Origin of the sequence: Methylomarinum vadi (assembly GCF_000733935.1) — a bacterium.
Lineage (GTDB): Bacteria > Pseudomonadota > Gammaproteobacteria > Methylococcales > Methylomonadaceae > Methylomarinum > Methylomarinum vadi.
The window spans coordinates 3287844-3518529 of sequence record NZ_JPON01000001.1 but is presented as its reverse complement, the minus strand read 5'-3'; the positions used below and the strand labels follow the sequence as shown (position 1 = coordinate 3518529).

General features: G+C 51.7%; 201 protein-coding genes, 4 tRNA genes, 4 pseudogenes and 1 riboswitch (2 of these 210 only partly in view). Of the genes and pseudogenes, 93 read left to right on the top strand and 116 right to left on the bottom strand.

All coding sequences use genetic code 11. The features are described from left to right. A protein-coding gene (locus tag EP25_RS0117525) for an IS91 family transposase (protein ID WP_036300033.1) crosses the window boundary here: on the top strand, positions 1–492 show its 3' end. It extends 606 nt beyond the left edge of the window; 492 of the gene's 1098 nt are visible here — the last part of the coding sequence; its start codon lies off the left edge, out of view; the stop codon is at positions 490–492. A gap of 309 nt (positions 493–801) precedes the next feature. Here EP25_RS0117525 and EP25_RS0117515 read toward each other — a convergent pair whose 3' ends face one another. The 3 genes from EP25_RS0117515 to EP25_RS0117505 form a co-directional block, all read right to left on the bottom strand. Then, entirely contained in the window at positions 802–1452 is a 651-nt protein-coding gene (locus EP25_RS0117515; protein ID WP_031435091.1) for a hypothetical protein, read from the bottom strand. 87 nt (positions 1453–1539) lie between these two features. After that, positions 1540–2301 carry a DUF6946 family protein gene (locus tag EP25_RS0117510; protein WP_051906818.1) on the bottom strand — a complete coding sequence of 254 codons (762 nt, stop codon included), beginning with the start codon at positions 2299–2301 and terminating at the stop codon, positions 1540–1542. Positions 2302–2480: 179 nt separating this feature from the next. Next, entirely contained in the window at positions 2481–3026 is a 546-nt protein-coding gene (locus EP25_RS0117505; RefSeq protein WP_031435089.1) for a gamma carbonic anhydrase family protein, read from the bottom strand. A 374-nt stretch (positions 3027–3400) separates the two neighbouring features. On the opposite strand from EP25_RS0117505, the gene EP25_RS0117500 reads away from it, so the two are divergent. Both EP25_RS0117500 and EP25_RS0117495 read left to right on the top strand, forming a co-directional pair. Next, a complete protein-coding gene (locus tag EP25_RS0117500) occupies positions 3401–4414 on the top strand; it encodes an SPFH domain-containing protein (protein ID WP_031435088.1) in 1014 nt (337 codons plus the stop codon). Positions 4415–4416: 2 nt separating this feature from the next. Beyond that, positions 4417–5076 carry a TFIIB-type zinc ribbon-containing protein gene (locus EP25_RS0117495; protein ID WP_031435087.1) on the top strand — a complete coding sequence of 220 codons (660 nt, stop codon included), beginning with the start codon at positions 4417–4419 and terminating at the stop codon, positions 5074–5076. 32 nt (positions 5077–5108) lie between these two features. Here EP25_RS0117495 and EP25_RS22600 read toward each other — a convergent pair whose 3' ends face one another. Both EP25_RS22600 and EP25_RS0117485 read right to left on the bottom strand, forming a co-directional pair. After that, on the bottom strand, positions 5109–5696 hold the full coding sequence (locus EP25_RS22600) for a DUF523 domain-containing protein (RefSeq protein WP_031435086.1): 588 nt from the start codon (positions 5694–5696) through the stop codon (positions 5109–5111). Between the two features lie 41 nt (positions 5697–5737). Beyond that, a complete protein-coding gene (locus EP25_RS0117485; protein ID WP_031435085.1) occupies positions 5738–6127 on the bottom strand; it encodes a bacteriohemerythrin in 390 nt (129 codons plus the stop codon). Between the two features lie 245 nt (positions 6128–6372). On the opposite strand from EP25_RS0117485, the gene trkA reads away from it, so the two are divergent. The 3 genes from trkA to EP25_RS0117470 are packed head-to-tail and all read left to right on the top strand — an operon-like array spanning position 6373 to position 9546. Further along, complete coding sequence (gene trkA, locus EP25_RS0117480) at positions 6373–7734, top strand: Trk system potassium transporter TrkA (RefSeq protein ID WP_031435084.1); 1362 nt, start codon at positions 6373–6375, stop codon at positions 7732–7734. 17 nt (positions 7735–7751) lie between these two features. Beyond that, positions 7752–9206: a TrkH family potassium uptake protein gene (locus EP25_RS0117475; protein WP_031435083.1), complete on the top strand. Its 1455-nt coding sequence runs from the start codon at positions 7752–7754 to the stop codon at positions 9204–9206. Between the two features lie 25 nt (positions 9207–9231). Next, positions 9232–9546 (top strand): hypothetical protein, encoded by a 315-nt coding sequence (locus tag EP25_RS0117470; protein ID WP_031435082.1) that lies wholly within the window; start codon positions 9232–9234, stop codon positions 9544–9546. A 27-nt stretch (positions 9547–9573) separates the two neighbouring features. Here EP25_RS0117470 and EP25_RS0117465 read toward each other — a convergent pair whose 3' ends face one another. Further along, positions 9574–10479 carry a hydrogen peroxide-inducible genes activator gene (locus EP25_RS0117465; RefSeq protein WP_031435081.1) on the bottom strand — a complete coding sequence of 302 codons (906 nt, stop codon included), beginning with the start codon at positions 10477–10479 and terminating at the stop codon, positions 9574–9576. Positions 10480–10607: 128 nt separating this feature from the next. On the opposite strand from EP25_RS0117465, the gene EP25_RS0117460 reads away from it, so the two are divergent. The 3 genes from EP25_RS0117460 to EP25_RS0117450 all read left to right on the top strand — a co-directional run bounded on the left by EP25_RS0117460 (position 10608) and on the right by EP25_RS0117450 (position 13494). Further along, complete coding sequence (locus EP25_RS0117460) at positions 10608–11855, top strand: cytochrome-c peroxidase (protein WP_235185940.1); 1248 nt, start codon at positions 10608–10610, stop codon at positions 11853–11855. Positions 11856–11869: 14 nt separating this feature from the next. Further along, complete coding sequence (locus EP25_RS0117455) at positions 11870–12946, top strand: metallophosphoesterase (protein WP_031435079.1); 1077 nt, start codon at positions 11870–11872, stop codon at positions 12944–12946. Between the two features lie 158 nt (positions 12947–13104). Further along, the gene (locus EP25_RS0117450; RefSeq protein WP_031435078.1) at positions 13105–13494 is read left to right on the top strand and encodes a cytochrome c; all 390 of its coding nucleotides are present in this window, start codon (positions 13105–13107) and stop codon (positions 13492–13494) included. Positions 13495–13588: 94 nt separating this feature from the next. Here the strand turns inward: EP25_RS0117450 and EP25_RS0117445 are convergent, their stop codons facing one another. Then, the gene (locus EP25_RS0117445; protein ID WP_031435077.1) at positions 13589–13795 is read right to left on the bottom strand and encodes a hypothetical protein; all 207 of its coding nucleotides are present in this window, start codon (positions 13793–13795) and stop codon (positions 13589–13591) included. A 246-nt stretch (positions 13796–14041) separates the two neighbouring features. Between EP25_RS0117445 and pqqA the strand changes: the two genes are divergently transcribed. The 6 genes from pqqA (at position 14042) to EP25_RS0117415 (ending at position 18714) form a co-directional block, all read left to right on the top strand. After that, entirely contained in the window at positions 14042–14116 is a 75-nt protein-coding gene (gene pqqA, locus EP25_RS23040; RefSeq protein WP_080524503.1) for a pyrroloquinoline quinone precursor peptide PqqA, read from the top strand. Positions 14117–14227: 111 nt separating this feature from the next. Then, positions 14228–15139, top strand: coding sequence for a pyrroloquinoline quinone biosynthesis protein PqqB (gene pqqB / locus EP25_RS0117440; RefSeq protein WP_031435076.1), 912 nt, complete (start codon positions 14228–14230; stop codon positions 15137–15139). Positions 15140–15148: 9 nt separating this feature from the next. Further along, entirely contained in the window at positions 15149–15880 is a 732-nt protein-coding gene (gene pqqC, locus EP25_RS0117435) for a pyrroloquinoline-quinone synthase PqqC (RefSeq protein ID WP_031435075.1), read from the top strand. 241 nt (positions 15881–16121) lie between these two features. Then, the gene (gene pqqD, locus EP25_RS0117430; RefSeq protein ID WP_031435074.1) at positions 16122–16394 is read left to right on the top strand and encodes a pyrroloquinoline quinone biosynthesis peptide chaperone PqqD; all 273 of its coding nucleotides are present in this window, start codon (positions 16122–16124) and stop codon (positions 16392–16394) included. Next, positions 16372–17496 (top strand): pyrroloquinoline quinone biosynthesis protein PqqE, encoded by a 1125-nt coding sequence (pqqE, locus tag EP25_RS0117425; RefSeq protein WP_031435073.1) that lies wholly within the window; start codon positions 16372–16374, stop codon positions 17494–17496. Before pqqD ends, pqqE begins: the two co-directional genes overlap by 23 nt. Before the next feature lie 174 nt (positions 17497–17670). Further along, complete coding sequence (locus tag EP25_RS0117415; RefSeq protein ID WP_031435072.1) at positions 17671–18714, top strand: GGDEF domain-containing protein; 1044 nt, start codon at positions 17671–17673, stop codon at positions 18712–18714. 308 nt (positions 18715–19022) lie between these two features. Here the strand turns inward: EP25_RS0117415 and EP25_RS0117410 are convergent, their stop codons facing one another. Further along, complete coding sequence (locus EP25_RS0117410; protein ID WP_031435071.1) at positions 19023–20459, bottom strand: SLC13 family permease; 1437 nt, start codon at positions 20457–20459, stop codon at positions 19023–19025. Positions 20460–20951: 492 nt separating this feature from the next. Here EP25_RS0117410 and EP25_RS0117400 point away from each other — a divergent pair, with 492 nt between their 5' ends. The 7 genes from EP25_RS0117400 (at position 20952) to EP25_RS0117365 (ending at position 27053) form a co-directional block, all read left to right on the top strand. Further along, a complete protein-coding gene (locus tag EP25_RS0117400; protein ID WP_235185939.1) occupies positions 20952–21473 on the top strand; it encodes a DUF1993 domain-containing protein in 522 nt (173 codons plus the stop codon). A gap of 196 nt (positions 21474–21669) precedes the next feature. Next, positions 21670–22110 carry a dirigent protein gene (locus EP25_RS0117395; RefSeq protein WP_031435068.1) on the top strand — a complete coding sequence of 147 codons (441 nt, stop codon included), beginning with the start codon at positions 21670–21672 and terminating at the stop codon, positions 22108–22110. A 615-nt stretch (positions 22111–22725) separates the two neighbouring features. Next, entirely contained in the window at positions 22726–23004 is a 279-nt protein-coding gene (locus tag EP25_RS0117385) for a type II toxin-antitoxin system TacA family antitoxin (RefSeq protein ID WP_031435067.1), read from the top strand. After that, positions 23004–23516: a GNAT family N-acetyltransferase gene (locus tag EP25_RS0117380; protein ID WP_031435066.1), complete on the top strand. Its 513-nt coding sequence runs from the start codon at positions 23004–23006 to the stop codon at positions 23514–23516. Before EP25_RS0117385 ends, EP25_RS0117380 begins: the two co-directional genes overlap by 1 nt. A 584-nt stretch (positions 23517–24100) precedes the next feature. Next, on the top strand, positions 24101–24337 hold the full coding sequence (locus tag EP25_RS0117375; RefSeq protein WP_031435065.1) for a FitA-like ribbon-helix-helix domain-containing protein: 237 nt from the start codon (positions 24101–24103) through the stop codon (positions 24335–24337). After that, a complete protein-coding gene (locus EP25_RS0117370) occupies positions 24324–24743 on the top strand; it encodes a type II toxin-antitoxin system VapC family toxin (RefSeq protein WP_031435064.1) in 420 nt (139 codons plus the stop codon). The genes EP25_RS0117375 and EP25_RS0117370 overlap by 14 nt, the downstream gene beginning before the upstream one ends. 84 nt (positions 24744–24827) lie before the next feature. Then, a complete protein-coding gene (locus tag EP25_RS0117365; RefSeq protein ID WP_235185938.1) occupies positions 24828–27053 on the top strand; it encodes a TOTE conflict system archaeo-eukaryotic primase domain-containing protein in 2226 nt (741 codons plus the stop codon). 1 nt (position 27054) lies between these two features. On the opposite strand, the gene EP25_RS0117360 is transcribed toward EP25_RS0117365, so the two are convergent. From EP25_RS0117360 to EP25_RS0117315, 6 genes and pseudogenes are all read right to left on the bottom strand, one after another. Next, on the bottom strand, positions 27055–28692 hold the full coding sequence (locus EP25_RS0117360; RefSeq protein WP_051906340.1) for an IS1182 family transposase: 1638 nt from the start codon (positions 28690–28692) through the stop codon (positions 27055–27057). Positions 28693–29061: 369 nt separating this feature from the next. Then, the gene (locus tag EP25_RS0117350) at positions 29062–29871 is read right to left on the bottom strand and encodes a DUF3037 domain-containing protein (RefSeq protein ID WP_031435061.1); all 810 of its coding nucleotides are present in this window, start codon (positions 29869–29871) and stop codon (positions 29062–29064) included. Beyond that, positions 29868–30591, bottom strand: a pseudogene (locus EP25_RS24190) (HipA family kinase). The gene EP25_RS0117350 and the pseudogene EP25_RS24190 overlap by 4 nt, the downstream one beginning before the upstream one ends. A gap of 173 nt (positions 30592–30764) precedes the next feature. Next, complete coding sequence (gene mcrC / locus EP25_RS0117330) at positions 30765–31874, bottom strand: 5-methylcytosine-specific restriction endonuclease system specificity protein McrC (RefSeq protein WP_051907031.1); 1110 nt, start codon at positions 31872–31874, stop codon at positions 30765–30767. A gap of 11 nt (positions 31875–31885) precedes the next feature. Beyond that, a complete protein-coding gene (locus EP25_RS22095; protein WP_051906807.1) occupies positions 31886–34093 on the bottom strand; it encodes an AAA family ATPase in 2208 nt (735 codons plus the stop codon). A gap of 342 nt (positions 34094–34435) precedes the next feature. Further along, positions 34436–35200, bottom strand: coding sequence for a hypothetical protein (locus EP25_RS0117315; RefSeq protein ID WP_031435057.1), 765 nt, complete (start codon positions 35198–35200; stop codon positions 34436–34438). Positions 35201–35216: 16 nt separating this feature from the next. Here EP25_RS0117315 and EP25_RS24085 point away from each other — a divergent pair, with 16 nt between their 5' ends. Next, entirely contained in the window at positions 35217–35351 is a 135-nt protein-coding gene (locus tag EP25_RS24085; protein WP_268745422.1) for a hypothetical protein, read from the top strand. A 38-nt stretch (positions 35352–35389) separates the two neighbouring features. Here EP25_RS24085 and EP25_RS0117305 read toward each other — a convergent pair whose 3' ends face one another. The 25 genes from EP25_RS0117305 to serA all read right to left on the bottom strand — a co-directional run bounded on the left by EP25_RS0117305 (position 35390) and on the right by serA (position 57328). Continuing rightward, positions 35390–37090, bottom strand: coding sequence for a restriction endonuclease subunit S (locus tag EP25_RS0117305; protein ID WP_031435056.1), 1701 nt, complete (start codon positions 37088–37090; stop codon positions 35390–35392). A 266-nt stretch (positions 37091–37356) separates the two neighbouring features. Then, entirely contained in the window at positions 37357–37647 is a 291-nt protein-coding gene (locus EP25_RS0117295) for a GIY-YIG nuclease family protein (protein WP_031435055.1), read from the bottom strand. Between the two features lie 376 nt (positions 37648–38023). Next, a complete protein-coding gene (locus EP25_RS0117285; protein ID WP_031435054.1) occupies positions 38024–39505 on the bottom strand; it encodes a type I restriction-modification system subunit M in 1482 nt (493 codons plus the stop codon). Further along, complete coding sequence (gene hsdR, locus EP25_RS0117280) at positions 39502–41850, bottom strand: EcoAI/FtnUII family type I restriction enzme subunit R (protein ID WP_031435053.1); 2349 nt, start codon at positions 41848–41850, stop codon at positions 39502–39504. The genes EP25_RS0117285 and hsdR overlap by 4 nt, the downstream gene beginning before the upstream one ends. Positions 41851–42051: 201 nt before the next feature. After that, complete coding sequence (locus EP25_RS0117275) at positions 42052–42234, bottom strand: hypothetical protein (protein ID WP_031435052.1); 183 nt, start codon at positions 42232–42234, stop codon at positions 42052–42054. Then, positions 42231–42338: a hypothetical protein gene (locus tag EP25_RS0117270; RefSeq protein ID WP_031435051.1), complete on the bottom strand. Its 108-nt coding sequence runs from the start codon at positions 42336–42338 to the stop codon at positions 42231–42233. Before EP25_RS0117270 ends, EP25_RS0117275 begins: the two co-directional genes overlap by 4 nt. 124 nt (positions 42339–42462) lie before the next feature. Beyond that, positions 42463–42786: a zeta toxin family protein gene (locus EP25_RS0117265; protein ID WP_200875050.1), complete on the bottom strand. Its 324-nt coding sequence runs from the start codon at positions 42784–42786 to the stop codon at positions 42463–42465. A gap of 552 nt (positions 42787–43338) precedes the next feature. Further along, positions 43339–43414, bottom strand: a tRNA-Lys gene (locus EP25_RS0117260). Positions 43415–43486: 72 nt separating this feature from the next. Continuing rightward, the gene (locus EP25_RS0117255; RefSeq protein ID WP_031435049.1) at positions 43487–44215 is read right to left on the bottom strand and encodes an oxygen-binding di-iron domain-containing protein; all 729 of its coding nucleotides are present in this window, start codon (positions 44213–44215) and stop codon (positions 43487–43489) included. Positions 44216–44255: 40 nt separating this feature from the next. Then, positions 44256–44873: a hypothetical protein gene (locus tag EP25_RS0117250; RefSeq protein WP_031435048.1), complete on the bottom strand. Its 618-nt coding sequence runs from the start codon at positions 44871–44873 to the stop codon at positions 44256–44258. A 243-nt stretch (positions 44874–45116) separates the two neighbouring features. Further along, positions 45117–45806 (bottom strand): 7-cyano-7-deazaguanine synthase QueC, encoded by a 690-nt coding sequence (gene queC / locus EP25_RS0117245; RefSeq protein ID WP_031435047.1) that lies wholly within the window; start codon positions 45804–45806, stop codon positions 45117–45119. A gap of 3 nt (positions 45807–45809) precedes the next feature. After that, a complete protein-coding gene (gene queE / locus EP25_RS0117240) occupies positions 45810–46454 on the bottom strand; it encodes a 7-carboxy-7-deazaguanine synthase QueE (protein ID WP_031435046.1) in 645 nt (214 codons plus the stop codon). 5 nt (positions 46455–46459) lie between these two features. Beyond that, positions 46460–47239 (bottom strand): tol-pal system protein YbgF, encoded by a 780-nt coding sequence (gene ybgF / locus EP25_RS0117235; RefSeq protein ID WP_031435045.1) that lies wholly within the window; start codon positions 47237–47239, stop codon positions 46460–46462. After that, the gene (gene pal / locus EP25_RS0117230) at positions 47240–47809 is read right to left on the bottom strand and encodes a peptidoglycan-associated lipoprotein Pal (protein WP_031435044.1); all 570 of its coding nucleotides are present in this window, start codon (positions 47807–47809) and stop codon (positions 47240–47242) included. A gap of 117 nt (positions 47810–47926) precedes the next feature. Beyond that, positions 47927–49213: a Tol-Pal system beta propeller repeat protein TolB gene (tolB, locus tag EP25_RS0117225; RefSeq protein ID WP_031435043.1), complete on the bottom strand. Its 1287-nt coding sequence runs from the start codon at positions 49211–49213 to the stop codon at positions 47927–47929. Between the two features lie 45 nt (positions 49214–49258). Further along, complete coding sequence (gene tolA / locus EP25_RS22090; protein ID WP_235185937.1) at positions 49259–50179, bottom strand: cell envelope integrity protein TolA; 921 nt, start codon at positions 50177–50179, stop codon at positions 49259–49261. Between the two features lie 2 nt (positions 50180–50181). Further along, positions 50182–50580 (bottom strand): protein TolR, encoded by a 399-nt coding sequence (gene tolR, locus EP25_RS0117215; RefSeq protein ID WP_235185936.1) that lies wholly within the window; start codon positions 50578–50580, stop codon positions 50182–50184. Between the two features lie 26 nt (positions 50581–50606). After that, complete coding sequence (gene tolQ, locus EP25_RS0117210) at positions 50607–51284, bottom strand: protein TolQ (RefSeq protein WP_031435040.1); 678 nt, start codon at positions 51282–51284, stop codon at positions 50607–50609. Next, entirely contained in the window at positions 51281–51676 is a 396-nt protein-coding gene (gene ybgC / locus EP25_RS0117205) for a tol-pal system-associated acyl-CoA thioesterase (RefSeq protein WP_031435039.1), read from the bottom strand. The genes tolQ and ybgC overlap by 4 nt, the downstream gene beginning before the upstream one ends. Before the next feature lie 75 nt (positions 51677–51751). Next, positions 51752–52786: a Holliday junction branch migration DNA helicase RuvB gene (ruvB, locus tag EP25_RS0117200; protein ID WP_200875099.1), complete on the bottom strand. Its 1035-nt coding sequence runs from the start codon at positions 52784–52786 to the stop codon at positions 51752–51754. Then, the gene (gene ruvA, locus EP25_RS0117195) at positions 52786–53394 is read right to left on the bottom strand and encodes a Holliday junction branch migration protein RuvA (RefSeq protein ID WP_031435037.1); all 609 of its coding nucleotides are present in this window, start codon (positions 53392–53394) and stop codon (positions 52786–52788) included. The genes ruvB and ruvA overlap by 1 nt, the downstream gene beginning before the upstream one ends. Continuing rightward, positions 53391–53888, bottom strand: coding sequence for a crossover junction endodeoxyribonuclease RuvC (gene ruvC, locus EP25_RS0117190; RefSeq protein ID WP_031435036.1), 498 nt, complete (start codon positions 53886–53888; stop codon positions 53391–53393). Before ruvC ends, ruvA begins: the two co-directional genes overlap by 4 nt. A 162-nt stretch (positions 53889–54050) precedes the next feature. Beyond that, positions 54051–54800: a YebC/PmpR family DNA-binding transcriptional regulator gene (locus EP25_RS0117185; protein ID WP_031435035.1), complete on the bottom strand. Its 750-nt coding sequence runs from the start codon at positions 54798–54800 to the stop codon at positions 54051–54053. Positions 54801–55106: 306 nt separating this feature from the next. Then, positions 55107–55748 (bottom strand): HAD-IB family phosphatase, encoded by a 642-nt coding sequence (locus tag EP25_RS0117180; protein WP_031435034.1) that lies wholly within the window; start codon positions 55746–55748, stop codon positions 55107–55109. Next, entirely contained in the window at positions 55745–57328 is a 1584-nt protein-coding gene (gene serA / locus EP25_RS0117175; RefSeq protein WP_031435033.1) for a phosphoglycerate dehydrogenase, read from the bottom strand. Before serA ends, EP25_RS0117180 begins: the two co-directional genes overlap by 4 nt. An 84-nt stretch (positions 57329–57412) precedes the next feature. Here serA and EP25_RS0117170 point away from each other — a divergent pair, with 84 nt between their 5' ends. Further along, entirely contained in the window at positions 57413–58708 is a 1296-nt protein-coding gene (locus EP25_RS0117170) for a chloride channel protein (protein ID WP_031435032.1), read from the top strand. Further along, a complete protein-coding gene (locus tag EP25_RS0117165) occupies positions 58698–59216 on the top strand; it encodes a TlpA disulfide reductase family protein (protein WP_031435031.1) in 519 nt (172 codons plus the stop codon). Before EP25_RS0117170 ends, EP25_RS0117165 begins: the two co-directional genes overlap by 11 nt. A 75-nt stretch (positions 59217–59291) precedes the next feature. Here EP25_RS0117165 and EP25_RS0117160 read toward each other — a convergent pair whose 3' ends face one another. Next, positions 59292–59531 carry a hypothetical protein gene (locus EP25_RS0117160; protein WP_031435030.1) on the bottom strand — a complete coding sequence of 80 codons (240 nt, stop codon included), beginning with the start codon at positions 59529–59531 and terminating at the stop codon, positions 59292–59294. A 193-nt stretch (positions 59532–59724) separates the two neighbouring features. Further along, positions 59725–61593 (bottom strand): phosphomethylpyrimidine synthase ThiC, encoded by a 1869-nt coding sequence (thiC, locus tag EP25_RS0117155; protein ID WP_031435029.1) that lies wholly within the window; start codon positions 61591–61593, stop codon positions 59725–59727. A gap of 31 nt (positions 61594–61624) precedes the next feature. Continuing rightward, positions 61625–61731: riboswitch (TPP riboswitch) on the bottom strand. A 227-nt stretch (positions 61732–61958) separates the two neighbouring features. On the opposite strand from thiC, the gene EP25_RS0117150 reads away from it, so the two are divergent. Continuing rightward, positions 61959–62837 (top strand): inorganic phosphate transporter, encoded by an 879-nt coding sequence (locus EP25_RS0117150; RefSeq protein WP_084191080.1) that lies wholly within the window; start codon positions 61959–61961, stop codon positions 62835–62837. A 10-nt stretch (positions 62838–62847) separates the two neighbouring features. Here EP25_RS0117150 and tnpA read toward each other — a convergent pair. After that, a pseudogene (gene tnpA, locus EP25_RS22085) lies at positions 62848–63279 on the bottom strand (IS200/IS605 family transposase). 72 nt (positions 63280–63351) lie between these two features. Between tnpA and EP25_RS0117135 the strand changes: the two are divergent. From EP25_RS0117135 to ybaK, 8 genes are all read left to right on the top strand, one after another. Then, positions 63352–64110 carry an inorganic phosphate transporter gene (locus tag EP25_RS0117135; RefSeq protein WP_084191079.1) on the top strand — a complete coding sequence of 253 codons (759 nt, stop codon included), beginning with the start codon at positions 63352–63354 and terminating at the stop codon, positions 64108–64110. Between the two features lie 322 nt (positions 64111–64432). Beyond that, positions 64433–65308, top strand: coding sequence for an ABC transporter substrate-binding protein (locus EP25_RS22595; RefSeq protein ID WP_051906801.1), 876 nt, complete (start codon positions 64433–64435; stop codon positions 65306–65308). Positions 65309–65367: 59 nt separating this feature from the next. Further along, positions 65368–66114 (top strand): septum site-determining protein MinC, encoded by a 747-nt coding sequence (gene minC / locus EP25_RS0117125; RefSeq protein ID WP_031435025.1) that lies wholly within the window; start codon positions 65368–65370, stop codon positions 66112–66114. A 23-nt stretch (positions 66115–66137) separates the two neighbouring features. Continuing rightward, on the top strand, positions 66138–66950 hold the full coding sequence (gene minD, locus EP25_RS0117120) for a septum site-determining protein MinD (RefSeq protein ID WP_031435024.1): 813 nt from the start codon (positions 66138–66140) through the stop codon (positions 66948–66950). Next, a complete protein-coding gene (minE, locus tag EP25_RS0117115) occupies positions 66950–67210 on the top strand; it encodes a cell division topological specificity factor MinE (protein ID WP_031435023.1) in 261 nt (86 codons plus the stop codon). Before minD ends, minE begins: the two co-directional genes overlap by 1 nt. A 41-nt stretch (positions 67211–67251) precedes the next feature. Then, positions 67252–67452, top strand: coding sequence for a winged helix-turn-helix domain-containing protein (locus tag EP25_RS0117110; protein ID WP_031435022.1), 201 nt, complete (start codon positions 67252–67254; stop codon positions 67450–67452). A 277-nt stretch (positions 67453–67729) separates the two neighbouring features. Next, complete coding sequence (locus tag EP25_RS0117100) at positions 67730–68122, top strand: hypothetical protein (protein WP_036300717.1); 393 nt, start codon at positions 67730–67732, stop codon at positions 68120–68122. 66 nt (positions 68123–68188) lie between these two features. Continuing rightward, the gene (gene ybaK / locus EP25_RS0117095) at positions 68189–68656 is read left to right on the top strand and encodes a Cys-tRNA(Pro) deacylase (RefSeq protein ID WP_031435020.1); all 468 of its coding nucleotides are present in this window, start codon (positions 68189–68191) and stop codon (positions 68654–68656) included. Between the two features lie 15 nt (positions 68657–68671). Here ybaK and EP25_RS0117090 read toward each other — a convergent pair whose 3' ends face one another. The 3 genes from EP25_RS0117090 to lnt are packed head-to-tail and all read right to left on the bottom strand — an operon-like array spanning position 68672 to position 71742. Beyond that, a complete protein-coding gene (locus EP25_RS0117090) occupies positions 68672–68926 on the bottom strand; it encodes a DUF504 domain-containing protein (RefSeq protein ID WP_031435019.1) in 255 nt (84 codons plus the stop codon). 57 nt (positions 68927–68983) lie between these two features. After that, entirely contained in the window at positions 68984–70255 is a 1272-nt protein-coding gene (locus tag EP25_RS0117085; RefSeq protein ID WP_084191077.1) for an HD-GYP domain-containing protein, read from the bottom strand. Continuing rightward, positions 70252–71742, bottom strand: a complete 1491-nt coding sequence (gene lnt, locus EP25_RS0117080; RefSeq protein WP_031435017.1) for an apolipoprotein N-acyltransferase — start codon at positions 71740–71742, stop codon at positions 70252–70254. Before lnt ends, EP25_RS0117085 begins: the two co-directional genes overlap by 4 nt. 298 nt (positions 71743–72040) lie before the next feature. Here lnt and EP25_RS0117075 point away from each other — a divergent pair, with 298 nt between their 5' ends. The 11 genes from EP25_RS0117075 to EP25_RS0117010 all read left to right on the top strand — a co-directional run bounded on the left by EP25_RS0117075 (position 72041) and on the right by EP25_RS0117010 (position 88901). Further along, a complete protein-coding gene (locus EP25_RS0117075; protein WP_031435016.1) occupies positions 72041–72853 on the top strand; it encodes an NAD(+)--dinitrogen-reductase ADP-D-ribosyltransferase in 813 nt (270 codons plus the stop codon). 176 nt (positions 72854–73029) lie between these two features. Continuing rightward, complete coding sequence (gene rlmKL / locus EP25_RS0117065; RefSeq protein WP_031435015.1) at positions 73030–75213, top strand: bifunctional 23S rRNA (guanine(2069)-N(7))-methyltransferase RlmK/23S rRNA (guanine(2445)-N(2))-methyltransferase RlmL; 2184 nt, start codon at positions 73030–73032, stop codon at positions 75211–75213. After that, entirely contained in the window at positions 75210–75482 is a 273-nt protein-coding gene (gene yccX / locus EP25_RS0117060; protein ID WP_031435014.1) for an acylphosphatase, read from the top strand. Before rlmKL ends, yccX begins: the two co-directional genes overlap by 4 nt. Positions 75483–76097: 615 nt before the next feature. After that, complete coding sequence (locus tag EP25_RS0117050; RefSeq protein WP_051906796.1) at positions 76098–79976, top strand: PAS domain S-box protein; 3879 nt, start codon at positions 76098–76100, stop codon at positions 79974–79976. Beyond that, on the top strand, positions 79976–80797 hold the full coding sequence (locus EP25_RS0117045; protein ID WP_031435011.1) for a hypothetical protein: 822 nt from the start codon (positions 79976–79978) through the stop codon (positions 80795–80797). Before EP25_RS0117050 ends, EP25_RS0117045 begins: the two co-directional genes overlap by 1 nt. 3 nt (positions 80798–80800) lie before the next feature. Beyond that, positions 80801–83824 carry a PAS domain-containing hybrid sensor histidine kinase/response regulator gene (locus tag EP25_RS22590; protein WP_268745443.1) on the top strand — a complete coding sequence of 1008 codons (3024 nt, stop codon included), beginning with the start codon at positions 80801–80803 and terminating at the stop codon, positions 83822–83824. Beyond that, positions 83806–84864: an HD-GYP domain-containing protein gene (locus EP25_RS0117035; RefSeq protein ID WP_031435009.1), complete on the top strand. Its 1059-nt coding sequence runs from the start codon at positions 83806–83808 to the stop codon at positions 84862–84864. The genes EP25_RS22590 and EP25_RS0117035 overlap by 19 nt, the downstream gene beginning before the upstream one ends. A 173-nt stretch (positions 84865–85037) precedes the next feature. Beyond that, positions 85038–85655 carry a phosphoribosyltransferase gene (locus tag EP25_RS0117030; protein WP_031435008.1) on the top strand — a complete coding sequence of 206 codons (618 nt, stop codon included), beginning with the start codon at positions 85038–85040 and terminating at the stop codon, positions 85653–85655. Positions 85656–85805: 150 nt separating this feature from the next. Then, positions 85806–87092: a hypothetical protein gene (locus tag EP25_RS0117025; RefSeq protein WP_235185934.1), complete on the top strand. Its 1287-nt coding sequence runs from the start codon at positions 85806–85808 to the stop codon at positions 87090–87092. Between the two features lie 312 nt (positions 87093–87404). Further along, positions 87405–87620, top strand: a complete 216-nt coding sequence (locus EP25_RS0117020; protein ID WP_031435006.1) for a DUF2934 domain-containing protein — start codon at positions 87405–87407, stop codon at positions 87618–87620. Positions 87621–87782: 162 nt separating this feature from the next. Then, positions 87783–88901, top strand: a complete 1119-nt coding sequence (locus tag EP25_RS0117010; RefSeq protein ID WP_235185933.1) for a dihydrodipicolinate synthase family protein — start codon at positions 87783–87785, stop codon at positions 88899–88901. A 41-nt stretch (positions 88902–88942) separates the two neighbouring features. On the opposite strand, the gene EP25_RS0117005 is transcribed toward EP25_RS0117010, so the two are convergent. Then, the gene (locus EP25_RS0117005) at positions 88943–90715 is read right to left on the bottom strand and encodes a hypothetical protein (RefSeq protein WP_235185932.1); all 1773 of its coding nucleotides are present in this window, start codon (positions 90713–90715) and stop codon (positions 88943–88945) included. 74 nt (positions 90716–90789) lie between these two features. Here EP25_RS0117005 and EP25_RS0117000 point away from each other — a divergent pair, with 74 nt between their 5' ends. Beyond that, positions 90790–92103 (top strand): IS1380 family transposase, encoded by a 1314-nt coding sequence (locus EP25_RS0117000; RefSeq protein WP_031432503.1) that lies wholly within the window; start codon positions 90790–90792, stop codon positions 92101–92103. Positions 92104–92229: 126 nt separating this feature from the next. On the opposite strand, the gene EP25_RS0116995 is transcribed toward EP25_RS0117000, so the two are convergent. The 3 genes from EP25_RS0116995 to EP25_RS23955 all read right to left on the bottom strand — a co-directional run bounded on the left by EP25_RS0116995 (position 92230) and on the right by EP25_RS23955 (position 93238). After that, positions 92230–92466, bottom strand: coding sequence for a hypothetical protein (locus tag EP25_RS0116995; protein ID WP_031435003.1), 237 nt, complete (start codon positions 92464–92466; stop codon positions 92230–92232). Positions 92467–92757: 291 nt separating this feature from the next. After that, positions 92758–93084, bottom strand: coding sequence for a methyltransferase (locus EP25_RS0116985; protein WP_235185931.1), 327 nt, complete (start codon positions 93082–93084; stop codon positions 92758–92760). Next, on the bottom strand, positions 93062–93238 hold the full coding sequence (locus EP25_RS23955) for a hypothetical protein (RefSeq protein WP_235185930.1): 177 nt from the start codon (positions 93236–93238) through the stop codon (positions 93062–93064). Before EP25_RS23955 ends, EP25_RS0116985 begins: the two co-directional genes overlap by 23 nt. Positions 93239–93414: 176 nt before the next feature. On the opposite strand from EP25_RS23955, the gene EP25_RS0116980 reads away from it, so the two are divergent. From EP25_RS0116980 to EP25_RS0116970, 3 genes are all read left to right on the top strand, one after another. Next, positions 93415–94548 (top strand): XdhC family protein, encoded by a 1134-nt coding sequence (locus EP25_RS0116980; protein WP_031435001.1) that lies wholly within the window; start codon positions 93415–93417, stop codon positions 94546–94548. Next, entirely contained in the window at positions 94529–95143 is a 615-nt protein-coding gene (locus EP25_RS0116975; RefSeq protein WP_031435000.1) for a nucleotidyltransferase family protein, read from the top strand. Before EP25_RS0116980 ends, EP25_RS0116975 begins: the two co-directional genes overlap by 20 nt. A 623-nt stretch (positions 95144–95766) precedes the next feature. Then, the gene (locus tag EP25_RS0116970) at positions 95767–97317 is read left to right on the top strand and encodes a hypothetical protein (protein ID WP_031434999.1); all 1551 of its coding nucleotides are present in this window, start codon (positions 95767–95769) and stop codon (positions 97315–97317) included. A 94-nt stretch (positions 97318–97411) separates the two neighbouring features. Here the strand turns inward: EP25_RS0116970 and EP25_RS0116965 are convergent, their stop codons facing one another. From EP25_RS0116965 to EP25_RS22585, 3 genes are all read right to left on the bottom strand, one after another. Further along, positions 97412–97840, bottom strand: a complete 429-nt coding sequence (locus tag EP25_RS0116965; protein ID WP_031434998.1) for a nuclear transport factor 2 family protein — start codon at positions 97838–97840, stop codon at positions 97412–97414. A 108-nt stretch (positions 97841–97948) separates the two neighbouring features. Beyond that, positions 97949–98752: a dienelactone hydrolase family protein gene (locus EP25_RS0116960; RefSeq protein WP_031434997.1), complete on the bottom strand. Its 804-nt coding sequence runs from the start codon at positions 98750–98752 to the stop codon at positions 97949–97951. 218 nt (positions 98753–98970) lie between these two features. Further along, positions 98971–103479, bottom strand: coding sequence for a YCF48-related protein (locus tag EP25_RS22585; protein WP_051906788.1), 4509 nt, complete (start codon positions 103477–103479; stop codon positions 98971–98973). A 145-nt stretch (positions 103480–103624) separates the two neighbouring features. On the opposite strand from EP25_RS22585, the gene EP25_RS24080 reads away from it, so the two are divergent. The 5 genes from EP25_RS24080 to EP25_RS0116930 all read left to right on the top strand — a co-directional run bounded on the left by EP25_RS24080 (position 103625) and on the right by EP25_RS0116930 (position 108088). Beyond that, positions 103625–103753 (top strand): hypothetical protein, encoded by a 129-nt coding sequence (locus tag EP25_RS24080; protein ID WP_268745421.1) that lies wholly within the window; start codon positions 103625–103627, stop codon positions 103751–103753. Between the two features lie 317 nt (positions 103754–104070). After that, complete coding sequence (locus EP25_RS0116945) at positions 104071–105384, top strand: IS1380 family transposase (RefSeq protein ID WP_031432630.1); 1314 nt, start codon at positions 104071–104073, stop codon at positions 105382–105384. A 230-nt stretch (positions 105385–105614) separates the two neighbouring features. Continuing rightward, on the top strand, positions 105615–106748 hold the full coding sequence (locus tag EP25_RS0116940) for an aminotransferase class V-fold PLP-dependent enzyme (RefSeq protein ID WP_031434994.1): 1134 nt from the start codon (positions 105615–105617) through the stop codon (positions 106746–106748). A gap of 138 nt (positions 106749–106886) precedes the next feature. After that, positions 106887–107903, top strand: a complete 1017-nt coding sequence (locus EP25_RS0116935; RefSeq protein ID WP_031434993.1) for a Gfo/Idh/MocA family protein — start codon at positions 106887–106889, stop codon at positions 107901–107903. Positions 107904–107917: 14 nt separating this feature from the next. After that, entirely contained in the window at positions 107918–108088 is a 171-nt protein-coding gene (locus EP25_RS0116930; protein ID WP_031434992.1) for a rubredoxin, read from the top strand. 51 nt (positions 108089–108139) lie between these two features. Here EP25_RS0116930 and EP25_RS0116925 read toward each other — a convergent pair whose 3' ends face one another. From EP25_RS0116925 to EP25_RS0116915, 3 genes are all read right to left on the bottom strand, one after another. Beyond that, a complete protein-coding gene (locus EP25_RS0116925; protein WP_031434991.1) occupies positions 108140–108619 on the bottom strand; it encodes a peroxiredoxin in 480 nt (159 codons plus the stop codon). A gap of 77 nt (positions 108620–108696) precedes the next feature. Then, on the bottom strand, positions 108697–109386 hold the full coding sequence (locus EP25_RS0116920) for an O-methyltransferase (protein ID WP_031434990.1): 690 nt from the start codon (positions 109384–109386) through the stop codon (positions 108697–108699). Positions 109387–109720: 334 nt separating this feature from the next. Then, positions 109721–110218 (bottom strand): hypothetical protein, encoded by a 498-nt coding sequence (locus EP25_RS0116915; RefSeq protein WP_031434989.1) that lies wholly within the window; start codon positions 110216–110218, stop codon positions 109721–109723. Between the two features lie 189 nt (positions 110219–110407). On the opposite strand from EP25_RS0116915, the gene EP25_RS0116910 reads away from it, so the two are divergent. Further along, positions 110408–112834 (top strand): EAL domain-containing response regulator, encoded by a 2427-nt coding sequence (locus tag EP25_RS0116910; RefSeq protein WP_051906786.1) that lies wholly within the window; start codon positions 110408–110410, stop codon positions 112832–112834. 49 nt (positions 112835–112883) lie between these two features. Here EP25_RS0116910 and EP25_RS0116905 read toward each other — a convergent pair whose 3' ends face one another. Both EP25_RS0116905 and EP25_RS23515 read right to left on the bottom strand, forming a co-directional pair. Further along, positions 112884–116267, bottom strand: a complete 3384-nt coding sequence (locus tag EP25_RS0116905; RefSeq protein WP_031434987.1) for a mechanosensitive ion channel domain-containing protein — start codon at positions 116265–116267, stop codon at positions 112884–112886. Positions 116268–116324: 57 nt separating this feature from the next. Then, positions 116325–116471 (bottom strand): hypothetical protein, encoded by a 147-nt coding sequence (locus tag EP25_RS23515; protein WP_160172747.1) that lies wholly within the window; start codon positions 116469–116471, stop codon positions 116325–116327. 114 nt (positions 116472–116585) lie between these two features. On the opposite strand from EP25_RS23515, the gene EP25_RS0116895 reads away from it, so the two are divergent. Next, the gene (locus EP25_RS0116895) at positions 116586–117005 is read left to right on the top strand and encodes an FKBP-type peptidyl-prolyl cis-trans isomerase (RefSeq protein ID WP_051906784.1); all 420 of its coding nucleotides are present in this window, start codon (positions 116586–116588) and stop codon (positions 117003–117005) included. Positions 117006–117086: 81 nt separating this feature from the next. Here the strand turns inward: EP25_RS0116895 and EP25_RS0116890 are convergent, their stop codons facing one another. The 3 genes from EP25_RS0116890 to EP25_RS0116880 all read right to left on the bottom strand — a co-directional run bounded on the left by EP25_RS0116890 (position 117087) and on the right by EP25_RS0116880 (position 121219). After that, complete coding sequence (locus tag EP25_RS0116890) at positions 117087–118418, bottom strand: flavohemoglobin expression-modulating QEGLA motif protein (RefSeq protein WP_031434985.1); 1332 nt, start codon at positions 118416–118418, stop codon at positions 117087–117089. A 42-nt stretch (positions 118419–118460) separates the two neighbouring features. After that, on the bottom strand, positions 118461–119027 hold the full coding sequence (locus EP25_RS0116885) for a YceI family protein (protein ID WP_031434984.1): 567 nt from the start codon (positions 119025–119027) through the stop codon (positions 118461–118463). Between the two features lie 548 nt (positions 119028–119575). Further along, complete coding sequence (locus EP25_RS0116880; protein ID WP_031434983.1) at positions 119576–121219, bottom strand: SulP family inorganic anion transporter; 1644 nt, start codon at positions 121217–121219, stop codon at positions 119576–119578. A gap of 467 nt (positions 121220–121686) precedes the next feature. Here EP25_RS0116880 and EP25_RS0116875 point away from each other — a divergent pair, with 467 nt between their 5' ends. Genes EP25_RS0116875 through EP25_RS0116865 form a run of 3 tightly spaced genes read left to right on the top strand, consistent with a single transcriptional unit; the run spans position 121687 to position 126978 of the window. Beyond that, positions 121687–124296 carry a YbcC family protein gene (locus EP25_RS0116875; RefSeq protein WP_084191073.1) on the top strand — a complete coding sequence of 870 codons (2610 nt, stop codon included), beginning with the start codon at positions 121687–121689 and terminating at the stop codon, positions 124294–124296. Beyond that, positions 124293–126224, top strand: a complete 1932-nt coding sequence (locus EP25_RS0116870) for a proton-conducting transporter transmembrane domain-containing protein (protein ID WP_084191072.1) — start codon at positions 124293–124295, stop codon at positions 126222–126224. Before EP25_RS0116875 ends, EP25_RS0116870 begins: the two co-directional genes overlap by 4 nt. Positions 126225–126264: 40 nt before the next feature. After that, complete coding sequence (locus tag EP25_RS0116865; RefSeq protein ID WP_084191071.1) at positions 126265–126978, top strand: DUF2490 domain-containing protein; 714 nt, start codon at positions 126265–126267, stop codon at positions 126976–126978. Between the two features lie 218 nt (positions 126979–127196). Here the strand turns inward: EP25_RS0116865 and EP25_RS0116860 are convergent, their stop codons facing one another. The 16 genes from EP25_RS0116860 to EP25_RS0116780 form a co-directional block, all read right to left on the bottom strand. Beyond that, positions 127197–129005: an asparagine synthetase B family protein gene (locus EP25_RS0116860; RefSeq protein ID WP_031434979.1), complete on the bottom strand. Its 1809-nt coding sequence runs from the start codon at positions 129003–129005 to the stop codon at positions 127197–127199. 128 nt (positions 129006–129133) lie between these two features. Then, a complete protein-coding gene (locus EP25_RS0116855; RefSeq protein ID WP_031434978.1) occupies positions 129134–130333 on the bottom strand; it encodes a glycosyltransferase in 1200 nt (399 codons plus the stop codon). A 9-nt stretch (positions 130334–130342) separates the two neighbouring features. After that, positions 130343–131671 carry a UDP-glucose dehydrogenase family protein gene (locus EP25_RS0116850; RefSeq protein ID WP_031434977.1) on the bottom strand — a complete coding sequence of 443 codons (1329 nt, stop codon included), beginning with the start codon at positions 131669–131671 and terminating at the stop codon, positions 130343–130345. 144 nt (positions 131672–131815) lie between these two features. Next, positions 131816–133030, bottom strand: coding sequence for a TIGR04063 family PEP-CTERM/XrtA system glycosyltransferase (locus EP25_RS0116845; protein WP_031434976.1), 1215 nt, complete (start codon positions 133028–133030; stop codon positions 131816–131818). Further along, positions 133027–134121, bottom strand: a complete 1095-nt coding sequence (locus tag EP25_RS0116840; RefSeq protein WP_031434975.1) for a nucleotidyltransferase domain-containing protein — start codon at positions 134119–134121, stop codon at positions 133027–133029. Before EP25_RS0116840 ends, EP25_RS0116845 begins: the two co-directional genes overlap by 4 nt. Before the next feature lie 70 nt (positions 134122–134191). Then, complete coding sequence (locus EP25_RS0116835) at positions 134192–135034, bottom strand: HprK-related kinase A (protein WP_235185929.1); 843 nt, start codon at positions 135032–135034, stop codon at positions 134192–134194. Between the two features lie 354 nt (positions 135035–135388). Then, positions 135389–136135 carry a hypothetical protein gene (locus tag EP25_RS0116830; protein ID WP_031434973.1) on the bottom strand — a complete coding sequence of 249 codons (747 nt, stop codon included), beginning with the start codon at positions 136133–136135 and terminating at the stop codon, positions 135389–135391. Between the two features lie 69 nt (positions 136136–136204). Beyond that, complete coding sequence (locus EP25_RS0116825) at positions 136205–138103, bottom strand: XrtA/PEP-CTERM system amidotransferase (RefSeq protein ID WP_031434972.1); 1899 nt, start codon at positions 138101–138103, stop codon at positions 136205–136207. 35 nt (positions 138104–138138) lie between these two features. After that, positions 138139–139299, bottom strand: coding sequence for a TIGR03088 family PEP-CTERM/XrtA system glycosyltransferase (locus EP25_RS0116820; protein ID WP_031434971.1), 1161 nt, complete (start codon positions 139297–139299; stop codon positions 138139–138141). A gap of 80 nt (positions 139300–139379) precedes the next feature. After that, the gene (locus EP25_RS0116815; protein ID WP_031434970.1) at positions 139380–140159 is read right to left on the bottom strand and encodes an outer membrane lipoprotein-sorting protein; all 780 of its coding nucleotides are present in this window, start codon (positions 140157–140159) and stop codon (positions 139380–139382) included. A gap of 58 nt (positions 140160–140217) precedes the next feature. Then, positions 140218–142509 (bottom strand): efflux RND transporter permease subunit, encoded by a 2292-nt coding sequence (locus tag EP25_RS0116810; protein WP_031434969.1) that lies wholly within the window; start codon positions 142507–142509, stop codon positions 140218–140220. Positions 142510–142748: 239 nt separating this feature from the next. Next, on the bottom strand, positions 142749–144707 hold the full coding sequence (locus EP25_RS0116805; RefSeq protein ID WP_031434968.1) for an alpha-amylase family glycosyl hydrolase: 1959 nt from the start codon (positions 144705–144707) through the stop codon (positions 142749–142751). A 125-nt stretch (positions 144708–144832) separates the two neighbouring features. After that, positions 144833–145711 (bottom strand): carbohydrate kinase family protein, encoded by an 879-nt coding sequence (locus tag EP25_RS0116800; RefSeq protein WP_031434967.1) that lies wholly within the window; start codon positions 145709–145711, stop codon positions 144833–144835. Then, positions 145711–146565: an HAD-IIB family hydrolase gene (locus EP25_RS0116795; RefSeq protein ID WP_031434966.1), complete on the bottom strand. Its 855-nt coding sequence runs from the start codon at positions 146563–146565 to the stop codon at positions 145711–145713. The genes EP25_RS0116800 and EP25_RS0116795 overlap by 1 nt, the downstream gene beginning before the upstream one ends. Continuing rightward, positions 146558–148723 carry an HAD family hydrolase gene (locus EP25_RS0116790; protein WP_031434965.1) on the bottom strand — a complete coding sequence of 722 codons (2166 nt, stop codon included), beginning with the start codon at positions 148721–148723 and terminating at the stop codon, positions 146558–146560. Before EP25_RS0116790 ends, EP25_RS0116795 begins: the two co-directional genes overlap by 8 nt. 670 nt (positions 148724–149393) lie before the next feature. Further along, positions 149394–151067, bottom strand: coding sequence for a tetratricopeptide repeat protein (locus tag EP25_RS0116780; protein WP_235185928.1), 1674 nt, complete (start codon positions 151065–151067; stop codon positions 149394–149396). Positions 151068–151238: 171 nt separating this feature from the next. Here EP25_RS0116780 and EP25_RS0116775 point away from each other — a divergent pair, with 171 nt between their 5' ends. The 4 genes from EP25_RS0116775 (at position 151239) to EP25_RS0116760 (ending at position 155309) form a co-directional block, all read left to right on the top strand. Beyond that, positions 151239–151676, top strand: a complete 438-nt coding sequence (locus EP25_RS0116775; RefSeq protein ID WP_031434963.1) for a MarR family winged helix-turn-helix transcriptional regulator — start codon at positions 151239–151241, stop codon at positions 151674–151676. An 87-nt stretch (positions 151677–151763) separates the two neighbouring features. Further along, entirely contained in the window at positions 151764–153257 is a 1494-nt protein-coding gene (locus EP25_RS0116770; RefSeq protein WP_031434962.1) for a SulP family inorganic anion transporter, read from the top strand. After that, entirely contained in the window at positions 153257–154126 is an 870-nt protein-coding gene (locus EP25_RS0116765; RefSeq protein WP_031434961.1) for a universal stress protein, read from the top strand. Before EP25_RS0116770 ends, EP25_RS0116765 begins: the two co-directional genes overlap by 1 nt. Before the next feature lie 190 nt (positions 154127–154316). Beyond that, the gene (locus EP25_RS0116760; protein WP_031434960.1) at positions 154317–155309 is read left to right on the top strand and encodes a ribonuclease T2 family protein; all 993 of its coding nucleotides are present in this window, start codon (positions 154317–154319) and stop codon (positions 155307–155309) included. Between the two features lie 407 nt (positions 155310–155716). Here the strand turns inward: EP25_RS0116760 and nadA are convergent, their stop codons facing one another. From nadA to EP25_RS0116745, 3 genes are all read right to left on the bottom strand, one after another. Beyond that, positions 155717–156814: a quinolinate synthase NadA gene (gene nadA / locus EP25_RS0116755; RefSeq protein ID WP_031434959.1), complete on the bottom strand. Its 1098-nt coding sequence runs from the start codon at positions 156812–156814 to the stop codon at positions 155717–155719. 144 nt (positions 156815–156958) lie between these two features. Continuing rightward, positions 156959–158752, bottom strand: a complete 1794-nt coding sequence (gene aspS / locus EP25_RS0116750) for an aspartate--tRNA ligase (RefSeq protein ID WP_031434958.1) — start codon at positions 158750–158752, stop codon at positions 156959–156961. Between the two features lie 66 nt (positions 158753–158818). After that, positions 158819–159088: an FmdB family zinc ribbon protein gene (locus EP25_RS0116745; protein WP_031434957.1), complete on the bottom strand. Its 270-nt coding sequence runs from the start codon at positions 159086–159088 to the stop codon at positions 158819–158821. Between the two features lie 106 nt (positions 159089–159194). Here EP25_RS0116745 and pyrC point away from each other — a divergent pair, with 106 nt between their 5' ends. After that, a complete protein-coding gene (gene pyrC, locus EP25_RS0116740) occupies positions 159195–160229 on the top strand; it encodes a dihydroorotase (RefSeq protein ID WP_031434956.1) in 1035 nt (344 codons plus the stop codon). Between the two features lie 228 nt (positions 160230–160457). Here the strand turns inward: pyrC and EP25_RS0116735 are convergent, their stop codons facing one another. From EP25_RS0116735 to EP25_RS0116725, 3 genes are all read right to left on the bottom strand, one after another. Beyond that, entirely contained in the window at positions 160458–161045 is a 588-nt protein-coding gene (locus tag EP25_RS0116735) for a UbiX family flavin prenyltransferase (protein ID WP_268745420.1), read from the bottom strand. Beyond that, positions 161038–162006, bottom strand: a complete 969-nt coding sequence (gene pip, locus EP25_RS0116730) for a prolyl aminopeptidase (protein ID WP_031434954.1) — start codon at positions 162004–162006, stop codon at positions 161038–161040. The genes EP25_RS0116735 and pip overlap by 8 nt, the downstream gene beginning before the upstream one ends. Before the next feature lie 122 nt (positions 162007–162128). Further along, on the bottom strand, positions 162129–163040 hold the full coding sequence (locus tag EP25_RS0116725; RefSeq protein ID WP_031434953.1) for a porin family protein: 912 nt from the start codon (positions 163038–163040) through the stop codon (positions 162129–162131). Between the two features lie 502 nt (positions 163041–163542). On the opposite strand from EP25_RS0116725, the gene thiO reads away from it, so the two are divergent. Together thiO and EP25_RS0116710 are read left to right on the top strand one after the other, a co-directional pair. Then, positions 163543–164634 carry a glycine oxidase ThiO gene (gene thiO, locus EP25_RS0116715; RefSeq protein WP_031434951.1) on the top strand — a complete coding sequence of 364 codons (1092 nt, stop codon included), beginning with the start codon at positions 163543–163545 and terminating at the stop codon, positions 164632–164634. Positions 164635–164643: 9 nt separating this feature from the next. Beyond that, a complete protein-coding gene (locus EP25_RS0116710) occupies positions 164644–165657 on the top strand; it encodes a quinone-dependent dihydroorotate dehydrogenase (RefSeq protein WP_031434950.1) in 1014 nt (337 codons plus the stop codon). A 310-nt stretch (positions 165658–165967) separates the two neighbouring features. Here the strand turns inward: EP25_RS0116710 and EP25_RS0116705 are convergent. The 4 genes from EP25_RS0116705 to EP25_RS23510 all read right to left on the bottom strand — a co-directional run bounded on the left by EP25_RS0116705 (position 165968) and on the right by EP25_RS23510 (position 166484). Further along, a tRNA-His gene (locus EP25_RS0116705) sits at positions 165968–166043 on the bottom strand. Between the two features lie 20 nt (positions 166044–166063). Next, a tRNA-Arg gene (locus tag EP25_RS0116700) sits at positions 166064–166140 on the bottom strand. A gap of 6 nt (positions 166141–166146) precedes the next feature. Continuing rightward, positions 166147–166223: transfer RNA gene (locus tag EP25_RS0116695), tRNA-Pro, on the bottom strand. 84 nt (positions 166224–166307) lie between these two features. Continuing rightward, complete coding sequence (locus EP25_RS23510) at positions 166308–166484, bottom strand: hypothetical protein (RefSeq protein ID WP_160172746.1); 177 nt, start codon at positions 166482–166484, stop codon at positions 166308–166310. Positions 166485–166616: 132 nt separating this feature from the next. Here EP25_RS23510 and EP25_RS0116685 point away from each other — a divergent pair, with 132 nt between their 5' ends. Next, positions 166617–167405 (top strand): RMD1 family protein, encoded by a 789-nt coding sequence (locus tag EP25_RS0116685; protein ID WP_031434949.1) that lies wholly within the window; start codon positions 166617–166619, stop codon positions 167403–167405. 181 nt (positions 167406–167586) lie between these two features. Here EP25_RS0116685 and sucD read toward each other — a convergent pair whose 3' ends face one another. The 3 genes from sucD to EP25_RS0116670 all read right to left on the bottom strand — a co-directional run bounded on the left by sucD (position 167587) and on the right by EP25_RS0116670 (position 170763). Then, positions 167587–168474: a succinate--CoA ligase subunit alpha gene (sucD, locus tag EP25_RS0116680; RefSeq protein ID WP_031434948.1), complete on the bottom strand. Its 888-nt coding sequence runs from the start codon at positions 168472–168474 to the stop codon at positions 167587–167589. A 13-nt stretch (positions 168475–168487) separates the two neighbouring features. Continuing rightward, positions 168488–169669, bottom strand: a complete 1182-nt coding sequence (locus EP25_RS0116675) for a malate--CoA ligase subunit beta (RefSeq protein WP_031434947.1) — start codon at positions 169667–169669, stop codon at positions 168488–168490. A gap of 140 nt (positions 169670–169809) precedes the next feature. Next, positions 169810–170763 carry an HpcH/HpaI aldolase/citrate lyase family protein gene (locus tag EP25_RS0116670; RefSeq protein ID WP_031434946.1) on the bottom strand — a complete coding sequence of 318 codons (954 nt, stop codon included), beginning with the start codon at positions 170761–170763 and terminating at the stop codon, positions 169810–169812. Positions 170764–171090: 327 nt separating this feature from the next. Here EP25_RS0116670 and EP25_RS0116665 point away from each other — a divergent pair, with 327 nt between their 5' ends. After that, positions 171091–172257 carry an aminotransferase class V-fold PLP-dependent enzyme gene (locus EP25_RS0116665; protein WP_031434945.1) on the top strand — a complete coding sequence of 389 codons (1167 nt, stop codon included), beginning with the start codon at positions 171091–171093 and terminating at the stop codon, positions 172255–172257. A 127-nt stretch (positions 172258–172384) separates the two neighbouring features. On the opposite strand, the gene EP25_RS0116660 is transcribed toward EP25_RS0116665, so the two are convergent. The 3 genes from EP25_RS0116660 to EP25_RS0116650 form a co-directional block, all read right to left on the bottom strand. Further along, positions 172385–172624 carry a hypothetical protein gene (locus EP25_RS0116660; protein WP_031434944.1) on the bottom strand — a complete coding sequence of 80 codons (240 nt, stop codon included), beginning with the start codon at positions 172622–172624 and terminating at the stop codon, positions 172385–172387. 99 nt (positions 172625–172723) lie between these two features. Next, a complete protein-coding gene (locus EP25_RS0116655) occupies positions 172724–176146 on the bottom strand; it encodes a thrombospondin type 3 repeat-containing protein (protein ID WP_152555672.1) in 3423 nt (1140 codons plus the stop codon). Positions 176147–176235: 89 nt separating this feature from the next. Further along, positions 176236–176814, bottom strand: coding sequence for a PEP-CTERM sorting domain-containing protein (locus EP25_RS0116650; protein WP_031434942.1), 579 nt, complete (start codon positions 176812–176814; stop codon positions 176236–176238). Between the two features lie 464 nt (positions 176815–177278). Between EP25_RS0116650 and EP25_RS0116645 the strand changes: the two genes are divergently transcribed. Further along, on the top strand, positions 177279–178016 hold the full coding sequence (locus tag EP25_RS0116645; RefSeq protein ID WP_160172745.1) for a DsbA family protein: 738 nt from the start codon (positions 177279–177281) through the stop codon (positions 178014–178016). Positions 178017–178126: 110 nt separating this feature from the next. After that, positions 178127–179098, top strand: coding sequence for a 2-hydroxyacid dehydrogenase (locus tag EP25_RS0116640; protein ID WP_031434940.1), 972 nt, complete (start codon positions 178127–178129; stop codon positions 179096–179098). A gap of 91 nt (positions 179099–179189) precedes the next feature. Here EP25_RS0116640 and EP25_RS22080 read toward each other — a convergent pair. Continuing rightward, positions 179190–180166: pseudogene (locus EP25_RS22080) on the bottom strand (malate dehydrogenase). A 259-nt stretch (positions 180167–180425) separates the two neighbouring features. Here EP25_RS22080 and EP25_RS0116630 point away from each other — a divergent pair. The 7 genes and pseudogenes from EP25_RS0116630 (at position 180426) to EP25_RS0116590 (ending at position 188739) form a co-directional block, all read left to right on the top strand. Next, on the top strand, positions 180426–181283 hold the full coding sequence (locus EP25_RS0116630) for an NADP-dependent methylenetetrahydromethanopterin/methylenetetrahydrofolate dehydrogenase (RefSeq protein ID WP_031434939.1): 858 nt from the start codon (positions 180426–180428) through the stop codon (positions 181281–181283). A 15-nt stretch (positions 181284–181298) separates the two neighbouring features. Continuing rightward, positions 181299–182660, top strand: a complete 1362-nt coding sequence (locus EP25_RS0116625) for a glycerate kinase type-2 family protein (RefSeq protein ID WP_031434938.1) — start codon at positions 181299–181301, stop codon at positions 182658–182660. Positions 182661–182683: 23 nt separating this feature from the next. Then, positions 182684–183943, top strand: a complete 1260-nt coding sequence (glyA, locus tag EP25_RS0116620) for a serine hydroxymethyltransferase (protein WP_031434937.1) — start codon at positions 182684–182686, stop codon at positions 183941–183943. Positions 183944–184038: 95 nt separating this feature from the next. Continuing rightward, complete coding sequence (locus tag EP25_RS0116615) at positions 184039–185712, top strand: formate--tetrahydrofolate ligase (RefSeq protein ID WP_031434936.1); 1674 nt, start codon at positions 184039–184041, stop codon at positions 185710–185712. 131 nt (positions 185713–185843) lie between these two features. Beyond that, complete coding sequence (locus EP25_RS0116610) at positions 185844–186434, top strand: hypothetical protein (RefSeq protein ID WP_031434935.1); 591 nt, start codon at positions 185844–185846, stop codon at positions 186432–186434. A gap of 303 nt (positions 186435–186737) precedes the next feature. Continuing rightward, a pseudogene (locus EP25_RS0116600) lies at positions 186738–187645 on the top strand (tyrosine-type recombinase/integrase). Then, positions 187642–188739, top strand: a complete 1098-nt coding sequence (locus EP25_RS0116590) for an IS91 family transposase (RefSeq protein WP_036300033.1) — start codon at positions 187642–187644, stop codon at positions 188737–188739. Before EP25_RS0116600 ends, EP25_RS0116590 begins: the two are co-directional and overlap by 4 nt. A gap of 309 nt (positions 188740–189048) precedes the next feature. Here the strand turns inward: EP25_RS0116590 and EP25_RS0116580 are convergent, their stop codons facing one another. The 5 genes from EP25_RS0116580 to EP25_RS0116560 all read right to left on the bottom strand — a co-directional run bounded on the left by EP25_RS0116580 (position 189049) and on the right by EP25_RS0116560 (position 195206). Next, the gene (locus tag EP25_RS0116580; protein WP_152555671.1) at positions 189049–189498 is read right to left on the bottom strand and encodes a hypothetical protein; all 450 of its coding nucleotides are present in this window, start codon (positions 189496–189498) and stop codon (positions 189049–189051) included. 375 nt (positions 189499–189873) lie between these two features. Continuing rightward, complete coding sequence (locus EP25_RS0116575) at positions 189874–191658, bottom strand: SLC13 family permease (protein WP_031434933.1); 1785 nt, start codon at positions 191656–191658, stop codon at positions 189874–189876. A gap of 137 nt (positions 191659–191795) precedes the next feature. Continuing rightward, positions 191796–192923 carry a sodium ion-translocating decarboxylase subunit beta gene (locus EP25_RS0116570; protein WP_031434932.1) on the bottom strand — a complete coding sequence of 376 codons (1128 nt, stop codon included), beginning with the start codon at positions 192921–192923 and terminating at the stop codon, positions 191796–191798. A 119-nt stretch (positions 192924–193042) separates the two neighbouring features. Beyond that, positions 193043–194824, bottom strand: coding sequence for a sodium-extruding oxaloacetate decarboxylase subunit alpha (oadA, locus tag EP25_RS0116565; protein ID WP_031434931.1), 1782 nt, complete (start codon positions 194822–194824; stop codon positions 193043–193045). 145 nt (positions 194825–194969) lie between these two features. Then, positions 194970–195206, bottom strand: coding sequence for an OadG family protein (locus EP25_RS0116560; protein WP_031434930.1), 237 nt, complete (start codon positions 195204–195206; stop codon positions 194970–194972). Positions 195207–195445: 239 nt separating this feature from the next. On the opposite strand from EP25_RS0116560, the gene EP25_RS0116555 reads away from it, so the two are divergent. From EP25_RS0116555 to EP25_RS0116520, 8 genes are all read left to right on the top strand, one after another. Beyond that, the gene (locus EP25_RS0116555) at positions 195446–196330 is read left to right on the top strand and encodes an RnfABCDGE type electron transport complex subunit B (RefSeq protein WP_031434929.1); all 885 of its coding nucleotides are present in this window, start codon (positions 195446–195448) and stop codon (positions 196328–196330) included. Between the two features lie 118 nt (positions 196331–196448). Continuing rightward, the gene (locus EP25_RS0116550; RefSeq protein ID WP_200875048.1) at positions 196449–201440 is read left to right on the top strand and encodes a 2-oxoacid:acceptor oxidoreductase family protein; all 4992 of its coding nucleotides are present in this window, start codon (positions 196449–196451) and stop codon (positions 201438–201440) included. A gap of 188 nt (positions 201441–201628) precedes the next feature. Next, on the top strand, positions 201629–202975 hold the full coding sequence (rsxC, locus tag EP25_RS0116545; protein WP_031434927.1) for an electron transport complex subunit RsxC: 1347 nt from the start codon (positions 201629–201631) through the stop codon (positions 202973–202975). Next, entirely contained in the window at positions 202968–204023 is a 1056-nt protein-coding gene (locus tag EP25_RS0116540) for an RnfABCDGE type electron transport complex subunit D (RefSeq protein ID WP_031434926.1), read from the top strand. The genes rsxC and EP25_RS0116540 overlap by 8 nt, the downstream gene beginning before the upstream one ends. Further along, positions 204020–204712 (top strand): FMN-binding protein, encoded by a 693-nt coding sequence (locus EP25_RS0116535; protein WP_031434925.1) that lies wholly within the window; start codon positions 204020–204022, stop codon positions 204710–204712. Before EP25_RS0116540 ends, EP25_RS0116535 begins: the two co-directional genes overlap by 4 nt. 8 nt (positions 204713–204720) lie before the next feature. Next, positions 204721–205395, top strand: coding sequence for an electron transport complex subunit RsxE (rsxE, locus tag EP25_RS0116530; RefSeq protein ID WP_031434924.1), 675 nt, complete (start codon positions 204721–204723; stop codon positions 205393–205395). A gap of 37 nt (positions 205396–205432) precedes the next feature. Next, positions 205433–206023 carry an electron transport complex protein RnfA gene (locus EP25_RS0116525; protein ID WP_031434923.1) on the top strand — a complete coding sequence of 197 codons (591 nt, stop codon included), beginning with the start codon at positions 205433–205435 and terminating at the stop codon, positions 206021–206023. Positions 206024–206110: 87 nt separating this feature from the next. Continuing rightward, positions 206111–206293 (top strand): hypothetical protein, encoded by a 183-nt coding sequence (locus EP25_RS0116520; RefSeq protein ID WP_031434922.1) that lies wholly within the window; start codon positions 206111–206113, stop codon positions 206291–206293. A 4-nt stretch (positions 206294–206297) separates the two neighbouring features. Here the strand turns inward: EP25_RS0116520 and EP25_RS0116515 are convergent, their stop codons facing one another. Both EP25_RS0116515 and EP25_RS22580 read right to left on the bottom strand, forming a co-directional pair. Further along, complete coding sequence (locus EP25_RS0116515; protein WP_152555670.1) at positions 206298–207470, bottom strand: DUF5610 domain-containing protein; 1173 nt, start codon at positions 207468–207470, stop codon at positions 206298–206300. Between the two features lie 16 nt (positions 207471–207486). Beyond that, positions 207487–208002, bottom strand: coding sequence for an NUDIX hydrolase (locus EP25_RS22580; protein WP_152555669.1), 516 nt, complete (start codon positions 208000–208002; stop codon positions 207487–207489). Positions 208003–208075: 73 nt separating this feature from the next. On the opposite strand from EP25_RS22580, the gene EP25_RS0116505 reads away from it, so the two are divergent. The 4 genes from EP25_RS0116505 (at position 208076) to lpxD (ending at position 212693) form a co-directional block, all read left to right on the top strand. After that, on the top strand, positions 208076–208648 hold the full coding sequence (locus EP25_RS0116505; protein WP_051906782.1) for a c-type cytochrome: 573 nt from the start codon (positions 208076–208078) through the stop codon (positions 208646–208648). Positions 208649–208777: 129 nt separating this feature from the next. After that, complete coding sequence (locus tag EP25_RS0116500; protein WP_152555668.1) at positions 208778–209272, top strand: hypothetical protein; 495 nt, start codon at positions 208778–208780, stop codon at positions 209270–209272. A 150-nt stretch (positions 209273–209422) separates the two neighbouring features. Further along, positions 209423–211657 carry a spermidine synthase gene (locus EP25_RS0116495; protein WP_031434917.1) on the top strand — a complete coding sequence of 745 codons (2235 nt, stop codon included), beginning with the start codon at positions 209423–209425 and terminating at the stop codon, positions 211655–211657. A 1-nt stretch (position 211658) separates the two neighbouring features. Continuing rightward, entirely contained in the window at positions 211659–212693 is a 1035-nt protein-coding gene (lpxD, locus tag EP25_RS0116490) for a UDP-3-O-(3-hydroxymyristoyl)glucosamine N-acyltransferase (protein WP_031434916.1), read from the top strand. Positions 212694–212745: 52 nt separating this feature from the next. On the opposite strand, the gene EP25_RS0116485 is transcribed toward lpxD, so the two are convergent. The 16 genes from EP25_RS0116485 to def all read right to left on the bottom strand — a co-directional run bounded on the left by EP25_RS0116485 (position 212746) and on the right by def (position 227367). Continuing rightward, complete coding sequence (locus EP25_RS0116485) at positions 212746–213126, bottom strand: glycine zipper 2TM domain-containing protein (RefSeq protein WP_031434915.1); 381 nt, start codon at positions 213124–213126, stop codon at positions 212746–212748. Between the two features lie 220 nt (positions 213127–213346). After that, positions 213347–214183 carry an EcsC family protein gene (locus EP25_RS0116480; RefSeq protein ID WP_084191070.1) on the bottom strand — a complete coding sequence of 279 codons (837 nt, stop codon included), beginning with the start codon at positions 214181–214183 and terminating at the stop codon, positions 213347–213349. Then, on the bottom strand, positions 214183–215013 hold the full coding sequence (locus EP25_RS0116475; protein WP_031434913.1) for a sulfite exporter TauE/SafE family protein: 831 nt from the start codon (positions 215011–215013) through the stop codon (positions 214183–214185). The genes EP25_RS0116480 and EP25_RS0116475 overlap by 1 nt, the downstream gene beginning before the upstream one ends. An 8-nt stretch (positions 215014–215021) precedes the next feature. After that, positions 215022–217472, bottom strand: a complete 2451-nt coding sequence (locus tag EP25_RS0116470; RefSeq protein WP_031434912.1) for a heavy metal translocating P-type ATPase — start codon at positions 217470–217472, stop codon at positions 215022–215024. Positions 217473–217537: 65 nt separating this feature from the next. Next, a complete protein-coding gene (locus tag EP25_RS0116465) occupies positions 217538–218155 on the bottom strand; it encodes a hypothetical protein (RefSeq protein WP_031434911.1) in 618 nt (205 codons plus the stop codon). A gap of 119 nt (positions 218156–218274) precedes the next feature. Next, positions 218275–218616, bottom strand: coding sequence for a hypothetical protein (locus EP25_RS0116460; RefSeq protein ID WP_235185927.1), 342 nt, complete (start codon positions 218614–218616; stop codon positions 218275–218277). Between the two features lie 122 nt (positions 218617–218738). Beyond that, complete coding sequence (locus tag EP25_RS0116455; RefSeq protein WP_031434909.1) at positions 218739–218918, bottom strand: heavy metal translocating P-type ATPase metal-binding domain-containing protein; 180 nt, start codon at positions 218916–218918, stop codon at positions 218739–218741. Positions 218919–218994: 76 nt separating this feature from the next. Beyond that, a complete protein-coding gene (locus EP25_RS23030; protein ID WP_084191069.1) occupies positions 218995–219240 on the bottom strand; it encodes a hypothetical protein in 246 nt (81 codons plus the stop codon). 442 nt (positions 219241–219682) lie between these two features. Then, positions 219683–220075 carry a 30S ribosomal protein S9 gene (gene rpsI / locus EP25_RS0116450; RefSeq protein ID WP_200875096.1) on the bottom strand — a complete coding sequence of 131 codons (393 nt, stop codon included), beginning with the start codon at positions 220073–220075 and terminating at the stop codon, positions 219683–219685. A 9-nt stretch (positions 220076–220084) separates the two neighbouring features. Then, the gene (gene rplM / locus EP25_RS0116445; protein ID WP_031434907.1) at positions 220085–220513 is read right to left on the bottom strand and encodes a 50S ribosomal protein L13; all 429 of its coding nucleotides are present in this window, start codon (positions 220511–220513) and stop codon (positions 220085–220087) included. Between the two features lie 76 nt (positions 220514–220589). Beyond that, positions 220590–221954 carry a sigma-54-dependent transcriptional regulator gene (locus EP25_RS0116440; RefSeq protein WP_031434906.1) on the bottom strand — a complete coding sequence of 455 codons (1365 nt, stop codon included), beginning with the start codon at positions 221952–221954 and terminating at the stop codon, positions 220590–220592. A gap of 18 nt (positions 221955–221972) precedes the next feature. Continuing rightward, on the bottom strand, positions 221973–224114 hold the full coding sequence (locus EP25_RS0116435; RefSeq protein WP_031434905.1) for a sensor histidine kinase: 2142 nt from the start codon (positions 224112–224114) through the stop codon (positions 221973–221975). Then, positions 224096–224656 carry a DUF4390 domain-containing protein gene (locus EP25_RS0116430; protein WP_031434904.1) on the bottom strand — a complete coding sequence of 187 codons (561 nt, stop codon included), beginning with the start codon at positions 224654–224656 and terminating at the stop codon, positions 224096–224098. Before EP25_RS0116430 ends, EP25_RS0116435 begins: the two co-directional genes overlap by 19 nt. Beyond that, entirely contained in the window at positions 224631–225926 is a 1296-nt protein-coding gene (gene rsmB / locus EP25_RS0116425; protein ID WP_031434903.1) for a 16S rRNA (cytosine(967)-C(5))-methyltransferase RsmB, read from the bottom strand. The genes EP25_RS0116430 and rsmB overlap by 26 nt, the downstream gene beginning before the upstream one ends. Beyond that, positions 225926–226849, bottom strand: coding sequence for a methionyl-tRNA formyltransferase (fmt, locus tag EP25_RS0116420; protein WP_031434902.1), 924 nt, complete (start codon positions 226847–226849; stop codon positions 225926–225928). Before fmt ends, rsmB begins: the two co-directional genes overlap by 1 nt. 11 nt (positions 226850–226860) lie before the next feature. After that, positions 226861–227367: a peptide deformylase gene (gene def, locus EP25_RS0116415; RefSeq protein ID WP_031434901.1), complete on the bottom strand. Its 507-nt coding sequence runs from the start codon at positions 227365–227367 to the stop codon at positions 226861–226863. Between the two features lie 570 nt (positions 227368–227937). Between def and EP25_RS0116405 the strand changes: the two genes are divergently transcribed. The 4 genes from EP25_RS0116405 to topA form a co-directional block, all read left to right on the top strand. Further along, positions 227938–228963, top strand: coding sequence for a LysM peptidoglycan-binding domain-containing protein (locus tag EP25_RS0116405; protein ID WP_031434899.1), 1026 nt, complete (start codon positions 227938–227940; stop codon positions 228961–228963). Positions 228964–229074: 111 nt separating this feature from the next. Further along, positions 229075–230127: a DNA-processing protein DprA gene (gene dprA / locus EP25_RS0116400; RefSeq protein WP_031434898.1), complete on the top strand. Its 1053-nt coding sequence runs from the start codon at positions 229075–229077 to the stop codon at positions 230125–230127. Between the two features lie 9 nt (positions 230128–230136). Then, positions 230137–230604: a DUF494 family protein gene (locus EP25_RS0116395; RefSeq protein WP_031434897.1), complete on the top strand. Its 468-nt coding sequence runs from the start codon at positions 230137–230139 to the stop codon at positions 230602–230604. 21 nt (positions 230605–230625) lie between these two features. Further along, on the top strand, positions 230626–230686 hold the 5' portion of the coding sequence (gene topA / locus EP25_RS0116390; protein WP_031434896.1) for a type I DNA topoisomerase. 2264 nt of this gene lie beyond the right edge of the window; the window shows 61 of its 2325 coding nt (coding positions 1–61); the start codon lies at positions 230626–230628; its stop codon lies off the right edge, out of view.

Genomic DNA, 230686 nt, shown 5'->3' with positions numbered 1-230686 from the left:
GAAGCGATCTCGCAGGCCGGTTTGACATTGCCTGACTACTATCCGCAACAATGGGTCGTTGACGTCAAGTCGGTCGGACGCGGCGATAAAGCCTTGGTTTATCTGGGACGTTATCTCTATAAGGGCGTTATCCAGGAAAAGGACATTATTGCCTGCCGAGATGGCCAAGTAACCTTCCGTTACCAGGACAGCAAAACCAAAAAGTGGCAGACTCGAACACTACCCGGCGTGAAGTTTCTGTGGCTGATGCTCCGCCATGTTCTGCCCAAAGGCTTTAGGCGGACTCGCAACTTCGGCTTTTTGCACCCCAACAGCAAACGGCTGATTCGTCTGCTGCAAGTCTTGCTCGGCGTCAATCCCAATCGTGCTATCGCTTGGCTCAGGCCCCGCCCGAAACTCCAATGCCCATGTTGTGGTGGAACCCTGCAGATTATCAAAACGCGCATTCTCGGTTCTTCGGCTGTCATGGCATTGAATTCGACCAAAGCGTAGAGGCAAAACCGGTTATGTAAGCGGCATTTCTCACTGACCCAAACCGATCATCGGGCATTTTAGCACCGAGGCTTTCGTTCGGTCTGAATTCAGGGCAAAATGCCGCTAAAATCCGAAATTCCGGGTGTGATGATCAGCATCACGCCCATTTCAGCCCGTTTATCGACGTCAACGCTTGAAATGGGCCAACACATCCCCCAATCCTTCGAAAAGCTATTTTCTTATATAACGCTCCCTCCGAATACCGGGCTTGTCCAACAAACGGTTCAGATTGTGGCTCGCTCCGCGATTACAATCTAACCTTATTCGTTATGTGCATGTTTCTGGCATACCAATGATTTCACCAAACTGCCTTAGTGTGCCCTTATATACCGCGCGCAGATGAGATACGTAGCATTGATTTCTATTCTTGCTCTCAAGAAAAAGTAGAATTTTCCACATCGTCTGAAGGACCAACTTAACGTCTGAAGCCCCTACCTTAATTGGGTTCACGTTCAGGCCTAGAGTTTTTGTTACGTGATTTTCCGTATCTACACGTTGCCGATATTTTTTATCACCAGAACTTCTTTTTTCTACCTCACTAATTTCCATTTCATCATCTTCGTTAAATGAATATGATATTTCCCATAGGTGATTGTGGGCCAGGAGGTCTCTCAATATATGTAATTCCAGTAATTCGTTTTCAAACGGAAAATCTGGATATAGTGACTTTAAGTAACTAACAACAGGCGTTCTATCAATATGATCTTGGTTGGCAGAATTAATATACCTAACTCTCATTACGTATGACTCCAGGCAGACCACACTCAGAATACAGATCGATGCAGCAAACCCTTTTTCGTAATAGCCAGATTGAACTTGGTTAGAGATATTGCTCTCGTGTTTCTCCAGCTTTTCAAGCAATGCACTAATTGGTTCAAAATACGAACTTCCCAATATTGTCACAAGACTATCGTTCATCTCGTACCCTCATGCACATAACGCCGCAATCACCGGGGCCAAAACCAGAGCGAAGCGGCGGTTTTGGCATCCGTGTGAATTGCCTTGTTAGAGCCCACTTGGTAACTCCATCGCCAAATATGCAGGATTTCCTTTACACCAACCCAGCAAAAGCCTTCCGTCTTTGATGTTTGGCACTTCCCAAACATCATTCGATAAAGATGTACATTTTAATTCGGAGCAAAACGCTTCAAACTCATTGCGCCATTTTGAAGATTGGCTAAACGAATGAACTAGCATGACAGCAATTGAAGAGTGGAACGATTTGGCAGTTAACAATGCTGACACCGAGCGGTGCAAGAGTTGATACCGAATATGACTGGGAAATGGAGTTGTACGGCCAAGCATATCTTCAAGGTAGCTGATTCGACTTAATTGACCCTCCGATGCACCATTTTTCTTTTCTTCAAGAGTTGGTCCAAAAGGTTCTTCAACTTTTGCCTCTACAGCTAAAATTACTAAGTCATTTTCATTTCGGGTAATTGCTAGAATATCGGTTTGTGATGGTCTATCACCGCCTGGTAGATCAACTTCCCATTCAGGAATGGCAGCCAATAACTCTAAGCTTTTTAAGCTTAGCTCATCAGTTGAATGGAGAGTCTCAACTATTTCAGATGGCAAATTTGGGTGATTATCTTCCCAGCATGCCGCAGCAGACATTGCGGAATATCCCTTTTTCCAGTGAAGCTTTGGCTTCCCTAAAAGGCGCTGCCAGTCGGAACCTGAAATTGTTGGTACGAATATTCGCTTCATTTTTCTCTTAATTGGCTCTAACAAGTTATTATCCCGACCCAGCGATCTTAACTTCATTCAACCTCAGTTGACAACCTTTACCCCCCAACGTCAGTTTCTCTAAACGGGATAACATGCAAAACTCGATGCTATCCCGTTTCCAGCTAACTACAGACCAAGGCGAAACCACACGAGACAGAAAATCTCGTATCTTATTCAGCCCACTCGGCAATAAGCGTCCAGGCTTGCCCGAGCCCTTAACCTTTATCTCCTAACTCTTCCCTATGTTCGTCTTTCAATTGAGCGTAATGGCGCGCCGAATATTCCAAAAAGCCTTTTTCTTCCTCCGATAACGGACGGGCTTGTTTGGCCGGGACGCCGACGTAGAGATAACCGCTTTCCAGTTTCTTGCCAGGGGGAACCAGGGCTCCGGCGCCCAGCATGATGTAATCTTCCAGCACCGCGCCGTCCATGATGATCGCGCCGATGCCGACCAGGCAGTAATCGCCAACGGTACAGGCATGCACCACGGCTTTGTGGCCGATGGTGACGCCCTTGCCTATTTTCAACGGATAGCCTTGCGGGGAATAGTCGCCGGCGTGCGAAACATGCAACACCGAGCCGTCCTGCACATTGGTTTGGTCGCCGATGCTGATGCTTTCGACATCGCCCCTTACCACGGCCATCGGCCAGATCGAAACATCGTCGCCCAGCGTGACGTCGCCGATCACGACGGCGCTGTCGTCGATGTAAACATTGTTGCCCAATAAGGGATATCTGCCTTTGAATTTTCTGATCGCCACAATCTCTCCGAATTTTCACTATACTTGGTTAAATTAAAGGATTTAGCAACGCAGTGTTACTGCCGTTTTCGGCGTGTTTTCATAACTGTGACCGTAATCCATAAATAGCCCGGTCACTTTGCAACATAATAGCGCAGTGGATTCGCCCGACTGAACCGGTTTCTCGTTGCAAGCTTAAATGAAACGGCATTCTGATAAAAACGGAAACACGGCGTTGCCTAGGTTGTAAATTTTACATTAAACCGGCAAAAGCGCTTCGCAATCCTTAAGCGTTACATGTCTTTTCGTGGCAAAGACGTAGTTCCGCTGACAGCCTGCGAAAAAAGTCCGAGGGAATCGACGTAAATTTTTCCCAGTACGTAACCGAGGTTAACATGGCTATAATCGACGGCATCAAACGACAACTCCGCTCGGTCATCGAGTGGAAAAACCCGCAACCCGATGCACTGCTGGTGCAATGGACGGAAAACGGCGACGAAATCAAGAACGCTTCCAAGCTGATCGTCGGCCCCGGCCAAGGCTGCATTTTCGTCTATGAAGGACAGGTTAAATCGGTCATCGAAGAGGAATGCTTGATCGACCTGAAAACCGCCAACATTCCGTTCTGGACCACGATCAAGAAATTCATGCAGTTTTTCGAGAGCGAGCACAAGGTCGGAATTTATTTTTACCGCAAAAGCAAAATTCTCGACCAGAAATGGGGAACCACCTCGCCGATCAAATACGACGACCCCAAATACAAATTTCCGGTCGGCCTGAAAGCCTACGGCAATTATAGCTACCGCATCGAAGACCCAAAGGCATTCTTCGTCCATGTCGTCGGCAGCCATAACGCGTTTTACGCCGACGATTTCCGCAGGGTGATGTCGGCGCGTATCATCGACCCGATTTCGGATTACCTGGCCGAAAGCAAATACAGTTACGCGGAAATCGACGCCAATCGCGAAGAAATCGGCCGCGGCATTTCCATCAAACTGTCGATCGCCTTCCGCAAGCTAGGCTTCGATATCACCGATTTCCGCATCGAGGGCACCGACTTCGATGAAGACACGATCAAGCGCATCAACCGCATCGCCGATCTGACTGCGGAAGCGCAGGCCGCCCAAGCCGTAGGCCTGGATTACGCCAAGGTCCAGCATTTGGAGGCGATGCGGGAAGCGGCCCGCAACGAAAGCGGCGGCGCCGGCGTAGGCATGGGCCTGGGGGCCGGCATCGGCTTGGGCCAGAGCATGGCGCACTCGATGGCGGAAAACGCGACCAGCGCGCAGCCGGCTGGCAACGATGACCCGATGGCGAAACTGGCGCAATTGAAAAAAATGTTCGAGGCGGAACTGATTTCGGAATCGGAATACGCCGCGAAAAAACAGGACATACTGGAACGTTTTTAATCATGGCCCGTTGTAAAAGCTGTTCGGCGCCGTTACTGGCCAACACCAACCTGTGCCGCTATTGCGGCGTGCGCAACGATGTCGATTTGCACGGCAAGCACCAATTCAGCATCCATAGCCAGCAATCGGACCGCATGTGCCCGGAATGCCATGAACCCTTGCAAACCATAGACTTGAATCTGAACGGGCCGTTTCTGATCGAGCGCTGCGAGCAATGCTTCGGCCTGTTCTTCGATCCCGGCGAAATCGAAATGCTGTTGGAGAGTTCGGTTTCCAATGTCTTCGCGATCAATCAACAATTGCTGCGCAATATCAACAAAGACCGTTACCAACGCAAACAGATCAAATATATCAAATGCCCGGTTTGCGGCGTGTTGATGAACCGGGTCAATTTCGGCCACCGCAGCGGCGTCGTGATCGACCAGTGCAAAAAGCACGGCGTCTGGCTGGAAAGCGGCGAAATCACCCATTTAATGGAATGGAAAAAGGCCGGCGGGCAAATTTTACACAGCCGCAATAGCGAGAAAAAGGCGCAAGTACGCCGGAAAGCGGTAGATACAGGCCGGGAGCGCGACCCCGTGCATGTTTTAAACAGCAGCGTTGAATCCGAGCCCGATTTGATCCAGGCGGTCTCCGACTTGGTGTTCAAGCTATTCAAGTAATAAGGCCTGGCCCCCGGGGGTTTGCTGCGCAATCAACCTGCCTTTCTCAATAACGCTTCCAGCCAGGCCAGGTCCTCCGCCAACCAAGCCGGATCGGCATCGCGCATTCCCCTGAAAGAAACGACTATGCCCTTATTGTGTAATTCGCTGAATAACTCCTGCATCATCACCCCCGATTGCTCCGTTAAGCCGTTCTCCTTAATATGAACGGCGCAGCCCGGACTTTCCGGGTTGCCTCCCAGCACCGCGACGATGTCATATCCCTGGCGCCGGTAATCCTGCAGTCGTTCGGCGATTTCCCGGCCGATTTGGCGGCAGCATGCCCGGCCCGGCTCGGTATCCAGAGCTTGCCTGATGGAAACGCCCGGCGGACGGGAACGCTCAAAGCCAAGGGCCCGCATTTCGGGACAGGGAATTTGCACGATGCCCGCCGCATAGCGTCGACACAGTTCAAGCACTGCCTCGGTCATGGCCGGCGAGACCGCGGCGCCATCGTCGCGCGCATTCTGATTGAGCAAACATTCGATCATCACGACGATACGTCTACTGCGGCAATCCTTCGCTACCAGTCCCAGGCGCTGCGCGTAGCGCTTTAACCGTTGCGCTAATTTGCTTGTCACCCTTACCCTTACTTGCCCCGTTGCCGACAATGACCTCGTATCTAACTGTTAGCCTTGATATGCAAGGCCAGCACCCTATCCATCGTTGCCGCATGCAATTCGAACCATTGCGGCAAGCTTTCCTCGACGAAGGCCCGGCCAAAAGCGACCAAACCTTTCTCGACGCGTTGACTGAATTGTTTTATTTCATTCAACACCCTGGCATGCTCGGCTCGATGTTCGGCGATTGCCGGAAAGGCAAATTGCTCCATTAACTGATTTTCCCGTTCGAAATGCGCCTCGACATGCTGCTGTAACTGTCGAAACAAGTCGGGAAAAGCGTCATCGTCGGCGCTGGCCAACAGGCTTAGCAATTGGATAAATTCCTCGTGATCCGTATCGATCGGTTCATATCCGGTCTTTACTGCCTGGTTGTTTTCTAATATCGCCATGGTTGAATTTCCTTTATTTGCTACAAATGTTTCACTGACCGAGCATTCAACGGACAGTCTGACAGGAATCTATAATCCGGCAACATGCAATCCTTGCGCCCCTATTCCGACAAACCGACTATAACAAGCATAGTGGAAAACCGAGCCAGTTCTCGTAGCCGCGATTAAAATTCTATAAAATAACGATAAGTCTCGTTGCTTCCACGGCCGTTAATAGAAAATTTTTTCCACTACATTCATTCGCAATGAAAATACTCATTCTCGGCGCGGGAGTTACCGGCTCATCGGTTGCCTCCGCCCTAGCGAGCGAAGAAAACGATATCGTTGTAATCGATATCAAAGCCCATTTACTGGCCGCGCTAAAGGAACGCCTGGACATCGGCACGGTTGTGGGTAATGCCGCTCATCCTAACATCCTGGAACAAGCCGGCATAGAAAACACCGATATTGTCATTGCCGCGACGGATCGCGATAGCACCAATATGCTGGCTTGCCATATCATCAAGACGCTGTATAAAAAGCCTAAAACCATCGCCAGAATCCGAGCGATGGATTATCTGACCCATCCGCAATTGTTTCAGCCCAACGGCATTGCCATCGACATCGTGATCAGTCCGGAACAGATCGTGATGGAAGGCATCCGCAATCTGATCAAATACCCTGGCGTATTGCATATTTCTTCATTCGCGGATGACCTGGTGCGTTTGTTCTCGGTCAAAGCCGCGGCCAAGGGATTTTTGACCGGAAGAAAAATAAAAACCCTAAAGCAACACCTGTTGAGCGAGAAAACCCGAGTGGTCGCTATTTTCAGAAAAGGCCATGCGGTTGCGGTCAATGGCGAAGCGATCATCAAAGAAGGGGACGAAGTGTTTTTCGTCTCCCCCAGAGACAAAATTCGCAAGATATTGACCGAACTTTGCATTCTGGAGGCGCCGATCAAGCGCGTCATGATCGCCGGGGGCGGCCATGTCGGCAAGCGATTGGCCATGGCGCTGGAAAATACCCACCATATCAAGATCATCGAGAAAAATATCGAACGGGTCAGAAAAATCGCCAATGAACTGGAAAAAACCGTGGTCCTGCACGGAGATTGTACCGACGAGTCGCTATTGATCGACGAAGTCATCGACAAGACCGACTTTTTTTGCGCGATCACCGATAACGACAGCGCCAATATCATCGCCGCGGCGCTGGCCAAACAACTGGGCGCCAAAAAATCGATTTGCCTGCTCAACAACAGTACCTATATTAAGCTGTTGAAACAAACCGATATCGATTTGGTCGTGCTGCCCAACCAGGATACCCTGGGCAGTATTCTCAAACACGTCAGAAAAGGCGACGTGGCCAGGGTCAGCTCGTTATGCGGCGGCAGCGCGGAAGCCATCGAAGCGGTCGCCCATAAGGACGAACAATCCTTGTCGGTGGTCGGGCTTAGGGTCGACCAAATCGAATTGCCCGAGGGAGTGGTGTTGGGCGCTCTGATCCGCAACCGCGAAATCATGCCCATTCATCACCATACTATTTTCGAGGAAGACGATCATATCGTCATGTTCGCTCTCGATAAGAAATATATCAAAAATATCGAAAGCTACTTTCAACGCATTTAACGGATTACTCGACCACCATGCAAACCAAAGTAGTCCTCAGAAGTATCGGCCTGTTAACGATGCTATTCAGCATGACGATGTTCCTACCGCTGCTGGTTTCCTTTATCTACCAGGACGGTAACGACCATCTGTTTTGGCAAAGCTTCCTAATCATTCAGATGCTTGGCTTCCTGTTATGGTTTCCGTTACGCGGCGAAAAACGTCCATTGTGCCATCGAGACGGTTTCTTGATCGTCGCCTTCTTCTGGATGATTTTGGGCACTATCGGCGCGGTTCCTTTTCTGTTGGCCGACAACCCGGCCATGTCGTTTACCGATGCCGTGTTCGAATCGGTCTCCGGCTTCACGACCACCGGGGCGACGGTTTTACAGGGGCTCGACCGCCTGCCCCCGTCGATCCTGTTTTACCGGCAACAATTGCAATGGCTGGGCGGCATGGGTATCGTCGTCCTGGCCTTGGCGGTACTCCCTATCCTCGGTATCGGCGGCATGCAGCTGTTCCGCGCCGAAGTGCCGGGGCCTGTGAAAGACAGCAAACTGACCCCGCGCATCGCCGAGACGGCGAAAGCGCTGTGGATCATTTACTTGGGAATCACCCTGATCTGCGCTCTCTGTTATCGGCTGGCCGGCATGAGCTGGTTCGACGCCATCGGCCACTCGTTCTCGACCGTCGCCAACGGCGGCTATTCGACCCATGACGCCAGTTTCAGCTACTTCAACAACCCCCGAATCGAAATGGTGGCGATTTTTTTCATGGCGGTGTCGGGGCTGAATTTCGCCCTTCATTTTGCCGCCTTGCAAAAAAATTCCATCAAGACTTACTTCATCGACAGCGAGGCGCGTTGTTATATGCTAGTCATGCTGACCTGCGGCCTGTTGGTCGGCTCGCACCTGTTTTATAAGGGCACGTCGGGCTACACGCTGCTGGACGCGATGCGCCACGGCATGTTTCAAACCGTTTCCTTCATGTCGACCTCGGGCTTCGTCACCACCGATTTTTTCCTGTGGCCCGGCGTGGTACCGATATTGTTGGTTTTCGCCGGGTTCATCGGCGGTTGCGCCGGTTCGACGGCGGGAGGGCTGAAAGTCATCAGGGTCATGTTGCTGTATAAACAGGGGGAACGCGAAATACAACGCCTGATCCACCCCAACGCCAGCATTCCGGTCAAGGTCGGCAAGATCGTCCAGCCGGAAAACATCCTCGATGCCGTTTGGGGGTTTTTCGCGCTGTATGTCGTGGCCTTCATTCTCATCATGCTATTGATGATGGAAGCCGGTCTCGATTATATGTCCGCCTTTTCGGCGGTCGCCGCCTGCATCAATAATGTCGGCCCGGGGCTGGGCGAAGTGGCTTCGAGCTTCAGAACGGTCGATGATTCGGTCAAATGGCTCGGGTGTTTCGCGATGCTGCTGGGACGCCTGGAAATTTTCACGATTCTGGTGCTATTGTCGCCCAGTTACTGGCGTTATTAACACATTAACCGAAAAGGGAAACCGTATGTATGAGAACGACACCTATTCCAGCTTGAACGAAGAATATCAAGCCAACTGTCGACGGCTGGAACAATTGGCAAGCACCGTTTCGCACGACAATAGCAGCGCCCTGGCGGTCTTCGAACAATGCCAAGTCTCATTGCGGGAGAGTAAAGACAGCGTCTCGCATTATCTGCATGAATTAAAACAGGCCGAGCATGAGGAAAAAGCCTACTATTTGCGTTCCGCCCGTCAAGCCCTTCAACATTTCAAGGAATTGCTAGAAGACGCCGAGATTAAGCTTCATGATGTCCGGCCGGTTCCTCCCTTCATGTATTGAACCGAATGCGGTAACTCGAACCTTTTTTTATTGAGGCGCGTTGGCGGCGCAGCTTGCGATGTATTCGCCCAACAAACGAAACTCGGCGTCGTGGCTGCTGTTCTTACGCCAAACCAGGCCGATTTCCCGGTAACTGTCTTCATCCATAGCTTGCAGTTCAACTTCGGCATTCAGCAACGCCAGCGAACGTCGCGCCATTTCCGGGATGAAGGTGACGCCCAGATCATTGCCGACCATCTGCAATAAGGTATGAATGCTGGTGCCGGAAAAGCGATTGATTTTGTCGGTGTGGAGCAAATGACAGGCCGACAAGGCATGATCGCGCAGGCAATGCCCATCTTCCAACAGCAAAACGCTGTCCTCCCGTAACTGGTCGAGCAACTCGTTGCCTTTCTTTAGCCAACGCGTCTGTTTATGGTGCGCCAGAAAAAAACGGTCTTTGAACAAGGGCATGATTTCGACATGCTTGAATTCGTAAGGCAATGCCACCAGCATCAGATCGACTTGTCCGGCCAGCAATTCATCATAAAGCAACGGCGTGATCTTTTCTTTCAAAAACAACTTCAGTTCGGGGAATTTCTCTCGCAACCCTTGCAACATCAGAGGTAATAGATAAGGCGCGACGGTGGGAATCACTCCCAAGGTAAATTTGCCGGCCAAAGGGGTCTGACCATCAACCTGAATCTCAACCAGATTTTCCAGTTCCAGCAAGCATACTCTGGCCTTGGCGACCACCTGCTTGCCCAAAGCTGTAATGGTCACCGATTTATTGGTGCGATCGACCAAGCGGATTCCTAACAAAGCCTCCAGATCCTTGATGGCGATACTGAAACCCGACTGGGAAATATGACAGGCCCTGGCCGCTTTACCGAAATGCCGATGTTCGTCCAATGCGATCAGGTAGCGCAACTGCTTGACGGTAGGTAATTTCATCGTTAGACATCCATTTAAAATAGTTGTGATACGGGTTCGACAAAAAAATCAATCGAATCAATTGATTCAATCAATTTTACTTATAGCCGAAGCACCGCTATAGTCTCAAACAAGCAAAAGGAACTACATTGCAACGACTCCAACTTATTCTCGGCAAGAAACCGAAGGAGGTTTCCATGCGCTTTATCTTGACCTTGATGCTGAGCGTCGGCCTGCTGGCCTGCAATCAGCAGCCCGAATCGACAGCCCCGGCGGAATCGAAGACGACCAGTCCTGCGCCGACCGCCACGGCGACGGCCATCGAACCGAGCGACACCCCTTTGCTTGGCCTGCCTCCGCTACCGGTACCGACCGACAACCCGCAAACAGCGGCCAAAATCGCCCTGGGCGACAGACTTTATCACGACAGCCGCTTTTCCATCGACGGCAAAGTGAGTTGCGCCACTTGCCATAACGAACAAAAGGCCTTCACCGACCATCTGGCCGTGTCCGTCGGCAATAACGGCTTGACCGGCACCCGTAATGCCCCCACCGTACTGAACGCCGCTTTTTACACGTCTCAGTTCTGGGACGGCCGGGAACCCGAACTGGAAGGACAATCCAAACAACCGTTCATCAATCCGGTCGAGGGCGGTCTGCCCAATCACGAGCCGATTCTCGAAATCGTTCGTAGCGATCCCGACTATCGAGCGGCTTTCACCGATGTCTTCGGCGTCTCGGCCGAGCAATTGACGATGGACCATGTCGCCAAGGCCATCGCCAGTTTCGAGCGCACGCTAATCTCGGGCGATTCGCCGTTCGACCGATATTATTTCAACCACGACACCAGCGCGCTAACCGAAGCGCAAGTGCGCGGTTTCAAGCTATTTCTGGGCCAAGGGCGTTGTATCTCCTGCCATACGATCGAACAAGATCACGCCCTGTTCACCGATAACCGTTTCCACAATATCGGTATCGGCATCAATGCCATACAAGAGGATGTGCCGCAGCTGGCGACAGCCTTTCTGCAAGCCAAGAATCAGGGCGGCGAAGTCGACACCCTGGTCTTGACCGACAAAAAATCCTCCGAACTGGGACGCTTCGCCGTCACCGACAATATTACCGAAATCGGCGCCTTCAAGACGCCGACACTGCGCAATATCGCGTTGACCGCTCCTTACATGCACGACGGCAGTCTAAAGACGCTGAGAGATGTCATTATTCATTATAACAACGGCGGCGTGACGCCGGCCTCGGCTAAGGTAAACGATTTTCTCAGCGGCGGCATTCGCCCCTTGAACCTGACCGAGGCGCAAATCGACGATTTGGTCTCGTTTCTTGAGGCATTGACCAGTCCCCAGATCGCTCAACAAACAGCCGCCACGCCATCCAACTAACGGAGACCGGACTCATGAAGACATTCAACAAAAGCCGACGCAATTTCTTGAAAAACAGCGGCGCCCTGGCCGTGGCCGGTACCCTGCCGATCAGCCTAGTGGAACTGGCTTTCGCCGATGACGGGCAGAACTTCACCTTCGCTTATATTTCCGACGCGCATATCCAGCAGATCAAGGGCAGCCGCTTCGTCAGAAACTGGGACCGCGGCCTGATTCGCGCCGTGGCCGAAACCAACCTGCTGGCGCCGAAACCGGATTTCGTCATGTTCGGCGGCGATCTGGCGCAACTGGGCAAGCCGGCCGAACTCGATCATGGCGCCGAGATAATGTCGGCCCTGAAACACGACGTCAAATATGTCATGGGCGAGCACGATTATTATCTGGATCTGGGGGCGTATTGGGAAAAACTGTTCGGCCCGCAGTATTACAGTTTCGACCATAAGGGGGTGCATTTCATCGTCCTCAACAGCATCCGTACCTACGACGACTGGACCTTTAACCGCTGGCCCAGCGACGAACAACGCATGATGGAGATGGCCGGGCTCGACAACCCGAACGGTTCGCCGTTCATGGTCGGCGACGAACAACGAAAATGGTTGCAACAGGATCTTGCCAAAGTCGCCAAAACCACCCCGATCGTGGTTTTCTCCCATTCACCGCTGCAGAAAATCTACAAGGGCTGGAATTTCTGGACCGAGGATGCCGAACAAATCCAGGCCTTGCTGCAACCGTTCGCCAAGGTGTCGGTAATCTACGGCCATGTCCACCAAATTCAATACAACCAAATCGGCAACATCAGCTTCCATTCGGTCATGGCGACTGCCTGGCCGTGGCCTTATCCGCAGGCCTACGCTCAGGCCGAACAATATCTGCCCAAGCTAACCGTGCCGATGAACCGCGCCGACCCCTTCTTCGAGCGGGACGCCACCGGCTGGCAGTTCATTAACATGGACAACGGCCATGTCGACTTGAACTTTACCCTCTATAGCAACAAAGACCGCAGCGTCCACTTCAACCCTGACGAGAAAAAACCGCTTGATACCCAGTATCAGGAAGAAGACGCGCGCATTCCGCCGCAACACCATTATTAATCATAGCGAGGAACTTTGACATGGCAATTTCTAATCCTAAAGCTCATGAAAGCCTGGTAATAAACGATCGAAATGAAACGGATAGGGAAGGCGGGGCGTTGATAAACGATGCGCTTCGTGCCTCAGCGCGTCCTACAATAGGCTCATCTGGCAAAAAAATGTTGCTTATACTGGGTGTTTTCGCCCTGCTTTCGTCTTCCTTGGCGCAGGCCGACGAATTTACCGAAGCCGACCTGGAACGCTGGCAGCAGCAGTTCATGGACACGGTCAAACAAGGCCGTGAGCTATGGACCAGCGGCGACTTGGGCAGCAACGGCGTCGCCTGCGCCCAATGCCATCCGAACGCCGCCAATACCCATCCGGAAACCTATCCCAAGTTCCAAAAACAAATCGGCAAGGTCGTACCATTGTGGGAGATGGTCAATTGGTGCTTGAAAAATCCGCTGGAAGGACAACCCTTGGCGGCCGACGACCCCAAAATGATCGCGTTACAGGCCTATATCACTCATGAGCGGCGTGGCGTCAAACTGGAACCGGGCAAACATTGACCCAACGATGATAACTTAATTTCGTCGTAACACCGTTTTATCGCACATAAAAAAGCCGGATCAACTCCGGCTTTGCTGGTGATGCAATGATTAGTTATTTTTTGACGGCGGCACCTTTCACCGAATTGATGACTTTAGCCACCATATTCAGTAAGGGCGATTCGCTATCGCCGTGCGGCTCGATATCGCCGAACGGCTCGCCGTTTCTCATGGTATACATATAAATAAAGTATCCCAACGGCGCGAATGCGATAAAGCCAATCAGCAGCATAAAGAATACAATCTCGACGACACTCCCCATATTTCCCTCCAAGTAATTATTTTAGTTATAAAAATCGCTTATCAGCTAGCGACCGGTAAAAATGGTGTGCCCGTTAAATATAACCCTGTATTCGGTAAGGGACAAGTATAAAATGAACCTTTTTTCCGCCTATGGCGTTTATAAACTTCGCTCGATGTTGCCAAACAAAAAACTTCATCGTATACTCTGAGTCAGCTTACTTGATCAAGCTAGCATACAACTAAAAAACTTCTGGAGGTATTTACAATGAAATGGGAAACACCAGCTTACACTGACCTGCGTTTCGGTTTTGAAGTCACTATGTACATCTACAACCGTTAATTTAAACGGTTGAAAGGAAAAAAGGGGCCGGATAGGCCCCTTTTTTTTGCCTGTCGCTTTTGATTCCCGTATCATTCTGCCCTTGTTTACAATCAAAGCAACACATCCATCATGAAGATAAGAGTTCTCGGTTCTGGTGCGGGGGGCGGATTTCCCCAGTGGAACTGCAATTGCCATAATTGTCATCGTTTGCGCCATAACGAAATGAACGGCAAGGCGCGTACCCAATCCTCGATCGCGGTCAGCACGGACAACAGAAATTGGCTGCTGTTCAATACCTCGCCCGATATCCGCGCGCAACTGGAAGCGTTTCCCGCCATCCAGCCGCAGGAAGGCGTGCGCGATACCTGCATCAAGGCCATTATGTTGATCGACAGCCAAATCGACCATACTACCGGCATGTTGATGTTGCGCGAAGGCAAACCGTTGGATGTTTATTGCACCGAGATGGTCAAACAAGACCTGACGACCGGCTTTCCGCTATTCACGATGCTAAAGGACTATTGCACCGTCAACCATCACCCGATTCCCTGCGACGGCAGCAGTTTCACGATCCCCGCCATCGACGACCTGCGTTTCTATACTCATGCGCTGAAAAGCAAGGCGCCGCCCTACTCGCCGCATCGCCACGACCCGCACGAAGGCGACAATGTCGGCGTCATCATCGAGCAAATATCCACCGGCAAGAAACTGTATTATTCTCCGGGCCTGGGCGAGATCGAACCGCATGTCATGGCGGCGATGCAGGAAGTGGACTGCCTAATGGTCGACGGCACCTTCTGGACCGACGACGAAATGGTCACCCAACACATCAGTCATAAACGAGCGCGCGAAATCGGCCATCTGCCGCAATCAGGCCCGGGCGGTATGATCGAAGTGCTGAACCAGGTTGAAAATACCCGAAAAATATTGATTCATATCAATAACACCAACCCGATTCTGGACGAAGATTCGGCGGAGCGTAAAATACTCGACGCCGCCGGCATCGAAGTGTCTTACGATGGTTTAGAAATCGATTTATAAGGGAGTCACATGAGCTGTTGCGATAACAAACCCTGGAGCCGCGAGGAATTCGAAGCCAAGCTGCGCGGCATGGAAAAGTATTATCACATTCATCACCCGATGCATACGCTGATGAATGAAGGCAAACTGAACAAAGCCCAGCTGCAAGGCTGGGTCGCCAACCGTTTTTATTACCAGATCATGATCCCGATCAAGGACGCCAACATCATGGCCAACTGTCCCGACCGGGAAACCCGTGCGATCTGGGTGCAACGCATTTTGGACCACGACGGCCACCCCGGCGATCCCGGCGGCATCGAGGCCTGGATACAACTGGGCATGGCGGTCGGCATGACCCGCGAGGAAATCACCTCGCTGAAACATGTGTTGCCGGGCGTGCGCTTCGCCGTCGACGCTTATGTCAATTTCGCCCGCCGCTCCGAATGGCACGAAGCGGCCAGCTCTTCGCTGACCGAACTGTTCGCGCCGAAAATCCACCAACAACGCCTGGACAACTGGCCGGAAATGTACCCGTGGGTGGAGCAGGAAGGCTATATCTATTTCCGCAAGCGCTTGTCGGAAGCGCGCCGCGATGTCGAACACGGCCTGCAACTGACGCTGGACTGGTACAAGACCCGCGAGCAGCAGGAACGCATGCTGGACATCCTGAAGTTCAAGCTGGACGTGCTATGGACCATGGCCGATGCCATGTACCTGGCCTATGTCAACGGCATGCCGCCGTATTTTAATATCGAGAATTAACATTAAGCATTTGGCAGGTTGGGTCCAGCGATAGCGCAGCCCATTAGTTCCTGAACACCTAACTCGTTGGACTTCATCTCATGAAGCCCAACATACATCGTTCTGACAGTTTTTCGGTCGTACTAAGCACTAACATGTACGACAGGATTTTGTTCCGTTGGGCACGGCTTCGCCTTTGCCCAACCTACTAGTGCGATGAAATTTAACGGCTAACGCGCCTTTGCCCGAGGCAAATTGAAAAATGAGCATCGATCCGAACCAAACCATCAGCTTCTCCCCCCTGCACCGCCTGCAATGGGAGGAAGCGCAGCAAAAAGACGTCATCCTCTATCCGGAAGGCATGGTGGAACTGAATCAAAGCTCCGCCGAAATCCTCAAGCTGTGCGACGGCACCCGTAAACTAGACGAAATCGTGACCGAACTGGAACAAAAATTTTCCACCAGCGGTCTGACCAACGATATCAGTAACTTTCTTAACGTCGCTATAAAAAATGGCTGGATCCAACAACCCTAATATCACGCCGCCGCGCTGGCTGCTGGCGGAGCTAAGCTATAAATGCCCGCTGCAATGCCCTTATTGCTCCAATCCGCTGGACTATGCCAACTATCCGGATGAACTAAGCACCGACGATTGGAAACGGGTGCTGACGCAGGCGCGCAAAATGGGCGCGGTGCAATTGGGATTTTCCGGCGGCGAACCGTTAACGCGCCGGGATCTGCCCGAATTGGTCAAGCATGCCCGCGAACTCGGCTATTATTCCAACCTGATCACTTCGGGTTACGGCCTGAACGAAGACAAGATCATCGAGTTGAAACAAGCGGGACTGGATCATATCCAGGTCAGCATCCAAGCCAGCACCCAGGAACTGAACGATCATATCGCCGGCACCGAATCCTACCAGCATAAACAGGAAGTCGCCCGCCTGGTCAAGAAACACGGCTACCCGATGGTGCTATGCGTCGTGATCCACCGCGAAAACATCCATCAAATGCCGCAGATTCTGGAAATGGCCGAAAACCTGGGCGCCGATTATCTGGAATTGGCCAATACCCAGTATTACGGCTGGGCCCACGCCAACCGCGATCTGCTGCTGCCCACCAAGGAACAGTTCGAGGAGGCGGAACGGATCGCCCAGGCATACAAGGAAAAAGTCGCCGGCAAGATGAAAATCTATTACGTCATCCCGGACTATTACGAAGACCGGCCGAAAGCCTGCATGAACGGCTGGGGCACGACATTTTTGACCATTGCCCCAGACGGCGTCGCCCTGCCCTGCCACTCGGCGCGCGAACTGCCGGGACTGGACTGCCCCAACGTCAAAGACTACAGCATCGAGGAAATCTGGAACGACTCGAAGGCGTTCAATTTCTTCCGTGGCTATGACTGGATGAAAGAACCTTGCCGCAGTTGCGACGAGAAGGAAAAAGATTTCGGCGGTTGCCGCTGCCAAGCTTACCTGATGACCGGCGATATGTACGCGACCGACCCCGTCTGCAGCAAATCGCCGCAGCACCATGTGATTCAGGAGGCGATCGATTCGGCCAGAGCGACGGCCTTGTCAAGCGATGAAAAACCATTGATATTTCGTAACAGCAGAAATTCAAAAAATTATTAGCCATGGTCCCCATCGCCTTGCCGATGTGGGCGCCATCAAGCGCCTTGATCAAATAGAAAGAGAAACACTTCAAAATTCGCAAACTAAGCGGTTGCATAATTTTTTTCATCAAAGATTGCAAATTACCTTCGTCGGTCTATTCTTACATTCGGACTTATTTTTTAACTGACAAAGATGACCGAAATCACTACCTTTCTGCCCAGTTACGATCCCTGTCCCGAATATAACGCACAATTGCTCAGGCAAAGCGTGCCGTTAATGATGAAACACAGGGTTTCCGCCCATCCCATTAATTATGCGATCTGGTATGAATATGTAGCCGGAAATAATAGGAAACTGAATGCGGCCATCGACGACCTGATAAACCAACATATTCCTTTAGACGACAAAATCAGTCTGAATCTTTATAAAACCTATATTTGCAACGCATCGGTAGAGTCATTCGAAAAAATCAATTTCGATTTACAAGCGCTGATCGACAAAACTACATCAACCGTCCAGAATTCCGGCAACCAAGTTGCTAGTTTTAGCGAAAATGTCCAAGTCGACTCCTTGAAATTAGAGGAAATAGACGATCTCTCCCAAGTTAAAACAGTACTTTCCGGCATCGTCGCCGAAACACAACAGTTACTCGAAATTAGTAATACCTTGAAATCAAGACTCTACGAAGCCAACCAGGAACTGGCTTCGTTACGTGACGAGCTGACCAAGGTCCGGGAAATGGCAACGACAGATGCCTTGACCGGCCTAATAAATCGGCGAGCTTTCGATAACGTTTTGCATGAACTGGTGGCCAACTCGATTGATTCGGCCCATTGTTTATTGATCCTCGACCTGGACCACTTCAAAAAAGTCAACGACACTTTCGGCCACTTGATTGGCGACAAAGTATTACGCTTTACCGCGGGCCTGATAAAAAACCATGTCGCCGAACATCATTTAGCCGCCCGTTACGGCGGCGAAGAAATGGCCGTCGTCATGCCTAACACGCACCTTGAAGAGGCATTGGCAATAGCGGAACAAATCAGAATAGCCTTGGCCAGCAACCAACTTAAGCAAAAGGACAATGGCCGTTCCATCGGTAAAGTTACCGTATCGATAGGCGCGACATCGTTGAAAATCGACGATAGCCCGGAAAGCTTTATCGCCCGGGCCGACAATGCCCTGTATACCGCCAAAAAGTCGGGGCGGAATAAAGTGGTCTATAAAGACAATTAACGCATCTGTTACCGCCTGCATCTGCGCTCTATCAGATGCAGGCTTGCTCTGCAAAGCTTCGGAACTGGCATTTTCGCACGACAACACGTTAATATTCGCGTCGCCTCATGGAGCTCTGCCTTGAGGATGAACCTTATCTAGCCGAAGCCTTAGCTGTTAAATTATTCAACAGGCCTCGAGACCGCTAAAAAAGGAAATACCCGAAACCGTTAAAACAAAAGTCGATGCGAAAAACTCTATAATTGCCTCCAATTCTTTCCGGCTTCTCACATCTTGCTAATACCCGGCATTAAACATAATTCGGCATGTTATTCAATCATCGCTTTCAACAATGCGAATCCCAGCGTCATGGTGATAGCTAAGGCAATCAGGTTCAGCAACATTCCCGCTTTCAACATTTGCTTGACAGTAATGGTTTGAGTCCCAAATACGATCGCATTGGGGGGCGTCGAAATCGGCATGCTAAAGGCAAAACTGGCGCAAAGCGCCGCCGGTAGCGCTACGAGGACGGGATCGAGGCCTTGCGCCTCTCCCAGCTTCATAATCATTGGCAACGCCACCACGCATAGAGCGACATTGCTCATGACTTCGGTAAGAAACAAGGAAATAGCCGCCAGCGTCACGATTAACCAGTAAGGACTAGCAAAATCGATCGAGGCGAAATACTCCGTGGTCAGCTGAATAAGACCGACTTCTTTTAAAGAACCCGCCAAAGCCATTCCTCCCCCGAAAAGCAACACGATATCCCACGGCAAATGGGCGATATCCTTACGGTCTAAAACCGGGGCCATTTCCTCAAAATTAGTCGGCACTAAAAACAATAAGATGCCGGCAAAGATGGCTATCGAGGTATCATTGAGGAATTCGAAGCCTAGCAAATAATGGATCATGCCCTTCGCTATCCATAAAAAGGCTGCCAATATAAAAACGCCGATCGTGACTTTTTGTGGATTATCGATACGTCCAAGCGCCGCGATTCTTTCCAGTATAAAGTCTTTAAACCCCGGAGGAATCGGCACGGCAAAACGATACATGCGTTTTAACGTATAAAGCATAATAACCAATAACCCGATAGCCACCGGCGTTGTAACGACGAACCATTGCCAAAAATCAACTTTGCGTGCGTAAAGCTCATCCAAATACCCCATGAACACGACATTCGGCGGCGTCCCGATAGGCGTCATGATGCCGCCGATATTGGCGGAGTAGGCAATCGACAAAAACAACACGACCGTCATCGATTGCAGGGTTCGACGGGAATTTTCAGGCAAATTCTGCTTTAAAAACTGGACCACCGACAGGGCAATCGGCACCATCATGACGGTCGTCGCCGTGTTGCTGATCCACATGCTTAAAAAAGCCGTCGCGATAATAAACCCGGTGATGATGCCCACATCCGATCGCCCTGTAACCAGTAAGATCTTCAAGGCAATACGCTCGTCGAGTTTCGTTTTCTCCAACGCGCGCGCAATCATAAAACCACCCAAAAACAAATAAATGACAGGATTCGCGTAAAAAGGACTGACCTGTTTGATGGGCATGACCTGCAATAATGGCAAAAAACAAAGCGGAATCAGGGCCGTAATGCCAAGCGGTAACACTTCGAAGACCCACCACACAACCATCCAGCCCATTAGCAACAAACAAAGATAGGCATTGCGATCACCTTGGGGCATTCCGATAACGGCTGTCATTAACAACAAAACTATAGGCAGGAAGAAAACGATGGTTTTTTTAAGATTCATAAGTGATATTAATGTCGAAGCTGTCATTCATACCATTTTATGATATAGAATTCTTATCCGGCCGATAAGAACTACCGACTGCGTTGTGTTTGTGCCGATATCGGTATGGCTTAACGGTCTCCCAAAAACGATAACGCTGCCTTACGTCCGAAGTCCAACCGCCTCGAAGCTTATCTCAGCTACCGGGCCCAAGGACATGCCGGTCCTGGGCAATCTGGTGCAGATTGATCTGCATAAACTGCTTGGGATACGAAAAGACTGGGCCGGCGACGATGGTCCTCGAGGCTTTTCTTTTTCGATGAGGCCGAATGAATGTCGACTAAAAATTCGACCGGACATGAGTTCATGGCTAATCAAAACAATCGCAGGATTTGCTGTTCGAACAGCCTCAAAATCGAAGTTTGTCTATAGCGACTTTCGGCTTTATTTAGTCGAGCCGAAATCCTTCAAATGGACGTTCAATCCATATTGTCGCTACAACGCTAACCGTTAATGGTCGAACGAACTATGTCTATTTCCATGTACCAAGCCTCTATTCCCCATTTTATTCGTATGCTTGGTAATTTATCGTCGATCATCGACAAGGCCAGATCTTATGCCGAAGCCGAAGGTATCGATGAATCCGTTCTTCTCGACGCCCGTTTGGCGCCGGATATGTATCCGCTCAGCCAACAAATTCAAATCGCCGCCGACATGGCGAAAACGTGCGCTGCGCGCTTGGCTGGGATTAACTCACCCCAATACGAATTCGATGAAATCACATTCGACGCCTTCAAGAAGAAAATACGCAAGACCACTGATTTTTTGCGAGGAATCGATAGCGAATTGATCGACCATAGCCATGATCGACTGATTACATTCAAGTTAGCGGACAAAGAAGTCGTTTATACGGGGCGAGATTATTTGTTGGCTAACATCATTCCCCATTTCTATTTTCATGTCACGACGGCCTACGCCATACTCCGCCATCAAGGAGTCGAACTCGGTAAAAAAGATTACCTCGACAATGAGTAAGCCATGCCCCTTACTCGACTGGGGGCCGTAAAACTAGCCCTATCGCTGTTCGCCGACGACGATGTCGAAAAGTTTGCCTTTGTCTAAGTTGAATCGAACTGGCGCACTGATTACGATGAATCTTATTTCCAACTATGAATATATATGCCGGCAAAAACAATGCGCCGCTTTAAAAACCGTTAATGAGGTTAATTGAATGTGTAACCGATTATACCGCTTGTTCTGCGCAAGCCTCCTGGGGCTGACTTCCTGCATACAACCTACCTTTCAAACACTCGAAACCGTTGCCGACGCCAGAAATCACCCGGCGACCGTAACGGATCTCGGTGAACCCGGCGACTCGCTGGGCGACGTCCTGACGTTCGATCAGCCGTTGCTCGATCAGCAACGTCGACCTATCGGCAATAACAGCGGTATCTGCATACGTACCAGGGTGAACCACAGCTTTCAATGCCAATGGACTTTAACCCTGAAGAGCGGCACTATACAGGTCAGTGGGCGGGAATTTGACCAAGGAAGATCGGAACTGACGATTGTCGGAGGTACGGGCCGCTACATCGGCATCACCGGCCATATGGAATCGAGCAACAATGGCGACGGTACATTTACCCAGACTTTGCACTACCGAAAGAAATGACCCACATGAATCATTATTGGCTGGATAACTGGCTTTTTCAGTATTCATGGTGGGTCGGGAATGATTCTAACAACCACCTAATACATTGTAAGCCCGAACTAATAATGCGCCATAAGACTACATACTACTTATAGCTCTCTATCATCAAAAGGATATGTAGTTTTAAAAATGTGTAAAGTCGTTAAAAGCAGTATGAAACTGAATAAACTACTGTAGTTTTTGAACGGTGATAAACTCCGAACTTACTCTCTCAGCTTAAAAAATTGGCCTTCTTGAATTTCACAATGACGATCTCAGTTCGGCCAATTTCAAAGCGAAAGTTACCAAGATAAATCGGCATGAAGCTAATTTTAGATGTTAGTGCGCGGTACATCATTTTCAGGTAGGTGACAAACGATAATGACAAGGCTTTTTTGTGATCTCACCCCTCGAGTACATCAATTTCAAGAGTATTGGTTTGAAATTTGATGCCGGTGTTCCTGGTGGGTGGTATGTGGATATGCAACAGGCCGCCTGATTAGATTTAAGACGTTACCGTATGATCTACATATTGACTGTGTTGTATTTTCATTGTTATATTGTATAGCATATATCTATACATATTGAGGTATAACAATGCAACATAGTCATTCCAATGAAGCTGTCTCGATCAATATCCGGGCTAAAGCTAAACAACGCGACTTGATTGATCAAGCCGCCAGCCGTTTAGGCCGTAGTCGCTCAGAATTCATGCTTGAAGCCGCGTGCCGAGAAGCTGAAGATGTTTTGCTCGACCAAGCTTTTTTTGCTGTCGATGCGGGCACGTTCGCGCAATTTCAAGCATTGTTGGATAAACCACTGCCGCCCACGGATAAATTACGTCGTTTACTGAAGAAAAAAGCACCTTGGGATTGATGGCAGATCTCCTTCTTTCCGCACCAGCGCCTATCACCGAAGATCATGACATAACGGATTTTGATAGCGGTGAGATATCGTTAAACAACTGGCTGCAAAAACGCGCGTTGAAAAACCAAGCGGCAGGCGCTTCTCGCTGTTTTGTCGTTTGCAATGACAACAAGGTGATCGGTTATTATTGTCTGTCGGCAGGCGCAATCAGTCACGAAGCATCACCCAAGTCGATGCGGCGAAATATGCCTGACCCGCTACCCGTTATCTTGTTGGGCAGACTTGCTGTCGATCAACGCTATCACAATCAAGGCATCGGCCAGGAACTGCTGCGTGATGCCCTGCTGCGTGCTGTAAACGTCTCGAAAGATACTGGGGTGTTTGCGATTTTAGTTCACGCGCTTTCAGAACCCGCCAAACAATTTTATCTCTCGCGCGGGTTTGTCGAATCTACGATCCAGCCGATGACGCTGATGATGACTCTCGAAACCATTCGGTCGATTTTAGCTGAACCGGATTAGCCGTTGAACTTATCCGCACTTTTCGCTAGCAACGTGTTGAATAAAGGCGGATTCCAATTTTTCGCCAGTGGTGAATTTCGGATATTCACGCCTAATTTATGTTAATGCAAATTCACGCAAGCAACAGCGTCGGAGTTAGATCCAGAATATCTGAAATACGCATGCGATGAATTGAGACATAAAGAATTACAACATGCTCCATCTAGAGCTTCCTTTGCTATGATGACTTATAATTTCCACAAGCAATTATCGAAACGGACTTACATTTATTGAACACGGGTGCCCTGCATTTCACTCGAATTCACGGATGTTCTTTAATATTCTTAATTCATTGATTTTAAAAAATATACTATAAATTTTTTATACCTCTGCTATCCTTGAAGTTCCTTCAAAATTGCTACTTTTCTTTGCACAATTACACAAAAATTACACACGCCAGATTCGAGTTAAGCACTTGAATTACATGAAATCAGCATATGAATAGCTCAGCAATATCTTATTCTTTGGACTATCTCATTCGACCGAGTTTGAATACACATAAAAAAATGATAGCATTGATAGCAATCAAGTTCTAGGAGCCCGTCATGCCAAGCCTAGTTGTTAGAAACCTGGATGAATCGATCGTTACTGCGCTAAAGGAACGAGCCGTTAAACACCACCGCTCGACCGAAGCCGAACACCGAGCCATTTTGGCTGAAGTTCTGATGAAACCGCAACGTAAAAGCTTTGCTGAAGCGTTAGCCAGCATTCCTGCCGTTGGCATGGATACGGATTTTCAGCGTGTCGATGACGACACCAGCGAATCCAATGTATTTGATTGACACCAACATCATCAGCGAACTTAGGAAAGGTGATAAAGCCGATTCCGGTGTGCGAGAATTTTTCGATCAAGTCATTCAGGAGAATATACCTGTTTATATCTCGTCCATTACGATAGGGGAATTGCGCAGAGGCGTCGATCTGATTTTCCACCGTGGCGACATAGCTCAAGGTAAACGGTTGGAAAACTGGCTCAATACTATTCTCGATCAATATCAAGACAACATCCTGTCCATTGATAGCGAAATTGCTTTACTTTGGGGAAAATTACGCGTCCCTAACCACGAGCACTCTTTAGATAAATTGATTGCTGCTACCGGGATAATCTATGATTTAACCGTTGTTACGCGAAATACCAAAGACTTTGAAAATACCGGAGTACAATTGATAAACCCGCTTTCAGAATGAATGCAATCAATTTTGTTCACAGCTCATTGGATAGATTAGCCGTAATCCGACCTGGTAGGTTATTGTCGAATAATATTCTTTCGGATGAAAGAAAGTATGAATAATGACCTTAACCAAAAAATTGCCGCTTTAGAAAAAGAGATTCATGCTTTAGATACCAAAAGAGCATCGTTACAGCGACAACTCAACGATCTCAAATCATTAAAATCACCTACTTCTTCAGCCCCAGTCACCCAATTATCTTCTAACGCCGAGAAAATTCGTTTATTTCGCGAGCTGTTTAAAGGCCGGGAAGATGTCTATCCACGACGCTGGGAAAACAGCAAAACCGGAAAGTCAGGTTATTCGCCTGTTTGTGGTAATGAATGGAAAAAAGGCATCTGTGACAAACCCAGAGTCAAATGCAGCGCGTGTCAACACAAGGCATTTCTGCCGGTAACGGACCTGGTCATTCAGAGCCATCTTTCAGGAACTGACTATCACTCAAATACTGATTTTGTGATGGGAGTATATCCCATGTTGCCGGATGAGCGTTGTTGGTTTGTCGCGGTGGATTTTGACAAAGCACAATGGCAATCCGATGTTCAGGCCTTCTCACGCATCTGCCAACAAAAACAAGTTCCGCATGCCATTGAAATTTCCCGCTCCGGACAGGGCGCACATATTTGGGTGTTTTTTACCCAAGCGATTTTTGCGGTTGAAGCTCGGAAATTAGCCGCGTTGTTATTAACACAAGCGATGGCGGAATACCCGGAAATCGGGTTCGATTCGTATGATCGCTTTTTTCCAAATCAGGATACTCTGCCAAAAGGAGGGTTTGGGAACCTGATTGCTTTGCCATTACAGAAAAAAGCGCGTGATCAAAAGAATAGCGTATTTGTCGATGAACATTTCAAGCCTTATGAAGATCAATGGGCGTTTTTATCCACACTGAAACGTTTATCTCCCATTGAGACGAGACAACTGATTGAACAAGCGGAGAGCAATGGTGACTTGCTTGGCGTTCGTATGCCGGTTGCAGAAGATGATGGCGAACCTTGGACGTTACCCCCTTCACGTAAAACCCAGATTACAATTCAGTCAGATAAGTTACCGGCATCATTGCATGTCACTCAGGCTAGCCAATTATTCATCGAAAAACAAAACTTACCGCCAAGCCTGCAAAATAAAATTATTCGTTTGGCGGCATTTCAGAACCCGGAGTTTTATAAAGCCCAGGCGATGAGATTGCCGACGTTTGATAAACCCAGAATCATTGCCTGTGCAGAAAACTATTCGCAGCATATTGCCATACCAAGAGGTTGCCTTGAAGAGCTGCTGTCGTTATGTAAGGAATTGAACGTGCAGGTGGATCTACAGGATGAACGTTTTGCCGGTAACAAAATCGAAGATCTACATTTTCAGGGAGAGTTGTTGCCTGAACAACAAACCGTAGTGGATTGTTTATTGCAGCACGATACCGGTACATTATCGGCAACAACGGCGTTCGGCAAAACGGTCATCGCTTTATATCTTTTAGCACGAAGACAGGTGAATACCTTAATCATTGTTCACCGGCGACAATTACTTGATCAATGGCTTGAACGAATTGCACAGTTTTTAACGATAGACCAAAAAAAGGTAGGACGGATTGGCGGGGGCAAGCGCAAACCGACGGGTATTATCGATGTAGCGGTTATGCAAAGCTTGTTCCGGCAACAACAAATCGATGACGTCGTCGCAAATTATGGTCAGGTCATTTTTGATGAGTGTCATCATTTGTCCGCAGTGAATTTTGAAAATGTAGCTAAAGCCTGTAAAGCGAAATACGTTCTCGGCTTGTCGGCAACATTGGTTCGTAAAGATGGGCATCATCCGATCGTTACCATGCAATGCGGCCCAGTACGCTATAAAGTCGATGCGAAAAAACAAGCGATAGCCAGGCCATTTGAGCACAGGTTGGTATTCAGGGATACCGAGTTTATATTACCTTCAACAGAAGATGTTGATTCACATTTAGCGATTCATCAAATATACCAAGCGTTGATCCAGGATGAAAAACGCAATCAGCTGATCATTGATGATGTAGAAAAATTGTTGCAGGAAGGACGATCACCGCTAGTACTGACCGAGCGTAAACAGCATGTTTCTGTATTGGCCGAAAGAATCCGAACATTTGTCAAACATGTTGTCGTGCTGCAAGGTGGCGAAACAACCAAACAACGAAAAAGCATCCAGTCAACACTCGATAATATCCCCGAACAAGAAGAACGGGTTTTAATTGCAACCGGTCGCTACTTGGAGGGCGTCGTAAAACCCCAATTTCTTTGATTTACCACTGGAAACCGGCCGTATTTTCCACGGTCGGCGAAGTTGGCAAGTCAGTAGTGTAACTCAGCCAAATGTCGACCATTCGGTCAAACGAGCTCATAAACCGGCTAAGCCAATGATATAAAGCACGAAAAAGAGCTGCCACTAAGGCGCGGCTCAGATTGTAAGCCATGGCGTGCAAGGCGAACTCTACTTTGACACCCGCCAAACCTTTACGGCGAAAGCGATTCAAACCTTGGCGACCGCGTAGCTGACTGAAGACGGGCTCCACCATGGCCTGCCGCTGTCGATAGCGTTGCCGAGGTTCGGGCTGGTCCATTTTCAGGCGCAGGGCTTCTTTTTGTGTATCGCTGTCATAGCGTTTGAGGGTGCGACCACTCTCGCTACGCGTGCATTGGGATTTCAGCGGGCAGTCTGAACAGGCATCGCAGGCGTAGACGGTATAAGCGCGGCCACTTTTACCGCCTTTGCAGGTGTGACGGCGAGTCAAGCGTTGTTGCCCCGGACAGCGATAGGTGTCGTCGTCGGCCTGATAAATAAAGCGGCTTTTGGGGATTTGTTTGTTGGATTGTTTGTTCCAATCGTCTCCTTCACTTTGGCCTTCCGGACAAAGCAATTCGATGTTGTGTTGCTCAGCAGTATCCAAGACGCCATTGCTGAAATAGCCAGCATCGAACAGAGCTGTTTCGACGCCTCCCATGGCTTGGGCGCGATCCAGTAAGCCCGGCACCACCTCGGTTTCGCTGGAAGGATGAACGTCGCAAGCCACGATCACTCGATTGTCGTTCGCCAATACCGACGGTTTATAACTGCCGCGAAAGTCTTTGGAGTTCTTTTGCGGCTGTAATACCGCCTCCGGCTCGTTGCTTTGTACTTGGGTCTTGGCCGGATCTTTGCCTTTGGCGGCTTGTTTTTGCTGGCGAGACTTTAGCTCGGCTTGGGCTTGTTCCAATAGGTTCAACCGCTTGCTTGCCGCTGCATCGTCGGGTTTGGCTTGCGCGGCTTCCTGCGCTTGCGCCAAGGCTTGCTTGAGCGCTTCTTCCTTCATCAATTGAAACCGGGAGGACATGGCTTCGATCACGGTACCGTCGCCCGCCAACGTCGTCGTGCCTGAGCCTGTGACTTTCAAAGTACGACGCGCCAGTTGATCGAAAAATTCGGTCGTCAATGATTCGGCATGCTGATGGACGAAACGGCCAATGACTGAGTGATCCGGCATGATACCGCCACTTAGCCACCAACACCCCACATCGGCTCGAGCTAAACGCTCCAAGTCGCGCAGGCTGCTGATGCCTTGTAACAGGCCGTAGAGAATAATCCCCACCATCGCACGTGGCGCATACGGCGGACGCCCGCCGGGCCGATAACGGGCTTCGAACTCGGCGAAGGATAGCGATTGCAGGAAGGGGCGCAATTTCAACGGGATGGTTAAGCCGGCGTGCTCCAGATGTTCGCCGAGCGGTTTACCGTTGATCGATAAGCCGCGCGGGTCGGGCGCTTCAAAATGGGCCATCGGTTCGCTCGAGATCGATTGAGCGATCAACTCAGGTAACGGTTCAACCTCGCATTCATCGAATAGCGAATATTGCTTGGCGCTATACAATGTCCTGACGGGTCTAATGTTTACTTCGGCTGCCATTGATCTATTTCTAATAGGTTTGGATAGGGTTATTTTACCGTATGTAGCTGGTTGGGGGGCTTTTACGACAGCCTCACTTGGGCGAAGGATTTGATGACGCTCGCCTGGATACTTTGTTATTAGTCTTACCGGTATCCTGGAAAGGCACATTAGCCCAGTACGTCGGAAGGCTACACCGGCTACATCATGCCAAAACCGAAGTCCTCATTTATGACTATGCGGATGATGTGCCCATGCTAAACCGGATGAGAGACAAACGCCTGACTGGTTATAAGGGACTGGGCTACGCACTTGCTGATAACTAATGGATCGATCAAATATCGTAAAACACAAAGCGAGTTGACCGGGAGCTATGATCATTTCTACAGCTTATCTGGCAAAACTTATAATCTCATTTTGACTGTCCATATCGGCCATGGTTATGCCTTCACGCTCGATTTGCTCTTTGATTTCATAAAAAGCATCACTCAAATTGCCCTCACTTTTTTCTGGCCCATCATAAGCAAATAAAATTTCGTCCGGCCTGACAAAACGAAGCCTTTCAAGCTGCTGAACTTTTGCAAGCCAGGTAAGACCATGATCAATTAACTGGCTGGGTTTGTCATGTGTGAAATGAATAGGTTTAATGATCTTTAACTTTTTATTTTGACGGACAAAAGGAAATCGAACTTCATATTTATCACGTTCTCCGACAGCGCCTTCTTTGTATTTAGCTCCCAAATCATATCGATCAAGCAAATCGCGCATCTGTTTTTTCATTTTTTCCTCATAACTGGGTTCATGAAGAAAGCTACGATGCACGTAATGCTCAAATAATTCATCAACAGTTTTTACCGGGTCACTGCAGAATAAAACTCGGTTATCGCTAAAACGAATAATATCTTCACGACAACGAACTAACTCGGCATACAAATCAATATCTTCGCCTGTTGCGTTGTCCATAAATTTTTTAATCCGCTCAATTTCACAACGTATGACTTTATTAGTTTGGACAAAAACATCTTTACACAAAGGATCGAAAAAATGCGTAATCCTTGCGTGTTGCTTGCTATCCAGCAGTCTAAATTCAAGACGCTTAGAAGCCGTGGCATACAGCACGATGCCAATATTGGCGAACTCTTCTGTTTCAGCATAAGGCTGAAAGCGAATAATGCTGTACTTACACACTTGTTTTTTCATGGCAGCTTTAACCAAATATCTCCGTGAGCTTCATTTTTTAGACGTTGCAGGTGAAAATCAGGATCGAACGCTTGCAAATCGTCATTGAGTTCGACCCATTCTTCGGGCATTTTATCCCACGCTGCTCGCCAACAGGCAAGTGCTTTTTTCATCCGATTTTCAAATGCCAATTTTTCTACAATATCGTCTTGTTGCTCGAAAGCATGAAGAAAAACATGCGTGTCCCAAAAATTGGATTGATTGAAATGACTGTCAAAAATCAAATTATGATCGATAACGTACAACTCCGATGTGTCGCTTTTCCATAGCAAATTCGGATTTCCACCTTTTTCGGAAAGCGTCCGGTCTTCATTTTCCGTCCATAGATCGAACAACAACACATCTTTTTCAAATCATCAGAAAGCATTTTAATGGTTTCGAATTTCAGCTCGGTGACCGAAGCGACCTTCTTTGAGGCAAAAACATAGCCCCCTTTGAGCTCAGTGATCGCCTTTCCCCCAAAAGCGTTGACCAAACTGTGATCAAGATAAGCTATTTGAAAACCAGGCACCGGCAAACCAACCCCTGTGCCAAATGCGCTCCCATCCATTCCTTAATCAACCCGGAAACCGCCGCAGCATAGCCTTTAACGAAGTAAAGTTGATCATCTGAAGCCTTACATAAAAAAGGAGTTGTTCGTCCTTGATCGGCTGGTTTTATGATTTCAACTATTTCCAACATGACTTCAAACCGTGAAAAAAGACAACTGATCGATCAATCAAATTTCCTTTTATTCCTTGCGATGAAATCAGCTAACGCTCCGGTACTTTGTTCGATTTTCAGTCGCTCTTTTGGCTGGTGCTTATGCGCATCTTCAGTAACCTTAAATGCCATCTAATTTCCTCGAAATGGATTCATTTACTATCGATAATTTGTAACAAACGCTCCCGAATCTCGTGAGTCGACTGACTTAAATCAACCGTCGCGAAACGGATCTTATGCCCTTGAATGACGACTGATTCATCAGCCATTTTATCAATTGCAGGGTGTAACAAAATTCCTGATGCATTTAATGACATTGGATCGCAGCTCCGCTCTTGGGATCTCAGATAGGTATAGACCTGGTAAAGATAGCCGCTACGCAATATTTCCGCCCTGTACCAACCGGAAGTAACTATCGCATTGAACTTGGTATCGATAACAATCCGTTGAGACGTGCCTTTGTGTTCAAGCTGGATATCGGTCACCATCGACGGCAAGATTCGGTCTATGCCGTCGGTCTTTGCCTCGATCTGCCAGTTGATCTTCTTACCCGCATCCACTCGCCAGCCTGCTTCGGATAACACCACGTCATAAAACCCGGCGACAGCCTTTTCAAACAAACGCCTTACCCAAGCAATTTCTTTATCGGGTAACGTCAAATGGCTTGTTCCACTCTGTTCAGTCGGCAAAGCCAATTCAAACGCCAAATGAGCCGCAGCGACCATTTGCTGGTCATCGCTGTCATGCCGTCCAAATCGATCGGTGGAAACCTGCACACGACTCGGCTTCTCACCAGTTACGCCCATCTGGAATAAATTGCCTGCTAAAGCCCTACACTTATGCGCAAGAACTTGACGCGTCACCAACCCCGACAGAACGTTTAATGCAGCACGGACATATCGGTTTCGTGGGGTATTAACGGTTAACTCTTCAAATTGACAGGCCACCCTTCCCCGTAAAAGCAACTGTTGCCGTTCTGTCCTGAAATGGTCAATACGCCCCCTTACTCGACTTAGATCTTCTTGCCTATTTCGATAGCCAAAGCTCAAGTTGCGCATCAATCGTCTTTCAACGATCCGAATCAATAACTCCGCGACTAAATCAGGAATATCATCGGGCGCATCCTTCAACTCAATTTTTCCGGCGCCTTGATGCTTAAACAAGTCAGAGGCATAAAACATCAGCAACCACAGATTTCTGACCGGAATTCTTCCGATATAGCCGCCAGAATATTCATCACCCTGAATAGCTTGTGAAGGCACGGCAACCACTGCTAAAAACCGTCCAACAAACGCTGCTTGGCGTTATCCGCCTTATCGTTCGCATCGAACCAATATTCCTCCAGTAAAGGTCCGATTTCAGTCTGTACAATCTGTTTAAACCATTCCCGCGCATCATTGATTCTCGCCCCGGTTGGCGGCGTTACATAACTGTGCCCCACTTGAAATTGCTTACCCAAACTGGCATCGCTGGCGATGTCTTCGTTCAAAGCCGCCATACGGCTTTCAATTTCGTCCAAGACTTCAAGGGCTATCGCAAATTTCTGATGCACCCATTCGCGCCAAGGCTGACCGAGGGTTGGCTGCAAATCCACGAATGCAAAACGTCGTCTTAACGCTAAATCGACCAAGGCAAGCGAGCGGTCGGCAATATTCATCGTGCCGATAACATATAAATTATCGGGTACAAAAACGCGCTCATCATCCTCCCTGCGATAGCACAATTCCAGGCCTTCGGTTGGTGTACGTTTATCCGCTTCCAACAAAGTAAGCATCTCACCGAATATTTGCGCAGGATTGCCGCGGTTGATTTCCTCGATCACGATAACGTGTTTAACTTTGGGGGCTTTTGCTGCAGCTTGAACCATTTCCATAAACGGTCCGTCGATCAAAGACAAACGACCTTCGCCCGAGGGGCGCCAACCCCGAACAAAATCCTCATAGCATAAATTGGGATGAAACTGCACGACACGAAGTCTGTTTCCAACATTTTTCTGAGTCATCAAAGCATAGGCCAAGCGCTTTGCCAGCCAGGTTTTCCCGGTACCAGGCGGTCCTTGGAGAACCAAGTTCTTTTTCGTTCTTAACCGCTCCAGAATTGTTTCAAGTTGTAACCTTTCAAGGAAACAACCATCGGATAAAATGTCATCAATACCGTAAGGCTCAACGACAACGGGAACAGGCTCATAATCGGCTATATTGTCAGACTCATTGATTTGATCCGGGAGATCCTCCTGCTTTTCATCGAGTTTTTCAGCGTCCTGATATGACCAAGCAGCCAAAGACAATTCAGGGAACGAATGGACGGGATAAGTGGGCTCTTGAAAATGGACTTCCAATTTATTTAATAACGATAAATAGTCCAAGGCATTACAATTTCCCTTTGGTCCATTCAAATCGATTTTTATGCCCAGGTTTTTTTCAATATAGTTTTTTGAGCGACTATCGAGGGTTGGGAAGCTCCATGGCCGAATCCAATAAAGCCCCATGGTAATATTTGAGCCAATGCCATATCTATCAGTCACATTATCGTAAGCGTCGATAAATGCTGACCCATCACCGCTGTGTTCTGAATCGCTAAACCTTAAAGCCTCTGCAAAAATTCTCCATAGCGAATCAATGTCATCCGGCTCCCGGTTCTTTTCAAAACCAAAGAACCAGGATTTCAGATTATTGAGGACAGGAATACCTTCAAAACTCTCTGGCACAGGCTCTTCCACTTTTAGAAATTTCGCCAACTCGCTGGCAATGACCTTACGGTTGGCTTCGGTGATCCCTCTATTGAAAATCCCCATCGTAGTGAATGGACAAATATCTTGTAAAGAAGCGACATTTCCATTTTTATAACGATCATGCAAATTTGTTAATCCTTCTACCCGCCCGGCAATTTTCCTTAACGCCGCTACCAATTCTGATCTTCGGTCACGATAATCCAATAACTTATCGGCCACTTCCATATAAAACTTGGTCCACAGAAAGCGCTTTTTCTCATCAGGCGCATCGCCAAAGCGCTCGTACCAATACGGATCATTCCTAAACCGGTCGATATCTTGCGGCTGCCCATCAAAGGTAAAGCTGATCAAACCAGCGGCGCACCAATCATCAGGCAATACTCGCCAAACCGTGCTTCTATAGGTATAAAAATACCATTCCCGTGGTTCCTCGAATTTTGTCCAGTCAACCTCAACAACTCTGCCATCACCATGATTCTTGGTGACAATACCTATCGCCTTAATGGCCATCACAGACGCCACATGGCCACGGTTATCAAACGGCAAATTATGCTTACGGGTATAAGTTGACTTTATAGCGATTCGTTCACCCGGCTTGATGCTTTGCACCAGATCGAGGTACTTGTTGCCATAACCATTTTCCCAAACACCCTTATCAACAAAGCGATCGGTTTGATCTTTAGTACCGCCATAACTGGCGCCAACGAACCAACAGACTTTTGAGCCAGTTCCTTCTGTTAAAGCATTCATATATATCCTCGTGAAATTTTCATAAATATAAAATGTTCTTGCGTTAATCCCATTATTTGTACTTTAGTAGTCATTGCCTAAAGTCGTCATAAGCATTTTTACGATAGTGACAACCGGTTTCCAGGAAGCCTTTGTCGAAATAGTGCAACCATCTTTGCAGTGCGCATTTTTTGCCCCAGTCGCCTTCATCGACGCCATCCAGGTAGGCTTCGGGACACTGCCATTAAGTTAAGCCGTCATATCGGCAGGGATTGCCGATATCCAGGATACAGGGACGTGATTCGGCTTGCCATCCTTGGCAACTGGATTCCGGCATTCCCTGCCGGAATGACAAACTTTTCGTTAACTTAATGGCAGTGAGGCTTCGGGATCATAGATCCAGTGCTCCGGATGCCAGCCGGCTTTGGCATAGCGTTTACGCAGTAACCAGTCCCGCCGGCAGGCATAGGGCAAAGAATAAAGATCGCTGATAAAGCCCTTGCCTTCGCAAAAGGTGTTAATCGGGCCTTGTTTCCAGGTACTTCGAATACCACCCTGTTGATTTAAGGTCATAGCAATGCAAGCGGCGAGGTCTGCACGGCATTTATAGTATTTATGCGACCAACCACTGCAGAGGTAATAGCGAACGATGGTCTCATCACCCAGGTTAGCGATTTCTTCCTCGATCACTAACAGCGCATTTTCATCACGATAACCGTAATCGGTTAATACCAGCTTGATCATTAGCCGGTGATCGCCCTTGGATTTCAATTCTTTTAAGAACTCGCCATAACCTTCAGGATACTTGTAAAAATTTTGCGTGTCATAAAGCTGATCGTCGGCCCCTTCCAACCATTCCAGGCGAATGGCGAATAGTTCCGCCGCCGCGTGCAAAATTTCAGGGCTTAATTGCGCGATTAGTTTTTCATTGCTGGAAACGGAATCCAGGGTCAAGCCGTGACCGAAAAAGCGCGGAATCTGGTTGCGGTGGATGTCGTGTTTTTCAAACAGACGGACAAAGCGGCTGGCGACCGTGTCTGAAGCCTGTATCGCTTGATCATCAGCCGTCCCTTTTTTGATTCGATCCCAAATGGATAAGACAGCATTTATGTCAGATAAACCGAACATATCATTATTCTATTCTATGAAAAAAACCGTCCACACTAACCTGACCGTCATTCCGGCATGGATTGCCGGAATCCAGAAACCAGGGATGGCTGGCACTGAATACATCCTTGTAGTCTGGATGTCGGCAATCCCTGCCGACATGACGACTTAACTTAATGGCAGTGATGCGAGTATGACGTATGAAACCAACTAGGCTATCGCTTGTTCGACAATGGCGTCGGCCAAATGGATTTGAGTGGTTTGACCTTTGTTGATTTGGGTTTGTAACTGATCGCACAGCGCCATCAGTTCATCGACTTTGGCGACGATGCGGTGTTGTTCGTCAAGTGGAGGAATTGGAATAGGTAATGCAAGAAGCTCTTCAGTCAATAACTTACATGTGCCATGTGTTGAACGCTGTACAAGTCGAAGAATCTCTGATTTCATTCCTTTTGTTAACAGCAGTAACATATTGATCAAATCCGACCGAAATGGCGTAACAGCTTTCATGTCTTGATTAATAGCTAGAGGAACGCTACTGATCGCTGTCGGAAATGAATGAGCGAGGATCATTCCACGCACCACTATCAGAAGTGAGCTGATGGGGATAAGTCGAGTAGCAGAGTTTTCGATTGCTACTTCCGAGATATGGTCCTGAGCGTCCTCAATTACATCAACTTTCATATCTTTAGGACTAACCCAAGGAATTTGCCCATTCCAAAACTCGGGATTTGTTTTACGAGGAGTTCCGCCTCCTTGTACCTTACCAATCATTCCAAAAGAAGACCAAGCCCAACCTACTGGTAAATTCCATGGCACCGAATCCGGAAAGATTTGATGATCCCCAAGTAATACTGCAGCCGATTCTTCGCTAGGGATTTGGGGGACGAGTTTGCCCATGACGGCGAGTTGCTGGATGGTTTGTTTGAGTTGGGCTATGCTGTGATCGGTGGTGAACAGGGTGTCGAAGTGCTCGGACAGGATGGCCCAGTTTTGCGCCAGTTGTTCGGCATTTTCGCTGTCGGTCAGCGTTTTCAGCAGGGTTTCGACCAGCGTTTGATGCGCGGCGATGCTGTCGGTTTGCTGCTGTTCCAGTTGGTCGCAGAGCGCCATTAGCTCGTCGACTTTGGCGACTATGCGGTGTTGTTCTAAAGGTGGCGGTAAAGGAACTAAGAATTTACCTAAATCAGTTGCAGATAAATTTGGTTGTGCAGTCCCGTTATCATAGAGTTTTATCATCCTATATGAAAACGGACTGTCAAAATAATTGTGTAAGTAAAGTCTATCTAGCCCATCAAATAATCTAATAATTACAAGTGATGAGGCGATCGCCCCCTTGTCAAATCCTTCAATTATTGCTGATTTTCCTAATGACCCTCTCAAGCAAAATAAAATATCACCATCAGAGAACTTACCTGACTTTAATAAGTTATACCTGGCCTCTGTAATGAAAGTCATATCATCCCTATTGATTCGTCCATTTTGCAAATGCCCTGCATTAACAAATGGAATACCTGATTCAACCAACAGAGATTTATTTGGATAGTTTTTACTCCGATCTCCATTTTCTAAAACACAAACATCACCAACCCTGACCCATTCCCATCCATCAGGCAATTCAAAAGGTTTTTCGTCCTCATCAATTTCCGTCAAAGCCTTTGGTTTCTTAATCTTCCCTTCCTTAACTAACCGTGTTTTTTCCTCGGCAATCTTCTCCAATAACACGCTTGCTGGTTCGTCATTCGGATCTTGCGGCACCAACTTGCCGCGCACCGCCAGTTCCAAAATCAGCTCGCGCAGTTTTTTGATGCCGTAAGCCGTTTGTTTGTTGTTCGTTCCTCTGCCGGTGGCAGATTTGTTTTCCAGCGCAGCAGTCCAGACATCTATATGGTTAGTAATCAAGTTATGCATTATTTAAGTTTTATTTTTTATCATCACCCATGGTCTCTGGATGCAAATATTCTGAATTCGTTGATACATTCTACCCTTACCTTCCCTGGCTCCTGGATTCCGGCAATCCCTGCCGGAATGACGTCTGAGGTTAATTCGTCATACCCGCCGGGAAGCGGGTATCCAGCGCCATGGAAGGCAAACTTAAGATATTTCATGGAACCATATTATTACCATCCCTGGTTTCTGGATTCCGGCAATCCATGCCGGAATGACGGCGTTGGTGGTTACGTTAAATCTTGCCATAAATCCTGCCATTCGGGATTCTGCTGTTCTATCAAGCGAATTTTTGCTGTTCTTGCCCATTTTTTGAGTTGTTTCTCCCTTTGAATTGCACTTTCCATCATTTCGTGGCTTTCATACCAGACCAAGTTATGAACCCCGTAACGCTTGGTAAAGCCTTCTATCATGCCGGTTCGATGTTGATATACCCGCTGGATTAAATTCGAAGTCACGCCGATATACAGTGTTCCGTTTCGTTTGCTTGCCAAAATGTAAACGCAGGGTTGTTTGTTCATTAACCTTCTTTACGTTTCTTCCCTGTAAACTGGATTCCGGTAATACCATTAGGCCAAGCCGTCATGTCGGCAGGGATTGCCGACATCCAGTCTACAGGGAAGTATTCTATACCTGCCATCCCTGGCTCCTAGATTCCGGCAATCCCTGCCGGAATGACGACTAAGGTTAATACGTCATGCCCGCCGGGATGCGGGTATCCAATGCCAGGGATGGCAAACTCAAAATATTTCATGAAATCTTAGAATAACGTCCCTGGCTTCTGGATTCCGGCACAAATCCGTCGGGAACGGATTTGCATTGACCCGAAGGGCATTGGGCAGGATAGCCCAATGTGAATCCCTGCCGGAATGACGTTGTTAAATTCTCTCATGCTATTTAACTAGGCTCACCCGGATTCAACGCCTTTTGCAGAATGTCTTTGATTTGCGCGCGGATATCGGCCATGGCCTGTTGCTGCAGGGCGTATTGTTGCAGCAATTCCTGCGGGTCGTGGCTGACTTGTTCTCCGATGTGCGGGTTCTTGATGTCCAGGTTGTAGTTGCGTTGCTTGATTTCATCGATAGAAACGCGCCAGGCCTGTTCGGTCTGCTCACGGCCAGCGAAACCGTCGGCTTCGTCGCCCCACCAGTCGATTTCCGCTTGGAACTCTTCGAAGCGCATCGGCTTGGTCTTGTTGTAGTTCTTGACGCCTTCGGGGTAGGGATGTTCGTAGTACCAGACGTGTTCGGTCGGCTGGCCTTTAGTAAAGAACAACAGATTGGTCTTGATACCGGTGTAGGGGTTGAATACGCCGTTGGGCAGGCGCACCAGGGTGTGCAGATCACATTCTTCCAGCAATTGCTGTTTCAAGCGGGTTTTCATGCCTTCACCGAACAAGAAGCCGTCCGGCAACACCACGGCGGCGCGGCCCTGGTCTTTCAACAGTTTGATAATCAAGGCCATGAACAAGTCTGCGGTTTCGCGGGTGCGCAGGTTGGCCGGAAAGTTGTTTTCGATGCCGTCCTCTTCCATGCCGCCGAATGGCGGGTTGGTGACGATGACGTTGACTCGGTCTTTGTTGCCGTAATCCTTATAAGGCCGGCTCAGGGTGTTGTCGTGGCTGATCGATGTCGGCGTGTCGATGCCGTGCAGGATCATGTTGGTGACGCAGAGCATGTGCGGCATAGTCTTTTTCTCGACACCACGAATCGAGGCTTGCAGGATTTCTTCGTCGGCCGGCGAGTTCACGTACTGGCTGCGTTTATGTTCGATCGTGCAACTGAGAAAACCGCCGGTGCCGCAAGCCGGGTCTAACACGGTTTCTTCCAGCTTGGGATCGACACGATTGACGATGAAACGGGTCACGGCGCGCGGCGTGTAGAACTCGCCCGCATTGCCGGCGCTTTGCAGGTCCTTGAGGATTTGTTCGTAGATGCTGCCGAAAGTGTGTTTATCCTCCGTGTTATTGAAGTCGATTTCGCAGATTTTGTTGATCACCTGGCGCAACAACGTGCCGGATTTCATGTAATTGTAGGCATCTTCGAACACGTCATGCACGACCTGGGCGCGCTTGGCGGTTTCGCCCTGCATCGGCAATTTGTCTTTCAGGGTCGGAAACAGTGTCAGGTTGACGAAGTCGGACAGCTCATCGCCGGTTATGCCTTCCGGATCTTGCGCCCAGGCGCGCCAGCGGACATGCTCCGGTAATGGCGATTGATAATCGTCTTCCAGCAGTTCCAGTTCGGCTTCGCGGTCGTCGAAGATTTTCAGAAAAAACAGCCAGACCAATTGGCTGATACGTTGCGCATCACCATCGACGCCGACATCCTTACGCATGATGTCTTGAATGGATTTGATGATGCCGGAAACATTACTCATGCACTTTCTTCCTGTTTAAAGAGTTCCTGTTCGAGTTCTTGAATGGCGGACTGGTATTGACTTTTGCCGCCGAAAAACTGATTAATGATTTCGACCGGCGTGCCCAGGTCGCTGAAGGGTTTAAGCTTTAATATCTTGCTGTTTTCCAGGCTGCCGATGTCTTCGTCGGCATAAGTGTCCAGCAAGGCGTCGAGCACCGCTCTGGCCTGATCGCCGTATCGAGCGAAGTAATTGCGTTTTTTGACGTTCAGCGCCCGTTCCTTACGGGTCAAAGGGGGCTGATCATAGGCAATATGGCAAATCAGGTCAAATATGCCGTAATCCTTGCCGACTTCGTCGGCCAGGTTGTCGAACAGGATGCCGTGCTCTTCCAATAGGTCGACGATGACTTGCTTTTTGTTGCTGTCGTTCCAACGTTTTAGGAATTCGTCCAGCGAGGCGAATTCGGTTTGGATTTGCTTGCGGGTGAAGTCCTTGTAGGATTCGGTGATCAGCGTGCCGTCCGGGCCCAGGTATTCGATACGCTCGGCGACGATTTTGGCCGGCACGCCGCTGACGGTTACTTTGTAAACACCCTGCTTTTCTTCAATATCATCATCGCCTGGATCATCCTGCCCATCCGGGTCGGGCGGCACCGGGTCGTCGCCATCGCCGGGTTCGTAAATCACCACTGGTTCGCCGTCGAAGTCCGGGTCTTTGAACAGCTCGGTGGCTTTTTTGAAGTCCATGATGGTGAAGAAGTATTTGTTGTACTCTTCTTCGATGCGGGTGCCGCGACCGATGATTTGCTTGAAGGTGGTCATCGAGCTGATGGTTTTATCCAACACGATCAGCTTGCAGGTTTTGGCGTCGACGCCGGTGGTCAGTAATTCCGACGTGGTGGCGATGACCGGAAAGACTTTTTCGGAATCGATGAAGTTGTCAAGTTCCGCTTTGCCTTCCACGCTGTCGCCGGTAATGCGCATGACATATTTGGGATTGTCCTTGGCCAGTTTGCCGGCCGCATTGACGATGGCTTTACGCATGCGTTCGGCATGATCGATGTCTTCACAAAAGATAATGGTCTTCGCGAACGGGTCTGTGGCGTTAAGATATTTCATGACCCGCTCGGCGACCAGTTTGGTGCGCTGATTCAGAATCAGGATGCGGTCCATGTCGATTTGGTTGTAAGTGCGCTGATCGATGTCGTTGCCTAAATCGTCCTTCATGCCTGGCGGTGGCGTCCAGCCATATAAGTCTTTGTCAATGTCGATACGAACGACTTTATAAGGCGCGAGAAAACCGTCCTCTATGCCCTGTTTCAGGCTGTAGGTGTAAACCGGCTCGCCGAAATAGCTGATGCTGGATACGTATTTGGTTTCTTTCGGCGTGGCGGTCAAACCCAGTTGAATGGCGTTGGAAAAGTATTCCAGAATTTCCCGCCAAGCCGAATCGTCCGCAGCACTACCGCGATGACATTCGTCGATAACGATCAGGTCAAAAAAATCCGGCGATACTTTTTTGAATATCTTGTCGGCTTCGTCAGTGCCGGTAATGGCTTGATAAAGTCCCAGGTGAATTTCATAAGAGGGATCGATCTTGCGATTTTTGATTTTCGCCATCACCGAGCCGAAGGGCTTGAAGTCGTTGACTAGGGTTTGGTCGGCAAGGATATTGCGATCGACCAGAAACAGCACCCGCTTGACCGCCTTGGCTTTCCACAAGCGCCAGATGATTTGGAAGGTAGTGTAGGTTTTACCGGTGCCCGTCGCCATCACCAATAGAATACGCTTATGGCCTTTGGCAACCGCTTCGATGGTGTGGTTGATCGCTTCAATTTGGTAATAACGCGGTTCCTTGCCGGATGTATCGTTGTAATACGGCTGGACGATTAAATCCTGGCTTTCGTCGGCGATGCCGCGATAGGTTTTGTAGCGTTGCCAGAGCGCATTGGGTTCTGGAAATTGTTCTAAGGCGACTTCGCTTTCGATATCTTCGCAATCGCCGGCCGTCTTGTTGTGCATGGCGAAAGCGTCGCCATTGGAGCTGAAGGCATTGGGTAAATCAAGAATTTCGGCATAGCCTAAGGCCTGCTGCATGCCATGGCTGATCGTATGATTGTTGTCCTTGGCTTCGACGATCGCTACTGGAATACCTGGCTCCCAGGACAACACGTAATCGGCGAATTTTTTCTTTTTCTTGTTACGGGAAGAAATATTGCCCCTAACGACAATAGGCCCGGGTGTCAAAGTGACCTCGCGCCGAATCTGCCGATTTTGATCCCAGCCTGCATTTTTGATCGCGGGGGTGATGAATAAATCGCAGATGTCCGTTTCGCTGAGTTGTTTTTTCTCTTTGCTGTCCATTTGGCTGAGGTCCCTTCGATTAAGTCGAGAAGATGTTATTCGTTAAGCGGATTATGATTAACTTTACATCATTTTTCAGCATATTGGCGAAAACCCTGCCTCCATCATTCGTCGCCCTTTTAATCAGAAAAAAGTACTGGAAGAAATTACCACATTCCGAATATCTGAATGTGTCGATACCAATCCTAGTGAGATATCAGACTATTTCTGTTGTCGCTCCATTTTCGGCGCATCCTCGCCTTTGTAGACCAACTCTCCATTCTCCCAAACGACAGCGTATTGGCCTAGCCGACGCTTTTTATCCAACGCCTTGCCGACTGCTTCCTTTAGTGAAGCGAGAATAATTCTGCTTTGTTCAGAGGGTTGTTTTCTGACGGTATTCATAACTCGACCTGATCTATAAAAAGCTGATAATACATATCGTGGATGATATTGCGTTGTTCACCTTGCTGTTCAAACACCAGCACCGGTTCATCTCCAATATTCATAAAGCATAAACAACTGTTTAAGTGATTGGTAACAAGTTCAGTTGTATAAGTCATCATCCATGATAACTAGATTCCGGCAATCCATGCCGGAATGACGAAGCGCCTAAGACAATCGGATTTATTTCTAGCCCCTTACCGTATGACTGAACTCAGTAAGTAAATTATTCAAACTGCGCGCAAACCGACGTTCAATGTCTTTTAACGGAATATTATGCCCGCCATGCCTAACGCGTTCCGCCACACGCGCTTTCGACATTTCAACGGAAGGCAGGGCCAGATAAATCAATTCCACCTGCCAACCTGCATCGAGCAGACATTTAATCAATTTTAAAACTGTTCGCCCCGATAAAGTCGTTTCAAAGGCAAAATCTTGGCTCTTTTTGATGCACGTTTCAATCTCATGCAAAAAAATACGACTAGCTGCTATCAATTCACGCTCAGGCGCCAATGGCGATAACCCTGCCGCAATTAAATCGGCATTAATATAAGTGATTGGTAATAAGTATAGTTGTATAAATCATCATCCATGATAACTGGATTCCGGCAATCCATGCCGGAATGACGAAGCACCTAAGACCGTCTGACTTTTTTCTAGGCACTTAATGAGAGCAATTTGCAACTTTCGGCAAATATTCCAGCGCGAACGTTGTTTTAAGTGCTTGGCAATAAGTCCTTTTGCATAAATGCTCATCCATGAGCACTAGATTCCGGCAGTCCATGCCGGAATGACTGTGGTTATTTACCGTCGAATTATTTGCCCGACACTTACCCGCACCATTAGGACCGGCAATAATCCAGCATCTAGGCATGATTACACTGTTCTTGTTTCTTAGCTAAGTAATTGCGGCATCAATTTAATCTAAGTGATTTGATAAATCGCGATTAGATTTTAGACTTATAAATTTAGCCTAAAACATTTCCTTGGAGATAGATAATACTTGGAAACAAAAACGACGGGCATAAAAAAACCAGCTAAGCAGCTGGTTTTCTTGTTAATTCGTGGTGGGTCGTGAGCGATTCGAACGCTCGACCATCGCATTAAAAGTGCGGTGCTCTACCGGCTGAGCTAACGACCCGAGAAAGATTTACTATTATAAAGATTTTTTATAGCTTGGCAACTTTTTTTTCATATTTTTGTAAAAAAGTTGCTAAACCGCGATTCCTACTTGCAATGCCTCGAACCAATCCAGGAAACGTTTGACATCGTCGCCCTTGAAGATTCTGCCATGCTGCGGAGCCAGGATGTCGATATCAAGGTCTCGCACCCGATCGATCCAAACCCGCTTCGCCTGGTTTGAAGGCATCCAGCGCTGATGGAAATAGCGCATTTTCTCCACATGCGCATCGAAATCATCAACGAACATCGGCGCTCCGGGAGCCTCCAATGCCGCGCCTATGTCTCCAGACATCAAAATTTTCGCTTCGGGATCATACACATTAAAATTCGCCGAAGAATGCATATAGTGTGCCGGAATGAGGCGCAATTCTACTGCATCCAGCTGGATAATGCCACCGTTATCGGGAATGGGGACATATTCGATCGTTTCGCAACCGAAATGCCTGAGAAACCCTTCCCACAGAGCGGGGGCATGCAGCTTGGCATGGGGCAAGGCCTGGTCCCATAAACCCAGCGAGGAAATAATGTCGGGGTCTTGGTGCGAAGCGAATAAATCGGTGATTTCTTCGACCGGGGCGTGATGGAGCACGGCCGCCAGCATTGGCGCGAACAACTCGACGCCGCCAGGATCGAGCAACAGACAGCGCTTGGCGGTTCTGACGACATACTGATTGGTGTCGATGATTTTCTCGGGCTTGTTGGGATCGCGCCCGAACATGATCCATTGATACGCTCCCTCGTATATTTTGCTCATTTTCATGGTGTGAATACCTCGTTTGTCGAAATGATTGCCCGTTTTGTTATTGATCGGCCAAGTCGATGACGCTCAGCGCACTCCTGCACTTTTGCACCTTGTCGTGGATGGTCTGAGCGGCATGATCGACGCTTTCGGCCACGGCTTGGAGACTCTGCAGGTATTCGCCGGCCTGTGACGCTTCTATTCTCGAGTTGGCAGCAATGACCCTGGCGGCCCTGGCGGGATGCATCACCTCGGCGAGTTGATCGAGTAATTGCCCGACATGGATATTGAAGTTCTTGCGGCATTCGGCCATTTTTTGCCGAGCGTTGTTTAATGGCTGCTCCATCGACCGGCCATAGGGCGCATCGGCGCTCATTTGATAAACCTGTTCGAATTTATTGCACGCCTCGGTCATGCGATATTCGTTCACAGTCAGTTGGTACAAATGCAGAGCATGGGTGTTGATATCGTTGACCAGCTGAATGGTTTCCTTGGCCAATTCGTTGATGAAATCGGTGATGGGCTGGAAGCCCTTGGCCTTTTCTCCGGCGCGAAAGGCGATGGCCTTGGCGTTGGCCGCAGCCAGCGATATTTCCTTGGCCACATCCATGACTGCGCTTAGCTCGGCGGCAATCGAGGCTACGGCAACGAACTGTGATTTTGTCTGACTCACACTCATGCTTTTATTACGCTTATAGGGCGATATACAGTTTGAATACAGTCAGCTTAGATCAGATCGCTAAATTATCCTAGCCGACAGAACAGGTTTCGGCCGTCTCTTGGCTTTCTCTAATAAGCGGATTGGCATGGCGGCTCACTGAGAAGCGAATGAACGAGAACGAACAAGGGAAAGCACCCCATACCGCCCGATTGGTCATACGCGCGAAAGAAGTGCATGGCACGTCATCTTTACGAACACTACTTAGGCATCGCCCGCCTGTGTTTGATAGCGGGTGGGATCGGCGACGCCAAGACTAGCGAAACCAGCAGCCCGTAACCGGCAGGCATCGCAGTTACCACAGGCGCGCCCTTCCTTGTCCGCGGAATAACAAGACACCGTCTGGCGATAATCGACGCCCAGCTCCAGGCCTTTCTTGATAATTTCCGCCTTGCTCAGATCGATCAACGGCGTATGGATGATGGTTTTTTGTCCTTCGACGCCGGCCTTGGTGGCCAAATTCGCCAGCTTCTGAAAGGCTTCGATAAATTCCGGACGACAATCGGGATAACCGGAATAATCGACGGCGTTGACGCCGATGAAGATGTCGCGGGCCTCCAAGACCTCGGCCCAGCCCAGCGCGAAGGACAGGAAAATCGTGTTGCGCGCCGGCACATAGGTCACCGGAATCCCCTCCTGGGGTTCATGCGGCACGGCGATATGCTCATCGGTCAGCGCCGAACCGCCGATGGCGCCCAAGCCCAAATTGATGACTTTATGCTCGACCACTTGGTAGTGTTGCGCGATGTTTTTGGCGGCATTCAGTTCGGCATTATGGCGCTGGCCGTAATCGAAGCTCAACGCGTAACAGGCATAACCCTGCTGCTTGGCGTAGGCCAGCACGGTAATCGAATCGAGACCGCCCGACAGTAAGATGATGGCTTTTTTCGACATGATTTATTTTCCCTGGGCGTCTTGCCACAGGTATTTATGCAGTTGGATTTGAAAGCGAACCGGCAATTGATCGGCCAGGATTTTATCGGCCAAACGCTCGGGGGGCATCTGTCCCATCACGGGCGAAAACAGGATCTGGCACCTGTCCGCCAGCCGGTGTTGTTCCATCGTATCCTTGGACCATTGATAGTCGGTCTCGTCGGCGATGACGAATTTGACCTGATCCCCTGGGTTCAGATACTCGATGTTGTCATAGCAGTTCCGCTCCAGTTCGCCGGATGCCGGCGTTTTCAGATCAAGCACCTTGACGACCCGCGAATCGACCGCCGAAACATCCAGTGCCCCGCTGGTTTCCAGCGACACTTGGTAGCCTTCCTCGACCAGCAAGCGCAACAAATCGATGCAGGCCGGCTGGGCCAAGGGCTCGCCACCGGTGACGGTGATATAGCGTGTTTTATATTGTTTGACCTGATCCAGAATTTCCGCGATGGTCTTTTTTTCGCCGCCGTTGAAGGCATAGGCAGTGTCGCAATAGACACAGCGCAGCGGACACCCGGTCAAGCGGACAAACACGGTCGGCAATCCGACCGTGTTGGCCTCGCCCTGCAGCGAATAAAAAATCTCGGTAATGCGTAACGTTTTTTCCATGCGTATTAAGGCTGGTCCATCTGCATCAATTTTTTAGCCGCCAAATGGGCCGCCGTCGTTCCGGGGTAGTTAACCGTCACGCGGGACAGGTAGTCACGCGCCTTGGCCAGGTTTTTCTGTTCGAACTCGATATAACCGAGCTTCAGCAGCGCATCGGGCACTTTCGGGCTGTTCGGATACAGCTCGACCACCTTGGTGAAAGCCACGCGGGCCGAGTCGATATCTTGGTTGACCTTGTAGGCTTCGCCCAACCAGTACTGGGCATTATCGGCATACTCGCCGGCAGGAAACTGGCTGAGCAAGGCTTGGAACGCCGCGATCGCCTGCGTGTTATGGCCGTTTCTCAACGTTTCATAGGCTTCCTGATACAACTGTTTTTCATTGACCGTCGGAGCGACGCTCTGCGGCGCCGACGACTCACTTGGCGACGGCATCTGCGCGCTTGACGGCGGCGACGCCGTCACCGGCGCATCGCTGGGCTGAACACCCCCGCTCAAGGCCTGCAAGCGCTGATCCAGATCCGAATAAATATTGCTCTGCCGGCTTTTCAGTTCTTCGATAACTTGCGCCTGCTCTTCGACCACGCCACGCAATTGCTGCACTTCCAATTGCAACTGCTCCAGTCTGCCGAGGACTTCGTACAAAGCATTATTGGAAGGCGTGCCGCCGCCGGCATAGGCCGCCCCGCCCGGATAGGTGGAATTGTCGATCACCGGAGGCAGCGGCTTGGGTTGCGCCGCCAGGCTCGCACAAAACGGCAATAATAACAAATATTTGACCTTCATTTAACGACCTTGATAAATCAGTTCGACGCGGCGGTTTAGTTGCCAGGAAGCTTCGTCATGCCCTTCCGCGGCGGGTTTTTCCTCGCCATAGCTGACCACCTCCAACTGCCCTTCAGCGACGCCTTGCACCTTCATCATCCTGGCGACCGATTTGGCCCGTTGTTCGCCCAAGGCAATATTGTATTCGCGGGAGCCGCGCTCATCGGCATGGCCTTGCAGCACCAGGCGTTGCGCCGGATGAGCCAACAAATATTGGGCGTGGGCGGCAATCACCGGGATGAAATCCTGCTGTACCTGGCTGCTGTCATACATGAAATAGATAGTGTGTTTGGACAGAGGGTTCATCGGATCGGTAAATTCCGCGCCCATTTCCTCGGGACTCAGTTCGCTAGCCATCATCTCGCTGCCGCTGATCCCCGTCCCTTCGCTATAACCTGAGGTCGCAGCTCCTTCGACCGCGGCGGCGCTCTGACCGCCTTCCAATAAGTCCGCCTTCTCCTCCGTCGAACTACAGCCACTCAACAATGCAGCGGCCATGGCGACGGCCAAATAAGTTTTGTTCAGTCTCATCGTTTTTCCCCGAATAATAGTCTTTAGTTAAAGCTGTTAAAATTGCCTTCCATCACCGCTCGGCAAAGCCTAAGGCCGCGCGTGCCGAAACAATGCGTTCAATACAATTTGCCGTGCTCAAGGCGCCCAGGCGGGTTCGCGCACATCGCCGCTTTCAAAGGCCAGTTTCTGCTGCATACTGCCGTCGACGGAGACCGCCGACAACACCGAATGCCCTCCCTTCTTCGCGGCATACAACACCATCGTGCCGTTTGGAGCAAAGCTCGGCGATTCGTCCAGCCGCCCCGCTGTCAAGACGTTGACGGTGCGCGTGGCCATATCCATCACCGCGATCCGATAATCACCCCGGTTGGCATGCACCATGACGATGCTCTTGCCGTCATGAGAAAAACGGCCTCGGGCGTTGTAATCGCCGCTGAATGTCAACCTGCTGGCCCGCCCGCCGGTGCTGGGCATCATGTACAACTGCGGCTTGCCGCCACGGTCCGAGGTAAAGACGATATAACGCCCATCCGGCGACCAGGTCGGCTCGGTATCGATCGCATAACTTTTGGTCAGTTTATACAGCGAATGATCCAGCAAATTCAAAATATAGATATCCGGGCTACCGTCCTTGGACAAGGTCAACGCTAGCCGGTTTCCGTCCGGCGAAAAGGCCGGCGCGCCATTGATGCCTTTGAAGGCCGCCACCCGTTGACGCTGTCCCGTCGCCAATGTTTGCACATAAACGGCCGAACGCTTACGTTCGAACGACACATAGGCGATTTTTTTACCGTCCGGCGACCACGCCGGCGACATCAACGGCTCCGAGGAGGCGGCGATGGTCTTGGGAGCATAGCCGTCGGCATCGGCCACCTGCAGTTTATATTGCTTCTTGCCGTTGGCTAGGCTGTTGCTGGTCACATAAGCGATACGGGTATCGAATACTCCGGCCTTGCCGGTCAGTTTTTCAAACACCAAATCGCTGATATGGTGTGCGGTGCGGCGCAGGTCATAGGGCGAAACGGTCAAGCGATACCCCATGATCTGTTCGCCCTTGTAGACGTCGAACAATTGGAATTGCACATGGTAACGAGTTCCGCTTTGCCCGACCTGACCAATCAATAAATAATCCTGTCCCAACGCCTGCCAATTGCGGAAACGAACGCTGGCCGCGTCGCGCGGTTTACTCAACATATCGCGTTCCGGCAGAGTCTTAAAATAACCGCTGCGGCTTAAATCCGCCTGAATCACCGCCGCGAGGTCAACCGGCAAACGCCCCGGCGTTTGCTCGGCAAACGGCACGACCGCAATCGGCACCGCCGTTTCCACCCCCTTGGTGATTTCTATCGTCAATGCCGCCTGGGCCGCATTGATCGATAACGCGACTAACAGAGCTAATATCAATTTTCTCAACAAAACCATTTTTCCTATCCCGCCTGATTGCATTTATCGGACTCTATACGGCCGTTATTCGGGTTTAAATATAAAGGTAAAGGTTCTAAAGTGGCTGGCGAATAAAGACGGATCCTTAGGCACCGGCAGCGGCGAAGCCTTGCGCACCGCATTTTCGGCGGAGCGGTCGAACACCGCGTCGCCGCTGCTTTTGACGACATGCGCGTCCATCACGTCGCCGCTGGCCAACAATTTCACCCGAATCGTACAGCTCAAGCCCTTGTTCGAAGTCATCGGCCGTATCCAGCTGCTATTGACCTTCTGCTGAATCGCCGCCGTCGCCGTGATCGTCGCCTGACGATCCTGTTCCGCCTTGGCCTTGGCCGCCGCCGCTTGCTGCCGGGCCAATTCCTCGCGGCGCGCCTGCTCCGCCTTCTCTCTGGCCAGTTGCTCCTGTTTCCTCTTCTCGGCCGCCAACCGCTCCTGTTCGCGTTTTCTGGCCTCCGCCTCCTTCTGCTCTTTGATCCGTTTTTGCTCGGCCTCGCGCTGTTGTTGCAGGCGTTTTTCCTCGGCCGCCTGCCGCTCCTTTATCTTAGCCAATCTGGCGGCTTCTTCAACCAGCTGTTTTTTCAACTCGGCCTGCCGTTTTTGCTCCTCGATCTTGGCTTGCTTTCTTTGTTCGGCCAGTTCGCGCGCCTTCTTTTCTTCGCGCAAGCGTTGTTCTTGCGCTTGCTGCAAGCGGCGTTCCTCGACCTTTCGTTGCTCGGCCAACTGCTGTTGACGCTCCTTCTTGGTGATCTCGACCTGTTTCAGGCGTTCGGCTTCCTGTATCACTTGTTCGTCATCCAATACCGAGGCTTGAATGATTTCCGGCAACGGCTTTTGCGTCTTGACTTCGGGCTCGCTGTCGTAACTAAAGCCGAACAGTAATAGCAAGCAAATATGCATACCCAGGGCCATGGCAAAGGACAGACCGAATTTTTGCATGCTATTCATGTTCATTGTTCCAGCGGTGAAGTCATCAAGCCGACGCTGGGCACGCCGGCGTTTTTCAACGCCGCCATCACCGTCACGACCTTGCCGTAATCGACCCGATGGTCGCCGCGGATATAGACCTGAGTCTGCGGCTTGTTGCGCAACACCGCCGCCACCCGCACCAGCAATTCCTTAGGCTGTACCGGCTCGTCTTCCTGCTGCTCGCCGATATCGATGTAATAACGGCCTTGCCGGTCGATCGAGACGATCACCGGCGGCTCGTTCTTCTGCTCCACCGGCGCTGTCGCCGCTTGCGGCAAATCGACATCGACCCCGGTTTGCACCAGCGGCGCGGTGATCATGAAGATGATAAGCAACACGAAGGTGACATCAATGTAGGGCACCACATTGATCTCGGCCATCGGCTTTCTTTTGCGAGGACGCCGGCTCATTTGTGCAAGGCCTGCCTGTGCAGCAAGCTGGCGAATTCGTCGATAAACAGCTCGTAACGGCCCGACAGTCTTTCCAAACGCGTGGCGAAACGGTTATAGGCGATCACCGCCGGAATCGCCGCGAACAAACCGATCGCAGTTGCGATCAGCGCCTCGGAAATGCCGGGCGCGACATTCGCCAGCGTCGCATGTTTGATTTCGCCCAGGGCGCGGAATGAATTCATGATGCCCCAGACTGTACCGAACAACCCCACATAGGGGCTGGTCGAGCCGACCGTCGCCAGGAACGGCAAGGTCTCGTCGAGCCGGTCGAGCTCGCGCGACAATTCGATGCGCATCGCCCGTTGCGCGCTTTCGACCTTGATTTCCGCACTGAGATCGCTCTTCTGATGCATCCGGGAGAATTCCTTGTAGCCGGCCATGAAAATTTTTTCGATGCCTTCCGGCTCGATTTGATGGCTGGCCAGTTTGCGGTACAACTCGGCCAATTCGCCGCCGGACCAGAATTCCTCTTCGAAATCATCGGTGATTTCCACCGCCCTTAACAGTTCCTTACGCTTAGTAAAAATAAAGGTCCAGGACAAGACCGAGGCGGCCAGCAGGATCAGCATGACGAACTGGACGACGAAACTGGCTTCCAGAACCAGCTCAATAAAGGAGAAATTACCGCTCATATTAGATGTTCCAAGATTTCGGCCGGAACGGCCTTGGGTCGCATAGTTTCTGCATCGAGACAGGCGATGCGCACTTCGCCCTTGCATAGCAAATCGTCGTCGCGACAAATTTCCTGGGCGAACAGAAAATTGGTTTTTTTCGCTTGGGTGACTTCCGCGCTGACCTGAATTTGCTCGTTGAAACGCGCCGGTTTCAGATAGTCGACTTGCACCGAACGCACGACGAAAATAATGCCTTGTTCCTCGATCAATCGATCTTGTTCGAATCCCAAAGAACGCAACATTTCGGTTCGTGCTCGTTCGAAAAATTTCAGATAATTGGCGTAAAACACCACGCCGCCGGCGTCGGTGTCCTCGTAATAGACCCTGACGGGCCAGTTAAATTTTCCCATGACTCAATCAAGTCTGTTGTTACTGCTTGCGTTAGGTTTCATGATTCTCGACCCAAGCTACCTTGGCGAAGCTCTTCAACTATCGAAGATATCGCCGCTGACCGGTTCCGTTTCCGGCGCGCGCAGGCCAAAATGCAGATAGGCCTTGCGGGTCACGATGCGCCCTCTGGGCGTGCGCATGATAAAGCCTTGCTGCAACAAATACGGCTCCAGCACGTCCTCGATCGTGCCGCGTTCCTCGCTTATCGCGGCGGCCAATGTATCCAATCCGACCGGCCCGCCTTCGAAATGTTCGATCATCGACAACAATAATTTTCGATCCAACGCATCGAAACCGTTATCGTCGATCTTCAACATTTTCAAGGCCTGACCGGCGATCTCGCGATCGACCATGCCATCGCCCTTGACCTCGGCGAAATCGCGCACCCGTCGTAATAACCGGTTGGCGATGCGCGGCGTACCCCGGGAACGTCGCGCGACTTCATCGGCGCCGCCGCTATCCATGCCGATACCCAACAGGCCAGCGGAACGCACCACGATGCGTGCCAACTCGTCGACAGCGTAAAATTCCAGGCGTTGCACGATGCCGAAGCGGTCGCGCAACGGCGACGTCAATAATCCGGCCCGGGTGGTCGCGCCGATCAGCGTAAACGGCGGCAAATCCAGTTTGATCGAACGCGCCGCCGGCCCCTCGCCGATCATGATGTCGATCTGGTAATCTTCCATGGCCGGATACAGGACCTCCTCGACCGCCGGACTGAGGCGGTGGATCTCGTCGATGAACAAAACATCGTGCGCTTCCAGGTTGGTCAGCAGGGCCGCCAGATCGCCGGCCTTATCTAGCACTGGCCCGGAAGTCTGGCGAATATTGACGCCCATTTCGGTGGCGATGATGTTGGCCAACGTAGTCTTACCCAAGCCCGGCGGGCCGAAGATCAAGACATGATCGAGCGCCTCGTTGCGACCGACCGCCGCCTTGATGAAGATCTCCATCTGCTGGCGCAATTCCTGTTGTCCGACGTAATCGGCCAGGCGCTTGGGACGAACTGCCCGATCCTGACGTTCTTCATCCAGCGAAGCTTGCGCACTGATCAAGCGATCGCTTTCGATCATCGTACCGCTCCTTGCAGGGCTAGACGAATAATGTCTTCACAGCGCTTATCCTCGCTGGCCACGGCACGCACCATCTTGGCCGCATCCTGGGGTTTGTAGCCCAGTGCGCACAGCGCCGAGATTGCCTCCTGGCTCGGATTGGCGGCGGCAAAGCTTTCCGGGTCGGCGCTTACTTTAACGTCCGTAGCTGAGGACTCGCTTAAATCGGGCAATCGATCGCGCATCTCGATGATCAAACGTTCGGCGGTTTTTTTGCCGACACCTGGCAGACGGACCAGCGCATGGCTGTCATGTTCCTGGATGCAACGGTGAAATTCCTCGGCGCTGAGGCCGGAAAGAATCGTCAGCGCCATTTTCGGGCCCACGCCATTGACCTTGATCAACGTCCTAAACATCATGCGCTCCTGTTCGGTGGAAAAAGCGAACAAGATATGCGCGTCCTCGCGCACCACCAGATGGGTAAATAGCCTGATATCCTCTCCCAGCGCGGGCAAATCGTAAAAGGTGGTCATCGGCGCCTCGACCTCATAGCCGACGCCTTGCACATCGATCAGCAATTGCGGCGGCGCCTTGGCAACCAGTTTGCCACGCAAAAAACCAATCACAACCGCACCTGCCGCAAACGTTTTTCGGTTTCCCGATGATGGCTATGGCACAGGCAAATACCCAATGCATCGCCGGCATCGACCTGCATCTCGCCTTGAATATTGAGCAAAATTTTTACCATGTGCTGCACCTGTTCCTTTTCGGCATTACCCTTGCCGACCAAGGCCTGTTTGACCTGACGGGCGGCATATTCGTAAACCGGCAAATCGTTGTTCAACGTCGCGCAAATCGCCGCGCCCCTGGCCTGGCCCAGTTTCAACGCGGAGTCCGCATTCTTGTGCATGAACACTTGCTCGATCGCCATTTGCTGCGGACGGTAAAGCGCAATCACCTCCGTCACGCCGTCAAAAATCTGCTTCAAGCGTTGCGGAAAGGATTCTGCATTAATACGGATACTGCCGCTGGCAATATAGCGATTACCCTGCGGCGATGATTCGATGATGCCGTAGCCGGTAATGCGCGAACCGGGGTCTATTCCAAGAATTCTGGTCAATTGTTATGTGCTCTCAAAACCACACGAGTTGCGAATGGATAAATGACTTCAATGCCGGATGGTCTTAATAATAGGCCGTTTACTGCCGGGACAGCAAACGGCCATTATTCCATCACTGTTGCTCGGGACAATAAAACAGTCATTCTCCCTGTTTGCATTCGCTCAATCTTCGCCCAGACTCTCCAGGATTTCATCGCTGATGTCGGCATTGGAATATACATCCTGGACATCGTCCAGGTCCTCCAGGCGTTCGATCAGGCGCATCATTTTAGCGGCCGCGTCGGCATCCAAGTCGGTCTTATTGTCCGCCTGCATAGTTACCTCGGCATTGGCCGGCTTGAAACCGGCCGCGATCATCGCTTCCTTGACCGACAGATAGTCTTCCGGCGTGGTCATCACATCCATGGAACCATCGTCGTTGGTAATAATATCTTCGGCGCCGGCTTCCATAGCCGCCTCCATCAAGCTGTCTTCATCCACCGAATCATCGTAACTGATGATGCCGACTTTATTGAACATATAAGCCACGGAGCCGTCGGTACCCAAATTGCCCCCCGCCTTGGAGAAGGCGTGGCGTACTTCGGCGACGGTCCGGTTGCGGTTGTCGGTCAAGCAATCCACCATGACCGCCGTGCCGCCTGGGCCGTAGCCTTCGTAACGAACTTCCTCGTAATTAACACCATCCAGCGCCCCGGTCGCTTTTTTGATGGTATTCTCGATCGTATCCTTTTTCATATTGGCGCCTAACGCCTTGTCGATCGCCGAACGAAGTGCCGGATTGTTGGTCGGGTCCGCGCCAGCCTTGGCCGCAACGGTAATTTCCCGAATCATTTTGGTAAAAATTTTGCCTCGTTTCGCATCCTGGGCGCCTTTACGGTGTTTAATGTTCGCCCACTTACTATGTCCTGCCATGTTTTCTCTCTTTCGTTCTTAACTAATTCTTCTATCCTGTGATTGCTCAGTAATGAAGCTGTTCTAAAATCGAAGTTGGGTTCGTTTCATTCAACCCAACCGATGGAGCGCCATATTTTCTCGCTAAGGGCGACAAAGACCTATTGCAGGAAAATCATGCAACTCAACCGTTTATAGTGTCAGGTTACGCGCCAGTCCAAACCCTATAGACGGAAGAAAATCGAAGTTTGCAGCCGGCTTTACCCATCGACAATTACTGGATCAATCGATAATTCTATCATTCAGCCCAAGGCATATCGAACTCGTTTATGTCAGATAACTCAATAGCGCCGAAAGATTCGGCTCGACCACGAAATAATCGGCCTGCTCTCTGACCGCCTCCCTGGCCACGATGCCGCCGAAACCGATCACCGTCGCTCCGGCCTGTTTGGCTTCGAGATCGGTCTTGCCGTCTCCGACCATCGCGACGGAACCGTTGCCGGCGATGATCCGCCGACAAATCTCGGCTTTGCCGCCGCTATAGGCCAACGGCGAAGTCTTGTCGAAGCCTCGGTATTCGCCTTGTTCGCTAAACTCGATATCCACGGCATGCACCTGTTGCGGCGGCACGCCAAGAAATTCGGCCAAGGGCAATATCGCCTGGCGCAGACCGCCGCTGATGATATGGACCTGTTTATGCTGTTGCTGCAATTGGACGATCGTTTCACGAGCGCCGGCGACAACCTCGTCGATGTAAAGCTGTGCCAGCCAATCGATCGCGGCCTTGTCTGGCTTGATCAACGACAACCGGTTTTCGTACACCTCTTCCAGCGCCAGCTCGCCATTCATCGCCGCATTGGTCAGCTGCGCGACCTGCTCGAACCTGCCGCTGCGGCGCGCCAGCTCGTCTATCCCTTCGACCCGGCTCAAGGTGCTGTCGCAGTCGAAGCAAATGGTTTCGTAGCTCATAGATGTATCTGTTTGACCGTATGTACCGCCGGAATATCGCAAACCGCCTGCACCAGTTTCTCGTCCAACGGATCGGAGACACTGATCACCGCCATCGCCTGTTGCTGGGAATCGGCCATGCCCACCTGCATCCTGGAAATATTGATATTCGACTCGCCCAATACCGAACTGATCGCCGAGATGACTCCTGGCTTGTCGTCGTGGCGGGTAATCAACAAGGTGCCTTCCGGCACTACCTCGATTTCGAATTGATCGATACTGACCAGGCGCGGATGACAATCCCCCAACAAGGTCCCCTCCAACGATACGGTGCGTCCTTGGCAATGGCCGGTTACCTTGATCAAAAACAGATACCCCTGCGATTCCTCGGTCTTGGTCTCGATCAGCGAAATTCCCTGACGCTTGGCGATGCTTTCGACGTTGACGCTATTGACCGGCGTATCGAATTGATCGGCCAGCATCCCCACCAGCGCCTCGACCGAAATGGGACGGATTTCGACCTCGGCAGCCTTGCCATAGGTGCCGACCTCCAGTTTTTTGATCGGCGTATCGACCAAATTGACCAGCATCTTGCCCAATATCTTCGCCAACATCATGAACTGGCGCGATTTTTTCAGCTCTTCCGCCGACAGACGCGGCAAGTTCAACGCATTGACGGCCTCGCCCGTGTTCAGATAGGTCACGACCTGCCTGGCAATCTCGACGCTGACCGCCACCTGCGCTTCGCGGGTGGATGCGCCGAGGTGCGGCGTAAAAACGATGTTATCGAGTTTCAGCAAGGGGGAATCCTTGGGCGGTTCGTGTTCGTACACGTCCAGGGCCGCGCCCGCGATGTCGCCATTCTCCAATGTCTTATAAAGCGCCTCCTCATCTACCAGGCCGCCGCGGGCGCAGTTGATCAAAATGGCCGATTTCTTCATCATCGCCAGCTGTTCGGCACCGATGATACCGCGGGTCTTTTCCGTCATCGGGCAATGTAACGTCAGGTAATCGGCCTGCTTAATCAACTCTTCCAACGTGACCGGTTCGGCACCATATTCGGCGAACACCTCCGGCGTGACAAAGGGGTCGTAGGCGATGACCCGCATTTTCAAGCCGTTACCCCGTTGCGCGACGATACGGCCGATCGTACCGAAACCCAGAATCGCCAAGGTCTTGTGGCTGACTTCGGCCCCCATCAGTTTGCTGCGTTCCCATTTCCCTTCCCTGACCGAAAGATTGGCTTGCGGCAGATTACGACTCAACGAGAAAATATGGCCGATGGCCAATTCCGCGGTCGTCGTGGCATTCGCGTCCGGCGTGTTCATGACGATCACGCCCAGTTCGGTGGCCGCCTTGACATCGACATTGTCCACCCCGATACCGGCGCGGCCGACCACCTTCAGGTTCTTGCCCGCTTTCAGCACTTTTTCGGTAACCTTGGAGCCGCTACGTATCAGTAACGCATCGAATTCCGGAATCAATGCGCACAGCTCGTCTTCAGACACGCCGGTTTGAATGTGGACTTGAATGCCTTGCTGCTGATTCAAAAAATTAATGCCGTCGTCAGCCAATTTGTCCGAGATCAATATCTTCTTCATTTACCTATCATCCAGGGTTTCGGGGTCGCCCATTATTTTAACAGCTTTGATATAATTGCAATAATTCACCCAACAGAATTCTTCATGACGGAACAATCCGCTTCTTTGCTCTCGGTCTCGGCTTGGAAACAGCGCCTGGTGTTCTGGTGCGGCGCCATCATGGTCGGCCTATTAATTGTCGCCATGACGATGCTCAGCGAGTGGGCGGCCGAAACCTATCGGCAATTATCCTTGCGCTACTTCTGGTTCAATTTCCTGATCGCGCCGCTGGGATTAAGTATGATCGCCTGGTTGACCTTTCGCCTGTTCCCCGGTTCCGAACGCAGCGGCATCCCGCAAGTCAAGGTGGCCCTGGAAATCAGCGACAACCTCAGTCAACGCGAAAAGCTATTGTCGTTGCGTATCGTCGTCGGTAAGATGCTGCTGCCCATCATGGGGCTGTTGTCAGGCGCCTCGGTCGGCTTCGGCGGTCCCGCCACCCATGTCGGCGCATCGTTTATGTCCTCGCTGGGCAAAGCGGTCAGATTTCCCACCCATTACATGGAGAAAGGCTTGATTTTGGCCGGCAGCGCCGCCGGTTTTGCCGCCATGTTCAGCGCTCCCCTGGCCGGCATCATCTTCGCGATCGAGGAAATGGGGCGCGCCTTGGAAGAAAAAGTTAGCAGCATGGTGCTGACCGCGATCGTATTCTCCGGCGTCACCGCCTACGCGATCCTGAACAGCTACATCTTTTTCTCGGACAATTACTTCGTCTTGCCGTGGGACCAAAGCTGGCTGGCCGTCCCGCTCTGCGGCATCGCCGGGGGCTTGATGGGCGGGCTGTTCAGTAAAATCATTCTCAGCGGCAGCCGACTGCTGAATCGCACCGGTTTATCCATCGTAACGATCGCCTTCGTTTGCGGCGGCATCATCGCCATACTGGGGCATTATTCCGGTGGTACAACCTCCGGCACCGGCTATCAGCAAGCCAAGGCGATTTTACAGGGTACAGGCGAGATGGACCCGCTTTACCCCATATTCAAGATGCTGGCGACCTGCGCCACTTATTTCAGCGGCATACCCAGCGGTATCTTCGTGCCCTCGATCGCCACCGGCGCCGGCATAGGCGTCAATCTGGCCCACTGGTTCCCTATCGCCCCGGCATCGGTGATGATTTTGCTCAGCATCACGGCTTATTTTTCCGGCATGCTGCAATCGCCATTGACATCCTTCGTACTGGTGATGGAAATGACAAACAGCAACGAAATCCTGATTCCGCTAATGGCCGCAACATTTTTCGCCACCGCCACGTCAAAATTGTTCAACCCGGTCCCGTTGTACCGTGCCCTGTGCGATAGCTATAAACAAACGAGCGAAGACCAGACAAAAGATGAAACATAAATTGATCTTGGTTGCCGGTTTATTGACCGTTTTGTCCTTGGTTGGTTGGCTTCTAACCGACCCCACCCCCCATCCCGCCCCGAACGTTAGTTTCAAGACCATTTCCAATAAAGACATCAGCCTGCGGAACCTGCGAGGTCGCCCCGTCATCATCACGTTCTGGGCCACCGACTGCCCGGCCTGTATCGAGGAAATCCCCCATCTGCTTGAGTTATACCGCCTGTTTCATCCGCATGGCCTGGAAATGATCGCTGTGGCCATGTATTACGACCTACCCAGCCACGTTGTCGAAATGAGTAAAATCAAACAGCTGCCCTACGACATTGCTCTGGATTTGAGAGCCGAGCTCAGCAAGGCATTCGGCGGGGTCATGCTGACGCCGACAACCTTCCTGATATCGCCAGGGGGGGATATCGTTTTGAAAAAATTGGGGGGGTTCGAACTTAACGCGATGAAACACAACATCGAGGCGATGTTATCGCGGAGCAAAAACGCTCAATCAATGTAATACGAAACAACCTTAAAACGCATAAAAAAAGGCAACTCATTCGGTTGCCTTTTTCATTACCCGGCTTGCGTCCGGTTACGGATAAATGACTTTGGGCTCGAAATAAGCAGCCGGGTATTTCGGATCGAACATTGCTTTTCTTTTCTTGGCCTTGGCCGCCTTTCCGCTTTCTTTGACCGCATCTTTATCGATGTAAACCACTTTCGGCTGAAAATACGCCGCAGGGTATTCGCTGTCGTCACTTTTAGCCGATGCATTTAAGGAAATTAATGACAGTCCGGCAACTGTCAATCCTAAAACAAGCATTTTTTTCATAAACCTAGAAACCTCCAAATAGTTATAAAGCAAACCGCATGTAAGAACCTATTATTTTAATTACCATGGCGACTATGCGGCAATGATTATATTAGTTGTTTTAAATATCCTTCCCTAGGAAAAGCCTATCCGATCTTCACGCTTTAATCTTGGTACAAAAAAGGGCGCATTACCGCGCCCTTCGTTGATCCCATTAAATTTTATGATAGATATCGGCCCCTTCCTCCAGGAATTGATGCGATTTCTCATCCATTCCCTGTTTCAATGCTTCGTTCTCGTCTATACCTTTTTCGGCGGCATAATCACGCACGTCCTGACTGATTTTCATCGAACAAAAATGCGGACCGCACATGGAGCAGAAATGAGCGATTTTGGCCGATTCCTTAGGCAGTGTTTCATCATGGAAAGAACGCGCTTTCTCCGGATCCAGTGAAATATTGAATTGATCTTCCCAACGGAATTCGAAACGGGCTTTGGACATCGCATTGTCGCGTGCTTGCGCGGCCGGATGGCCTTTTGCCAGATCGGCGGCATGGGCGGCGATTTTATAGGTGACGATGCCTTCGCGCACGTCTTCCTTGTTCGGCAAACCCAAATGCTCTTTTTGCGTCACGTAACACAGCATCGCGCAACCGTACCAACCGATATTGGCCGCACCGATCGCCGAGGTGATGTGGTCGTAGCCGGGCGCGATATCGGTGGTCAAAGGCCCCAAGGTGTAGAACGGCGCTTCATGGCAATCTTCCAATTGTTTGTCCATGTTGATCTTGACCATGTGCAATGGCACATGGCCCGGTCCTTCGATCATCGTTTGCACGTCATGTTTCCAGGCGATCTTGGTCAATTCGCCCAGCGTTTCCAATTCTCCGAATTGCGCCTCGTCGTTGGCATCGTAAATCGACCCCGGACGCAAACCGTCGCCCAACGAGAACGACACATCATAGGCTTTCATGATTTCGCAAATTTCCTCGAAATGGGTATAGAGGAAGCTTTCGGTATGGTGCGCCAGACACCATTTCGCCATGATCGAGCCGCCGCGCGAAACAATGCCCGTCAAACGCTTGGCAGTCAACGGCACATGGTGCAACCGCACGCCGGCATGAATCGTGAAGTAATCGACCCCTTGTTCGGCCTGTTCGATCAAGGTATCGCGGAAGATTTCCCAGGTCAGCTCTTCGGCCTTACCATCGACTTTTTCCAGCGCCTGGTAAATCGGCACGGTTCCGATTGGCACCGGCGAATTACGCAGAATCCATTCGCGGGTTTCATGGATGTTCTTGCCGGTCGACAAGTCCATGATCGTATCGGCGCCCCAGCGGATACCCCACAACATTTTTTCGACTTCCTCTTCAATGGAGGATGTGATCGCCGAGTTGCCCAGATTTCCGTTGATCTTGACCAGGAAATTGCGGCCGATGATCATCGGTTCCGATTCCGGATGGTTGATGTTGGCAGGGATGATGGCGCGGCCTCTGGCCACTTCGTCTCGCACGAATTCCGGCGTGATGACGGCCGGAATCGATGCGCCGAATGCCTCGCCGGGATGCCGGCCTTTCAGATATTCACGCATCTCCTCCATGTTTTGGTTTTCGCGGATGGCGATGTACTCCATTTCCGGCGTGATAATGCCTTGCCGGGCGTAATGCATTTGCGTCACATTCATCCCGGACTTAGCTCGGCGCGGTTTGCGGATATGCTCGAATCGCAGGTGTGCGGTGACAGGATCGTGCAGCCGCTCGCTTCCATAAGCTGAAGTCGGACCTTCCAACAATTCGGTATCGTTACGCTCTTCGATCCATTTGCCACGAATGGAACCCAAGCCTTTTTGCAGATCAACCTCAACACTAGGATCCGTATAGACCCCGGAAGTGTCATAAACATAAAGGGGCGGATTTTTTTCCGCGCCAAAATGGGCCGGCGTATCGGACAAGGTGATTTTGCGCATCGGTACACGGATATCGGGACGACTGCCTTCGACATAAATTTTTTCGGATGCGGGATAGGAATCGATTTTTACGCTACTGGCACTACCAGCGGCAATCTCTTTGCGGACAGCGCTCATGCTTATCTCCAAAATTCAATAAATCTCAAGCGCAGGGAAGTGATGGCTTTCCTACGCCGGTGTTAGCCGGATCAGGTTCAAAGGGTTTATCTCAGCCCGTTGCCAAACTCACAGCAACAAGCACCCCTAGCCTTGCGGATAGGCGTCTACGTTAAAGGATTATGCCGTCAAATGCAAGCACACTCGTCTTTCACGCATGAACTATTTTCTTATAAAACAAGAGGTTTTATTAGCAATAAACTTTTAGTCAGCTTTTCTTTCGCGAATGACGCCTTTATTCAAAAGCACAACAAGGCTGTCATATTTTTGTAACATTGTTCATAATGAGCGGTTAACTTCACAACATAACTAAAACTGGATTTTCCATGAATTTAGAACACGTTGCCCATAACCCCAATCGCCATCCCTTCGCCCGAGACCTTTTTAAGGCCGGCACGGCCTTTCTGTTCATCCTAGCCGTCGGTTATTACGTCACAGGCTATGTAATACCAAGCAACGGCAATCAAATATTGATCACGGCAGCTGTCATCGGCGCCTATATGGCACTGAACATAGGGGCCAACGATGTCGCCAACAATGTCGGTCCGGCGGTCGGCTCCAAGGCCGTTTCGCTCTTCGGTGCCATCATCATCGCCGCAATTTTCGAGGCATCCGGCGCCATAATTGCCGGTGGCGATGTGGTCGGGACGATAAAAAAAGGCATTATCGATCCCGCCATGATTCGCGATGCCAACACCTTTATCTGGTTGATGATGGCGGCGCTATTGGCGGCGGCCATTTGGCTGAATATCGCAACGGCTCTGAATGCGCCGGTTTCCACCACCCATTCGATCGTCGGCGGCGTGTTGGGCGCTGGCATCGCGGCCGGCGGCTTGGGGATCGCCAATTGGCCCGAATTCGGCAAAATCGCCGCCAGTTGGGTTATTTCCCCCGTTCTTGGTGGTGTCATCGCGGCTTCGTTTTTATACCTGATCAAGCGCACTATTACTTATCAACAGGATATGGTCGGTTCGGCGCAAAGAATCGTGCCAATCCTGATTGCGCTGATGACATGGGCATTTACCACCTACATTCTCTTAAAAGGGATTAAACATATCTTCAAAGTCGATTTCCTAACCGCAGCGAGCATCGGTTTGGCTATCGCCATTGCTACCTTTTTTTTGCTCACGCCAATACTAAACAACCACCCGCTCAAGCGGGTGGGTTCCAATAACGGACTGAAAGTCCGGATACGCGTCGACTAAACGACGCGTCTTAGTCGGGCTCCATCTTGAAATTATCGTTTGGATTAGGTTCAAAGTGATGCTCCAAATATTGCTTTATCATCTCATCAGTCATTTGCCCCACTGTGGCGCAAAAATAACCGCGGGCTCAAAAATGTCGACCCCAATATCGCTTTTTCAAGTGCGGGAACTCTTCGAACAGATAGCTCGAAGTTCGTCCCTTGATTCGCCTCATGATTTCGCTTGGGGCCATAGTCGGCGGCGCACTCACCAAAATGTGCACATGATCTTTGCTCACGACACCTTTGATAATCCGTATCTCAAAGGCTTCGCATGTCTGCCGCACCAAGTCTCTCACTCGTTCGGCTATTTCATCCTTCAGCACTTTATAACGATACTTCGTAACCCAAACAAAATGATACTCAATTTGGTAAACCGTATGGCTGCCGTATCTATAGTCCATCGCCACCTCCTTGGGCAAATTATCGCAGCTAAAGCTGACCGGCTAAAGCCGGTGGTTTAAACCTTATGATGGATAATTAAAAAGGCGTCAATAAAACTGGAAAACAACAAGGAAAGCGTCAACACCCTGTTCGCGATTCCGTTGATATGTTCCGCGGCCCTATTGAGCTTTGCTCATGGCGCCAACGACGTGGCCAATGCGGTCGGGCCGTTAGCGGCCATTAATGATGCAATCTTCAGCGGCGGCATCGCCAAAAAAGCGGCCATTCCTTTATGGATCATGCTAGTGGGCGCCTTTGGTATCGCTATCGGATTGGCTTTGTACGGCCCAAAACTGATTCGCACCGTAGGTAGCGAAATCACCGATCTGGATAAGACGCGTGCATTCTGTGTCGCCATGGCCGCGGCCATCACCGTGATTTTGGCCAGCCAACTGGGACTGCCGGTCAGCTCGACCCATACCGCGGTCGGCGCGATCTTCGGCGTTGGTTTTTTACGGGAATACCTGAAACATAGCAACGCCAAAAGAATCGCCGAGATTAGGGAACATCATCAGCACGTCGACCCGGAAAAAGTCGAAGCCATATTGCAGGAATTCGAAGCGGCGACGATCGAAAAAAAGGCCGAAATCCTCAAAGAACTCAAGGCAAAAAAAGAGGCCAGCCAATTAAGTCGCAAGGAGCGTAAAAGCCTGAAAAAAGCCTATCGCCAACAACTGGTTAAGCGCTCGCATTTATACAAAATCGCTGCCGCCTGGGTCATTACCGTGCCTTTATCGGGACTGCTGTCCGCCTTTATTTATTTTGCGATTCGCGGCTTTATGCTACCTTGAGATTAGCATGTTTTGCCTTCTCTCCTGGTCGGTTTTGGCGATAATTTGCCTCACCGGCCGGGCAACACCCCCACTAAGATTAGGTGTTATCGTCGTTTCACGTTAAACTTAACGCACAGAACAATTAACTAGAACACTCAACCTCAATCTGCTTCAACAAGCATATTAACACTCAATAGCCAGCCAACTTCACCGAGACCGACAATCCCACATGAGTTTTTTAGCGTTCTGCCCCCACAGAACCTTAACTAAAGTAATGCATTTTGCCCATAGGTTAGCGGGTTGCGTTACGGGCATTGTTGCGTCCCTTGTTTTTTCCTCGATGGCTTTATCGGCCAACCAATCGATCCTGATCGTTGCCGACGCCAGTTCCAGAATCCATGACCAAGTGGTTAAGGAATTACGGAACCACAAATTCCGCCCGGAAGTCAGCGTCGATTATTCCTATAGCGATGAAATAATCGTTAACACTCTTAACCAAAAAGCTTATTCTTTGGCCATCACACTGGGGTTCGAGGCCGCTTTGCTTATCAATCAATCCAATGTGACGACATTAAATACCTTGTTGTCGAGGTTCAGCATCGCGGACCGGCGTTTATGTTTTTCCAGCGAATGCCCAAATTCAACACAGCATTACAGTATTGTCCTCGACCAACCGATTGCCAGGCAACTCAATTTATTAACTACGATATTACCCAGTATAGAGAAAGTAGGCGTTTTAACGGCTAACTTTTCCGCTAACAAGACGACCAAGTTACAACAAGAAACAGTAAAAAGACACTTGCAACTCATCACCCGCCGCATCAATTCCCCCAACGAACTCAATCATCAATTCGACGAACTCTGCAAACAATCCGACGTAATTTTAGCTTTACCGGACCCTATGATTCATAACCGCGAAACCGTTCCCTATCTGTTGTTGACCAGCTATCGCTATAACATCCCCTTCATCGGTTTTTCCAAGGCCTATGTCAACGCCGGCGCCATCTCCGCGGTATTTTCTTCCCCCAAGCAAATCGCCCGCCATATACGGGAATTAGCAGAACAAATATTGACGAGCGGCAGCACGCTAAAACAAAAACTGTATCCCCCTAAATATTTCTCGGTCAGCACGAATAAAAATGTGGCGCAAAGCCTGGAAATCCGCTTGCCCCAAGAAGAACAGATAAAAACAAAATTATTGCAAATGGAAAAATGATTTTTCCATTTAAAGATGTTAACATTCAGTGCATTAGATAATTTATTTACATACCCCCGATGTCGACCGACACAACCGCCCCGCACAAAGCTGCTTTAGAGTTCAAAAGCACTTCTTTGAATGTGCCTGCATTGATCCTAATCAATAATGACCTTGTGCAAATTGAACAGCAATTACAGGAAAAAATTGCGCAAGCGCCGGAGTTTTTCAAACATTCTCCAGTATTACTCGACCTGCGGGAATTAAACAAACACGAATTGCCTCTGGACATAGATGCCATCGTCAACATCCTGAGAGCGAATAATTTTCTCCCCATCGGCATCCGCGGTGGAACGGAAGAGCAAAACCGTTCCGCCATCGGCTTGAACTTACCGGTTCATTCCGTCCACACGGCCCAACCAGCTGCCCCGAATCGCCAACAACCGGCGACCACGATCAATCCCAAGGTGGTCGAAGCCACAACTCAAGCTGAATCCCCCAGCCTGGAAAATAAATTGATCACCCATCCGGTTCGTTCGGGTCAGCGGGTTTATGCCAAGGGAGATTTAATCGTTACCGCGACAGTGAGCGCGGGCGCCGAAATCATGGCCGAGGGCAATATCCATGTCTACGGCCCGCTCCGGGGAAGGGCACTGGCCGGCGTTCAGGGGAACCCCGATAGCCGGATTTTCTGTTTCGATCTGCAGGCCGAACTGATCTCGATCGCAGGTAACTATAAAATCAGTGACGAATTGGACGAAACGGTTCGCCACAAACCCGTGCAGATCCGCCTGCAGGACCAAGCTTTGATCATTACACCTATTTAACCCTTTTGTTGGAGGAACATACTTTGGCCAGAATTATTGTCGTAACATCAGGTAAAGGCGGCGTTGGCAAAACGACGACTAGTGCCGCGATTGCCATGGGACTGGCAAAGAAAGGTCATAAAACAGCCGTTATCGACTTCGATGTGGGTTTACGCAACCTCGATTTAGTCATGGGTTGCGAACGCCGCGTGGTTTACGATTTTATCAATGTCATTAATGGCGAGGCCTCCTTGAACCAGGCCTTGATTAAGGATAAACGCTGCGACAAGCTTTTTATTTTGCCCGCATCGCAAACTCGCGACAAGGAAGCTTTGACCAAAGAAGGTGTCGACAAAGTCCTGAATGATCTTTCCAAGGATTTCGAATATATCGTCTGCGACTCTCCGGCAGGAATCGAGCGAGGCGCAACGCTGGCCATGTATTTTGCCGACGATGCCTTTGTTGTGACTAATCCGGAGGTTTCCTCGGTCCGGGACTCAGATAGAATGTTGGGCATTTTATCCAGCAAATCGCGTCGGGCCGAAAATGGCGAAGAACCGATCAAGGAATATTTGTTATTGTCGCGTTATTCTCCCGACCGGGTTAAACTGGGGGAAATGCTGAGCGTTGACGATGTCCAGGATATTTTGTCATTGCATTTATTAGGCGTCATTCCGGAATCTAAATCGGTATTAAACGCCTCGAACTCTGGCGTCCCGGTAATTTTGGACAAACAAAGCGACGCCGGCCAAGCTTATGCCGACATCGTGGCCCGCTACCTGGGCGAAGAATTGCCTCATCGCTTTATTAATGAAGAGAAGAAAGGGCTATTCGGTAAGTTGTTCGGGAGTAAGTAATGAGTCTTTTAGATTATTTCAGATCCACGAAACCCAGATCAGCTTCTGTCGCTAAGGAGCGTTTGCAGATTTTGGTGGCCCATGAACGGGCCGCCCGTAACCGCCCCTCCTATTTGCCAAAATTGCAACAGGAAATACTGGCCGTCGTACAGAAATATGTTAGCGTCGACGAGGATGCGATTTCGGTAAACTTCGAACAGGATGAAGATCAAGAGACTCTAGAACTGAATATTGTCCTGCCCGACGAGCAAAACAAATAAAATTGATTTTTTTACTAAACCTTCACAGAAGAGGAAATACTATGTCTAATGAAGTCATTGGTGATGCTGCCGGCAAGATCTGGAATTACCTGAATGAAAACGGTGATGCCAGCGTTTCCAAGGTAGCCAAGGAAACCGGTCTGAACAAAACCGATGTCCAGCGAGCCATCGGCTGGCTGGCTAAAGAGGGGAAATTAGGTTTCGAAGTGAGCGGCAGAACCGAAACCTTGTCATTAAAATAATATTCCGGCATTCAAAGTTCCTACATCTATCCGGCTAATGGATTATTTCCATAATTAAGTCAGGATACTTCCGTCCGGTAATCAAACCAGATGGTTACAGCGTGACTTCATCTATCCGCAATAAATCCGCTTATAGCTTCTGGTTAGGTGAAATCGCGCTGCTTATTTTCCTTTTATCGTTTCTTCACTTCTTATCGGCTGGCCAAACTTCGGCAGAAAGTTGAAAGATTGGCTATGCTTCCCCCTGCTATCATTAACTTTCATCAGAATTTTCCTCATGAAAAAACCAATACTCTTTTTATTCCTTGCACCCATGACCGTCGCCGCGCAAATGCCGCCAAATATGGATCAAGCGGCAATGCAGCAAATGATGCAACAAATGCAAGGCATGCGAAACTGTCTGCAAAACATCGATCAAAACGAATTGCAGGCTTTGCAGCAACGCGGTCGGGCCATGCAGGCCGACGTCAAACATCTCTGTTCACAAGGAATGCGCGACCAGGCCCAAGCCACCGCAATGAAATATGCGTTGGAAATGGCCAATGACCCTGCCGTGCAAGCCATGAAAAAATGCGGCGAGCAAATGAAGCAATTCCTTCCCAATATGCCGCAAGATACTTTCCCTACGAGCGAGGAGCTGCATAACAGGCATATTTGTGACCAAATGTAACAAGAAGAACTATCACGCCATAATACGGAGCTGGAACGTTAGCCTCAGTCAATACAGATTTACGAAATGACACCCGCCATCATTGCTGCCAAAAAAGCCAAGATCGATCACAAAATTCACGAATATGCCCACGATACTTCGGCATCCTCCTATGGTGCCGAAGCCGCCGACAAACTAGGCGTACCCGAAACAAGGATCTTCAAAACCTTGATCATCAACCTGGGAAACAAGGACCTGGCGGTCGGCGTCGTGCCGGTATCCGCTCTGTTGAATCTGAAACAGATGGCGAAAGCCTGCGGCGCCAAAAAAGCGGAAATGGCGGATAGCGCCGTTGCAGAGCGGTCCACCGGTTATGTCTTGGGCGGCATCAGCCCTTTGGGCCAGAAGAAACGACTCAAAACGATCATCGATGCTTCCGCGCAAGATTTCGCTACCATTTATATCAGCGCCGGTCGCAGAGGATTGGACCTGGAATTGAGTCCGCAAAACCTGCAGCAACTGACCAACGCGAGCTTTGCCAACATCAGTCAATAAGGACATAAAGCGGCATCAATGCTCCCGATGCCAAATCAAACGGTCGTTTCGATAAATCGACTTGACCCGATGGTAAGGCACCGAATGCACCCCCCCTTCCCGGTCGAGCACCTCGAAGGCGAAATGATCGCCTTTAGGGAATATGATTTCCTTGAAAGCGACGACGATCAAATGCTTTTCCACGCGGTCGTAATACCCAATTTTGAATTCATCCCCGCCCCAAGATTCATCCCAACGAATTCGATTTAAAATTTCCTGTATCGGCTGCATCTTTGTTAACTTTGATGAAATAGAATGGTCCGGCGCCGTCGGTTCTTTGCCTGCCTATTAAGCGGCAAGCAAGCCCCTGCGCAAACCTCCGCCGCCGTAAAACTTTTCGATATCGAAATCAAATTCGCTTGCCCTGGCAATTCTCCTGATCGTATAAGGCTGCCCTGAGGCATCCAAATCCAACCGGGACAGATCGACTAGGCGTTCGGGTTGCGGTTTTTTGTCTTCGTCCAATAACAGAATGATCTTGGGTTTGATTTTAGCCTTGGGATTGACTTCGACGACGATCGCGACTTCGCCGTTGCCCATTTCCACGATGCTGCCCGGCGGATAAATTCCCAGACATTCAATGAATTTAATGGTCAGCCCCGAATCCAAATGACTGTCGCCCTGCTTGGTCATGATGCTGATCGCATCCAGGTGCGTCCGTCCATTCTGACAAACCCGGTCGCTGGTAATGGCGTCGTACATGTCGGCGATCGCGACCATTCGCGCATACGGAGAGATTTGTTCGGCACTCAATCCTCGCGGATACCCGCTGCCGTCCAGTTTTTCATGATGGGTATAGGCGACATCGATCGCGCCGCCATACATGCCGCTGCTACTCATCAGCAGCTTCCAGCCCAGCGTGGTATGGCTTTGCATGACTTTCAACTCCTCCGCCGTCAACCTATCCGGCTTGTTCAAGATAGCCAGTGGCACCCGCATCTTGCCCATGTCATGCATCATGCCGCACAGCCCGATATTGTGCAACTCGTTGACCGGCAGATTAATTTGCCGGCCCAGGGCGATGGCATAAATACAAACGTTCATACTGTGCTGGGCGGTATATTTGTCCCGGCTTTTCAACTGCGTCATCCACATCAAGGCATCCGGATGATTCAGGATGCTGGTGACGCAATCGGCCACCGCCTTTTTGGCCAGTTCGACATTGATCGCCCGCCCCAACTGCACGTCTTCCATGAACCCCCTGACGACCGACGATGTTTGCTGGTAAACGTGACCGGCGTTGTCAATTTCCTGTTCAAAGCTTTTTCTGTTTTGCGGTGGAACGCGATTCGCCAGCCAACCTTTGGAATAAGGCGTATCGCGCGCGGTTCCGACCTTGGCTTTATTTTTCCGGGCGGAATCGATATAGACAAATTCGCATTGCTCCTGCACCGCCTTGATATCCTCGGCGGTTTTCAATTCGAACCCCTGAAACAGAAAATTGGTTTCCAACCAGGGGCGATCCAGCTTTGAGACATACATCCCGATCTGTAAGTCTTTGACGCCGACTTTAGTCAGCTGGATTGAAGTCCCGGGGGAGTCCAAATTATCGTTGATCATTTCGTTTTACCGACTAGTAAGGACGTAACGGACAAGACTAAAAATATAAATATAATAGCTTTATCGCCAATCCTAGCATAGGGCGTCATTCCCGACATCGGCACAATATTGTCGGTCAAGGTCGCTTGCTCGAATTGAGGTGCTTGTTTAATGATTTTACCCTTGTCGTCGACAAACGCCGTGATGCCGGTATTGGTCGCGCGCAACAGGTAACGCCCCGTCTCCAAGGCGCGCATTCTGGCAATCTGCATATGTTGATGGGGCTCTAGCGAATCGCCGAACCAAGCGTCGTTGGTGACATTGATTAGGTATGCCGCTTCCGGCAAGGCGGGCAAGAATACCGACGAAAAGGCGTCTTCGTAACAGATGGAAGTCGCGAACGGATAGCCGCCGGCAACCATCAAAGGCTGATCGTTGCCGCCGGGCACGAAATTCCCCAGATTGACCCCCAGCAGTTCCAAAACAAAACCCGACAGCGGCTGCAGCGGCAGATACTCGCCGAAAGGCAGTAAATGGTTCTTCTTGTACTCGCCTCGTTGCTTACCTAGGGTCAAAACCATATTGTAATTTTCCTTGGCGCTTTTGCCCTTGGCCGGCAAACTGACGATCAAGTCGGTGTCGTGTCGCCTGGCTTTTGCCTCCAAAGGTTCGATATAAAAATCCTCAACCTGATGCAGAAAAGCCGGAATCGCGGTTTCCGGCCAAATCACGACATCGGAATCCCAATGCGCCTCGGTCAAGCGTTGATAACTAATCAAGGTTTTGATGCGGAATTCGGGCAACCACTTTTTATCCTGGGCGACATTGCCTTGAATCAGCGTGACTTTGATGGCCTTGCCCCTCGACTCGGTCCAATCGATCAAACTCAGAGCGAACCCGCCGCTCCACAGCAAGAGCAATATAAGCGACGCGCGGAGCCACAATGCCCGTTGCCGGATAGTTTCGGCAAGCAATATTGCCGAAAGCAATAAAATAAAACCGGTACCGTAACTGCCGAGCAAAGGAATATAGCCGGCTAACGGCGTATCCAACTGCGTATAGGCGACCTGTAGCCAGGGGAAACCATTCAATAACAAATAACCACGCACATAATCGATCAATATCCAAATGGCCGGCAGCAGGACAACTTTGCCCCAAACGCCTTGCCGATTTTCCAATTTGGCCGTTAAATAAGCCGTCAGCGCGGGAAATATCGTCCAGAACAGACAAAAGAAGGCGGTCAACAAGCCGGCGCCGATATAATGCGCCCCACCGTAATCGTGAATACTGACATAGACCCAATGGACCCCGCTGCCATACAAGCCGACGCCGTACAGGAATCCGCGCCACAACGCCCGTCCGGGCGAAACGCCTTGCCAACTGTAAAAGGCAAAAACTAACGAAAACAGGCTTAACAACCAAACATTGAAAGGAGCGAAGGACAACGTCATCAATCCGCCGGCAAGCGGCGAGAGTAATTCCCATTTCCAATTGAAGATGAATTTCATGTATTCCGTCCGGTAGAAAAAGCCGGGACAGACTAACAAACTTACCAAACGGGGTAAAATTTCTCTAACAAGACCCATTCAACGAAAGTTCATAAACAATGATAGGCCGATAATTTCATCACTTAAAATATGGAAATATTCCCTTTTTTTGCTATCATCACTCCCAGGCCAATTTTCATACCTGAATAAACCGTTATTCCGCTTCCTTTCATTTCCAGCGTCACTGTCAATGCCCGCTCTGCATAGTCTGGATGAATCCGAAAACCGTCCACCCCTCGCTGCGCGAGAGGACCCACATTTGTCAGCGGATTTTCCGGTACATTGGCACAGCACCAACCTCATCGGCTTATCCAGCGCCTATGTCGCCAGCCAGGCATTCAATGACCGACCTTGCCCAGTACATATCGCCGGAACCCGCGAAAGCGCGCCGGGCTTGTTCGAGCTCTTGGCTGGACAACACAGCCGCGAACAATGCGGCCGGACTTTTCAGGACTATATGGCGGTCGTTTTCGGTTATGAGAGCGAGCAACGACTGCGCGAAGATAGACACGGCCGACGCCGTTACCGTAACAGTTATTTGCGACTGATTCAGGATTGGGGAATGGATTCGAACAATGCCCAGGGCGCCGTTTTAAAGGGTTGGGTGGAAAGCCGCTTCGGCCTTTTTCCGACCTATCATAAGCAAAAAATTGGCAGTTTCATGGACAAATCGTGGCTTGTCTATATCGAGGAAAAAATGAACAGCCGCTACCACAACAACTGCATTTACATGCAGTTGGACTTGCTCTATGAGTTTTGCCAATGGGTGATAGAGCGCTTCCACTTCCCTGCCGCCACACACAAAATCCTGTACCGGGGCGTCAATTCCCTGGACGACGACGGTATCGATGTAAACAACGATAAACAGCATAAAATAGTCCGTTTCAACAGCCTGGTTTCTTTTACCGATCGCCCCAGTATTGCCAGTGAATTCGGCGCCTATATCCTGGAAGTCGAGATTCCGGTAGTCAAGCTTTTGTTTTACAACGAACTACTTCCTCACCATGCCTTACGCGGCGAAGCCGAATATCTGGTCATTGGCGGCGATTACCGGGTCAAGATACTGCGCTAAAAGATCGAACAACTAACATCGGCATTGTTCGATTTGAACCTTAACCCAATGTAATGGTGACGACCGGCCCGAACAGTCATTTCGTATCCCCTTTCGTCTCCCTGACTTTATCCCACGCGAATGAGGCGTTAAGGTAAAATACTTGTCCTTTTATCTTTTTTTTCATTTTGCCCTTAATGACAGAATATTCGCTTTTCGCCACCACCCCCAAAGCCATGGAAGGGCTGTTGGCCGACGAAATCCGCAGCCTCGGCGGCAACAACATCCGGCAATCCTTAGCCGGTGTATCATTTGAGGGCGACCTCGAGACCGCCTACCGCTGTTGCCTGTGGTCGCGAACCGCCAACCGCATTCTGTTGCAGCTCGACCACTTCGAAGTCGACTCGCAAGAGGATTTGTACGACGGCGTCAAGAAGACCAACTGGTTCGAACATTTGCAACCGGAAGGCAGTTTCGCGGTCACCTTCAGCGCTAAAAACAACAAAGCGATCAACAACACCCATTTCGGCGCGCTGAAGGTGAAGGACGCGATCGTCGATCAAATGCGCAGTAAATTTCACAAGCGCCCGCGTATCGACACCCGACAACCCGATATCCATATTAACGTCTATTTGCAGGGCAAGACTGCGCAATTGAGCCTGGACCTGTCCGGCGAGAGCCTGCACAAGCGCGGTTACCGCGACACCAGCATCGCCGCGCCGATCAAGGAAAACCTGGCGGCTGCCATGCTGCTGCGCAGCGGCTGGCCCGAAATTGCCAAGGCCGGGGGGTCTTTGCTGGACCCAATGTGCGGTTCCGGTACGCTGTTGCTCGAAGGCGCGCTGATCGCGGCCGATTTCGCCCCCGGATTGCTGCGGGAGTATTTCGGCTTTCTCGGCTGGAAAAAACACGCTGCCGAGATTTGGCAACGGCTGCGCGCAGAAGCCGAACAACGCCGAACGGACGGTATCGCCAACTTGCCGGTCATAGTCGGCTTCGACCAAAGTCGCCGCACCGTGGCCACCGCGCTGAAACACATCGAAAATGCCGGCTTGCTGCATAAGATTCACGTCGAAAAACGCGACATCACTCTGGCGGAACCGGCGGAAAGTTGGCCCACGGGTTTAGTGATCTGCAATCCGCCTTACGGCGAACGACTGGGCGACGAAGAACAAACCGCCGAACTGTATCGTCAATTCGGCGAAATCATGAAACAACGTTTCGTCGGCTGGCAAGCGGCGATAATTATCAGCAATCCGGAATTAGGTTTTCGCCTGGGCATTCGTTCCCGGAAACCGATCACGCTCTACAACGGCGCACTGGAATGCAAGCTGTTGCGTTTTGCGATCGAACCCGAGGCGTTCTTCGTCCCCAAAAGCAAGACCGCGCAAGACCGGATTGAACTTATTCTGCACAACAGCCGCGACAGTCAGGCGGAGATGTTCGCCAACCGGCTGAAAAAGAACCTGAAGAAATGGCGCAAATGGGCCAAACAGAACGATATCCGCTGCTATCGGCTGTACGACGCCGACCTACCGGAATACGCGGTCGCTATCGATGTGTATCAGGGAGAGAAAACCTGGGTCAATGTCCAGGAATACGAGGCGCCCAAGTCGATCGACGAAGACAAGGCCAACGACCGCCTCGCCGGCGTGATGGCGGAAATTCCCAGAATACTGGAGATTCCCTCGAACCAGGTTTTCCTGAAAATACGTCGCAAGCAAAAAAGCAGCGAGCAATACGAAAAACAAGGCGATCAAGGCCATTTCCATGTGGTCGAGGAAGGCGGCTGCCGATTGTTGGTGAATTTCGAGGACTACCTCGACACCGGGCTGTTCCTCGACCACCGCCCCATCCGCCTGCGCATCCAGCAACAAGCCCAAGGCAAGCGCTTTTTAAACCTGTTCGCCTACACCGCTTCGGCCACGGTGCATGCCGCCAAAGGCGGCGCCGTGTCGTCGACCACGGTGGACATGTCCAACAGCTATCTACAATGGGCCAAAAACAATTTCGCCTTGAACGGAATCGGGAACGAACACAAGCTGGTGCGGGCCAATTGCATGGCCTGGCTGGAAAGCCAGGCGCAGGCGAAAATCAAACCGCAATTCGATTTGATTTTCCTGGACCCGCCGACTTTTTCCAACTCCAAAAAAATGGACGAAGCCTTCGATATCCAGAACGATCACATCACCCTGATCAGTAATGCCGCGAGTTTATTGGCGCCGAACGGTATCTTGTATTTTTCCACCAACTTCCGCCGTTTTAAAATGGATAGCCAAAAACTGGCGCATCTGACTATCGAAGACATCAGCGCCGAAACCATACCGGAAGATTTCGCCAGAAATCCGAAAATCCATTACTGCTGGAGCATCCGTAAATGATCGAAGCCATCCACATCACCGTTAGCGGCCGGGTACAAGGCGTCTATTTCCGCGCCTTCACCCAAAAACAGGCTAACAAGTTGAACCTGACCGGTTACGCCAAGAACCTGAGTAACGGCGAAGTCGAAATCATCGCCTGCGGTAACAAAAGCCAGCTGGAAAAATTAATCGCCTGGTGCCATAAAGGACCGATCATGGCCAAAGTCAGCTCGGTCCAGACCAAGCCATTGCCGGAGGTACCGCAATATCACGGCTTCGATATCCGATAGTCTTATTGGTTAAATTCCGAGCCGATAATATGGATAAATCATTAGCGAAGCTTGAAGAGCAAAGACACATACTCATAGAAAAAATGGATACGTACATACTCAGCGAAAAACCGTCAACGGAAAAAGATTACGAGGCTATCCTAACCCGAATATTTCATGATAGAGGCGGGCTAAATCCATGCGGCCACTTGATGCTATCCAAAATCAAAATGGTTTTTTTTAGGTCTCGACCAGGCGGCCCGATTACATCAATAAACGTTTAGAGAAATTGGTTCTAGTCACCAACAGCCCCCAATAAGAAAGAAAAATGTTAACAGTCAACAACTACGACTTTTATGCATTTAACGCAATCCATTTTCTGAGCGCCCGATCTGGAAAATGCACTTTCCCCTGCTCAACATAACGTATCGCCTTGCCCTGTGGTACCTAATCATCACAAACTCCCACCACCCTGTTTGAAATGGGTTTTCGACAATATCAACTTGTTAGCTTCAGGAGCACCAGACTCGTTGCCGACTGACACCGATAAAATTGACAGATCCGAGAAATTTCATTGAAAATGGAATAATTTTTGTTAAAAACTAAAGCGTTGAATCACGACGACCTTTTTTCCAGATGTCCCGCCACATTACCGAAACTTTGCGCGACCTGCGCGAACAATTCAACGCCGAGCTCCCTCAGCGAATACAAGCGATTCGCGACCAATATCGACTGTGCGCCCCCCCAAAATGGCGAGCTAACGAAACCCGGCAGTTACGTCGGCTGCTCCATAGCCTAATAGGCGCCGCCGAAACGTTCGGTATGTCCTCTCTGTCCGGTATTGCGTACAATTTAGAAGACCGGCTGACGACGTGGCTGCAAAGCAACGAGGTACCCGACGGCGAAACCTGGCAATCCATCGGTTCATTCATCGATTGCATGCAGCAAATAGCACGCGAGCAAACTAGCGATGCTACTTTGCCACCCACCTTATCGATTTCAGTCGCCTGCCGTAACGATTCCCCACTGATCCATTTAATCACCGGCGATAGTGAATTTAAATATACATTGATAAACGACATCGAGGCGACCGGTTTTCGGCCCCACCCCTTTGCCGAACCGGGCCAATTCAGGCTTTCCCTGGCTCATTCCAGCTCCGAACTGCCGGCCGTTGTCATCCTCGATAGCCGAGAGTGCAATGACCAAAACGAATTAGCATTGGCTATCGTCAAATTGGGACTCGACCAGAATGCGAACATTCCACTGATCGTCATTGGCCGGCACGATGACCTGTCCCATCGATTGCAAGCAATGCGCGCCGGAGCCAGCCATTACCTGGCCAGGCCACAAGTCGAGGATCGTTTGCCCGGGATCCTCGAAACGCTCACCGCGCGCAAACCGCAAGTCCCTTATCGCGTCCTTTTGTTACACCACGACCCTGTCTTGCTCGCCGTCCATGCCACGACTCTTCGTGCGGCCGGCATGCAGGTCCGCACGTCAAACGCCCCCCTGGAAATCCTGACACTTATCGACCAGATTTCACCCGAAGTGCTCATCCTGGATGTTTTCATGCCGAATGCCGACGGCCAGGAGTTAACCGCTCTATTACGTGAACACGAAAATGCTCCCTATCTTCCGGTGTTGTTTCTAACCGCCGATACGGAGATGACTCGACGAGTATTGGCCAGCAATCCCGGCCACGACGCATTCCTGGCCGAACCGGTTCAAGCCGATAGCTTGATCCGGGAAGCGACCCGCTGGGCACGCTGGAAACGGCAAAAAAACACTTTACGCCGCGAACTGGCCAGCTCGCGCTATGAACTCGAGCGTGAACATACCGCGATCAATGAACACGCCATCGTTAGTGTAACCGACCGGGCCGGCCACATCACTTACGCCAACGACAAATTTTGTCACATCAGCGGCTATGTCCGAGAAGAACTGTTAGGCCGCACTCATCGCATTGTCAAATCGGACGAACATCCACCGGAGTTCTTCAAAAAATTATGGCAAGTCATCATCAGCGGCCAGATTTGGCAGGGAGAGATCTGCAATCGACGTAAGGACGGCCGTCTTTATTGGGTTAAAACGACCATTACTCCCTTTTTCGACGATCGCGGCAAACCCTATCAATTTGTCTCGATCCGCACCGACATCACCGAAGTCAAAGAAGCCGAGCAACGTTTGCGTCTGTTACAGCGCGCGGTCGCGGCGAGCAATAACGGCATCACCATCGCCGATGTACAGCAGAAAGATATGCCGCTGATCTACGTCAACCCTTCCTTCGAACGCATTACCGGTTTCAGTCGCGAGGAAGCGGTAGGTCGAAATTGCCGTTTTCTGCAAGGCGGCGACCGCGACCAGCCCGGTCTGACCGAACTTCGCGCCGCCATCGCGGCAGGAAAGGGAACCCGGGCGCTACTGCGGAACTATCGCAAGAACGGCGAGTTGTTCTGGAATCAGCTGCATATCGCGCCGGTGCATGACGAACGCGGACAGGTGACTCATTTTATCGGCATCACCGAAGACGTCAGCGAACGCCTGCGGGCCCTCAATGCCCTGCAGGCAAGCGAGGATCGTTTACGCCGCGGACAACTCTACGCCAATATCGGAACCTGGGAATGGAATGTCAAAACCGGCGAACTGTATTGGTCGGAAAGCATCGGGCCATTATTCGGCTATCCCGAAGGCGAGCTGAAAACGTCTTACGCCAACTTTCTCAGGGCGATTCACCCCCACGACCGTCCGGCCGTGATCGCCGCCATCGACCGTAGCCTGAATAACGACGAGCCCTACGATGTCGAGCATCGCGTCGTCTGGCCCGACGGCACGGTACGCTGGCTATCGGAACGCGGTAACGTGAAACGCGACGCCAACGGCAATTCGCTGCAGATGCTCGGCGTGGTGCAGGATATAGACGATCGCAAGCGGACCGAATTGACGCTGGCGGCGCGGGAAAAAAACTTGCAGATTTTCAAACATATCATCGCCTCGGTGGTCGACGGCGTCGTCACGATCGACAAACAGGGCGTGATCCGCTCGTTCAACCCGGCAGCGAGCGCCATGTTCCGATATCTGGAAGCGGAAGTGGTCGGCCGCAAGGTCAATATCCTGATGCCGGAACCCTATCGATCCGAACACGACGGTTATCTCCAAGATTATCTGAACGAAGGCGAAGGCAAGATCATCGCCAGACAACTGGAACTGACCGGTCTGCGTTCGGACGGTTCGGTGTTTCCGCTGGAAATCGCCGTCAGCGAAATCCATTTGCAGGACGACTTGCTGTTTGTCGGCGTCATGCGCGACATTTCCGCCCGCAAACAGGCCGAACAGGCCTTGATAGATGCCCGCGATGCCGCCAACCGCGCCAACGAGGCCAAATCCGATTTTCTTTCCAGCATGAGTCACGAACTGCGCACGCCGCTGAACGCGATCATCGGTTTCGGACAATTACTGGAGATAGACGACCGTCTGGACGACGATCATAAGGAAGACGTGCAGGAAATCTTGAAGGCCGGCCATCATCTCCTCGAACTGATCAACGAAATCCTGGATCTGGCCAAACTGGAATCCGGGCGACTATCGCTCTCATCGGAACCGGTTGAGCTCGGCCCCGTTATCGAAGAATGTATCGGTCTGACGCGAACGCTCGCCGACAAACGCCTGATTCGGCTGCGCCACAAGAAGCTGGCGGGAAGTATGGTGCGGGCCGATCGCACCCGACTGAAACAGGCGCTGCTCAATCTGATCTCGAACGCCATCAAGTACAACCGGGAAGGCGGCGATGTGACCATTACGGAACGGCAAGTGGCCGACAGTATTCTCGGTATTGATGTCGACGATACCGGACACGGCATCCCTCCCGAACGCCTGCCTGAATTATTCAAGCCCTTCCACCGGCTCGAAGCGGAAAACAGCGCCATCGAAGGCACCGGTATCGGATTGACCATCACCCGCCGGATCGTCGAAATGATGGAAGGCGACGTCAAAGTAGAAAGCGAGGTTGGTGTCGGCAGTCGCTTCAGCATCGAATTGCCCGCTGTCTCCCAGACGGAATCCCACCGGCTTTTCGAACGGCCGTCCGTCCGGGCGATAACGGCACAAAACGACGCCGGGGCCGAGGCCAAGCACAACCTGCTGCTTTACATCGAAGACAATCCATCCAATTTGCGCCTGGTTTCCCAGATCATCGAGCGGCGTCCGCATATACACCTGCTTACAGCCCACACCGCCGAACTTGGGATAGAGTTGGCCCGTAGCCGCGATCCCCAGCTGATCCTGCTCGACATCAACATGCCGGTCATGGACGGTTATCAAGTGCTACGGGTGTTAAAAAACGCCCCCGATACGCGACACATTCCGGTCATAGCCATCACCGCCAACGCGATGCCGCGCGACATCGCCCGGGGCAAGGAGGCCGGCTTCGCCGATTACCTGACCAAACCGCTGGATATCAGACACTTTAACGCTGTTATCGATCATTTCCTGAAACGCGCCGCCGCCGAGAAAGAATAATGACGACTTGGAGCGACAACGTCCTGGGCTTAATCTTTCAGTTCTACGGCCTTGCCTTTTTCAGCCTCTGTGCGGTCACGTTCGCATTACCAAAATTCTATACGGTTCTCAAATTCGCCCGTCATTTGAACTGGTTGGCCGGGTTCGGTTTACTCCATGGCTTTTTCGAGTTTCTGTGCCTGCAGCGTTTGCCGGAATCCACGTCCTGGCTCGATATATCGAGTATTGGACTGTTGATAGCCTCCTTCATCATGTTGCTCGAATTCGGCCGGCGCAACTGGAACACGCTAACTGCTTCAGTCAGATTGGGCGCGGCGCCGCTCTATTCATTGCTCACTGTCGCCCTCATCCTCTTCGTTTATCCTGCGGATGAACCGTTGCCCAAGATTGAGTTGGGCGTCCATTACCTGCTCGGTGCCCCGGCGGCATGGCTTACGGCCTATGTGCTGCTAGCGAATGATTCCGGCGGCCCAACCATCCCCTCTGCCGTTTCGCATCCTGCTTGTCCCTGCCTGAAAGCCGCGGCGGCAGGATTCGCCGTTTACGGCCTATTGACCCTGGTTCCTTCGCTGGACCATCCGTTCTCAACCTCTGGATTGCCCGGCGCGGGGGATTTTTACTGGCTAACGGGGTTACCGGTGCAAATACCCAAGGCGCTAAGCATCATTGTCATCGCGCTGTCGTTCGTCGCCCTGAACCGTCAGGCCGGCATCCTGAATCAATCGAATCTCTTTCGCGTGCTCAATACATTGAACGGTTTCGTCTATCGCTGCCGCCACGACCGCCAGTGGAGCATGGTCTTCATCACCGAAGGCGTCTAAGCCATCACCGGCTATCCGGCACAGGCCTTTTTCTCGGGCACCGAGGTCAATTTGGGCGAACTGATGCACCCGGACGACGCCGAACGGGTCTGGAACAGCGTTGAGGAGGCATTGGCCGACGATCGCGAATTTGAAATAGGCTACCGTATTCGCACCCGAAGCGGCGAGGAGCGCTGGGTCTACGATTGCGGCCGCGGCGTCCGAGACCGGAACGGTCGGCTGCAATACATCGAAGGCCAAATCTGCGACGATACGGCGCGGCGGCAGGCCGAAATCGGCCTGCATATGAAAAATGCGGCCATCGAAGCCTCGATCAATGCGATCGCGATGGCCAGCCTGGACGCCAGCATTTTTTATGTCAACCAGGCCTTCGCCGACCTGTGGCGCCTGCCCGACACCTCGCACGCCTTGGGGCGTTCGCTCCACGAGTTTTGGGCCTATCCCGAACAAGCGAAAAAAATCATGGACATCCTCCTCAGCCGGGGACGGTGGCAGGGAGACTTACGGGCCAAACGGCATGACGGCACGACAGTCGAAGTGCAATTAGTGTGTTATCTGGCCGACGACACCAACGGCGATCCACTCTGCATGATCGGCATTTTCAACGACATCAGCGAACGCCTCGAGGCACAACGCGAGCTGCAACGGGAACGCGACTTTGCCACCGGTTTGATCACTACCGCCCCGGTCATCGTTTTATTGCTCGATCCAGAAGGCCTTATTCGCTATGTCAATCCCTATTTCGAACGATTGACCGGTTTCGGTCTGAACGAAATCGAGAACCGGGACTGGTTCGAGACTTTTCTGCCCGAGGATAACCGGGAGAGCGTCCGCCATGTCTTCAAACAGGTCATTAGAGACGGTTCGTTACATGGCAAGGTCAATTCCATCCAGATCCGAAGCGGAGAACAACGGCAAATCGAATGGCACAGTCAAACGATGTTCGACGAGCCCGGCCGCATGACCGGCGTGCTCGTGATCGGATTGGACATTACCGACCAGCTCCGAACCAATCAAGACCTGATCCAGCGCGAAGCGGAACTGGAACAATTCAAGGCGACTCTGGATCAGACTCTCGACAGCGTGTTTATGTTCGACGCCGACACGTTACGATTCACTTACTGTAATCAAGGCGCCGTCAATCATTTGGGCTACAGCAGGGAGGAACTGCTCGGGTTCCACCCCTACGACCTGAAACCCGAATTCTCCGAACGCCAATTTCGCGCCTTCATCGCCCCATTGCTTTCGGGAGAGCTCGACCGTTTAACCTTCGAATCGATCCATCGACACCGGAACGGCCGGGAAATGCCGGTGGATATTCTGTTGCAATATGTCGAACCGTCCGATCAAGCACCGCGTTTCATTTCCGTCGTCCGCGACATCAGCAAACGAAAACACGCCGAACAGGCATTGCACAACCTGAACCGGGAGCTGGAACTGCGTGTCCTCGAACGTACCGCGGAACTGGAGCGACTAAGTCGCCGTAATGCCTATATCGTCGATGCCGCGATGGACGGCTTTTTTTCCGCCGACCAACAGGGCCGGGTCATCGATTGCAACGACGCCTATTGCCAGATGCTCGGATACCGGCGCGAAGAACTGCTGACGCTGACGATTCCCGACATCGAGGCGATCGAAACTCCGGAAGAAATACAAACCCATATCGATACACTCATCGCCGCGGGACAGGACCGTTTCGACACGCGTCACCGCCGGAAAGACGGCGTCCTTATCGATGTCGAAGTCAATGTAATGCTGAAACATATAGACGATCAGCCGCAATTGTTCGCCTTCGTCAGCGACATTTCCGAACGCAAGCGGACCGAGGCATTGCTGATCAATGCCCGCAAAGATGCCGAGCGGGCCAATCAGGCCAAATCGAAGTTCCTCTCGAGGATGAGCCACGAACTGCGCACGCCGTTGAATGCCATACTGGGCTTCGGCCAGCTACTCGAGTCCGACCCCGATCGGCCCTTAAGCCAAATGCAGGCCGACAATGTGCAGGAAATTTTACGGGCCGGCGAGCATCTGCTTGCGTTGGTCAACGAAATCCTCGATCTCAGCCGCATCGAAAGCGGACATATCAATATCACCCTGGAACCCCTGCCTATCGCCGATATCATCCAATCCTGTATCAAACAAATCTCCGTGTTGGCTGAACGACGCGACATTCAAATCCGCTGCAAGCTGCCGCACGATAGCGTCGTGCTGGCCGACCCGATCCGGCTCAAGGAAGTATTGCTGAACCTGTTGTCCAATGCCGTCAAATATAACCGCAAGGGCGGCCGCGTCGAAATCACCTGCAGGCGTATCGATGACGCATCGATCGAGGTCGCGATAACGGACACCGGCCTCGGCATTCCCGCCGAATTTATGCCCCGTCTGTTCCGCCCATTCGAACGGCTGGAATCTGCCTACCAGGGCGTTGAAGGCACCGGCATCGGCCTGGCGCTGGCCAAGAGACTGGTCGAAGCGATGCACGGGGAAATCGGTGTCGCCAGCAGACCTAACGAAGGTAGCCGGTTCTGGTTTACCCTACCGGGCGTCGACCTACCCGCCCGAGCCATACCCGATCCCCCCGCCGCCAGCCCTGTGCCTCAGCCGCCGGCAGATAGCGGTCATTCGCACATAATACTGTATGTGGAAGATAATCCTTCCAATTTGAAATTGCTGCAAAAAATGCTGGCCAACCGCTCGGACCTCGAACTGCTGACCGCAATAAATGGAACACTGGGTCTGCAAGTCGCCAGTCAACAACAACCCGAATTGATTCTCCTCGACCTCAACCTTCCGGACATGGATGGATTCGAGATATTACGGCGCTTGCGCAACGACGCCGTTACCCGTCATATTCCGGTCGTCGCGGTAACCGCCAACGCCCTGCCTGGCGATATCGAGCGCGGTATCAAGGCGGGCTTCGCCGATTACCTGACAAAACCCATTGAAATGATATGTTTTTTGACTACAATCGACCGCATAGTTAGACAAAGCAATTCCATTGATTTGACATGTGTCCAGAAGTACTAAAAAACGAACGTATTCTTATCGTCGACGACGAACCGGTCAACCTGAAGCTGTTAGACAGAATCCTCAGGTTGCAGAGGTATCAGAATTTGGCCCTGGAGCAAGACTCGCGCGAAGCCGTCGGGCGTTATCTCGAAGAACGCACCGACCTGATTTTGCTCGACATCAATATGCCCCATCTGGACGGTTACCAAGTGATCGAACAACTCAAGGCATTGCAGGATCCCCTGTTGCCGCCGATCGTCATCCTCACCGCCCAGCACAGCAAGGATTTTCTGTTGCGGGCCCTGACCGCCGGCGCCCGCGATTACATCACTAAGCCCTTCGATCGCAATGAACTGGTCATGCGCGTGCATAACTTGTTGGAAGCACAGCTGGCGCATCGTCTGCTGCACGACCAAAAAGAAGTACTAGAAAAAATGGTGCGCAAACGCACCGAACAGATTCATCGGACCCGTCTCCAAGTCGTCCAACGCCTGGGCATGGCCTCGGAATATCGCGACGAGGAAACCGGCAACCACATCTTGCGTATGAGCCATATTTGTGTGCTATTGGCCAAAGCGATAGGCTGGGACGAAGATCGTTGCGATCTGATCCTCAACGCCAGCCCGATGCACGATATCGGCAAAATCGGTATTCCCGATGCGATCTTATTGAAACCCGGGAAATTCGACGCGGATGAATGGGAGATCATGAAGAGCCATGCCTTGATCGGCGCCAAACTGCTGGACGGCGACGACTCCGATCTGCTCCGCATGGCGCGTGATATCGCCCTGACCCATCATGAAAAATGGGACGGCAGCGGCTACCCCAATGGCTTGGCCGGCGAGGAGATACCACAGGCCGGACGCATCGCCGCTTTGGCCGACGTGTTTGACGCCCTGACTTCGGTCCGACCCTATAAGCGCGCTTGGTCGGTGGAAGCGGCACTGGCCTTCATCAAGGAAAACAGGGGAAGCCATTTCGACCCGCAACTGACCGATGTCTTCGAGCACAATCTCCCGGCTATCGTCGAAATCAAACAACGATTCGCCGAGCCATGAGGTAAATGCCGAAGCATTACTGTCGTCCAACCTTTTCCCGCCGGTTAAATACCAGGGTCGTCTGTCACGGAATATTGACGGCGCGACTTAGTCTGCCATATCGATTTAAGGCTATACCATGCATGACAACGGCTAATAATTGTTTTTTGAATAATCCATTCAAAACCTAAGCGATGCCAGAATTATTACCCTGCACCTTGATAACCTGGGATGAAATGTACGGCTTATGCCGACAATTGGCCTGGCAATTGCGCGCTGCGGACTTTCGTATCGACACCCTCATTGCGATTGGACGGGGCGGCTATGTGCCGGGGCGAATTTTGTCGGACATGCTTGGCATTCATGACCTAACCAGTTTTAAAATTGAACATTACCGCAGTACCCGCAAGGTGTCCGAAGCTTTTGTCAAATACCCGTTAAGCGCCGACCTACAAGGAAAAAACATCTTGCTGTTGGATGATGTTTGCGACAGTGGCGACACCTTTGCCGTGGGCGGCGACCATGTTCGAAACCGCGGCCCGGTAGAAAATCTGCGCACGGCGGTTTTGCACTATAAAACGGTGTCCGCGTACAAGCCAGATTTTTTTGTCGAAACGGTCAGCGATTGGCGCTGGATCATTTATCCGTGGGCCGTGAATGAAGATTTGTCGAGCCTTCTGCGAGAAATGCCGTTTAAAAACGTCGATCTCGGCCAATTGCGGCGTCTTTTCAAGGAACGGCATGACCTTGACGTCACCGACTCTCAGTTGCAAGATGCGGTGTCACTGCTGCAGGACAAAAAGCACACCTAACATCCGCCGGTCAGTTCCATCGACCGCATCAGGCGCAGGCATTTCCACACGATAGCGTTTTGTTACGAAATTGGATTTACGGATGACTGAAACGTCCTGCTGTATCCAGTGGTCAATTGTCGCTACAATCTGTCGCCAAGAGTAAAGAAATTGTTTGAAAGAATCGCCGCTGCGCCTATTTCCTGCCTGATCATTATAACCCTGTCTCTCGAGACGGCGGGAGCTAAAACCAATGAGGAGGTCTTATCCATGCCGGATTCCCGCACCCAAGAAGCGATCGCGTTGATGAACGACTTTGCCGAACGCACCGGCCTGAGTTCCGACCGCCCCCCGCAACGTTATCTGTGGACCGATGCCTTTGCGGTTTGCAATTACATCGGCCTGTCGCGACTGACCGGAAAAAAGCGCTACCAGGAGCTGGCTTTAGAGCTGGTCGATCGTGTTCATCGCACCCTGGGGCAGTATCGCGGCGATGATTCCCGTACTGGCTGGATCGGCGGGTTGGCCGGGCAGGAAGGCGAGGAACATCCCACCCGTGGCGGGCTTCGAATAGGCAAACCGCTACCCGAGCGCACTCCCGATCAAGCTTTCGACGAGCGATTGGAATGGGAACGGGATGGCCAATACTTTCATTATCTGAGCAAATGGATGCACGCGCTTGATCAAGTATCGCGTTCTACCGGTCACCCTCGGTTTAACCTCTGGGCTCGGGAACTTGCCGAGACCGCGCACCATGCCTTCACCTACCTTCCCTCCGCACACGGTCCGCGAAGAATGTATTGGAAGATGAGTATTGACTTGAAGCGTCCACTCGTCTCGTCGATGGGCCAGCATGATCCAGTTGACGGATTCATTACCTTCGCTCAACTCAGCTCCACTGCCGCAAAGCTGCCAACGGCAAATCCCGAACCCAATCTCGAACAAGAAACCCGCCAGCTTAAGGCCATGATCGTAGCGAAGAATATGGCGACCGCCGACCCGCTTGGGCTGGGCGGTCTGCTTATCGATGCCTATCGCCTGCAGCAATTACTGCAACAAGCAGGACCGGCAGACTCAAGCCTACTGGAATCCTTGCTTACGGCGGCACTCGTAGGCCTGCAATATTATGTGATGAGCGGCGACCTGGATATGCCCGCGAAACACCGTCTTGCCTTTCGCGAACTCGGTCTGGCTATCGGACTGCATGCGATCAAACTCATGCAAGAAACATCCAAGAAAAATTCAACGCAATCCTCCCTGCCCGATGGCGTGCGAATAAGGCTACGTGAACTGATGCAATACGTCTCCGTCGGCGAAAAAATCGAGTCATTCTGGCGCAACCCGGAACATAGAAACTCCTCAATCTGGTCCGAGCATCGCAACATCAACGAAGTCATGTTGGCCACCACCCTGGTACCCGAAGGTTTGCTCGTGCTACCGCTGCCCCCATTGAAATAATAGGGTTATTTAGTACCCGCATACTGAACGTGTGAATCTATTGGCTTACCCTCTATAGCTGAGCATTTTTACTATCCTGAAACGGATAACAAATGCTAGAATCCAAGGCGTTTGATCTACTGTTACAGCGGCATCAACCGACTGCGGCTAACAGACTGATCCAACAAGATTTTTTAGCTTAACAATGATCGGCGCGGACTCTGGTAAAAGGGCAAGCGTCCCATCTGCCGGTCTAGCGCGTTTTCTCCATCCCTTTAAAAACTTTTTGTAATTTATAGGGTCTTATTTATTTTTTCGGGCAAAGAGGTTTTTATGAACGATTCTCACCACTTAATAAATATATTCCCGGACAACCTCGACGAAGAAATTCTCCGCTCGTATATTGCGGAAGCCGCATATTATAAAGCCGAAAAACGGGGGTTCGAGCCAGGTCATGAATTACAAGATTGGCTTGAAGCGGAAAAAGAGATTAAAGAGTGTTTAAGCGAATATTTTGATCCTTCCTATTTCCAAGAAGTCACACATTGATCCCATTCTCGAATTTTGTGCAGCCCAGTCTCATGATCCATGCATGATACGCAAATGCCGTGAAAACTAGGATATTGAGCGCCAAGGAAGGCAAACTGAATACCCCCATACCGTCCGGATTTCATTCCTGCTCCCTTGGAAAATAAATGACGCTGCCGCAGGATGTCTTCATACTCACAGCGCACTTTATTGGCTCTTTTCCCCGGCATAACCCAAAATGACAGCAAAATTCTGAAACCGGAAATCGCTTCGCTGAAACACCTATCGTGGATCACAACGATGACTCATGCTTGGAAATATAGCAGTGTCGGTGGCGGACTCTATACATCCTGGCTGAATGTAACTAACATTAAACTTTGCCCAGTTACAACCGGTTTCATGATTCAGGTTCAAGGCCCTATCGTCACTCTGTTAACGCCGTTCGACAGAAACGGTGACATCGATTGGCAAGCTTTCAAACGCTATTTGGCGTCACTTTATTCATGGGGAGTCGGGACGGTCATTGCGAATGGCACGACCGCTGAATTCGCTTCCCTGACCATCGACGAACGGCGGCAGGTTATCGAGTTCGTCAGGAAACATTTCGCCGGCACCATTATCAACAACGTCAGCGCAACCTGCGTCAAAGACGTTCGCGAACTGATCGACGAAACGCAAGACCGCGCGGACCTGTTACTCATATTACCGCCTTATTATTATTCCGCCCGCGAGGACAACGGACTCTGCCGTTTTTTTAGCGACGCGCTGTCAGAAACTCCCTTGCCGGCGATGCTGTACCATTTTCCCCAACATACCGGCAATTTTGTTGGCGTCGATTTAGTCGCCATGCTGCTTGACCGAGGCATCTCGATACAAGGCATCAAGGATTCGAGCGGCGACCTGGATAACGCCCTTCTTTACCGCTCGAACTTCCCCGGAATGCCGGTATTTTTGGGCAACGATGAAAAGGCATTCGAGGTGTTGCAAAAGGGCTTAACCGGTTCGGTGACGGGCGCGGCAAATCCGTTGCCGGAATTGCTGATAACCCTGCAAGCCGAATTTCGATCGTGCCCCGCTAAAGCCCAATCGATCCAACGCTGCCTCGATACCTGGAACGCATTCCGGCAAGCCAGCGGCCATCCTGAAATTCCCTTGGTAAAAGCCGCCATGGGGGCACGAATCGCTGGTTTCCCGCCTCATGTTCGCGCTCCCTTCATGCCCATCCCGAATGCACAACTGGACCAAATCCGAACAGTGATTCACACATGCCTGAACGACTTTCAACGGTTAGTCTCCCGCTAAGTGCCGTATTCAGCCTATTTCAAATAAACTTAAATTACCGATTATTTAAGCCCATAAACCTTCAACTGGCTGCACACCTTCAATTGGTTGTCGGGCACGGTGCAGTTGTCGACATCGCCAACCCGGTAGATCATTACATAAACCCTACCGTTCGCAACCACCGGGGGAATCATCTTGGACATCGTGCCGAGGCCGCCATGGTTGTCGTCGCCGGTACGGAACAAGCGTTTCATCTTGTTGCCCGGCAAAATCGTGGTGGCGTCGTAGGCGACTAGCTGACCTTCGGCGAACCCCTTGTTGACGTCGCCGTATTTGGGGAAGACCGCCCACAAAATAGCCGTGCCGAAATCGACCGCATAGGGAAAAGCGCTTTTGCTCGACGGTTTGCCCGATACCATTAACAACCCGCCCGGCATGCCGCCCGGAGAATCGGTGTTCAACGATGCCAATTCCGCCCCCTCGGCGCGGAAGGTGGGTAGCGTTCCGCCCAATGCCGAAAAATTATAGGACTTCAGCTTGGAATTTTCCCCCCACACATAGACGATGCCTCCCAGCCGATCGCGCTGCGCGAACGCCAGGGCATGGATATGGTGCATTTTATTGAACTGGGGATCGCCGCACGGAATAAACCAATCGTGGTCGCTGTGGCCGGCCGCAGGACACGGCAGGCTGCGGTTCAGATGCTGAACGCGGTCCCAGTTTTCCGCGCTATCTCCACCATAATAAGAGGCCACCAGCGGTGGCTTCGACATCAGCCATTTGAAGCGTTCGTTGCGGCCGAGATTGTATTTGTCCAGCGAGTAAATAATACCGTCCTTGGTGCCTTGCAACAGCAGACTGGAGCCCGGCACCAACAGCGGACCGGCCGAACCGAAATCCCAATCGGCGCCGGCCTTGCCGAAATTGGCCCGGCCGCAGGAAACCTCGGAATGATTGTCGTCCCATAGACAATCATCAGCGGAAGTGCGTTCGTCCAAAAAAGCCTTGTAAAAGTCGATTTTTTCCAGCACGGGCCGGGCGCCGCCGAAGCTGGGAATGAAGCGCAGCTTGACCATGCTTTCGGCCAGATCGACACTGCCGTTGTTGGAGGTGGCGACATAGATCATATCGCCTTCGGTCACGGGCGCCCCGCCGGCATGCCAAATGCCGGCCCCCCAACTGTCGAACGCTGTCGCGCAGAATATCCCCGGTTGGCGGGAAAAGCCGTCTTGCCCCAACAACGCCCGGGTATCGTAGGCGACCACCATGCCGTGCGGGTTTTTGCGTCCGCCCTGATAACTTTCGCCGTTGGCGGCAAAAGCCAGCACCAGGCCATGATTTCCGGTCAACGCCAGTCCGGCCCTAAGCTTCGGATAGACATATTGACGTTTTTGCCCGTTTTGCCAATACACGGCATCGGCATCGTTGAACCAACAGTCGTTGCCTTCCTGAGATTGGCCGTAAATGCGAACCGGCGCGGCCTTTTGCGCACCGTTGGCCGGATCGAGCGAGAATATCCAATAATCGCGGTAACGATTGTCGTTGGCGTTTTTGCGCAACCAGGCGGCGACGAACAGCGTGTTGGTCGACGTGTCGATGACGGGCGTGGCCGATATGCCCCAGGTCGGCGTGTGCTTCCAGATATCCATGTCCTGGGAACTGATTTCGGGACCGAGTTTGATATGGTAGATAGTCGCATTGGTGCGAGCATTGATGCCGACGACTTCGTTCTTCATCGTCGTCACGATCACCAAATCGTCGGCACCGGCCCCGTTTTCCAGCACCAACGGTTGCGTCTCGACCTTGGCGTTAAAATTATAGCCCGAATATTTCATGATAGAGGCGGGCAAGTTTGTTGATATTTGATAAAATTCAGTTACTTATATTGAATTTAACCAACAACTTGCCCATGACAAATTGTACTCCAGCTCAAATAGAATTTCCTCCCTTAAAACGCCGTAAAATAGACGCCCAATTCAGTGGTGGAGCGATCACCAGTGATGGCGGTGTGCTGTTGTTAAGAGCGATTGACCAGCAATTAGGATTAACCGAACGGATAGCGGCGCAGATTCCTGACGCCAGAGCCCCTGACCGCGTGCAACACTCTGTGATCAACCTGCTCCGTCAACGGGTTTATGGCTTGGCGTGTGGGTATGAGGATTTGAATGATCATGACACGCTCAGAAATGATATCGCCTTTCAGACGGCGGTGGAAAAGGATCAGACATTGGGCAGCCGATCCACCTTGTGCCGGTTTGAGCAGCAGGCGGATCGCGCCTTGATGTGGCGCGTTCATGAGGAACTGGTGGCGCAGTTTATCGCTTCGTATGAGACACCGCCGAAATCGTTGGTCCTGGACTTCGACGCCACCGACGATCCGGTTCATGGCGAACAGGACGGACGTTTTTTTCATGGCTACTATCGGCACTATTGTTTCCTGCCGTTGTATGTCTTTTGCGGCCATCATTGCTTGGTCAGTTATCTACGTCCCAGCAATATTGATGGCGCCAAGCACAGCTGGGCGATTCTGGCGTTGCTGGTCAGGCGCTTGCGTCAGGCTTGGCCGGACGTTGACATCACGTTTCGCGGCGATGGCGGTTTTTGTCGCCATAAGATGCTGAGTTGGTGCGAGCGGCATCGCGTTCACTATATTGTCGGGTTGGCCAAAAATAAACGCTTAACGCGCTTAAGCCAACCCTGGATTGAACAAGCCCGGCAACAGTTCCAAAGCGAACAGCAGAAACAGCGTCTCTTTACCGATTTCCACTATAAAGCCGGCACCTGGAAACGCCGACGCCGTGTCATTCTTAAGGCCGAACACATGAGCCAAGGGAGTAATCCCCGCTATGTCGTCACCAATCTGGACGGCGATGCACAAACACTCTATGAAACCGTTTACTGTGCGCGAGGCGACATGGAAAACCGGATTAAAGAGCAACAATTGGATCTGTTTGCCGACCGCACCAGTTGCAGCCTGTGGTGGCCGAATCAGTTTCGTTTGCTGTTATCCACCTTGGCCTATACCCTGATCCAGGCGATTCGCCGAATCGCCCTCAACAACACCGAACTAGCGACAGCCACTTGCGCCACCATTCGCCTGAAATTGTTTAAAATCGGTGCCGTCATCATTCGTAACACCCGTCGTATTCGACTGCTGTTCAGCAGTCAGTATCCGTTTCAATCCCTGTTTAAATCCGTTTGTCAGCGCCTGTGCCCTGATTAGTACAAACAGAGTGCTGTGCCCGGCACGCTGATAAACAATGGGGTAAGGGGAAGTTGCGCCTGAAAAACGGAAATCAATGCTTAATTCCCTTTTTGACCGCTCAATTTCTCCTTACGATCGCATGTTTTAAAACAAACGAGGGTTTCGATAGGGTTTCAAGGGACTGATGAAATATCCGGGATAGGTGCGGAGCAGTCCGAACTGTTGCGGGTTGACATTGTTTTTGTTGAGCGTAAATTCCTGGTTGTTCGCGGCCGTCCGATAGTGATTGCCCGCCCGCTCCGTGATGCTGATCGCCTGAACGTCTGGAACCGCGGTTCCCGCAATAATAATGCCTAAAAAGCTAATGAGTAATAATCGCATGTCATTCTCCGGACAGAGGAAGGTCAACTGAGCCTAGACTTTAATCGCAGAGACTGTCAAGCCCGCCTTTGTTTCGACCAAAGCAGTGCGGAAAGCTTCATAACGGTGCTTTATCTCGATCATATACAGCTCGGCCAAAAGGCTATCAACATATTGATTTATAGATAAAAATACCCTTCCCTCAAAATAAATCGATTACCCTCGCCCATCTTGCAGCCGTCGCTTGTCGAATCGGTGCGACAAAGACCCGTCAATCATCGCCGCCTATCGATGAGTGTTAAGGACCCGGAATCAAACCTTGAGTACCATGATGTTGCCGAAGGTCCGTAGACCGACAATAGCTTCGAGTTGCAGGCCGCTTCGCTCGACAATGGTCCGCCATTCCGACAACGTTCTTTCCCTGCCTTTCGTACCGACGAACATCTGCATGTCGAGCATGGCGCCGGCCAGGTCGACTCCGGATTTCTCAAGCACCATTTCCAGCACGGCAATCCGGGCTCCGCTGCCGTTCAGCGCATTAACGATATTGCGCCGCGCCCGGACGCAATCATCGTCGGAAAACCCCTGCAGCACGGCACTGAGCAAATAGATATCCTTATTGCTTTTCCCCTTCGGCAATGATGCGAACAGATCGCCAACCTGAAACGGTAATCCGGCCAGCAACGGCGCCCGTCGTGACCTTATGATAGTCGTCGGCCACGAAGCATTCCCCCGCTGCGGCCAATAATCGTGCGAGGACGGAACCGTCAGTTCTACCGGAGTTATCGTTCATCGTCGTCATTCGTTGTTACCTGTTGGGCACAGCTTAGCAATCCAGCATTCGATTGACAGCGAATTCGTCAATCAAGATCGGTGCTTTGTTTGAGCGACGACCTTACCTAACCGAATTTGGCAATAGTCGAGTAAACCCGGATAATCGAAGAATCTTCCCGACCACTGAATGATGCGATGCACCACACAAGTAATCATTTAATCGATGCCTACCGGCGCTTGCAGCAACGGCCTGAAACGCTGGTATTGGCCAGCATCATCGAGACCTCGGGCTCGACCTATCAAAAAGCCGGCGCCCGCATGCTGATTTCCCGAAAGGGCGAAATGACCGGCCTGCTCGGCGGCGGTTGTTTCGAACGTGATCTTGTGGAACAAGCGCAATCGGTGTTCGACAGCGGAGTTGCCAAAACAGTGTTTTACGACATGCGCGCCCCCGAGGACATGATCTGGGGTCTGGGTCTCGGCTGCAATGGCGCGGTCAGGGTTTTGCTGCAATTACTGCAAGCCGAGCGGGATTTTTCCCCGCTGAACGTCTTTGCCGATGTGGCCGAAGCCGACGAAAGCGGCGTGTTGGTTACCTGCTATGAATCATCCCACCCTAAATATACTGCGGAAGAAAACCTGTTCCTGCCCGCTTCGGCTCTGACCACGCCGACTTCATCGGACTTCGGAACTGAGCCGTTGATGGCGACGGCCAAGCAGGTCTTCTTGCAACAACAACCCCGCGCCGCCGAGCATTCGATAGAAGGCCGTCCCGTCAAAGCGTTTTACGATTTCATCGGCCCTCCATGCCGCTTGCTGGTATTGGGCGCCGGCGCCGATGCGCTGCCGCTGGTGCAAACCGCCGCTTCCTTGGGCTGGCGGGTCACCGTGGCCGATTACCGGCCCGGTCATATCGACAGCGCACGCTTTCCCCAAGCCGAAAAATTGTTGTTGCTGGCACCGGAAGAATTGAACGAAAAACTGGCGCTGAACCGTTTCGACGCGCTGGTGCTGATGACCCACAACTTCGATTACGACCGGCGTTATCTGCAGCGACTGGCAAACAATAATATTCCCTTCATCGGCCTGTTAGGCCCGGCGCAACGCCGGGACATGTTGCTGCAAAGTCTCGGCAACACGGCCGAACGAATCAGGGAGAGCGTCTTCGGTCCGATCGGTCTCGATATCGGTGCGCAAACGCCAGAGGAAATCGCCCTGTCGATCATGGCGGGCATCCATGCCGTTTTGAACGGCCGTGGCGGCGGCCACTTGGACAGCCGCTCAATGACCGCAATCAACGAGCAGGCCGATGACCTCATTCGCTGCTAATGCGCATGCGATCATCCTGGCCGCCGGCGCTTCCAGCCGCCTGGGCCGCCCCAAACAATTGCTGAATTGGCAGGGTCGTCCGTTGCTGGCGCATGCGATCGAGAATGCCGACGCCTTATTGCCCGGTCGTATCATCGTCGTGCTCGGCGCTCATGCCGACGCAATACAAGCCGCTGTAAAACTGCATAAGGTCCAGCTCGCTCACAACGCGGATTGGCAAGAAGGCATCGCCTCCTCGATCCGCGCAGGCATTAAGGAACTGCCGGCATCGGCCGAAGCGGCATTACTGCTGCTTTGCGATCAACCGTTGATCGGGCGGGAACACCTGCAACTGCTGCTGAACGCCCGGCAAAATAGGCCGTCCCGCATCGTCGCCAGCCACTATCATGATTCGGTCGGCGTTCCGGCCTTGTTTCCGGCCGAATATTTCGGGGAACTGCTAACACTCCAAGGCGACCGCGGCGCCAAGCGCCTCTTGCTCGAACATCGGGAAGTATTGGTGGAAATTCCTTTAAAGCAAGCGGAACTGGATATCGACGACACGGCAGACTTCCATCGGCTGTGCGGACTAAACATGCCGGAGAGGAAACCATGACCAACTTGACGATTATCGGAGAAAGCCACGGGATTAGAGCCTAATATTTACTTGTCGTTGGTGAAATTTCGGCGCAGGGGTGTGCACCAGAGGACGCCGTAAATCCATCCATGGAGGCTTTACGTCAGCATCCCTGCTGCCGAAACCTCTGCTAAACACCCCTGTACCGCCTTGGATAAGTGCCGAAATTTGAAACCAGGTAGATGTACCTCAGTTTGCAACGCATTTTTCTTGGCCAGCCGATAACGAGTAAGCAACCTGCCGTCCTCGCAATATGCTTTTAGTCTATTTGAATTAGTAGCGGCTCATTAACTATTGCCATAAAAAATGCTGTCACTTTAAGGTATTTAATCGCGCAGTCCTTATTTCACTGTCTGGTAACTGTAGCGATTGCCTTGCTTGCAATGAATGGGAACGATGCCTTCAATAATAAGAACACTGCATTTAAGGTCTGCGTCCGCTCTTTTACCGCAAATTGGGGGATTGACCCCATTGGCTCATCGAGACGCTTAAGGTACTCTGACGACCGTAGCTATTAATACATCAGAATACCTTCATTAACGATTATTAAACCAAAGCTCGATCTTAGGGTGTGAGCGAACGCATCAGCGAGATATAAACCCATGAAAACAAAAATAAAAAATTTGTGTTACCTGCGCAGTCCGGCGGTCCACGGAAAACGTTGCCGAGACCATTATGCATGGCTTATTGCTCCAATAACCCGGTTTTTGGCCATTTTATCGTTAAGTCTGGTCGTCACAGCTTGTGCGGTCTCTCCGGCCCTGTTGCCAATGGTCGATAGCGTTCCGGCAAGCCAAGCGACGGATATTGACGGCGTCTGGCGCCTATCGGTGAACGGCGCCAAAGTCCGTATCCAGGGGGGCCGCGCCTATGCCGTCGACGGCTGGCAACACCTGACATTCTGGATTTATCCCAACATGGTGGTCACGAAAGACATAAAACCGGACGGCGCCGGCGGTTATAGCGGCTATGACTTGGTGTTGTTGGGCAATTGGCAGGCCAGGCCGGCCGCCGACGGGGCTCTCGACGTCCATGTGGCATCCGCAATCCCTGTCTCGTTGAGACTGCTTCCAGTCGAATTGGATAATCCCGATGGGTTCGAAGGCGGCGATAGCTTTGACGACGACGATTATTCAGATGGGGGCCAGCCGGATGAGGAACCGGATTACCGAACACCGCCTCCCCCTGCTATTTCGCCCATCGATGGCGCGCGATTGGTCGGCGGCACCGTCGCCCAAGTCGGCAGAAACTGTTACCGGGACTTCGAACCTATGGGAAAAGCCATGTTGAAATACCAGGCATGCCAGATGGGACTCGGCAATTTCAATGCCTTGAAACGGACTTTGGCTGCCCGAAAAGCGGAGGATGCCAAAAATATTCTTGCCGCCAAAGCGTGTATCAACGAATTTAATAACCTTGTTAACACCGTTCGCCATAAAGGGTTCAAGTCGCTATCGCTGGGAGTATCCGGCGAACTCGGAGCCATCATCGGGGGATCGGGCGAGGCCTTCCTCGCTTCGAATCTCGACTTGAGCAGCCCGACGATGTATGGCTCGCTCGGCGCCGGCATCGGGTCGCAAGTAGGCGGCGGCCTTAACGGGGTAGTTTCGGTTTATTACGACAAAGCCGACAAACTCAGCGGCAAAGGCAAGAGCTTTTCCGTTTCATTGAAAGCCTTGGGCGGGGCCGGCGGGTCGGTAGGACTCAGTTCCGGCCGGTCGCCGCGATGCGAAAGTTTTTCCGCAACCGCCGGCGCCGGCGCCGAAGTCAATGCCGGATCGGTCAGTACGACGCGAACCTTTAAACTGATCCGTCTGCCCAAACCTGATTTTACCGCGGCATGTAAGGATGTATCGGTTCGGGCCACCAACCGCACCGGCAAGCAAATCAAGATCATCGATGTCGACTTTTACGATTACGTCAACAAACGCTGGCGTTCTAAAATCATCAAAAACAAGAAGGTTGCAAACGGCAGGACCTGGGCGAAAAAACTGCGTCTGCAAAAAGTCGGCGGCGATAAAACCAAACTTCGGGTGCAGTACCGCGTGAATGAGCGTAAGGGATTATTCAATAAATGGTCGAAGGTCAAGAACCGCATAACCGGAGCGAAGACATGCCGTGCCGGCATCACATTTGCCACCGATATCAGGTAATCAATGCGCCCCTTGAACCGATGGCAGAATGGGAGCGGCTCATTCGCGCTTGGCACGCTCCCTCAGTACTCGCGGATAAAGAATCCCGTCTCAGTTAAGTCGCTCGCGGCCAACGAAACTTCCGGTCTTCTTCCTCGATCGATAAGTCATTGATGCTGGCAAAACGGCGCTGCATCAAACCGTTTTCGGCAAATTCCCAGTTTTCGTTGCCGTAAGACCGATACCATTGCCCGGAATCGTCGTGCCACTCGTATTCGAAGCGCACGGCGATGCGGTTTTCCCCAAAACACCACAACTCCTTCTTTAGCCGGTAATCCAGCTCCCGTTTCCATTTGCGGTAAAGGAATTGTTTGATCTCTTCCCGCCCCTGCAAGAACTCCGAACGATTGCGCCACTCCGTATCCGGCGTATAAGCCAGCACGACCCGTTCCGGATCGCGGCTGTTCCAGGCGTCCTCGGCCGCCTGAATTTTTTGCTTGGCCGTTTCGAGTGTGAACGGCGGAAAAGGTGGTTTTGCTTCCATAAGGCCCCCGGCTTTATTTGCGCTAATGACTTTGCCATTATGGCCATTCGGCTTACTACTCACAATGCCGGACAGAAACTTTTCCGCTCATTGTGAAACAGAACCGGGTCAAGGCTTAGTGAAAACCCGTTTTAAAAACGCCTGCATTCTGCTCCAGGAATCCTGGTCTGCCTCGGCATTGTAGACCAGCGGCATGTCGAAGCGTTTGCCGAAAGCGTCGGCCTCGGGGTTAGTGAAGCTGTGCTTGACGCCGGGATAATTGACGAATTCATAGTTGACAGCCGCCTTTTGCATTTCCTGTTTGAAGGCGTCAATTTGCTCGGCGCTGACGAAGGGGTCGTCCGCTCCGTTCATGACCAGGACTTCCGCCTTGACCGTGCCCGGTTGCGCGGGAGTATCCGTGCCCAACGAACCGTGAAAACTGACCACGCCGGCCAGATCGGCGCCGCTTCGGGCCATCTGCAGGACGATGCCGCCGCCGAAGCAATAGCCGATCGCCGCGATCTTGCCGGAATCGACCGTCGATTGCCGTTGCAACAAGCGCATGGCTTCGTTAAAACGCGCTGTTGCCACGTTCATGTCGGCCAACGTCGCCTGCATAAATTTTTTCGCATCGTCGGGATGGTCGGCCAGTTTGCCGGCGCCGTACATATCCAACGCGAAAGCCGTGTAGCCCAGTTCCGCCAGCATGTCGGCGCGTTTCCTGGCGTAGGCGTTATGCCCCCACCATTCGTGTACGACCAATACGCCGGGCCGCTTGCCTTCTATCGCGTCGTCGTAGCTCACATAGCCCCGGAAAGGTTGGCCGGCAATCTGGTAATCGATCGTTTCGGAACGAATCTCGCCGCGGACGGCAGCGGTCATGCCGAACATCGCGACCAACGGAAAAATCACCTTCAAGATTTGGATCATAGTTACCTCGTTGTGCTTGAACAAATAAAGGCAGCCTCCAAAAATAACGTTATGCGAATTTTTCCATCCCATATTTTCAATAACTTACACACATCAAAATAGCCAAATTTTGAATTATTAGAGGCTGCCTAAAAAGATTATAAAGAAATCATGACGCATGAGAACGATCGTATTCGAAAAGCTGTTTGCAAAAATTTATGTCGACACGGCTTTTGGCGCTAACCCAATTCCCCGCCGCTCATCGCGTTCAAAAACAGCCGCCGTTGTTCGTCGCTCGCCAAGCTTTCGTCCCGAAAAGCGGCTTGATGTTGCTTGACCGTTTCCGCCAGTTTTTTGCTCAACTCCCTGCGCGCCGTGCTATCGGTATGTTCAGCGTCGCCAAGAGCGTCGATCAAGCCGTCAAAGTCTCGTTGCCGTACTCGCTCGAATTTCTCGGCGTCGGCGACCCAGGAGGGTTCGATGAAATACAACATATGCAACGCGACCAAGGCCGGTTCGGAAAAAACCGTCTGCCCGCCATTGTCTTGCTTGGCGTCATGTTTCCAACGCTGCCACAGACTGCGCGGCTCTTCGTCGATGCGGTAACGCATCGCCATGTAACGCAAATGATTCAAAAAGCGCTTGATCGTACGCGGTGTTTGCTTGCGCAGCAACAGCCATTCCTGCCAGATTTTCAACGCTTCGCGAAACGGCTTGGAGTCTTCGACGATACGGTCCGGTTTTCTGAACAACAGCGCAAGACCCGCCAACAGTACGGCAATCGCCAATACATAAGGGATATTTTCTGGCCAGGCTGCTTGATTGACGGCACCCGGAGAGAAACCGCCTGTTTCGCTTTCATGCTCGCGAGGCGCCATTATATCCTCAGGCGGTGAAACGGGTATTTCGGATTTAGTTTTTGCTTGCGCCGGCCTAAACTTGCGCAATAATAACTTGCCCTTGCCGTCGGCGAAGGTTTGCACGGCCAACCCTTGTTGCAGACTCTGCGGATCGGCGCGAAGCACCCATTCCAGAGCATGCGGGGATAAGGCCGAAGCTTTGCTTTCAAAGTCGGCTTTTGCCGCTGACAGCGACAAGCGAAGGCCTTGCTCGGTGGTGACCTCGAGGTCCTCTGCCGGCCACGCCGCCAGATCTTCTAAGCGTAATTGCTGTTCAGACACTTTTTCCGGCATCGGCAAATCATGCAGCAATCCCCAATATGTTCCTATGCTGATCATCGTCAGAAACGCCAGCATCGGCCAATTTCGCCGCAGATAACGCCCTAGCCTGACATACAGCTTGTCGAACTCCGACAATGCCAAGCTTTCTTTTTCCGGCACGGTCAATTTCAGCGCCTTGTTTTCGTCCAAAACCGGTACCGGCACTTCGATATTGATCATCTTTTCCAGATATTGCCGGGCGAATCTGCGCCTGTGTTCCACCGGATCGATCTCGGCCTCGGCACGACTATTGGAAAAGGATTCGGTCGCCAATTCCTTGAAGCCCAGTCCCACGCAAATCTGGACCCACTCCTTGGCCATGCCCAAAATGATATAACAATGGCCGGAAGACACCAGAAAATTGATCGCTTCCAATACTTCCAGGACATTTTCCTTGGCGCAGCGGTCGAGGTCGTCGATGAAAATAATCATCCGGCTCAAATCCAAAGATGCGGTGACATCCTGAAATTCCCGAGCGAACTGGTAGCGCGCGCCGGGATCGACCGATACGGCCTTTTGCCCTTCGCCGCCATGGACGGTCATCAACTTGAGCGGATTGAGCGCAAAACCCTGCAAACTTTTCAGAAACACGAACAGCGGCAATAAGGTGGCGCCGGTCGCGCCCAAGGCGAAAACGATCTTGAGTTGATTGGAAAGCTCGGTTAAATAAGTGTCCAACCAACTCATCAGGCGCATGAAGTGGCCGCTTTCGGCGGCGACGTAGGCGACCGTTGCCGACAACAGCAATACCATCAACAGAAAGATCAGCCAATGCCGCCGGCTGCGGCGCAACAACAAGCGCAAACGAAACAACAAACCGACCGGTCTCGGTCCGCTGAACTTGAGCCAGCCCGGAATTGCCTGCCTACGAATATTGGCGAACAGTGTCGCCAGCAATTGCTCGCTTTTCTGGTGATGCCAGGCGTTGAACCAGACGGTGGAAAACCCCCTGTCTTGTAAATCTTCATAAAGCAAATTCATCAAAGAACTCTTGCCCGTCCCCCACTCGCCAGTCACGGCAATGGTCAACGGTGGCTCCGTGCGGGGATTGCGCACGAACCGGGACAGGCCGCGGGCGATGTCGCTAAAGCCGAGCGGGTCGGGATCGCCGGTGTGCAAGGGACGGTCGGAAGCGAGCAGGTCGGCGATGGTTTCCTGTTTGACCGCCTGCTCCTGCCGGTTCCTCAGCGCCAGCCAAGTCAATAGAACGACACTCACACATAGCAGATAATACCAAGCGGCCGGATAGCGTTTATATGCCGGACTGCCCCAGGTGCTGCCGCCGTCCACGGTATAAAGCAAAGTGCCCCTGACCCCAACGCCCCAACCCTGGCGCGCATCGCTGAAAAACACCGAATTAAGGGCTTCCCCGGTTCCGCTGCTTTGCCCCGACCAAGTCTCTCCGCCATCTTCGCTATGAACGATCGTCCCGTGCCATCCCGCGGCCCAGCCCTGACGGCCATCGATAAACATGACCGAATTGAATGGTTCCTCGGTCCCGCTGCGCTGAGCAAGCCAACTATCGCCGCCGTTCTCGGTATGAAGCATCGTGCCGTTCCAACCCGCCGCCCAACCTTGCAGTGGGTCGACGAACATCACCGAATAAAGCGCCTGTCTGGTCCCGCTGTCTTGTCGGTTCCAGTTCAGGCCGCCGTCTTCGGTGTGTATGATGGTTCCATCCCAACCTACCGCCCAACCCCGTCGGGTGTCGATAAACTTCAACGACACTAACGTGTTAGTCGTGCCGCTGTTTTGTTTGCGCCAGGTTCGTCCGCCGTCATCGCTAGCGATCACGGTGCCGCCCAATCCTACCGCCCAACCCCTCTGCCGATCGACGAAGGTCACGGCAGCAAGCGCATTGGTCGTCCCGCTGTTTTGCGCCGACCAAGTATCGCCGCCGTCGCGGCTATGGACGATCGTGCCGTTTTGTCCCACTGCCCAACCCCATAGCTGATCGACGAACGTCACAGAATTCAGCACGTCCTGCGTTCCGCTACGCTGAATTTGCCAGCTTTTTCCGCCGTCTCGGCTGTTTAATATCGCACCGTCATAGCCGACGCTCCATCCTTTCCATCCGTCGACAAACGATACCGACGTGAGTGTATTGGTCGTTTGTTTGCTTCGCGATCGCCATGTCTTGCCGCCGTCATCGCTGAAAATGATCTGGCCTTCGGCACCCACGGCCCAACCTTTCCGGACATCGGCGAACGATATCGAATAAAGAGGTCCTTCGGTAAGGTCGCTTTGCACGAACCAAGTGTTTCCGCCGTCTAGGGTTCGCACAATCGCGCCATGAAATCCGCCGGCCCAACCTCTTCGGGCATCGACAAACGTTACCGATGTCAATTGCGCTCGCGTCCCACTTTTTTGTGACTGCCAATGATTACCGCCGTCGTCAGTGGCGATTATCGTACCGTATGCACCGACGGCCCAACCGTGCCGGGAATCGACAAAACTGACCGAATTGAGCTGCGCGCTCGAACCGCTGGACTGCGCCAGCCAATTGCGGCCGCCGTCTCCGCTATGAACGATCGTCCCCTTTGCTCCCACGGCCCAGACCAGACTCTTATCGACAACGCTAATGGCTGACAGCTTTTCTGTCGTTCCGCCGCGTTGCAACCGCCAAGTGTTGCCGCCATCTTCGGTATGGACGATGACGCCACGGCTACCCACGGCCCAACCCTGTAGCGAATCGCCGAAGCCGACCGCATGCAAGGCTTCCCGAGTTCCGCTGGTTTGCGTTCGCCAACTATTCCCGCCATCCTCGGTCGCTAAAATTGTTCCCCTATCGCCCACTATCCAGCCATGTCTGTCATCGAGAAAAATTACGGCCCGTAAGTCTGGTTGTTTTTCGCTTGCGCGTACAACTTCTTCCTGTTTGTTATCTTTTTCACTTGGGGAGCCGGCGCGCTTTTTTTCAATCGGTATAACCTGTTCGGAGAGTTGATTGGGGATATCCCTGCGCTCCGGGGTATTCAACCGGTTTTCCTGTGCCGCCGGCCGGCTCGAACTGGCGGTCGGCAAGCTTTTGTCCGGGGCAACTTTTTTATCGATTACAGTGGCCGGCTTTTCGTTACCATAACCGCTTTCCGCCGCATAAGCATCGGAAAGCAAAAAATCCAGCAAGCTCCGTTTCTGATTCAATTGGTCGGATGAATTGGAAGGGTCCGACGCTCGGTTTCCGGGGTAGTCCTGCCGCCGCCAGGTCAAGCCGCCATCCCTAGTATGAATGATCAAGCCCTGACCGCCGACCGCCCAGACCCGGCCGCTCTCGGGCAAGACATAGATGGAATTCAAGTTCGAGGATATTTTCGGCAAGCGTTGAAAAGGATTGATTTCGATCGGATAGAAAAATTGATCGCTCAGTGTAACCGGCGCATAGGGGTTCGCTCTGGGCGCTTGCGTGAAAGCCAGCCAGGAACCGATCAGCAGAATCAGAATCGCTGCCAGCAACAGCGACGCGGGACCAATGCTAATCCCCGGCAAACGAAATCGCGGCTGCCTGACAAATTTATTTGCTGCCGTCATAATCCCCTCTAACATAACGAGTTAGTATGATTACTTATACACTTTTCCCCACATGACGAAAAGGCTAGCCCATCTGCTACGAAAGATTTGCGCACTCGGAAACAAGCGCCCCGGGCAAAGACAAACAAGGTCGGATGCTGCCTTATTGGCGATCGAGGAACTGTTGTTCTGGACCGGATTGGCGGCCTTGTTGGCCGGTTCCGGTTGGATCAGCTTGTTGGGCGGAGTACTGATAGCGGCTTCCTTGATAATTGCTTTTCAGCTCTTCAAATGAAAGATCGCCGCTTCCTTGCACCAAGGCGATGCACCGACCGTGCATAAACAGCCGGCAAATGGTTCAAAAGCCACATAATCGCTAAAATCATGGCGCGATGACGACAAATATCGACGACCTTCTGTTAGCAATCAGACACTTATATATTGGCATAATGTTTGCTTTTTCAATCTCATGGCTTTGAGGATCGGAAAAACAGTGGGTTAACTTTATAAAGATTGCACTCTAACCCGAATATTTCATGATAGAGGCGGGCAAGTTTGTTGATATTTGATAAAATTCAGTTACTTAGATTGAATTTAACCAACAACTTGCCCATGACAAATTGTACTCCAGCTCAAATAGAATTTCCTCCCTTAAAACGCCGTAAAATAGACGCCCAATTCAGTGGTGGAGCGATCACCAGTGATGGCGGTGTGCTGTTGTTACGAGCGGTTGACCAGCAGTTAGGGTTAACCGAACGGATAGCGGCGCAGATTCCTGACGCCAGAGCCCCTGACCGCGTGCAACACTCTGTGATCAACCTGCTCCGTCAACGGGTTTATGGCTTGGCGTGTGGGTATGAGGATTTGAATGATCATGACACGCTCAGAAATGATATCGCCTTTCAGACGGCGGTGGAAAAGGATCAGACATTGGGCAGCCGATCCACCTTGTGCCGGTTTGAGCAGCAGGCGGATCGCGCCTTGATGTGGCGAGTTCATGAGGAGTTGCTGGCACAGTTTATCGCTTCGTATGAGACACCGCCGAAATCGTTGATCCTGGATTTCGACGCCACCGACGATCCGGTTCATGGCGAACAGGACGGACGTTTTTTTCATGGCTACTATCGGCACTATTGTTTCCTGCCGTTGTATGTCTTTTGCGGCCATCACTGCTTGGTCAGTTATCTACGTCCCAGCAATATTGATGGCGCCAAGCACAGCTGGGCGATTCTGGCTTTGCTGGTTCGGCGCTTGCGTCAGGCTTGGCCGGACGTTGACATCACGTTTCGCGGCGATGGCGGTTTTTGTCGCCATAAGATGCTGAGTTGGTGCGAGCGGCATCGCGTTCACTATATTGTCGGGTTGGCCAAAAATAAACGCTTAACGCGCTTAAGCCAACCCTGGATTGAACAAGCCCGGCAACAGTTCCAAAGCGAACAGCAGAAACAGCGTCTCTTTACCGATTTCCACTATAAAGCCGGCACCTGGAAACGCCGACGCCGTGTCATTCTTAAGGCCGAACACATGAGCCAAGGGAGTAATCCCCGCTATGTCGTAACCAATCTGGACGGCGATGCACAAACACTCTATGAAACCGTTTACTGTGCGCGAGGCGACATGGAAAACCGGATTAAAGAACAACAATTGGATCTGTTTGCCGACCGCACCAGTTGCAGCCTGTGGTGGCCGAATCAGTTTCGTTTGCTGTTATCGACACTGGCCTATACGTTGATCCATGCGATTCGCCGAATCGCCCTCAAAAATACCGAACTAGCGACAGCCACTTGCGCCACCATTCGCCTGAAATTGTTTAAAATCGGTGCCGTCATCATTCGTAACACCCGTCGTATTCGACTGCTGTTCAGCAGTCAGTATCCGTTTCAATCCTTGTTTAAATCCGTTTGTCAGCGCCTGTGCCCTGATTAGTACAAACAAAGTGCTGTGCCCGGCACGCTGATAAACAATGGGGTAAGGGGAAGTTGCGCCTGAAAAACGGAAATCAATGCTTAATTCCCTTTTTGACCGCTCAATTTCTCCTTACGATCGCATGTTTTAAAACAAACGAGGGTTTCGATAGGGTTTCAAGGGACTGATGAAATATCCGGGCTAAGCCTTTCAATTTTGTCCTTGTCAACTTTAAACGATGGAGATAAATGATGCCCGCTTTACGACCAGAAATAGACCCCGACGGCTTGCTCGAATACTCGGTGGTCTTTACCGACCGTTCCCTGAATCATATGTCGAAAACATTTCAGGCCGTGATGCAGGATATTTCCTCGACATTGAAACAGGTCTACAACGCGGAGGCGGTCGCCATCGTCCCGGGCGGCGGCAGTTTCGGCATGGAAGCTGTGGCGCGGCAACTGGCCGGCGGGCAAAAATGCCTAGTGATCCGCAACGGCTGGTTCAGCTATCGCTGGTCGCAGATTCTGGACATGGGCCGGATTGCCGCCGAAACGGTGGTGATGAAAGCCCGGCCGAGCGAGAACTGTTCACAACCGGCTTACGTCCCGGCCCCGATCGATGAAGTGGTCGACGCTATCCACCAGGAAAGACCGCAGATCGTCTTCGCTCCGCATGTGGAAACGTCCTCCGGCATGATATTGCCGGACGATTACATCCAAAGCCTTGCCGAGGCCGTTCATGCGGTCGGCGGCGTGTTGGTATTGGACTGCATCGCTTCCGGAACCCTCTGGGTGGACATGCAGGCCTGCGGCGTCGACGTGCTGATCAGCGCTCCGCAGAAAGGTTGGAGCGCCTCGCCGTGCGCCGCTTTGATCATGATGAACAGCGCCGCGCGGAAGCGAGTGGAAGCGACTACCAGCAGCAGCTTCGCCGCCGATTTACGTAAGTGGCTGCACATCATGCAAGCCTATGAAAACGGCGGGCACGCCTATCACGCCACCCTGCCGACCGATTCGTTGGCCCGTTTCCATAAGGCCATGCAAGAAACCGAGGCATTCGGTTTCGACGAAATCCGCCAGGCACAATGGTTACTGGGCGGCAAGGCGCGCGCCTTGCTCGCCGAACACGGCTATAAAAGCGTCGCCGCATCCGGCTACGAGGCGCCCGGCGTCGTGGTTTGCTACACCGATGACGCCGACATACATAACGGCAGCAAATTTCTGCAACAGGGATTGCAAATCGCCGCCGGCGTGCCGCTGCAATGCGGCGAACCCGAGGATTTTAGAACTTTCCGCCTGGGGCTGTTCGGCCTGGACAAACTGCAAAACATCGACCGTACGCTCAGACATCTGGAAAATGCGTTACAGGCCGTAACCCCGCCTTGAGCCTCGCATGTCGGCAGATGCTCATCGCATCGGCCTTCCCTTTTCCGCGCTTTGCTTGCCGCCTAGACTTTGCCCCGAAATCTGGTTACTGTAATCGGATAACAATGACAATGCTGCAAAGTCGAACAGGTGAAGGATATGAACGAATCAACAACATTAAGCTGGGGTATTCTGGGCGCGGCCCGCATCAATCAAAAACTGTTGCCGGCGATCGTCGAAGCGAGCAATAGCCGATTGGTCGCCATCGCCAGCCGCCGTCCCGGCGCCGCCGCCGAAACGCTGGCGCAATACGCCCCCGGACAACAACACGTCGAAACCTACGACGATCCGCAACGATTGCTCGACAACCCGGAAATTCAGGCGGTGTATTTGCCGATGGCCAATGAAGAACACGCCGAATGGGCCTTGCGCGCAATCGAGCACGGCAAGCACGTATTGTGCGAAAAACCGATGGCGTTGACCGTGGCGGACATCGAGGCGATCGAAGCGGCCGCGGCCGAGAAGGGCGTCACGGTCATGGAGGGCTTCATGTACCGTTTGCATCCGCAACACGACCGGGTGCGGGAACTGATCGCCTCCGGCGCCATCGGCGAAATCCGCAGCGTGCGCACTTGTTTTTCCTTCATGATGAAACCCGCCCGTCTCTATCGCATCAACCGAAGCGTCGCCAACGGCGGCGGGGCGATGTGGGACATCGGTTGTTACGCGATCCATACCGCACGCATGTATTTCGACCATTCGCCCGTCGCCGTGACGGCCATGGCCAAATATAACGACAGCGGCGCCGATGTCAGCAACAGCGGCATCCTGGATTTCGGCGACGGCAAATACGCGCATTTCGATTTCAGTTTCGAGCGCGCCCGCCGCAGCGAATACGAAATCATCGGCACCCAAGGCGGCCTGAAATGCCATAACGTCTGGGCGATGCCGGAAGACGTTCCTGTCATTTCCTGGTGGACCGAGGCCGGCAAACAAGAGGAGGAAAGATTGCCGCAAGCGAATCATTTCCGCCTGGAAATAGAGCACTTCGCCGATTGCGTCCTGAACGGCAAAGCGCCTGCCTTATCGTTTAACGATGCCAAGGACAATTGCCGCACGATCGTCGCCGCGCTGGAATCGGCTGCCAGCGGGCAACGCGTCGATATTGCTCAATAAAAAAAGGGGGAAACATGTCCGGATTCAGAAAATTCCAATGCCTGGAATGCGAACACATCTATGACGAGGCGAAAGGCGATCCCGACAGCGGTATCGCCCCGGGAACCCGGTGGGAAGACATTCCGGACGACTGGGAATGTCCCATTTGCGGCGCCCCGAAAGACTTTTTCCGGGAGATGAAATAGCTTTGGCGATTTGGCCGGCCGGTATGCGCGGCAGCCGGCCAAATCAAGCGCTTATTCGGCTGCGGCAGTCAGCCCTTTTACCCTCTCCAGCATTTCCTGGGCATGGCCTTCATGGTTAACGCCATACAGTGCCTCTTCGACAATGCCGTCCTTATTGATCAGAAAGGTCGAACGAACGATCTTCCATTTTTTCACGCCTTCTTTTTCCACTTCCTGCCAGACCCCGTAGCTGTCGCATAAATCACCGCTGGTATCGGCCAGTAACTCGACATTGAGGCCGTATTTGTTGATGAAATCCTGGTGGCTCCCGCAGGTATCTTTGCTGACGCCGACGACAACGGTATCCAGTGCGTTGAAATCATTCGCCAATGCGGTGAAATCGTTGGCCTCGATGGTACAGCCCGGCGTATCGTCCTTCGGATAAAAATACAGCACGACGTTCTTATCGCCGACATAATCGTTCAAGGACACCAATTCGTTATTTTGATTGCGAGATCTGAAAAAAGGAGCGGGATCGTTTTTATTTATCATGGCATTTCCTCCTGGTGGTGTAAGGCCCAAATTGAAACATAAAACCCAAGAACAATGCTAGGTTTTTAATGGCCCCATTATTGCTCTTTTTTACGGGCGACGAGCACGCCATCGCGGGTCGGGTTGATAAAGGCATCGAACTGCGGATCGTCGAAGATCAAGCGATTATGCTCCATGATCGCCTCGGTCCAGCCGGAAACGATATCTTCGTATTCATCCACCGCGACCCGACCGTGCCATAGGACGTTGTCGGCAATATACAATCCGCCCGGGCGGATGCGGTCCTTGGCCATGCGCCAGACTTCCGGGTAATCGCCTTTATCGACATCGTTATAACAAATATCGAACTGGCCCTCAGTCTGGGCGAAAATCTCCTGCGCCAGGCCGGTATGGAATTTCACCCTTTCCCATAAACCGGCTGACTGCAGGTAACCGCGCGCCTTGACCAGGTTGGCGGCATTGCCGTCGCTGCAAATCACCTCGCCTGAATCGCCGACCGCCTTGGCAAACCAATAAGCTGAATAGCCATAACCACTACCGAACTCGAACACCCGCCGCGCACCGATCATCTGCGCCTGGGTTTGCAGAAAAACGCCGACCAGGCGCTCGATAATCGGAAAATTATGCTGTCGCGCCAAGGCTTCCATCTCGTGCAAAACCGGATGATCGGTCACCGCAGCTAAGTCGCGCATATAACGCTCGATGGCCGGATCGACCGGCGCCAAAACAACAGGATTTTGCATGGTCGGGGATTGTTGATCAGTCATGGTTAAAACCTCTGGAAAAGTAATGAAAAAACGATATGCCAACGCGTGCAGGCGCATTTAAATTCACAATTCTGATTAGTAATTCATCATTTTGCTTAAGAAGCGACAACAATGCTTCAAGAAATCCTCACCCAGCCATAAGTTATTGAAAAATAGATGACTTAAAAAATTGATCAAAATCTACACAATTTAGCGAAGGTGTCATATTTTCGCGGCTTGGCAAGCGCAACGAACATCGAATCCACAAAGTTATCCACAGCTTTTGTGGGTAACTTTATTTTCATTTAATCGTCGGCTAGTTAGCAAAAGTCAACAGGAAAACCGAAATATTCCTTCATTCCAACAAACAACGGGCCAACGCATAACGCATCACCAGCAGCGTCATTGCCACGGGATATAACAAGAAATGCTGGGGCAGATACAGCCCCACACAGACGAAAACGACGATAACCGCCGGATTGAAGCGTCCGGAATCGGAAAGCCATTGCAAAAACGCCAGCGTCTGCTCGTCGATCTGTTGCCGTGGCTTGATGAAAACCAACGAAAACAGCGCGCTGATTAAGGCGAAATACAATGGAAAATAAAAGAAAACCGGCGAACCCTCGCGAAAATTCGGATACCAATAAGGTAGCCAAACCAACAAAGTGCCACAGGCAAACCAGTCGTACCAGACTTTAGCGGAAAGCCTCTTGAACAATGACGATATAACAGCACCAGTAATACAGGCAAGGCCGACATAAAGCGCTGTATCGCTTAGCAGATAGCGAAGTAATGGCGACTTTGTTTCAACCAGATACCCCAGCGCCAGACTTAACAGAATAAAAAAATACATGACAAATAAAAATTTTAATAATCAATAAAATACAAGCGTGGTAAACTCGAATTGTTTTGTAGGCGTATGCTTTCTTATAAATGAGTATTTTCTTTCTTCTACATAATTTTCTTGTTTGCAACAAAGTTAAAGGCTATATCCACCGCTCATTATCAAGTCTGCATTATGAAGACCCTTTGATTTTCTACCATGGCTGATTTTCACATCCTTTATCTGGAAAACAATCGTTTTTTTGCCAATCAGGTCAAAATGCGGCTCGAATGGCGCGGCTACCAGGTCGATATCTCTGATAACGAGCAGGATTGTCTCGCTAAATTACGTCAGCGACCCTACGATCTATTTTTGTTGGATTTTTACACGCCGCAACCCGACGGTTTCCGCTTGCTGGAACAATTGCAAAACCGAAAAATCATGCCGGCCACCATCATCATCAGCAGCCGGCCCGATTTCGGTTTGGCAACCAAGGCCATGAACATGGGGTGCATCGATATCGTGTTGAAAGACACCGTGTTGCAACAATTTCTCGAACGCTTAAATCTTAGCATTTTTCAATTTTACGAGAATCAACGCCTTAAACTCGCGAAACAAGACGCCCTGATCGATGCAATTCCTATCGAAAAAGAACCAACTACGCTGCCATGGGAATATTACCCCGACAAAGACAAAGTCATATGGCAAGGCGATGCGGACGCCGAGTTAGTTGCCCTTAAATATGACGACTTCCTTGCCAATATCAGCGAAGAAGACCTTGTGACAGTCAAAACCCGCAATAATATTTGTCTTTTTTCGCAACAAACGGTCGAATACACTTTTCATTATCACGCGAACGGGAAAGACCTCCGACACTACCGGGCCAATATCGAGGCCGAAACTAATCGCGACGGCACGGTCAAACGGCTTCATGGTCGACTGAGAAAGCTATCGCCGACCGCCCGCGTCCCTGCCGACAAAGGCTCAAAGTTGAAGCAGGCTTTTCTCGACAACACGCCCGACGCGGTATTCGCAACCGATGATAATAGGCGTATCATTTCTGTCAATCACGGTTTCAGCAAACTTACCGGCTATAACGAACAAGAGGTACTCCAACAACCATCCGATATCCTGAACCCCGAGCAATTCGACAAAAATTTTTTCCAACCTATTGCCGCCGCCTTGAAAAGCCGACAATTCTGGCAGGGAGAAACGACAATTCGGCATCGCAATGGACATACCATTCCGGTCTGGCAATGCGTCTCCATTTTGAAAGACTCCCGAGGCAACATTTCCCAATCCATTTCGGTATTGAGGGACATCAGTCAACAAAAAGCCTTCGAGGCATCGATACAATTTCAGGCCAATTACGATCCGCTGACCCGCCTGCCCAACCGAACCCTGTTCATGGACCGGCTGAATAGCGCCATCAAACAAGGCAAGCGCAACCAAAAGAAACTGGCCTTGATGTTGGTGGATCTGGATAAATTCAAATGGATCAACGACAACCTAGGCCATCATGCCGGCGATTTATTACTGCAGGAAACCGGCAAACGGCTGCAAGCTTCGGTCAGAAACTCCGACACGGTAGCCCGCCTGGGCGGCGACGAATTCGCCATCGTCGTGCCAGACTTGGACAAGGCCAGCGACGCGGAAGTCATCGCGCGTAAGATTTTCGACAACTTCAAGCGTCATCTGTATATCGACCGCCAGCAGGTGTTCATATCCGGCAGTATCGGCATCACCCTCTATCCCGACGACGGCAACACTAGCGATGACTTGTTAAAAAACGCGGACAGCGCCATGTACATGGCCAAGCATAATGGACGTAATTGCTACTACTATTACACCCCGGCCCTGCAGCAGGAAACCGAAAAACGCCTTCAGTTGATCGAAGACATGCGCCAGGCCATGGAAAACCAGGAATTCAGCCTGCATTATCAGCCGATAATCGACATGGCGACGAAAAAGGTGGCCTGTGCCGAAACGCTGCTGCGCTGGCAAAGGCCCCAATCTGGCTTCGTGCCGTTACAGCAATTCATCCCGGTCGCCGAAGAAAGCGGCCTGATCCACGATATCGGCAATTGGGTCATCGAAGAAACCGCGGGGAACATTCAACGCTGGAGCCGTTTGGGATTGGAACCGGTCAGGGTTTCGCTCAACCAATCGGTGGCCCAATACAACCAGACGGATTGCTATGTCGAATGGCTGGACATTCTCAGCAATAAAAAAGTCGAACCCCAAGCGATTACCTTTGAAATCAACGAAAAACTGTTTTTGGATGAACGAGACAACTACGCGGTTAGCGTCGAAAAATTAAAACAGGCGGGCATCCAAATTTCCCTGGACGGCTTCGGTACGGGCTATTCTTCGTTGAGTTACCTGAAAAAATGCCCGGTCGACGTCATCAAAATCGACCGTTCCTATATCCAGGGCATGTTGGATGATCCCGCCAACGCCATCCTGGTGGAAACCATCGTCAGCCTGGCCAATAAACTGGGCATCAAGGTCATCGCCACCGGCGTGGAAAACCAGCGCCAATTAGCCTTGTTGAACCACCAATGCCGCTACGCACAGGGTTATTATTTCAGCAGGCCCCTGTCATTATCCGAATTCGAGGATTTCGTGCGGATGAAAAACCGCTAGCAAATGCCGGGATACGTAGTTTAAATTGAAGTACCATTCTATCCTTCCTTCACGCCTGTCCCAACGGTACGTCCGAAGAGCGGATGTGCAGGTCGCGTTGCGGGAACGGAATTTCGACATTGTGTTCCTTGAATGCCCTTCTGACCCGTCTGTGTATATCGTCCGTCACCGGCAGGCGGTCCGCCAAGTCGCGGACAAAGATGCGTAAACTGAAATCCAGCGAACTCTCGCCGAAACCGATAAAAAACACTTGCGGCTCGGGCTCTTTCAAGACCAAGGGAGATTCCTCGAATATCTGTTTAAAAATACGCAACGCCAACTCCTCGTCGCAACCGTAACCGATGCCGACCGGGATGACGACACGGGTTACGGTATCGGTCAGCGTCCAGTTGATCAGTTTTTCGGTGATAAACGTTTTGTTGGGCACCACCAGTTCTTTCATGTCCCAATCGATGATCGTCGTCGCCCGCATTTCGATATGGCTAACCTTGCCGCTGACATCGCCGACGGTCACTGTATCGCCGACCCTGATTGGCCGCTCGAACAACAAGATGATGCCCGACACCAGATTGGCGAAAATTTCCTGCAATCCGAAGCCCAGGCCGACACCTAATGCGGCTACCAGCCACTGCACCTGCGACCAACTGCCGCCCAGTTCATTGGCCACGGCGATCAGCGCGATCGTAATGACCGTATAGCGGGTCAACTGCACCAGCGCGTATCGACTGCCGGCGGTCATGCTGTATTTGCCGGCAAAGATCAAATCGACCAGGCCGGAAAAGTTATTGACGAACACCAGCATTAACACCAGGTACAACAGACAGACGAAGACATTGACCAGGGTAATGGGCTGCAACGATTCCTGTCCGTCCACTGCCACGGTATGCTGCCACAACACCACGCGCTCGAAAATGGAAAAAGCCGGCAAAATGTCGCTCAACGTCAACCAACTGCCGACGACTAATATGGCGATGATGGTCGCGGACAGCAACTTCCGGTTTTGTTCATTGATCTTGGGAATATCCAGGAGGATTTCCTCTTCCGGTATAATGATCGCCGCGGGCGCGCCTTCTTTTTCCTTGGCCAGCGCCTGTTCCTGCTGTTTGCGTTTTTGTCTGGCGTTTTTCAATGCCATTTGCCGGTTGGCGAGCATCAACCAACGGATCACGATTTCATGCAAAATGACGGAAAAAAAGACCAATCGCAGCAAAATGACTAATTTATGCTGCAACTCCAACGCGCTTTGGTAATAACCGGCGATGGCAAAGCCGCTGATGACGACCGGCATCAGCGTGATGGCGGCACACCAAAGATAGCGCAAGCGGCTCAGCCAGCTACCGGCTTTCTCCTGATAAAAATCCCTGGCCAGCCCCTGGCTGGGATGACTGAAGCGGAACAGGACATAGGTCAGAACCAGCATCGTGACGATTAACGCCATTCTGCCCAGTGTATAACTGTGCTCGGAATAGGCTTCATCGACAAACATCCCGATCAAAAACACGGCCGGAATCACGACCGAACGAATCCATTTAATTTGCCCATAAAGCAATGCGATGGTCCTCTCCTGCCAGTTGAACAGGGATTGCACCACCCCTTTGGGCTTGAACAACTGATAAAAGAACTGCAATATCAACATCGGCAACGAGGCCGCCAATAAGCCATCGGCCACCGACTGACTGAAATTAGCTGCCTGGGCGTTACTCGACAGCAACCAGCCCAACCACGCCAGCAGCAAGGCAAACGGCAAAGCCAACAGAAAAGCCAAGGCCAGGCCGTCGAACGTGTATACAAAACGGTCGGAATAAAGCTTGCCGCTTTTTTTCAGCAATTCTTGCATATTGGCTTTGATCAACCGCCTGAACCAAAATTGCAGAAAAATAATGAAGATGCCCAAGCCTGCTTGAAAGGGACTGGCCTGAACGCTGTGATCGATATCGATCGCCAGTTGCCGCCAATGGGCGATGTCTCCGAACCAGAGCAGCGAATGATAAATTTCCTTGATATAGTGCTTATCGATCACCGGGGCGCTCGGCACCCATAGCAAGCGTTCATCCAGATAATGCCCGTATTTTTCGCCCAATGAGATCAACTGGTGCAAGGCAAAGTCGACATCGGCCAAGGTTCTCGAATAACCGGAAAAAAGCGATCTCAGTTTCGTGACCAATTCTTTTTGGTTATTCAGCAATAGGCGTAATTCGGTGCGGATTTTCAGCTTTTCGCTCTGATCCAGGTCGGGCGGAACCGATTTCGCCATTCGATCGGCCAAGGCCTGGTCCATGTCCGCCAACGATTTTTGCGCTTCGCCGAGTTGGAACAGCTCCAAGCCCGCGTGGGCCATTTCCTCTTGAATGGTGCTGGACAGGTCTTGGTAATTTTTACCCAGCGGCAAATTCCGCCGTTGTTCCCGCAATAAATTGCCCAACGCCGGACTCAGGCCCGCCAGATTGATTTTTTGTTCGGCGCTTTGGTAGTCCTTCTCCAATTGCTTATAGCGGTTATCGATGCTGTTTTTCTTGTCGAGATAATATTCCAGCTTTTGGTTGGTTTCCTGCAGCAATTGATTATAGCGGATGTTCTGCCGCGTGGCGGCCTGGATCACCGGATCTTTGTCCGACGCTTCCTTCTCCGCCTGGATCAGATCGGCCTGGGCCTGATCGATTTCCTGTTGGCGCCGTTCGATCAGAAAATCGTCGATGGCCTTGATCAGCGCGGACAATTGATCCGCCTGAAGATTTAACAGTTGCAACTGTTGTTTTTGCGCCTCCACTTTCAGCGGATAGACGATATTCTCCAAATCCAGCCAGGCCAAATCGGCATTCAGTTTACGGGAACGGCTGTCCAATTGCGCTTGTCTCGCATCGAGTTCTTGTTTGTTTTGGACCAATGAGGCCAGCGAGGCCTGCTCTTCATTCAGATTGGCTTGGGCGCTTTTGATCGCCGCGGTTTGTTCGCGGATTTGCTGCGGCAGTTTCATTTGATCGGTCAGCTGTATTTCCAAGTCGTTAATCTTGGACTTCAATTCGTTCAGATTCGACTTTTCGATGATCAAGCGCTGCTCCAGCTCGTCGGTCGGATACAGCGAAAAATTCTCCAATTTCTGATTTTTAAGCTGTTTTTCCTTCTCCTCGACACGCTTAGACAGCTGTTTGATTTCCGCCGGCAGACTTTTTAACTGCTTCTGGGCTTCCTGACTCTTTTGCTCGAACGTCGCCAATTCTTCCAGATTATCTTCCGCGGCATAATAGGCATTCAGGATTCTGAGCCGCAGGGCTTCATCGATATTCGTTTTATCCCTGGTTATCGCTATTTTTTCCCGAACGGCCTTCAGCATCGTATCGGTCGTCGTCGTATGCTTTTCCGCCCATGCCGTCCCAGTTAACAGAAGAAACAGGCAGAGCAACAATAAAACTAATGAACGTCCTTTTGTCTTCATCGCAATGGTTTGTGATCGTGATTAAATAAAAATGGCAGAATAGCCGAAATTGCTTGTTTAGTCTTCCTGGCGACTAATTAATTCATTACCCGCCAGGGAGGGCACGATGTTTTCGTCCCTCCAGAGCTTGGCGGCAAACATAGTCACGTAACAGGCCGGATAAGCCAACGCCACGCAAAAAGCGCAAATGGAAATAGTCAGCATAGGCCGTTTTTTTGGTAAACTTATCGGCTTGAACCATAACAAGGGGGAGAATGAGTGAAAAATCAAACACACCGCGTTATCGCTGTTTTAACCGCTTTTATCATAGGATTTACCATGTTCTCGATCGCCAATGCCACTTCACCTGCAGAAAACAAAGCCGCCGGCGAAGCCTTTTTGGCCGAAAACGGCAAAAAGGACAATATCGTCACGACCGACAGCGGCCTGCAATATGAAGTCATCGAACAAGGCAACGGCGCTTCGCCTTCCGCCACCGACAATGTCACCGTGCATTACAAGGGCACCACGATCGACGGCAAGGTATTCGACAGTTCCTACGATCGCGGTGCGCCGGCCACATTTCCGTTGAACCGGGTGATCGCCGGCTGGACCGAAGGCTTGCAATTGATGAAAGAAGGGGCCAAATACCGTTTTTTCATCCCTGCGCAATTAGCCTACGGCGAACGCGGCGCCGGCAGAGTGATCGGCCCGAATTCCGCACTGATTTTCGATGTTGAACTGATCAAGGTTCAATAACTCGGGCGGCCTTAACCGTTCCGTAATCAGTCTTAAAGCCCCGCCTCGCGGGGCTTTTTTATGGCTAGGCTGATATCCTTTCTATTCGTACTCGCAGTCCTCCGCCGGCATCTCGGGCGACGGCGACAAGCGCAGAAAAAGCCGGCGATAATGTTCTTGCACGTTTTCGATATCGATCTGGGCGATGCCGGACGAAAAACCGAACCAGACATACAGTCCGTTCAAGTCCTGGAACATCGGCGGCAAATATTTAGGCGAAGCGATCAGGCCGTCCAGCGAATGCTCATACAACACCGGCACATCCTCCAAGGTCACCTTGCCGACGAACAGCATCGGCAGCATTTCCGGCACCCCTTCCAGGGTCGTGCTGCGAATGAAGTTGACCAGTTCGATGAAGCCCCTGACATAAGACAAATCCTTGGTGAGACAGGCCCCGCCTTCGACCATGCCGCCGCGAAAAACGCGCTGGGCGATAGTGTAACTGTCATGCGGACTGATGTCGCGTTCGACGAAATGACGGTAGACCTCGATGAAATCGGCGCCCTGCTCGGCCAGGTCGATGGCGATGACCCGGTCGCTGATGCGTTTGGCCCGGTTCGGGAAGGAACTGAAGGTAAGCGTCTCGATCAATACCGCCAAGCCCTCTTGGGTCGAGGTAATCCTCGGCGAGCCGACACTCAGCCAAGTGGCCCAGGGTTGCTCGCGGCCATTCAGGGTGGTGCCGACATGCACCCAACCTTCGTGCACTTCCAACACCTGCAAGTCCAATTCCGAAAACAAGGCCCTGTTATTAATCTTGATCTTGTCGCCGCCGGCCGAGGCATCGGAAACGATCCCGTCGTCCTGGATCACGCTCAACGCGCCGGGATCGAAATACTGCCCCAACCGCCGCGACAAGCGCTCGACGGCCTGTTCGGCGCTGAAAATTTTCGGATGCACCTTGTTAAGATGCTTTGCCGCCGGCAGCGAAAAAATCGCGCATAAACGCTCCCCCAACTCCAACAGGCTTTTGTTGTCGCCGCGCAGGTGGTCCCTGGCGGAACCGTACAAGGCCTGGCTATGGGTTAAAAAAGCCGGGGTGCCGCGGCTGTGCAACAAATCGACCACGTTCATGTACTGCAGGGTAGTATCCTGCAGAATCGCTCCCAACGCATCGTTCTTGCCGAGTTGGCGAACGATATCCCGGTTCAGTTCCGCCAATGCCTGCCGGGTTGCCGGCAAATCGAAAGCGGGCAGCTGCCGTTGATAAAATGCCAAATCGGCCGGCGGCAGCACGCCGGCATTATTGTCGAAAAAATGCTCCCTGAACGCATGCGGCCATTTGATGCTATCCAGAATCTGTATGGGTTTTTGAATTTCGACCAGACGATTCGACAACGCCAGCAGTCGTTCACGGTAATTGGATTGCGCCACGAGCAGCACCTAAATGAAAAATGACTAAATCCTGAATTACACTCAATCCTTGACCGCTTCGACCTGAATGACCAATTTGACCTCGTCGGCCAGCATCGGCACATATTTATCGATACCGAAATCGGAACGTTTGATCGTGCCGAAGGCATTGGCGCCACAGACGCTTTTTAACGCGATCGGATTGATGCCGCAATGAAAATGATCCACCTTCAATTCCACCGGCTTGGTGACGCCATGCATAGTTAATTGGCCGTTGACGGCCACCAGTTTCTTGTTTCGGAAATGGAGCTGGTTCGATTTAAAAACCAGCCTGGGATAGCGGGCAACATCGAAAAAGTCCTCGGCGCGCAGATGCTCTTCAAGGTCTTTCAAACCGGTATCGATGGAGGCCGCGTCGACGGCGATATCGAGGCTACCCTTGCCGGCGTCGGGGTCCAACGTGACCTTGCCGCGGGTGCTGTTAAAGCGGCCCCGTTGCACCGAAAACCCCAGATGACTGATTTCGAAACCGGGAAAGGTATGGCGGGAATCGATGGTGTAAGTATCGGCGGCTTGCGCGGAAACGGCAAATAGCCAGCCCGACAGCAAGGAGAAAAGGATTTTTTTCATGGCAACTCCGATTGGCGAACGATATTTTGCGGAACCGGGACTTAATCTGACATTATCGCCGGAAAAGTGCAATAAATTGTTGCAGTCGTCCTCTTTAGGACTTTCGTTTGTAACTATTCAGCTTGATATCAAGAAAATAAGTCCTTTACTATCAGTTACTTGCGGAAGAAGCGTATGCGACAAGGAGGTCGCATCCAAGCCTATAGGGATATATTTACCCAGCACCTAAATTCCATAGGCTAATGGCTGCGACAAATCATCTTCGTTTATTTAGGTGCTGGGTGAACGGCGTCTTCTGGAGCAAGTAACTGATAGAAAAGCATTCTTATACTGAATAGTCGTTTCCGTTTAATCGTGCAAAAGATGGATATGTTCATAAATCATTGCTCGGAGAGCTTTGTTCGAGATCCATTCAGCCAGTATTCCAGACGTTATCGTGCCTCCGGTGCATTGGCTTCCAATGCTACCGAAGGCAGTAATGACCAAGATGGTAAAGTTTTTAAACCGGCCCCGCATCCACACTGCAAATGGAGGCATCCGACAACGAATCAAGTCGCATGTTTGCGCCGTGCCGCCAAAGGATGAGCGGAATACGCGCGGTGCTTATCCAATCCCATGATTCTACAAACACCGCCGGCATGCTGATAATCCTCGGCAAAGTGGTGGATGAATTCCATCACGGTATGATCGATCAGGTCCGAATCGCTCAGATCGAAATAGATGATTTTTTGTTCCGGCAAAGTGGAAACCATGGTTTTCAAACTGATGATATTGGAAAATACCGCCGAACCGCTAACCGCGATGTGGTAAGTATCTTCATCGGTTTGACGCACATGATAGGCCATTGAAAAAACGTTGTGCCATTTCAAACCGCGCGTCACATGGAAGAAAAACTCCACGACGATACCGATGGCGACGCCGATCAGCAAATCGGTCGCCAACACGCTGACGATGGTAATGACGAACACGGCGAAACTGTCCCAACCGACGGCCAGGGTTTTGGCGAATTCCTTGGGCGAAGCCAGGCGAAAACCGGTATAGACCAACAAGGCCGCCAACGATGCCAATGGAATTTCGTGGATCAGTTTCGGGAACAGCGCCACGAAGATTAACAGAAATGCGCCGTGAAAAAAGTTGGCCCAAGCGGTTTTCGCGCCGTTGTTGATATTCGCCGAACTACGCACAATCTCCGCGATCATCGGCAAGCCCCCGATCAAACCGCAAACCGTGTTACCGATACCGACGGCGGTGATATCCCTATTCAAATCGGAACTGCGTTTATGCGGGTCCAGCTTATCCACCGCGGCCGCGCTCAGCAAACTTTCCAGGCTGCCGACCAGGCAAATGGAAACGACTGCGATCCAGAATTCATAACTGCCAATTTTGGAGAAATCGGGAAAGTAAAATCCGGCCAGAAAATTTTCCGGAACCGCCACCAGAAAATTAGGCCCCACGGTATATTGATGCTGCGGCAGAATCTCGCTGGCGGTCGGAATCAAATATTGATGCACATGGTCCAGATCGAAATACTGGCCCAAGGCAAACCCCATGGCGACGACCAGAATCGGCGCCGGAATCATTTTCAGCCACGGGTTTTTCATAAACGCCCAAATGACCATCAATATCAAACCCAGCAGGCCGATCAAGGCGACTTCCGGATTCATGTAAAGCACCGAATGGGGAATCTCGCCGATGGCGCCGAACAAGGAGGAGGCTTCCGGCTTCACCCCCAATAACGTATGGACCTGTTTGACCATGATGATAATACCGATCGCGGCCAACATGCCGTGCACCACCGAGGTCGGAAAAAACGCGCTCAGCTTGCCGGCCCTGAAAACGCCCAACAGCACTTGCAGGATACTGGCGACGACGATCGCCGCCAAGGTATAACGGTAACCGGCCATCGCATCGCCCTGGCCCAGGGTTTGTACCGCATCGAGGATCACGACGATCAGACCGGCGGCCGGGCCGTTGATAGTCACGTAAGAACCGCTGATCCGGGACACCACGAGTCCGCCGACGATCGCGGTGATGATACCCGCCATGGGCGGGAAGCCCGAAGCCATCGCGATCCCCAGACACAGCGGCAAGGCGATTAAAAACACCAAAAAGCCGGATAGCAGGTCGCTACGCCAGTTCTCGGCCAGTCCGCGAATGCCTGTTTTAGGCAAGCTAGTTATCGAGTCATTCATAAGGTCATCCTCATGTTGATTGGAAAACCAGCCTATTGCGATAACCGTGCCAAACTCATCTCATGTCCGGACACCCCGAAAAACCTGGCTTTAGCCGGCTCCACCGGCTAAAGCCAGGTCCGCAAAGGGGAATAACACCCAAACAAATTGGTTGAAATGAACCATAACCACGAAATTTTCACCACCCTAAAAAACCCGCCCGCCGCCTGTCAAATTCCACATAATCCCTGATAATCCGCCGCTTGCAGGCCTCCTTTGTCACTGTCAGCCTTAGCTGGCACGGTTCCTGTATTAACCCTTTCGAGTAACCCGGCCGGTGATCGACTGAATCCGATCAAAGCCGAGAAGTTTGGCTGGATAACCTTAGCAAGTTTTACCGCCAAACATTTTGCAAGCAGGGTTAAGCAGCGATGTTTGCGCACCAGCGTTAAAACCATGCTTTATCTATTAAGGAGGTTTAACAAGTCATGAACAACCGTGAACAACCGGAAAATACGGAACATTCTTCTATTGGGAATCGTTCCGCGGCATTCGACATCGCCGGCGCGATCGAACATATCGCCCATTGGCTGCCGACCCAGGGGCCGATCAAGGATTTCATCCACCACAATACCTTGCATGCCGTCCAGCATTTGCCCTTTCACGAAGGCGTCGCGGTCGCGGCCAAGGTTTTCGGTGCCCGCAGCTATCTGCCGCTGGCGGAATACCAAGCGATGTATCGCAATGGCCGTATCAAGGACTTCGCGATCGACTGGGCATTGCAACATACCGGTTATGCGGAAGAAGCCCAACGACAATTGCGGGAACGTTTGTTCGCCCACGACGATGTCAGTCATTATCCGCCGCTTTCGCTCGCCAACCATGGTATCCGCAATGCCTGGATCAACCGGCTCGAAGTCGACCTGAATTCGTTGGCGCACCCGGTAGTATTCCGCCTGCTGAGCAATTTTTTGGATCAAGGCATCAGCCGCTGGAGCCTGGCCAAGGACGGCGAACGCTTCTGGGAATGCGTGTTGCGGCTGGCGCAAAACAGTTTATTGCCGCTCTATCCTCTGAATGAACCGGGTATACGGGAACTGTTGAGCGACAATGCCGAAGACGTCATCAATAGTTGTTTGGACAAAATCGTCGGCGACCCAACGCTTTATCAACAATACGTATTGGAAATGCAACTGGCCCATCCCGGTTGGTCCGGCATGGTCCGCATCATCGAACAAACTCCGGAAGCGCTGCTTTCCCGGCGCGAAATATCCTTGAAGGAAATGATCGCGCTGGAACTGGCCGTGGAATTGGCCTTTATCCTGAAGAAGAAAGGCTTGCATTTTCCCCGCGTCGGCGACATGCCCCAGTTGAATGACGTGCCGTTACTGAAAAATGGCGCCTTGCGTCCGAAAATCCCGCAACATCTGAAAGTCTGGCATGAGGCGATGGAATGGTCGCTGCACAGCGAATTATTGCAGGCCTTGAAGGACGAACCAAAACCCGAAAACGGCGAGAAAAGTCAGCCGGACATTCAGGCGCTATTCTGCATCGACGATCGCGAATGCTCGTTGCGGCGTTATCTGGAGGAAATCAATCCGGGCATCGACACTTTCGGCGCGGCCGGCTTTTTCGGCATCGATTTTCTCTATCAAGGCTTGGACGATGCCTACCCTGTGGCGCAATGCCCCAATGTCATCGTGCCGAAGCATTTGATCAAGGAAACGAATAAGCAGACGGAAAACGGCAAAAAGAACCATGGCAATCATCTGAGCGACCTGCATTTCACGCCCCATTCCATGCTCCGCGGTTGGCTTTATACCCAAACTTTGGGACTGGGTTATGCGCTGCGCATGGCCTGGAATGTGTTCCGCCCCAGTAACAAGCTGCCCAACATCAAGACGCTCAGCGAGGTCGACTCGCATTCCCATCTGCATCTTTTGCGGGAATCCGACGAACCGAACGAAGACGGTTATCTGCTGGGATTTTCCTTCGAAGAGATGGCGGAGCGGGTGAGCGGATTACTGCGCAACATCGGGTTGACCCAAAATTTCGCGCCGTTAGTGGTGGTCGTCGCGCACGGTTCCAGCAGTGTCAACAACCCGCACCTGGCCGCCTATGACTGCGGCGCTTGCGCCGGCAAACCGGGCGCACCCAATGCCCGCGCCTTTGCCTGGATGGCCAACCATGATTCGGTGCGCGCCATCCTGAGGGAAAAAGGCATCGTGATTCCCGACTCGACCCGCTTCGTGGCCGCCTTGCACAATACCAGCCGCGACGAAGTGACCTATTTCGACATGCATCTGTTGGAAGAGCAACCGGTTCCGGGCCTGCAAACCTACTTGAAAAATTTTCAGGTGACCATGAACAAGGCTTTGCAGCGCAATGCCTACGAACGCTGCCGCTGGTTCGAATTGAGTCCGCAAACGGCGTCCGCGGAGAAAGCGCACAAGCATGTCAAGGAACGCGCTTCCTCGATCTTCGAACCGCGCCCGGAATACAACCATTCCAACAATTTGTATTGCGTCATCGGGCGCAGGTCGTTGACGCGGGACTTGTTTCTCGACCGCCGCGCCTTTCTGCATTCCTACGAACCCGCAACCGACCCGCACGGCGACATTCTGGTCCGGATTCTGTCGGCGGCGATCCCGGTCTGCGGCGGCATCAATCTCGAGTATTTGTTTTCCCGCATCGACAATTCGGTCTACGGGGCCGGCACCAAGCTGCCCCACAACGTCATCGGCCTGCTCGGCGTCGCCAATGGCGTCGAAGGCGATCTGCGCACTGGCCTGCCGTCGCAAATGATCGAAGTACACGAACCGGCCCGCTTGCTGATCGTGGTCGAACAAAGCACCGAGGTATTGAATAAAGCCGTGGCCAAGCTGGGCGAACTAAGAGAATGGATCGATAACGATTGGGTCAGGTTCGTCTCTTGCCACCCCGGCAACCGGAAAATGTACTTGTACGGCAGCAAGGGCTGGGAAACGATCCATTTGCCGGATGATTATCAGGTTCCCGATGCCCCTCGCTCGGAGCAAGTCTTCGCCGGCCAAACGGAAACCATCCCCGTCCACCGTTTAATCAGGAGACACGCATGAATTTATTACTGCTTGCCAGCCAATTCGTCCCCTTATTGGGGTTGATCGTGCTGTTGCTGACGAAAAACGACGAACACACCATTGCCAGGATCAGCTACCGTTTTACCTTTCTGCTCGGCGCCTGCATCGTCTCGTTGTTGTTGCTGTGGGCCGATGCCGGTTTTCCCCGGCATGAATACGAATGGTTCACCCTGTACGCCGCCGGCGATTACCGTTTCCCGATCCTGTTTTACCTGGACGGAATCGGCGCCGCCTATCTGTTTTGCGTATGGGCGATATTTTCGGTCATCGTCAAATATTGCCGCGTCTATTTACATCGCGAAAGCGGCTACAAACGCTTTTTCCTGACTATCTTCGCCTTCGTCTTCGGCCTGAACCTGGTGATATTGTCCGGCTCGATCGACATGCTGTTCGCCGGTTGGGAAATCGTCGGCATCTCCTCGTTTCTGCTGATCGCCTTTTACCGTCATCGCGTGCAGCCGATCCGCAATGCCTTGCGCGCCTATACCATCTATCGGTTCTGCGATGTCGGCTTGTTGTTGGGCGCCTGGATGAGCCATCTGTTGTTTCACGACAGCCAACATTTCAGCCAACTGGCGACGTTATTCGACAATGAGGCCATGCCCCCGGCCGGCTATGCCTCGCTGTTGTCGCTCTCGGTCCTGATTTTGACCGCGGCCACCGGTAAATCGGCGCAATTCCCCTTCTGTTTCTGGTTACCCAGGGCCATGGAAGGCCCGACCCCTTCCAGCGCGATCTTTTACGGCGCGCTGTCGGTGCATCTGGGCGTATTCCTGCTGCTGCGCACGACGCCGATCTGGACCTACCATTATCTCACCCGCTTCATCGTGTTCGTCATCGGTTTGTTGACCGTTATCGTGGCCAACATCGCGGAGAAATCGCAATCGAACATCAAGGGCCAAATCGCCTATGCCTCGATTACCCAGGTCGGATTCATGTTCATGGAGATGGCGTTGGGATTGGAAACGCTGGTGGTGATCCATTTTCTCGGCAACGCCTTTTTGCGCTGCTATCAATTGCTGGTTTCGCCGTCGATCGTCGCGCACTTGTTGCGGGTGGAAAGTTCGGCCGATTTCGACTTTTACATTCAACAAAGAACCCGCTTCGAATTTTTACCCGCGTCGCTCCGCGATACCCTGCCGGAAGTGCTGCAAAACACGTTATATGTGTTTTCCCTGCAGGAAGGTAATCTGGAACACTGGGTACGTTCGCTGTTATGGGACCCGTTGAAACGCATCGGCTCCAGGATCAACGGCATGAAACTTTGGTTCAAAGTCGTGAACGCCGGGGCCGGCTTTGCCTTGTTCCTTCTTGTCATCGAAGGCACCGGCGTCGACAGCAAATTTCTGGCCCTGCCGCTGGCCGTGTTCATGGTGCTCGCTTCATTGAGCGCCTTCAGCCTGAAACACCGTCCGTTCGGCGTCTGGAATGCCATCGGCCTGAGCTCGTCCTTGGCGGGCTTGGCGGTGTGGTTTCTGAATCCCGACGCCGGTTACGATATTGCCATTTTCGCCGGCGGCATTATTCCTTCCTGGTTGCTTGGCCTGGTGGTGTTGGCGAAACTGTTGAAAAACGATAATTTCGCCGACTCGCCGTTCGCTTATCGGGCCTTGGCGGAAACGCAACCTACATTGTCGCTATTGCTGTTCCTAAGCTTCCTCGGCCTGATCGGCTTTCCGATCACGCCGGCGTTTCTTGGCGAAGATTTGTTGTTATCCCATGCCAGCGGCCACGACCCCTGGTTCGCCCTACCGATTACCATCGCCTTCGTCATCAATGGTATCGCCGCCGCGCGCGTCTTCCAACGCTTGTGCATGGGCAGACCCAGCGAACTCAATGTCACGCTGCCGAAAACGCAAAGCGAGGAGCAACATGCGCTCGAAACCACGAATCCTCATACGGCTTGAACGCCAAATTTAAACATTTAATGCAAAAGAAGGTAACTCTATGAAAAACATCAAAAGGACTGTTATTGCCGGTGCGGTATTGGCCGCCTCACATTCCATCTCCGCTCAGGCCGCAGACCAGAACGACATGTTCGGGGTCTGGGGCTCGGCGACCCTGAAAGGCGATTTCAAGGCCCTGTCGCCCAAGCTCGATAAACTCCATTGGTTGATCATGAACCAGAGCCGGACCCGCGAGGACTCGCCTAATGGCTCGCGCTTCACCGAAAACCTGCTGTTCAGCCAGATCGGCTACCAATTGAACAAAAATGCGTCGTTATGGTTGGGTTATACCCACGACTGGATACACCCGCTAAATAAAGCGTCATACCAGGAAAGCCGCCCTTACGTCGATTTTGTCTGGAACCAGGCCTTGGGCGATTTCAAATTCACCAGCCGGACCCGTTTCGAGGACCGGATCAACCAGACCACCGGCAACGAGGGTTATCGTTCGCGGCAATTATTCCAGGTCAACCATGACCTGCCCTTTTTGGAGGGGTTGAGCGCCTATCTTGGCGATGAATTCATGTTTTATATGAATCAAACCGACTGGGGCAAGCAAGGCTTCACCGAAAACCGGATTTTCAGCGGTTTGAGTTACCAGGTAACCGACCATGTCGGTTTGGACCTGGGCTATATGGGGCAATTTGTGGATAAAAAAACCGGCAATAACCTGTTTACCCATAACCTGCAGGCCAATATCAGCTATAAATTCTAATCCGAACGAAGGGACTCTTTCGGCTAACCCCCCGCGTGTCAGGAACTCCGCATTATTAACCCGTCTTACCCCTCGGGTTAATACCCTCCCTCTCCTGACAACGCAAACTCAAACACAGGGATGTGTTTTTTAGCTGAATCGAACGCCAAACGGTCTTTGCTTGATTGGCTGGAATGACAAATAATGGCGTAAGAGCGCCTTCTTGAAAGGCTCCAGAATCAAGAACGCTTGCTTTGCTTCGCTTGAAACCAAAGCTCCAGCATCATCAAAATCCAGATCAATTCGCCATAATAGGCGGCATGAATCGTCTGATGCATGTGTACGGCGTGATCGAGAAATTCGGTCCGGAAATATCCTCTCTTTTTCAGCGCGTGGATGCTGTCGTAGGCCAATTCTTTCAGAGGTTGATGGTCTTTCAACCAAATCCCGAAAGGCAAGCCAAAACCATGCTTCGATTTATTGATGATTCGTTCCGGCAGGAAATCGCGCATGGCTTGCTTATAAAACCAGCGTAGCTGGCCGTTTTTCAGCTTGATTTCGGAAGGAACCGCGCAGGACAAATCGACCACTTGAGGATCCAACATCGGATAACGTACTTCGACGCCGGCCATTTCGCACATTTTGTTGACCTTGACCAGGTCGTTGTCATGCAGGGTGGTTTTCCAATCCATGAACAGCATGCGGTTCAATGCCGTCGCCTGCCCCGGACGGCGATAACAATCGCGTAAGGTCTGTAAAGGCAAACCGGTATCGATTTGTTGCACGAAATCATCGGCGAATATTTCAGCGGCGGCATGCCGATGCAGGAAATTGTAATCCTGCAAACGATCGGGCAGGGTCACCTCGGCCTGTTCGACATAGCGTTTGGCCTTGAACAGAATCTTATTCTTCAGCAATAAGCCGGGGAGGTGGTAAAGGCCGTTTTTTAAAACGCTCCTGGCAACGGCGGGGAGCCGCCAATATTTTTCGAACAACAGTTGCTTGGCATAACGTTCGTTTCCGGCGAAAATTTCGTCGCCCCCGTCACCCGCCAGCAAAACATCAATGCCGTTTTCTTTCGCCATTTTGGCGCAAAAATAAGCCGCCAAGGCGGAGGAATTGCCGAACGGCTCGTCATAGTAGGCGGCAATGGCGGGAATTGTAGAGACGCAATCGTCGGGCGTCAGATAATACTCATATTGCTGAGTATTGAAATGTTTTACGGCCTCGCGAGCGTATTCGATTTCGTCGTACCCTTCCACAGGAAACCCCATCGTAAAAGTCCGAGCCTTACCTGGGAATACCTGAGCTAAAGCTCCAGCGACACTGGAACTGTCCAATCCCCCGCTTAGGAATGCTCCAGTATTGTCGACGTTATCGGCTTGCTGTTTCACTGCGGCAATTAAGCTATACCTTAACCGTTCCGCGGCATCCTCCGTATTAAACTGGGAATCTTCTTTGAACTCCGGTTGCCAATAATATTCGAGTTCCACCTTGCCATCCTGATAGATCAGGGCTTGACCGGTCTCCAGTTTTTTCACCTGGCGATAAATGGTGTTCGGGCTGGGGCAATGGTGGAAATACACGTAATCATAGACACTTTGCTCCGAAATCTCCGAACCGATGTCCGGATGGACAATCACCCGATCGGCCGAACCGCCGAATACCAGGCCGGAAGGAGTAAGGGCATAATAAATATGCGAAATACCGATGGGGTCGGTGGCCAAAATCAATGTCCGCCGCTGCTCGTCAATCAGGATGAACGGCAATTGCGGCGCGAAATCCGTCAGAAAACTCCGCCCCGTTTGCCGATAGCGGGAAATGATTTGGGAACGGTTCGGATTATTTCCTCCCTCACTGACATCGACGAAAATGAGCCCTTGTTCGTTATGGGTTTTATCGCACTCCGAACAAAGCGAGTGAAATTCCGAAGTGTTAATGTCTACCGCGGGTTGTTTCCCTGCCATGGAGGCCGCAAGGCGCTGCAACAGGTCTCTCGACCCTTGGTCGTTGATTGAGGTATTTACCCAGCCAGATAGAAAACTCATAGTGATTCAACAGTTCGTGTGGTTCATATCGAGAAACACCCTTCCCTGGTTGTCCCTTCGACAAAGAAAAATGCGATAACTCGGCTTCAAGACGTTTATCCGGATACCTGCCAAATATGCTTATTCGGTTAATTGTTTAAAATTCGCTGAAAGTGGTTGACCAATACGGCGACTCTATTGTCCCATTGGTTTGCTTTGGCATAGTCGATGATTTTATCTTTGTCCCAATCGCGTTTTAATGCTTCGACAAGCGCACCGGCCAGGGCATCGCGATCGCCAAAAGGGGCAATGACGCCCAATTCCGGGCCATTGACGACCTCCCGATTACCGCCCACATCGGTGGTAACAACGGGCAACCCGCAAGCCATCGCCTCCAAAAAGACATTGGCCCAGCCCTCGTTGGCCGTTGCCAATACGAATACATCGGCGGCGGACAAAGGGAGCTTCAATTCCTCCGGCGGTAACGCGCCTAGGAAACGGACATGTTCTTGCAAGTTCAATGACGCCGTTTGCGCTTCCAGACGTGAGCGTATGCCGCCTTCCGGGCTGTCTCCGCCGACGATTAAATAGATAAGACCGGGAAATTGTTCCAGTAATCCCGGCATCGACTCCAGCACACGATGAAATCCTTTTCGTTCCACGAGCGCGCCAACCGAGACAATGACTTTTGCCGCTTCAGGCAGACCTAGTTGTTCCCTAGCCTGTTTTTTGTCGAGCGGATTGAATTTGTTGATATCGATACCGTTCCCGACGACTTCAACCTTGTTCTCATCGGCACCCATCGCGACGACATGATTTTTTAAGGAACCGGCGACCGAAAACACTTGAGAGGCCCTATTCAAAGCCTTCACTATGCGTTTGCGTTTGCCCGCTTCCTTGGCATGAGGGACTTCCGTCCCTCGCAATGTAATGGTGACAGGCATTCTCAACCATTGCCCCAACAACGAAGCGGCATAACCATCGGGATAGGCGAAATGGGCGTCAATGAGACCGAAACCATACTGATTTTTTAATTTACGCAGCAAAAACCATGAACCCAAAGCCATAAAAAAACCATCCCACGCCTTTAACAATCCTGGAATAGAGAAAAAACGCGGAAATAAAACCTTAACGCCGTCTTGTTCTTCCATCGAAGCCGGTTGAGGCCGAAAATTCGGCTTCCAATAGCGGATGAGGTTTTGTAACGGAAACCAGGGAACCGGGGAAACCACAACGATGGGCAGATGCTCACCGACCCGAAACATACGCTCCCGGATAAACAAACCTGCTCCCGGCCGTTTAGCGCTGGGAAACAGAGATGAAAAAACGATGATGCCGGGACGTTTCATCAAATTTTCTTAGCTGTGCCCACGTCCGATCGCGTAATATTGCAATCCCATTCGTCCCATCAAGTCGGGCGAGTAAAGATTTCGACCATCGAATACGACGGCGTCTCTCAAGCTATTTTTCATCAGCTCGAAATCCGGGCTCCAGAATTCTTTCCATTCCGTTACCACGATCAGGGCATCGGCTCCCTGCAACGCCTGCTCGGGACTATCGGTCAGTAACAGGCCGGCCTTGTCGCCATATATTCGTTTAGCTTCCTCCATCGCTTCCGGATCATAAGCCCTGACCGTTGCACCCGCATCAATCAAGGTTTCCAAGACCACCCGGCTGGGCGCCTCACGCATATCGTCTGTTTTGGGTTTGAACGACAATCCCCACAAGGCAAAGGTCTTGCCCTCGATATTATTGCGGTAATGTTTGTTAATTTTATTGACCAGAACCATCTTTTGCTTGTCATTAACATTTTCCACCGCATTCAACAATTCGGCTTTATAGCCGACTTGTTGCGCCGTTCGCTCCAGGGCCTTGACATCTTTTGGAAAACAAGAACCGCCATAACCACAGCCCGGATAGATAAAGGAATAACCGATGCGGGAATCCGAGCCGATGCCGTTTCTGACCTGCTCGATGTCGGCGCCTAATAATTCGGCCAAATTGGCCAATTCGTTCATGAAACTGATTTTTGTCGCCAGCATGGCATTGGCGGCATACTTGGTCAATTCCGCCGAGCGGATGTCCATGGTGATCACCCGGTCGTGACTCCGGTTGAAGGGGGCGTACAGCGCTTTCAACAATTCCGCCGTTCTTGGGTTATCGGTTCCGACAATGATCCTGTCGGGTTTCATGAAATCGTTGATGGCCGCCCCTTCCTTTAGGAATTCGGGGTTGGAAACCACATCGAAATCGATATCGACACCGCGTTCTTTCTGCGTTTGCTGAATCGCCTCCTTGACTTTATCGGCCGTTCCCACCGGCACGGTCGATTTGTCGATGACGATACGATACTCGTTCATGTGCTCGGCGATCGATTTGGCCACGGCCAACACATACTGCAAATCCGCCGAACCGTCTTCATCCGGCGGCGTCCCAACGGCGATGAACTGAAAAACACCGTGATTGACTGCTTCTTCGATATCGGTGGTAAACCTGACCCGCCCGGCCTGCATATTGGCCTTGACCATCTCATCCAGGCCTGGCTCGTAAATCGGCACGATGCCTTTATTCAAATTGTCGATTTTGTTTTGGTCGACATCGATACAAACCACGTCGTTGCCCACTTCCGCCAGACAAATACCCGTCACCAGGCCGACGTATCCGGAGCCAAAAACTGTCACTTTCATACGATTTTCCTTTTAGTCTCCCGGGAATCAATCCCTTTTAAATGCTTATAATACAAACTGTTGACCCAGTCTTGTCATTAAAATCAGTAAGACATTGACAAATAATGAAAAATGGCTTTATGACACTACCTTGGCAAAGCTGGGTTAATGTTTCTTCTGGTCAACCAATCGACGATAAATGTTCTCATAGTTCGCCACGCTACCCGGCCAATTCCTTTTTTGTTCGACAAACTTTCTGCCTCGCTCACGCACACTTTCCCATTCGCTTCGACGTTCGAGCAGATTCAATAGCGTGTCGGCAAGCGCATCGACATCGTCGGCCTTGAACAAATAACCGTTTTTCCTGTCGTCAATCAATTCCTTGTGCCCCCCCACATCGGATGCCACGACCAGCCGGCCTTGGGCCATCGCCTCCAATGGCTTTAACGGCGTTACCAGCTCGGTCAAACGCATCGGGAGACGAGGATAAACAAAGATCTCGACCTGGTTATAATATTCCTGCACTTGATCGTGCGGCACCCGGCCCGTGAAAACCACATGCCTCCCCAAGCCCAATTCCTTGGTTTTTTGTCTGATCAATTCTTCTTGCGGCCCGCCTCCTACTAACAACAACCTGACCTCGGGCTGGTGCCGAAGAATTTTTGGCAAGGCTTCCAATAACAAGGGCAACCCTTCATAGGCGTAAAAAGAACCGATGAACCCCAAAACGACGCAACCAGTCAAATCCAACTCTTTTCTCAATTCCTGGTTCGCTGGCTGGCCGAAACTGAATTTATCGATATCGACGGCATTAGGAATCACGGTTATTTTATTCGCCGGCACTCCGCGGCCAATGATATCGTTACGTAACCCTTCGCAAATCGTGGTCACCGCATCGGCTTTTTTAAACACGTGGGTCTCCAAGGCGTGCGTCAACAGATAACGCATGCTGCCTTCGAATGTGGTGCCATGATCCACCGCCGCGTCTTCCCAGAATGCCCGGCATTCGTAAACGACAGGGAGTTTAAATTTTTTGCCGGCGGCCAAGGCCGCCAACCCATTCAGAGCGGGAGAATGGGCATGGAGAATATCGGGCTTTATTTCCGGAATGATCTCAGCGAGGCGCTTTTCCAGCGACTTTACTATCGCCCATTGATTGAAAACCGGCCATGCGGCCGGAAAACCGCTTGGAATCTCGGAGCGATAGAACGTCAGGCCGTCTATTTCCTCGATGCTGTGTTCGGCAACGTTATGTTTGGCCGATGTGACATGAAAGGTTTCCCATCCGAGTTTTTTTTGTTGCTCCAAAATGGCCCGTGTTCTGAAGGTATAACCGCTGTGCAACGGTATGGAATGATCCAGGATATGCAGTATTTTCATTTATTTTTGTTATTGCGTTTACCTGATAGACGCATCCAACTTTTTCTAAGTAAATGGGGTATCAGTAAGTGTAGCGGCATTCTGAGCCAATGCGCCCTTAAATATAAAAGAAAGCGCGCTAAACCGGTCCAACGATCATTACAGCTCGAATGATCGGGGAGTAAGGCCCTTAAGAACAAGAAATCCATCATTGTTTGTTTGATCTTCCCTATCGCTATTTTTTCCGACTTGCAAATAATCTCTTGCGGAATTGGGGTCTCCAATATCAATCGGCAATAATGCAATGCGTAAAACAATGGTAATTGTTGGTTTAAATCATAAGAACGTTCCAATAAATTATCCCAAAAATCAGTCCGAACAGAAAATTCTTTAATCAATAGATCTAAATCAGAAAGATCCCTAAAGCCATGATCCAATTCGCCTTCATGAAATAAATGTGTCGCGCTATGTAAAACCCTATCCACTCCCGATAAGACGAAAACATTATTTTCAACGTGTTCCAATTGCTCGAATAATTTGTCGGCATTTGGGCAAAGTCGACATGTTTCCGGCAGTATATTGTGATGCACATCAATCGTAGTTCCCCGGATAACATGGGTCAGAGGCGGAATTTCGTGCATCCATTTACGATAATATTTATTATCGTATTTATCTATTTTCCCAGGCATCCAACCCGCCCGCATCATCGCTCTTTCGACTTGCGCCAAATTATTTTTCGAGACCAGAATATCGACATCGGAAAAAACTCTACCGGTAGCCGCTCGATTTTCGGCCAATTCGTAAGCAGCCCCTTTCAAAATAACGAGAGGAATATCGAGCTGATCAAAGGTTTTTTCCAGGCAGGAAACTTCCCAGCGCAATGAAAGTTTAAATTGCTCGGCATATATCTGCGCCGAACGAAGATGTTTTATCGCTTGCTGAGGGACGCTAGGCAATAGATTCGCATCGTTCAAAGCCTCCCCTAACCGCGCCAATACTCCAGCCCTTCTTGCCTGTCTTATTAATAAATCCCACTGCGATAAATCGAGATTTCTGGTCGCGTTAGGGTCAATTAAAACGGACACCAGCAGCGGTCTGTTACTTTTCGTCATTTATCGGTGAACAAATACGGATCAATTACAAGAAGGGACACTTGATAAGCGAGTAAAATCAAATCATAGTTTATTTGGAAAAATACTCTAGCGCTTTATTCAGATCGCTATAGATCAGCTCATCGCACCGGCAATCCTGAATCACGTCACATAACGCATTAAACGCCTGATTTCCAAGAACATTGTAATTAAACGAATTTTCAGCCACTCTCAGCAATGTTGGTCCTTTGGATAAGGACTTCAAAGAGATTGCATTCGCGCTTCGGTCGAAACGCGGGAAGACGATTCTCTTGGCCACCGTACGCTTAGCTGCATTTCGTACGCTATCCACAGGCGGCCTCATATGAGAAACGGTTCCTTTCAGAGTATCAAAAAAAGATTCCCCGAACTCAGCCTTTGGAAAGGTGGTTTTGATTAGCGAAATCGACTCGTTTTTTAAATTGACGGGCCTGACGATGGGGATTAGTTCTTTACTCTCCATATCAATCATTGCCATCTCATCTGACAACAACCGCCAACCGGTGCAAACCAAGGCCGCGCAGAGCGTACTCTTACCGGCACCCGGTTGCCCCGGCATGATTAACGCCTGACCATCTTTTTCCACAACCGCCGCATGAATCAATAGATATTGAAACGTGTGGTTGGCTATACACCAATTTAGGCCCCATTCAAAAAACGGGTAGGCTTGCGAGAAAGGTAGAGGTTTAAAAGGGGCGACGCCATCGAAATAGAATTGCACCTGCGGTTTGTAGAAATACCTTAAATTTTTTACCTTATCGACTTTAATATGAAAATCGCAAAAAACTGGGGATATATATTCTTGAAACTGATGGCTTTTGTAGAGTAATTTTACCGATTGAAGTACTGCGGATATATTGGATTCAAGCCTAACAACGAAAGGATCGATATTCAAGCAGAGAGATTCTCTAAGCATAATAATCCGCAAATCTGTGATATGAAAAGAACTATGTATGCCTAACACGAACCTAATATTCCATTATCAGCAAATAACTTTAACGTTTTATCAACAAATTCCGATAATTCTTGTCTTTCGAACCCATTGTTAATAATTGCCAAATACTCCAATATCTCGTGATAATTTCGCTCTTTTTCCGACAAGAACACAATTAACTCGTATGTCAGTTTATTAACAATCAGCGTTTCCCGACTGTTTCCCGAATAAACAACAAAATCACTGTCAAGCTGGCGGTGACTAATACGACAATTTAAGCAATACCTTTTAATCAATCTTTAAGCAGATCATTAACTAGTTGGAATTATTAAACGAAGATAAATAGTTTACCAACCCTAATAGAGTAGTTTCGTCATTGGTGCTTCCAACAAGACTTGAGCATGACGGTTGATTATTGTTATTTGAGTCCAACGATGATGCCGTAATTCCAGACGCGGAATTAAACAAATTAATTATATTTGCCTCTGTCTCAGCATTCGCCTCGTACCAAGGTAAAATCCGAGCATTAAATATTGCCGCCACAGATTCTTTAGCCGCATCATATAACGCTGCTAAATAAGCTTCTTCTTGAGCTTTCTTATCCTCGTTATTCCCCACGGTCTCGCAATAGAACTGGCCATTGCCAGTACCATTGGGATCTATTATGGTAGCTTCCCCTAAAATTACATTCCCTAATGTCGGAGTGTCCTCAAAAATACGGAGCGCTGGATTAAAAACATCACTAAATAACACCTGCGATTCGTCTATATTGCTACCTTGGGCACAAATTGGTCTAGGGGGAATATTAGTTAACTCGTCAATGTAATATTGCCTCGAAAGGCCGGGCTTATCACATTCAGCATCATAATTAACAGATACATTGCCTGACAACATTCCCGACTGAGTACAGGTGATTTGCGCGAACACGGGCTTGCTGGAAAGAGACATGATAACAGGTGAAATAATGCCTGCTTTAGTTAGCTTTCTCCGCGAGCTGTTGAATTCGGCTGATTGATGTTCCTTTTCAACTTCATTTTTTTTATCTTCACGCTGACTATGCATAGCGACCACCTGTTAAATATGTGAAGTAAAGCAATTTTACCAGGAAAAACAATAAATATATATTGTACTTTAGGGTAATATCCGATCACTTTTCAAAAAAGACTCGAACATCAACAACGACCAAATCGGCGCGCTGTAATCCCGTAACCCGCTTTGGTGCTGGTCGACCATTTTCGTTAAAAATTGTCGATCGAACAAACCGCAATCAGTCATTGTTTCGCCCAGCAGGGACTGTCTGACCTGCTCTTTCAAAGGACCTTTAAACCAACTGCCCAGCGGCACGGCAAAACCCATTTTCGGGCGGTATAAAATATCGTTAGGCAAATATTTCTCCAATCCCTTCTTGAAAATATATTTGCCTTCCCGGTTTTTCAATTTAAAACCGGGCGGCAGGCTTGCCATCCATTCGACCAACTGATGGTCCAACAAGGGCACTCTAACCTCCAAGGCATGCGCCATGCTGGCACGATCGACCTTGGTCAGAATATCGCCCGGCAAATACGTTTTAATGTCCAGATATTGTACTAGGGACTGAGCATTGTCACTAGGCGCATTGTTCTGATAGCGCCTGAATACCTCGACCGCCTGGTAACCCTGCAATTCTTTTTTCAGTTTTTCACTGAACAGGGCTGAGCGGATACTGTTGGAGTTAACCGAAACACTGTGGAAATAACCTTCCAATGAATCCCGGCCGATCGACTCCAGCGTGGATTTGGCGCGAAAAATCTTAGGGGCCCAATCGGCTTTGGGATAGACCTGGCCTAAGAAACCGAACAAAGGTTTGCGTAATACATCGGGCATGACCGAACGCATGCGGTCTTCATAGGTATGCCAGCGGTAACGCCGATAGCCCGCCAGGTTTTCGTCGCCGCCGTCGCCAGACAGTACCACCGTCACCTGTTTTTTAGCCAATTCGCAAACCCGATAGGTCGGCAATGCCGAACTGTCGGCATACGGTTCGTCGTAAATCCCCGATAACTGGCCGACCAATTGAAAATCGTCGGGATCGACCTGTTCGACCCGATGGCTAGTGCGATAACGCTCGGCCACCATTTGCGCATATTGAGATTCGTTAAATTTAGGGTCGCCGAAGGAAATGGAACAAGTATTGACCGAATCGGTTGAATTTTGCGCCATCATTGCGACAACGCCGCTGGAATCGACTCCGCCCGATAAAAAAGCCCCAAGCGGCACATCCGCCATCATACGAATTTTGACGGCTTCCTCGAAGCGGGCCAGCAATTCTTCCACCGCCTCCTGTTCCGAATTGAATGGCTGCTCCCGGAAACGGACATCCCAATATTGCCGTGGCTGGTAAGCAACTTGTCCTCGCTTTAACGTCAGCGTGTGGCCCGGCTCCAATTTGTAAACATTCTTGTAGATCGTTTTCGGCTCCGGGATGTAGCCGAAACCGAAATATTCTTCGATGGCGGTAGGCTCGAATTCCCTTGGCAGCAACGGATGCTGCTTTAATGCTTTCAGCTCCGAGGAAAAAATAAACTGGCCATTGTTCAATTCCGCATAAAACAGCGGCTTGATGCCAAGGCGGTCTCTGGCCAAAAACAGCATTTCCCGGTTTCTATCCCAAACGGCAAAAGCAAACATGCCGCGAAACTTTTCGACGCAGGCTTCGCCCCAGGCTTGCCAACCGAGCAAAATCACCTCGGTGTCGCAATGGGTCTTGAAACGATAACCCAAACCTTCCAATTCCTTGCGCAATTCCAGAAAATTGTAGATTTCTCCGTTATAAGTCAATACCACGCTGCGGTCGTCATTTAGCATCGGCTGTTGCCCGCTGCCGAGATCGATGATCGATAAACGCCGGTGACCGAACCCCAGGCCAGGTTCGAGGTGCAAGCCGCCTTCGTCCGGTCCCCGATGAAATTGGCTCTCGTTCATTTTAGAAAGCAATTCCCGATTGATCTCGCGTTTTTCCTTCAGATCGAATATACCTACAATTCCACACATGTCATGTCCTGTCTGCTGGGCCTTGTTTTATGCCGTTAATTGCTGTGGCCGTCCGAATCTCGATTATACACAGCCATATATTTTTCAACCATTGCCGCCATCGAAAATTCCTGCAACACCCTTCGATGCGCATTTCGACCCTGTATCCGCCTTTTTTCCGGATCATTGACGTAATCGGCGAGAGCCGCGGCCAATGCCCGAAAATCCTCCTTCGCCACCAATTTTCCACTGACCCCCTCGACAACCAGTTCCGGGTTGCCGCCGACATTCGTTGCGATCACCGGCAAACCAGTCGCCATCGCCTCGAGGATGGTGTTGGAAATTCCCTCGGCCCGGGAAGGTAAAACAAAGATATCCAGATTACGCATAATCTCGGCGACATCGCTTCTTTCGCCCGGCAACCAAGCCAAATGGTCCAGCTTGTGCTCCTCGAGATAGGTTTTCGCCTGCTCGCGGATTGGCCCTTCGCCGACCAAAATCAACCGAGTCCTGCGTTCGAATTCAGGATGATCGCTCAGCAATTGGACAAATGCCTTCACCAATGTCATTTGGTCCTTAACGCCATGCATCCTGCCAACCGTTCCTATATGGACCTGGTCTCCGTGGAATGACAGGGGGCAATGGGATAAAGGCGCTTTACCGGTAGCAGGATAAAACGTTTCCGTGTCAACGCCGTTACAAATTCGAAAAATTTTGACCGCAGAAATACCGACTCTATCGACTAAATAGTCTTCCAATTGCCGGGAAAGCGGAATGAAACGGTGTATCAGCACGCCGAATGTTTTTCTCAATAATTGATATTTTTTATTGTTCCCTTCCGGGTCGAAAACATCCCAGCCATGCTCGCCATGAATGCGATATCTCACTCCCGCCAAAAATGCGGGTAATTGATACTCGAGGGCGGCAAGATTACGGCTATGGACAATAGCCGGCCGCAATTGACGCAATAAGCGATACATGTTGAGGAACGACTTCCAGTCATGGCCTTCCCTTTTGTTCAATTCGTAAATGGCAACATCCTTACGTTGCAGACGCTGACTGAAATCGGTCGAATTTTTAAGGCAAATCACGGCATGCCGGAATCGATCGGCCGGGATTCTATTGATCAGATTAACGACGCCGTTCTCCAGTCCTCCCACTCCTAAACTGTAGATAACATGCGCGATTAATGGCGGAGTATCTTTAGAAGATGACATTTTAAGTCAGATGATTCAGGCAAGAGGACTGGATAATGGCGCCGGCAGCGTCAAGGAAATAGTACATACAGAAGTTACTGTCATCGCGCTCTTTTCAGAGTATTGCGGTCGAAATCCCTATCCGACAAACCGGTTTTAAATTGATAGTTTTCCCACAACAGTTTTGTTTTTTTACCGGTTTGATGATTGGTCATTATTGCCTCATCGGCCCGCCAGAATTGATTGAGGTATTGCTTATACTGCCTGTTTTCCAGCGTTTTCAATAATGCATTTTTTCGGTCATAAAAATCGATTCGCAAGGGAATATAACGGGACTCGTCTATCCAGGCAATTTCCCGGGTATATCCCGAATGTTCGTACTGCGGGTAAAATTCGACGACAAAACAATCGATGCCGTCATACACTTCATCGCGCAAATATTTATAACTGAATTTCTTTACCTCGAACGAGGTTAAATCTTCGAAAGCAAATTCGCTACCCAAATAGGGGCCGGATTTATTACTGGAAGATATCCTCTTCACCCGTTTCAAGGCCGGCAGATATAACCACTGCTCATCGGCTTCCAAGGCATGAGTAAAACTCAGGAAAGCGGTTCCCTTGATATCCCTGGGGTTGCTGTACACACTCAGACTCTTATCGCCGTCGCCAATGACTTCCAGCGTTTTCATCTTTAATTCACGAACACTTTCGTCGCCGCTGCGGTTGATCAGGATCATTTTCATGTCGGCAACGGTATCGCCGAAACCGGTATCGCGCCGATCCATCTCCTGGACAATTTCCAGCCCTTTTTCCTCAGGCGTCAAAGCCTGCAAGGATGGCTGCCAACAAACCAATACAACTAATAACAAATATTTTTTCATAACGTGTCCCGGAAAATCGATATAGCTCATTGCAAAAATATAGCAGATAAAAGACAGGCTATTTTCGGTCTAATGTCATCAATAATGGAGGCAATAACAAAAAATCGAGGATCAGCGCGAAGGCGATAGTGATGGCGGTCATCAGCCCCATTTCCGAATTCATCGTAAAATGCGAAAAACTCAGCACAATAAAGCCACAGACCAAGACGACCGATGTAATCCACAATGCCATTCCCACCGTGGAAAAGGCGAAACGGACGGACTCCTGCCGGTCCAAGTCCATCTCAATCCGGGCCCTGCGATATTTACTGATGAAATGAATGGTATCGTCGACAACGATACCTAATGTGATCCCCGTTACAACCGACAGTGCCAAACCTACCTTGCCATAAAAAATGCCCCACAAGCCGAAGGCAATACCCGCCGGCAATAAATTCGGAATCAAACTGATCAGGCCTAGCCTAATCGATCGGAATGCGAAAATCAGAATAAAGGAAATCATGACCAGGGCAAGAACGGTCCCCCTTAGCATGCTGGTAATATTCCGCTTCCCGATATTAGCAAACATTAGATCGGTACTCGAAACATCGAACCGGATATCCGGCATATTGCTTGATAACCAATTGTTAACCTTCCGTTCCAACGCCAGCACTTCATTGGAGCTCATGGTGTCGATGGTCACGGTTATACGGGTACCGGATTTATCCATATTGACCTGATCGTTCAAATCCAGGCCATAAGGCAAGGACATTTCATACATCAATAAAAATTGCGCCGCCAAATCCCTGGCGTCGGGTAATTTATACCACTGCGGATCATCGCCATGCATGCTCTTGTTCAAGCGTTTATAGGTATCGGTAATGGTATTGACATGGCGCACCTCGGGTTGCTGCAACAAGAAATCTCTGAATTTCTGCAAATCGTGCAAAAATGCCGGCTCATTAATTCCTCCGGAATCGCCGGCACGAATCGCATACTCGAAGGTATAAATACCTCCCATATTCTCGTTGAGAAAGTCCGTGGCATTTCTAAATGCCACGGATTGATCGAAATATTTTACAAATTCGTCATTCAATTCATTCAGCGGCAAAAACGACAAACAGACAAGCGAGAACAAGAGATTGCCTGCTAACAGCCCCTTACGCTGCCGAACCACGAAATCGGCAAACACGGACATAACAGGATGATGGCTTTCTTTTTCGACTTTGGCTCGGACGGGCAATACACTCATCAGGGCCGGCAAAAATGTCAGCGTTAAAAGCAGAGCCAGGATTGCGCCTATCGCCACGATATTGCCCAAATCCCAGAATGGCGGCGAATCGGAAAAATTCATGCTTAAAAAGCCGATCGCCGTGGTAATGCTGGTCAATGCGATCGGTTGCAGATTAACCCGCAAACTTTCCCGAATAGCTTTATGCTTTTCATGGCCGACCCTCATGTTATGCAGCATCGTCACCAGAAAATGCACGCTATCGGCCACAACCAATGTCAGGATAATAATGGGTGCAACCGCCGAAGTCGATGTCAGGAACCAACCTAGCCAACCGGCCGCTCCCAGGGCCGCCAGAGAAGAGAAAACGATCAAGATGACCACACTGATAGTGGCGATGAAAGAGCGCAGACACAGCAACAATGCCAACACAACGATGCCGTACATGATGGGAACCAATAAAGTGTTATCATTCATGGCCTGTTCGCTAAAAGCATACCCCATCATCACAACCCCGGTCAGATGCAACTTGATCTCCGGGTACATTTCTTCTATATCGGCGGCAATTTTCCGGGAAAAATCGGTTACCTCGGCAAACTCATTGTTACTTTTGCCGGGCAACTGCACCGTGACATTGACTCCTGAGACATGGCCGGTTTTGGAAACCAGCCTGTTGACCAACAAAGGCTCATTCAAGGCCACATTTCTGATTGCCCGGATCTGCTCGGCAGATAAATTTTGCGCGTCAGAAACCAAATCCGCAACCACCAGCTCGTCCCCTTCGGCGACGGTATGCTGAAAATTGGTAATGGAATCGACGCGGCTGGAATAAGGAATCTGCCAGGCTTTCTCCGTCAACAGCTGAATGGCCTGAAGGACGCGGGGAGTAAACACATCGCCATCACGAGGCTCGACGACAAACAGCACATTATCGCTTTTGTTATATTCGTTCTGTATGGCTTCGAACGCCTGTAACTGGGGATTATCCTCGCTAAAATAGACCCGGTAATCGCTTTTGAAAGTTAAACGGGCTACACCGGCAGCCAGCCCGCCGACCAACAATAACGTGAACAAAATCACCCACCAGGGATGCCGGGTAACAAAATTTCCTAACCTTGCCACAAATAATTCATCACGCACGATAAAATCCTTAATCTCAAGTTAAAGCGGCCTGTTGATTCCAATGAAATCGATCAATAGCAAGTGTAGTTCATTCAAGCGAAACAAAAAGACACGAGTTTATTGAGTTTTAACACGAAGCGAGGGTACTGATGGATAAAAAAGAGGCCGGACGATCTATTGGCCAGGGTCTATGACTATCCTGAAATAGGCCGGGAATCAGACAATACCCGGCCTTCTTACTGCTTTGCTGGGCCCGTTTAGAGCATCTCGCTCAACCAGTAAAAACCGAAGCCGGGCACTACTAAGGTATTATTGAAAATATCCGGATACTGTCCGCTGTACAAGTCTATCAACTGGCCATATTGGGGTTCGGACCAATGCGCGATATCCTCGAGCTTCAGCGATTGCGGTTTACTGTCGAAATTCGCGACCACCAATACGTTTTCGCTTTGTTTATTGAGGTTATAACGTTCAAAAATAAACAAATGAGGATTCTCCACCTCAATGAGTTCGCGGTTGTTGAAATCGGCAAAAGTAGCGATTTCCTTGCGCACGGCAATCATCCTCTTCAGCGCGCTGAAAATTTCGTATTCGACCGTGCCGCTTGCATTTCTCCGCGCCGCCTTATCCCAGTCAATAGTCGGCCGATGCACCCATCGGGTATCTCCCGCCTTATGCGGATCATTCATATAAGAATCATCATTCAAGGTGCCGATTTCATCGCCATAATAAAGCAAGGGGATGCCGCCAAAAGCCAGTATCATGCTATGCAGCAATAAAATAATCTTAATTGCGTCGGCAATGGCGTCGGCATCGCCGGACTCCAACGCATATTGCAACCCGACCAATGAAGCCAGCGAACCGGAAATACGCGCATCCCCGGTTTTTTCGTTGTGCCCGAACGGAAGACCGCGGGCATGGGAATGGTTGAATTGGCCGGTGTAATAATCGATCAAAAACTTGCGGTGGCTGGGCGGATCATAGCCGGCCAGCACGATGTCCCTGTCATCGAAGCCCAGGCCGATATCGTCATGGCATCGCACATAGTTGAGCCAGGTCGCCCGTTCCAGTTTGACCGGCAGGCTTTTGATCCCCTGGTTCAAAAGCCTCGCGTTCTTGGTCGCCACCGCATCCCATAGCAAGGCCATGAAAGTTGCGTTATAGGCAATCTCGCATTCCTTGGCGATGACGGCATCCTCGCCGAAATATTTGATGACCTCGACCGGCGCGACAATCGCTTCGGCAATAAATACGACGCCTGGGGCCGTCACCTGGCAGCAATCCTTCATCAATTGCAGAATCAAATGCGCTTCCCGTTCATTCTGACAAATACTGCCGATCTTCTTCCATAAAAAAGCCACCGCATCCAGGCGTAAAATATCCGCCCCCTGGTTGGCCCAATACAACAAGATATCCAGCATTTCAATGAACACCGCCGGATTGCTGTAATTCAAGTCCCATTGGTAATCATTGAACACCGTCATTACCCAGCGCTGCATCTCCTCATCCCAGGTGAAATTACCCGGCGAGGTTTCCGGGAAGATTTCCGGCATGCTCTGTTCGAACATATCCGGCACATTTCGCGTCTTGAACGTGTAATAATAATTTTGATAAACCGGGTCGCCGGCCCGCGCCCGCTGCGCCCATTCGTGTTCGTCCGAGGTATGGTTGACCACGACATCCAATACCAGCAGGATTTCCCGCTCCCCCATATCCATGGCCAATTTTCGTAAGTCCTGCAAAGAGCCGGCGCGTTCGTCGATTTGGCGAAAATCGCTGACCGCATAACCGCCGTCGCTACGCCCTTCCGGACAGCGCATAATCGGCATGATATGGACCAGGTTGACACCCAATTCCTGAAAATAGCCCAAGTGCTCGCGGACACCTTTGAGATCGCCGGCAAAACCCTGGCTGTAAAGCGCCATGCCGACCCATTTCTGATGCAAAAACCAATTGTGGTCCTTTTCTCTTTCGATATCGAGTTGCCGAAGTTTTTTCGGCCGTTTGATATATTGCCGGGCCATCGTTTCGACCAGACGTTGCGCCTGGTCCTCGAAATCGGCGCGATCCCCGTACAATCGCTGAAACAAGGAGTGAATGGCATAGAAATTGGCGCCAAGGCGGGTATAGAAATGGCGCAGATCTTGTTTGGAGATATCGGTTTCTAATCGATTGAGAATATCGTTGAGTAAAGAATGTGAAACCTGTTCGTACATAATCCTTTTTCCAAAGTTATCCAGTCTCTGCTCACACCAATGGTTTCACTGATAGTAACAGATGCAATATGAATAAGTGCATGCGGAAGCCCTCTACGCTTCTCGCAAGAAAACCAAATCGGCAATCAATCAACAAAATGCCGGTAAAAATCAATGTCGGTCGAAATCGCCCCGCGTTGCCCGATGACGGCACTGGCGAAACGTTGCGCCATTTGCAGGGTTTCAGGCACAGGCCAGGAACAATTCAAACCGTGAATATAGACGGCCGTAAAAGCGTCTCCGGCCCCCACCGTATCGACGACCTCGTCAACCGCCTCCGGCACCACATGATGGAACTCGTCGTCCGCGGTCACGACCATCGCGCCCTCACCGCCACGCGTGACTATTAACTGCTCCAATTGAAAACGCGACAAAAACGCCCCCATTTCCTTCTCGATGTCGGCTTCCACGAATCCCAATTGCCGCAATTCGTCTTCGTTCAGTTTCACCCAGCGCGCCTGCTCCAACCACCTGAAAACCTCCTCTTGCCGCCACCATGGCGATCGCAGATTCACATCCAGAAACATCTCCAATTCCGGCCGTTGCGCCAGCTCAAAAAAAGCCCGGCGCGAAACCTGGTTGCGCAAGCACAAACTCCCGTGATAAAAAATGCCTTTTTCGGGCGGCTCCTCGACAGCTGCGGCGTCGATAAAATCGTAGGCGCTATCCGGGGTAATGGTATAGTGCGGCTCGCCGTTTATGATATTGATTTCAACTTGTCCGGTCGGGTGTTGCGTATCAACCTGAACATTGGCGGCATCCATCCCCCATTTACCCATCGCCTGGAAAATTTTCTTGCCCAGATCATCGTCTCCGACCCGCGATATGAAGCGGGGCTGGTCGCCCAAGGCCTGCAAATGCCAGGCGACGTTAAACGGCGCCCCCCCAAGCACCTGCTCCCCGGAAGGGAAACAGTCAAATAACACCTCGCCAAAAATCCAAACTTGTCTGCGCTCGTTATTCATCAGGCCTCACCTTGTTGCAACATATCACGGAAACCCGGCGCGAAATGCCACACGCCTTCCAAAACCCCGGCCGCGTAATTACCGTTCATGCTCAAACCGCTGGCCTCGGCAACATACAATGCCTGTTCGTGACCGTTATGCAGCGCCAATTGTCGGGCCTCCTCTTTCACCTCGTCCGCGGCATTGGCGACCAACACCGATGGAATCGCACTGATCAGCACCGGCAGGTCGTTACCGCTATCGCCGGCGAACAGCACTTCATTTAAATGATAACCCAATTGCCGCTGTAAAAATTCAATGGCGTGCAACTTGGTCGCATTACGCGGCAGAACATCCAGCAAACCGATACTCTTCGGTTCATCCACACTCCAGATCAGGCTGGCCGCGATGCCTTCTTTTTGTAAACTGTCGTTCATGTGGTCCATTACTTCCAGCGTGTCCATGTGCAGCGGCAGATAGTAACTGACTTTATGAGTATTTTGTTTGCTCAATTCCTGTAGCTTCAGGCCAGGGACAGTATCGAGAAGTTGTTTGATATCTTGATAGCTTTTGCCATGCCAGTCCTTTGCGATCTCCTGCTCCCAATCCTCCCAAGTCTGCCATTGCTCATCGATGACCCGATAAATTTTCGTGCCTACGTCGGTAATGGCATAATCCGGTTCAGGCAGCACATAGTTTTTGATCGCCTGCTGTGCCAAGGTCCGGTGCCTGCCGGTAACATAAACCAACGTGACTTCGGGCCGGTTGCAAAAATCGGCGAAACGCCGCCGTGCCGCCGGATGCTCCGGCTGCCTGCCATTGGGGATGACCGTCCTGTCCATGTCGGTACATAATAACAATCGTAGATCACTCATGAGACTCTCGCTTGTCCTTTGGATCTTTACAAGTATTGAAAAAATCGTAATAGTCTAGTGCTTCCAACAGCCCGCCGGCAAACGGGCGTTCGGCAAAATAAATACGTTCAACGTCCACCAATTGCGACAACTCTTCATGGTGCCGGTTGGCGACGACCGCCGCCAAGGTATTCCCACGCATCATGTCTTCATCGGCCCCGGAACCGCCGCCGACAAAGATACGTTCCAAAGGAAACTGCCAACGATCCGCCACATAACGCAACGCCAGCCCTTTCGAAGCCCTTAGCGGCATGATGTCCAAATATTGACCGAATGCTATTTGCACATGCACCGATTGTTCTTCTTGGTGCAATAAGCGCTTGATCTCCTCGAGATCGGCAATGTCGGGGTCGATGTAATAACTCAATTTGAACCGGCTTTGTTCCTCTTTCGGTTGTCTTTCCAATCCCGGAAAACCGTCCAATAGCTGCCTGACCTTATGCGGTGTCCAATGGTAATCGATGTGTTTTGCCCAGGAAACATCGGCCGTCAGCTTTGGCGCATAATATATCTCGGTGCCGCCGCTGGTGATCAGAATATCGGGCTCGGGAATGCCATGTTTTTTCATCAACTTCAAGGCGGAATCAAGACGCCGACCGGTCGCGACAGCAAACTTCGACACCTTTTTCTGTTGCCGCAACACGGCAATGAATTCCTGTAAAGCCTGATCGTCGCCAATCAGATTTTGGTCGAGATCACTGACGATGGCGCGATCGGCATACAAACCAGGCCGACGTTCGACGGGTTCGCGAACCAATTGCTCGGAACGCTCGGCGATAGGCCGTATCAGCTCCAAATAGCGTTTGGCATGGGCATTCCACGAATAGTTTTCCCGGACACCGTTCAAGCCTTGTTCAACATAGCGATGATGCCGTTCCGGGTCGATCAATATTTTCACCAAAGCCCTGCTGATACTTTCCGCTTCCAACGGGTCGATTAAAAAACCATTATGACAATTACCGATAATATCGCGCGGTCCGCCATCCTCGGTCGCGACGACGGGCAATCCGGACGCGGCCGCCTCGATCAACGTCAAGCCAAACGGTTCGGTCAATGCCGGATTGACGAACACGCCTCCCGAGGCCGCGGCGATACGATAGATCAACGGCACCTGATCGCGCTGGTGATGTTTGGGCAAGGCCACCTTGCCGTATAGATCATGGCGGTCGATGGCGATCAACAATTCATAAAACACTTCCTGGGCGCCCTCCTCCAGGTCATCGATATCGTCGCGATTGCCCGCCACAATGACGAGATTGGCCAGTTCCTGCAATTTGGAAGACTGGCCATAAGCCTCGACCAGCATGGTAATGTTTTTACGTTTGTCGGGTCGGGACAGCGCCAAAACAATAGGTTTATCCGGATGCTTTAAATGGCGGCAAATTTCCGCGTGGAGAGGGGACTGCAATTCATCGCCGTTCGGCGGAGTGAATTTGGTCAGATCCGTGCCGGGCGGCACCACCCGCATCTGCTGTGGTTGATAAAAATCGTAAAGCTCGTATTGCTCCTCGATTTCCTGATGGGTGCTGGTGATGACCCGTTCCGCCGTGGCCAAGACCAATTCCTCGGCTTCGATCCGCCGTGCCATGTTATAGCGCGTTTCCACCTCATCGTTAGTCAAGCCGCTCGCCAGCAAGCGTAAACGTTTGACCCGTCCCAATGAATGGCCGGTGTGGATCAATGGCACGCCCAATAAATTGGCCAGATGGGCGCCGACCCAGCCGGCATCGGCATAATGGCTGTGGATGATGTCCGGGAAAATCCCTTGTTCCCTGAAATAACAATCGACATTATCGGCAAAACCGTCCAGATGATCCCATAATTGCTCTTTATGGATGTATTCATCAGGGCCGGCATCGATACGCACAATTCGCAATTTGTCCGACAATATCTCTTCACGTTGAGCATATTCCTTCGAGACATTCTCGTCGGCAACGCGACGGGTAAACAAATCCACCCGTTCCACCCCGGGTTGCAGAGACAAGGCTTGGGCCAACTCGAGTACATAGAGAGTTTGCCCGCCGGTATCGGCATCACGCCCCAATTCAAGATTCTTGCCCCGAATCAAACCATGAATGCTGAGCATGGCGATATAAAGGTTACCTGTTTGCTTACTCATCTACTTATTTCCTTCCAAATCCACGGGAAAGCCCCCATAGCAGTCTATGGTTTTACAAAGCCCGAACAGGCATGTCAACAGCACCGCCCTCGTTTCGGCGAATCATCTCTCGTAACTGTTCAGTTAGAGGTTGAGGTCAATTGCCTCGACTATCAGTCGTTTGCGTAAGAATGTACGCGACAAGGCAATTTTTTTCTCGTGCAAGACCTGTATTTCCACTATTTATGGCGGTCTGATAACCACAACCAAGCCTAAGCCGCATCTGAAACAAGCAACTGATAAGAAAGCATAAACCTTCAATGGCAACCGATAAACCTTCGCCGCTTAACCGATAACCGAATAGCACACGACATATCCGATTAACCTGCCATGTGAAATAACTTAATAGCTTGGCTAATCGGCAAAATTGTCCCGGTGCATCAAAAAGGTAAATTCGGTAATAGCGGACGAGCCGGCATCGTCGACCATCATATCGCTCCGAACTACGGCGAGCAAATTTCAATGAATTTTTCGTCCTGCCACAGCTCCGGCAAGAACATCTTAATCCTTTGATATATATAGGTTTATTTTACGGGCATTTATCCCTTGGAGATATTTGCTTAATCTGAGCAACAAAAACCATAGCTCAAAGCTTACTTGACAACTGGTTGACTCAAATGCGTTGACACCATCAAAAACGCGAACTATTCAGGGTAACATCGGCCTCATTCCACACCTTATCGAACTGCTGCTGCACGGACACGGCTTCATCATTTTTATGTTGTAACCTGAGGCTTTGCAGCAAACCAAACAACGACCAGCCGTTTTGCGGATGGTCGCGCAAATCCTGTCGATAAACCTGCTCGGCCTCACTAGTTTTACCGGCTTGCAACAATACCGCGCCGAGCACTTGGCGCGGCGGCAAATACCAATCCTTGGGTTCGGTATAGTTGAGCCCATCCTCCAGTGCGACGGCACGTTGCAAATAAGCAATGGCCCGATCGAAATCGCCTTGCTGAGCGGCCAGTTCGCCGCGCAATATGTTTGCGCCTATTTGCAGCAGTTTTTTGACCGGATTGAGATCGAACACGGTCAAATCGGAGATGGCGGGGTCGGCGATTTCTTGCTCCAGACTCGCTAGTTCGGACCGGGCCGCCGCCATGTTTCCTTTTCTAAGCAGAGCCAATCCGCGCGCATAATGCCAAATAGCGGTCGGATAAACCAAATCGCTTGCGGGAGGTGCTTCGTTGAGAATAGCGTCCCATTGGCCGAACAACGCCTTGGTGTATAAAGGAATCAAATAAAAATGTTGCAACGTGCCGCTAAACCCAGGTGCGCGCAGTAAATCGGGCTTGACCAGCGCGGCGGTTTCGGCGGCCGCTTGTTCGGCCAAAGCCTTGCGGCCTATTTTGATCGCCGCGGCCCAGAGGAAATGATGATTGTGCGGCACATAGCCGAGGGTATAAATACTTTCTTCGTGCCGATGATGCAAAAAATGTTGGTCCGCTTCCACCGCCCGCTGATTGGCCAGGATCGCATCGCGATAACGACCGACTCGAATGTAAATATGCGCCGGCATGTGCACCAAATGGCCCGAACCCGGTACCAACGACGGCAATCGCTCGGCGCTGGGAATGGCTTTTTCGGCATAGGGGGAAGCCTCCAGCGCATGGATATAAAGATGATTGGCCAGCGGATTATTAACATCCAGTTGCAACGCCCGCTCCAGTGTCTTCACGATTTCCTCCGTCCACGGCCTGGCCTCGCCCTGCTTGGTCCAGAAATTCCAGGGGTGCAAATCCATCAAGGCTTCCGCATACAATGCCGCGATCACGGCGTCGTCGGGAAAACATTCGACGACTTGCCCCATCGCTTTAGCGTAAGCTCGATCCAGCGTCGTGCGATCGGCCGGAGCCGCTTGGCTATAACGCTTCGATAAAGCCCAAATCAACGCCCTTTCCTTTTTGCCGACTTTGCCGGCCAGCGTCAGCGCCTTTTTTATCGCGGCATAAGCCTTGGGAACGGCAACCGGCTCCATCGGCGCATTGATATTCGGCCCTAAAACCAGTGCCTCGCCCCAATAACACAGCGCGCAGTTCGGATCGATCCGATAGGCTTCGCGAAACGACCGAGCCGCTTCGGCATGATTGAACCCGAAAGCGAGAATCAAGCCCTGATCGAAATAACGCTGCGCGGCCGGCATAGATGTCGAGACCGGGTAATGATGGCCGCCTAAATCCTCGTACAAAGGCACTGTCGCATCCGTGTGACGCGGTTGCGACTGGCAACCAGAAAGCATAATAAACCCCAAGCAAGCCATCATGGTCAGCAAATACGAGAAATTGCATTTTTCTTGTCGTCTCATGCCCCCTCCGCTTAGTTTGTTTCGCCTGGGCTCTCAATGATAGGGCCAGCTGCATCGAGCCATTGAACACCCTTTTTCCAAGCTTAGCAATCCTCAAAGCACAACCTTTGCTTGACTGATAATCAGTTAACTATATAATAAGCAAACCTTATCATTAGATTAAAACCCTTTGTGCACTCAAGAATCGGTTTTCTGACCTACGAAATCAGCCATGCAATCCGACAGCGGTTTAACCGCGAGATGGAAAACATGGGCCTGACACATGCCCAATGGCGGGCGCTCGTGCTTTTGTCGGAGAATGAAAATTGCCGCCAGGTCGATCTGGCCGATAAATTGGAGGTCAAGCCGATCACGCTGGCCCGGCAGGTAGATCTACTGGAGGAGGCCGGCCTGGTTTGCCGCAAAAAGGACCATGAGGACCGCCGCGCCTACCGCTTGGAGCTGACCGCGAAAGCCAACTCCATCATGCAGGAATTATGGGCCGTGGCCGATTCCGTCGAGAACCAGGTACTGGGCATCTTGTCGGCCGACGAGGAAGCGCTCTTGCTCGATCTGCTGCAACGCATCAAGGCACATATCACCGAACATCCGTTCGTTCACGGCCGCTGATCGGCCTATCTCGTACAACGGGACCATGTCTGGCCAATGACTTGACTTGGCCGGCTTAAAGATTTTTTAACTTTAAACAGGACTGACATGCTCTTACTTTCCAAAAAACAGGACTGGCTTGGAAATATCCGCGGCGACGTGCTGGCCGGCACGGTCGTCGCGCTGGCCTTGATTCCGGAAGCGATCGCCTTCTCCATCATCGCCGGGGTCGACCCGAAAGTCGGTTTATACGCCTCTTTCTGTATCGCCGTGATCACCGCCCTGATCGGCGGCCGCCCCGGCATGATTTCGGCGGCCACCGGCGCGATGGCCTTGCTCATGGTGACTCTGGTCAAAGAACACGGTCTGCAATATCTGTTGGCCGCCACGTTACTGACCGGCGTGTTTCAAATCATTGCCGGTTATTTGAAACTGGGCAGCCTGATGAGTTTCGTCTCGCGCTCGGTCGTGACCGGTTTCGTCAATGCCCTGGCCATTTTGATTTTCATGGCGCAACTGCCGGAATTGACCCATGTCACTTGGCATGTCTATGCCATGACCGCCGCCGGTTTGGGCATTATTTATTTGTTTCCTTATGTTCCGGTGATCGGCAAGGTCATTCCCTCGCCACTGGTTTGCATTCTGTTGCTGTCCGTTGTCTCGATCAGTTTGCAACTGGACATCCACACCGTCGGCGACATGGGCGAACTGCCCGATGCATTGCCAATCTTCCTGTGGCCTGACGTGCCCTTGACGCTGGAAACACTGCAAATCATTCTGCCCTATTCGCTGCCTTTGGCCGTCGTCGGCCTGTTGGAGTCGTTGATGACCGCGACCATCGTCGATGAATTGACCGACACCAGCAGCGACAAGAACCGCGAGTGCAAGGGCCAGGGTATCGCCAATATCGGTGCCGGCTTGCTGGGCGGCATGGCCGGTTGCGCAATGATCGGCCAGTCGGTGATCAACGTCAAATCGGGCGGCCGCGGCCGTTTATCCACGCTGGTCGCCGGTATCTTCTTGTTGATCATGGTGGTGTTTTTGGACGAATGGATTCGGCAAATTCCGATGGCCGCGCTGGTCGCCGTGATGATCATGGTTTCGATCGGTACCTTCAGCTGGGATTCGATCCGTAACCTGAAGCGCCATCCGTTATCGACCAATGTGGTCATGGTCGCAACCGTGGCGGTGGTGGTTTGGACCCACAACCTGGCCTTGGGCGTCTTCGTCGGCGTACTGCTCGCCTCCTTGTTCTTCGCCAACAAAATCAGTCATTTCATGTATGTGGATTCCGGTCTGAACGAAGACAGCGACACCCGCACTTACACCGTTCACGGCCAGGTATTCTTCAATTCGGCCGATCGTTTCGTCGCCTACTTCGATTTCAAAGAGGCGGTCGACAAGATCGTCATCGACCTGAGTCATGCTCATTTCTGGGATATTTCCGCCGTATCGGCGCTGGACAAGGTCGTGATAAAGTTTCGCCGCGAGGGCGCCGATGTCGAATTGATCGGCCTGAACGAGGCCAGCGCGACGATTATCGACCGTTTCGGCATACACGACAAACCCGAAGAAATTGAAAAAGTGATGGGAGGTCACTAATGGAAAATCAACAACCCAAAGTACTCGCCTGCATCGACGGTGCCAGCCTGACCGAGGCGGTCTGCGATTACGCCGCCTGGATCGCGCAACGTGTCGACGCGCCGTTGAAACTGCTACATACGATCGACCATCACCAGGAAACCGCCGTCAGCGCCGATTTGACCGGCAACATCGGCCTCGGCAGCCAGGAGCATTTGCTGGAAACGATCATCGAACTGGAACAACAACAAAGCAAATTGAAATTGCATAAAGGCAAGCTGATGCTCAAGGCCGCCAAGGAAAGGGTCAAACAGGCCGGTATCGTCGAGCCGATCTGCAACCAACGCCACGGCGGCTTAATCGAATCGCTGATCGAACTGGAAGACAGCATCCGCGTGTTGGTGCTGGGTCTGCGCGGTCAAGTGCACGACAACCGTTCCGATCAAATCGGCGCCAAGCTGGAAGCCATCATCCGTTCCCTGCACCGACCGATACTGGTGGTCAACGACCATTTTAAAACGCCGCACCGCATGATGATCGCCTACGACGGCAGCAAGGCAGCGGACAAAGCGGTGGACATGGTCGCGGCCAGCGCATTATATCGAGGAATGAGCTGCCACCTGGTCTGCGTCAATAAAAACGAGGAAACGGCCGCCAAACTGCTCGAACAGGCCAGCACTAGGCTCAAGACCAACGGCGATATTGAAGTCACGACGGTCAAGTTGCAAGGAAAAGTGGAGCAGGAACTTTGCGCCTACCAGCAACAGCACGATATCGACCTGACCGTCATGGGCGCCTTCAGCCACACGCGTTTACGCGATATGCTGCTGGGCAGTTTCACTCATAAGATGCTGTTAAAAACACAAAAACCGTTGCTGTTGCTGCGCTAACAGCAAGCAAGCAGGCCGCGAATCCCTGAATGTCATGGATTCGCGGCACGAATTCGCCGCCCTTTGCCGCTCCGAGCCCCAATCAAAAATAAAGAATTTTCTGGTTCTTGTACTGCTAATTTAAATAACCATTTCGCCAGCACACGACTATAATTTGCCCCACAGTCCGCTCGCTAACCGAGGTGCATTGATGAAATTTTTTCTCAAATCCAGCCTGATTTTGCCGATCCTGCTGTCGGCGCCCCAAGTCGCCGCCCAAATACCGTTGTCGGGTTATTTTATCGCCCGCGCGGAATGCCCGGCCTACCAGTCGTTCCGGCGCGAAACCAACCCGGGCAACATTACCACCGAAATCGACCGCGCCTATGATTTGATCGGTAAGAACAAGGAAGAAGCCAGTCATTATTTGATCAAAATGAAAGCGACGCCGCAGCGGCGTTGGGTCGCCATCGGCTGCGGCGAACATGTCGTTCCGGCCGCGACCGGACAACCGCCTTCACCGGAACCGACACCGTCCCCTGCCACCGAAACTGCAAACTATGTTTTGGCGGCCAGTTGGCAGGCCGGTTTCTGCGAAACGAAACCGGGAAAAAAAGAATGCAGTAGCCAACATGAAGACCGTTTCGATGCCACCCATTTCAGTCTGCACGGCCTATGGCCGCAACCGCGCGGTAATGTTTACTGCAATGTAGCGCCCGCGTTGGTCGCCAAAGACGAACGCAGCCATTGGGAAGACCTACCTAACCTCGAGCTGACCGAAACGACACGCGATCGGTTGACCCGCGTCATGCCGGGTAGTCAGTCCTATCTGCACCGCCACGAGTGGATCAAGCATGGTACCTGTTACGGCACAGCGGCGGATGAGTATTTTCAAGACTCGATCAGGCTCATGGACGAACTTAACGCTTCCTCCGTCCGCCAGTTATTCGCCGACAATATCGGCAGGGAAATCAGTGCCGCACAAATCCGTACTGCGTTCGACCATTCCTTCGGCAACGGTGCGGGGGACAGGATCAACATCAGCTGTAAAAAAGACGGCAACCGTAAATTGATTACAGAAATCCTAATCAATCTTAAAGGAACGCCCGACGATCTGACGCTAAGCGATGCGATTGTAAAAGCGCCACGGGAAAGCGATATTGGTTGCGGCAAAGGCATCGTAGACAGGGTCGGTTTACAATAAAAGATGGAGGTGATTAAAATGCATCCGACTCAATTGTTTCATTCCGCCGGAGATTACTCATCGTTTTTACACGACTTAGGGTGGGTCTAAATTTGCGCACTAGTCTAGTACGGAATCGTAAATACCTCAGAATATCCATGGGGCTGTTACTACCTCGCAAGCTTTAAAAGTACCGTCATACCCGTAGGGATACGGGTATCCAGTGCCACGGATGGTAAGATTATTGATATCCATACACTCTGGATTCCGGGTAAGTTATGAATACTCGCACTAGGGTTGGGCTGAATGAAATAAAGCCCGACAAACGACAATACGGAAATGTTGGGCTTTGCTATCGCGAAGCCCAACCTACGACTATTCGTTCCAAGCTTAAAACTATAGGAACGCAATGATTGCTTCTTAACCGATCAACTCGCCACCAGCATATTATCCAGCGCCTTTTTCGCCAGGGCGGCATCCTCGGCCGGCACGGCCACCTGGTTGACGACTTGGCCTTCGACCAAGTTTTCCAGCACCCAGGCGAGATGCTGGGGATCGGTCCGGAACATGGTCGAACACATGCACAGGGTCGGCGCCATGAAATGCACGTTCTTGCCCTGGTCCTTGCATTCTTCATGCAAGCGGTTGACCAGATTCAGTTCGGTGGCGACCAGCCAGCGCGTGTTCGGTTCGGCTTCGCGGACGATTTTCAGAATGTTCTCGGTCGAACCGATATAGTCCGACTTCTCGCACACTTCGAAACAGGCTTCCGGATGGGAGATGACAATCGTTTCCGGATGTTTCTGCTTGAACGCGTCGATATGTTCCGGTTTGAAGGCCTGATGCACGGAACAATAGCCGTTCCACAATATGATCTTGGCGTCGCGGATTTGTTGCTCGCTCAATCCGCCCATCGGCTTGGTGAAATCCCACGTGACCATCTGCTCTAGCGGGATGCCCATGCGATAGCCGGTATTGCGTCCCAAATGCTGATCCGGGAAAAACAACACCTTCTCCTTGCGCTCGAAGCTCCAATTCAGGATCTTTTCGGCATTCGACGAGGTACAGACGATACCGTCATGTTTACCGCAGAAAGCCTTAAGATCGGCCGCCGAATTGATGTAGGTAATCGGCGTCACTTCGTTTTCGACATCGATCACCTGCGCCAATTCTTCCCAGCACTTTTGCACCTTGATATGGTTGGCCATGTCTGCCATCGAACAACCGGCCGCCATGTCCGGCAGAATCGCGATCTGCTCCGGACGCGACAGGATATCGGCCACTTCGGCCATGAAATGCACGCCGCAGAAGACAATGTACTCGGCATCCGACTGCGCCGCCTCGCGCGACAGCTTCAACGAATCGCCGGTGATGTCGGCATGCTTGAAAACCTCGTCGCGTTGATAGTGGTGTCCCAGCACGATGCACCGGCCGTTCAATTTTTCCTTGGCGGCAACAATGCGCGCCTCGCATTCGGCATCATCGAGTAAGGCATAATTTTGGATCGGTAACGGAGTTGAATTCATTGCGGACCTGCCAATAAATAAAAAGTAAGACCGACATTGCGGCCATTTCATTCCCTGAAACGTAACAATAAGGATGAAGAGGCCACGGAGCAATGAAGCCCTGCCGTGGCCTGGTTTGGATTAATTTTGGTATGAACGGGGTAATCAGTCGTCTTGACTGTGTTCCTGGACAGCTTTCTTACGCAAGCGGATACCCAACTCCCTGAGTTGCGCATCGTTGACCACCGCCGGCGCATCGATCAACGGACAAGCCGCCGTTTGCGTTTTCGGGAAGGCAATCACGTCGCGGATCGAGGCGGAACCGGTCATCAACATCACTAGACGGTCCAAACCGAAGGCGATGCCGCCATGCGGAGGACAGCCGTATTTGAGCGCATCCAGCAGGAAGCCGAATTTTTGCCGGGCTTCCTCTTCGCCAATGCCGAGAATCCGGAACACGGCATTCTGCATGCTAGTGCGGTTGATACGAATAGAGCCGCCGCCTAATTCCAGCCCGTTCAACACCAAGTCGTAGGCGCGCGACAAGGCCGCACCCGGATTAGCTTCCAACTCTTCGATCGTACAACTTGGTGCGGTGAACGGATGGTGGATCGCATTCCAACGTTGCGCCTTGTCATCCCAGTCAAACATTGGGAAATCGACCACCCACAGCGGTTTCCATTCTCCTTCCAGCAGTTTCAGATCGATACCCAGTTTGACCCGCAAGGCACCCATCGACTCATTGACGATGTTCGTCTTGTCGGCGCCGAAAAAGATCAGATCGCCGGTCTGCGCACCGGTTTTCGCCAGTACTTTTTCCCAGACATCGGCCGGGGCGAATTTGACGATCGGCGATTGCAAACCGTCGACACCGCCGTCGCGGTCGTTAACCTTGATATAGGCCAGACCTTTGGCGCCATAGATCGAGACATATTTGGTCAGATCGTCGATTTCCTTGCGGCTCATTTCGCCGCCGTTGGGCACCCGCATCGCCACGACGCGGCCGTTCGGATCCTTGGCCGGGCCGGCGAACACCTTGAAATCGACCTCCATCATCTCATCGGCTATATCGACCAGTTCCAATGGGATTCTGAGATCGGGACGATCGGAACCGTACCGGTTCATGGCTTCCTGATAGGTCATCACCGGGAATTTGGCATCAAGTTCGACATCGATGATGTCCTTGAACAAACGGCGGATCATCTCTTCCATCAATTCCATGATCTGATCTTCGTTCATGAAGGAAGTCTCGATATCCAACTGAGTAAATTCCGGCTGCCGGTCCGCGCGCAGGTCTTCGTCGCGGAAACAGCGCACGACCTGATAATAACGGTCCATGCCGGAAATCATCAGCAACTGTTTATACAATTGCGGCGATTGCGGCAACGCAAAAAAGGAGTTTTCGTGGGTACGGCTCGGCACCAGATAATCGCGTGCCCCTTCCGGCGTCGCCTTGGTCAGATACGGCGTTTCGATTTCGAAGAACTCGTTTTCATCGAGAAAATGACGCAAATGACGCGTGACATCGCGGCGCATGCGCATCTTTTTCTGCATGCTGGTGCGGCGCAGGTCGATATAGCGGTAACGCAAGCGCGTTTCCTCGTTGACTTCGATCTCGCTTTCCAATGGGAACGGCGGAGTTTCCGACTCGTTCAGCACTTCGACCTGGCTGACCAATACCTCGATCTCGCCGGTACCCATGTTTTTGTTGATCGTGCCTTCGGGACGTTCCCTGACCGTTCCCTCGACTCTAAGAACATATTCGCTGCGTACACTTTCGGCTATGCGGAAGGTATCGGGGGAATCGGGATCGAACACCACCTGCACCAGGCCGGTACGGTCGCGCAAATCGATGAAAATGACACCGCCATGATCCCTGCGCCGATGTACCCAGCCGCATAATGAAACCCCTTCGCCTAAATGTTTTGTATTCAATTCTCCGCACTTGTGGGTACGCATACTCTTGTTCTCTGTTTACTCAAAAAAAGTTGTCGATCTTACGTGTTTCGCTCGAACCGTGCAAGGTTAGTGGCTGGAGCAGGTCCCCCCCGAACAGCAGCTACCGCCGGAACTGGCCGGCGCCGAGCTCTCGCCGGCGACGTTTTTCTTGGTGCCGCTTTTGAAATCGGTTTCATACCAGCCGCCGCCTTTCAAGCGGAAACCGGCCGCCGATATTTTCTTTTTCAATTCCGGCTCGTTACAGGCCGGACAAACCATTAACGGCGCATCGCTGATTTTCTGCAATGCTTCATGCTCGTGACCGCAAGCTTCACATTGGTATTCGTAAATAGGCATGTGCCTCTCCCATAAAAAACAAATAAATCAATAAATAGGGGCGGAATTTGTTTTTTCAAGACCCTTCTATAGAATAACGGACTATTTTAATCGAAAACCCGAGACAATGGATAAAATAACGCTTACCCAGCCCGACGACTGGCATTTGCATGTCAGAAACGGAAAGATTCTCCGCCTGGTCATCGGCCATACGGCGCGTCAATTCGGCCGGGCCATCATCATGCCCAACCTGAGACCGCCAGTCACTAGCGTTAGTGCCGCACTGGATTACCGTGCTGAAATTCTGGCGGCGTTACCGGAAGGCAGCGAATTCAATCCGCTGATGACGCTCTATTTGACCGATAACACCCCGATTGGGGCAGTGCAAAAAGTCGCCGAGTCGCAACATGTTTACGCCTTCAAGCTCTACCCGGCCGGAGCCACGACCAACTCCGATTCCGGCGTATCCCATCTGGACGGTATTTTTCCGTTATTGGAAGCGATGGAAAAACATCAAGTCCCGTTATTGATTCACGGCGAAGTGACGGCCGACCAATACGACATTTTCGACCGGGAAAAAATCTTTCTGGAACAAAACCTCAGCCGGATAGTGCGCCGGTTTCCGGCACTGCGCATCGTCGTCGAGCATCTGACCACCGAGGAAGCCGTGCAGTTCGTCACCGAAGCCTCGGCCAATGTCGCCGCGACGATCACGCCGCAACATCTCCTGTTTAACCGCAATGCGATTCTGGCCGGCGGCATACGCCCGCATCATTATTGCCTGCCGATTATCAAGCGCGAACATCACCGCTTGGCTCTGGTCAAAGCCGCCACCAGCGGCAACCCGAAATTCTTCCTCGGCACCGACAGCGCTCCTCATCCAACGCACTCGAAAGAAAACGCCTGCGGCTGCGCCGGCTGTTACAGCGCCCATGCCGCTTTGGAACTGTATGCCGAAGTCTTCGAGAAAGAAAATTCCCTGGACAAACTGGAAGGCTTCGCCAGCTTTTACGGCGCCGATTTTTACCGCCTGCCTCGAAACCAGAAAACCGTCACGCTGGAAAAACAACCCTGGCAAGTACCCGAACACTATCGGCAGGGTGACGTCGACATCACGCCCTTGAAAGCGGGGGAACAGTTGAGCTGGAAATTCATGGAATAAACGGTACCCACTCCATCAAATCCTTAATGCGGCAGGCGGACTTTCAAACAAAGTCCGCCCCTGCTACGGAGTCAATTACAAACTCTACTGCTCGCACTTCGAACTTTGGCATTTATCCAAGGCGGTACAGGGGAGTTTAGCAGAGGTTTCGACAGCATGGATGCTGTCGAAACCTCCATGGAAGGATTTACGGCGTCCTCTGATAGACGCCCCTGTGCCGAAATTTCATTAACTATGAGTATATAATCCGTTCCATTCCTTAAACAATCCGGTATCTATTCCATACATATCGAGGATGCGGCCGACCCCCTCGTCAACCATCGCTCTCAGCGAGTCGGTCTTGTTGTAAAAAGCCGGCATGGGCGGATAGATGATCGCGCCCATTTCGGTCGCGCCGGCCATGTTGCGGATATGGGCCAGATTCAGCGGCGTTTCCCGCGGCATGAGCACGACCTTGCGCCGTTCTTTCAGGGCCACATCGGCGGCTCGGGAAATCAAGTTATCGCCGAAGCCGTGGGCGATCGCGGCCAGGGTTTTCATCGAACAAGGCGCGACGATCACGCCTTCGGTCTTGAACGAGCCGCTGGCGATACAGGAGGCGATATCGTTGATGCCGTGGGTCACGTCAGCCAAGGCATACAATTCCGCCCGCTCCATCTCCAGTTCATATTTCAAATTGACCAGGCCGGCCGAGGAAATGACTAAATGGGCTTCCCAATCGTCCTGATGTTGTAAAACCTGCAGCATTCTGACCCCGTAAATGGCGCCGGTCGCGCCGGTCATTGCGATAACCAGACGTTTTTTTTGCTTATTCACGAGTATTTCCGTTAGTGCAAAGCGCCAGCATTTTATCGGTCGCCGCCACCAAGGCGTCGACCATTTCCTCGCCCTGGGCGACATGACCGGCATTCGGCAAGACGACATATTCCGCCGCCGGCAAGGCTTGGGCCAGCCTGTAACCGGACTCCAGCGGACAAACCATATCGTTGCGGCCGTGTACGATGACCGTCGGCACGTCCTGCAGCACCCCGCAATTCTTCAGAATCTGGTTCTCCGCGACGAAATAACGGTTTTTAGCGTAATGCATTTCCATGCGCATCTGTCGAACCATCTTCTCGGTGATATGCTCGGGTTCATTCTCCGGCCGATAGCCCGAGCCCAATGCCGTTTGTCCGCCCCAGGCCATCCAGGCCCGCGTCACCCGTCTTTTGCCCACTTCATCGTCGCCGAAAATCGTGTCGCACAAAGCGGGCAGCAAATGCTTCCGTCCGGATTCCGGAACGCTTTCTACCAACGCCTCCCACAATTCCGGATAAATTCTTCCGGCGCCGTCCTTGACGAACCAATCCAGGTCCTTGCTGCGCGCCAGAAACACGCCGCGAATGATCATTCCAATCACCCGTTCCCGGTGCTGCTGGGCATAGAGCAAGGCCAGCGCCCCGCCCCAGGAACCGCCGAACAACAACCAGCGCTCGATATGCAATTGCCGGCGAATGCGCTCCATATCGTCGATCAAATCCTGCGTGGTGTTGTCCTGCAATTCGCCGAACGGCAGCGAGCGCCCGCAGCCGCGCTGGTCCATCAGGATGATGTGATAGCGTTCGGGATCGAAAAAACGACGATGGTCGGGGCGGCAACCGGAACACGGGCCGCCGTGCAGAAAAATGACCGGAAAACCTTGCGGATTGCCGCATTGTTCGACATAGACCCGATGCACGCTGTCGGTTTCGAGCAGAAAAGAATGGAACGGTTCGATTTCGGGGTATAAAGGCTTCATGCGTTGACAACAAGATTCGGTCTAAGATTTTATTTTACCCCGAACCGCTAGCTTTTTTCAGACATAAAAAAAGGGAAGGCCGCCAGCCTCCCCTTTTCGGGTTTCGTTAAGATGAAAGAATCTTAGAATTTGAAACCGATCGAACCGCCCAGCGTGAAACCGTCGGTGTCGACGCCGTCGACATCGTCAAAGGTGTGATGGTAACGGCCGTCCGCACCGATCAAGATACCGTCGAAAACTTCGTACTCGGCACCGGCGCCGAACTGCATGCCGGTGTTCAAGACGGTTACCGCATCAGATGGCGGGCTGATGATATTCATGTCCAAACCGACCGGAATCAACCAAGGACGGAATTTGCTGCCGTGCATGAATTTGATTTTTGGAGAGGCACTGATTCTTAATTGGTTAACTGTTACCGATTGCTGAACGCCTGTTAAATTTAATCCCGTAGCTGCAGACGCAACTGTTTCGAAACCATTTTGTTTTCTTTGGGCTATTTCAGCATATTCAAGACCCAATTCGATGCCGAAAGACGTATCATCCATCAGACCGAACAAGTCATTGTTCATGTTGAAATCGATCGCGCCGCCATAGTAGAAGGCGTCTTTATCCGCTTCACTGGTCAGCACGTCTTCACCGAAACCGGTATTAGCAACAGTTCTAGTCGAACCACGGTTGTCGTTGAAATGCATCCAACCGCCGCGTACGGAGAAGACATGGTCTTTGGTCGCGACATGGACCGGCGCGCTCTTAACCGACGCCATCCATTGATCCAGCTCCTGGACTTTCGCGGTATTTGAAGCTGCCGCATTGGCGGAAGCGGCTTTGACGCGGCTCAATTCGGCCTGCATCGCTTCCATCATCGCCGCCATTTGTTTGACTTGCATTTCCAACGCATCGGTTTTTTTCGCGGTGGCATCTGCAACGCGTTCGGCTTTGGAATGTGCAGCCGCTTGTGGAGAAACCATCGCACCGGCCATTGTTACTGTCGCTGCGGCTACGCCCAGCGCTATTCTTGTTTTATTTAGAGTCATTGATTCCCCCTCAAGAGGTTGTTGTTATCAAACTGTATTTGCTGTTATACAACACAGAATTTATACACGGTGGCAATAATAGCAGCAATTCCACTTCCATACAAGTTTTAAGAATATTTTTTTATTTTTTTTCAGCTATTATTTATCAATAACATATAGCATATTAATAAACTAATACAAGAGATTGTTAAAAAAAAACAACAACCCGTTTACCATTTAAGCGACAAACGTAACCAGCTCACGTTTTTTCCATTTCCGACCCGATTTACCTTAAAATAACCGACGATTCTTTCACAGGATTTGGGCGGCGACACTCTTTAGACTCCATAACTCTTTCGCCGGACGCACTAAGCGCCAGCATTTGCGGCCAAGCGCTGCCGAAAAGATCGACACTCGAAAAACCGGCACAAGCACCAAGCCGATTACCGGGTACTGCGTTTTTCTCTGCGGCTCATGATTGACCAAATCCTCGGATTGACAACCCTTCAACCAAGCCTAATAAATGAAACACTCTGCAGACATCACCATCATCGGCGCCGGCATCAACGGCCTGCTCACGGCCAAGGAACTGGCACAAGCCGGCTGCACGGTCACCATTCTCGACAAATCCCGCGCCGGCCAGGAATCGTCCTGGGCCGGCGGCGGCATCCTACTGCCGCTGTACCCATGGCGACAGGCGCAAGCGATCACCGATTTGGTGCTGGACAGCTTACGGAGATACCCTACCCTGTCCCGCGAACTGCTCGAAGCCACCGGCATCGACCCGGAATGGTACGATTGCGGCTTATTGATCTGCAAGACGCCCGATATTTCCGAGGCGATCGCGTGGTGCGAGAACAGCAAAATAGCCTATCACACGCCTGGCGAGGCGTTCTTCAGCAATCTAAACACGCAAACGGAAAATCCGCTATGGCTGCCGCAAATAGCCCAAGCCCGCAACCCGCGCTTATTGAAATCGCTCAAGGCTTATCTGCTGAACAGCGGCGTTCGCATGATCGAACACTGCGAAATAACCGGCATCGAGACCGGTCAACACACCGTCGGGGCCGTCAAAACCCGGCATGAAGCCATCGCCACCGACAAACTAATCATCGCGGCCGGGGCCTGGACCGATCAGCTATTAAGCGATCTGCTTCCTGGCCTGCGGCAAGCCATTGACATCAAACCGGTCAAAGGGCAGATGCTGTTGTTTGCCGCCCGTCCCGATACGCTGCCTCACATGGTATTGGATGGCGACCAATATTTGATTCCGCGCCGCGACGGCAACATCCTCGCCGGCAGCACGGTGGAACAACAAGGTTTCGCGAAAGAAACCACCGACCAAGCCAAAAGCCAGCTTTACCGCTTCGCCACCGAATTGTTTCCGGCCTTGCGGGAATTTCCGGTCGTCGCCCATTGGGCCGGACTCCGGCCGGGCACGAAGGAAGGCGTGCCCTATATCGGCCGCCATCCGGCCCTCGACAACCTGTACATCAATGCCGGCCATTTCCGTAACGGCCTGGTCATGGGACCGGCATCGGCCCGCTTGCTGAGCGACCTGATTTTACATAAAACGCCGGCCGTGGACCCGGCTCCTTATCAAATCAACCCTTGAGCGAATATCATGAACACATATCCCCTGCTGCGCCCTTTCCTGTTTGCATTGGATCCGGAAACAGCGCATGAAGTCACGCTAAAAATGCTCGATATCGCCTACCGGACCGGCTTGTCGGCGATCAGCAAGGCGAGAACGACCGACAAGCCGGTGACTGTGATGGGACTGAATTTCAAAAATCCGGTGGGACTGGCCGCCGGCATGGACAAAAACGGCGATTATATCGACGCCCTGGCCGATTTGGGTTTCGGTTTTATCGAAATCGGCACCGTCACGCCCAGACCGCAACCGGGCAATCCCAAGCCGCGGCTGTTCAGACTTCCGGAACATCAAGCCATCATCAATCGCATGGGCTTCAACAATGCCGGCATCGATCATTTAGTGCATCAGGTTGAGCGATGCACATATAACGGTGTTCTGGGCATCAACATCGGCAAGAATTTCGATACGCCGATCGAGAACGCCAGAGAAGACTATCTGGTCGGCCTGCGCAAAAGCTATCCAGTGGCCAGTTACATCACGATCAACATCTCCTCCCCCAACACGAAAAATCTGCGTCAGCTGCAACAAGGCGACGAGATCAAGAAATTGCTGTCGGTCTTGAAGGAGGAACAGGGCAAACTGCAACAACAACACGACAAATATACGCCACTTGTCGTCAAGATCGCTCCCGACCTGAACGACGAGGAAATTACCCATATCGCAAACCTGCTGAAGGAATTCGCCATCGACGGCGTCATCGCCACCAACACCACCATCGCCAGGGACAAGATCCGGGGCCATCGCCATGCCGACGAGGCCGGCGGACTCAGCGGCGCCCCGGTCATGGAAAGCTCGACCCTGGTCGTTAAGAAACTGGCTAGCGAACTGAGCAACCAATTGCCGATCATCGCCGCCGGCGGAATTTTGAGCGCCGACGACGCACAGGAAAAATTAGCAGCCGGCGCCAGCCTGGTACAAATTTATAGCGGCCTGATCTATAAAGGCCCGCAATTGCTGGAAGATATTTTAAGAAGTCTTTAAAGGGGCAAGGCTTACAAACCAAAACAGGGCATTCGAGGCGAAGAATCTGCGGCCACGAACCCTGCTTTGCCTTGAATCTTTTGCATTACCCATTAAACAAATGGCCGGACTAATTGCGTACTTTATCAAATATTGACCGGCTTTATTACGCCGAAGCAAAATCACCAATACTGCCGGTAAATAAGAGAGGAATACCGTTGTAGCTTATTCAGAAGACCCTGGACAGGAAAATAGATGAAACAGAAAAGGAGGAAACAGTCAACGGCAGGGCTTATAAAGGCGCCAACTCTACTGACGTTTAAATTAATAATGGGGTGAACGATGGGGCTCGAACCCACGACAACCGGAATCACAATCCGGGGCTCTACCAACTGAGCTACGCTCACCATTATTAACCAAAAAAGAATGGCACGCTTGGCAGGATTCGAACCTGCGACCCTCGGCTTAGAAGGCCGATGCTCTATCCAACTGAGCTACAAGCGCAAATCTTGGTCGGGGTAGAGGGATTCGAACCCCCGACATCCTGCTCCCAAAGCAGGCGCGCTACCAGACTGCGCTATACCCCGATCTGAACCTTCTATTTGAGGAGAAACCAAGTTAGTAGGTCACCCTGCGAAGAACGACTATGATACAAACGATGTTTCATATCGTCAAGCTTTTTTGTCAGGCTTTATAAATTTGCTTAACCGCAACGCAAAAGCTGCGCGCATTATACTACAAAACAGCGACATCGCCGCAACCATAAAATGGCCCGCGTCATTTTCCGCACTGCCATCCAACGCCTTGCAAACGGGCTTCAATACCGATAAATTATTTTCTTGCGCCACTTTCCCTTTCCCAAGAATATGATATCTTTCAGCTAATCCCAGCCAGCCATAACTGATACCAACAATCTTTCCGCTTCATTCCCGACCTGAAAAACCACGAGAAGTTGAACTGCCTTCCCTATCCCGTATTAGATGAACGAAACCACTAAACAATGCCTGAGCATTTGCCTCTCTCAGACTTTCGACTTTCCCGCACTGTCCCACTATTTATTGGATAGCCGCCGCGCACAGCTATTCAAGGAGGCCCTGCTGATCGACCATAAGGGCGCGATTTCCGTGATCTTTTCCTATGGGGTGGCCGTGCATTGGAACGTCAAGCTTGACGACCGGCGCATCCTGCACGAGGAAATACTGGGCTTTGCCGTCAACCCGCTGGAGGAAGTGCAGGAAGACTTATTCCATTACAGCGTGGGCGACGGGCAGAATCGTATCCACTACGACCATTTTGAACTGGAATCCGACGATGAGAAGTCTCTGCTGGCCATATCCCACGCCATGGCCCAATCGATCAAACTGGCCGTGTTCGAACAACAGGCGCTGGACACCATCCGCACGACAAGACATTTACCGAACTCATTGGCCACCACAGGCAGAATCAGACTATCCAAAAGCGCACTAGCCAAGATTCGCGGACAATTGTTTCTGACCAAAAGCGACATCAACCTGAACTACGACCTGCTCGATACCCCGGATTTTTTCTGGCAGAACCCGGAATACCAACCGCTCTACAGCATGGCCGCCAATTACCTGGAATTGGCGCAACGAACCGAAGTGTTAACGAAAAAGCTGGAAACGATACACGAACTGCTGGAGATGCTCGCCGACGAACAAAAACACCAGCATTCCTCGGCATTGGAATGGATCATCATCTGGCTGATCGCGGTCGAAATCGTGATCTCGCTGGTGGAAAAGCTTTTTTAGACGATGCCGGCGCAGCAACCGCCTGCCCCGGGTGAAACCTAAGCAAACCCGGGAGGCACTCAGGCACATCGCCCGCTCAACCCGGCCTCGTCACTGCGTGACAAAGCCGGGTCAAATCGCGGACATTAAAAAGCCATATTCCATCGCTGCGGAATATGGCTTTCAAACGACAAGACAGGGTTTATAGCTTCGCCAACACCTCGGCTACAGTCTCGCCCATTGCCGAAGGCGTCGGCGCAATGGTAACGCCCAGCTCTTTCAGCATTTCCACCTTTTCAGCCGCCGATTCCCCGGAAGACGAAATAATGGCGCCGGCATGCCCCATGCGACGGCCCTTGGGCGCGGTCAAACCGGCGATATAAGCGATCAATGGCTTGCTCATGTTTTCTTTCGCGAAAATGCCGGCCTCGACTTCTTGCGGCCCGCCGATCTCGCCGATCATCACCACGACCTTGGTTTCGGGGTCCTGCTCGAATTTCTCCAGAATGTCGCGATGCGAACTGCCGTTAATCGGGTCGCCGCCAATACCGACCGACGTGGAAACCCCGATACCCAGACGCTTCATCTGATCGGCCGCTTCATATCCCAAGGTGCCCGAACGACCGACGATACCGACGTTGCCCGGCATGTAGATATGCCCCGGCATGATTCCCAGCATCGACTTACCTGGACTGATGGTGCCGGCGCAGTTTGGTCCGGTCAGCACCATGCGTTCGTCCTCCGGGAACCGGCGCAGGAAATTTTTTACCGTCATCATGTCCTGGGTGGGAATCCCGTCGGTGATCGCGACACAGTATTTAATACCGGCATCTGCCGCTTCCATGATCGAATCCGCCGCGAACGCGGGGGGAACAAAGATGATACTGGCTTCGGCGCCGGCCTCTTGCACCGCCTCCTTGACGGTATTGAACACCGGACGATCCAGGTGCGTCTGCCCCCCTTTGCCCGGCGTGACGCCGCCGACCACATTGGAGCCGTAGTTGATCATGTCCTGGGCATGGAAAGTACCGATCTTGCCGGTAAAGCCCTGCACGATCATTCGAGTGTTTTCATCAATTAAAATCGCCATTTATTCGTTCCCCTTAGCCTTCTCTCGCTACCACATCATTACGCGCCTGCACCGCTTTTTCAGCCGCTTCCGCCAACGTTTCGGCGGTAATAATCGGCAGACCGCTGTCCGCGATAATTTTACGGCCTTCTTCCACGTTAGTGCCGGATAAGCGAACGATCAAAGGCACTTTCATGTCGATTTTCTTGACCGCATGCACCACGCCCTCGGCGATCCAGTCGCAGCGGTTGATACCGGCAAAAATATTGACCAACATAGCTTTGACGTTTTCGTCGGCCAACACCATGCGGAAGGCTTTCTCGGTCCGCTCCGGCGAAGCGCCGCCGCCGACATCGAGGAAGTTGGCCGGCTCGCCGCCGGCCAATTTGATCATGTCCATGGTCGCCATCGCCAATCCGGCGCCGTTGATCATGCAGCCGATATCGCCGTCCAGACCGACATAGCTGAGACCGCGATCGGCCGCGGCCATTTCGCGCGGATCCTCCTGGGTTTTATCCCGTAGTTCGGAAATTTTTTGCTGACGAAACAAGGCGTTATCGTCGAAACCCATCTTGGCATCCAGCGCGATCAGCTCACCGCTGCTGGTGATGACCAATGGATTGATTTCCAGCATATTGGCATCGCGGTCGCGCATCGCGCGATAACAACCTTTGATTAACTTAACCGCCTGACTGATTTGGGTGGACTCCAAGCCCAATGCGAAAGCCATTTTACGGGCCTGAAAATCACGCAAGCCGACAGCCGGTTCGATATGGATTTTCTTGATCGCGTCGGGATTGCTTTCCGCCAGTTCCTCGATCTCCATGCCCCCTTCGGCGGAACCGACCATGACGATGCGTTCATGGGCACGGTCGACCAGAAAACTGAAATACAATTCCTTGGCGATATCGGTGCCGGCTTCGACATAGAGCCTGTTGCAGACCTTGCCAGCAGGACCGGTTTGATGCGTCACCAGTCTTTTACCCAGCAATTCTTCCGCCGCATCGCTCACTTCGTCGTGTGTTCTGCAAATCTTGATGCCGCCCGCCTTGCCTCGGGCACCGGAATGAATTTGCGCCTTGACGACCCAAACATCACCCCCGATTTCGCGGGCGCGTTGCACGGCATCCTCCGGGCTATAAGCCAAGCCGCCTTCGGCAATTTTAATGCCGTATTCGGCTAAAAGTTGTTTTGCCTGATATTCATGAATATCCATAGCATCCTCTGTACGATATAAAAAATTCTGTAGTGGGGATTCCGCCAAATGGAGGGATTTTGTTTCGTTTTCTTTGGTATAAAGGCATTTGACGGTTAAGTTGAAAAGGCAGCACCGATAGTGCGACCTCTTAAATAGGTTTATTGGCCTTTGGCTTCAATCGCTTCTGCTGTTTTAACAATATTATTCGCCATTCTTTCAGAAGCCGCATCGATCAATCGACCATCCAGTGACGCAGCGCCTTTACCTTGCGCAGCCGCATCTTTCAAGGCCTGCAAAATACGTTTGGCTTTTTCGACTTCTTCGGCCGGCGGCGTAAACACTTCGTTGGCCAATGCGATTTGTGAAGGATGGATCGCCCATTTGCCTTCGCAGCCCAATGCCGCCGCACGGCGGGCAGCCTGTTTAAAGCCTTCCGGGTCTTTGATATCGCCAAACGGCCCATCGATGGGCCGCAAACCGTAGGCACGGCAAGCGACAATCATACGGCTCAGGGCGGCATGCCATTGATCTCCTGGATAATCCGGATTAAGTCCGCCAATATTGACCGTCCGAGCGCGATTGCTGGCGGCATAATCGGCCACGCCGAAATGCAGAGCCTCCAGGCGCCCCCCTAAAGAGCCTTGCTTGGCAATATCCTCGACGTTGGCCATACCCAACGCCGTTTCGATCAGGCATTCGATGCCGATGCGGTTTTTCAACCCTTGCTGCATTTCCAATTGCGTCACCATGGCATCCACCATATAGACATCGGCATACACACCGACCTTGGGAATCAATATGGTTTTCAGCTTGGCGCCGCATTGCTCGACCAGGTCGACCACGTCACGCACCATGTATTGGGTATCCAGGCCGTTGATTCTTACCGAAATAGTAATACCGTGACCTTCCCAGTCCAAGTCGTTGATCGCTTCGATCACATTTTTACGCGCTTTTAATTTGTCATCCGGAGCCACTGCATCCTCGAGATCGAGAAAGATGAAGTCAACGCCGCTTTTTAGTGCTTTTTCGAACATACCGGGATTGGATCCCGGAACAGCTAATTCACAACGCTGAACGCGCTGAGCATTGGCTTCATATAAAGTGTGACTCATTAGTACCTTCCTACTCTTTGCAATGATTTTGGGCGCCTGTACGGCGCTTAAGCGGTTAAATCCAGCCATAACCGGAAATTAAAATAAGCCGATCATTTTACTTTCAGAGCAATTAATGTCAATTATCAGCCGCGGGCAAATTACCTCGATTTAGCGCAAAAACGCTGCAAAATCATAATGAAAGACGAAATCTTAGCGGCATTTATGTGAAGGAGGCGGCTTGCCGATGGAATCAAAATATGGCAAGATTCACAACTTTTTGCGGGTTTCCGCACGTCAAAACCAAGAAACCCTTTCTTCCATTTTAAACAATCAGAGGCATATTCAATGGCTGGTCGTAACCACTTATTTATTCCTGGCCCAACCAACACTCCGCATGAAGTTCTGAGCGCCATGCACGTTCCGATGGAAGATCACCGCTCTCCGGACTTCCCAAAACTACTGAAACCCGTTCTGGAAGACCTGAAAAAAGTGTTCCGTACCGAAACCGGACAAGCCTTCATATTCCCGGCCACTGGTACGGCCGGCTGGGAAATCGCCCTGACCAACACGCTGAGCCCGGGCGATAAAGTTTTGATCTACCGTTTTGGCCAATTCAGCCACCTATGGATGGACATGGCCAAGCGCCTGGGCCTGGACGTCGAATTCCATGAAGTGGAATGGGGCAAAGGCATCCCGCTGGATGCTTTGGAAACCCGCTTGAAGGAAGACGGCAATCATGAAATCAAAGCGGTATTGGCGACGCATAACGAAACCGCAACCGGCGTGACCAGCGACATCGCGGGCGTGCGCAAGGCAATGGATGCGGCCAATCATCCGGCCTTATTGTTCGTCGACGGCGTCAGCTCGATCGCCAGCCTGGACTTCCGCATGGACGACTGGGGCGTGGACGGCGCCATCAGCGGCTCGCAAAAAGGTTTCATGCTGCCGGCCGGCCTAGCCATCGTCGCCTTCAGCCAAACAGCCCTGAAAGCGACCGAAACGGCGAAGTTTCCGCGCTGCTTCCTGGACCTGAGAGACATGGCCAACGCCAACAAAGACGGCTATACGCCCTACACACCGTCCACACCGATGATACACGGCCTGCGCAAGGCACTGGACCTGTTGCTGGAAGAAGGCATGGAGAATGTCTACGCCCGCCATGCCCGCCTGGCCGAGGGCACTCGCCGCGCGGTCGCGGCCTGGGGGCTGAAACTGTGCGCCCATCCCGGCTTCGAATCTAACACCGTTACCGCGGTCGTGGTTCCTGAAGATAAAGACGCGCGTGATGTCATCGGCACCGCTTACAATAAATACAACATATCACTGGGCGCCGGCTTGACCGAAGTTGCCGGCAAGGTCTTTCGCATCGGCCACATCGGCGACATGAACGACGTCTCCATGTTGGGCGCCATCGCCGGCGTCGAAATGGCCATGTTGGATAACGGCTTCGCTATCGTTCCCGGCAGCGGCGTCGCCGCGGCGATCGAATATTACCGCTCCACCGCAGCTTAAAAACCCATCGGCTTCCTCCCAGCGCACGACCTGCCACGGGAGAACAAGCAAAGGCGATGCCGTTATCCACGGCATCGCCTTTTTACTTTGGTTTAGCGAGAAAAATATCAAAAGTTCTCAGCAAGCATTACCGCTGCTGAGTCTTTTCTTTCAGCTGTTGAGCCCTCATCGATCTTACAGCCGCATCCCGATCAGCTTTGATCTTTTTTCTTTGTTCCAATATTAATTGACGTTTTTGCTCTCTTTGCTGCTGAACCATTTCGTCTGAAATCGAACTTGGAGCGGGCACGCTAGATTCAGCCACGACAACACTACCAAAAAAGCACAAGACCAGCCCGGATAGCAAGGATTGATAACCACGTTTCATGTTTAACCTCTATTAAAATTTAAACTACTTTTTGTATTGAATACAACAAAGAGGGAGATCATTAAATGCGCCTCCCTCTAATGCTTTTATCGAAGGCCGTTAGAAATTCAGATACTCATATTGAGGGTCGAAGAATGGCCTGTCTATCCGAATTTCACGAGGACTACCGTCGGTTGACCGGCAGTTATCGATGTAATAATAATTCCACCAATATGAAAAATTACTATCGGTAAACTCAAAACTTCCTGGTCTAACACCGTTAAACAAGTAGTTACCCTCAGCATCTGTTGACGTTTGCAAATAACCATCAAAGTATGCCGGACTCCAAGCGTAATTGTACGCTCCGATCAACATACCCGGAGATTCGGGCTGCCCCAAGCTATTGAAGGCCGTACCAACGACGTTACAAGTATCCGGCCCACCAATATCGATAAAGACAGGCTGATCCTTGACTTTCACATTGCCTCGCCCCCAACCATAGTAAGTTTGAGCCTCACTAGAGATGTTCGCATAAACGTATCCCAGCGGCATGATAGCGGTAAACTCACCTTGCTCGTCTGTCGTGCCAGAGTTTTCGACTCTTCCAGCTGAGCCACTATAACCGTTGAGCGTGACTTCAACACCGGATAATGGCACTCCTTGGTCGTCAAAAATCTTGACGGTCACCGGAGCCGATGCATCACCGATGTCTTGGGTGACACCTTCGGTACTCAGCAGTTGATAATCCGAGTACCACCAGTTTTGGTAATTGCTATCGTACGCCATAATGTCACCTTGACCAAGTGGCATCCAATACGGGCCGTAAGATGACTGATCAAGATTTCCAACCTCAAATGACTCACCGCTGTTCCCACTCCAAGAAGACAAGTACAAGTTATTGAATGAACTTCCTGCCGGTGGATAAAGGTTACCGCTAATCGGAGCCCAAACAGTCGGCAGCCTTATATCATACTGGCAAAGCGTGCTGGAATCGGGTTGTACCGAACAAATATTGTTTTGATAATAGTTGTAGTTATCAATGTATTCGTCATGGGTCATCGCCTGGTTTTGATAATCATACGAAACCCAAAACTGACCCAACGACGGATAATAAATACCGTCACCTTGATAAGCACAAGCGGTCAGATCGATATCGAAATGGTAATTCCCATCTTGATCCGTCTCATTATCTTGATTGATATCAGTACATTGGTAGTTATAATACTGAATGGACGTATTCGCCATTGGTAGTCCGTCAGTTCCATACAACACACCTTGCACGGTATATTGAAAGCTATTAGCGATATACACCCACCGATCCGCACTGGCGCTGACGCCATCCGCATCGGTCGCCGTCAAGGTGATACGACAAGACTCATACAGATAATCCAGCGTATCTGGCGCGGTAAATGTTGCATTGAACACACTACCTGAAACGCCGCCATCGGATGTGGGTGAAATCGATCCTCCACCGCTCTGCGAATACCAGCCGCATTCGGTCTCCCATGTAATTGACACATTACCACTACCTTCAGGGTCAATGACCGACGCGGACACAGCAGTCGTAGCGCCAGGCATAAGATTCGCTTGCCCGACAGTAAAATCGCTAATCAGAGGCGGATAATTAATATCGGACGACAGCGGCAAAATACCATCCGCCGAGCCTCCGTCAAGATAGTCGAGAAACTGGCAATTTTGAACGTCAGTATTGTTCAAACAACTACCATTGGCTTCCGGATTGTCGAATACCGTGGCTTGGCTTTGATCCTGACTCAGGCTGTAAGTCCCGTCACCATCCCTGACCAAATAAAACTTACCACCGCCGATTTCCGCAAACACACGGATTTGTTCCGGATTATTGACATCGGTGGTCCGTTTGACGGTCAGCGAATCAATGGTTCCCGGTGCAGGTGGGACCGGATCGTTAGTGTCAGTGTTACACGCCCGCTCTGGCGATAATCCATTATAGGTAACGCCTTCGGCCTGCCAGTCCAGATTCGCGTACAATCTGTCGCCGGTAGACTCATCGATAAAATCGAATTTGAAGCAGGAATGCGTAGTCACAGGTTGGTCATAGTTCCACCAAGTGAAGTGGGTTACATTACCGCATATCATCAATTGACCATTGCGGTCTGCCACCACGCCTTGCCCCTCTTCTTTCCATAAGCCGGCCGCTTCGTCATACCACCAAAGAGGAATCGTATCGCCCACAGCTAAACCAGGAGTGGCTTTCATACAAACTTCTGCGTTTCCGCCCAGCTCGTGAATCGGATTGCCATCTTGATCCTCGAGATCAAACTCCATCATACCAAAGCTTTCCAATGGCACGACCTCATTGGGGTTTGCTCCTTCTGGCAAAGCAAGAAGATCACCGCCTGGAGCAGACTGCAGATCATCAGTAGTCGGATCGAGATAAGTTACGCTACCGGTTACTGTGCTAACCCCTACCGGGAGAGCATCCACCGGTATTGTCAAAGAACCAACCGGATCACCGCCTTTGTTGATTTCTACACCTTGGGTAACATCTTCTTGCTCGGAAATTGTGTCCGAAACCGGCTGAAGATTAATACTCATGTCATAGCTGGTTCTCCCGGGTTCAACTACAACTTTGGCGTAACCACTGGAGAATCCTGTGGCAGTCACCTCGATAGGAAAAAAGTCGTTCAAATTATCGTTAGCTAACTCGGAAGAACCAACGTCTGCCGTAAACTGACCGATATCGTTGGAAACCGTCGTTACCGAATTCAAACCGATTTTAATGGAAGCACCACTTAATGAAGAACCAGCTCCGAAAACTTGACCGTTAATAGTAATGCAAGAATTGGTTGCATCGTTTGGACACATATCTTCAGCAGCGCAAATGCCATCACCATCGGCATCGTTACCCGCATCATTCGGGCACACATCTTCGGCGGCACAAATGCCATCGCCATCGGCATCGTTACCCGCATCATTAGGACACACATCTTCGGCAGCACAAATACCATCGCCATCGACATCGTTACCCGCATCATTCGGGCACACATCTTCAGCGGCACAAATGCCATCGCCATCGACATCATTGCCTGGATCTAGTGGACAAATATCCGTCTCGTCTGGAATTCCATCGCCGTCTGTATCGACTACCGACTCAACTAGCTTCTGTACAACCACGGTATAGGCAAATGCCCCCCTTTTTATCGCAAAATCGATGCGGATCGCATCGCCGATTTCACCGTCAGCTAATGAATCGCCTTGCGCCAATGCATTAAAAAAAGGGTAACCGGATTCGTCTGTGCCATCTGCATTTAGCACCGTATGTGTCGAACTAGTGACGACCAATCTCAGTGGCCCAGAAATATCCGATCCACTATCATTGTGTATTTTGTTGTAGGTATAGTAACCGACGCCCCGGGCATAAAAACGGTCACTTTGTTCGACAGAAACACCATCGACATTTTCCCAAGTCTCAAGGGGGCCAACTTGAGCATACGCCATATGGCTAAACACTGTATATAACAGCATAATTAGCAACGCCCTAGCCAAGCCGCTAATTTGCTGCATCGCTAATTTTCTTTTTAGACTTATCATGTTGCCATTCTCCTAAACGAAAAAACTTCCGTTATTAGTTTATTGAAAACAAAAGGAATTTCTCAAAAAAATTTACGCCTAAGGGCAATCAATCCCGTACCGATTAATACCAAAATCGGAGGTTCGGGTACTGCAGCGGCTTTTTCTGTAATAACAATATTGTGTACTTGAAGAAAATCAGGAACGGCACCAGCATTGTCTTGTATTCCAAACGAAATTGAAGCACTTTGTCCTGCCCAAGCAGTAACATCAAAAGTCCCACCATCGAGCAGGTCGAGGGTCAGCAATGTACCGGTCGGATCTTCGAGTTGCGCAAAAGCTATATCAGCTAAATTATCTGTAGATATAGTTAGTCCAAGACTCAATTCCAAAGTATTACCGACCGCAACTGATTGAAAGGAAAAGTCCTGGTACAATGCAACGCTCCATATTCCATCTTCAAAATACGATGTAGTTAACTGAGCTCCGTCGCTTATCTCTCCGTAATTGTTCGTATTAGATGCAGGATTAACTGTTACATATCCGTTTGTATCATCATAAACTTGGCCTTGCCAACCATTGAATCCATCGGAAAAATTGCCATTTTGCAATGCCGCTAAAGACGATGTACTCCATAACACGGCAGCTGCCGACAAAGCCATCAGTCTGAAATAAGCCTTCTGTTTTCTTTTTTTCTCATAACAACCTCCTTAGCAAAAACAACTAACTAGCAAGATCAGCTCCAATATGTTTTAATTATTTTTATTTCAAATACTTACATAATATACAGATAACTATAAATGTTAGCACTGTAAAAATGAGTGACATAATTTCACATCCTTTCCAAGCCCCCTTCACCCTTTAAATTTCTTATGCTTTCAAAGAGTTAATCATATCTGAATAAAAAATTGCCGACACCAACAGAGTTCATAGATAACTTGTAAATAAACCTGACACAAACCCTGATGCGCACTAATTCCTTCATCTTGCCCATCGGTTAGTGGTTATGTGAAACTAACAATTTCTTTCCTACTACAGATTCGAGTCACCGCTACTAAAGATGCTAAATAAAATCTATATTTTCGTATTCCTGGGAGCAGTATTTGCCACTTCATCTTCGCTAGCTATGAATGAGATGGATCGCGAGTTATTAAAAAAAGAAATCATCCAGGAGTTCTTACAAAGCCACAGTCTGAAAGAAATAATTCGCGAAGAAATAAAGTCGGCGGAGCAGGAAAAAAAGGCAAATAAAGAAAAATTACAACGGCAAAAAAAAGCGGCGTTTCTAAACCGTATTCAAAGTCAATTACGTGAAATAGATCCAAACCAAGATAGAATTTTTGGAAAACCCTCTGCTCTCATCAGCATTATCGAGTTTTCCGATTTTGAATGTCCCTATTGCCGAAAAATTCATCCTATCTTAAAACGGATAGTCAATGACTCTGACGGCTCTATAAATTGGGTATTTAGACATTTTCCTTTATCTTTTCACAAACCCAATGCCTTGAAAGAAGCCCAAGCAGCGGAATGCGCTGCTAATCAAGGAAATTCACAGACTTTCTGGAAATTTACCGACGCACTTTTCATGCAACCCAGACGAGGCAAACAACAACGGGAACAGTTGATAAAAAATGCGGCGGAAAAAATCGGAATCAGTTATGAAGAACTACAAAAATGCATAACAGCCAATATTTTCCTAAAGAAAATCATAGACGATGAGAACGAAGCGATAAAACTTGGATTAAAAGGCACCCCGGTAAACTTAATAATTAACCATAAAACCAATGAAATATTTCTTCGCCAAGGCTCAGCTACCTTACAAACATTGCAACAAGATATAAAACGATTGGAAAATAACAACTAACTAGAACATCATCCTCAAAATAGAGACTCAGTTTTACAAGCTGTTCATTCTGGCAAACAAAAAAATGGTATATTCCGCGCATTGTAACTAGCAATGGTAGCACTCGTCTCATGAGCAAACCCAAGGTTCTGGTCACCCGCAAATGGCCTGCTTCGGTTGAAGAAAAACTGAAGTCGCTTTATGACGTCACATTGAATAAGGACGACCGGCCGCTGTCGACCGACGAATTGAAACAGGCATTGCGCGATTACGATGCGGTATGCCCGGCCGTCTGCGACGCGTTGCCGGCCGCAGTGATCAATGTCGCCGATAAGCGCTGTAGGATCCTGGCCAACTTCGGCGTCGGCTTCAACCATATCGATATCGAGGCGGCCAAGCAGCAAGGCCTGGCAGTCACCAATACGCCCGGCGTACTGACCGAAAGCACGGCCGATATCGCGATGACATTGTTATTGATGTCGGCGCGGCGCGGCGCCGAAGGAGACCGGCTGGTTCGCTCGAAACAATGGAGCGGCTGGTGCCCGACCCAAATGATGAGCAGCGATGTGACCGGAGCGACCCTGGGCCTGATCGGTTTCGGCCGCATCGCCCAAGCGATGGCGCGAAAAGCCCATCATGGTTTCGGCATGAAAATCCTCTATTTCAAACCCAGCCCGGCCGACCAGACGATCGTCGACGAATTGAAGGCGATACGCTGCGACAACGTCGAAGAATTGCTGCGCCAATCCGATTATGTATCGTTGCACTGCCCAGGCGGGGCCGCCACGTATCATCTGATCGACGCCGATATGCTGAAACTGATGAAGCCGACCGCACATCTGATCAACACGGCCCGTGGCGACGTCGTCGACAGCAAAGCCTTGATCCAAGCCTTGCGGGAAAAACGCATTGCCGGTGCCGGCCTGGATGTTTACGAAGGCGAACCGAATGTCGATGAAGGGTTTCTGGCATTGGACAATGTGTCACTGTTGCCGCATCTCGGCAGCGCAACGATTGCGACCAGAACGGCGATGGGAGAAAAGGTATTGGCGAATTTGGCGGCTTTTTTTGCCGGAAGGGACTTACCGGATCGGGTGGCATAAATTAGCTCGTAGATTGCATGAAGAATCGCGGAATGCGGGACCTCAACCCCACGCCATCCCGGATTCCGCTACGCTGCATCCAGGCTACGAATTAAAGCAATTGCCTGACGGCATTGCGTTCTTCCTTTAATTCGGCCTCGGTAACATCCATTCTTTCTCGGCTGAAGGAATTGATTTCCAGCCCGCGCACGATACTGATTTCACCATTTTTGACGGTCACCGGATAGGAATAGAACAAGCCTTCCTCGATGCCGTAGCTGCCATCGGAAGGTAGCGCCATGCTGACCCAGTCGCCTTCCTCGGTGCCGCGGGCCCAGGCTTTCATGTGATTGATTGCGGCATTCGCGGCGGAGGCCGCACTGGATTGCCCTCTAGCCTTGATGATCGCGGCGCCGCGCTGCTGCACGGTGGGAATAAAGTCATTGACGAACCAGTCCTTGCCTACCAAAGACAAGGCATCCTGCCCTTTTACCGTGGCGTGATGCAAATCGGGATATTGGGTGGAGGAATGATTGCCCCAGACGACGACATGCTTGACGTCTTTTGAACGTACGCCGCATTTTTCCGCCAGTTGACTAATGGCCCGGTTATGATCCAGCATCGTCATCGCGGTAAAACACTCCGGCGCCAGGTCGGGAGCGTTGCTCATCGCAATCAAGGCATTGGTATTGGCCGGATTACCGGTCACCAGTATCTTAACCTTGCGACTGGCGACCTCGTTCAGCGCCCTGCCCTGCACGGCAAAAATTTCGGCATTGCATTCCAGCAGGTCGCGCCGCTCCATGCCGGGACCGCGGGGCTTGGCCCCCACCAAAAAAGCATAATCGACATTGTCGAAGGCGACTTTAGGATCGGATGTCACAATCACTTTCTGCAGCAAGGGATAGGCGCAATCGTTCAATTCCATCAGCACCCCTTTCAACGCATCCATTGCCGCAGGCACTTCCAGCAACCGCAATACAAACGGTTGATCCGGCCCCAAAAAAGCCCCCCAGCCAAACGAAACAGCAACGAATAGCTAATCTGTCCAGCCGCACCTGTCACAGTGATATCAACCGGTGTTTTCATTTGTTATCCTTCTTTTTTCAGTCAATAACTTATTGCTTACTCAGTCCCGCGTCAGAAAACAACCCATCACATTCCTCCAGCCCGACCAAACTTACGCAATATCGATTCGGCGAATCAATATGACACAATACGTTTTGCCAGACAATAGCGGATGTTTTGCCGTTAACGCCGGTATAAGCGCCACACTCAATATACTGTATAATAGATAGCTTTTAAAATCAGACTAGTTTTACCCTAGATACTTTCTACGGAAACATTAATGAAAAAATTGTTATTCCAATTCGACACCGATACCCACCCCGCCAGTTTCGATACGGTGGTGGCTTATGACGGTGGCGCGGATCACGTTATTGCCCACGGTGGCGTGACCCCGGAAAACGTCAAGGCCCTGGTGGAAGGAACAATTTTTACCCGTGCGCCCAAGGACAAAAAAAACACCGCCATTTTCGTCGGCGGCAGCGATATGGCGGCCGGCCAACGACTCTTCAATGCCATACGCCAGCATTTTTTCCTCGGGTTTCGGGTCTCTCTGATGCTGGACAGTAACGGCAGCAACACCACGGCCGCCGCCGCCATCGCCAAGCTGGCCAGCAGCGGCAACCTGCAAGGCAAGAAGGCGGTCATTTTGGCCGGCACCGGCCCGGTCGGACAACGCGCGGCCGTCATGCTGGCCCAGGAAGGCGCCCAGGTCTCGATCACCTCGCGCCATATATTCAATGCCGAACAAGCCTGCTTCGCCATGAAGGAACGTTTCGGCGTTGATTTGACCGCTATCGAAGCCGCCGACATGGATGCGCGCGCCGAAGCGGTCCAGGACGCCAATATCGTCTTTGCCACCGGCGCCGCCGGCATTCAGCTGTTGCAGCCGGAACATTGGCAAAACAACCCGAACATCGAAATGATGGCCGACGCCAACGCCACGCCGCCGCTGGGTATCGGCGGAACCGACATGATGGACAAAGGCACCGATCGTCACGGCAAGATCATCTGGGGAGCGATCGGTTTCGGCACCTTGAAACTCGCCCTGCATCGCGCCTGCATCGCCAAATTGTTCGAGGCCAACGATCAAATCTTAGATGCCGAGCAAATTTTCAAACTGGCAAAAGAGATGGCCTAAGCCGCCAAAACAGACATGAACGATCGTATCTTAGCCTTGCGCGACGATGCCGCGAACATATTCCAAGCCGGTATCAAGGCGGCGGACCCTTTTCAAGCGGTCTGCCGCTGTTTAGCTGCCGACGAGGATCATCTCGAGATAGGCTTGGACCCCGCTAATCCGGAAAGGAAAAGACAAGGCCGATGGAATAAAATACACGTAATCGCTTTCGGCAAGGCCGCTTGCGCGATGGCCAACGCGACAAGAGAGATCATACCGGTGCATTTGCTGGCCGAGCCGGGTATCGTGGTCACCAATTACGAAAACGCGGTTCCGGCCGCTGACATGCGGGTCATGGCTGCGGGCCACCCCTTACCCGACCCGGCCGGACTCGAAGCCGCGGCGGCGGTAGCGGAAAGAGTCGCCCAAGCGCAAGAGAACGAGCTGGTATTGGTACTGGTTTCCGGCGGCGGCTCGGCCTTACTGCCCTATCCGGTCGAAGGCGTCAACCTGGCCGACAAGATCGCGACCACCGATTTGCTGTTGGCCAGCGGCGCCTCGATCAACCAAATCAACTGCGTACGCAAACACTTGTCCCGCTTGAAGGGCGGCGGTTTGGCCAAACTGGCGGCGCCCGCCGACTTGCATGCACTGATCCTGTCCGACGTGCTCGGCGACGATTTAAGCGCCATCGCCAGCGGCCCGACAGTAGCGGACGATACCCGATTTAACGACGCAGTGGCCGTACTGCGCAGTAAAAACATTTGGGACAAGATTCCTTCATCGGTACGCGAACACTTGGAAAAAGGCTGCCGAGGAGAAGTCGAGGAAACCCCAAAAAGCGGCGACCCGATATTCAAGACAAGCGGACACACCCTGATCGGCAGTAACCGGATCAGCGTCGACGCCGCAATGCGGATGGCGCAACAATTAAATTATGACGCCATGCTTTATAACGATCATCTCAGCGGCGAAGCCCGCGAGGTTGCGGAACAACTGGTATTGCATGCCAAAGACTTGCAACAACGAGGCTTGCGCCAGGCGACAGCGTTATTGGCTGGCGGCGAAACCACCGTTACGTTGAAAGGGAGCGGCCGCGGCGGCCGCAATCAGGAAATGGCGCTCGCCTTCGCGCTGGCCGCCGAAAAACACCGCTTGCCAGGCCGCTGGGTTTTTTTAAGCGGCGGCACCGATGGCCGCGACGGCCCCACCGATGCAGCCGGCGGCCTGGTCGATCCCGGCACGGTCGGCCGTATTGCCGAGCCCGCCGCCTTGTTGGAAAATAACGATTCTTATCGGGCATTAACTCAATCACAGGATTTATTGGATACTGGCGCAACCGGCACCAACGTCGCCGACTTACAGGTATTGCTGATCCAACCTCTATCTTCAAGCTAAAAATTTCCAATTAGGAGAACCCTATGTTTAAACAATCCATGTCAATTGCCGGCTTTGATGACGAGCTATACCAAGCGATAGAAGAAGAGCGTCAACGCCAGGAAGACCATATTGAATTGATTGCCTCGGAAAACTACACCAGTCCTCGGGTCATGGAAGCCCAGGGCACGCTGCTGACCAATAAATACGCCGAAGGCTACCCCGGCAAACGTTATTACGGCGGTTGCGAATATGTCGACAAGGTCGAACATCTGGCCATCGAGCGCGCCAAGGAACTGTTCGGCGCCGATTACGCCAACGTGCAGCCTCACTCCGGTTCACAGGCCAATATGGCGGTATTCATGGCCTTGATCCAACCGGGCGACACCATTCTGGGCCTGAGCCTGGCCGACGGCGGCCATTTGACCCATGGCGCCAAACCGAATTTTTCCGGCAAAATCTATAACGCCGTTCAATACGGTTTGAATCCCGAAACCGGCGAAATCGATTACGACCAGGTCGAGGCCTTGGCCCTGGAACACAAACCGAAAGTCATCGTCGCCGGTTTTTCCGCTTACTCGCGCATCTGGGATTGGCAACGCTTCCGCGACATCGCCGACCAAGTCGGCGCCTATCTGTTCGTCGACATGGCCCATGTCGCCGGTTTGGTCGCGGCAGGCCTGTATCCGAATCCGGTGCCGATCGCCGACGTTGTCACCAGCACCACGCATAAATCCCTGCGCGGCCCGCGTGGCGGTCTGATCCTATGCAAAAGCAACCCCGAATTGGAAAAGAAATTCAATTCCAATATTTTCCCGGGAATCCAGGGCGGACCGCTAATGCACGTCATCGCCGCCAAGGCGGTCGCCTTCAAGGAAGCAATGACGCCGGAATTCAAGACCTATCAACAGCAGGTAATCAATAACGCCCAGGCGATGGCCGAAGTGTTCATCAATCGCGGCTTCGACGTGGTTTCCGGCGGCACCGACAATCACCTTATGCTGGTTTCCCTGATCAAAAAAGGCATTACCGGTAAGGCCGCCGACGAAGCGCTCGGCCGGGCCCATATCACGGTCAATAAAAACGCCGTGCCAAACGACCCCGAATCGCCGTTCGTTACCAGCGGCATCCGCGTCGGCACCCCCGCGCCAACCACGCGTGGCTTTAAGGAAGACCAAATGCGCGAGATCGCCGGTCTGATGTGCGACGTGATGGAAAACATGAACGATGACGGCGTGATCGACATGGTCCGCGAAAAAGTCAAAGCGCTGTGTTCCCGTTTTCCGGTCTACAGAGCCGACTAACAACTTGTTATCATCCGCATTAAAACAGCCTGCTCTGTTTCGCTACAGGGCGGGCTTTTTGTTTTTAGAATTTACTGTTACTTTAGGAGACTCGAATGTCTGATATCGAAATCGCGCAACAAGCCAAGATGCGACCCATCATTGGTCTTGCTGAGGAAAAACTGGGCATTCCTGCAGAACATCTCGACCCTTACGGCCATTACAAGGCCAAACTATCGCTGGAATACCTGAATTCATTAAACGACCAACAAGACGGCAAACTGATTTTAGTCACTGCGATCAGCCCGACGCCTGCCGGCGAAGGCAAGACCACGACCACGGTGGGTCTCGGCGACGCCTTAAACCGTCTCGGCAAAAAAACCATCATCTGCTTGCGCGAACCTTCGTTGGGCCCTTGCTTCGGCATGAAAGGCGGTGCGGCCGGCGGCGGCTATTCCCAGGTCGTACCGATGGAGGATATCAACCTGCATTTCACTGGCGACTTCCACGCCATCGGCGTCGCCCATAACTTGCTGTCGGCGATGATCGACAACCACATCAATCACGGCAACGAACTGGGCATCGACCCCAGGCGCATCACCTGGAAACGCGTCGTCGACATGAACGACCGCGCGCTGAGAAAGATCACCGTCGGCCAGGGCGGACCGGCCAACGGCTATTTGCGCGAAGACGGCTACGACATCGTCGTCGCTTCGGAAATTATGGCGATTTTATGTTTGGCCACCAGCCGCGCCGATTTAAAGGAACGCCTCGGCCGCATCGTCATCGGTTATAAATCCGACCGAGTGACCCCGATCTACGCGCGCGACCTGAAGGCTCACGGCGCAATGGCTGCGCTGTTGAAAGAGGCAATCAAACCGAACCTGGTACAAACCCTGGAAAACAATATCGCTATCATCCACGGCGGCCCGTTCGCCAATATCGCCCACGGCTGTAACACCGTCACCGCGACCAAGACCGCCTTGAAACTGGCCGATTACGCCATCACCGAGGCCGGCTTCGGCGCCGACCTGGGCGCGGAGAAATTCCTCGACATCAAATGCCGCATGTCCGGCTTGAAACCGTCAGCCGTTGTACTGGTCGCGACGGTTCGGGCGCTTAAATATCACGGCGGCGTCGCCCGGGAAGACTTGAATAACGAGAATCTGGAAGCCCTGCAACAAGGTTTCGCCAATCTCGAACGCCACGTCCACAACGTCACGCAAAACTACGGCCTGCCTTGCGTGATCTGCCTGAATCATTTCACCTTCGACACGGAAGCGGAGATCGCCTTGCTGCAGGAAAAATGCGCAGCATTGGGCGTCAAATGCGTGGTTTCCAAACATTGGGCCAAGGGCGGTGCCGGGGCCGAGGAACTGGCTAAGGAAGTGTTGGACATCGTCGACCAGCGCGAACCCGCTTTCAACTATGTTTATGACGACGACATGCCGCTTTGGGACAAGATCGAAACGATCGCCACCAAGTTATACGGCGCGGCCGGCATCACGGCCAGTCCCAAAGTCAAAAACGAAATCAAGATGTTGCAACAAATCTACGGCCGTTTCCCGGTCTGCATGGCCAAGACACAAATGTCATTTTCCACCGACCCGGCCGCCAAGGGCGCGCCGTCCGGCCATACCGTCGAAATCAGCGAAGTCAGACTGGCCAACGGCGCTGGTTTTATCGTCGCCATCGCCGGCGACATGATGACCATGCCGGGCCTGCCTAAATCGCCGGCCGCCGAACGCATCGACATCACCGACGACGGCGTCATTACCGGCCTGTTTTAAGCCTGCCTTGCCTCTTAGCGGCATACCCTGCCGCAGGCAATCCTAGCCTCCTTTTCTTGCGGAAAGAATTGGAGGCTTTTTAATGCCCGATTGTTTACAATGAAGAACCAATCCTAAATCCGGAGTCATAAATGAACTCTAGCATCGATGAATTACTCGGCAAGATTAAGACTCTGGAACAGGAGCTGATCGAGCAAATCCAGGATCAGCACCAAGAATTTGCCTATGAAATCCGCAAAAAACGCATTTTCTTCGAACGAAAAGTCATACTGCAACAGAAACGCTATCTGCAGCAATTACTGGATTACCTGCGTGAAGCGCCTTTAAAACACATCCTCAGCGCCCCGATCATCTGGTCGGTACTACCGGCGGCGCTCTTTCTGGACCTGGTGGTCAGCCTTTACCAGGCCACCTGTTTCCCGATTTACGGCATTCCCAAAGTCAAACGTAGCGAGTATATCGTCTTTGACCGTCAATTTCTGAATTACCTGAACCTGATCGAAAAATTCAATTGCGCCTACTGCAGCTATTTCAACGGCGTCATCGCCTATATCCAAGAAATCGCCGCCCGCACCGAACAATTCTGGTGTCCGATCAAACACGCCCGCCGCATCAGCATGCTGCACAGCCGTTATCGCTATTTTCTGTCCTATGGCGACGCCAAGTCCTACCGTAACGACAAAGAACAAATCCGGCGTAATTTTGAAGACTTAATTAATTGATATTGTGGCTCAAATTCGATCAGGCAATTTCTAATTTGATCACAATCACGTCGTACCATTTGCAGATTTCTGGTTTCGGCCAATTTCAAACCTTCAAGGTTGATTTCTGAATGGCTGGTTTATGCCAAATTTGCTCGTTTAACTTGCTGATAATCGGCCCCGAAGGCGGGTCCGGTTGATTAGCTGGTTGGACGAAGCCGCTAACGCGGAGAAAAGCGGCAGTAGCCGGTAATTTATAAAATGTAATCTCACGCCCTCTTTTAAGAGGGATTATTCCATGACGAATCATGAGGTTACGCGACAATGACAACATCATTCGAATCCCATTTCAAGCAAAACTATCAAAGCCATCTGAAACACCTCAAACTTAAAGGGTTGCAGCCCAAGACGATCGAGGCCTATGCCCGTGCGATTCGACGTATCGGCCAGTATTTCAACGAAGACATCAATGCGTTGACCGAACAGCAACTGACCGATTATTTCACCGATTTGCTGGAGTCGCATTCTTGGAGTGCGGTCAAGTTGGACCTGTACGGTCTCAAGTTTTATTACACCCATGTACTGCGCAAGCCTTGGGTCGCGCCGCAGTTGGTCAAGCCGCCGAAGGCGCAACGTTTGCCGGATATCGTCACTGTCGACGAGGCGCGGTGTATCTTCCAGTCCACGCGTATTCTCAGTTACCGGGTGTTCTTTTTCACGCTCTACAGTCTAGGTTTGCGCCTCGGCGAGGGATTGCGTCTTGAGGTTGGGGATATCGATGCCGGTCGCCAACGCGTGCATATCCGAGATGCCAAGGGCAATAAGGATAGACTGGTGCCGTTGCCGGCTGCCACCCTGGATTTGCTACGCCGCTTCTGGCAAGTTCACCGGCATCCGGTCATGTTGTTTCCCAATCGCCATGGCGGTTTGAAGGGCGCGCAGCGCGCGCAGAGCCCTTTGGATCGCGGTGGCGTGCAAAAGGCTCTGCGCCAAGTCGCGCAAGACTGCGGTTTAAAAAAAAGATTACCCCGCACTGTCTGCGGCATAGCTATGCCACACATTTGATTGAAGCGGGCGTCGATCTACTGGAAGTGCAGAAAATCCTCGGTCACCACAGTATCCTCACCACTGCCCGCTATACTCACCTGACCGACGGCACGAATCAAAATACCGGCCAGTTGATTAATGCCTTAATGAATGGCTTCGACATCGACTGGGGGGCGGTCAAATGATCTTGCTTTCCGCCATCATCCAAACCTTCGAAGCCGAGTTTCTGGTCGCTTACCAGGGTCGCTTGTCACCCAGTCAGCGTCAGGCGCTGGCCGCGATGAAACACTGCCGCACGTCGCAAGGCCCTGTGATGTTGGCGCAATGCGATGATTGCGATCGGCAACGCTTGGTGCCGCATTCCTGCGGCCATCGCAGCTGCCCGCATTGCCAGTCGCACGAATCGCAACAATGGCTGGAAAGGCAGTTGCAGAAGCAGGTGCCGGCCGAATATTTTTTGCTGACGTTTACTTTGCCCAAAGAACTCAGGCCGTTGGCCTGGCAACAGCAACGTACGTTGTATGATCTGCTGATCCGCTGTAGTTGGGATACCGTCAACACCTTCACCCGCAACGATCAACAGCTTCAGGGCAATGCCGGTGCTATTGCTGTGTTGCATACCCATTCCCGCCGATTGGATTACCATCCGCATGTACACTTGGTGATGCCGGCGGCCGCCATCGATCCTGATAAACGACTGTGGCGCACCAAACAGGGTAAAAAGGGCCGGAAAGGCTATTTGTTCAATCACAAGGCAGTGGCCAAAGTGTTTCGGGCCAAATTGCTTGAAGCGATCTCGCAGGCCGGTTTGACATTGCCTGACTACTATCCGCAACAATGGGTCGTTGACGTCAAGTCGGTCGGACGCGGCGATAAAGCCTTGGTTTATCTGGGACGTTATCTCTATAAGGGCGTTATCCAGGAAAAGGACATTATTGCCTGCCGAGATGGCCAAGTAACCTTCCGTTACCAGGACAGCAAAACCAAAAAGTGGCAGACTCGAACACTACCCGGCGTGAAGTTTCTGTGGCTGATGCTCCGCCATGTTCTGCCCAAAGGCTTTAGGCGGACTCGCAACTTCGGCTTTTTGCACCCCAACAGCAAACGGCTGATTCGTCTGCTGCAAGTCTTGCTCGGCGTCAATCCCAATCGTGCTATCGCTTGGCTCAGGCCCCGCCCGAAACTCCAATGCCCATGTTGTGGTGGAACCCTGCAGATTATCAAAACGCGCATTCTCGGTTCTTCGGCTGTCATGGCATTGAATTCGACCAAAGCGTAGAGGCAAAACCGGTTATGTAAGCGGCATTTCTCACTGACCCAAACCGATCATCGGGCATTTTAGCACCGAGGCTTTCGTTCGGTCTGAATTCAGGGCAAAATGCCGCTAAAATCCGAAATTCCGGGTGTGATGATCAGCATCACGCCCATTTCAGCCCGTTTATCGACGTCAACGCTTGAAATGGGCCAACACATCCCCCAATCCTTCGAAAAGCTATTTTCTTATATAACGCTCCCTCCGAATACCGGGCTTGTCCAACAAACGGTTCAGATTGTGGCTCGCTCCGCGATTACAATCTAACCTTATTCGTTAGCCCGCAGTTCTGAATTTTGCATATATTGCAAAAGCAACGAAGATGAAAATTAGTAGCCATTTTGTCAATGCTGCGATACCAGCCGCGAAATACTGTGCCTGATCAAAGGGGCCTGCACCGTAAAGGAGGATCAGGTGTAAGGAGTCTTCTACCGCATCTGCGATTACTGCCACGGGCAAAGAAATTGCCAGTAGCCTCCTTGTAGTATGGGTGAATCTTGCGAAGATACCTGTTCTCTTTGATATCAGATAGCCAAGTGATCCGTAGCATATCAGGAATGGGTAATCTATCAGGAAATGCAGTTTGAAAATTTCTACTTGAGATGGCTTCCACTTACTCAGTATTGAGTTGAACTCACGGTCTGTAAATGTCAATTGAATTGAAGGGATGCCGGGATCTAGCGACGACGTGTAAATGGCCATTGCTGTGAACAGCAATACAGACATAATTCCGACTACACGAATACTGAGCATAGATTGATACGCTAATGATTAATAAGTAATTAGATAGTTTCTGTATACCATCCCTGATCGACTTATTCTAGACAATAGATTTGGCGATTTCTCTCTAAATGCAGCTATAGAGATTGGCTTTTCTAAATCGGCGGATTCACAGTTATGGTAAAAAGCTGACTATCGATATGACTCAACTAATAGCTGGTAAGCCCGCGTAGCTCCGATTAGCGATAGCGTAATCGGAGGAATGATGCTTATGCCCTATTCGGCAATCTTGGGTCGAAGCCGGCCTATCGAAATACGATCTGATTGCGCTTAAATTCTGAAAGTATCCGGTTGAATTTGAGTTACAAAGGGCTGAGGTGTTTAGACAGTCCGGTCTAATGGCCAGCCGATCAGCAATACCATGATAGTGGTCGCGCCGACGAAAAGATTCATCGGCACGCCGACCTTGAGAAAGTCCGTGAAACGGTAGCCGCCCGGCCCGTAGACCATCAGGTTGGTTTGATAACCCAGCGGCGTGGCGAAACTGGCGGAAGCGGCGATCATGATCGCGAACACGAAAGGCTCGCTATTTAAGCCCGATTTCTCGGTGATTTCCAAGACGACCGGCAGCATCAATATCGCCGCGGCATTATTGGTGATGACTTCTGTCAACAGCGAAACCGTCAGGTAAGTCAGGATCAACAACAGCCACCCTTTGCCGCCGCTCAAGTCGATGATACTGTCCGCCAGAAAATTGGCGACACCGGTTTTTTGCAGCGCAGCGCCCAACGAGAACGATGCGGCAATCGTCAGTATCACCGCCAAATCCAGGCTTCTCTCAGCTTGGTTGACCGAGCAACAGCCCATAATAATCATCAATCCGGCGCCGATCAATGCGGCATTGAGCATCGAGATGTAACCCACGCCAACCGCGCTAACCACAGAGATTAAAATGGCCCAGGCCAGATAGGCCCTCTCGTGCCGGGGAGTTTCCGTATTCAGGTCGTTGATCAACAAAAAATCCTTGTTATAGCGTTGTCGACTGACGAAAGCCGGTCTCGCCTCCAACAACAGGGTATCGCCGGCCTGCAGGATAATGCTGCCCAAATTACCTTTGATCCGCTCTCCGTTACGGGCGACGGCCAAAACGGCCGCGCCATAGCGGTCGCGAAAACGGGCATCGCGAATGGCATTGCCGACTGCTTCGCAATGGGGCGAGACAACGGCTTCGACCAGGCAACGTTCGGGACGTTGTGCGGTTAAAGATTGTAAGTGAGCGTTATTATCGACCGACGGCACAATGCCGTTGATACGCAGCAATAAAGATATCGCCTCGGTATCGCCGGCGAACACCAGGCGGTCGCCACCATGCAGTTTTTCCTCGGAGGGAACGGCGGTAATAACGGTGTCGTCTCTCTCGATTTCGATCAGATAAACGCGCTTCAAATTCCGCAGTCCCGCTTCCTCGACCGTCTTGCCGACCAGCGGGCCGTGAGGAGCCACGGAGACTTCCAGAGTAAATTCACGTAGATTGGCAAGCGCTTTATCTTGATCGCGGTTCGGCAGCCATTTGGGGAAAAACAGCCACATGAACGACAAGCCCATCATTGCGACGGGAAGACTGACCGCACTGATCGAAAACAACGAAAAACCGGTCGCTCCGGTCAAGGTCTGATACAGTCCATTGACCATCAGATTGGTGCTGGTGCCGATCAACGTCAGCGTGCCGCCAAGAATGGCGCAATAACTCAACGGAATCATCACCTGGGAAGGGGAGATGCCGATTTTGCGAGTCCAGGCATGCAGCGCCGGAATCATCGTCGCGACCACCGGCGTGTTATTGAGAAAGGCGCTCAACAGCACGACCGGCGCGAAGATACGCGTCAACGCCGCACGCACGCCACGTGGCTGACCAAGCAGGCTATTGACCAACAGATCGACCGCACCGGAAGCATGCATGCCGGCGGCAATCACGAACATTGCCGCGACGGTGATCAAGCCGGAATTACTGAAACCGGCCAAAGCCTCCTGGCTGGTCAACACGCCGCAAACGCTCAGGACGGTTAGTGCCGCCATCATCACCAGATGCGGCGCCACGCGGGTAAAGATAAGTGTCAGCAATACGCCAACGACCGCTCCCAACGACAACCATCCCTGCCATATCATGATTAACCTTTCACGAGAATCATTAAGCGAAAACCACGTCCAGATCCGTTATTTGCGGTGGGAAAACGATTGACCTGGAAAATGCAAACAACCGTATAAACCGAAGAATTAATATTCCTTTTTACCTTGAACCTGGTTTAATTCACCAGACTCAACAAAATACCGGCCGCCACGGCGGAACCGATCACGCCCGCCACGTTCGGACCCATCGCATGCATCAACAGAAAGTTATGCGGATTGGTCTCCAGTCCGACTTTGTTGGCGACGCGGGCCGCCATCGGCACCGCCGACACCCCGGCCGCGCCGATCAACGGATTGATCGGGGTCTTACTGAATTTATTCATAACCTTGGCCATCAGCACGCCGCTGGCCGTGCCGATGCAGAAAGCGATAGCGCCCAATCCCAAAATACCCAACGTTTCCAGTTTCAAAAAAGCGTGCGCGCTTAACTTGGAACCGACCGACAGGCCGAGGAAAATCGTGACGATGTTGATCAATTCGTTTTGCGAAGCCTTGCTCAAGCGCTCGACGACGCCGCAGGCATTCATCAGATTTCCGAGACAAAACATCCCGACCAACGGCGCGGCCGAAGGCAATAAAAAAGCTGTCAACAATAACAACAACAACGGGAAAACGATCTTTTCGGTGCTGCCGACCGAGCGCAGCTGCTGCATTTCGATGGAACGCTCCTGTTCCGTCGTCAAGGCCCGCATGATCGGCGGCTGAATCAACGGCACCAGCGCCATGTAGGAATAAGCGGCCACGGCGATGGCACCCAGCAGTTCGGGCGCCAATTTAGAAGCCACATAGATGGCGGTCGGGCCATCGGCGCCGCCGATGATGGCGATAGCGGCGGCATCCTTGAAGGTGAATTCCAGGCCAGGCACGGCATTCAGCGCCAAGGCGCCCAACAAGGTCGCGAAAATACCGAACTGGGCCGCCGCCCCGAGAAACAACGTCTTGGGGTTCGCCAACATCGGCCCGAAATCGGTCATGGCTCCCACGCCCATGAAGATCAACAACGGAAATATACCGGTTTTGATACCGTAGTACAGATAATGAAGAATACCGCCCTCATCGGCGATACCGGCCACCGGAATATTGCTGAGAATGGCGCCAAAACCGATGGGCAGCAGCAACAAAGGCTCAAACCCTTTTTTGATCGCCAAATACAACAACAGAAAGCCGACCGCCATCATAATGGCTTGGGGCCCACTGAAGTTATATAGTCCCGTGCTTTCCCATAAGAGAGTGAGGTTTTCCATGAAAGGTCTCTGTAATAACTATTTGTGATAACTAAATACAAGCTGCCGGTACAGCACCGGATTCATCATAATCGGTGGATACCACTCATTGCAGCCTGAAACTAAGCGCTTGAATTTGATTACAAGATAATTAAGGCATCACCTACAGCCACTGCATCACCTTCTTTGACATTGATGGCGCTGACCACGCCGGAAGCCTTGGCGCGCACTTCAGTTTCCATTTTCATTGCCTCCATAATCACGACTACATCGCCTGCCGAAACATTGTCGCCTACCTTAACCACAACCTTGAGGATATTTCCGGCCATCGGCGAATCGACCGATGCACCGCTAGTGGCCGGCGCATTCGCCGCTGCCGGCGCCGCCGAACTTTCCGCGGCCGGTTGAATCTGCATATCGGCGCCTGCAGGGCCGACCGCTACCGTATAATTGCGACCATCGACATTGACGGTATACGTTTCGATATCCGCCTTCTTACCGCCTTTGCTGGCCTGAGCTGCGGCAAAGGCTTCCGGATTTGGTGCCGCTTCGAAGGCATCGGGATTGCCTCGATTGACCAGGAATTTCCAGCCGACCTGGGCGAACAGTCCATAAATCAAGGCATCGTCCTCGACGCTTTCGGCCAGCTTGATGCCTCCGGAGGACGCTTTTTGTTTGACTTCCGCGACCAAACTATCCATTTCCGGCTCGAGTAAATCGGCCGGCCGGCAAGTAATCGGTTGCGCGCCCTCCAAGACGCGAGCCTGCAACTCCTTGTTTACCGGCGCCGGCGTAGCGCCATATTCGCCTTTCAAAACCCCAGCGGTTTCCTTGCTGATGGTCTTATAACGCTCACCGGCCAACACGTTCATCACCGCCTGGGTTCCGACGATCTGCGAGGTCGGCGTCACCAATGGAATGTATCCCAGGTCTTCCCGGACTCGGGGAATTTCCTGCAATACTTGATCGAACTTATCTTCCGCGCCTTGTTCCTTCAATTGTTTTTCCATATTGGTCAACATGCCGCCCGGCACCTGCGACACCAGGATGCGACCGTCGACGCCTTTCAGGCTGCCCTCGAACTGAGCGTACTTTTTCCTGACTTCACGGAAATAGGCGGCGATTTTTTCCAATTTGATCAAATCCAGGCCAGTATCGCGCTCTTGCCCTTGCAGACTGGCAACAATGGTTTCGGTCGGACTATGGCCGTAAGTCATACTCAGTGACGAGATCGCGGTATCGACATTGTCGATGCCGGCCTCGATGGCCTTGATATAGGTGCCGACACTCAAACCGGTGGTGGCGTGGCATTGCATGTGGATCGGGATAGCAACGGCCTGCTTCAATTTACTGATCAATTCATAGGCGGCATAAGGCGTCAATAGGCCCGCCATATCCTTGATGCATATGGAATGTGCGCCCATATCCTCGATGACACGCCCCTGCTCGACCCATTTATCGATGGTATGTACCGGACTGGTGGTATAGGAAATGGTACCCTGGGCATGGGCATCGGTGTTCAACACGGCCTTGACCGCGCGTTCGATATTACGCATGTCATTCATCGCATCGAAAATGCGAAAAACGTCGATACCGTTGACGACGCAGCGTTCGACGAACTTATCCACCACGTCATCGGCATAATGGCGGTAACCCAGAATATTCTGCCCCCGGAACAACATTTGTTGGGGCGTATTCGGCATGGCCGCCTTCAGTTGGCGCAATCTTTCCCAAGGATCCTCGCCCAAATAACGGATACAGGCGTCGAATGTCGCTCCACCCCAGGATTCGATCGACCAATAGCCGATTTGGTCTAGTTGCTCGCAGATCGGTAACATATCTTCGATACGCAAGCGTGTAGCCAGAATTGATTGGTGAGCGTCACGCAAGACGACTTCGGTGATACCTAAGGGTTTTGCCATTATTTTTCTCCCGTACCTTTTTGGGTTACGTTGTCTTTTTACCTTGTGGGTAATGGAATTTTATCTAGGGTAATGAAATTATGAACATTCCGTTCGCGCGACAGTCCTTAATACAAACTTTCCGTAATCTGCGCGACGGCCAGTGTTATTGATGCTTGTTGCGATACTGGGTCACAGCCGCTGTGATCGCAGCAATGATGCTGGAATCGGTGGTAGTCGTGAAATCAGGAGAAACGGGTTTGGCCACCTGTTGCACCGGAAAATAACGTTGTATCACCGACGACATCAGATTGACCGCGACAATCAACATCGCCAAAAAGGCGAAGACGATGCCCATACCTATAATCATCAGCTCGATCCCTGCGCTCAGCATTTCGTTCATTTTAACAGACCGTAAATATTGAAATATGACGGCATTATGCCGAAAACCATGGCATTAAACAATATTGGATAGAGGTAATGGATCATTTCCCCTTAACTTATAAACAGTTGCTTATATACCGAGATTGTTTTGCTAAGCAAAGACATTTTCGTGTAAAGTATTCGGTTCCCTAAACCATGCCGAACGCGCGCAAACCCTATGTTTTTCATGGCTTTTGCGGCTTCATTTAGAGACACAAAATGATTTCGAGTATAGTTACCGCCGCCTTGTTCATGGTTGCTCTAGGCGTTACGCTGGCCGTCATTCTGGCGATCGCCAATAAGAAACTGTTTGTCTACGAAGATCCGCGTATTGAAGAAGTCGACGAAATGCTGCCTCAGGCCCAATGCGGCGCCTGCGGCGTACCCGGCTGCCGGCCATTTGCCGAAGCCGTCGTCGCCGGACAAAAAAACCCCTCGGACTGCACGGTAAACACACCGGAAGGCAATGCCGCCATCGCTTCCTATCTCGGTGTCGACATGCATGCCAAGGAGAAAATCGTCGCACGTCTGGCATGCAAGGGCGGGACCCATGTCGCCTACACCCGGGCTAAATACGAAGGCATGAAGTCGTGCCAAGCCGCGGCGGTCGTTTCCGGCGGCGGCAAGGGCTGTAACTGGGGCTGTCTCGGACTGGGCGATTGCGCTGAGGTCTGTGATTTCGACGCCATCTTCATGGACGAGCACGGCTTACCCATCGTCATCGAAGACAAATGTACCGCCTGCAATGATTGTGTCGTCGTTTGCCCCAAGGATTTGTTCTCACTGCAACCGGTCAGCCATAAATTGTTCGTCGCCTGCAAAAGTCTCGACGAAGGCGACGAGGCGCAACACGAATGCGAAGTGGCCTGTACCGGGTGCGAAAAATGCGCGGTGGACGCACCGGCAGGCTTGATCGAAATTAAGAACAACCTGGCCGTGATCGATTATAAAAAGTATGACGAACTGGAAGTGGACCGCACGCCGATAGAACGCTGTCCGACCGGCGCCATCGTCTGGATAGACAGCGAATTGGGCACGACTCGTTCCAGCGTGGGCCGTGAGGCGAAAAAATCGAACCGCAGCGAGTCATTGCCGATCGGTTAACGAAAATTTCCGCTTCGGCGCTAAACTTAGGCAACAAACAGGCAATTAGCGGAATTGAACAGATAACGGCGCTTCAATCCTGGTCAGTTGAAGCAGCATGATTTCAGAGGGGAACCTTATGGCTATTTTTGGCAAGACGAAAGAGAACAAAACCTTCAAATACCCAGGTATACGCGTCGCATTAGACGGCAACTCGGCCGTGGTCATGTGCGAGCGCGAATCCAGCGATGCCGCCGGCGCTTTCCCCATCACGCCGGCATCGGCCATGGGCGAATATTGGGCCGAAGCCGTCAACAACGGCCATCTGAACATCTCCAACCGGCCGTTGATTTTCATCCAGCCCGAGGGCGAACATGCCGCCGCCGGCATGACCGCCGGCCTGTCGTTGAGCGGTCTGCGCGCCAGCAATTTCTCCGCCTCGCAAGGCATCGCCTACATGCACGAATCGCTTTATGCCGCGGTCGGCAAGCGCTTGCCTTATGTCCTCAATATCGCCACCCGGGCCATTACCAAGTCCTCGCTGAACGTCCACTGCGGCCATGACGATTACCACTGTATCGACGACACCGGCTTCATTCAGGTCTTCGGCAACAGCGCCCAGGCCGTCGCCGATCTGAATATCATCGGCCGCAAGATCGCCGAATTGAGCCTGAACCCGATCGCCGTCGCCCAGGACGGTTTTTTGACCTCGCACCTGATCGAGCCGTTAAACCTGCCCGAGCGCGAACTAATCGAAGAATTCTTGGGCCTGCCGGACGACATTATCCCGACGCCGACGCCGGCGCAGCGCATCCTCTACGGCGAGACGCGGAGACGCATTCCAATCAATTGGGACGTCGACCGGCCGCTGATGACCGGGACCGTCACCAACCAGGACGCCTATATGCAGTCCACCGCGGCGCAGCGGCCCTATTTCTTCGACCATGTCGCCGATTTCGCCGATCAATGCATGGACGAATGGTATCAATTGACCGGCCGCCGTTACTGCCGCGTCGGCCTGAGCGGCCACGACAACGGCGATTATCTGATCGTCGGCCAGGGCAGCGTCACGGTTGCCGCCGCCGCGGTGGCCCACTACCTGCAGGAAACACGCGGCCTCAAGATCAGCGTCGCCGACATGACCATGTTCCGCCCCTTCCCCGGCGACCTGATTGGTAAGATCGTCAAGGGCCGCAAAGGCGTCTTGGTATTGGAGCGCACCGATCAACCGCTAGCCGAAGACCTGCCGCTGATGCGCGAAATCCGCGCGACGATCGGCAAATGTCTGGAAAACGGCCGCGGCAAGGGAGAGAAACCCTTCCCGAAATACGAAAGCTACAAAAAAGCCGAGGATGCGCCCGAACTGTATTCAGGTTCGTTCGGCCTGGGCAGCCGCGACCTGCAGCCGGGCGACCTGATCGCCGCGGTCGAAAACATGCTGCCGGACGGCGGCAAGAAGAAATTCTTCTACCTGGGTATCGAATTTACCCGGGACACGGCCTACTCGCCGAAACAGGAAATTCAGATGCAACAGGTCGAAGAGGCCTATCCAGGCATCCGCAACCTGGCGTTGAAACGCGCCGAAAATCCGAACCTGCTGCCGCAAAACAGCTTGACCATCCGCATGCACTCGGTCGGCGGCTGGGGCGCCATCACCACCGGCAAGAACCTGGCGATGACCTTGTTCGACTTGCTCGGCTACGACATCAAAGCCAATCCGAAATACGGTTCCGAAAAGAAGGGACAACCGACCACCTATTATCTATCGGTCTCGCCGGAACCGATTCATCTGAACTGCGAATACCATCACGTCAACGTCGTGTTGTCGCCGGACCCCAACGTCTTCACCCACGCCAACCCGCTGTTCGGCCTCGACGCCGAGGGCACGCTGATCATTCAAAGCGCGCTCGACAGCGACGAAGAGGTCTGGCGCTCGTTCCCGCGTGTCGCGCAGCAATACATCGTCGACAAGAAGATCAAAGTGTTTTATATCGACGCCTTCAAGATCGCCCGCGAGGAGGCGACCGAAGCCGACTTGCAATTCAGGATGCAGGGCATCGCCTTCCAGGGCGCCTTCTTCCAGGCCTCGCCGATCGCCGAGAACGCCGGCAAGACGCATGACGAAATTCTGGAATCGGTCCATCAAACGCTGAAAGCCAAATTCGGCCATAAGGGCGAGCAAGTGGTCGAGGACAATTTCCGTATCGTCAAACGCGGTTTCGACGAAACCCATGAATTGAATGTCGCGGCGATGACGGTCGGCGACGTTCACAGCATGGCGGAGATGAAATCGGTCTCGACCCCGATCATGCTGCGCCGCCGCCCCGCCAACGACGACGCGATGTCCGACGTACACCGCTTCTGGGACCAAACCGGCTTCTCTTACGCCAGCGGCCAAGGCTCAAAAAACCTGGCCGACCCGTTCATGGCGACCTCGGCGATTCCGGCCGCGACCGGCATTTACCGCGACATGACCAGCATCCGCCAGGAACATCCCCGTTGGATTCCGGAAAACTGCACCGCCTGTGGCGATTGTTTCTCGCTATGCCCGGATACCGCGATCCCCGGCCTGATCAACACGGTCGGCGAAGTGTTCGAAACCAACATCAAGCGCATCGAAAAACAAGGCCATGGCGTCAAACACCTGCGCCGCGCGATACGCAACGTCGAGCGCAAATACCATGCCCTGACCGCGGACAAATCGGAAGGCACCAACCTGACCCCGATTCTGGCCAAGGCCATCGGCGAGACGATCAAGGAATATCCGGAAGCCGAACGCGCCGAAGTCAGCCAGGAATTCGATTGGTTCAAGGACGCCATGGGCGACTTCAAGTTCGCCCTGGTCAAGCCTTACCACGATGCGATGAACAAGCGCCAGCCCAACAGCGGCGGGCTTTATTCGATCACGATCGACCCCTACGCCTGCAAGGGCTGCCTGGAATGCGTCAAGGAATGCGAGGACGGCGCGCTGGAAGCGGTCACCCAGACCCCGGAAAGCATCGCACAATTGCGCGAGGACTGGGACTACTGGCTGGACCTGCCGACCTCGAACCCGAAATTCGACCGCATCGACGACATCGACGAAAAAATCGGCGCGTTGCATACGCTGATGCAGGACAAGAGCAACTATCATTCGCTGCCGTGCGGCGACGGCGCCTGTACCGGTTGCGGGGAAAAATCGGTGATCCACTTGTTCACGTCGACGGTCACGGCGGTCATGCAGCCGCGGGTCCAAAAGCATGTCGCCCGCATCCAGCAATTGATCGACGACATGGAAAAACACATCCGCCTGAAACTGGCGGAAAACCTGGATATCGGCGATGTCGAGGCGATCGAGAGCGCCATCGAGCAGAACCAGAGCGTCGATTTGACGCTGTCCAAACTCAGCATCGTACTCGACGACGGCAAACCGACCCAACCGATCGACAAGCAATGGCTTAAATGGGCCACGCAGCTGGTCGCCAAGCTGAAGCACTTGAAATGGCAGTATGTCGAGGGCATCACCGGAGAAGGCCGCGCGGCAATGGGCATCAGCAACAGCACCGGCTGCACCAGCGTATGGGGCTCCACCTTTCCGTATAACCCCTATCCGTTCCCGTGGACCAATCACTTGTTCCAGGATTCGCCGTCGGTGGCGATGGGACTGTTCGAGGGCCATATGGTCAAGATGGCCGAGGGCTTCAAGGCGATACGGATGGCCGAACTGGAAATCACCGGCAAATACGACAAGGACGAACACGACATATTCTTCCGTTATTTCGACTGGCGTCAGTTCAGCGAGGAAGAATACAAACTGTGTCCGCCGGTGGTCTGTATCGGCGGCGACGGTGCGATGTACGACATCGGCTTCCAAAACCTGTCGCGCGCGTTGATGTCCGGCACGCCGATCAAGGTCCTGGTGCTCGACACCCAGGTCTATTCCAACACCGGCGGCCAGGCCTGTACTTCCGGTTTTATCGGCCAGGTGGCCGACATGGCGCCCTACGGCGAAAACAAGAAGGGCAAACAGGAAAAACGCAAGGAAATGGCGCTGATCTCGATGGCCCACCGCACCAGCTATGTGCTGCAAAGCGCCCAGTCGCATCTGAACCATTTGCTGGAAGGCTATATCGACGGCCTCAACTACCAAGGCCCCGCGATCTGGAACATTTATTCGGTCTGTCAGCCGGAACACGGCGTCGGCGACGACATGTCGACCCGGCAAAGCAAGCTGGCGGTCGAATCGCGCGCTTATCCGCTGACGAGCTTCGACCCGAACAGGGGCACGGCCTGGAAGAAATGTCTGTCGTTGAAATCCAATCCGGATTTAGACAAAGACTGGACCACTTATATGCTGAATTACGTCGACGAGTACGGCAACGAAGAAAGCATGGAATTGCCGTTGACCTTCGCCGACTGGGCGTTGACCGAAGGCCGTTTCCGCAAGCATTTCAATATCGTGCCGCAGGAAAAGTGGAACGACGACATGGTGCCGCTGCATGAATTCATCGACCTCGATGAAGACGATCGCGACGACAAATATCCGTATATCTGGGCACTAAATCCGAACAATAACAACCTGATTCGGGTGTTGGTCGCCAACGAAATCGTCGAGTCCACGATCGAGCGCCGCGAATACTGGCGCATGCTGAAAGGCCTGGTCGGCGAGGACGAAAAAATCGATCCGCAGGCGATCGCCGATAATGCCAAGGCCGAGGCGGCGCAAAGTCTGGTCGCCGGCCTAATGAATTTGGCCACCGGCGGTTCCAGCGAGGACCTGCTGAAAGCGATCACCAGCGCGCCGGCGACGGTCGCGGCAAAACCGGCCGCGCCAGCCCCTGCCGCCCCGGCGGCGAGCGCGGCGGCGCCGGAACCGGCCGCTCCGGCCAAGGCGGCCGGCGGTTACGAGCCGGTCTGGATCGATACGCCGGACTGCACCACCTGCGATGAGTGCGTCGACATCAACCCGAAAATCTTCCAGTACAATGCCGATAAAAAGGCCATCGTGGTCGACCCGACCGCGGGGACTTACGAAGACATCGTGCGGGCGGCGGAAAAATGCACCGCGGTGATCATTCATCCGGGCACGCCGTGGAATCCGGATGAGCCTAACCTGGACAAGCTCATCAAGCGGGCGGAAAAATTTCAATAAGCGAAATATCTCCTCCGCCAATTCGCATGCAAAGAGTATCCGGGCGAAAGCGTGGATGCTCTTTGTGGTTTAAGAAAGCAATAAAAACTTTCGGAATTGAGGGTAATTTCGGTTTCGCGCGAGTTAGACCACTTATCGAAAATTAGAGTGTAACGACCTTGCGAAACCGGACATAGTCAGAAATATACATGGGCTTATTACAACTGTTTGGCAGAAAAACCTTTTCACACGGCATCCATCCGCCCGAATACAAAGAGGAAACCAGCCTCAAAAAAACGATACGTTTGCCGTTCCCGCCGGAAGTCGTGTTGCCGCTGTCGCAACATATCGGCGCGCCGGCGATCCCGGTCGTGCGCAAAGGACAATACGTCGAGCGCGGTGAATTGGTGGCCGAGGCGGCGGAAAGCGGCTTGTCCGTGCCGATCCACGCCACCGTCAGCGGCGTCGTCAAGGACATCGACCTGATGCCCAGCGCCAAGGGACCGAAAACCAAATCCATCATCATCGCCACCGCCCCCAGCTCGGCGCAGATTCCAGTACATGGCACGCCGCAGGACTATACCCGCATGGAGCGCAAGCAGCTCGTCGCCGCGGTCAAGGAAACCGGCCTGGTCGGATTGGGCGGCGCCGGCTTTCCCAGCTACGCCAAGATGATGATTCCGAAGGACCGCGCAATCCATACCGTCGTCATCAACGGCTGCGAATGCGAACCCTTCCTGACCACCGATCACCGCGTGATGCTGGAAAAAATTGAGTATATGATCACCGGCATCCGCATCGCGATGAAGGCGGTGGCGGCGCCAAAGGCGATCATCGGCATCGAAGACAACAAACTCGACGTACTGGAAGCGATCAAACCGCACTTGCCGGAAGACGGCAGCATACGCATCGAGGCGGTGGAAACCAAATATCCGCAGGGTGCGGAAAAAATGCTGGTCAAATCGCTGCTGGATGTAGAAATCCCGTCGCGCGGCCTGCCTTCGGAAATTGGCCTGGCCGTGTTCAATGTCGCGACGATGGCGGAATTGGGCGAACTATTGCCCAAGCACCAGGGCCTGATCGAACGCATCGTCACCGTCACCGGCGACGATCTGAAAAAGCCGGGCAACTACATCGTCCCGATCGGCACGCCGCTGCGTTATATCCTCGATTACGCCGGCTTTACCGGAGAGGAAGCCGAACTGATACTGGGCGGGCCGATGATGGGCTTGCCGGCATCTTCTCTGGACACTCCCGTTACCAAGGGTACCGGCGCGGTACTGGTATTGGACAAACGCGCCACCAAGCGCGACGATATTCAGCCTTGCATCAAATGTTCGATGTGCCTGCAGGCCTGCCCGATCAACCTGAACCCGTCGGAACTGGGGCAACTGGCCGTAAAAAGGCGCTATGCCGAGATGGAGGAAAAATATCATTTGAACGATTGTTTCGAATGCGGCTGCTGCAGCTACGTCTGCCCCTCCAACATCCCGCTGGTGCAGTATTTCAGAATCGCCAAAGTCATGAATCGCGAAAGGCATTTACAAAATGGCTAAAATCAATCCGAAAATCGATATCCGCACCTCGCCCTATATCCGCAAGGCCCCGACCGTGCCGCAGATCATGCGCAATGTCGTCTATGCCTTGCTGCCAATCGTCGCCTTTTCCTTCTATCATTTCGGCATCAGCGCATTGGCCCTGTTGACCGCGACCACGCTGTCCTGCGTCTTGACCGAACACCTGTTCTGCAAGCTGGCTGGCAAGAAAACCACGATCACCGACGCCAGCGCGGTGATCACCGGCCTGCTACTGGCGATGAGCCTGCCGCCGGGGTTCCCTCTATGGATGGGCGCCGTCGGCGGTTTCGTTGCCATCGCGATGGGCAAGACCCTGTTCGGCGGCCTGGGCTTCAACGTCTTCAATCCGGCGCTGGTGGGCCGGGCCTTCGTCCAGGCGGCCTTTCCGGTATCGATCACGACCTGGACCCCGGCCCACGCCACGGGACGCTTCTTCGAATTCATCCCGTCGACCCTGGCCCTGCCGTTCATGAAACCGGAACCGACCGCAGACTGGAGCCTGCAAGTCGCCCCCGACGGTTTTACCGGTGCGACGCCGTTGTCGTTGATGAAATTCCAAAGCATCCAGACCGATAATTACGACCTGCTGATGGGACTGACGGCCGGGTCGGTCGGCGAGACCTCGGCGCTGCTGATTTTGCTGTGCGGCGCCTATCTGGCCGTCAGAAAGATGCTGGACTGGCGCATCCCCGCCGCGGTCATTTTCGGCACGGCGTTGGCCGCGCAATGCTTTCACTGGCTAAATCCGGACCAGTATCCAACCGCCGAATTCATGATCCTGGCCGGCGGCCTGATGTTCGGCGCGGTGTTCATGGCCAGCGACATGGTCGCCTCGCCAGTGACGCCGCTGGGGATTTTCGTGTTCGGCCTACTGGTCGGCTCGTTGACTGTGATCATCCGTCTGTTCGGCGGCCTGACCGAATCGGTCATGTACGCGATTCTGCTCGGCAATGCCGCGACACCGATCATCGAGCTGTACACGCAGCCGCGTATTTACGGCGCCCGCAACAAGGAAAACAAATCATGAGCGAGCAAGAACAAAAGGTGCCGGCGCTGCCTTCCAGCACCTCGTTGATTGTCACGCTGGCCGTGGTCGCGATGCTGTCCGGGCTGCTGGTCGTCGTGGTCTATGAATACACCAAGCCGATCATCGCTGAAAACCAGCGTATCGCGACCGAGCGCGCCATCTTCAAGGTTTTGCCCAAGGCCGTCAGCCGGCTGACCTTCCGGGTCGAGAACGGCCAATTGATCCCTAGCGACGACAAGGCCGAAGGGGAACTAATTTATGCCGGTTACGACCAACAAGGACACCTGGTCGGCGTCGCGCTGCATGCCGCCGCCCAGGGTTATCAGGACACCGTCAAGCTGTTGTACGGCTACGATCCCTTTAGCGGCTGCATTACCGGTTTCGATGTGTTAAAAAGTACCGAAACGCCCGGCTTCGGCACACAGATTTCGACCAATGCGGAATTTCTGGCCAATTTTGTCTGCCTGGTAGCCAAGGTCGATGGCGAGCAATCGGCGCTGCTGCATGAGATCAAGACGGTGCGCCACGGCAACAAGAAGCATCCGTGGGAAATCGATGCGATTTCCGGCTCGACCATTACGTCGAATGCGGTCGGCCGCATGCTCAACCAAAGCGGGCAAAGCCTGCATCCGGTGATCGCCCGTAACCTGATCCAATTACAGCAGGCCGCCAGCAACCCAAGCGAATGAGGTAATTTATGGCTCAACCCAACAAACAAGAAGCTCCCTTGACCCTGGACGTGTTCACCGCCGGATTATGGAAGGAAAACCCGGTCTTCGTGATGATGCTGGGCCTGTGCCCGACCCTGGCCGTTACCAACACAGTGGAAAATTCATTGGGCATGGGCGCGGCGACGGTTTTCGTGTTGGTCTGTTCCAATGCGCTGGTTTCGGCGCTGCGCAATTTTATTCCCAAGCAGGTGCGCATCACCGCCTATATCGTCATCATCGCCACCTTCGTCACGCTGGTCGACTACCTGATCCAGGCCATCAGTCTGGACTTGTACAACAAGCTCGGCGCCTTCATCCAATTGATCGTCGTCAACTGCCTGATTCTGGGGCGCGCCGAAGCCTACGCCTCGAAGAACGCCTTCGGCAAGGCGGTGATCAGCGCGCTGGGCATGGGTTTGGGCTTCAGCCTGGCGCTGGTCATGATCGGCGGCGTGCGCGAATTGCTGGGCGCCGGCCAGTTCCTCGGTTTCCAGGTTTTCAGCACCAATTTCGAACCTTGGGTCATCATGATCCTGCCGCCGGGCGGCTTCATCGTACTGGGTTGCTGGCTGCTGCTGATCGGCTATCTGGAACAGCGCCGCACCGGCAAGGTTACGGCGGCGGAAGCCGCTTCGCATTGTTCGGTGCCACAGCAGCGCTAGAATTCATTAAGCCATTCGAGAATTTAAGAGAACTCACATGAATCCCGAATCACTCAGTTTTATCTTTCTCAGCGCCTTCTTGATCAACAACTTCGTGTTGGCGATGTTTCTCGGCCTGTGTCCGTTCGTCGGCGTGTCCGCCAAACGCGACACGGCCTTCAACATGGGACTGGCGACCACGTTCGTCATGTTCGTCAGTTCGGTTTGCTCCTATGGCATCAACCTGGTGTTGACGAAATATAACCTGGAATTTCTGCGCCTGATCAGCTATATCGCCATCATCGCCTCGTCGGTGCAATTGGTAGAAATGGTGCTAAAAAAATTCAGCCCGACTTTGTTCCGGGCCCTGGGCATTTTCCTGCCGCTGATCACGACCAACTGCGCGATCCTCGGCGTGGCACTTTTCCAGACCGCTCGCGGCTATGATTTCCTGCAATCGGTCGCCTTCAGTCTCGGCGCCGGCGCCGGTTTCGCCCTGGCCATCGTATTGATGGCCGGACTGCGCGAGAAGCTGGAGCTATCCAACCTGCCCAGCATCACCCAAGCGGCCGCGCTCAGCATGATGCTGGCCGGGATCTTGTCGATGACCTTCATGGGTTTCGCCGGTCTGGGCGGCTCGGCGGCCTAATCATTCCCTCTCCCCAACCCTCTCCCAAAGGGCGAGGGAGATTAAGGTGTCGCTTTGCGACTTTCACAGTAGTAACGGGAGGCAACCATGCTTAATTTTCTGATCGCGATGGGCGTCATTTTCTCGCTGATGCTGGGCTGGATCCTGGTGCAACAGGCGGCGCGCAAATTCGCCGCCAAACACCCCGAGTTCGGCCCGGCCAAGGAAGAAGGCCTCGGCTGCGGCAAAAATTGCGGCTGCCAGGCCGGCAGTTGCGATAAAGAGCAATAACTTATCAGGCCGCTTGCGCTTGCTCGGCTTTATCCCCGAAGACGCCCTTGCCCAGCGCAGCGATAATATCGGCAAACAATTGGTTTTCGTCGACTGCATCCGGCCCGGTCCAATTCTCGCGACTCAATGTTCCGATTTCATTAAACAAATCGTCGAACGCCTGGCGCGGTTCCAGCAATTTCTGCAAGCCGGATTGAGCGTCGGCCAGCAGGGTTTTGGCTGCCTCCAAAAAACCGCCTGCCTGGGTGAGTAAATCGCTATCGATCGTTTGTTCCGGCTGCGCGGTTTGTTGATAGGACGCTACCGCTTGCACCGACTTGTGCATGCTCAACTCCAATGAAAACCCGGCGATTTGTTCGCTATCGAATCCCGCTCTCATGGCATGCTTCAATGCCGCCTGCGCATTACCATGAAAAAACGCGTTACTGATTTTGTGCATGTTTTGCATGACCTGGCGCAATGCATTTTGTTCATCCGCGTTTAAATCGCCTTCAATCGTGACGTTTAACTCACTCTCTAAAGACTTGCTTTGTTGAAAGGCATTTAACGCCTGTCCCGTGCGGGAAGCCTGCACTGTGCTGCGACTCGAAGAAGTGGATTGATTGAAACTAAGCGTAATCAGGTCGCCTTGTTGCGTTTCGATTTGCAGTTGCGCGGAGCGGCTCGATTGCAGGGAGATACTCTGAAACGCCATGTCGGTAACCACGTTAGCCCCGCCCGACTCGAATTGTTCTAAGCTTCGTCGGGTCAAATCATGGGTTTCATCGATATCGGCAGCGATCTGCCCCTGTAATACACCCAAATTTTGCAGGATATCGCGGGCTTCGGCAAAACCTTGTTCCAAACCTTTACGGACCTGGGAAAAGAATTCGCCGTCATCGCCTTCGGGCCGGTTCTGCCGAAATTGACCATAGGCTTGGCGCACCGATGACAAGATCCGTTCGGAAACGGCCTGCGGAGAAAAATCCTCGGGCTCCAGGTCGGTTAAGCTAATACCGTCTTTTTTTAGCAGCTGTTCCAGCCTGTCGACAACCTTCAGGTCGACGATTTTTTGCGGCGAAATCTCCATCTCCTTAGCCGGCCGCTGCTCCGCCGCTTCCTGCGGACGATGGGGATGGAAATTCTGCAAACCCACGTTGGGTAACGAAAACCCAGGATGAAATGAGGAAACGAACATGACGGCACCCTAATTATCAATCGCTGTTTATGTGATCGGCATCACGGCGGAAATCTTTAAAGTCCGTTCCGCGGCCTTCCCTATCCACCAGGCCGTGCTCAACGCCTCGTTGAAACTGTTCGACAGCACTGTCGATTATCGCTTTTAAGCCCTCGACCAAGGCAAAACGCTCCAAGTGGACGGGAGCAACCCAGCAAGCCTCGCTAGCGTCGCTTTGCGCAACCGGAAACGTTTTTTCATCGCTACATTCGGCGAAAAAATCCACGATGACATAATGAAACCCCTCCAGTCTTCTCTCCACCACCGCCAGAATATTGTGAATCTTTACCTTCAGCCCGGTTTCCTCCAATACCTCCCGGCGACAGGCCTCGACTAGCGTCTCGCCGGCTTCCTGCTTGCCGCCTGGAATCGACCACAAGCCATGCGCCGGCGCCTTGTCGCGTTTGATCAACAGGATTTGCCCGCGCCGGTTCAGTACCACGGCTCCGACTCCGATGGCCGGCATGGGCGGTATTTGCTTACTGTTATCCATGGTCTATTATTGAATTATTGTCTTAAATGACGGTCATTGAAATTAATAAATCCAACAATAATAAGGGGGATGTATGACTAGCACAAACGTTCGACAAATCGCCGTTTTCTCGTTGGCTTTCGCAGTGTTCAGCCCTCATGCCGGCGCCGCCGATATTGAAGCGGGCAAGAACAAGGCGGCAATGTGTTTCGGCTGCCACGGTTCGGAAGGCGTCAGCCAAAACCCTATGTTTCCCAGCCTGGCCGGACAAACCAGCATGTATATCGAAAACCAATTGAAGGCCTTTAAATCGGGTGCGCGCCAGAGTGCCACGATGAAAGGCATGGCGTCCGGCCTGAATCAAAAGGATATCGAAAACCTGGCCGCCTATTTTGCCGGCGTAGCTCCTCAAAGCGCCGGCGGTGATCCCGATTTGGCGAAACAAGGCAAGGCCAAGGCGGCCATGTGCATGGGCTGCCACGGTAACGAGGCACAGGGGCGAGGCCAATTTCCCCGGCTGGCCGGGCAGCAACCGGCTTATTTGGCTAAGCAACTGTTGGCCTTCCAAAAAGGCGACCGCGTCGGCGGACCGATGGGAGCGATCGCCAAAAGCCTATCCGAACAAGACATCAAGGAAATTAGCTCTTACCTGGGTTCGTTGAAATAAATTTTTCCGTCACCGTCCCGGCTTAGTTGCCATGGTTGATACAAGGCAACTAAGCTCGTTCAGCGGTGATTAAGTTAACTGCAGTAGGCTAACGATCAATCTTTTAAACCAACCGATAACATCGACATGATGACTAAATTCCTCCTGATTCCTTTGGCCGCATTGTCACTAAGTTTTTCCGCACCGCTATTAGCCAAGGGCAATCCGCACGACAAAGGCAGCGACGCTCGCTGGCGCAACAGCAATAAGCAATCGAACGAATACAGCACGCGCGGCCGCGAGCGCGCGGAAGAACGCCACGAACTGAAAAAACACAAGGAATATGAAGAGAAATATAAGGAAAAGAGACAAAAATACCGCGACGATTATAAAAAACGCCGCAAAGATTATGACGAAAATCATGACCGTTACCGTCGACAATACGAACAGGAACGCGACGGCCTGGATCGGCGCGAATATCGCCGCTACGACGACAGCGGTTATAGACAAAACCCGGTCGATACCATCATCGACCGAAATATCGATGGGGCCAAGTCGCGTATAGACGATATGCATCGACGGGCCATAGAAAGTATCGACAATAAAACGCGGGAATTCACCGGCGTCGATACGCGAGATCGATAAATTCCAATCATTCCTGCTTTGCTCCTCCGGACAAGGAAGTCCCCTTCTAAAGGCGGTCATCCGCCTTTTTTTATTGCGCGGTCACAAATCCCGCTAAATGCATTATCATAGGCGGCTTACGCAAAAGTTGATAACGCCTTAATAACAATAATGAATAAAACCATTGCCCAACCATCGGACCGAAGCTTTTCCCTGATCTTTTTGTTTGCCGGAACGCTGTTCATCAGCGCCACGTTGATGTTCGTCGTCCAACCCATGTTCGGCAAGTTGCTGCTGCCGTTGCTCGGCGGCACCCCGGCGGTCTGGAACACTTGCATGGTTTTTTATCAAATTCTGCTGTTCCTCGGTTACCTGTACGCCCATTTTCTGGCCGTCAATCAAGCCAAGCATCGCCAAATTCAAATCCATGTCGCGGTCTTGCTGGTCAGTCTCATCGCCCTGCCGATCGCCCTGCCGGAAGGTGCGACACCGCCGACCGAAAGCAACCCGACGTTATGGTTGATATGGACACTATTCATCGCCATCGGCCTGCCTTTTTTTGTCGTGTCGACCACCGCCCCATTGCTACAAAAATGGTTTGCGAACGTCGGTCACCACACCAGCCACGATCCTTACTATTTGTATGCCGCCAGCAATGCCGGCAGTCTTTTGGCGTTATTGAGTTATCCGTTTCTTCTCGAGCCCAATATCGGCCTGGCCGACCAGCGATTATTCTGGAGTATCTGCTATGTCGTTCTGATCTTGCTGATCGTAGGCTGCGGTTTAATCTTATGGCGCAGCCAAACACAAGACCAAGCCGCTACGCCATCTGTCGAAGAAGAATTTCACTTGGCGGAACTGGAACTTGGCACCAAACTGCATTGGCTGGTGCTGGCCTTCGTCCCCTCCAGCCTGTTGTTGGGCTTGACCAATTTCATCAGTACCGATATCGCTTCGGTGCCATTGTTGTGGATCATACCGTTGACGCTGTATTTGCTGTCCTTCGTCCTGGTATTTTCCAAATGGGCGCACAAGATTCATCCCGTCATGGTCAATGCGCAACCGGCCGTACTGCTGCCCTTCATCGCCTATTCCTTCATCAATCCGGCGGTATTGCCTTACTGGCTGGATCTTAGCCTGCATTTGCTGGCCTTTTTTCTGGCCATCATGGTTTGCCATGGCGAATTGGCGAAAATGCGTCCGCACACGCGTCATTTGACCGACTTTTATCTGATCATGTCGTTCGGCGGCATGCTCGGCGGCATGTTCAACACCTTCGTCGCGCCGTTTATCTTTAACGCGGTCTATGAGTATCCCTTGATGATCGTCGCCGCTTTGTTGTTGCGCCCGGGCTTTTTTCAACAAAAATGGGCCTTGCAACCCCTCTTTCCATTTGTTTTATTGATGGTCGGCCTGCTTGTATATGCGTTGTCCGATAATTTGTCCGCCTATCTCGACAGCATCGGCGTGATCCTGATCATGCTGGCGGGCCTGACTTATGCGTTCCGCTCCCAACCGCTCAGCCTGGGTCTGTTGACCGGTATTATCTTGTTGTTCACCGGCGGCCTGCATAGTTTGTTGTCGAATACCCTTTTTCAGGAACGGACGTTTTTCGGCGTCTTTTCGGTGCGGGAAAGTATCTTGAGCGACGAAAACAACCGTCCTGAAAAATATCACGAACTTTTCCATGGCACGACCAAACACGGCGCCCAACGCTTGCAGCCGCAACACGTCACGACGCCGCTGACTTATTACAGCCGGCCGGGGCCGATGGGCCAGCTTTTTAAGGTCTTCGATAATCAAGACGATCACTGGCAAATCGGTTCGGTCGGATTGGGCGCCGGCGCTTTGGCTTGTTACGCCAAACCGACGCAACACTGGCGTTTCTACGAAATCGACCCGCTGGTCATCGAGATCGCCCAAAATCCGGCCTATTTCAGTTATCTCGAGCGCTGCGCGCCCAAAGCGGAGATGGTGGTCGGCGATGCCCGACTGTCCCTAACCAAGGAAAAGGATGCCAGCTTCGATTTATTGATCCTCGACGCCTTCAGTTCCGACTCGGTGCCGACGCATTTGTTGACGCAGGAGGCGATCCAATTGTATTTTGCTAAACTAAAGCCAGACGGCATACTGGCCTTTCATATCACCAATCGCCATTTGGCCCTGAAAAAAGTGTTGGCCGATCACGCCAAACAGCTCAAACTGGCGGCCTTGATTCAGGAATTCAAACCGCAGCAGAACATACCGCTGGTGGTAGCGACCGATTGGGTGGTCATGGCCAGGAATGAGGCGGTATTACAACCACTACAACAAAGCCGTTTGGGTAATTGGCAGAAACTGCCTTTGTATTTTGATATGAAGCCATGGACCGATGACTTCACTAACATTATTGGAATCTGGAAATAATATGACTCTGACCATTCAGGAACTCGCCCATCTTTGCGATGCCGCTCCGCAAGGCGGCGACCTATCCGCGTCCATACACTCCGCCGCCGACATCATGACGGCCCAGGCCGGCCAAGTCACGGTATTGAGCGACAGCAAATACAAACCATACCTGAAGGACTGCAAGGCGTCGGCCTGTTTCGTGTCCAGCGAATTCCACACCGAGGAAGCGCCCGCCGGCATCGCGATGCTGCTGAGCAAGGATCCCGAAATCAGTTTTTTAAACGCCGTCGACGCTCTGCATCCGGTGGCGAAAATCGACAGGCAAATTTCCCCGCACGCGGTGATCGCCGATCGGGTAACGCTAGGCGACAACCTGCATATTGGCCCTTTCGCCACCATCGGCCAGCATTGCAGCATTGGCGCCGACTGCGAGATTCATGCCGGCGTCCATATCGGCAATAACGTCAAGATCGGCAAACACTGTAAAATCCACCCGAATGTGGTGATTTACGACAATACCGTGGTCGGCGACCACGTCATTATCCATGCCGGCGCGATCGTCGCCGCCGACGGCTTCGGTTATAAATACCGCAACAATCAACACATTAAAGTGCCGCATGTCGGCAATGTCGTCATCGCCGACCATGTCGAAATCGGCGCCAATACCTGTATCGACCGCGGCGCGCTAGGCTCGACCACGATCGGCTCGGGCAGCAAAATCGATAATCTGGTGCAACTGGGCCACAACAACAAGGTCGGCCGCAATGTAATCATTTGCGGCCAATCCGGCATCTCCGGCTCCTGTACCATTGAAGACGGGGCCATTCTGGCCGGCAGCTCCGGCATCGCCGACCATGTCAAGATCGGTCAACAGGCGGTCGTCATGGCCCGCTCCGGCGTGTCCCAGGACATCAAGCCAGGCACCCAGGTTTGGGGCAGTCCGGCCAAGGAGAGAAAAGTCGCCTGGAAGGAATTGGCCGCGCTGAGCAAATTGCCGGACTTACTAAAAAAATTCAAGGAACTACAGGAAAGAGTGACAAAACTCGAGCAATAGCCTCGATCAAGCGTCAGCCCCGCGAAACGGCGCTGACGCTCTGCCTTGGCCTTTAGCGGCGTATTTCATTACCGACGAAGGAACCCAGTGCCGCGCCCACACCGGCCGCAAGTGGGTCTCCCCTGCCGATTTCGTAGCCGATGATGCTACCGAAAGCGCCTCCGACCAATCCTTCGGCCGATCTATTATCGTAACGGCGATAGCGCGGCGCCGGATAATAGCGTGCCGGCGGCCGTGGCGCATATCTCACTTCTTCCCGATAATAAATCCTTTCCACCGGCCGATAGTCATAACGCCTATAACGATGATCGTGGTGGTGACGTTTATAGTGGCCATAAGCATGGCCCCGTCCTGGGTACCCGCGTCTGTCATGAGCGTTTGCCGTGGTTGAAAGCAACAAAGCCATGATAACGATTGAGACTAATTTATACATAACGGCCTCCCTATTGAAAATAGACTGATGAAAAAATGACGAAGTCGCCAGTCATTCTTTGCCAGCTATTTTCCACGGTCTAACTTAATCGCGGCTTAATGGCTCAATAACAAAACCGCTTGCTTCTTAAGGAAGTTGGAAAGTTAGCGCTGTTCGCGCAGCGTAAGGGTCGTTAAAGATTACCAGGAAGACATGACCAACGAGCAACTCTAAACGCAAATCAGCGGGCTATCGCCAATTTTTCCACGGTCCATTTTTTACGCTGCCTGCCGGTATTTTCCTTGACGATTTGGGAATACAGTTTTTGTACTGTTTTCTTACCATACATTCTTTCGAGTCGACGCACGGTAAAATGGGCATGCGCCATTTGCTGATAATGCTCCATGAACAGCCAGTTGACCGACGCACCCCCGACCGCGCCAACGGCCGGCAAGCTCTGGGCCGCCAATTTCTCTGACACGGGAACGCTGAAGCGGGTCGCGACTGCGTTGACCAGTTTGACCAACGCCGGCGCGCCTTCCTTGGAAAAACCATGTACGGCGATATGATTGGCTGTATCGCCAATCGCCTTGCTGAGAAATGAACGCACCGCATAATAGCTGGTATCCGCGCTCTCTTGTCTATTGGCCTGGCCGCCATTCAAGGCGAAAACCGTCAGACAGGCCATCTTGGTGTCCAGGTCGGCCAAATCCTCGCCATGAGCGCGCGCAATGTCGGCGATCGAACGCAGCATCAGGGTTGCGGAAACGGGCAATTCCACGGCCAAGGCCGTAATGCCGAATGAACCGCCCAAGGCGCCGCTGACGCCGGCCAGTACTTTATGAGTTCTATTCGCGGGTCTGCGCGGCACCGGTTTCAATGAATACAAGGCACCATCCAACGCCTTTTCCAAGGCCGTGCGGGTGATGCGCGACACGACCGTCGACCAATGGCCAGGCAGGGCGGACAGCGCCTTTTCTATCGGCATACCGACCAAGTGACTGATACGCGTGGCAATATTTGTCGACTCCAACCGCTGTGCCGCCTGAGCCAGCTCAACAAGATCGGCCTGCTGCATCACATCCCCTGAATATTACTCATCATGGTGTTGACATAATCCAACATTTCGCCAAGAAAGACGATCGCGCCATCGATTTCTTCCTTCAAGACGTGTAGGAAAGTGCGATGCTTAAAGTCTTCCTCGACATAAAAACTGAGGCCGCTGTAGAAGGTGTTCAGCCCCATGAAAATCATGACGAAGGCCGCCGACTTCAGCATCAGGCCACGCACCTTGGCACCGAGCTTACCAAAGGCGACGCTGACCAACAACATGGTGGGCAAAGTCCCGGCCCCGAATGCCAGCATCAAGGCACCTCCCTCGACGACCGTGGCGGCCGTGGTGGCCTTGACCGCCATGGCGAAGGTCAGCGGACAAGGCATCAAACCATTTAAAAATCCTGCGATCATGGCGCCGACTACCGGCCCCTTTTGGCTGGCGGTCGCGTAACCTTTACGCAACACATTCATCGGAATCAATTTAACCGAGCCCTGAAAAGGAATCCACCCCAAAATCCCCATCGCCAACACGATCACGACGGTACCGATGCCCATCTGCAAAATACTCTGGATTTTCCCGAACATGCCGCTGGACACCAAGACGAACCCGAGTGCCGCTGCGGCAAAGCCGACCATGGTATAGACGAAAATCCGGGTCAGTTGATAGGCAAAGTACGGCAAATAGGATCGCGAGCCCCCGGCCTTCATAAAGTAACCCGACACCAGTGCGCCGCACATACCGAGGCAATGTCCGCTCCCTAAAATTCCGGCAACCAGGGCCAAGGTATAGTCAAAACCGCTGGCGGCAGCCATATCATGCATCGCGTGCATGTCATGCATTGAATGATCCATCAACCGTCCTATTTTTTGCTCAAGCGTAAAGAATTGGCGATGACCGAGACCGAACTCAGCGCCATCGCCGCCGAAGCCACCATCGGATTCAACCGGCCCAATGCCGCGACCGGGATAGCAACCGTGTTGTAGCCAAAGGCCCAGAAAAGATTCTGTTTGATGATGTTGATGGTATCGGCGCTGAGTTCTATCGTGTCGGTTACTTTGGAAATATCTCCTTGTACCAACGTCAGATCGGCCGATTCGATGGCAATATCGGTACCGCTGCCGATGGCGAAGCCGACATCGGCGGCCGCTAATGCCGGAGCGTCGTTGATGCCATCGCCGATCATCCCCACTTTGCTACCTTCCTCCTGCAGTTGGTGAATGATCGCCAGTTTCTCATCGGGCTTGGCGTTGGCAATGACTCGGTCGATGCCGACTTTCTTGGCGATGTAATGAGCGGTTTTTTCGGTATCGCCGGTCACCATCAAAGTTTCGACCCCGAGTTTATGCAACCGGGCAATCGCCGTGGCCGCTTCCTCCCTCGCTTTGTCAGCAATGCCGAACACCGCCGCTTGCCGGCCGTCGATCGCCATGTATACCGGGGTCTTGCCCTGGTCGGCGAAATCGCCGGCCCGCTCCATCAACCCGGCGACATCGACTTGACGTTCCTGCATCCAGGCCAGATTCCCTAACAACAATTTCTTGCCGTCCACTTCCGCTTCGATACCGCGACCGGTTTCGCTCAAGAAATGACTGCACTCCTGCAGGGTAATGGAACGTTCCCGGGCATACTCGACGATGGCCTTGGCCAAGAAGTGCTCGGAGTTATTTTCCGCCGAGGCCGCCAGCATGATGATTTTATCCTCGCCCAGGCGCGACAGTTTCAGCAGATCGCTGACGCGCGGCTTGCCTTCGGTAATCGTGCCGGTCTTGTCGAAAACGATCGCATTCAATTTCGTCGCGACCTCGAGACTCTCGCCGTTGCGGATATAAACACCCTTCTTCGCCGCCTGGCCCGTACCGACCATGATCGCCGCCGGCGTGGCCAGTCCCAAGGCGCAGGGACAGGCGATCAACAATACGCTAATGGCATTGCCGAAGGCCTGAGCGAACGGCGCGCCGGTCAACGTCCAGGCGGCGAAAGTCAGCCCCGATACGGCCATCACCGTCGGCACGAAGACCGCCGATATTTTGTCCACCTGTTTCTGTATCGGCAATTTGGTCGCCTGGGCCTGATCGACCATGTGGACGATGCCGGCCAATACCGTATCCATACCGACCGCGGTTGCCCTGACATGCAGCACGCCATTGCCGTTCACGCAACCACCAATGACCTGATGACCGACTTCCTTGACCACCGGCATGCTCTCGCCGGTCACCATTGCCTCGTCGACCGTAGAGACACCGAATGTCACGACGCCGTCGGTCGGAATTTTTTCTCCCGGACGAACCAACATCACATCGTCGACTTGGACGGCATCGACCTCGACGACGATTTCGTTTCCATCGCGCAACAACGTGGCCGTCTGCGGTTGCAGGTCGACCAGTTTTCGAATCGCCTCACCGGCCCTGCCCCGAGCCCGCTCTTCCAGATACCGGCCCAACAGCACAAAGGTGATGATCGCGGCGGCGGCCTCGAAATAAATGTGTCCCCGGCGACGGTACAAGGCTGGCAGGCTATAACCATAAGCGGAACCGACCCCCAATGCGATCAAGGTATCCATATTGGCCGCCCGTTGCTTGGCCAACAAGGCCGCCTTGACGAAAAATTGCTTGCCGGCACCGAATACCACCGGCGTGGTCAACAAGAACTGCAACCAATGCGCCCAGCGCGACTTGCTCATCGACATTGCGACCGCCACGACCGGCAAGCTCAATAAACCGGACCAGATAAAGCGTTTGCGAGCCATCGCGATTCTTTGCTGTTCTTTGAGGATGAGATTTTTACGCTGCGACAGGGTATCCATGGACAAGGCGCCATAACCCAGGCTTTCGATACGCCGGGTTACGTCCTCTTTGCTAAGCTGGCCCTGCACCGTCACTGTTTCGGTGGCGAAATTTACGCTGGCCGATTTAATGCGCTCGTCCCGTTTCAATACCATTTCGATCAATAACGCACAGGAAGCACAGCTCATACCGTCAACAGCCAGATCGACTTCCTGCAAAGGTCCCTCGAGTCTTTTATTGCCATTTTTGGCATTACCGGTTTTCCTCTTTGCGATATTGCCCAATACGGCATCGAGCAATATCAACAGGTTTTTTTTCGGCAACTTGGAACAATCGAACTCGATCACAACCGATCCGATCGCGAATACCGAGCGGACCTTTTTGATTTCGGGCCTTTTTTTCAGTAATATCTCGAAAATATAGCCTCGTTCCGGATCGTCTTTCAGTATCGGAGAAACTATTCGGATACGTCTTTTCAGTTCATGAACTAGGTTAAAGTTTTGATAACTGGATGAGTAGGCGTCCATACTAAATTGGATAATCGACGTTTGAGAAGAAATACCTTCCCGCCTTGACGGAAAGGTATTCGAGCTTATTTTTTCGGCTTGCGGGAACGAATCAGTAAATAGAACATGTAGAAGACCGCCATCCATTCGTAACGATGAACGATCGGCCTGGGTATCCATTCCTGCGTAATGCGATGCCAATGCAGTTTGATTAAATAAAGCACCAGAATATCATTAAGAAAATCGATAATCGCTTTTTCCGGATCCTTTACCAACGCCTGGGGTTTTTTTAACCCGAGCTTGGTGATCACCTTGGCCGCATGCAAAGTTTCTTTCGCTTCACCATATTTTTCGCTGGCCCAGCGCGTGGCTTTCAGGTTCTTGAATTTACCCTGCAATCTTTCCTTGACTGTTGGCTTGGCTTGCTCAACCGCCTTGCGTTCAAACCAGCCGTCTTGATCCAATTCGGTGATAATCTGAAATAGTTGCCGGGCCAATCCGGTAAAATCACATACCGCCTCCTGATAGCGTATCGACAACTTTTGCTGGCTGCGAAAAACCTTTACGCTGTAAACGCCGTCGATTTGAGAGATTTTGTTCGTGATCAACCGGGCCACTGCCTCATCGGATAATTGTTCCGGCACCTGAAAACGAACGTGGCCGTCGGCACGGTAACGAACGACAAACTGTTTTTGGATAGACATAGAAAAAAACCAGACTCGAAATGGAAAACGGGCGACACCTGCAGCAGGAAATCGCCCGTCCTAATATTAATTGATCATAGCCAAACGTTCATGATGGTTCATGACGTCATGCCTGCACCTCAGTTTTCTTCTTTGCTTTCCGCCACGATATCTTCCAGATTTTCTTTTTGATTGAGCACGAAGTCTCTACCGGCATCGACTGCCTTGGTGGTACTGGAAATAATTTCCTTTCTATATTTATAAACAAAGTAACCGGCCACAACACCGAGACCGAAGACTAAAACGGGATGTTTGGAAATTTTACTCATTAGTTTACCTCCGGTACTGACGGTTGCCGACGCCACGGAGCCCGCAGCAATCTGTTTTCCCATCGAATGTGCCCCATGATGAGCGTGTGCGCCATGATTCATTTCGTGTGGTTTCATAGAGTGCATAGCATGATCGCCATGAGAATGTTTCATATTTCTTATTCCTTTTGTGATAGTTCGTGACAAAGGCAGTAACTTGCCTTTCGCAAGATACACATACAAACGATAAAAATCAATTCTAAAGAAGCGAGTTCAACCGACACTGTGAAGTGCTATCAGTTTTCGGTCGAACTGGTTTCGGGCTCCTCGATAATATCGCCCTCGTGCAGCATCTGATAAATCCCTTTGCATCCCTCGCAACAGAATTTTTTGCCTCCTTCCGTGGTTTTTAACTCGAAACCGGGTGTTTCTATCGGCAATCCGCATAAATCACAAACTTTCTTCTCATCACTCATAACTATGCCTAAGCCACTTCATCAAAAGTGGTCATTATAAAACAAATTATGCTGAGTAAAACTAATGAATTCGTTATTAATGGCAACTGAATCCAGCGGAGGAAGCACCAGAGTCATCGCTCTTGCCATAAGTCGCTCGACTGGAAGCCCTCATTAGCGCGATTCTTAATGCCCCGGTAATGCTGGCCCCAAGTCCCAAACGGGTCGCTACGGCAGGCACCAGAATCATCGATGCGACAGCCAAGCCGGTACCTAGTAATAAAGCCGTTGTGTCGTTACCTTTATTGACCGCATTGTTAGAAGTAGCTAATTGTTGCGCCATATCTCACACCTCATTATTCAAGATCAAAAACCTCTTGAATAATGCAGTATTAATGCCACTTCCTAACCAATTGATACTTAATAGAAACCATGTTATTTCCGATAAGGAAACAAAATAACTGCGGCATATACCAGACTCAATTTATGTTAAATAACATAGTTTAATAAGGCAATGGTATCGATAAGTTTTTCACCCTATCCCGACAGCGACAACCATCCGGTTTGAAAAGCGCCGATAAATCCAGTGCCACCTCTGCGAGAGAGACCTAACGCCTTACCTTTTCCCGCATACGACTAACAACTAACCTGGCAATAAGTTACGCTTACATGCCAAGCCATTCAAACGCCAGCAAACTCAACCTTCTTATGCGCCAATAAAAAAGGCCGCTGTTTTTCACAGCGGCCTTTTTACAAATTCTTCGGCGACGAAGCCGAAAAAACGATTAACGTTTCGAGTATTGAGGACGTTTTCTCGCCTTGTGCAAACCGACTTTTTTACGCTCGACCACCCGCGCATCACGCGTGACGTAACCGGCTCTCCGCAAAGGCGATCTTAACGTTTCGTCGAATGCAATTAATGCTCGCGCCAAACCATGGCGAATCGCACCCGCCTGACCGGACGGGCCGCTGCCTTTAACGATAACTTTGATATCGAAGTCGCCATCCTTTTCCAGCAATTCCAGCGGCTGTCTCGCCACCATTTGGTCGGTCTTGCGACCGAAATATTGCTCGACGGGTTTGCTATTGATAATGAATTTTCCTGAACCGGCGGTTGCGTATACTCGTGCTACGGCACTTTTACGACGACCCGTTCCATAATATTGTGCTGCCATAATCTACCTTGCTTAAATTTCTAATGCTTTAGGTTGCTGAGCCTGATGATTGTGCTCGGGACCGGCATAAACTTTCAGCTTCTTGAACATTGCCCGTCCTAAGGGATTGTTCGGCAACATACCTTTCACTGCTGTCGTAATGATGCGGTCAGGGAAAGTTTTTCTTAATTTGCCCAGGTTAGTCGATTTCATGTTACCGATATAACCGGTGTGGCGATGGTACATTTTGTCGTTTTCTTTATTACCGGTCACGGCAACTTTCTCGGCGTTAACGACAATAATATAATCGCCCGTATCGACATGAGGCGTATATTCTGGTTTGTGTTTACCGCGAAGACGTCGTGCAATTTCAGTAGCAAGGCGACCTAATGTCTTTCCTTCTGCATCAATTACGTACCAATCGCGCTTAACTTCTGCGGGCTTTGCACTAAATGTTTTCATCGTTGCTTCGTAATCTGTTAAGGCTATCTAAAAGAGCGAAAATTCTACTAGAAAAAACTTCAACCTTCAAGCCCAATTAGAGTTTAATTTTCAGAGCATGCAGTTTACGATATAGATGAGTCCGTTCCATGCCTATCGCCGCCGCCAGCTTCGCAACACTACCGCCGTTTTTATCGAAATGATACTCCAGGTAGGATTTCTCGAAATGTTCTCGAGCCTCCTTTAACGGTAAATTAAAGAATTCCGGCACCGAGCCGGTAATGACGGGTTCCTCGGCAAACGAGCCTAGGGCATCCTTCACTTCCTCCAGCTCGATATCATCGCCGGCGCCCAAAATCATCAGGCGCTGTACCAGGTTTTTCAATTCCCGGACATTACCGGGCCAGCTGTAGTTACGCAAATAATTCTGCGCCGCCATGGTAAATTTTCTAAACGGCAATTTTTCTTGGGTAACGAAATGGTCGACATAAAAATTCAACAGGCTGGGCACATCTTCGCTATGCTCCCGTAAGGGTTGAATTTCCAGCGTGACGACATTGAGCAAATAATACAAGTCCTGGCGAAAACGGCCGCTACTGACCTCTTCTTCCAAATTCATCCGGGTCGAAGACAACACCCTAACATCCACCCGCACCGATTCACTGCCGCCCACGCGCAAGAAGGCGCTCGATTCCAAAGCACTGAGCAAACGGGCTTGGGTCTCCTGGTCCATCCCGGCTATTTCGCCTAAAAACAGCGTACCACCGTGCGCCTGTTCCAACAGCCCGCGGTAAATCTTGCCGTCCCTGTCCTCTCGGCCGAAAAATTCGACCGCAGCATTTTCCGGCGAAATACTGCCGACCGAAACATCGACGAATGGGCCATCCCGACGCGCGCTATTGTTATGCAAATAACGGGCATACATTTCCTTGCCGACACCAGCCTCGCCAACAAACAAAACCCTGGCGTCATGCAACGCCAGGCGCTTGATCTGGTCCTTCGTTCTTTCCACCACGGCGCTCTTGCCGACCGGCTCGATGCCTATCATTAACTGTTGTTTCAGCCCCGCGTTCTCCTTTTGTAGATGACTGGCCTCCAAGGCGCGCTCGACCGTCAGCAGCAATTTCGCCATCGACAGAGGCTTTTCCAAAAAATCGTAGGCGCCCAGCCGGGTCGCTTCCACCGCCGATTCAACCGACGCATGCCCCGACATCATGATCACCGGACATAAGATCGCATCATCGGCCACCCACTCTTTCAACAAGGTAATGCCGTCGACATCCGGCATCCAAATATCCAACAAAATCAGGCAGGGCTGGTATTCATTTTTCAGTTTTCGCGCAGCTGCGGCATTTTCCGCCATGACGACCTGGTAGCCTTCGTCTTCCAGAATCTCCGACACCAACTGACGAATATCCTCTTCATCATCGACAACCAAAATATACGGTTCTTGATTATTCATTTCTCAACGCTTCCAAAATTAAATGCCGGGCAGGTGGATGATAAATCCCGCACCTTTATTATACGCCGTATCCACCCAAATGACGCCACCGTGCTCTTCGATAATTTTCTTGACGATGGCCAACCCCAACCCCGTGCCTTTGGCCTTACTAGTCACATAAGGTTCAAAAATGGTTTGAATTTGTTGTTCATCCAGGCCCGTGCCATGGTCATAGATTCCCAACTCGACATAATTGGCATTGTTACGCTGCACAGGGCTTACCTTAATATCGATACAGCCCTTGCCCCCCATCGCTTCCTGGGCATTCTTGATCAGATTATGCAACACCTGACGGATACTGTCCGGATCGACCTTCACCATCACCTTCTTTTCGGCAAATTCGGTATTAAAATCGATGGCCGATTGCAAGGCATAAAGATTCAACACTTCTTGGATGAATTCGATCAGGTTGATGGTCTTAACCTGCTTTTTCGAGGGTTTCGCGTATTCGGCAAAATCGTCTACCATGCGCTTCATCGCCTCAACCTGTTGAATGATGGTCCGGGTCGCGCGGCCCAGCATGTCGGCAGAGTTTTCCTGTAATTCCTTGGCCAATTTATGTTGCAACCGTTCCGCCGATAATTGGATCGGCGTCAACGGATTCTTGATTTCATGAGCCAAACGCCTGGCTACTTCGCCCCATGCGGCATTTTTCTGCGCTTGAATGAGGTCGGTCACGTCATCGAACACGACCACGGCACCGACCCGGTTACCGCTTTGGGTAAACAGCGGAGTGCCGCGGCATAACAACTCTTGCCGCCCATTCGGACCGAGGAAGGCGATGCGTTGCTCCCAGATATCCTCCGCTTTTTCCAACAATTTCTGAATATTGATCAACAGCTCAGCCAGCTCGGAATGTCCTTCGGCCAGACTGTCGAGATTGTGGCCTACAAAATGGCTGACCGGTATATGCAGAATCCGGTAGGCCGCCTGATTGGCAGTGCGAATCCGGTAAGCGGCATCGAAACTGATCACGCCGGCAGTCAGATTGGCCAGAATCGTTTCCAGATAAGCCCTTTGGCTTTCCACCTCGAGACTAGCGGCCCTGGCCTCGTCACGAGACTGGGCAATGCGCTGCGTCATCAAATTGAACGATTCGACTAAAAAACCCAAGTCATCCTGACTCATGACGGGCAATTGTTGCTGGTAATTACCTTCGGCCACGGCCTGGGTGCCTTTGACCAAATCCTTCACCGGCGCGACGATATTGCGGATCGTAATGAAAGCCAGCCAAATCGCCGCCAACAAACTCAACAGCAATACCAGCGACAGAGTCAGCGAAAAGCTATGTTTCAGCGAATCGCGCAGGAACGTCATTTCCTGGTAGCGAACGAAGGCGAACTCGATCGAATCGGCCAGGTCGGCGATACGCACCGGGACCGAAAACAAAGTCTGCAAATATCTGGGCTCGTCATTTTCGACCGAGACGATGACCCGGATCAGCATCTCGCCATCGCGCTCCGGCTCGATGGCGTAATATTGATTATTCCGCTTCAATTGCAGCCAAATCTGGTCGTCCGGCAATTTCGGCAAAATATCGCTGGGATTGACGCTGCTGGAGGCGATAATACGTCCTTTGCCGGAAAACACCGCCATTTCCACCGCATCCACCGTCTCCCGCCAGGGGCCGATCTCCAAGGCGGTCAAGGTTTCCGATTTATTGGCCAGGCTGCCGGCAACCAGCCGGGTTTGTTTAATATGCCAACGAACCCGTTGATCCAGAGATACCTGGCTCAGTTCCAAAGCATCGTCCATGGCCCTATCGATTTCTACATTGAACCAGCTGTCGATGCCTTGATGCAAAAATTGCATCGAAAAATAAAAAACGATGGCGGACGGCGCCAAGGCCTGCAACACAAACAGCATCAGCATCCGTGTCGTCAGCCTGGAACCCGCTTCCTTTTTTTTCAACTGTCGGGTCAGCGAATACAGATTGATCCCGATCAACCCAAATAATACGACCGAACCTAACGTATTGATCAACAACAGCCAGGAATACATCTCGCTCAGCTTCGACGATTCCTGCGTTGCCGAACTCATTAGTTGCAAGGACAACAAAATCAGCCCTAGCAGAACCAGTATGGATGCACTGATGGGAAATTTTATTTTCGAGGATGCCATATAAACCAGTCGCTGGACAGGGCCCACTGGGGATCAAAATAAGATTCGGGGCGTAACGGAATCGGCAGGAACTCGCGATCAAATTGCACCTTGACAGCCACGCTGTAATCTTGGGCGAGATGTAAGCGATGTTCCGGCCAAATCGGCTCCCGTACCGCCGCCATATAACCTAAGGCTATATTGAGTGTTGCGAACATTTCAACATGCTCGGTCAACAGGTTCTTAACCGAAAATTGGTTCAGCAGCGCTTCGTAACGAATCACATAGGGAATACGGCGCTCATGGACGGTGTAATGCCAAAACCAATAGCGTCGTTGCAGCTTGATCAACAAAACCCAGGACAACGGTACGCCTTTGTAGATCGCCTCCTTGGCTTTGGGGCTCAAGCGGTAATCGATACGCGCCAGGAGAACCTGCTCGCCACCTTCCCGTTGAACCGCAATATTCTCGATGCCGGCCGCAAAATCGGCGGCAGAAGCTAAAGCCGGCAACAACAGCAATAACAACCAAGCCGTTTTAAAGGGTTTTACGGACTTTGGCATAGTAAAATCCATCCATTTGCCCGTCGCCGCCGAGGATTTGCCGACCGACCGGCCGCGCTTGCCCCCATTCCGCAATGATTTTGATTTCCTCCGCATCGGGATGACGGCTTAAAAACGCAGCGATCTGATCTTCATTTTCCTGCTTCAGTATCGAGCAGGTGGCATACAGCAGAATGCCGCCCGGTTGCAAAGCTTGCCATGCCGCGTCGAGAATGCCGCTCTGCAATGTCGTTAATTCATTGATATCGCTTTCTCGTCTCAGCAATTTGATGTCCGGATGACGCCTGATTACGCCCAAGGCCGAACATGGCGCATCCAACAAAATACGTTCGAACCGGCGACCTTTCGCCCAATCTTGCACGCAACTGGCGTCTGCGCACAGAAGCTCGGCTTGCAACTGCAAGCGCCTCAGGTTTTCCCCGACTTTTTCCAGGCGCGCGGCATCGACATCGACAGCCAACAACGAACGAAGCGATGGCTGACGCTCAAGAATCGCCGCGGTTTTGCCGCCGGGGGCGGCGCAAACATCCAGAACAGCCTGACCGGGCTGCACATCCAACAAGTCTGCCGCCAGTTGTGCCGCGCTGTCTTGCACCGACACCAGACCGTCAAAAAAACCCGGTAGTTTATCGACGCTAACCGCCTGTTCCAATTGCACGGCGGCCGGGCAACAGGAAACGGCATGGGCCGCAATCCCTCCCTGTTGTAACAAAGACAAATAGCCTTCTCTACAGATTCGACTTAAATTGACACGCAGCACCATCGGAGCGGCTTCGTTGTTAGCCAACATGATCGACTCCGCTTGCTCCGGCCAGTTTTCGCGGAATAAGCGGATCATCCATTGCGGATGGGAAAACTTTGCCAGCTCAGTGCTTGCAATCCCTTGCTCGACCCCATCATGCTCTCGCTGATAGTGCCTTAACACGCCGTTGATCAACGACTTAGCCCAGCTCTTCTTACCTGCCGCGGCCACCGTCTCGGAAACCGCTGCATGGTCCTTGACTCGCATATAGCGTAATTGGTAAAGACCCAACAGTAGCAGAATCCGTATATCAAGATCCTTCTTGCGCAACGGCTTGCTCAACAATCGCTCTAACATTGAATCGAGCAGATGATAATATCTGCAGACGCCGTAACACATTGCTTGCGTGAAGGCCTTGTCCTGACCCTCTGCCACATCGGCGAGCACGGTCTCCAAAGCCGCCGTCAACGACTGCCCGTCCCGGAAAACCCGTAACAAAACCTGGACGGCAAGTTTACGCGGCTTCATCAACCCAGCCTGACGCCGTCAACCTCGTGGGCATTCATGAAAGCTTGTATATCCATTCGCTTACCGCCGGGCAATTGCACTTCCAACAAGCGTAACCAGCCATCGGCAGTGGCCACATCGACTTGTTTGTCATGACAACTGATCGTACCGCCTGGAAGATCGACCGCGCCATCGACTGCCACCGCCTTCCAAATACGCAACGTCTTATCACCATATTGGGTTTGTGCCACGGGCCAAGGGTTCAAACCTCTCACTTGCCGGTCGAGTTGCTCGGCTGGCAGCCGCCAATCCAACATAGCCTCGCTTTTTTGCAGTTTTTCCGCATAAGTCACCCGCGCCTCATCCTGTTTCTCAGCCACCACCGCTCCCTGCTCGATTTGCTGCAATACTTTCCGCAAACCAACCGCGCCGAGTTCCGCCAAGCGGTCATGCAAGTCGCCGGAAGTGTCTTGCGGCGTAATATCGCAGACTTCCTTATGCAGCATATCGCCGGCATCGAGCTTTTTGACGATCTGCATGATGGTGACGCCGGTTTGCTTGTCCCCGGCCATCAGCGCTCGCTGGATCGGCGCGGCGCCTCGCCAGCGCGGCAATAACGAACCGTGGATATTGATACAGCCCAGCGGCGGCGTATCCAACACGGCCTGGGGCAGAATCAAGCCATAGGCCACCACCACCATCAGATCGGCATTGAACGAACGTAATTGTTGTAAATCCTGCTCATTTTTTAGCGATTCCGGCTGCAACACTGGAATGCTACTGGACAAGGCCAATTGCTTGACCGGGCTGGCCGTCAGCTTCCGTCCCCGGCCGGCCGGCCTGTCGGGCTGGGTATAAACCGCGCACACTTCATGCTCGGAGTCGATCAGCATGCGTAAGGCTGGAACGGCAAACTCCGGCGTGCCGGCAAAAATAATTTTCATGACGTTCCCTGTTATTTCTTTTGCATTCTATGGATTTTATCCAGCTTGGCCTGAATCCGCTTTCGTTTCAAGGGCGACAAATAATCGACAAACAATTTGCCGTCGAGATGATCGATTTCGTGCTGAATACAAACCGCCAACAAGTCCTTCGCTTCCAACTCATAACTGTCGCCGTCTTTGTTCAGAGCCTTGATTCTGATATGGTCGGCGCGGGTCACTTTTTCGAAAAATCCCGGGACCGAGAGACAACCTTCCTCGGACTCCTCGACACCCTCCTTGTCGATGATTTCCGGATTAATCAGATACAGCGGATCATTTTTCTCCTCGCTGATATCGATGACGATGATCCGTTTATGGACATTGACCTGGGTGGCGGCCAATCCGATACCCTTCGCCTCATACATGGTTTCCAGCATATCATCGACCAGTTGAACGATGTTTTCATCCACGGTTTCAACTGGTTGCGCTATGGTTCTTAATCGTTTATCGGGAAATTCCAAAATATTCAGAATACTCACCCACTACTCCACTTTCAAAAATCGTTCGATGCGATGATTTTATCCGAAAAAGACGGGAAGCTAAACGCCCTAATCGCAATTGTCGAACTCGGTTACAACACTCGTAAAAATGAGAAAAATTTAACCAATGGACAGCACGAAAATATAAAAGATTCCCCACAACCACACAGACATCAATATAAGCAAATGATTTTTCTGATAATTCTTAAATAAAACGGCTGTTTTGCCCCTAACACACCCACAACCTGAATTGCCATACCCAAAAAGTTCAAGGCATTGCCTTACCCCGTCAGTCAAGAGCGAAATTCAAACCGCCTTGCGCATACGGGACTATGACCGAGAAATCCCGCTGAGGTATCATGAAAAGCAAAGATCATTAATCACCCCTAAAACCAAAAGCCGATTCAATCGATCACGCCGAGTCATTGAGCGTAACGTGAACTACTTCCATAAAGCACAGGCCTGTTTACCACTTCAATCACTGAAATAACTATTCGAGCTAGAATTCTATTTGAATTCATCTAAACTTTGGACTCATACAGAATCATCAAATAGTTTCAGGATAACAATATGGCATTTCGTGCAATTTTCGGGGCAATCATTGCATTGCTTTTCAGTGCCTCTATTTCGGCCGATACTCTGAAAATCAACCCGTCCCATCCAGATCAATATATCGTCGTAAAAGGCGATACCCTATGGGATATTTCCGGCAGATTTCTGCAAAAACCCTGGAAATGGCCGCAATTATGGGAAAACAATCCTCAAATCAAGAATCCGCATTGGATTTATCCGGGCGATATCCTGACTTTTTCCTATGTCGACGGCAAACCACGCCTAAGCCTGTCCAGAAATGTCAAACTCAGCCCATCCATCAGGGAGACCTCACTAGAAGAAGCGATCAAGCTGATCCCGGCCGACGCCATCACCCAATTTCTTACCTCTCCTAAGGTAGTCAATGAAGATGACCTGGCCAACTCGCCTTATGTCATTGATTTCGCCGGCGAGCATTTGATTGCCGGTGCCGGCGACAGGATTTACGTACGTTCCATCACCGACCCGCAAAGCCTAAGCTATACCGTTTATCGCCAGGGCAAACCCTATACCAGACCGGTTACCGGTGAAATCTTGGGCTATGAGGCCATCTATATCGCCGACACCACCCTGCAAACCGCGGGCGACCCGGCCACACTGTCGGTGAACAAATCCACCAGCGAAATACGTATCGGCGACCGCCTGATGGTTAGCGACGCCGGCGAACTGGCCTTGAATTATTTTCCGCATCCGCCCTTAGAGGAAATCAGCGGCAGCATCATCAGCGTTCTCAACGGCGTGTCTCAAATCGGCCAGCACAATATCGTCGTCATCGACCGCGGCACCGACGACGGCATCGAAACGGGGCATATTTTTGAAATCTACCAGCGCGGCCGTATCGTCGCCGACCACTATCACGACATCGACGAGACAACCACCGTAAAACTGCCAGACGAAATCGCCGGTGTGCTGATGGTTTTCCGTCCTTTCGAAAAAGTCAGTTATGCCCTGGTAATGGAAGCCACCGCGGCTATCCACGTGCTGGACAAAGTGAAAACGCCTTAATTCGATTCTTAGGATGATGTCCCTATAACGGACATCGTCCTTCATTACCCATTTCCCTTGAATTCATCTCCCTCCGAACCGCAAAGCTTGCTCAAATATTGGCTGGCCATGCTGCGTACCCCCGGCATAGGCAGCAAAACCATTTGCCACATTCTTGAACACCTCGAGCCGGAGCAGGTGTTTTCCGCCTCCTACGGCACATTGTCGAAACTTGGGCTAAATGAGGCTATTATCGCTGCTCTGCGGCAGCCTGATTGGCCGTCAGTCGAACAGGACATGTCTTGGCTGAAACAAACTGGCAATCACGCCCTTACCCTGCACGATGAACGCTACCCTCCCTTGCTGAAGGAAATTGCCAATCCGCCCGCGGTGCTCTTTGTGCGTGGTAATATCGAACTGCTGAAACAACCGCAAATAGCCATCGTCGGCAGCCGCAACCCCTCCGCTCAAGGTCAGCAAATCGCTACCGACTTCGCCGCAACCTTGGCCAGTTTCGGTTTTGTGGTCACCAGCGGCTTGGCTTTGGGGATCGACGCCGCCGCGCATCGCGGAGCGTTACAAGCCGGTGGCCATACCATCGCCGTGGCCGGCACCGGTCCGGACCGCGTTTATCCGGCCCGGCATAAGGAGCTCGCTGGCGAAATCGTCAAACAAGGCGCCATCGTTTCCGAATTTCCTCCCGGCACCGCCGCGGTAGCCAATCATTTTCCGCGCCGCAACCGCATCATCAGTGGACTTTGCATCGGCCTTTTGGTAGTGGAGGCGGCGCGGCAAAGTGGCTCGTTGATTACCGCCCGACAGGCATTGGAACAAAACCGCGAAGTCTTCGCCATTCCCGGTTCGATATACAACCCCCTGGCCCGAGGTTGCAATGCCCTGATCAGGGAAGGAGCAAAACTGGTCGAAACGAGCGATGACATTTTGGAAGAATTAGGCGAATACAATCAACGATATGAGTTGAACGTTCCAGAAAATTTACAATCAGAACTTGACCTGGAACAACAAAATCTATTGAATTTAATACAATTCAGCCCCACAACTGTAGATTATCTGGTTCAACAAAGCGGTCTAGCCGTAGAAATCATTTCATCCATGTTATTGGTGCTCGAGCTGAAAGGTTATATTGCCTCGGCACCAGGCGGCAACTACATTCGAATTAAGTAAACAGCCATAATGAAAGAAGATATTTTTGATGTACTCATCTATTTGTTTGAAAACTATCTCGATAACGAGATCGAAATGTTCGGGGATGCCGACACCATCGCCAGCGAGCTGATCGATGCAGGTTTCGAACAACCCGAAGTAAAAAAAGCTTTCGATTGGCTGGAATCCTTGACCGAGGAAAGCACCATCAGCCCGACGATATCCTCTGCTTTCCGGATTTTCAGCGATCAGGAAAAAGCCGTTTTGGATCTGGAATGCCAGGATTTCCTGCTGTTTCTGGAGCATAGCAAAATCTTGACTCCGACCAGTCGCGAAATCGTGATCGACCGCGCCATGGCCTTGAAAAACGAGAACATCACGCTGGAAAAGCTGAAATGGTTGGTATTGATGATACTGCTCAGTCAGCCGGACGATGCCGTGGCTTTTTCCAGGATGGAAGACATCGTTTATAACGATATCCCCGTGTCATTGCATTAATCATTCTCCGCTTTACCCATCATGAGTAAAAACCTAGTCATAGTAGAGTCTCCAGCTAAGTGCAAAACCATTGAAAAGTACC

Excerpts from the sequence above, each read along its gene's own strand:
- EP25_RS0117515 (WP_031435091.1), bottom strand. The coding sequence starts at position 1,452 with ATGAACGATAGTCTTGTGACAATATTGGGAAGTTCGTATTTTGAACCA.
- EP25_RS0117510 (WP_051906818.1), bottom strand. The coding sequence starts at position 2,301 with ATGAAGTTAAGATCGCTGGGTCGGGATAATAACTTGTTAGAGCCAATT.
- EP25_RS0117500 (WP_031435088.1), top strand. The coding sequence starts at position 3,401 with ATGGCTATAATCGACGGCATCAAACGACAACTCCGCTCGGTCATCGAG.
- EP25_RS0117495 (WP_031435087.1), top strand. The coding sequence starts at position 4,417 with ATGGCCCGTTGTAAAAGCTGTTCGGCGCCGTTACTGGCCAACACCAAC.
- EP25_RS0117485 (WP_031435085.1), bottom strand. The coding sequence starts at position 6,127 with ATGGCGATATTAGAAAACAACCAGGCAGTAAAGACCGGATATGAACCG.
- trkA (WP_031435084.1), top strand. The coding sequence starts at position 6,373 with ATGAAAATACTCATTCTCGGCGCGGGAGTTACCGGCTCATCGGTTGCC.
- EP25_RS0117475 (WP_031435083.1), top strand. The coding sequence starts at position 7,752 with ATGCAAACCAAAGTAGTCCTCAGAAGTATCGGCCTGTTAACGATGCTA.
- EP25_RS0117470 (WP_031435082.1), top strand. The coding sequence starts at position 9,232 with ATGTATGAGAACGACACCTATTCCAGCTTGAACGAAGAATATCAAGCC.
- EP25_RS0117465 (WP_031435081.1), bottom strand. The coding sequence starts at position 10,479 with ATGAAATTACCTACCGTCAAGCAGTTGCGCTACCTGATCGCATTGGAC.
- EP25_RS0117455 (WP_031435079.1), top strand. The coding sequence starts at position 11,870 with ATGAAGACATTCAACAAAAGCCGACGCAATTTCTTGAAAAACAGCGGC.
- EP25_RS0117450 (WP_031435078.1), top strand. The coding sequence starts at position 13,105 with ATGTTGCTTATACTGGGTGTTTTCGCCCTGCTTTCGTCTTCCTTGGCG.
- EP25_RS0117445 (WP_031435077.1), bottom strand. The coding sequence starts at position 13,795 with ATGGGGAGTGTCGTCGAGATTGTATTCTTTATGCTGCTGATTGGCTTT.
- pqqB (WP_031435076.1), top strand. The coding sequence starts at position 14,228 with ATGAAGATAAGAGTTCTCGGTTCTGGTGCGGGGGGCGGATTTCCCCAG.
- pqqC (WP_031435075.1), top strand. The coding sequence starts at position 15,149 with ATGAGCTGTTGCGATAACAAACCCTGGAGCCGCGAGGAATTCGAAGCC.
- pqqD (WP_031435074.1), top strand. The coding sequence starts at position 16,122 with ATGAGCATCGATCCGAACCAAACCATCAGCTTCTCCCCCCTGCACCGC.
- pqqE (WP_031435073.1), top strand. The coding sequence starts at position 16,372 with ATGGCTGGATCCAACAACCCTAATATCACGCCGCCGCGCTGGCTGCTG.
- EP25_RS0117415 (WP_031435072.1), top strand. The coding sequence starts at position 17,671 with ATGACCGAAATCACTACCTTTCTGCCCAGTTACGATCCCTGTCCCGAA.
- EP25_RS0117410 (WP_031435071.1), bottom strand. The coding sequence starts at position 20,459 with ATGAATCTTAAAAAAACCATCGTTTTCTTCCTGCCTATAGTTTTGTTG.
- EP25_RS0117400 (WP_235185939.1), top strand. The coding sequence starts at position 20,952 with ATGGTCGAACGAACTATGTCTATTTCCATGTACCAAGCCTCTATTCCC.
- EP25_RS0117395 (WP_031435068.1), top strand. The coding sequence starts at position 21,670 with ATGTGTAACCGATTATACCGCTTGTTCTGCGCAAGCCTCCTGGGGCTG.
- EP25_RS0117385 (WP_031435067.1), top strand. The coding sequence starts at position 22,726 with ATGCAACATAGTCATTCCAATGAAGCTGTCTCGATCAATATCCGGGCT.
- EP25_RS0117380 (WP_031435066.1), top strand. The coding sequence starts at position 23,004 with ATGGCAGATCTCCTTCTTTCCGCACCAGCGCCTATCACCGAAGATCAT.
- EP25_RS0117375 (WP_031435065.1), top strand. The coding sequence starts at position 24,101 with ATGCCAAGCCTAGTTGTTAGAAACCTGGATGAATCGATCGTTACTGCG.
- EP25_RS0117370 (WP_031435064.1), top strand. The coding sequence starts at position 24,324 with ATGTATTTGATTGACACCAACATCATCAGCGAACTTAGGAAAGGTGAT.
- EP25_RS0117365 (WP_235185938.1), top strand. The coding sequence starts at position 24,828 with ATGAAAGAAAGTATGAATAATGACCTTAACCAAAAAATTGCCGCTTTA.
- EP25_RS0117360 (WP_051906340.1), bottom strand. The coding sequence starts at position 28,692 with ATGGCAGCCGAAGTAAACATTAGACCCGTCAGGACATTGTATAGCGCC.
- EP25_RS0117350 (WP_031435061.1), bottom strand. The coding sequence starts at position 29,871 with ATGAAAAAACAAGTGTGTAAGTACAGCATTATTCGCTTTCAGCCTTAT.
- EP25_RS22095 (WP_051906807.1), bottom strand. The coding sequence starts at position 34,093 with ATGAATGCTTTAACAGAAGGAACTGGCTCAAAAGTCTGTTGGTTCGTT.
- EP25_RS0117315 (WP_031435057.1), bottom strand. The coding sequence starts at position 35,200 with ATGTTCGGTTTATCTGACATAAATGCTGTCTTATCCATTTGGGATCGA.
- EP25_RS24085 (WP_268745422.1), top strand. The coding sequence starts at position 35,217 with ATGAAAAAAACCGTCCACACTAACCTGACCGTCATTCCGGCATGGATT.
- EP25_RS0117305 (WP_031435056.1), bottom strand. The coding sequence starts at position 37,090 with ATGCATAACTTGATTACTAACCATATAGATGTCTGGACTGCTGCGCTG.
- EP25_RS0117295 (WP_031435055.1), bottom strand. The coding sequence starts at position 37,647 with ATGAACAAACAACCCTGCGTTTACATTTTGGCAAGCAAACGAAACGGA.
- EP25_RS0117285 (WP_031435054.1), bottom strand. The coding sequence starts at position 39,505 with ATGAGTAATGTTTCCGGCATCATCAAATCCATTCAAGACATCATGCGT.
- hsdR (WP_031435053.1), bottom strand. The coding sequence starts at position 41,850 with ATGGACAGCAAAGAGAAAAAACAACTCAGCGAAACGGACATCTGCGAT.
- EP25_RS0117275 (WP_031435052.1), bottom strand. The coding sequence starts at position 42,234 with ATGAATACCGTCAGAAAACAACCCTCTGAACAAAGCAGAATTATTCTC.
- EP25_RS0117270 (WP_031435051.1), bottom strand. The coding sequence starts at position 42,338 with ATGAATATTGGAGATGAACCGGTGCTGGTGTTTGAACAGCAAGGTGAA.
- EP25_RS0117255 (WP_031435049.1), bottom strand. The coding sequence starts at position 44,215 with ATGAAAATGAGCAAAATATACGAGGGAGCGTATCAATGGATCATGTTC.
- EP25_RS0117250 (WP_031435048.1), bottom strand. The coding sequence starts at position 44,873 with ATGAGTGTGAGTCAGACAAAATCACAGTTCGTTGCCGTAGCCTCGATT.
- queC (WP_031435047.1), bottom strand. The coding sequence starts at position 45,806 with ATGTCGAAAAAAGCCATCATCTTACTGTCGGGCGGTCTCGATTCGATT.
- queE (WP_031435046.1), bottom strand. The coding sequence starts at position 46,454 with ATGGAAAAAACGTTACGCATTACCGAGATTTTTTATTCGCTGCAGGGC.
- ybgF (WP_031435045.1), bottom strand. The coding sequence starts at position 47,239 with ATGAAGGTCAAATATTTGTTATTATTGCCGTTTTGTGCGAGCCTGGCG.
- pal (WP_031435044.1), bottom strand. The coding sequence starts at position 47,809 with ATGAGACTGAACAAAACTTATTTGGCCGTCGCCATGGCCGCTGCATTG.
- tolB (WP_031435043.1), bottom strand. The coding sequence starts at position 49,213 with ATGGTTTTGTTGAGAAAATTGATATTAGCTCTGTTAGTCGCGTTATCG.
- tolA (WP_235185937.1), bottom strand. The coding sequence starts at position 50,179 with ATGAATAGCATGCAAAAATTCGGTCTGTCCTTTGCCATGGCCCTGGGT.
- tolR (WP_235185936.1), bottom strand. The coding sequence starts at position 50,580 with ATGGCCGAGATCAATGTGGTGCCCTACATTGATGTCACCTTCGTGTTG.
- tolQ (WP_031435040.1), bottom strand. The coding sequence starts at position 51,284 with ATGAGCGGTAATTTCTCCTTTATTGAGCTGGTTCTGGAAGCCAGTTTC.
- ybgC (WP_031435039.1), bottom strand. The coding sequence starts at position 51,676 with ATGGGAAAATTTAACTGGCCCGTCAGGGTCTATTACGAGGACACCGAC.
- EP25_RS0117185 (WP_031435035.1), bottom strand. The coding sequence starts at position 54,800 with ATGGCAGGACATAGTAAGTGGGCGAACATTAAACACCGTAAAGGCGCC.
- EP25_RS0117180 (WP_031435034.1), bottom strand. The coding sequence starts at position 55,748 with ATGAGCTACGAAACCATTTGCTTCGACTGCGACAGCACCTTGAGCCGG.
- serA (WP_031435033.1), bottom strand. The coding sequence starts at position 57,328 with ATGAAGAAGATATTGATCTCGGACAAATTGGCTGACGACGGCATTAAT.
- EP25_RS0117170 (WP_031435032.1), top strand. The coding sequence starts at position 57,413 with ATGACGGAACAATCCGCTTCTTTGCTCTCGGTCTCGGCTTGGAAACAG.
- EP25_RS0117165 (WP_031435031.1), top strand. The coding sequence starts at position 58,698 with ATGAAACATAAATTGATCTTGGTTGCCGGTTTATTGACCGTTTTGTCC.
- EP25_RS0117160 (WP_031435030.1), bottom strand. The coding sequence starts at position 59,531 with ATGAAAAAAATGCTTGTTTTAGGATTGACAGTTGCCGGACTGTCATTA.
- thiC (WP_031435029.1), bottom strand. The coding sequence starts at position 61,593 with ATGAGCGCTGTCCGCAAAGAGATTGCCGCTGGTAGTGCCAGTAGCGTA.
- EP25_RS0117150 (WP_084191080.1), top strand. The coding sequence starts at position 61,959 with ATGAATTTAGAACACGTTGCCCATAACCCCAATCGCCATCCCTTCGCC.
- EP25_RS22595 (WP_051906801.1), top strand. The coding sequence starts at position 64,433 with ATGGCTTTATCGGCCAACCAATCGATCCTGATCGTTGCCGACGCCAGT.
- minC (WP_031435025.1), top strand. The coding sequence starts at position 65,368 with ATGTCGACCGACACAACCGCCCCGCACAAAGCTGCTTTAGAGTTCAAA.
- minE (WP_031435023.1), top strand. The coding sequence starts at position 66,950 with ATGAGTCTTTTAGATTATTTCAGATCCACGAAACCCAGATCAGCTTCT.
- EP25_RS0117110 (WP_031435022.1), top strand. The coding sequence starts at position 67,252 with ATGTCTAATGAAGTCATTGGTGATGCTGCCGGCAAGATCTGGAATTAC.
- EP25_RS0117100 (WP_036300717.1), top strand. The coding sequence starts at position 67,730 with ATGAAAAAACCAATACTCTTTTTATTCCTTGCACCCATGACCGTCGCC.
- ybaK (WP_031435020.1), top strand. The coding sequence starts at position 68,189 with ATGACACCCGCCATCATTGCTGCCAAAAAAGCCAAGATCGATCACAAA.
- EP25_RS0117090 (WP_031435019.1), bottom strand. The coding sequence starts at position 68,926 with ATGCAGCCGATACAGGAAATTTTAAATCGAATTCGTTGGGATGAATCT.
- EP25_RS0117085 (WP_084191077.1), bottom strand. The coding sequence starts at position 70,255 with ATGATCAACGATAATTTGGACTCCCCCGGGACTTCAATCCAGCTGACT.
- lnt (WP_031435017.1), bottom strand. The coding sequence starts at position 71,742 with ATGAAATTCATCTTCAATTGGAAATGGGAATTACTCTCGCCGCTTGCC.
- rlmKL (WP_031435015.1), top strand. The coding sequence starts at position 73,030 with ATGACAGAATATTCGCTTTTCGCCACCACCCCCAAAGCCATGGAAGGG.
- yccX (WP_031435014.1), top strand. The coding sequence starts at position 75,210 with ATGATCGAAGCCATCCACATCACCGTTAGCGGCCGGGTACAAGGCGTC.
- EP25_RS0117050 (WP_051906796.1), top strand. The coding sequence starts at position 76,098 with ATGTCCCGCCACATTACCGAAACTTTGCGCGACCTGCGCGAACAATTC.
- EP25_RS0117045 (WP_031435011.1), top strand. The coding sequence starts at position 79,976 with ATGACGACTTGGAGCGACAACGTCCTGGGCTTAATCTTTCAGTTCTAC.
- EP25_RS0117035 (WP_031435009.1), top strand. The coding sequence starts at position 83,806 with ATGTGTCCAGAAGTACTAAAAAACGAACGTATTCTTATCGTCGACGAC.
- EP25_RS0117030 (WP_031435008.1), top strand. The coding sequence starts at position 85,038 with ATGCCAGAATTATTACCCTGCACCTTGATAACCTGGGATGAAATGTAC.
- EP25_RS0117020 (WP_031435006.1), top strand. The coding sequence starts at position 87,405 with ATGAACGATTCTCACCACTTAATAAATATATTCCCGGACAACCTCGAC.
- EP25_RS0117010 (WP_235185933.1), top strand. The coding sequence starts at position 87,783 with ATGTCTTCATACTCACAGCGCACTTTATTGGCTCTTTTCCCCGGCATA.
- EP25_RS0117005 (WP_235185932.1), bottom strand. The coding sequence starts at position 90,715 with ATGAAATATTCGGGCTATAATTTTAACGCCAAGGTCGAGACGCAACCG.
- EP25_RS0117000 (WP_031432503.1), top strand. The coding sequence starts at position 90,790 with ATGACAAATTGTACTCCAGCTCAAATAGAATTTCCTCCCTTAAAACGC.
- EP25_RS0116995 (WP_031435003.1), bottom strand. The coding sequence starts at position 92,466 with ATGCGATTATTACTCATTAGCTTTTTAGGCATTATTATTGCGGGAACC.
- EP25_RS23955 (WP_235185930.1), bottom strand. The coding sequence starts at position 93,238 with ATGAACGATAACTCCGGTAGAACTGACGGTTCCGTCCTCGCACGATTA.
- EP25_RS0116980 (WP_031435001.1), top strand. The coding sequence starts at position 93,415 with ATGCACCACACAAGTAATCATTTAATCGATGCCTACCGGCGCTTGCAG.
- EP25_RS0116975 (WP_031435000.1), top strand. The coding sequence starts at position 94,529 with ATGACCTCATTCGCTGCTAATGCGCATGCGATCATCCTGGCCGCCGGC.
- EP25_RS0116970 (WP_031434999.1), top strand. The coding sequence starts at position 95,767 with ATGAAAACAAAAATAAAAAATTTGTGTTACCTGCGCAGTCCGGCGGTC.
- EP25_RS0116965 (WP_031434998.1), bottom strand. The coding sequence starts at position 97,840 with ATGGAAGCAAAACCACCTTTTCCGCCGTTCACACTCGAAACGGCCAAG.
- EP25_RS0116960 (WP_031434997.1), bottom strand. The coding sequence starts at position 98,752 with ATGATCCAAATCTTGAAGGTGATTTTTCCGTTGGTCGCGATGTTCGGC.
- EP25_RS22585 (WP_051906788.1), bottom strand. The coding sequence starts at position 103,479 with ATGACGGCAGCAAATAAATTTGTCAGGCAGCCGCGATTTCGTTTGCCG.
- EP25_RS0116945 (WP_031432630.1), top strand. The coding sequence starts at position 104,071 with ATGACAAATTGTACTCCAGCTCAAATAGAATTTCCTCCCTTAAAACGC.
- EP25_RS0116940 (WP_031434994.1), top strand. The coding sequence starts at position 105,615 with ATGCCCGCTTTACGACCAGAAATAGACCCCGACGGCTTGCTCGAATAC.
- EP25_RS0116935 (WP_031434993.1), top strand. The coding sequence starts at position 106,887 with ATGAACGAATCAACAACATTAAGCTGGGGTATTCTGGGCGCGGCCCGC.
- EP25_RS0116930 (WP_031434992.1), top strand. The coding sequence starts at position 107,918 with ATGTCCGGATTCAGAAAATTCCAATGCCTGGAATGCGAACACATCTAT.
- EP25_RS0116925 (WP_031434991.1), bottom strand. The coding sequence starts at position 108,619 with ATGATAAATAAAAACGATCCCGCTCCTTTTTTCAGATCTCGCAATCAA.
- EP25_RS0116920 (WP_031434990.1), bottom strand. The coding sequence starts at position 109,386 with ATGACTGATCAACAATCCCCGACCATGCAAAATCCTGTTGTTTTGGCG.
- EP25_RS0116915 (WP_031434989.1), bottom strand. The coding sequence starts at position 110,218 with ATGTATTTTTTTATTCTGTTAAGTCTGGCGCTGGGGTATCTGGTTGAA.
- EP25_RS0116910 (WP_051906786.1), top strand. The coding sequence starts at position 110,408 with ATGGCTGATTTTCACATCCTTTATCTGGAAAACAATCGTTTTTTTGCC.
- EP25_RS0116905 (WP_031434987.1), bottom strand. The coding sequence starts at position 116,267 with ATGAAGACAAAAGGACGTTCATTAGTTTTATTGTTGCTCTGCCTGTTT.
- EP25_RS23515 (WP_160172747.1), bottom strand. The coding sequence starts at position 116,471 with ATGCTGACTATTTCCATTTGCGCTTTTTGCGTGGCGTTGGCTTATCCG.
- EP25_RS0116895 (WP_051906784.1), top strand. The coding sequence starts at position 116,586 with ATGTTCTCGATCGCCAATGCCACTTCACCTGCAGAAAACAAAGCCGCC.
- EP25_RS0116885 (WP_031434984.1), bottom strand. The coding sequence starts at position 119,027 with ATGAAAAAAATCCTTTTCTCCTTGCTGTCGGGCTGGCTATTTGCCGTT.
- EP25_RS0116880 (WP_031434983.1), bottom strand. The coding sequence starts at position 121,219 with ATGAATGACTCGATAACTAGCTTGCCTAAAACAGGCATTCGCGGACTG.
- EP25_RS0116875 (WP_084191073.1), top strand. The coding sequence starts at position 121,687 with ATGAACAACCGTGAACAACCGGAAAATACGGAACATTCTTCTATTGGG.
- EP25_RS0116870 (WP_084191072.1), top strand. The coding sequence starts at position 124,293 with ATGAATTTATTACTGCTTGCCAGCCAATTCGTCCCCTTATTGGGGTTG.
- EP25_RS0116865 (WP_084191071.1), top strand. The coding sequence starts at position 126,265 with ATGAAAAACATCAAAAGGACTGTTATTGCCGGTGCGGTATTGGCCGCC.
- EP25_RS0116860 (WP_031434979.1), bottom strand. The coding sequence starts at position 129,005 with ATGAGTTTTCTATCTGGCTGGGTAAATACCTCAATCAACGACCAAGGG.
- EP25_RS0116855 (WP_031434978.1), bottom strand. The coding sequence starts at position 130,333 with ATGAAACGTCCCGGCATCATCGTTTTTTCATCTCTGTTTCCCAGCGCT.
- EP25_RS0116850 (WP_031434977.1), bottom strand. The coding sequence starts at position 131,671 with ATGAAAGTGACAGTTTTTGGCTCCGGATACGTCGGCCTGGTGACGGGT.
- EP25_RS0116845 (WP_031434976.1), bottom strand. The coding sequence starts at position 133,030 with ATGAAAATACTGCATATCCTGGATCATTCCATACCGTTGCACAGCGGT.
- EP25_RS0116840 (WP_031434975.1), bottom strand. The coding sequence starts at position 134,121 with ATGACGAAAAGTAACAGACCGCTGCTGGTGTCCGTTTTAATTGACCCT.
- EP25_RS0116830 (WP_031434973.1), bottom strand. The coding sequence starts at position 136,135 with ATGCATAGTCAGCGTGAAGATAAAAAAAATGAAGTTGAAAAGGAACAT.
- EP25_RS0116825 (WP_031434972.1), bottom strand. The coding sequence starts at position 138,103 with ATGTGTGGAATTGTAGGTATATTCGATCTGAAGGAAAAACGCGAGATC.
- EP25_RS0116820 (WP_031434971.1), bottom strand. The coding sequence starts at position 139,299 with ATGTCATCTTCTAAAGATACTCCGCCATTAATCGCGCATGTTATCTAC.
- EP25_RS0116815 (WP_031434970.1), bottom strand. The coding sequence starts at position 140,159 with ATGAAAAAATATTTGTTATTAGTTGTATTGGTTTGTTGGCAGCCATCC.
- EP25_RS0116805 (WP_031434968.1), bottom strand. The coding sequence starts at position 144,707 with ATGTACGAACAGGTTTCACATTCTTTACTCAACGATATTCTCAATCGA.
- EP25_RS0116800 (WP_031434967.1), bottom strand. The coding sequence starts at position 145,711 with ATGAATAACGAGCGCAGACAAGTTTGGATTTTTGGCGAGGTGTTATTT.
- EP25_RS0116795 (WP_031434966.1), bottom strand. The coding sequence starts at position 146,565 with ATGAGTGATCTACGATTGTTATTATGTACCGACATGGACAGGACGGTC.
- EP25_RS0116790 (WP_031434965.1), bottom strand. The coding sequence starts at position 148,723 with ATGAGTAAGCAAACAGGTAACCTTTATATCGCCATGCTCAGCATTCAT.
- EP25_RS0116780 (WP_235185928.1), bottom strand. The coding sequence starts at position 151,067 with ATGAGACGACAAGAAAAATGCAATTTCTCGTATTTGCTGACCATGATG.
- EP25_RS0116770 (WP_031434962.1), top strand. The coding sequence starts at position 151,764 with ATGCTCTTACTTTCCAAAAAACAGGACTGGCTTGGAAATATCCGCGGC.
- EP25_RS0116765 (WP_031434961.1), top strand. The coding sequence starts at position 153,257 with ATGGAAAATCAACAACCCAAAGTACTCGCCTGCATCGACGGTGCCAGC.
- EP25_RS0116760 (WP_031434960.1), top strand. The coding sequence starts at position 154,317 with ATGAAATTTTTTCTCAAATCCAGCCTGATTTTGCCGATCCTGCTGTCG.
- nadA (WP_031434959.1), bottom strand. The coding sequence starts at position 156,814 with ATGAATTCAACTCCGTTACCGATCCAAAATTATGCCTTACTCGATGAT.
- aspS (WP_031434958.1), bottom strand. The coding sequence starts at position 158,752 with ATGCGTACCCACAAGTGCGGAGAATTGAATACAAAACATTTAGGCGAA.
- EP25_RS0116745 (WP_031434957.1), bottom strand. The coding sequence starts at position 159,088 with ATGCCTATTTACGAATACCAATGTGAAGCTTGCGGTCACGAGCATGAA.
- pyrC (WP_031434956.1), top strand. The coding sequence starts at position 159,195 with ATGGATAAAATAACGCTTACCCAGCCCGACGACTGGCATTTGCATGTC.
- pip (WP_031434954.1), bottom strand. The coding sequence starts at position 162,006 with ATGAAGCCTTTATACCCCGAAATCGAACCGTTCCATTCTTTTCTGCTC.
- EP25_RS0116725 (WP_031434953.1), bottom strand. The coding sequence starts at position 163,040 with ATGACTCTAAATAAAACAAGAATAGCGCTGGGCGTAGCCGCAGCGACA.
- thiO (WP_031434951.1), top strand. The coding sequence starts at position 163,543 with ATGAAACACTCTGCAGACATCACCATCATCGGCGCCGGCATCAACGGC.
- EP25_RS0116710 (WP_031434950.1), top strand. The coding sequence starts at position 164,644 with ATGAACACATATCCCCTGCTGCGCCCTTTCCTGTTTGCATTGGATCCG.
- EP25_RS0116685 (WP_031434949.1), top strand. The coding sequence starts at position 166,617 with ATGAACGAAACCACTAAACAATGCCTGAGCATTTGCCTCTCTCAGACT.
- sucD (WP_031434948.1), bottom strand. The coding sequence starts at position 168,474 with ATGGCGATTTTAATTGATGAAAACACTCGAATGATCGTGCAGGGCTTT.
- EP25_RS0116675 (WP_031434947.1), bottom strand. The coding sequence starts at position 169,669 with ATGGATATTCATGAATATCAGGCAAAACAACTTTTAGCCGAATACGGC.
- EP25_RS0116670 (WP_031434946.1), bottom strand. The coding sequence starts at position 170,763 with ATGAGTCACACTTTATATGAAGCCAATGCTCAGCGCGTTCAGCGTTGT.
- EP25_RS0116665 (WP_031434945.1), top strand. The coding sequence starts at position 171,091 with ATGGCTGGTCGTAACCACTTATTTATTCCTGGCCCAACCAACACTCCG.
- EP25_RS0116660 (WP_031434944.1), bottom strand. The coding sequence starts at position 172,624 with ATGAAACGTGGTTATCAATCCTTGCTATCCGGGCTGGTCTTGTGCTTT.
- EP25_RS0116655 (WP_152555672.1), bottom strand. The coding sequence starts at position 176,146 with ATGCAGCAAATTAGCGGCTTGGCTAGGGCGTTGCTAATTATGCTGTTA.
- EP25_RS0116650 (WP_031434942.1), bottom strand. The coding sequence starts at position 176,814 with ATGGCTTTGTCGGCAGCTGCCGTGTTATGGAGTACATCGTCTTTAGCG.
- EP25_RS0116645 (WP_160172745.1), top strand. The coding sequence starts at position 177,279 with ATGAATGAGATGGATCGCGAGTTATTAAAAAAAGAAATCATCCAGGAG.
- EP25_RS0116640 (WP_031434940.1), top strand. The coding sequence starts at position 178,127 with ATGAGCAAACCCAAGGTTCTGGTCACCCGCAAATGGCCTGCTTCGGTT.
- EP25_RS0116630 (WP_031434939.1), top strand. The coding sequence starts at position 180,426 with ATGAAAAAATTGTTATTCCAATTCGACACCGATACCCACCCCGCCAGT.
- EP25_RS0116625 (WP_031434938.1), top strand. The coding sequence starts at position 181,299 with ATGAACGATCGTATCTTAGCCTTGCGCGACGATGCCGCGAACATATTC.
- glyA (WP_031434937.1), top strand. The coding sequence starts at position 182,684 with ATGTTTAAACAATCCATGTCAATTGCCGGCTTTGATGACGAGCTATAC.
- EP25_RS0116615 (WP_031434936.1), top strand. The coding sequence starts at position 184,039 with ATGTCTGATATCGAAATCGCGCAACAAGCCAAGATGCGACCCATCATT.
- EP25_RS0116610 (WP_031434935.1), top strand. The coding sequence starts at position 185,844 with ATGAACTCTAGCATCGATGAATTACTCGGCAAGATTAAGACTCTGGAA.
- EP25_RS0116590 (WP_036300033.1), top strand. The coding sequence starts at position 187,642 with ATGATCTTGCTTTCCGCCATCATCCAAACCTTCGAAGCCGAGTTTCTG.
- EP25_RS0116580 (WP_152555671.1), bottom strand. The coding sequence starts at position 189,498 with ATGTCTGTATTGCTGTTCACAGCAATGGCCATTTACACGTCGTCGCTA.
- EP25_RS0116575 (WP_031434933.1), bottom strand. The coding sequence starts at position 191,658 with ATGATATGGCAGGGATGGTTGTCGTTGGGAGCGGTCGTTGGCGTATTG.
- EP25_RS0116570 (WP_031434932.1), bottom strand. The coding sequence starts at position 192,923 with ATGGAAAACCTCACTCTCTTATGGGAAAGCACGGGACTATATAACTTC.
- oadA (WP_031434931.1), bottom strand. The coding sequence starts at position 194,824 with ATGGCAAAACCCTTAGGTATCACCGAAGTCGTCTTGCGTGACGCTCAC.
- EP25_RS0116560 (WP_031434930.1), bottom strand. The coding sequence starts at position 195,206 with ATGAACGAAATGCTGAGCGCAGGGATCGAGCTGATGATTATAGGTATG.
- EP25_RS0116555 (WP_031434929.1), top strand. The coding sequence starts at position 195,446 with ATGATTTCGAGTATAGTTACCGCCGCCTTGTTCATGGTTGCTCTAGGC.
- EP25_RS0116550 (WP_200875048.1), top strand. The coding sequence starts at position 196,449 with ATGGCTATTTTTGGCAAGACGAAAGAGAACAAAACCTTCAAATACCCA.
- rsxC (WP_031434927.1), top strand. The coding sequence starts at position 201,629 with ATGGGCTTATTACAACTGTTTGGCAGAAAAACCTTTTCACACGGCATC.
- EP25_RS0116540 (WP_031434926.1), top strand. The coding sequence starts at position 202,968 with ATGGCTAAAATCAATCCGAAAATCGATATCCGCACCTCGCCCTATATC.
- EP25_RS0116535 (WP_031434925.1), top strand. The coding sequence starts at position 204,020 with ATGAGCGAGCAAGAACAAAAGGTGCCGGCGCTGCCTTCCAGCACCTCG.
- rsxE (WP_031434924.1), top strand. The coding sequence starts at position 204,721 with ATGGCTCAACCCAACAAACAAGAAGCTCCCTTGACCCTGGACGTGTTC.
- EP25_RS0116525 (WP_031434923.1), top strand. The coding sequence starts at position 205,433 with ATGAATCCCGAATCACTCAGTTTTATCTTTCTCAGCGCCTTCTTGATC.
- EP25_RS0116520 (WP_031434922.1), top strand. The coding sequence starts at position 206,111 with ATGCTTAATTTTCTGATCGCGATGGGCGTCATTTTCTCGCTGATGCTG.
- EP25_RS0116515 (WP_152555670.1), bottom strand. The coding sequence starts at position 207,470 with ATGTTCGTTTCCTCATTTCATCCTGGGTTTTCGTTACCCAACGTGGGT.
- EP25_RS22580 (WP_152555669.1), bottom strand. The coding sequence starts at position 208,002 with ATGGATAACAGTAAGCAAATACCGCCCATGCCGGCCATCGGAGTCGGA.
- EP25_RS0116505 (WP_051906782.1), top strand. The coding sequence starts at position 208,076 with ATGACTAGCACAAACGTTCGACAAATCGCCGTTTTCTCGTTGGCTTTC.
- EP25_RS0116500 (WP_152555668.1), top strand. The coding sequence starts at position 208,778 with ATGACTAAATTCCTCCTGATTCCTTTGGCCGCATTGTCACTAAGTTTT.
- EP25_RS0116495 (WP_031434917.1), top strand. The coding sequence starts at position 209,423 with ATGAATAAAACCATTGCCCAACCATCGGACCGAAGCTTTTCCCTGATC.
- lpxD (WP_031434916.1), top strand. The coding sequence starts at position 211,659 with ATGACTCTGACCATTCAGGAACTCGCCCATCTTTGCGATGCCGCTCCG.
- EP25_RS0116485 (WP_031434915.1), bottom strand. The coding sequence starts at position 213,126 with ATGTATAAATTAGTCTCAATCGTTATCATGGCTTTGTTGCTTTCAACC.
- EP25_RS0116480 (WP_084191070.1), bottom strand. The coding sequence starts at position 214,183 with ATGCAGCAGGCCGATCTTGTTGAGCTGGCTCAGGCGGCACAGCGGTTG.
- EP25_RS0116475 (WP_031434913.1), bottom strand. The coding sequence starts at position 215,013 with ATGGATCATTCAATGCATGACATGCACGCGATGCATGATATGGCTGCC.
- EP25_RS0116470 (WP_031434912.1), bottom strand. The coding sequence starts at position 217,472 with ATGGACGCCTACTCATCCAGTTATCAAAACTTTAACCTAGTTCATGAA.
- EP25_RS0116465 (WP_031434911.1), bottom strand. The coding sequence starts at position 218,155 with ATGTCTATCCAAAAACAGTTTGTCGTTCGTTACCGTGCCGACGGCCAC.
- EP25_RS0116460 (WP_235185927.1), bottom strand. The coding sequence starts at position 218,616 with ATGAAACATTCTCATGGCGATCATGCTATGCACTCTATGAAACCACAC.
- EP25_RS0116455 (WP_031434909.1), bottom strand. The coding sequence starts at position 218,918 with ATGAGTGATGAGAAGAAAGTTTGTGATTTATGCGGATTGCCGATAGAA.
- EP25_RS23030 (WP_084191069.1), bottom strand. The coding sequence starts at position 219,240 with ATGGCGCAACAATTAGCTACTTCTAACAATGCGGTCAATAAAGGTAAC.
- rplM (WP_031434907.1), bottom strand. The coding sequence starts at position 220,513 with ATGAAAACATTTAGTGCAAAGCCCGCAGAAGTTAAGCGCGATTGGTAC.
- EP25_RS0116440 (WP_031434906.1), bottom strand. The coding sequence starts at position 221,954 with ATGAATAATCAAGAACCGTATATTTTGGTTGTCGATGATGAAGAGGAT.
- EP25_RS0116435 (WP_031434905.1), bottom strand. The coding sequence starts at position 224,114 with ATGGCATCCTCGAAAATAAAATTTCCCATCAGTGCATCCATACTGGTT.
- EP25_RS0116430 (WP_031434904.1), bottom strand. The coding sequence starts at position 224,656 with ATGCCAAAGTCCGTAAAACCCTTTAAAACGGCTTGGTTGTTATTGCTG.
- rsmB (WP_031434903.1), bottom strand. The coding sequence starts at position 225,926 with ATGAAGCCGCGTAAACTTGCCGTCCAGGTTTTGTTACGGGTTTTCCGG.
- fmt (WP_031434902.1), bottom strand. The coding sequence starts at position 226,849 with ATGAAAATTATTTTTGCCGGCACGCCGGAGTTTGCCGTTCCAGCCTTA.
- EP25_RS0116405 (WP_031434899.1), top strand. The coding sequence starts at position 227,938 with ATGGCATTTCGTGCAATTTTCGGGGCAATCATTGCATTGCTTTTCAGT.
- EP25_RS0116395 (WP_031434897.1), top strand. The coding sequence starts at position 230,137 with ATGAAAGAAGATATTTTTGATGTACTCATCTATTTGTTTGAAAACTAT.